The sequence below is a fragment of the Pseudomonas resinovorans NBRC 106553 genome (assembly GCF_000412695.1).
Classification (GTDB): Bacteria; Pseudomonadota; Gammaproteobacteria; order Pseudomonadales; family Pseudomonadaceae; genus Metapseudomonas; species Metapseudomonas resinovorans_A.
This window is the reverse complement of sequence record NC_021499.1, coordinates 5,434,163-5,664,848: the sequence shown is the minus strand read 5'-3', so window position 1 is coordinate 5,664,848 and position 230,686 is coordinate 5,434,163. Positions and strand designations below refer to the sequence as shown.

General features: G+C 66.1%; 189 protein-coding genes, 1 tRNA gene, 1 other RNA gene and 1 pseudogene (2 of these 192 cut by a window edge). 101 read left to right on the top strand and 91 right to left on the bottom strand.

Translation table 11 applies throughout. The annotated features are described in order from the left end of the window. The 4 genes from urtA to PCA10_RS25455 all read right to left on the bottom strand — a co-directional run. Positions 1–1,069, bottom strand: the 5' portion of a protein-coding gene (gene urtA, locus PCA10_RS25470) for an urea ABC transporter substrate-binding protein (protein ID WP_016494967.1). Its footprint begins 197 nt before the window's first position; the window shows 1,069 of its 1,266 coding nt (coding positions 1–1,069); its start codon is at positions 1,067–1,069; the stop codon falls past the left edge of the window. Between the two features lie 84 nt (positions 1,070–1,153). After that, entirely contained in the window at positions 1,154–1,870 is a 717-nt protein-coding gene (locus PCA10_RS25465; protein WP_016494966.1) for a GntR family transcriptional regulator, read from the bottom strand. A gap of 4 nt (positions 1,871–1,874) precedes the next feature. After that, a complete protein-coding gene (atzF, locus tag PCA10_RS25460; RefSeq protein WP_197539858.1) occupies positions 1,875–3,677 on the bottom strand; it encodes an allophanate hydrolase in 1,803 nt (600 codons plus the stop codon). A 374-nt stretch (positions 3,678–4,051) separates the two neighbouring features. After that, positions 4,052–4,648: a MarC family protein gene (locus PCA10_RS25455; RefSeq protein WP_016494964.1), complete on the bottom strand. Its 597-nt coding sequence runs from the start codon at positions 4,646–4,648 to the stop codon at positions 4,052–4,054. A 141-nt stretch (positions 4,649–4,789) separates the two neighbouring features. Here PCA10_RS25455 and PCA10_RS25450 point away from each other — a divergent pair, with 141 nt between their 5' ends. Together PCA10_RS25450 and PCA10_RS25445 are read left to right on the top strand one after the other, a co-directional pair. Next, positions 4,790–5,059 carry a ubiquitin family protein gene (locus PCA10_RS25450; protein WP_016494963.1) on the top strand — a complete coding sequence of 90 codons (270 nt, stop codon included), beginning with the start codon at positions 4,790–4,792 and terminating at the stop codon, positions 5,057–5,059. A gap of 19 nt (positions 5,060–5,078) precedes the next feature. Further along, positions 5,079–6,158: a WD40/YVTN/BNR-like repeat-containing protein gene (locus PCA10_RS25445; RefSeq protein WP_016494962.1), complete on the top strand. Its 1,080-nt coding sequence runs from the start codon at positions 5,079–5,081 to the stop codon at positions 6,156–6,158. A 92-nt stretch (positions 6,159–6,250) separates the two neighbouring features. Here PCA10_RS25445 and PCA10_RS25440 read toward each other — a convergent pair whose 3' ends face one another. The 7 genes from PCA10_RS25440 to prmA form a co-directional block, all read right to left on the bottom strand. Then, positions 6,251–9,028 (bottom strand): hybrid sensor histidine kinase/response regulator, encoded by a 2,778-nt coding sequence (locus tag PCA10_RS25440; RefSeq protein WP_041770448.1) that lies wholly within the window; start codon positions 9,026–9,028, stop codon positions 6,251–6,253. A 111-nt stretch (positions 9,029–9,139) separates the two neighbouring features. Beyond that, positions 9,140–10,429 carry a phosphoribosylamine--glycine ligase gene (gene purD, locus PCA10_RS25435; protein WP_016494960.1) on the bottom strand — a complete coding sequence of 430 codons (1,290 nt, stop codon included), beginning with the start codon at positions 10,427–10,429 and terminating at the stop codon, positions 9,140–9,142. 131 nt (positions 10,430–10,560) lie between these two features. Next, positions 10,561–12,168 carry a bifunctional phosphoribosylaminoimidazolecarboxamide formyltransferase/IMP cyclohydrolase gene (gene purH / locus PCA10_RS25430; protein ID WP_016494959.1) on the bottom strand — a complete coding sequence of 536 codons (1,608 nt, stop codon included), beginning with the start codon at positions 12,166–12,168 and terminating at the stop codon, positions 10,561–10,563. A 115-nt stretch (positions 12,169–12,283) separates the two neighbouring features. Continuing rightward, positions 12,284–12,604, bottom strand: coding sequence for a DNA-binding transcriptional regulator Fis (fis, locus tag PCA10_RS25425; RefSeq protein WP_028630726.1), 321 nt, complete (start codon positions 12,602–12,604; stop codon positions 12,284–12,286). Beyond that, a complete protein-coding gene (gene dusB / locus PCA10_RS25420; RefSeq protein ID WP_016494957.1) occupies positions 12,601–13,596 on the bottom strand; it encodes a tRNA dihydrouridine synthase DusB in 996 nt (331 codons plus the stop codon). The genes fis and dusB overlap by 4 nt, the downstream gene beginning before the upstream one ends. Before the next feature lie 179 nt (positions 13,597–13,775). After that, positions 13,776–15,143: a DUF3426 domain-containing protein gene (locus PCA10_RS25415; RefSeq protein WP_016494956.1), complete on the bottom strand. Its 1,368-nt coding sequence runs from the start codon at positions 15,141–15,143 to the stop codon at positions 13,776–13,778. Positions 15,144–15,200: 57 nt separating this feature from the next. Next, positions 15,201–16,079 (bottom strand): 50S ribosomal protein L11 methyltransferase, encoded by an 879-nt coding sequence (prmA, locus tag PCA10_RS25410; RefSeq protein ID WP_016494955.1) that lies wholly within the window; start codon positions 16,077–16,079, stop codon positions 15,201–15,203. A 272-nt stretch (positions 16,080–16,351) separates the two neighbouring features. Here prmA and PCA10_RS25405 point away from each other — a divergent pair, with 272 nt between their 5' ends. Next, complete coding sequence (locus PCA10_RS25405) at positions 16,352–17,470, top strand: fimbrial protein (protein WP_158491053.1); 1,119 nt, start codon at positions 16,352–16,354, stop codon at positions 17,468–17,470. A 69-nt stretch (positions 17,471–17,539) separates the two neighbouring features. Here PCA10_RS25405 and accC read toward each other — a convergent pair whose 3' ends face one another. From accC to PCA10_RS25375, 6 genes are all read right to left on the bottom strand, one after another. Next, positions 17,540–18,889: an acetyl-CoA carboxylase biotin carboxylase subunit gene (gene accC / locus PCA10_RS25400; RefSeq protein WP_016494953.1), complete on the bottom strand. Its 1,350-nt coding sequence runs from the start codon at positions 18,887–18,889 to the stop codon at positions 17,540–17,542. 17 nt (positions 18,890–18,906) lie between these two features. After that, a complete protein-coding gene (gene accB / locus PCA10_RS25395) occupies positions 18,907–19,368 on the bottom strand; it encodes an acetyl-CoA carboxylase biotin carboxyl carrier protein (RefSeq protein WP_016494952.1) in 462 nt (153 codons plus the stop codon). A 25-nt stretch (positions 19,369–19,393) separates the two neighbouring features. Next, complete coding sequence (gene aroQ, locus PCA10_RS25390; protein ID WP_016494951.1) at positions 19,394–19,837, bottom strand: type II 3-dehydroquinate dehydratase; 444 nt, start codon at positions 19,835–19,837, stop codon at positions 19,394–19,396. A gap of 122 nt (positions 19,838–19,959) precedes the next feature. Continuing rightward, positions 19,960–21,732, bottom strand: coding sequence for a protein-disulfide reductase DsbD (locus tag PCA10_RS25385; protein WP_016494950.1), 1,773 nt, complete (start codon positions 21,730–21,732; stop codon positions 19,960–19,962). 151 nt (positions 21,733–21,883) lie between these two features. Beyond that, positions 21,884–23,848, bottom strand: coding sequence for a methyl-accepting chemotaxis protein (locus PCA10_RS25380; RefSeq protein ID WP_016494949.1), 1,965 nt, complete (start codon positions 23,846–23,848; stop codon positions 21,884–21,886). Positions 23,849–23,978: 130 nt separating this feature from the next. Next, positions 23,979–25,595 carry a response regulator gene (locus PCA10_RS25375; protein WP_016494948.1) on the bottom strand — a complete coding sequence of 539 codons (1,617 nt, stop codon included), beginning with the start codon at positions 25,593–25,595 and terminating at the stop codon, positions 23,979–23,981. 282 nt (positions 25,596–25,877) lie between these two features. Between PCA10_RS25375 and PCA10_RS25370 the strand changes: the two genes are divergently transcribed. The 5 genes from PCA10_RS25370 to PCA10_RS25350 all read left to right on the top strand — a co-directional run bounded on the left by PCA10_RS25370 (position 25,878) and on the right by PCA10_RS25350 (position 31,512). Then, the gene (locus tag PCA10_RS25370) at positions 25,878–26,948 is read left to right on the top strand and encodes a DUF2333 family protein (protein ID WP_016494947.1); all 1,071 of its coding nucleotides are present in this window, start codon (positions 25,878–25,880) and stop codon (positions 26,946–26,948) included. Next, the gene (gene yfcD / locus PCA10_RS25365) at positions 26,948–27,472 is read left to right on the top strand and encodes an NUDIX hydrolase YfcD (protein WP_016494946.1); all 525 of its coding nucleotides are present in this window, start codon (positions 26,948–26,950) and stop codon (positions 27,470–27,472) included. The genes PCA10_RS25370 and yfcD overlap by 1 nt, the downstream gene beginning before the upstream one ends. Positions 27,473–27,816: 344 nt before the next feature. Continuing rightward, positions 27,817–28,188: a translation initiation factor Sui1 gene (locus tag PCA10_RS25360; RefSeq protein ID WP_016494945.1), complete on the top strand. Its 372-nt coding sequence runs from the start codon at positions 27,817–27,819 to the stop codon at positions 28,186–28,188. Between the two features lie 132 nt (positions 28,189–28,320). Beyond that, entirely contained in the window at positions 28,321–30,234 is a 1,914-nt protein-coding gene (gene speA, locus PCA10_RS25355) for an arginine decarboxylase (RefSeq protein WP_016494944.1), read from the top strand. Positions 30,235–30,888: 654 nt separating this feature from the next. Further along, on the top strand, positions 30,889–31,512 hold the full coding sequence (locus PCA10_RS25350; protein WP_016494943.1) for an FMN-dependent NADH-azoreductase: 624 nt from the start codon (positions 30,889–30,891) through the stop codon (positions 31,510–31,512). 35 nt (positions 31,513–31,547) lie between these two features. Here PCA10_RS25350 and PCA10_RS25345 read toward each other — a convergent pair whose 3' ends face one another. Both PCA10_RS25345 and PCA10_RS25340 read right to left on the bottom strand, forming a co-directional pair. After that, entirely contained in the window at positions 31,548–32,006 is a 459-nt protein-coding gene (locus tag PCA10_RS25345; RefSeq protein WP_016494942.1) for a DUF2214 family protein, read from the bottom strand. Positions 32,007–32,054: 48 nt separating this feature from the next. Beyond that, positions 32,055–33,404: an MATE family efflux transporter gene (locus PCA10_RS25340; RefSeq protein WP_016494941.1), complete on the bottom strand. Its 1,350-nt coding sequence runs from the start codon at positions 33,402–33,404 to the stop codon at positions 32,055–32,057. Positions 33,405–34,168: 764 nt separating this feature from the next. On the opposite strand from PCA10_RS25340, the gene mgtA reads away from it, so the two are divergent. The 7 genes from mgtA to PCA10_RS25305 all read left to right on the top strand — a co-directional run bounded on the left by mgtA (position 34,169) and on the right by PCA10_RS25305 (position 48,824). After that, positions 34,169–36,880, top strand: a complete 2,712-nt coding sequence (gene mgtA / locus PCA10_RS25335; protein WP_016494940.1) for a magnesium-translocating P-type ATPase — start codon at positions 34,169–34,171, stop codon at positions 36,878–36,880. 63 nt (positions 36,881–36,943) lie between these two features. Then, on the top strand, positions 36,944–37,129 hold the full coding sequence (locus PCA10_RS25330) for a hypothetical protein (protein WP_016494939.1): 186 nt from the start codon (positions 36,944–36,946) through the stop codon (positions 37,127–37,129). 11 nt (positions 37,130–37,140) lie between these two features. Beyond that, the gene (locus PCA10_RS25325; RefSeq protein ID WP_016494938.1) at positions 37,141–38,763 is read left to right on the top strand and encodes a Na/Pi cotransporter family protein; all 1,623 of its coding nucleotides are present in this window, start codon (positions 37,141–37,143) and stop codon (positions 38,761–38,763) included. Positions 38,764–38,824: 61 nt separating this feature from the next. Beyond that, complete coding sequence (locus PCA10_RS25320; RefSeq protein WP_016494937.1) at positions 38,825–43,729, top strand: alpha-2-macroglobulin family protein; 4,905 nt, start codon at positions 38,825–38,827, stop codon at positions 43,727–43,729. A gap of 86 nt (positions 43,730–43,815) precedes the next feature. Next, on the top strand, positions 43,816–44,346 hold the full coding sequence (locus PCA10_RS25315; RefSeq protein ID WP_016494936.1) for an REP-associated tyrosine transposase: 531 nt from the start codon (positions 43,816–43,818) through the stop codon (positions 44,344–44,346). 72 nt (positions 44,347–44,418) lie between these two features. Beyond that, positions 44,419–46,761: a peptidoglycan glycosyltransferase PbpC gene (gene pbpC, locus PCA10_RS25310; RefSeq protein ID WP_016494935.1), complete on the top strand. Its 2,343-nt coding sequence runs from the start codon at positions 44,419–44,421 to the stop codon at positions 46,759–46,761. A 131-nt stretch (positions 46,762–46,892) separates the two neighbouring features. Further along, the gene (locus tag PCA10_RS25305) at positions 46,893–48,824 is read left to right on the top strand and encodes a methyl-accepting chemotaxis protein (RefSeq protein WP_016494934.1); all 1,932 of its coding nucleotides are present in this window, start codon (positions 46,893–46,895) and stop codon (positions 48,822–48,824) included. An 89-nt stretch (positions 48,825–48,913) separates the two neighbouring features. On the opposite strand, the gene PCA10_RS25300 is transcribed toward PCA10_RS25305, so the two are convergent. After that, positions 48,914–50,041, bottom strand: a complete 1,128-nt coding sequence (locus tag PCA10_RS25300; RefSeq protein ID WP_016494933.1) for a GGDEF domain-containing protein — start codon at positions 50,039–50,041, stop codon at positions 48,914–48,916. Between the two features lie 84 nt (positions 50,042–50,125). Next, complete coding sequence (locus PCA10_RS25295; protein ID WP_016494932.1) at positions 50,126–50,578, bottom strand: DMT family transporter; 453 nt, start codon at positions 50,576–50,578, stop codon at positions 50,126–50,128. 320 nt (positions 50,579–50,898) lie between these two features. Here PCA10_RS25295 and fdnG point away from each other — a divergent pair, with 320 nt between their 5' ends. From fdnG to PCA10_RS25245, 9 genes are all read left to right on the top strand, one after another. Beyond that, the gene (fdnG, locus tag PCA10_RS25285) at positions 50,899–53,973 is read left to right on the top strand and encodes a formate dehydrogenase-N subunit alpha (RefSeq protein ID WP_016494931.1); all 3,075 of its coding nucleotides are present in this window, start codon (positions 50,899–50,901) and stop codon (positions 53,971–53,973) included. A gap of 11 nt (positions 53,974–53,984) precedes the next feature. Next, positions 53,985–54,911: a formate dehydrogenase subunit beta gene (fdxH, locus tag PCA10_RS25280; RefSeq protein ID WP_016494930.1), complete on the top strand. Its 927-nt coding sequence runs from the start codon at positions 53,985–53,987 to the stop codon at positions 54,909–54,911. Between the two features lie 68 nt (positions 54,912–54,979). Continuing rightward, complete coding sequence (locus PCA10_RS25275) at positions 54,980–55,612, top strand: formate dehydrogenase subunit gamma (RefSeq protein WP_016494929.1); 633 nt, start codon at positions 54,980–54,982, stop codon at positions 55,610–55,612. Positions 55,613–55,708: 96 nt separating this feature from the next. Continuing rightward, the gene (fdhE, locus tag PCA10_RS25270; RefSeq protein WP_016494928.1) at positions 55,709–56,635 is read left to right on the top strand and encodes a formate dehydrogenase accessory protein FdhE; all 927 of its coding nucleotides are present in this window, start codon (positions 55,709–55,711) and stop codon (positions 56,633–56,635) included. Between the two features lie 47 nt (positions 56,636–56,682). Then, positions 56,683–58,089, top strand: coding sequence for an L-seryl-tRNA(Sec) selenium transferase (selA, locus tag PCA10_RS25265; RefSeq protein ID WP_016494927.1), 1,407 nt, complete (start codon positions 56,683–56,685; stop codon positions 58,087–58,089). Next, entirely contained in the window at positions 58,086–59,999 is a 1,914-nt protein-coding gene (gene selB, locus PCA10_RS25260) for a selenocysteine-specific translation elongation factor (protein WP_016494926.1), read from the top strand. Before selA ends, selB begins: the two co-directional genes overlap by 4 nt. 11 nt (positions 60,000–60,010) lie before the next feature. After that, positions 60,011–60,106 (top strand) — tRNA-Sec (locus PCA10_RS25255). A 238-nt stretch (positions 60,107–60,344) separates the two neighbouring features. Beyond that, entirely contained in the window at positions 60,345–60,710 is a 366-nt protein-coding gene (locus PCA10_RS25250; protein ID WP_016494925.1) for a hypothetical protein, read from the top strand. A gap of 503 nt (positions 60,711–61,213) precedes the next feature. Then, complete coding sequence (locus tag PCA10_RS25245; RefSeq protein WP_016494924.1) at positions 61,214–61,501, top strand: hypothetical protein; 288 nt, start codon at positions 61,214–61,216, stop codon at positions 61,499–61,501. A 105-nt stretch (positions 61,502–61,606) separates the two neighbouring features. Here the strand turns inward: PCA10_RS25245 and PCA10_RS25240 are convergent, their stop codons facing one another. The 8 genes from PCA10_RS25240 to PCA10_RS25205 form a co-directional block, all read right to left on the bottom strand. Continuing rightward, on the bottom strand, positions 61,607–62,074 hold the full coding sequence (locus tag PCA10_RS25240; protein WP_016494923.1) for an aminoacyl-tRNA deacylase: 468 nt from the start codon (positions 62,072–62,074) through the stop codon (positions 61,607–61,609). Between the two features lie 162 nt (positions 62,075–62,236). Next, positions 62,237–62,749, bottom strand: a complete 513-nt coding sequence (locus PCA10_RS25235; RefSeq protein ID WP_016494922.1) for a GNAT family N-acetyltransferase — start codon at positions 62,747–62,749, stop codon at positions 62,237–62,239. Then, positions 62,746–63,231 carry a GNAT family N-acetyltransferase gene (locus PCA10_RS25230; RefSeq protein WP_016494921.1) on the bottom strand — a complete coding sequence of 162 codons (486 nt, stop codon included), beginning with the start codon at positions 63,229–63,231 and terminating at the stop codon, positions 62,746–62,748. Before PCA10_RS25230 ends, PCA10_RS25235 begins: the two co-directional genes overlap by 4 nt. A 7-nt stretch (positions 63,232–63,238) precedes the next feature. Continuing rightward, entirely contained in the window at positions 63,239–63,796 is a 558-nt protein-coding gene (locus tag PCA10_RS25225) for a DUF4136 domain-containing protein (protein ID WP_016494920.1), read from the bottom strand. Between the two features lie 84 nt (positions 63,797–63,880). Next, positions 63,881–64,480 carry a DUF4136 domain-containing protein gene (locus PCA10_RS25220; protein ID WP_016494919.1) on the bottom strand — a complete coding sequence of 200 codons (600 nt, stop codon included), beginning with the start codon at positions 64,478–64,480 and terminating at the stop codon, positions 63,881–63,883. An 11-nt stretch (positions 64,481–64,491) separates the two neighbouring features. Next, positions 64,492–65,241, bottom strand: coding sequence for a methyltransferase domain-containing protein (locus PCA10_RS25215; protein ID WP_016494918.1), 750 nt, complete (start codon positions 65,239–65,241; stop codon positions 64,492–64,494). Continuing rightward, positions 65,238–65,540, bottom strand: coding sequence for a MazG-like family protein (locus tag PCA10_RS25210; RefSeq protein ID WP_016494917.1), 303 nt, complete (start codon positions 65,538–65,540; stop codon positions 65,238–65,240). Before PCA10_RS25210 ends, PCA10_RS25215 begins: the two co-directional genes overlap by 4 nt. A 53-nt stretch (positions 65,541–65,593) precedes the next feature. After that, entirely contained in the window at positions 65,594–66,448 is an 855-nt protein-coding gene (locus PCA10_RS25205; protein WP_016494916.1) for a MaoC family dehydratase, read from the bottom strand. Positions 66,449–66,695: 247 nt separating this feature from the next. Between PCA10_RS25205 and PCA10_RS25200 the strand changes: the two are divergent. Continuing rightward, a pseudogene (locus PCA10_RS25200) lies at positions 66,696–67,061 on the top strand (helix-turn-helix domain-containing protein); the annotation flags it as partial. 15 nt (positions 67,062–67,076) lie between these two features. On the opposite strand, the gene PCA10_RS25195 reads toward PCA10_RS25200, so the two are convergent. Next, positions 67,077–68,432: a 3-oxoacyl-ACP reductase gene (locus PCA10_RS25195; protein ID WP_016494914.1), complete on the bottom strand. Its 1,356-nt coding sequence runs from the start codon at positions 68,430–68,432 to the stop codon at positions 67,077–67,079. 165 nt (positions 68,433–68,597) lie between these two features. Here PCA10_RS25195 and PCA10_RS25190 point away from each other — a divergent pair, with 165 nt between their 5' ends. Next, entirely contained in the window at positions 68,598–69,875 is a 1,278-nt protein-coding gene (locus PCA10_RS25190; RefSeq protein ID WP_016494913.1) for an acetyl-CoA C-acetyltransferase, read from the top strand. Between the two features lie 223 nt (positions 69,876–70,098). On the opposite strand, the gene PCA10_RS25185 is transcribed toward PCA10_RS25190, so the two are convergent. The 3 genes from PCA10_RS25185 to PCA10_RS25175 form a co-directional block, all read right to left on the bottom strand. After that, positions 70,099–70,434 (bottom strand): hypothetical protein, encoded by a 336-nt coding sequence (locus PCA10_RS25185; RefSeq protein ID WP_016494912.1) that lies wholly within the window; start codon positions 70,432–70,434, stop codon positions 70,099–70,101. Between the two features lie 226 nt (positions 70,435–70,660). After that, positions 70,661–70,945 (bottom strand): DUF2218 domain-containing protein, encoded by a 285-nt coding sequence (locus PCA10_RS25180; protein WP_016494911.1) that lies wholly within the window; start codon positions 70,943–70,945, stop codon positions 70,661–70,663. Positions 70,946–70,956: 11 nt separating this feature from the next. Further along, on the bottom strand, positions 70,957–71,598 hold the full coding sequence (locus PCA10_RS25175) for an NAD(P)-dependent oxidoreductase (protein WP_016494910.1): 642 nt from the start codon (positions 71,596–71,598) through the stop codon (positions 70,957–70,959). A 101-nt stretch (positions 71,599–71,699) separates the two neighbouring features. On the opposite strand from PCA10_RS25175, the gene PCA10_RS25170 reads away from it, so the two are divergent. The 3 genes from PCA10_RS25170 (at position 71,700) to bfr (ending at position 74,088) form a co-directional block, all read left to right on the top strand. Continuing rightward, on the top strand, positions 71,700–72,593 hold the full coding sequence (locus tag PCA10_RS25170) for a LysR family transcriptional regulator (protein ID WP_016494909.1): 894 nt from the start codon (positions 71,700–71,702) through the stop codon (positions 72,591–72,593). Between the two features lie 72 nt (positions 72,594–72,665). After that, positions 72,666–73,559 (top strand): PA4780 family RIO1-like protein kinase, encoded by an 894-nt coding sequence (locus PCA10_RS25165; protein WP_016494908.1) that lies wholly within the window; start codon positions 72,666–72,668, stop codon positions 73,557–73,559. A gap of 64 nt (positions 73,560–73,623) precedes the next feature. Next, positions 73,624–74,088 (top strand): bacterioferritin, encoded by a 465-nt coding sequence (gene bfr, locus PCA10_RS25160; protein ID WP_016494907.1) that lies wholly within the window; start codon positions 73,624–73,626, stop codon positions 74,086–74,088. Positions 74,089–74,292: 204 nt separating this feature from the next. On the opposite strand, the gene PCA10_RS25155 is transcribed toward bfr, so the two are convergent. After that, positions 74,293–75,273 (bottom strand): IS110 family RNA-guided transposase, encoded by a 981-nt coding sequence (locus PCA10_RS25155; protein WP_016492035.1) that lies wholly within the window; start codon positions 75,271–75,273, stop codon positions 74,293–74,295. Positions 75,274–75,681: 408 nt separating this feature from the next. Here PCA10_RS25155 and PCA10_RS25150 point away from each other — a divergent pair, with 408 nt between their 5' ends. Beyond that, complete coding sequence (locus tag PCA10_RS25150) at positions 75,682–76,584, top strand: EamA family transporter (RefSeq protein WP_016494906.1); 903 nt, start codon at positions 75,682–75,684, stop codon at positions 76,582–76,584. Here PCA10_RS25150 and cueR read toward each other — a convergent pair. The 3 genes from cueR to PCA10_RS25135 form a co-directional block, all read right to left on the bottom strand. Continuing rightward, positions 76,550–76,951 carry a Cu(I)-responsive transcriptional regulator gene (gene cueR, locus PCA10_RS25145; protein WP_016494905.1) on the bottom strand — a complete coding sequence of 134 codons (402 nt, stop codon included), beginning with the start codon at positions 76,949–76,951 and terminating at the stop codon, positions 76,550–76,552. The genes PCA10_RS25150 and cueR overlap by 35 nt on opposite strands. 10 nt (positions 76,952–76,961) lie before the next feature. Then, complete coding sequence (locus PCA10_RS25140) at positions 76,962–79,346, bottom strand: heavy metal translocating P-type ATPase (RefSeq protein ID WP_016494904.1); 2,385 nt, start codon at positions 79,344–79,346, stop codon at positions 76,962–76,964. Positions 79,347–79,408: 62 nt separating this feature from the next. Next, complete coding sequence (locus PCA10_RS25135) at positions 79,409–79,777, bottom strand: hypothetical protein (protein ID WP_016494903.1); 369 nt, start codon at positions 79,775–79,777, stop codon at positions 79,409–79,411. 104 nt (positions 79,778–79,881) lie between these two features. On the opposite strand from PCA10_RS25135, the gene PCA10_RS25130 reads away from it, so the two are divergent. Further along, positions 79,882–80,079, top strand: a complete 198-nt coding sequence (locus PCA10_RS25130) for a heavy-metal-associated domain-containing protein (protein ID WP_016494902.1) — start codon at positions 79,882–79,884, stop codon at positions 80,077–80,079. Between the two features lie 106 nt (positions 80,080–80,185). On the opposite strand, the gene PCA10_RS25125 is transcribed toward PCA10_RS25130, so the two are convergent. Then, positions 80,186–80,806, bottom strand: coding sequence for a TetR family transcriptional regulator (locus PCA10_RS25125; RefSeq protein ID WP_016494901.1), 621 nt, complete (start codon positions 80,804–80,806; stop codon positions 80,186–80,188). Between the two features lie 147 nt (positions 80,807–80,953). Here PCA10_RS25125 and PCA10_RS25120 point away from each other — a divergent pair, with 147 nt between their 5' ends. From PCA10_RS25120 to PCA10_RS25110, 3 genes are all read left to right on the top strand, one after another. Beyond that, positions 80,954–82,117, top strand: a complete 1,164-nt coding sequence (locus PCA10_RS25120; protein WP_016494900.1) for an efflux RND transporter periplasmic adaptor subunit — start codon at positions 80,954–80,956, stop codon at positions 82,115–82,117. Positions 82,118–82,131: 14 nt separating this feature from the next. Further along, a complete protein-coding gene (locus tag PCA10_RS25115) occupies positions 82,132–85,281 on the top strand; it encodes an efflux RND transporter permease subunit (RefSeq protein WP_016494899.1) in 3,150 nt (1,049 codons plus the stop codon). A gap of 243 nt (positions 85,282–85,524) precedes the next feature. Beyond that, complete coding sequence (locus tag PCA10_RS25110) at positions 85,525–86,715, top strand: Bcr/CflA family multidrug efflux MFS transporter (protein WP_016494898.1); 1,191 nt, start codon at positions 85,525–85,527, stop codon at positions 86,713–86,715. On the opposite strand, the gene PCA10_RS29870 is transcribed toward PCA10_RS25110, so the two are convergent. From PCA10_RS29870 to PCA10_RS25100, 3 genes are all read right to left on the bottom strand, one after another. Then, complete coding sequence (locus PCA10_RS29870) at positions 86,712–86,891, bottom strand: hypothetical protein (RefSeq protein ID WP_081664068.1); 180 nt, start codon at positions 86,889–86,891, stop codon at positions 86,712–86,714. The genes PCA10_RS25110 and PCA10_RS29870 overlap by 4 nt on opposite strands. 106 nt (positions 86,892–86,997) lie before the next feature. Continuing rightward, the gene (locus PCA10_RS25105; RefSeq protein WP_016494897.1) at positions 86,998–88,011 is read right to left on the bottom strand and encodes a PAS domain-containing protein; all 1,014 of its coding nucleotides are present in this window, start codon (positions 88,009–88,011) and stop codon (positions 86,998–87,000) included. 236 nt (positions 88,012–88,247) lie between these two features. Then, positions 88,248–89,264, bottom strand: coding sequence for a zinc-binding alcohol dehydrogenase family protein (locus PCA10_RS25100; RefSeq protein ID WP_016494896.1), 1,017 nt, complete (start codon positions 89,262–89,264; stop codon positions 88,248–88,250). A 101-nt stretch (positions 89,265–89,365) separates the two neighbouring features. Between PCA10_RS25100 and PCA10_RS25095 the strand changes: the two genes are divergently transcribed. From PCA10_RS25095 to PCA10_RS25075, 5 genes are all read left to right on the top strand, one after another. Beyond that, the gene (locus PCA10_RS25095; protein WP_016494895.1) at positions 89,366–90,280 is read left to right on the top strand and encodes a LysR family transcriptional regulator; all 915 of its coding nucleotides are present in this window, start codon (positions 89,366–89,368) and stop codon (positions 90,278–90,280) included. A 155-nt stretch (positions 90,281–90,435) separates the two neighbouring features. Continuing rightward, positions 90,436–92,976: a PAS domain S-box protein gene (locus tag PCA10_RS25090; protein ID WP_016494894.1), complete on the top strand. Its 2,541-nt coding sequence runs from the start codon at positions 90,436–90,438 to the stop codon at positions 92,974–92,976. Positions 92,977–93,086: 110 nt separating this feature from the next. Beyond that, positions 93,087–93,353, top strand: a complete 267-nt coding sequence (locus PCA10_RS25085) for a PepSY domain-containing protein (RefSeq protein WP_041770443.1) — start codon at positions 93,087–93,089, stop codon at positions 93,351–93,353. A gap of 3 nt (positions 93,354–93,356) precedes the next feature. Next, positions 93,357–93,890 (top strand): cytochrome b/b6 domain-containing protein, encoded by a 534-nt coding sequence (locus PCA10_RS25080; RefSeq protein ID WP_016494892.1) that lies wholly within the window; start codon positions 93,357–93,359, stop codon positions 93,888–93,890. Positions 93,891–94,128: 238 nt separating this feature from the next. Next, positions 94,129–94,782 carry a 7-cyano-7-deazaguanine/7-aminomethyl-7-deazaguanine transporter gene (locus PCA10_RS25075; protein WP_016494891.1) on the top strand — a complete coding sequence of 218 codons (654 nt, stop codon included), beginning with the start codon at positions 94,129–94,131 and terminating at the stop codon, positions 94,780–94,782. Between the two features lie 152 nt (positions 94,783–94,934). Here PCA10_RS25075 and PCA10_RS25070 read toward each other — a convergent pair whose 3' ends face one another. The 4 genes from PCA10_RS25070 to PCA10_RS25055 form a co-directional block, all read right to left on the bottom strand. Next, positions 94,935–95,885 carry an adenosine deaminase gene (locus PCA10_RS25070; protein WP_016494890.1) on the bottom strand — a complete coding sequence of 317 codons (951 nt, stop codon included), beginning with the start codon at positions 95,883–95,885 and terminating at the stop codon, positions 94,935–94,937. Positions 95,886–96,327: 442 nt separating this feature from the next. Further along, positions 96,328–96,912: an IMPACT family protein gene (locus PCA10_RS25065; protein ID WP_016494889.1), complete on the bottom strand. Its 585-nt coding sequence runs from the start codon at positions 96,910–96,912 to the stop codon at positions 96,328–96,330. Then, complete coding sequence (locus PCA10_RS25060) at positions 96,912–97,580, bottom strand: TetR/AcrR family transcriptional regulator (RefSeq protein ID WP_016494888.1); 669 nt, start codon at positions 97,578–97,580, stop codon at positions 96,912–96,914. Before PCA10_RS25060 ends, PCA10_RS25065 begins: the two co-directional genes overlap by 1 nt. 212 nt (positions 97,581–97,792) lie before the next feature. Next, positions 97,793–98,713 (bottom strand): LysR family transcriptional regulator, encoded by a 921-nt coding sequence (locus PCA10_RS25055; RefSeq protein ID WP_016494887.1) that lies wholly within the window; start codon positions 98,711–98,713, stop codon positions 97,793–97,795. Between the two features lie 121 nt (positions 98,714–98,834). Here PCA10_RS25055 and aptA point away from each other — a divergent pair, with 121 nt between their 5' ends. The 3 genes from aptA (at position 98,835) to PCA10_RS25040 (ending at position 102,072) form a co-directional block, all read left to right on the top strand. After that, positions 98,835–100,181: an omega-aminotransferase AptA gene (aptA, locus tag PCA10_RS25050; RefSeq protein WP_016494886.1), complete on the top strand. Its 1,347-nt coding sequence runs from the start codon at positions 98,835–98,837 to the stop codon at positions 100,179–100,181. After that, positions 100,181–100,468, top strand: coding sequence for a cupin domain-containing protein (locus tag PCA10_RS25045; protein WP_016494885.1), 288 nt, complete (start codon positions 100,181–100,183; stop codon positions 100,466–100,468). The genes aptA and PCA10_RS25045 overlap by 1 nt, the downstream gene beginning before the upstream one ends. Before the next feature lie 107 nt (positions 100,469–100,575). Then, positions 100,576–102,072, top strand: a complete 1,497-nt coding sequence (locus tag PCA10_RS25040; protein WP_016494884.1) for a CoA-acylating methylmalonate-semialdehyde dehydrogenase — start codon at positions 100,576–100,578, stop codon at positions 102,070–102,072. Between the two features lie 60 nt (positions 102,073–102,132). Here PCA10_RS25040 and PCA10_RS25035 read toward each other — a convergent pair whose 3' ends face one another. The 4 genes from PCA10_RS25035 to PCA10_RS25020 all read right to left on the bottom strand — a co-directional run bounded on the left by PCA10_RS25035 (position 102,133) and on the right by PCA10_RS25020 (position 104,939). Beyond that, a complete protein-coding gene (locus tag PCA10_RS25035) occupies positions 102,133–102,537 on the bottom strand; it encodes a RidA family protein (protein ID WP_016494883.1) in 405 nt (134 codons plus the stop codon). A 136-nt stretch (positions 102,538–102,673) separates the two neighbouring features. Further along, on the bottom strand, positions 102,674–103,207 hold the full coding sequence (locus tag PCA10_RS25030) for an REP-associated tyrosine transposase (RefSeq protein WP_016494882.1): 534 nt from the start codon (positions 103,205–103,207) through the stop codon (positions 102,674–102,676). A 109-nt stretch (positions 103,208–103,316) separates the two neighbouring features. Further along, on the bottom strand, positions 103,317–103,766 hold the full coding sequence (locus PCA10_RS25025; RefSeq protein ID WP_016494881.1) for a BRO-N domain-containing protein: 450 nt from the start codon (positions 103,764–103,766) through the stop codon (positions 103,317–103,319). Between the two features lie 378 nt (positions 103,767–104,144). Then, positions 104,145–104,939 (bottom strand): NYN domain-containing protein, encoded by a 795-nt coding sequence (locus tag PCA10_RS25020; RefSeq protein ID WP_016494880.1) that lies wholly within the window; start codon positions 104,937–104,939, stop codon positions 104,145–104,147. A 133-nt stretch (positions 104,940–105,072) separates the two neighbouring features. Between PCA10_RS25020 and PCA10_RS25015 the strand changes: the two genes are divergently transcribed. Both PCA10_RS25015 and PCA10_RS25010 read left to right on the top strand, forming a co-directional pair. Next, positions 105,073–105,255: a type II toxin-antitoxin system HicA family toxin gene (locus tag PCA10_RS25015; protein ID WP_016494879.1), complete on the top strand. Its 183-nt coding sequence runs from the start codon at positions 105,073–105,075 to the stop codon at positions 105,253–105,255. A 29-nt stretch (positions 105,256–105,284) separates the two neighbouring features. Beyond that, complete coding sequence (locus PCA10_RS25010; RefSeq protein ID WP_041770442.1) at positions 105,285–105,692, top strand: type II toxin-antitoxin system HicB family antitoxin; 408 nt, start codon at positions 105,285–105,287, stop codon at positions 105,690–105,692. Between the two features lie 114 nt (positions 105,693–105,806). Here the strand turns inward: PCA10_RS25010 and PCA10_RS25005 are convergent, their stop codons facing one another. From PCA10_RS25005 to PCA10_RS24990, 4 genes are all read right to left on the bottom strand, one after another. Then, positions 105,807–106,148 carry a zinc ribbon domain-containing protein YjdM gene (locus tag PCA10_RS25005; protein ID WP_016494877.1) on the bottom strand — a complete coding sequence of 114 codons (342 nt, stop codon included), beginning with the start codon at positions 106,146–106,148 and terminating at the stop codon, positions 105,807–105,809. A 132-nt stretch (positions 106,149–106,280) separates the two neighbouring features. After that, positions 106,281–106,733 (bottom strand): LEA/WHy family protein, encoded by a 453-nt coding sequence (locus PCA10_RS25000; RefSeq protein WP_016494876.1) that lies wholly within the window; start codon positions 106,731–106,733, stop codon positions 106,281–106,283. Between the two features lie 503 nt (positions 106,734–107,236). Beyond that, positions 107,237–107,986, bottom strand: a complete 750-nt coding sequence (locus tag PCA10_RS24995) for a phytanoyl-CoA dioxygenase family protein (RefSeq protein ID WP_016494875.1) — start codon at positions 107,984–107,986, stop codon at positions 107,237–107,239. Positions 107,987–108,103: 117 nt separating this feature from the next. Then, complete coding sequence (locus tag PCA10_RS24990) at positions 108,104–108,940, bottom strand: arylamine N-acetyltransferase family protein (RefSeq protein ID WP_016494874.1); 837 nt, start codon at positions 108,938–108,940, stop codon at positions 108,104–108,106. A 382-nt stretch (positions 108,941–109,322) separates the two neighbouring features. Between PCA10_RS24990 and PCA10_RS24985 the strand changes: the two genes are divergently transcribed. Beyond that, positions 109,323–110,768 carry a high affinity choline transporter 1 gene (locus tag PCA10_RS24985; protein ID WP_016494873.1) on the top strand — a complete coding sequence of 482 codons (1,446 nt, stop codon included), beginning with the start codon at positions 109,323–109,325 and terminating at the stop codon, positions 110,766–110,768. Between the two features lie 170 nt (positions 110,769–110,938). Here PCA10_RS24985 and PCA10_RS24980 read toward each other — a convergent pair whose 3' ends face one another. The 4 genes from PCA10_RS24980 to PCA10_RS24965 all read right to left on the bottom strand — a co-directional run bounded on the left by PCA10_RS24980 (position 110,939) and on the right by PCA10_RS24965 (position 116,505). Beyond that, positions 110,939–111,250: a hypothetical protein gene (locus PCA10_RS24980; protein ID WP_016494872.1), complete on the bottom strand. Its 312-nt coding sequence runs from the start codon at positions 111,248–111,250 to the stop codon at positions 110,939–110,941. 108 nt (positions 111,251–111,358) lie between these two features. Beyond that, positions 111,359–112,177 carry an outer membrane protein OmpK gene (locus PCA10_RS24975; protein ID WP_016494871.1) on the bottom strand — a complete coding sequence of 273 codons (819 nt, stop codon included), beginning with the start codon at positions 112,175–112,177 and terminating at the stop codon, positions 111,359–111,361. Between the two features lie 779 nt (positions 112,178–112,956). After that, positions 112,957–115,167, bottom strand: coding sequence for an Ig-like domain-containing protein (locus PCA10_RS24970; protein WP_016494870.1), 2,211 nt, complete (start codon positions 115,165–115,167; stop codon positions 112,957–112,959). Between the two features lie 42 nt (positions 115,168–115,209). Continuing rightward, complete coding sequence (locus PCA10_RS24965; RefSeq protein ID WP_016494869.1) at positions 115,210–116,505, bottom strand: hypothetical protein; 1,296 nt, start codon at positions 116,503–116,505, stop codon at positions 115,210–115,212. A 387-nt stretch (positions 116,506–116,892) separates the two neighbouring features. Between PCA10_RS24965 and PCA10_RS24960 the strand changes: the two genes are divergently transcribed. From PCA10_RS24960 to PCA10_RS24950, 3 genes are all read left to right on the top strand, one after another. Then, positions 116,893–118,305: a sensor histidine kinase gene (locus PCA10_RS24960; protein WP_016494868.1), complete on the top strand. Its 1,413-nt coding sequence runs from the start codon at positions 116,893–116,895 to the stop codon at positions 118,303–118,305. Positions 118,306–118,310: 5 nt separating this feature from the next. Next, complete coding sequence (locus PCA10_RS24955) at positions 118,311–119,741, top strand: sigma-54-dependent transcriptional regulator (protein WP_016494867.1); 1,431 nt, start codon at positions 118,311–118,313, stop codon at positions 119,739–119,741. 191 nt (positions 119,742–119,932) lie between these two features. Continuing rightward, positions 119,933–120,466 (top strand): response regulator, encoded by a 534-nt coding sequence (locus PCA10_RS24950; protein ID WP_016494866.1) that lies wholly within the window; start codon positions 119,933–119,935, stop codon positions 120,464–120,466. A gap of 107 nt (positions 120,467–120,573) precedes the next feature. Here the strand turns inward: PCA10_RS24950 and PCA10_RS24945 are convergent, their stop codons facing one another. Both PCA10_RS24945 and gspG read right to left on the bottom strand, forming a co-directional pair. Continuing rightward, on the bottom strand, positions 120,574–121,764 hold the full coding sequence (locus tag PCA10_RS24945) for a type II secretion system F family protein (RefSeq protein ID WP_016494865.1): 1,191 nt from the start codon (positions 121,762–121,764) through the stop codon (positions 120,574–120,576). Between the two features lie 5 nt (positions 121,765–121,769). Continuing rightward, on the bottom strand, positions 121,770–122,195 hold the full coding sequence (gene gspG, locus PCA10_RS24940) for a type II secretion system major pseudopilin GspG (protein ID WP_016494864.1): 426 nt from the start codon (positions 122,193–122,195) through the stop codon (positions 121,770–121,772). Positions 122,196–122,357: 162 nt separating this feature from the next. Between gspG and PCA10_RS24935 the strand changes: the two genes are divergently transcribed. From PCA10_RS24935 to PCA10_RS24840, 20 genes are all read left to right on the top strand, one after another. Beyond that, positions 122,358–122,981 carry a lytic transglycosylase domain-containing protein gene (locus tag PCA10_RS24935; protein ID WP_016494863.1) on the top strand — a complete coding sequence of 208 codons (624 nt, stop codon included), beginning with the start codon at positions 122,358–122,360 and terminating at the stop codon, positions 122,979–122,981. A gap of 376 nt (positions 122,982–123,357) precedes the next feature. Then, positions 123,358–129,144, top strand: coding sequence for a manganese-oxidizing multicopper oxidase MnxG (gene mnxG, locus PCA10_RS24930; RefSeq protein WP_016494862.1), 5,787 nt, complete (start codon positions 123,358–123,360; stop codon positions 129,142–129,144). A 438-nt stretch (positions 129,145–129,582) separates the two neighbouring features. Further along, on the top strand, positions 129,583–135,300 hold the full coding sequence (gene mnxG, locus PCA10_RS24925; protein ID WP_016494861.1) for a manganese-oxidizing multicopper oxidase MnxG: 5,718 nt from the start codon (positions 129,583–129,585) through the stop codon (positions 135,298–135,300). Positions 135,301–135,994: 694 nt separating this feature from the next. Next, positions 135,995–137,905, top strand: a complete 1,911-nt coding sequence (locus tag PCA10_RS24920; protein WP_016494860.1) for a YncE family protein — start codon at positions 135,995–135,997, stop codon at positions 137,903–137,905. Positions 137,906–137,918: 13 nt separating this feature from the next. Further along, positions 137,919–138,602: an SCO family protein gene (locus PCA10_RS24915; RefSeq protein WP_016494859.1), complete on the top strand. Its 684-nt coding sequence runs from the start codon at positions 137,919–137,921 to the stop codon at positions 138,600–138,602. Further along, on the top strand, positions 138,599–139,231 hold the full coding sequence (locus PCA10_RS24910; protein ID WP_016494858.1) for an SCO family protein: 633 nt from the start codon (positions 138,599–138,601) through the stop codon (positions 139,229–139,231). Before PCA10_RS24915 ends, PCA10_RS24910 begins: the two co-directional genes overlap by 4 nt. Before the next feature lie 9 nt (positions 139,232–139,240). Beyond that, positions 139,241–140,800 (top strand): cytochrome c/ABC transporter substrate-binding protein, encoded by a 1,560-nt coding sequence (locus PCA10_RS24905; RefSeq protein WP_016494857.1) that lies wholly within the window; start codon positions 139,241–139,243, stop codon positions 140,798–140,800. Between the two features lie 3 nt (positions 140,801–140,803). After that, positions 140,804–141,439, top strand: coding sequence for a SurA N-terminal domain-containing protein (locus tag PCA10_RS24900; protein WP_016494856.1), 636 nt, complete (start codon positions 140,804–140,806; stop codon positions 141,437–141,439). Positions 141,440–141,765: 326 nt separating this feature from the next. Beyond that, the gene (locus tag PCA10_RS24895) at positions 141,766–143,454 is read left to right on the top strand and encodes a GspE/PulE family protein (RefSeq protein WP_016494855.1); all 1,689 of its coding nucleotides are present in this window, start codon (positions 141,766–141,768) and stop codon (positions 143,452–143,454) included. Then, entirely contained in the window at positions 143,435–144,220 is a 786-nt protein-coding gene (locus PCA10_RS24890; protein WP_016494854.1) for a hypothetical protein, read from the top strand. The genes PCA10_RS24895 and PCA10_RS24890 overlap by 20 nt, the downstream gene beginning before the upstream one ends. A gap of 1 nt (position 144,221) precedes the next feature. Then, positions 144,222–144,767 (top strand): hypothetical protein, encoded by a 546-nt coding sequence (locus tag PCA10_RS24885; RefSeq protein WP_016494853.1) that lies wholly within the window; start codon positions 144,222–144,224, stop codon positions 144,765–144,767. Then, the gene (locus PCA10_RS24880) at positions 144,754–145,308 is read left to right on the top strand and encodes a GspMb/PilO family protein (protein WP_016494852.1); all 555 of its coding nucleotides are present in this window, start codon (positions 144,754–144,756) and stop codon (positions 145,306–145,308) included. Before PCA10_RS24885 ends, PCA10_RS24880 begins: the two co-directional genes overlap by 14 nt. Before the next feature lie 2 nt (positions 145,309–145,310). Then, positions 145,311–145,808, top strand: coding sequence for a hypothetical protein (locus tag PCA10_RS24875; protein WP_016494851.1), 498 nt, complete (start codon positions 145,311–145,313; stop codon positions 145,806–145,808). Next, the gene (locus PCA10_RS24870) at positions 145,805–147,625 is read left to right on the top strand and encodes a type II secretion system protein GspD (RefSeq protein ID WP_016494850.1); all 1,821 of its coding nucleotides are present in this window, start codon (positions 145,805–145,807) and stop codon (positions 147,623–147,625) included. The genes PCA10_RS24875 and PCA10_RS24870 overlap by 4 nt, the downstream gene beginning before the upstream one ends. 2 nt (positions 147,626–147,627) lie before the next feature. Continuing rightward, positions 147,628–148,098: a type II secretion system protein gene (locus PCA10_RS24865; RefSeq protein WP_016494849.1), complete on the top strand. Its 471-nt coding sequence runs from the start codon at positions 147,628–147,630 to the stop codon at positions 148,096–148,098. A 2-nt stretch (positions 148,099–148,100) separates the two neighbouring features. Further along, positions 148,101–148,475 carry a type II secretion system protein gene (locus PCA10_RS24860; protein WP_016494848.1) on the top strand — a complete coding sequence of 125 codons (375 nt, stop codon included), beginning with the start codon at positions 148,101–148,103 and terminating at the stop codon, positions 148,473–148,475. Further along, the gene (locus PCA10_RS24855; RefSeq protein WP_016494847.1) at positions 148,462–148,950 is read left to right on the top strand and encodes a type II secretion system protein; all 489 of its coding nucleotides are present in this window, start codon (positions 148,462–148,464) and stop codon (positions 148,948–148,950) included. Before PCA10_RS24860 ends, PCA10_RS24855 begins: the two co-directional genes overlap by 14 nt. Further along, complete coding sequence (gene csgE / locus PCA10_RS24850) at positions 148,947–149,339, top strand: curli production assembly/transport protein CsgE (protein WP_016494846.1); 393 nt, start codon at positions 148,947–148,949, stop codon at positions 149,337–149,339. The genes PCA10_RS24855 and csgE overlap by 4 nt, the downstream gene beginning before the upstream one ends. Further along, on the top strand, positions 149,336–149,737 hold the full coding sequence (locus PCA10_RS24845) for a curli assembly protein CsgF (protein WP_016494845.1): 402 nt from the start codon (positions 149,336–149,338) through the stop codon (positions 149,735–149,737). Before csgE ends, PCA10_RS24845 begins: the two co-directional genes overlap by 4 nt. Before the next feature lie 27 nt (positions 149,738–149,764). Then, positions 149,765–150,613, top strand: coding sequence for a CsgG/HfaB family protein (locus PCA10_RS24840; protein ID WP_016494844.1), 849 nt, complete (start codon positions 149,765–149,767; stop codon positions 150,611–150,613). Between the two features lie 382 nt (positions 150,614–150,995). Here the strand turns inward: PCA10_RS24840 and PCA10_RS24835 are convergent, their stop codons facing one another. Genes PCA10_RS24835 through PCA10_RS24815 form a run of 5 tightly spaced genes read right to left on the bottom strand, consistent with a single transcriptional unit; the run spans position 150,996 to position 156,897 of the window. Further along, positions 150,996–151,307 carry a hypothetical protein gene (locus tag PCA10_RS24835; RefSeq protein WP_016494843.1) on the bottom strand — a complete coding sequence of 104 codons (312 nt, stop codon included), beginning with the start codon at positions 151,305–151,307 and terminating at the stop codon, positions 150,996–150,998. 48 nt (positions 151,308–151,355) lie between these two features. Then, positions 151,356–152,732, bottom strand: a complete 1,377-nt coding sequence (locus PCA10_RS24830; protein WP_016494842.1) for a hypothetical protein — start codon at positions 152,730–152,732, stop codon at positions 151,356–151,358. 55 nt (positions 152,733–152,787) lie between these two features. Next, positions 152,788–153,258: a curlin minor subunit gene (locus tag PCA10_RS24825; RefSeq protein WP_016494841.1), complete on the bottom strand. Its 471-nt coding sequence runs from the start codon at positions 153,256–153,258 to the stop codon at positions 152,788–152,790. Positions 153,259–153,267: 9 nt separating this feature from the next. Further along, positions 153,268–155,499, bottom strand: coding sequence for an Ig-like domain-containing protein (locus PCA10_RS24820; RefSeq protein ID WP_016494840.1), 2,232 nt, complete (start codon positions 155,497–155,499; stop codon positions 153,268–153,270). Between the two features lie 39 nt (positions 155,500–155,538). Then, entirely contained in the window at positions 155,539–156,897 is a 1,359-nt protein-coding gene (locus tag PCA10_RS24815; RefSeq protein WP_016494839.1) for a hypothetical protein, read from the bottom strand. Between the two features lie 387 nt (positions 156,898–157,284). Between PCA10_RS24815 and PCA10_RS24810 the strand changes: the two genes are divergently transcribed. The 7 genes from PCA10_RS24810 to PCA10_RS24785 all read left to right on the top strand — a co-directional run bounded on the left by PCA10_RS24810 (position 157,285) and on the right by PCA10_RS24785 (position 166,384). Then, positions 157,285–158,739: a sensor histidine kinase gene (locus PCA10_RS24810; RefSeq protein WP_016494838.1), complete on the top strand. Its 1,455-nt coding sequence runs from the start codon at positions 157,285–157,287 to the stop codon at positions 158,737–158,739. Next, positions 158,739–160,154 (top strand): sigma-54-dependent transcriptional regulator, encoded by a 1,416-nt coding sequence (locus tag PCA10_RS24805; RefSeq protein ID WP_016494837.1) that lies wholly within the window; start codon positions 158,739–158,741, stop codon positions 160,152–160,154. The genes PCA10_RS24810 and PCA10_RS24805 overlap by 1 nt, the downstream gene beginning before the upstream one ends. 301 nt (positions 160,155–160,455) lie before the next feature. Then, complete coding sequence (locus PCA10_RS24800; protein WP_016494836.1) at positions 160,456–160,659, top strand: DUF3203 family protein; 204 nt, start codon at positions 160,456–160,458, stop codon at positions 160,657–160,659. A 113-nt stretch (positions 160,660–160,772) separates the two neighbouring features. Beyond that, complete coding sequence (locus tag PCA10_RS30675; RefSeq protein WP_016494835.1) at positions 160,773–160,922, top strand: hypothetical protein; 150 nt, start codon at positions 160,773–160,775, stop codon at positions 160,920–160,922. Between the two features lie 258 nt (positions 160,923–161,180). Continuing rightward, positions 161,181–162,497, top strand: a complete 1,317-nt coding sequence (locus tag PCA10_RS31360; RefSeq protein WP_016494834.1) for a methyl-accepting chemotaxis protein — start codon at positions 161,181–161,183, stop codon at positions 162,495–162,497. A 406-nt stretch (positions 162,498–162,903) separates the two neighbouring features. Next, positions 162,904–164,475 (top strand): inorganic phosphate transporter, encoded by a 1,572-nt coding sequence (locus tag PCA10_RS24790; protein WP_051148093.1) that lies wholly within the window; start codon positions 162,904–162,906, stop codon positions 164,473–164,475. Between the two features lie 115 nt (positions 164,476–164,590). Then, the gene (locus tag PCA10_RS24785; RefSeq protein ID WP_041770439.1) at positions 164,591–166,384 is read left to right on the top strand and encodes an ABC transporter ATP-binding protein/permease; all 1,794 of its coding nucleotides are present in this window, start codon (positions 164,591–164,593) and stop codon (positions 166,382–166,384) included. A 124-nt stretch (positions 166,385–166,508) separates the two neighbouring features. Here the strand turns inward: PCA10_RS24785 and csiR are convergent, their stop codons facing one another. Further along, positions 166,509–167,189: a DNA-binding transcriptional regulator CsiR gene (gene csiR / locus PCA10_RS24780; protein ID WP_016494831.1), complete on the bottom strand. Its 681-nt coding sequence runs from the start codon at positions 167,187–167,189 to the stop codon at positions 166,509–166,511. A 183-nt stretch (positions 167,190–167,372) separates the two neighbouring features. On the opposite strand from csiR, the gene glaH reads away from it, so the two are divergent. The 5 genes from glaH to PCA10_RS24755 all read left to right on the top strand — a co-directional run bounded on the left by glaH (position 167,373) and on the right by PCA10_RS24755 (position 174,191). Then, the gene (glaH, locus tag PCA10_RS24775) at positions 167,373–168,350 is read left to right on the top strand and encodes a glutarate dioxygenase GlaH (RefSeq protein WP_016494830.1); all 978 of its coding nucleotides are present in this window, start codon (positions 167,373–167,375) and stop codon (positions 168,348–168,350) included. 133 nt (positions 168,351–168,483) lie between these two features. Further along, positions 168,484–169,734 (top strand): L-2-hydroxyglutarate oxidase, encoded by a 1,251-nt coding sequence (lhgO, locus tag PCA10_RS24770; protein WP_041770976.1) that lies wholly within the window; start codon positions 168,484–168,486, stop codon positions 169,732–169,734. A gap of 38 nt (positions 169,735–169,772) precedes the next feature. Continuing rightward, complete coding sequence (gabD, locus tag PCA10_RS24765; protein WP_016494828.1) at positions 169,773–171,221, top strand: NADP-dependent succinate-semialdehyde dehydrogenase; 1,449 nt, start codon at positions 169,773–169,775, stop codon at positions 171,219–171,221. Between the two features lie 83 nt (positions 171,222–171,304). Continuing rightward, positions 171,305–172,582 carry a 4-aminobutyrate--2-oxoglutarate transaminase gene (gene gabT / locus PCA10_RS24760; protein WP_016494827.1) on the top strand — a complete coding sequence of 426 codons (1,278 nt, stop codon included), beginning with the start codon at positions 171,305–171,307 and terminating at the stop codon, positions 172,580–172,582. Positions 172,583–172,985: 403 nt separating this feature from the next. Beyond that, on the top strand, positions 172,986–174,191 hold the full coding sequence (locus tag PCA10_RS24755) for an MFS transporter (RefSeq protein WP_016494826.1): 1,206 nt from the start codon (positions 172,986–172,988) through the stop codon (positions 174,189–174,191). Between the two features lie 157 nt (positions 174,192–174,348). On the opposite strand, the gene PCA10_RS31190 is transcribed toward PCA10_RS24755, so the two are convergent. The 3 genes from PCA10_RS31190 to PCA10_RS24745 are packed head-to-tail and all read right to left on the bottom strand — an operon-like array spanning position 174,349 to position 176,766. Next, on the bottom strand, positions 174,349–175,332 hold the full coding sequence (locus tag PCA10_RS31190; RefSeq protein ID WP_016494825.1) for a methyl-accepting chemotaxis protein: 984 nt from the start codon (positions 175,330–175,332) through the stop codon (positions 174,349–174,351). Positions 175,333–175,367: 35 nt separating this feature from the next. Continuing rightward, positions 175,368–175,511 (bottom strand): hypothetical protein, encoded by a 144-nt coding sequence (locus PCA10_RS30670; protein ID WP_158491052.1) that lies wholly within the window; start codon positions 175,509–175,511, stop codon positions 175,368–175,370. Then, positions 175,504–176,766, bottom strand: coding sequence for an NAD(P)/FAD-dependent oxidoreductase (locus tag PCA10_RS24745; protein WP_016494824.1), 1,263 nt, complete (start codon positions 176,764–176,766; stop codon positions 175,504–175,506). Before PCA10_RS24745 ends, PCA10_RS30670 begins: the two co-directional genes overlap by 8 nt. 502 nt (positions 176,767–177,268) lie before the next feature. Between PCA10_RS24745 and PCA10_RS24740 the strand changes: the two genes are divergently transcribed. Then, complete coding sequence (locus tag PCA10_RS24740; protein ID WP_016494823.1) at positions 177,269–178,774, top strand: APC family permease; 1,506 nt, start codon at positions 177,269–177,271, stop codon at positions 178,772–178,774. Positions 178,775–178,956: 182 nt separating this feature from the next. Here PCA10_RS24740 and PCA10_RS24735 read toward each other — a convergent pair whose 3' ends face one another. The 8 genes from PCA10_RS24735 to PCA10_RS24700 all read right to left on the bottom strand — a co-directional run bounded on the left by PCA10_RS24735 (position 178,957) and on the right by PCA10_RS24700 (position 187,046). Further along, complete coding sequence (locus tag PCA10_RS24735) at positions 178,957–179,715, bottom strand: cache domain-containing protein (protein ID WP_016494822.1); 759 nt, start codon at positions 179,713–179,715, stop codon at positions 178,957–178,959. A gap of 108 nt (positions 179,716–179,823) precedes the next feature. Then, positions 179,824–180,573 carry a FadR/GntR family transcriptional regulator gene (locus tag PCA10_RS24730; protein ID WP_041770438.1) on the bottom strand — a complete coding sequence of 250 codons (750 nt, stop codon included), beginning with the start codon at positions 180,571–180,573 and terminating at the stop codon, positions 179,824–179,826. Between the two features lie 254 nt (positions 180,574–180,827). Next, the gene (locus tag PCA10_RS24725) at positions 180,828–181,550 is read right to left on the bottom strand and encodes a substrate-binding periplasmic protein (RefSeq protein WP_016494820.1); all 723 of its coding nucleotides are present in this window, start codon (positions 181,548–181,550) and stop codon (positions 180,828–180,830) included. Continuing rightward, entirely contained in the window at positions 181,547–182,923 is a 1,377-nt protein-coding gene (locus tag PCA10_RS24720) for a glutamine synthetase family protein (protein ID WP_016494819.1), read from the bottom strand. Before PCA10_RS24720 ends, PCA10_RS24725 begins: the two co-directional genes overlap by 4 nt. 309 nt (positions 182,924–183,232) lie before the next feature. Continuing rightward, complete coding sequence (locus tag PCA10_RS24715; RefSeq protein ID WP_016494818.1) at positions 183,233–183,952, bottom strand: type 1 glutamine amidotransferase; 720 nt, start codon at positions 183,950–183,952, stop codon at positions 183,233–183,235. Between the two features lie 144 nt (positions 183,953–184,096). Further along, positions 184,097–184,537 (bottom strand): flavodoxin domain-containing protein, encoded by a 441-nt coding sequence (locus PCA10_RS24710; RefSeq protein WP_016494817.1) that lies wholly within the window; start codon positions 184,535–184,537, stop codon positions 184,097–184,099. Beyond that, a complete protein-coding gene (locus tag PCA10_RS24705) occupies positions 184,534–185,829 on the bottom strand; it encodes an FAD-dependent oxidoreductase (protein WP_016494816.1) in 1,296 nt (431 codons plus the stop codon). The genes PCA10_RS24710 and PCA10_RS24705 overlap by 4 nt, the downstream gene beginning before the upstream one ends. Before the next feature lie 2 nt (positions 185,830–185,831). After that, positions 185,832–187,046: a cytochrome P450 gene (locus tag PCA10_RS24700; RefSeq protein ID WP_016494815.1), complete on the bottom strand. Its 1,215-nt coding sequence runs from the start codon at positions 187,044–187,046 to the stop codon at positions 185,832–185,834. A 322-nt stretch (positions 187,047–187,368) separates the two neighbouring features. Here PCA10_RS24700 and PCA10_RS24695 point away from each other — a divergent pair, with 322 nt between their 5' ends. The 7 genes from PCA10_RS24695 (at position 187,369) to PCA10_RS24665 (ending at position 198,872) form a co-directional block, all read left to right on the top strand. Further along, positions 187,369–188,046, top strand: a complete 678-nt coding sequence (locus tag PCA10_RS24695) for a type 1 glutamine amidotransferase (RefSeq protein WP_016494814.1) — start codon at positions 187,369–187,371, stop codon at positions 188,044–188,046. Between the two features lie 79 nt (positions 188,047–188,125). Further along, positions 188,126–189,619, top strand: a complete 1,494-nt coding sequence (locus tag PCA10_RS24690) for an aldehyde dehydrogenase (RefSeq protein WP_016494813.1) — start codon at positions 188,126–188,128, stop codon at positions 189,617–189,619. A 106-nt stretch (positions 189,620–189,725) separates the two neighbouring features. Then, the gene (locus tag PCA10_RS24685; RefSeq protein ID WP_016494812.1) at positions 189,726–191,117 is read left to right on the top strand and encodes an aspartate aminotransferase family protein; all 1,392 of its coding nucleotides are present in this window, start codon (positions 189,726–189,728) and stop codon (positions 191,115–191,117) included. A gap of 934 nt (positions 191,118–192,051) precedes the next feature. Beyond that, on the top strand, positions 192,052–193,665 hold the full coding sequence (locus PCA10_RS24680; protein ID WP_016494811.1) for a class I SAM-dependent DNA methyltransferase: 1,614 nt from the start codon (positions 192,052–192,054) through the stop codon (positions 193,663–193,665). Further along, positions 193,655–195,001 carry a restriction endonuclease subunit S gene (locus PCA10_RS24675; RefSeq protein WP_016494810.1) on the top strand — a complete coding sequence of 449 codons (1,347 nt, stop codon included), beginning with the start codon at positions 193,655–193,657 and terminating at the stop codon, positions 194,999–195,001. The genes PCA10_RS24680 and PCA10_RS24675 overlap by 11 nt, the downstream gene beginning before the upstream one ends. Beyond that, positions 194,998–195,741 (top strand): abortive infection family protein, encoded by a 744-nt coding sequence (locus PCA10_RS24670; protein ID WP_016494809.1) that lies wholly within the window; start codon positions 194,998–195,000, stop codon positions 195,739–195,741. Before PCA10_RS24675 ends, PCA10_RS24670 begins: the two co-directional genes overlap by 4 nt. Continuing rightward, positions 195,741–198,872 (top strand): type I restriction endonuclease subunit R, encoded by a 3,132-nt coding sequence (locus tag PCA10_RS24665; protein WP_016494808.1) that lies wholly within the window; start codon positions 195,741–195,743, stop codon positions 198,870–198,872. The genes PCA10_RS24670 and PCA10_RS24665 overlap by 1 nt, the downstream gene beginning before the upstream one ends. 175 nt (positions 198,873–199,047) lie before the next feature. Here the strand turns inward: PCA10_RS24665 and PCA10_RS24660 are convergent, their stop codons facing one another. The 7 genes from PCA10_RS24660 to ssrA form a co-directional block, all read right to left on the bottom strand. Beyond that, on the bottom strand, positions 199,048–199,347 hold the full coding sequence (locus PCA10_RS24660) for a hypothetical protein (RefSeq protein ID WP_016494807.1): 300 nt from the start codon (positions 199,345–199,347) through the stop codon (positions 199,048–199,050). Next, positions 199,347–200,876, bottom strand: a complete 1,530-nt coding sequence (locus tag PCA10_RS24655; protein ID WP_016494806.1) for a DUF3631 domain-containing protein — start codon at positions 200,874–200,876, stop codon at positions 199,347–199,349. Before PCA10_RS24655 ends, PCA10_RS24660 begins: the two co-directional genes overlap by 1 nt. Continuing rightward, the gene (locus PCA10_RS24650) at positions 200,873–201,781 is read right to left on the bottom strand and encodes a toprim domain-containing protein (RefSeq protein ID WP_016494805.1); all 909 of its coding nucleotides are present in this window, start codon (positions 201,779–201,781) and stop codon (positions 200,873–200,875) included. Before PCA10_RS24650 ends, PCA10_RS24655 begins: the two co-directional genes overlap by 4 nt. Continuing rightward, the gene (locus tag PCA10_RS24645) at positions 201,781–202,002 is read right to left on the bottom strand and encodes a helix-turn-helix transcriptional regulator (protein ID WP_016494804.1); all 222 of its coding nucleotides are present in this window, start codon (positions 202,000–202,002) and stop codon (positions 201,781–201,783) included. Before PCA10_RS24645 ends, PCA10_RS24650 begins: the two co-directional genes overlap by 1 nt. A 468-nt stretch (positions 202,003–202,470) precedes the next feature. After that, complete coding sequence (locus tag PCA10_RS24640) at positions 202,471–202,980, bottom strand: hypothetical protein (RefSeq protein WP_041770437.1); 510 nt, start codon at positions 202,978–202,980, stop codon at positions 202,471–202,473. Positions 202,981–202,984: 4 nt separating this feature from the next. Continuing rightward, positions 202,985–204,226: a tyrosine-type recombinase/integrase gene (locus PCA10_RS24635; RefSeq protein WP_016494802.1), complete on the bottom strand. Its 1,242-nt coding sequence runs from the start codon at positions 204,224–204,226 to the stop codon at positions 202,985–202,987. 166 nt (positions 204,227–204,392) lie between these two features. After that, positions 204,393–204,767, bottom strand: a transfer-messenger RNA (tmRNA) gene (gene ssrA / locus PCA10_RS29395). A 141-nt stretch (positions 204,768–204,908) separates the two neighbouring features. Here ssrA and PCA10_RS24630 point away from each other — a divergent pair. After that, complete coding sequence (locus tag PCA10_RS24630; RefSeq protein WP_041770436.1) at positions 204,909–207,827, top strand: ATP-binding protein; 2,919 nt, start codon at positions 204,909–204,911, stop codon at positions 207,825–207,827. Between the two features lie 146 nt (positions 207,828–207,973). Here PCA10_RS24630 and PCA10_RS24625 read toward each other — a convergent pair whose 3' ends face one another. From PCA10_RS24625 to PCA10_RS24605, 5 genes are all read right to left on the bottom strand, one after another. Next, positions 207,974–208,219, bottom strand: coding sequence for a hypothetical protein (locus tag PCA10_RS24625; protein WP_016494800.1), 246 nt, complete (start codon positions 208,217–208,219; stop codon positions 207,974–207,976). Positions 208,220–208,347: 128 nt separating this feature from the next. After that, entirely contained in the window at positions 208,348–208,629 is a 282-nt protein-coding gene (locus PCA10_RS24620) for a hypothetical protein (protein ID WP_016494799.1), read from the bottom strand. 239 nt (positions 208,630–208,868) lie between these two features. Next, positions 208,869–211,676, bottom strand: a complete 2,808-nt coding sequence (locus PCA10_RS24615; RefSeq protein ID WP_016494798.1) for an FAD-binding and (Fe-S)-binding domain-containing protein — start codon at positions 211,674–211,676, stop codon at positions 208,869–208,871. 60 nt (positions 211,677–211,736) lie between these two features. Further along, on the bottom strand, positions 211,737–212,882 hold the full coding sequence (lldD, locus tag PCA10_RS24610; protein ID WP_016494797.1) for an FMN-dependent L-lactate dehydrogenase LldD: 1,146 nt from the start codon (positions 212,880–212,882) through the stop codon (positions 211,737–211,739). Between the two features lie 75 nt (positions 212,883–212,957). Continuing rightward, entirely contained in the window at positions 212,958–214,643 is a 1,686-nt protein-coding gene (locus tag PCA10_RS24605) for a lactate permease LctP family transporter (protein WP_016494796.1), read from the bottom strand. 324 nt (positions 214,644–214,967) lie between these two features. Here PCA10_RS24605 and PCA10_RS24600 point away from each other — a divergent pair, with 324 nt between their 5' ends. Continuing rightward, complete coding sequence (locus PCA10_RS24600) at positions 214,968–215,735, top strand: FCD domain-containing protein (RefSeq protein WP_016494795.1); 768 nt, start codon at positions 214,968–214,970, stop codon at positions 215,733–215,735. A gap of 42 nt (positions 215,736–215,777) precedes the next feature. On the opposite strand, the gene smpB is transcribed toward PCA10_RS24600, so the two are convergent. Further along, positions 215,778–216,257, bottom strand: a complete 480-nt coding sequence (gene smpB / locus PCA10_RS24595) for an SsrA-binding protein SmpB (RefSeq protein ID WP_016494794.1) — start codon at positions 216,255–216,257, stop codon at positions 215,778–215,780. A gap of 153 nt (positions 216,258–216,410) precedes the next feature. Here smpB and PCA10_RS24590 point away from each other — a divergent pair, with 153 nt between their 5' ends. After that, positions 216,411–216,845: a type II toxin-antitoxin system RatA family toxin gene (locus PCA10_RS24590; protein ID WP_041770964.1), complete on the top strand. Its 435-nt coding sequence runs from the start codon at positions 216,411–216,413 to the stop codon at positions 216,843–216,845. Next, positions 216,838–217,158, top strand: a complete 321-nt coding sequence (locus PCA10_RS24585; protein WP_016494792.1) for an RnfH family protein — start codon at positions 216,838–216,840, stop codon at positions 217,156–217,158. The genes PCA10_RS24590 and PCA10_RS24585 overlap by 8 nt, the downstream gene beginning before the upstream one ends. 52 nt (positions 217,159–217,210) lie before the next feature. Here the strand turns inward: PCA10_RS24585 and PCA10_RS24580 are convergent, their stop codons facing one another. Then, positions 217,211–217,744, bottom strand: coding sequence for an outer membrane protein assembly factor BamE (locus PCA10_RS24580; RefSeq protein WP_016494791.1), 534 nt, complete (start codon positions 217,742–217,744; stop codon positions 217,211–217,213). 99 nt (positions 217,745–217,843) lie between these two features. Here PCA10_RS24580 and fur point away from each other — a divergent pair, with 99 nt between their 5' ends. After that, positions 217,844–218,248, top strand: a complete 405-nt coding sequence (fur, locus tag PCA10_RS24575) for a ferric iron uptake transcriptional regulator (protein ID WP_016494790.1) — start codon at positions 217,844–217,846, stop codon at positions 218,246–218,248. A gap of 81 nt (positions 218,249–218,329) precedes the next feature. Here fur and recN read toward each other — a convergent pair whose 3' ends face one another. After that, positions 218,330–220,003 (bottom strand): DNA repair protein RecN, encoded by a 1,674-nt coding sequence (gene recN, locus PCA10_RS24570; RefSeq protein WP_016494789.1) that lies wholly within the window; start codon positions 220,001–220,003, stop codon positions 218,330–218,332. 155 nt (positions 220,004–220,158) lie between these two features. On the opposite strand from recN, the gene grpE reads away from it, so the two are divergent. From grpE to greA, 8 genes are all read left to right on the top strand, one after another. Continuing rightward, complete coding sequence (gene grpE, locus PCA10_RS24565) at positions 220,159–220,728, top strand: nucleotide exchange factor GrpE (RefSeq protein ID WP_016494788.1); 570 nt, start codon at positions 220,159–220,161, stop codon at positions 220,726–220,728. A gap of 100 nt (positions 220,729–220,828) precedes the next feature. After that, complete coding sequence (gene dnaK, locus PCA10_RS24560; protein WP_016494787.1) at positions 220,829–222,742, top strand: molecular chaperone DnaK; 1,914 nt, start codon at positions 220,829–220,831, stop codon at positions 222,740–222,742. 123 nt (positions 222,743–222,865) lie between these two features. After that, entirely contained in the window at positions 222,866–223,993 is a 1,128-nt protein-coding gene (dnaJ, locus tag PCA10_RS24555) for a molecular chaperone DnaJ (protein WP_016494786.1), read from the top strand. 83 nt (positions 223,994–224,076) lie between these two features. Further along, positions 224,077–224,880 (top strand): 4-hydroxy-tetrahydrodipicolinate reductase, encoded by an 804-nt coding sequence (gene dapB, locus PCA10_RS24550; RefSeq protein ID WP_016494785.1) that lies wholly within the window; start codon positions 224,077–224,079, stop codon positions 224,878–224,880. A gap of 326 nt (positions 224,881–225,206) precedes the next feature. Next, a complete protein-coding gene (carA, locus tag PCA10_RS24545; protein ID WP_016494784.1) occupies positions 225,207–226,343 on the top strand; it encodes a glutamine-hydrolyzing carbamoyl-phosphate synthase small subunit in 1,137 nt (378 codons plus the stop codon). A 14-nt stretch (positions 226,344–226,357) separates the two neighbouring features. Beyond that, positions 226,358–227,008 (top strand): leucine efflux protein LeuE, encoded by a 651-nt coding sequence (leuE, locus tag PCA10_RS24540; RefSeq protein ID WP_144277072.1) that lies wholly within the window; start codon positions 226,358–226,360, stop codon positions 227,006–227,008. Between the two features lie 19 nt (positions 227,009–227,027). Continuing rightward, positions 227,028–230,249 (top strand): carbamoyl-phosphate synthase large subunit, encoded by a 3,222-nt coding sequence (gene carB, locus PCA10_RS24535; RefSeq protein ID WP_016494782.1) that lies wholly within the window; start codon positions 227,028–227,030, stop codon positions 230,247–230,249. Further along, on the top strand, positions 230,246–230,686 hold the 5' portion of the coding sequence (gene greA, locus PCA10_RS24530) for a transcription elongation factor GreA (RefSeq protein WP_016494781.1). Its footprint extends 36 nt past the window's final position; the window shows 441 of its 477 coding nt (coding positions 1–441); the start codon lies at positions 230,246–230,248; the stop codon falls past the right edge of the window. The genes carB and greA overlap by 4 nt, the downstream gene beginning before the upstream one ends.

Below are 230,686 nucleotides of genomic sequence, written 5' to 3'. Positions count from 1 at the left end.
CGAAGGTCTGGCCGGCCAGGGCTTCGCGGACCTTGTCCACATCGGTGGTGCCGGCCTTTTCCACGGCCTGGGCCCACATGTTGATGCCGACGTAGGTGGCTTCCATCGGGTCGTTGGTCACCGCGGTCTGGTAGTTGGGCAGGTTCTTGGCCTTGGCGTAGGCCTTCCACTGCTCGACGAACTTGCCATTGACCGGGTTATCCACCGACTCGAAGTAGTTCCAGGCGGCCAGGTGGCCCACCAGCGGCTTGGTGTCGATGCCGCGCAGTTCCTCTTCGCCCACCGAGAAGGCCACCACCGGCACGTCGGTGGCTTCCAGGCCCTGGTTGGCCAGTTCCTTGTAGAAGGGCACGTTGGAGTCGCCGTTGACGGTGGAGATCACCGCGGTCTTGCCGCCGGCGGAGAACTTCTTGATGTTGGCGACGATGGTCTGGTAGTCGCTGTGGCCGAAGGGGGTGTAGACCTCTTCGATGTCCTTGTCGGCGACGCCCTTGCTGTGCAGGAAGCTGCGCAGGATCTTGTTGGTGGTGCGCGGGTAGACGTAGTCGGTGCCCAGCAGGAAGAAGCGCTTGGCGCTGCCGCCGTCTTCGCTCATCAGGTATTCCACCGCCGGGATGGCCTGCTGGTTCGGCGCGGCGCCGGTGTAGAAGACGTTCGGCGAGAGTTCCTCACCCTCGTACTGCACCGGGTAGAAGAGCAGGCCGTTGAGTTCCTCGAACACCGGCAGCACGGACTTGCGCGACACCGAGGTCCAGCAGCCGAAGACTACGTCCACCTTGTCCTTGGTCAGCAGTTGGCGGGCCTTTTCGGCGAACAGCGGCCAGTTGGAGGCCGGGTCCACCACCACCGCTTCCAGTTGCTTGCCGTTGACCCCGCCCTTGGCGTTGATCTCGTCGATGGTCATCAGCGCCATGTCTTTGAGCGAGGTCTCGGAGATCGCCATGGTGCCGGAGAGGGAGTGCAGGATGCCGACCTTGATGGTCTCGGCCGCCTGGATCGTCCAGGACATGCCCATGGCGGCGATGGATGCGGAAAGGGTGAAGGCCTTGATCAGGCTGCGACGTTGCATGGGGCGGTCTCCATTCTCTCGAGTATTTGAAGTCACTGCGTTTATTGGTCTGTTGTCCGGGCAGTTTTCAAAGGGTCTTCCTCGTCACCCTTGGGCGGGCTGCGGTCTCTGCCGAGCGCTGTGCAACATGTGCAGGGTGATCTTGCGTACTTCGGCCTTGCTGGTTTCGATATGGGTCCTCAGCAATTGCTGTGCCTCTTCGCAGCGACGCTCGGCGATGGCCCGCAGAATCGCCCCGTGTTCGGCGTAGGTGGCATCGATGCGGGGGGCCTGGGTGAAGTCGAGGCGGCGGATGATGCGGATCTTTTCGCTGACTTCCCGGTGGATACGGGCCATCTCGCGATTGCCGGCGGCTTCCACCAGGTTGCAGTGAAAATCCTCGTCCAGTCGCGACACCTCGAAGCCGTCGTCCAGTTGCGGTTGCACTATCCAGGTGCGACTGAGCCGTTGCAGTGCTTCGGGTTGCTCCTCGGTGGGGCGCGTGCAGTGGCGCCGTACCGCCTCCAGTTCGAGGACGATGCGCAACTCGTAGAGCTCCTCGAAATGGTCGAAGTCGAAGGCCTTCACCTGCCAGCCGCTGCGAAACCGCACCTCCAGGTAGCCTTCGCGCTCCAGGCGGTGCAGGGCCTGGCGCACCGGCGTGCGGCTGGCGGCCATGCGTTCGGCCACGTCGCCTTCGCTGAAACGGTCGCCGGGCAGCAGGCGGAACTCGCAGATGTCGGCCTTGAGCCGGGCGTAGATGCGCCCGGCGAGGCTGTCGGGGCGTTCCTGGTGCGTACTGCGGGGGCTGGCGAGCTCCATGGCCTCAGCGCGCCTGGCTGGCAATGAAGGCGCGCCAGCCGCCGAAGCCGGTGATGTCGCGGGCGCCTTCCAGGGCATAGGGCTCGCAGATGAAGCCCTTAACCCAGCGGCCGTCTTCCAGTTGCAGGTTGCCGATGCCCAGCGGCGGCGGGATTTCCGCGACGAACTCGCCGAAGCGCGCCAGGGGAATATCCCAGAGCTCGACGATCAGCGGCGCGCCGCCCTGGCTGCGGGCCAGGCCCGGCTTGGGCGGCACCGTGCCGGGCAGGGCGAAGAGGCGGTAGTCGGCGGCGGTACGGGTTTGCTCCACCAGCACGGCGTTGCGCTGGGTGAGCTGGAAATTCAGCGGCATGCCGGTGAGGTGTGCGCCCACCACCGCGACCCGCACGCAGCCGGGCGCTTGCGCGGCGCTTGCCTGGGGCGGCAGGGCGCGGCCGGTGGCGCCCAGGGGCAGGTCGAGGGCGGCCTGCCAGCGCTTGCCGAATTCGGCGAGGGCGGCGTCGTGCCAGGCCGGGGCGAGCAGGGTGATGCCTGCCGGCAGCCCGTCGGCGCGCAAGCCGGCAGGCAGGGCCAGGGCGCTGAGGTCGGCGAAGTTGGTGAAGTTGGTGTAGGTGCCGAACTGGGCGTTGTAGCGCACCGGCTCCTCGGCCATTTCGGCGATGCGGCGGATGGTGGGGGAGGTGGGCACCACCAGGGCGTCGAAGGGCGCGAGGGCGTCGTTGATGCGTCGCGCCAGTTCGGCGCGCAGGTACTCGGCGCGGTAGGCGTCGCAGGCGCTGTAGTCCGGGCCCTTGGCCAGGATGCCGCGCACCACCGGGTCCATGGTCTCGGGCTGGTCGCTGAAGATGGCGCCGGCGGCCACCGTGCGCTCGGCCACCCAGGGGCCCTGGTAGAGCTGCTCGGCCAGTTGGCGGAAGGGGCTGAAGTCGATCGGGGTGATCTCGGCGCCGAGGCCGCGCAGGCGTTCCAGGGCCGCTTCGAACACGGCTCGGGTCTGCTCGTCGCCGAAGAATTCCAGTACGTCCGGCACCGCCAGCTTCGCTGCGGCGGGCAGGCCCACCGGCGCGCTGTTGGGGTTCTGTCGGGAGTAGGGATCGCGGGCATCGAAGCCGCCACTGATGCGCGCCACGGCCTCGGCATCGGCCACGGTCAGGGCGAACACCGAGATGCAGTCGATGGTGCGGCAGGCCGGCACCAGGCCGGTGTTGGGCAGCCAGCCCTTGGTGGGTTTCAGCCCGACTATGTTGTTGAACCCGGCCGGTACGCGTCCGGAGCCGGCGGTGTCGGTGCCGAGGGCGAAGGGCACCAGCCCACGGGCGACCACGCTGGCGGAGCCGGAGCTGGAGCCGCCGCTGACATAGGCCGGGTCGAAGGCGTTGGCGACCGCGCCATAGGGCGAGCGTGTGCCCACCAGGCCGGTGGCGAACTGGTCGAGGTTGGTCTTGCCGATGAGGATGGCGCCGGCTGCGCGCAAGCGGGCGACTACCGTGGCGTCCTCGCTGGCCGCGTAGGCGAAGGCCGGGCAGGCGGCGGTGGTGGTCCAGCCGGCGGCGTCGATGTTGTCCTTGATGGCGAAGGGCACGCCGTACAGCGGCAGGCGCTCCCGATTGCCTTCGACGGAGGCCAGCAGGGCGGCGAGTTCGCCGAGCTGGTCGTCCAGCTGCTGGGCGCTGGCCAGGGCAATCCAGGCGTTGTCGTCAACGCTCAGGCGCTGGCGCAGGGCGTGCAGCAGGTCGGCGGGTTGCAGCTGGTCGCGGTAGGCCTGTTGCCAGTCGGCCAGGGTGAAGGCGGTAAGGGCGTCGGACATGCTCTGGAGTTCCATCTTGTATCCAAGTTGGAATTCCCTTGAGCAAGGGCGGTGCCAGGTCCGGGAAAGGCCCATGGTTGCTGGTGTGGGGAGTGTGTATTGGCGTTTGCGTTGCACTGCGCTGGGGCGCGGGAAGGCGCAAGGGTCATCGGCTGGTGCAATTCTACGGTCCTGGTGCAATTCGTAGGATGTGGTTGAGCGCAGCGATACCCATCAGCCAGGGTCCGCATGGGTTTCGTACCTCAACCCATCCTACGGGTACTGCGCTGGGACACATGGTCGCGGGACGGTTGTAGGTTGGTGCAGAGCGGAGCGAAGCCCAACATCGATCGTTGGGCTTCGCAGGCTCAGCGCCAACCTACGCTGAGCAGCCCTCAGAGCACCAGGTAGTTCTTCACCCCGGTGAAGATGATCTGCGCGGCCAGGGCGCAGACGAACAGGCCCATGAGGCGGCTGACGATCTGCAGGCCCTGTTCGCCGAGGATGCGTTCGATGCGGTCGGAGAGGTAGAGGATCACGCCCACGGTGGCGGCGGCGATGGCGATGGCCAGCAGGGCGGTGAGCTTGTCGTTCCAGTGCACATGCCCCGCGCCCATCACCAGCATGGCGCCGATGGTGCCCGGGCCGACGGTGAGCGGGATGGTCAGCGGGACGATGGTGACGTCCTGCTGCACGTTGTCCGCCTGTACCGCCGACTTGCCCTGGGCCATCCCCAGGGCGGAGATGAACAGCACGGTGCCGGCGCCGATGCGGAAGGCGTCGATGGTGATGCCGAAGATATTGAAGATGGACTGGCCGAACAGGTAGAGCAGGGCGCTGGCCACCAGGGTGCCGAAGGCGACTTTCCAGGCGAGCTTCTTGCGCTCCTTCACCGTGTAGCCACGGGTGAGGGTGATGAAGCAGGAGAGCACGAAGAAGGGGCTGTAGAGCACCAGCATCTTCAGGTACAGGCTGGAAAGGCTTTCGAGCATCGGGGGCATCCGTTCGTGACTGCGAGGGCCGCCCATCAGTGTAGAAGGCCGCCCCACCATTGGGCGCACAACTATAACCGGCCCACCCCGGTCGGCTATACCTTTCCCCACCGGGTCGTTTCGTCGCGCAGGGAGCCCTCGATGGCGCACATCAGCTTCACCCCCAACCTGCAGCGTCACCTCGATGTCCCCGAGCTGGACGTTGCGGCGGCTTCCGTGGCCGAGGCGCTGGACGCCGCCTTCGCCAGCAATCCACGCCTGCGCGGTTACCTGCTCGATGACCAGGGTCGCCTGCGCCGGCATGTGGCGGTCTTCGTCGATGCCCGGCAGGTGGACGACCGTCGCCGCCTCAGCGATCCGGTGGGGCCTTCCAGCGAGATTTTCGTGGTCCAGGCGCTGTCCGGCGGCTGAGCCGGCAAGGAGAACGATTGTGAGCCGACGCATCCATGTGGCGACCCGCAAGGGCCTGCTGCGGTTCGAGCCCAGCGGAGGCGGCTGGCACCTGGCGCGCCAGGATTTCCTCGGCGAGCCGGTGAGCATGCTGCTGGCCGACCCTCGCGACGGCCACCTCTACGCCGCCCTGCACCTGGGCCACTTTGGCCCCAAGCTGTGGCGCTCGGCGGATGCCGGGGCCAGCTGGGAGGAGATCCCCGCGCCGGCCTTCCCGCCGGTGGCGGAGGGGGAAGAGGGGCCGTCCGTGGAAATGATCTGGTGCCTGGAGCCGGGCGGCGCCGACCAGCCCGGCACCCTCTGGGCCGGCACCATTTCCGGCGGGTTGTTCCGCTCCCGCGACCGGGGTGATTCCTGGCAACTGGTGGACAGCCTCTGGCAACGCCCGGAGCGGGCCAACTGGCTCGGCGGTGGCTACGACCAGCCGGGCATCCACTCCATCTGCGTCGACCCCCGCGACAGCCGCCGCCTGACCCTGGCGGTGTCCTGCGGCGGGGTCTGGCACAGCGAGGACGAGGGCGCCAGCTGGAACCACCGCACCCACGGCATGTACGCCGCCTACATGCCGCCGGAGCGCGCCGAGGAGCCGGACATCCAGGACCCGCACCGCATGGTGGCCTGCCCGGCGGACCCGGAGCGGCTCTGGGTGCAGCACCACAATGGCATCTTCGTCAGCGCCGACCGTGGGCTGAACTGGCGGGAGATTCCCCGGGCCGGGCCGTCCACCTTCGGCTTCGCGGTGGCGGTGCATCCGACCGATCCCGACTGCGCCTGGTTCGTCCCGGCGGTGAAGGATGAGTGCCGCGTGCCCGCCGACCAGCGCCTGCGGGTCACCCGTACCCGCGATGGCGGCCAGAGTTTCGATGTGCTGGAGCGAGGCCTGCCGCAGCAACTCTGCTACGACCTGGTGTACCGCCACGGGCTGGATGTGGACGGCAGCGGCCAGTACCTGGTGATGGGCTCCACCACCGGGCACCTGTGGGTATCCGAGGATGCGGGGGACAGCTGGGAGCTGGTGGCCGGGAACCTGCCGCCGATCTTTGCGGTGAGGTTCGGGTAAGAGACGGATCGTGGGGGAGGACTGCGTCCTCCTTGGCGAATGAATTCGCCCCTACAAGTTGGCCCAACCTGCGGGGATTCGATTGACGGCGATCAGCTGTGCATCGCGTGCTGCTCGCGCAGTTCCTTCTCGGCCACCCAGTATTCGATCAGCTCGCGCAGCTGCGAGAGTTCCACCGGCTTGGCCATGTGGCCGTCCATGCCGGCGAGGCGGGCGCGTTCCTTGTGCTCGCTGAGTATGTGGGCGGTGAGGGCCACCACCGGGGTGCGCGGGCGCTGCTCCAGGGTTTCCCAGTGGCGCAGCATCTCGGTGGCGGTGAAACCGTCGAGCACGGGCATCTCGCAGTCCATCAGCACCAGGTCGTAGTGCTGGTTCTTCATGGCGCTGAGGGCTTCCTCGCCGTTGCTGGCGGTGTCGGGCTCGAGGTTGAGCTTGCTCAGCATGCCGCGGATGACCTTGGTGGAGATGCTGTTGTCCTCGGCCACCAGGATGCGGAAGTCGCCGGGCACATGGAGCGGCTCGCTGACCTGGGAACCCGGCAGGGAGATGGCGCCGCCGGTCTTGCGCTGGTTCAGCTCGTCCGCCAGGGTGGTCTTGAGGGTGTAGCCGGCCACCGGCTTGGCGAGGATGCGCTTGATGCCGGCGTTGCGCGCGATGATCTTGCTCGGCGCGTTGCTGATGCCGGTGAGCATGATGATCAGGATGTCGTGATTGAGGCTGGGGTCTTCCTTGATCTTCGCCGCCAGCTGCATGCCGGTCATGCCGGGCATGTCCTGGTCCAGCAGGACCACGTCGAAGTACTCGCGCAGGTGCGCCTTGGTACGCAGCAGGGCCAGGGCCTCCTTGCCGGACGGCACGGCGCTGACCTGCAGGCCCCAGGCGCTGCATTGCTGGACCAGCACCTTGCGGCAGGTGTCGTTGTCGTCCACCACCAGCAGGCGCGCGTCTTCCAGTGGGCTGTCGAGGTCGGCCGAAGGGCGCAGCAGGTGCTGGCTGTCCAGCGGCAGGACCAGCCACAGCGTGCTGCCTTGGCCGGTGCCGCTCTGGATGCCGAACTCGCCGTTCATCAGACGCACCAGTTGGCGGGCGATGACCAGGCCCAGGCGGCCTCCCAGCTTGGAGGCGGCGAGGAAGTCGCTGCTGGAGAGTTCGGCGTTGAGCAGGGCATCGCGCTCGCCGGCGTCCAGCGGACGGCCGCTGTCCTGCACGGCGATGCGCAGGCGTGGCTGGCTGCCGCTGTTGTCCAGCGCCACCACCAGGAGGATCTCGCCTTCGTCGGTCTGCTTGAAGGCATTGTCCAGCAGGCTGAGGAGGATCTGCCGCAGGCGCGTCGGGTCACCGCCGATCACCCGCGGCACCTGGGGTTGCATGAAGCTGATGAGCTCGACCCGCTGCTGCTCGGCCTTGGCGCGGAAGATGTCGAGGCAGTCGTCGATCAGGGCGTTGAGGTCGAACTGCACGTCGTCCAGTTCGATCTGCCCGGATTCCAGCTTGGAGATGTCGAGGATCTCGTTGATCAGGGTGAGCAGTTCGTTGCCGGAGCTGTGGATGGTCTGCACGTAGTCGCGCTGCTTGGCCGACAGCGGGGTGCCCAGGAGCAGCTCGGTCATGCCCAGCACGCCGTTCATCGGGGTGCGGATCTCGTGGCTGATCTTGGCCAGGAACTCACCCTTGGCCTTGAGTTCGGCGGAGCTGGCGGCGAGCGCGCGGCTGGCGCTGAAGACTTCGTTCTGGATGCGCCGCTGGCGCTCGCTCAGGGCCATGCTGAGGAACACGCCGCTGACGGTGGAGATCACCAGCAGGTTGTAGGCCAGCCAGTCGGACTGCAGGTGCCAGTAGCCGAACAGCGCCGGCAGGGCAGCGAGTATGGCGAGGCAGAACACCCCCAGGCCAAGGCTGAACAGCCGCGCCGGGCGGTAGCCCTGGCGCCAGTGGTGGACGGCGACAGTGAGCATGCTGAGGCTGGCGATGGCGGCCAGCACGTAGACCAGCTGGTTGAACTGCAGCTCGGTGACGATCAGCAGCAGGATGGCGGTCAGGCCGATCAAGCCGATTTCCACCTGCAGCAGGCCGCTCAGCGCGGTGCGCGGGCAGACCTTGTGGAAGAAGCTGAGGGTGAAGGCCAGGGCGCAGGCCATGGCCATCAGCATGGCGAGGTTGGCGATCTGCGGCTGCGCGCTCTGCCAGTCGCCGAGCCAGGGCGAGCTGATGCCCAGCAGGCTGATGCCGGTGAGGATCAGGCAGCTCTGCGCGGCGGCGAGCCAGAGGCAGACCACGGAGCGCGAATAGGCGTAGCGCGCCAGGTTGTAGTAGACCAGCATGCCCAGGCCACCGAGCAACAGGCCGAAGAGCAGCGGCCGGGTGTCGTCGGCGGCCATCAGCGCGGAGGATTGCAGGGTCACGGTCGGACGCAGGGCGTGTTCCGACGACATGCGCAGGTAGACATCCAGGGTTTCCGGCTGCGCGGGCAGCGGCAGCAGGAAGTCGCGGCTGGGCAGCGGGCGCTCGCTGTAGGGCAGGCGGCTGCCGGTGCGGGTGTGGGCCACCAGCTCATCGCCCTTCAGGACGTAGAGGTCGAGGTAGGCCAGGTAGGGGGCGAAGACCCGCAGCAGCTGTTCGTGCTGGCTCGGCTCCAGGCGGAAGTGCAGCCAGAGGGCGCTGGTGCCGCCGGGGGTGTAGAGCTGGTCGAGGTTGACCGGGGTGAACTGGGAGAGGGCCTGCTGGGTGCGGACATCCTGCAGCTGCAGGTTGGCGCTGGGATCGAGCAACATGCTCCATTGCCGCTCCTCGGCCGCCTGTGCGGGCAGCAGATAGAGCAGGGCCAGTAGCAGACTGGCGATCAATCCTGTGGCAATCCTGAGCCGAGGCAAGGTCGAGGTCCCTTCGTGGGTGAGTGGCCGGATTATAGACAAGCCCCTCCTGTCCGGAATATGACCAAGGCGGACACTTGTCCGCCCCGATCAGTACCTTTTACACGATTTTCACTCTTCGCCGCGCTCGCGGGCAATGGCACGGTAGCCGATGTCCTTGCGATAGAAGCAGCCGTTCCAGCGGATCTTTTCCGCCAGGCGGTAGGCCTGCTGCTGGGCGTCGGACACGCTGGCGCCAATGGCGGTGGCGCAGAGCACGCGGCCGCCGGCGGTGACGATCTGGCCGTCCTTCTGCGCGGTACCGGCGTGGAACACCTTGCCGTCGAGGGCGGCGGCGTCGGCCAGGCCTTCGATGACGTCCCCCTTGGCGTAGTCGCCCGGGTAGCCGCCGGCGGCCAGCACCACACCCACGGTGGGGCGCGGGTCCCAGGTGGCTTCGACTTTGTCGAGGGCCTTGGCCAGGGCGGCTTCCACCAGCAGGACCAGGGAGCTTTCCAGGCGCACCATGATGGGCTGGGTTTCCGGGTCGCCAAAGCGGCAGTTGAACTCGATGACCTTGGGCGCGCCGCTCTTGTCGATCATCAGGCCGGCATAGAGGAAGCCGGTGTAGACGTTGCCTTCCTCAGCCATGCCGCGCACGGTCGGGTAGATGACTTCGTCCATCACCCGCTGGTGCACCTGGGGCGTGACCACCGGAGCCGGGGAGTAGGCACCCATACCGCCGGTGTTGGGGCCGGTGTCGGCGTCGCCAACGCGCTTGTGGTCCTGGCTGGTGGCCATGGGCAGCACGTTCTGGCCGTCGACCATGACGATGAAGCTGGCTTCCTCGCCGTCGAGGAACTCCTCGATCACCACGCGCGAACCGGCGTCACCGAAGGCGTTGCCGGCGAGCATGTCGCGTACGGCGTCCTCGGCTTCAGCCAGGGTCATGGCGACGATCACGCCCTTGCCCGCGGCCAGGCCGTCGGCCTTGATCACGATGGGAGCGCCTTTTTCGCGCAGGTAGGCCAGGGCCGGCTCCACCTCGGTGAAGTTCTGGTAGTCGGCGGTGGGGATCTGGTGCCGGGCCAGGAAGTCCTTGGTGAAGGCCTTGGAGCCTTCCAGCTGGGCGGCGCCGGCGGTGGGGCCGAAGATATCCAGGCCGCGCGAGCGGAACAGGTCCACCACGCCTTTCACCAGCGGCGCTTCGGGGCCGACGATGGTCAGCTGGACGTTCTTCGCGGCGAAGTCGGCCAGTTGCTCCAGGGCCAGCACGTCGATGGCGACGTTCTCGCACTTGGCTTCGGTAGCGGTGCCGGCGTTACCCGGGGCGACGAAGACCTTCGCCACGCGCGGGTCCTGGGCCACCTTCCAGGCCAGGGCGTGTTCGCGACCGCCGCTGCCGATGATGAGTACGTTCATGGGACTCTCCTGATCTGTTCCGTTCGGGGACGGATCGTTGGGTATCGCTGCGCTCAACCCAACCTACGAAATACGTGCGACCCCATGTCGAGGTCGCGATCGGGCCGCCGATGGCGGCCCGAGTGCGGCACTTAGTGGCGGAAGTGGCGCATGCCGGTGAACACCATCGCGATCCCGGCTTCGTCGGCGGCGGCGATCACTTCGTTGTCACGCATGGAACCACCCGGCTGGATCACCGCGGTGATGCCGTTGGCAGCGGCGTTGTCGATGCCGTCGCGGAACGGGAAGAAGGCATCGGAAGCCATGACCGCGCCCTTCACCTCGAGGCCGGCATGCTCGGCCTTGATGGCGGCGATGCGGGCGGAGTTGACGCGGCTCATCTGGCCGGCGCCGACGCCGACGGTCTGGCGGTTCTTGGCGTAGACGATGGCGTTGGACTTGACGAACTTGGCCACTTTCCAGGCGAAGATCAGGTCGTGGATTTCCTGCTCGCTCGGGGCGCGCTGGGTGACGATCTTCAGGTCGGAGGCTTCGATCATGCCGATGTCGCGGCTCTGCACCAGCAGGCCACCGTTGACGCGCTTGAAGTCCCAGCCCGGGGCGCGGACGGCCGGCCACTCGCCGCATTCCAGCAGGCGCACGTTGGCTTTGGCGGCAACCACTTCACGGGCGGCGGCGGAGATTTTCGGGGCGATGATCACTTCGACGAACTGGCGCTCGACGATGGCCTTGGCGGTTTCACCGTCCAGCTCGCGGTTGAAGGCGATAATGCCGCCGAACGCGGATTCGGTGTCGGTGGCATAGGCCAGGTCGTAGGCCTTGCGGATGCCGCCTTCGTTCTCGGGCACCACGGCCACGCCGCAGGGGTTGGCGTGCTTGACGATGACGCAGGCCGGCTTGACGAAGCTCTTCACGCATTCCAGGGCGGCGTCGGTGTCGGCCACGTTGTTGAAGGACAGTTCCTTGCCCTGCAGCTGGATGGCGGTGGACACGCTGGCCTCGCCCTTCTTCGCTTCCACGTAGAAGGCCGCGCTCTGGTGCGGGTTCTCGCCGTAGCGCATTTCCTGAGCCTTGACGAACTGGCTGTTGAAGGTGCGCGGGAAGGCGCCGCGGCCTTCGGTGGAGAGGGTGTCGCGGGCCTGGTCGATGGTGCCCAGGTAGTTGGCGATCATGCCGTCGTAGGTGGAGGTGTGCTCGAACGCCTTGAGGGCCAGGTCGAAACGCATGGCGTAGGTCAGGCCGCCGGCCTTGAGGCCTTCGAGGATGCCGGCGTAGTCGCTGGCGTTGACCACGATGGCGACGTCCTTGTGGTTCTTCGCGGCGCTGCGAACCATGGTCGGGCCGCCGATGTCGATGTTCTCGATGGCGGTGGGCAGGTCGCAGTCAGGCTTGGCGACGGTGGCTTCGAAGGGGTAGAGGTTGACCGCGACCAGGTCGATCGGCTTGATGCCGTGCTGCTCCATCACCGCGCCATCGAGGTCGCGACGGCCGAGGATGCCGCCGTGGATCTTCGGGTGCAGGGTCTTCACGCGGCCGTCCATCATTTCCGGGAAGCCGGTGTAGTCGGCGACTTCAACGGCCTTGATGGCGTTGTCCGTGAGCAGCTTGTAGGTGCCGCCGGTGGAGAGGATCTCCACGCCGAGGGCAGCCAGTTCACGGGCGAACTCGACGATGCCGGTCTTGTCAGAAACGCTGATCAGGGCGCGGCGAACGGGGAGGCGGGTGGTCTGGTCGGTCATTTCGGAACCATTCGAGTGGGAAAGGGGATTAGCGGGAAGGCCTGAAACTGCAAACCGGAAGCTTGATGGTCGGGGGCGTTCCCGCTTCAGGCTTCCGGCTTCGGCTTCCTGCCCTTCAAAGCAGGTCGTATTGCTTGAGCTTCTTGCGCAGCGTGCCCCGGTTGAGGCCGAGCATTTCCGAAGCCTTGGTCTGGTTACCCTTGACGTAGTTCATCACGGATTCCAGCAGCGGCGCTTCCACTTCGGAAAGCACCAGGTTGTACACGTCCGTGACGGCGGCGCCCTCAAGATGGGCGAAATAGTTGTGCAGTGCCTTCTCGACGCTGCCGCGCAGGGTCTGACCCTCTGCGGTGGGTGCCGTCAGGTGCTGTTTCAGGTTGGCGTTGTCGCTCACGGGTGTTGCCCCATCAAAAAAATTCTCGGTCATCGTCGTCATGCGGCCTTTTCCCCTTCGTTATGACGCTCGGCAAAGAACTCCCGAACGTTGGCGCACTGCGCGTCCGTGGACTCCAAACGATTGAACTTGGCGCGAAACTCCCTGGCGCCCGGCAGGGTTGCGAGATACCAGCCGACATGCTTGCGGGCGATGCGAACGCCCATCTCCTCGCCATAGAAGGCGTGCAATGCGGCCAGGTGCTCCAGCAGTATCTGTTCCACTTCGATCAAGCCCGGCGCCGGCAATAGCTCGCCGGTCGCCAGGTAATGCGCGATCTCGCGGAAGATCCAGGGTCGCCCCTGGGCCGCTCGACCGATCAGCAGGGCATCGACACCGGTGGCGTCGAGGACCTGCCTGGCTTTTTCTGGCGATGTGATATCGCCATTGGCGAATACCGGGATCGACACCGCCTGCTTGATCGCCGCGATGGTGTCGTACTCGGCTTCGCCGGTGTAAAGGTCGGCTCGGGTCCGGCCATGCACGGCCAGGGCCTGGATACCGGCCTGTTCTGCGATCTTCGCCACAGTGATGCCGTTCCTGTTCGATCGGTCCCAGCCGGTCCGGATCTTCAGGGTCACGGGTACGTCCACGGCCTTGACCACGGCCTCGAGGATATCGGCCACCAGGGCCTCGTCCTTCATCAGCGCCGAGCCGGCCGCCTTGTTGCACACCTTCTTCGCCGGGCAGCCCATGTTGATGTCGATGATCTGTGCACCGAGATCGACGTTGGCCCTGGCCGCTTCCGCCAGCATCGCGGGATCACCACCGGCTATCTGGACGGAGCGGGGCTCCGGATCCCCCTCGTGGAGCAGGCGCAACCGCGACTTGCGGCTGTTCCACAGCCGTACGTCGCTGGTGACCATCTCCGAGACCACCATGCCGGCGCCGAGGCGGCGGCACAGCTGGCGGAACGGCTGGTCGGTCACACCCGCCATGGGGGCGAGTATCACCTGATTGGGCAAGGCATAAGGGCCAATGCATACCGCCGACATAGGTCTTCCCTGTTGTGGGGCCTGTTCTATCGAGTGCTGGGGGAGTTCGAAAAAGGGTGGGCATGATACCCGCTCTCGATGACCGGATAAAGGCTGTTTTGAACAAATTCTGAACAGCCCTACGCTTATCGCCGGGAGTTAGCGATGGCCTGGAAGCGCCGGATTCCGGCGCTTGCGGCTTATTCGGGGGAGTGGAAGCTGAGGCTGTAGTTCACGGCCTTGGTGCCCGGGTCGAGGATGTCCAGGCTGATGTGGATGGGGGTCTGCGGAGGCATTTCCGCCTGTCCGGCCAGCTCGCCGGAGAGGTACTCGCCCGGCTTGAAGCGGCGACTGGCCAGCAGTTGGCCATTGATGTCGGCGAAGCGCAGTTCCAGCAGCGGGAACGGCTGGGCGAAGGCGGCGCGGTTGTAGAGGATCGCGTCCACCACCAGGGCGCCGGAGAACTCGGGATGGCTGCGCACCACCAGGTTGCTGCTCTTGATCAGCTCGATGTCCACCTTGGAGGGCAGCTTGCAGCCGATTTCCGGGCAAATCTGCTGGAACCAGGGGCGGTACTGGTCCTGCCGGGCCAGTTCGTTGAAGTGGTACCAGACGTACTGGGTGCCCAGGGCGATGATGGCGATCAGGTTCAGCAGCAACCAGCCGATCCAGCGGCCCCAGGGGCGCCGGGATTCCTGCCAGTCCAGTTGCAGCGGCTCGTCGTTGAGGTTGAGCAGGCCGTCGTCGCGCAGGCCGGGTTCGCTGCGCTGGTGGACCTGCTGGCGCACCGGTTCGGCGGTGTGCGGCGGGTCCAGGTCGTCAGGCTCGTCGTCCAGGTCGTCGCGCTCGTCGTCGCGGGCCGGGCCAAGGCTGAAGTCGGGGCCGGGCTCGTCTTCCACCAGGTCCATGGACAGGCTGGGTTCGGTGCGCGGCGCAGGCTCTGTGTCGGGCCCTTGCGCCGGGGCCTGCAGCTCGGGTTCGGCGCGCAGGTCGAAGTCGGCTTCTGGTTCAGGCTCCGGTTCGGCTGTCAGCTCCGCCTCGGCAATCAGGGGCGACTTGCGCTCCTCGGCCTCCAGCAGGGCTTCGGCCCAGCCTTCGTCATGGCGCGGCGTGGCCTGGGGCTCGCCGCGCGTCGGCGCGTTGGGGCCGAGCAGGTCGCGGGACAGGCGCTGTTCTTCCTGTTCCAGCTTGGCCAGCTCTTCGTCCAGGTCGAGGCTGTCGAGGTCCAGGTCGTCGTGGATCCACAGGGTGTCGCCGCTCGGCTTGACCGGAGTGGCTGTCGGCTGGAGCGGCGCCGCATGCGGCTGCGGCTGCCGAAGCACGGCGGCGACGCTGGGCATCGGGGCGGCCGGTGCCTGGGGCGCCGCCGGCGCGGGGGCCTTGGCCTTGGTGGCGGGGGGTGGCGCCAGCGTGGCCTCGCCCTTGGCCGCCAGCAGCTGTTGCGCCGCATTGAACACATGCAGACAGGCGCCGCAGCGCACGGCGCCATGGGCCACGGCCAGTTGAGCGCGGCTGACGCGGAAACTGGTCTGGCAATGGGGGCACTGGGTGACGAAGCTGTCGGTCATGCGGCGATCCGGTCGAAACGAAAGGCTATTTTACTCGATACGCGGGGTTGCGGCGCTTCAGCGGCGCAGACCGCTGATGCGCACCCAGCCGTCCTTCTCCGCCGTGGGGTCGAGGTCGAAGGCGTCGGTATAGGCGGCGCGCACCTCATCGGCCTGTTCGGCGAGGATGCCGGACAGCGCCAGGCGCCCGCCCGGCGCCACCAGGCTGGTGATCTGCGGGGCCAGGGACACCAGCGGGCCGGCGAGGATATTGGCCACCACCACTTCGGCCTGCTTGGCCGGCAGGTCGGCGGGCAGGTACACCGGGAAGCGCTGCGGGTCGATGCCGTTGCGCATGGCGTTGTCGCGGGAGGCTTCCAGGGCCTGGGGATCGATATCGGTGCCCACCGCCTGGCGCGCGCCCAGCAGCAGGGCGGCGATGGCGAGGATGCCCGAGCCGCAGCCGAAGTCCAGCACTTCGCAGCCGTCCAGCGCCTGGCCGTCGAGCCATTCCAGGCACAGGGCGGTGGTCGGGTGGGTGCCGGTGCCGAAGGCCAGGCCCGGGTCCAGCAGCAGGTTCACCGCATCCGGCTCGGGGGCTTCGTGCCAGCTCGGCACGATCCACAGGCGGCGGCCGAAGCGCATGGGCTGGAAGTTGTCCATCCAGCTGCGCTCCCAGTCCTGGTCTTCGATGCGCTCGATCTGGTGCGTCGGCAGCTCGCCGCCGGTGAGCAGCTGCAGGTGCGCCACCAGGCTGGCTTCGTCGGTATCGGCCTCGAACAGGGCGAGCAGGTGGGTGTGGGTCCACAGCGGCGTGGTGCCCAGGTCCGGCTCGAAGATTGGCTGGTCCTCGGCATCCATGAAGGTCACGGAGACGGCGCCCACTTCCAGCAGGGCGTCTTCATAGGTTTCCGCCTGATCCGGGGTGATGGCGAGACGAACTTGTAACCAGGGCATGGGGGAACCTCGAAAACGCGCGAAAGATGGCCCTTGCGGGGGCGGCAAGCTTACTTGAGGCGTGCAGGCCACGCCAGCCGGGCGCTCTGAGTGGTTCGGATGGGCGTTTCGCGAAATAAGTAAGGTGGATGAAGGAAAAATCCCACAATTGCTTGCTCTCGGGCCGATATTAGCCACTTTTCTGGATGGATAGAGTTCACCCCTACCTGTTCGGCTTGTTTTTACATCAGTAAGTGCGCCGACTTTCTATTCCAATTCACGAAATGAATCCTATGACCTTGCATGCATCTACACAGTCTCTCAGGCCGCTTTCGAGTCCGCGCTGGTTGCGTCATGGCCGCACGTTGCTGGCGTTGGTCGCCCTGGGCGGCATCAGCCAGTGGGCCCAGGCGGCCGTTGGCAGCTGTACCTACTCACTGGTTTCGAACCGGCAGGTTCCGGGGGTGCGGCCCAGCATCAACGCGAATCCGGGCGATGTGATCTTTAGTAATGAATACACGGTGCGGCTCAGCTATTCCTATGCCCTCCCGGCAACCCAGAATGACTACGTGGAAGTTGGTGTCGGCTGGAACAACGCAGCGGCGCCGGAACCGGTCCACTTCACGCTGCCGACGGGGGTCCCGGGGCTGGGCGTGCGCCGCCGGCATCCTGGCGGCATCGTCCAGGGCAACCATGGTCACCCCAGTACTTGGACGGGAGTACGGGTACCGGTTAGCTCGGAGCCGGGCCAGCAGAGTTTCGAGTGGACCTTTTCCACCGAGTTCGTGCTGACCGACCCCAGCGCCTACAGGGCGACTGGTCGGATCACGGTCCCGGCCAGCGCCGCTGTCATGGCCTTTGGCTCCGGCCGCGCTCCCCGGGGCTGCAATGGCAGCGCGATCACCGGTGGCAGCCTGGACTCCTATTTGACGAACTATTCGATTGGAGCCGGCGTTATTTCCACCCCGCCACCGCCCTTGGTGGCTACCTGTCGCGTGAGTGCCAGCTCTCGTTCGCTCTCCGTACCGCTGGCTTCGCTGACCTTCCCAACAGCGGTCGGCGAGGTGTCTTCCCAGGGCGTACCCATTTCCCTGCAGCTGGAAAACTGCGTCAACGGCGCGGCGCCGCGAATCAACTTCACCGACAGCGTGACTCCGGCCAACAGCAGCACCAACTTGAGCATCAAGAGTCGCAGCAACGTCGCCACCCGGGGCGCCATCCGCTTGCGCGATGGCAGCGGCCAGGACGTGACCTTCGGCCCTGAAGCCAACAACATCGTCGCCCGTAGCGTGCCGGTCAGTGACACCACCCGGCGCCTGGACCTGACCGCGCACCTGGCGAGACGTGGCGCCGGGCTTATCGAGCCCGGGGAATTCGAGGCGGCGGCCACCTTCGTGCTGGTCTATCCCTGAGTCAATGCGTCCACAATGAAAAAGGGCTGCCAAGTGGCAGCCCTTTTTCGTGGCGCGGTGGCACTGGTATCAGTGCTTGTCCATGCCGAGTTTCTTTTCCAGGTAGTGGATGTTGATCCCACCCTTGCAGAAACCCTTGTCGCGAGTGAGGTCGCGGTGCAGCGGGATGTTGGTCTTGATCCCGTCGACCACTATCTCGTCCAGGGCGTTGCGCATGCGCGCCATGGCCTCGTCGCGGCTGTTGCCGTAGGTGATCAGCTTGCCGATCAGCGAGTCGTAGTTCGGCGGAACCGAGTAACCGCTGTACAGGTGGGAGTCGACGCGAACGCCGTTGCCACCCGGGGCGTGGAAGTAGGTCACCTTGCCGGGGCAGGGCATGAAGTTGTCCGGGTCCTCGGCGTTGATCCGGCATTCCAGCGCATGGCCACGGATGACCACGTCTTCCTGCTTGAACGACAGCTTGTTGCCGGCGGCGATGCTGAGCATTTCCTTGACGATGTCGATACCGGTGACCATTTCGGTAACCGGGTGCTCCACCTGCACGCGAGTGTTCATCTCGATGAAGTAGAAGCGACCGTTCTCGTAGAGGAACTCGAAAGTGCCGGCGCCGCGGTAGCCGATCTCGATGCAGGCCTGGACGCAGCGGGCCAGCACTTCTTCACGGGCCTTCTCGTCGATGCCGGGGGCTGGGGCTTCTTCCAGGACCTTCTGGTGACGGCGCTGCAGGGAGCAGTCGCGGTCGCCGAGGTGGACGGCGTTGCCCTGGCCGTCGGACAGTACCTGCACTTCCACGTGGCGCGGGTTGGTGAGGAACTTCTCCAGGTAGACCATGGAGTTGCCGAAGGCCGCGCCCGCTTCGGTGCGGGTCAGCTTGGCCGACTTGATCAGGTCTTCGGCGCTGTGCACCACGCGCATGCCGCGACCACCACCGCCACCGGCGGCCTTGATGATCACCGGGTAGCCGACTTCCTCGGCAATCGCCAGGGCGGTCTGCTCGTCTTCCGGCAGCGGGCCGTCGGAGCCCGGTACGGTCGGCACGCCGGAGCGCTTCATGGCGTCCTTGGCCGATACCTTGTCGCCCATCAGGCGAATGGTGTCGGCTTTCGGGCCGATGAAGGCGAAACCGGAGTTCTCCACCTGTTCGGCGAAGTCGGCGTTCTCGGCGAGGAAGCCGTAGCCCGGGTGGATCGCCGTGGCGCCCGTGACTTCGGCGGCGCTGATGATCGCCGGGATATTCAGGTAGGACTGGGCAGCAGGTGCCGGGCCGATGCAGACGGTCTCGTCGGCCAGGGACAGGTGCATCAGTTCACGGTCGGCCGTGGAGTGCACCGCCACCGTCTTGATGCCCAGCTCCTTGCAGGCGCGCAGGATGCGCAGGGCGATCTCGCCACGGTTGGCGATCAGGACTTTTTCCAACATCGCAGGCTCTCCGCGGTTCAGACGATGGTGAACAGCGGCTGGTCGTATTCCACCGGCTGACCGTTTTCCACCAGGATGGATTCGATCACGCCGCTGGTTTCGGCCTCGATGTGGTTCATCATTTTCATGGCTTCAACGATGCACAGGATGTCGCCTTTCTTCACGCTCTGGCCGACTTCGGCGAAGTTGGCCGAGGTGGGCGAGGCGGCACGGTAGAAGGTGCCGACCATCGGGGAGCGGACGACGCTGCCGTTGAGTTTCGGTGCTGCCGGGGCGGCGGCTTCGGCGGCTACCGGAGCGGCTGCGGCAACGGGGGCGGCCACCGGAGCGGGGGCTGCGGCATAGATCGGCTGGCCGGCAAAGGCCTTGTTGCTGTGACGGCTGATACGCACGGACTCTTCGCCCTCGCGGATCTCCAGTTCGTCGATACCGGATTCTTCCAGCAGTTCGATCAGTTTCTTGACTTTACGGATATCCATTAATCAGCAACTCCCAAGGGTGAGGTCAGGGGCGTTCAAGGTGTTCTAGCGCCGCGTCCAGGGCCAGGCGGTAGCCGGTGGCACCCAGACCGCAGATCACTCCCACGGCAACGTCGGAAAAGTAGGAGTGATGGCGGAAAGGTTCTCGTTTGTGCACGTTGGACAGGTGCACTTCGATGAATGGGATGCTCACTGCGAGCAATGCGTCACGTAGGGCGACACTTGTATGCGTGAAAGCGGCAGGATTGATGATGATGAAGTCCACTCCTTCACCACGGGCCGCATGAATCCGGTCGATCAGTTCGTACTCGGCGTTGCTTTGCAGGTACAGCAGATGGTGGCCGGCTGCGCGGGCGCGGCGCTCCAGGTCCTGGTTGATCTCGGCCAGGGTGGTGGCCCCGTATTTGTCGGGTTCGCGGGTGCCCAGCAGATTGAGGTTGGGGCCGTGCAGGACGAGCAGGGTGGCCATGCTGTTTGTTCCTTATTGGAGGCCAGGCGGCACTATGCCGGATAGCCGGAAAGACTGTCCAGTTGCCAACAATAGTCGACAAGATGCCCGGTGTTTGCGGCGAATATATGACGATCCATGGTTCAGCGCGATGCGTTCGCCTGGTGCAGACGGGCGGCGAAGGCCTTGGCATCGATTTCACCTACGACACGCAGATCGGCCAATTCGTCACCCGTGCCGTCGAAGAACAGGATGGCGGGCGGGCCGAACAGCTTGAAGCGGTCGAGCAACGCGCGTTGTTCCTCGTTGCTTTCGGTCATGTCGAAGCGGATCAGGCGGTAGCCGCCCAGCTGCGCGCTAACCTCCGGGGCGGTAAGGACTTCTCGCTCGATCACCTTGCAACTAATGCACCAGTCGGCATACCAGTCCAGCAGCAGGGGCTGGCCAGAGCCTTTGGCTTCGGCGAGGACGTTGCTGAGTTCCGCCGAGGTCTTGATGGTCTGCCACTCCCCGCTGGCCGGCGCGACGGACGGTGCACCAGCGAAGTGCGTGCGGCCCAGGGGGCGTAGCGGGTCGGACTCGCCCTTGAGGGAGCCGGTCCAGGCGGCCACCGCATACACCAGCAGCACCAGGCCGGCCAGTTGCGCGAGACGCTCGCGGGGCGCCTTGGGGGTGAATTCCAGGGCGCCGAGGAACAGCGCCACGCCACCGGCCAGCAGGCCCCAGAGGGCCAGGGCCAGCGGGCCGGGCAGGACCCGTTCGAGCATCCACACCGCCACCGCCAGCAGCAGCACGCCGAAGGCATTGCGCACCGCGACCATCCATTGGCCCGCCTTGGGCAGCAGCGCGCCGCCACCGGTGGCGAAGAGCACCAGGGGCGCGCCCATGCCGAGGCCAAGGGCGAAGAGTTTCAGGCCGCCCCCCAGGGCGTCGCCGCTTGCACTGATATAGAGCAGGGCGCCGGCCAGGGGCGCCGAGACGCAGGGCGAGACCAGCAGGCTGGAGACCACGCCGAGCAATGCTGCGCCCCAGAGCGAACCGCCCTTGGTGCTGCCGGCCAGGGTATCCAGCGGGCCGCTGATGAAGCGTGGCAGGCGCAACTCATACAGGCCGAACATGGCCAGGGCGAAGACCGTGAAGAACGCGGCGAAGGGCACCAGAACCCAGGGGGATTGCAGCCGCGCCTGGAGGTTGAGTTCCGCACCGAACACGCCCATCAGCGCGCCCAGCAGGGCGAAGCAGGCGGCCATCGGCAGCACATAGGCCAGCGACAACGCCAGGCCACGGCCACCGCCCGCCTGGCCGCGCAGGACCACGCCGGAAAGGATCGGCAGCATCGGCAACACGCAGGGGGTGAAGGTCAGGCCCAGGCCGGCGAGGAAGAACAGCGCCAGTTCGTGCCAGCCCCAGCCCTTGCCGGCGGCGCTGCCGATATCGCCCGTGCCGCTGCCGGCGGCGTCGGAGAGTTGCAGCACCTCGGTTTCCGGCGGGTAGCACAGGCCCTTGTCGGCGCAGCCCTGGTAGGTCACCCGCAGCGCGGTGGGCGCGGGGCGTGCCGGGTCCAGCGGCAGGACGATGTCGGTTACGCCGTAGTACACCTCGACATCGCCGAAGAATTCGTCGGTCTTGTGCTTGCCGGCCGGCAGCACCGGCTGGCCCAGGCCGCTGTCGGCGGGTTCGGCGTGGAACTGGAAACGATGGCGGTAGAGGTAGTAGCCCTCGGCGTTGGTGAAACGCAGCTTCACCGACTCTGGCGTGCTGTCCACCAGGCTGAGGCGGAAGGCCTCGCGCACCGGCAGGAAGTCGCCGCTGTTGTTCAGGGGGGCACCCAGGGTCGAGCTTGGGCGGTTGTCCAGCAACCCTGCGGCGGCGGGCAGGGCCACCAGTAGCAGGATCAGGCTCAGCAAACGGCGCATGGAGGTCTCTTGGGCGGAAAATGCCCGCATCATAACGGACCTCGGGGGCTTCCTGCAGGCTTGCGGCTGTAAGCGGTTTTGTCCTGTGACCGAAAGGTCAGGAACCTGGGGCCGTTCGGCAGGCCGGGCGCGACATTCGGTCGCGCCCGGCTCAGACCCGGAAGGCCTGCACGGCGGTGTGCAGTTCCCCGCCCAGGCGCAACAGCCGTTCGCCCTGGCTGCGGCTCTCGCCGATGCGCACCAGGTTGTTGCCGCCCAGCTGGTGGATCTGCTCGCTGTGGTCGCGGATATCGCTGACCGCGCCGGACTGCTGGGCGGTGGCGTCGGCGATGCGCTCGGCCATGCTGGCGATGGTGCGGATGGCGCTGACCACCTCCACCAGGGCGCCGTCGGCGGCGGCCGCCTGCTCGGCGCTGGACTCGGCGTGCTCCACCTGGATGCGCATGGCGTCCACCGATTGCCGCGCCGCCTGCTGCAGGCGCGCGATCAACTGCTGGATCTCGCTGGTGGCACCGGTGGTACGCCGGGCCAGGGAGCGGACTTCCTCGGCGACCACGGCGAAGCCACGGCCCATCTCGCCGGCGCGGGCCGCCTCGATGGCGGCATTGAGGGCCAGCAGGTTGGTCTGTTCGGCGATGGCGCGGATCACCGTCAGCACCTTGTCGATGGTTTCGGTTTCTTCCGCCAGGCGTTCCACCGCCTGGGCGTTGTTCTGCACCTCGCCCACCAGCTGATGCAGCCCGGCCAGGCTCTGGTCGATCACGCTTTGCCCGTGCTCCACGGCGCGGCCTGCATCGCGGCTGGCATCGGCGGCCAGGCTGGCGTCGCCGGCCACCTGCTGGATGGTGCTTTCCAGTTCACCCAGGGCGTCGCGGATCTGCGCGGTGCCGCCGGCCTGGTCTTCGGCGCCGCTGTGCAGGCCGTTGTTCAGGTCGGCCAGGGTGCTGCTGCTGCCGGCCACCTGCTCGGCGTGCTGGCGAATGGTGCCCACCAGTTCTCCGAGGTAGTCGCGCAGGCGATTGAGGGATTCCTCGATCAGGCGCAGGTCGCGGGTGCTGGAACCCAGGGCGATGGGGCGGCTGAAATCGCCGGCGGCCCAGGCGCCGAGGGCGTCGACCAGGCGTCCGAGCACCTGGGTCAGGCGGCGCTGGATGCGGTCGATGCACAGGGCGATCAGCAGGATCAGGCCGATCATCAGGCCCTGCATCAGGCGCACTTCGGCCTGGATGCGCCCGTGTTCGGCGCGGACTTCCGGCTCCAGGGCGGCCAGTGCCGCTTGCAGGGCGTCGACCCGCTGGGTGCTGGCGGCGAGCAGTTCGGCGCGGCGCTGGATCTGTTCGCGGGTGCGGGTCAGTTCGCCGGGATAGCGCTTGAGCAGGCCGGCCAGCTCGCGCTTCAAGGCGATGCCCCGGTCTTCCGCCTGGCTGCTGTCGCCGCTGCTTTCCAGGCCCATCATCGCGGCGAAATCGTCCGCCGCCGAGCCGCCGCTGTCGGTTAAGCCGAGCAGGGGCAATTGCTCCAGCCGGGCGCTGTCGCCAGCCAGGGCCTGCAACTCGCGGTCGAGGTCGGCGGCCAGCTCGTCGCGGCCGCTGGCCACCAGTTTGGCGCGGGCCTGGCTCAGGCGGTTGAGGTGCTGGGCGGCGGCGAACAGGGGCGGGCGGTAGTCGCCGGCCGCCGGGGTGTCGGCGGAGTCGGCATAGTGGGCGAGCTGGTCGAGGGCGCCGGCGATTTCCCGCTCGGCCTGGATCAGCAGGCCCTGGGGGTCGCCCGCCAGCTTGCCGGCGGCCAGTAGCTCGCCGCGGGTGAACTCGCGCAGTTCATTGAAACTGGGGAGCAGCTCGTCGGTGAATTCGGCGGGGAGCTGGCCGAGGCGTTGCTCCAGGCTGTCGATGCCCTGGCTGGCGGCGCTGTGGCGCAGCGCATCGCCGCTGTTGAGATAGCCCTGGACGTTGTCCGCCACCTCGCTGCGGAAGCGCTGGGACAGCTCGAGGTATTGCTCCATCAGTTGGTAGGGGCGCTCCAGCGCCCGTTGCGACCACCACAGGGTGGCCCCCAGCGCCAGGCACACGGTGACCAGCAGCAGGGTAATCAGGTTGGTGAGCAGTTTCAGGCGCATCGGAACCTCGGCAGACAATCAGCCCGCCAGGTTCCCGCGCTGCCTGTCTGGGCATTCGCGAGGTCGTGGATGGGCTCTGGGAGATGGCCCGATGATATTGCCGTTCGATGACAGTCCCGTGACGGCGGGCTCAGTCCTGGTGCAGTTCCACCCGGTTGCGCCCGCCGTGCTTGGCGCGGTAGAGCGCTTCGTCGGCGCGCTTGGACAGTTGGTTGATGTCCTGCTCGTCCTGCAGCTCGGCGATGCCGCAGCTGAAGGTGCAGCTGAGGTCCTGGGGCTGCGCGGGGTAGCGGATCTCGGCGAAGCGTCGGCGGATTTCCTCCAGCACCCGCCGGGCCGACTCCAGGTCGGTGTCGGGCAGCACCACGGCGAATTCCTCGCCGCCGTAGCGGCCGATGTAGTCGGTCTTGCGCAGGCGCTGCTTGAGGAACAAGGCCAGGCTCTTGATCACCCGGTCGCCCATGGGATGGCCGTAGGTGTCGTTGACCTTCTTGAAGTGGTCGATGTCGAGCATGGCGAAGCACAGCGGCTTGCCCTCCCGGCGTGTGCGGGAGCTGGCATCTTCCAGGAGCTGCAGGGTGTGGGTGTGGTTGAACAGGCCGGTGAGGCTGTCGCGCACCATGCGCGCCTTGAGGCTGCGCGCGCGCTTGGCGCGGGTGCGCACCGTGGCGATCAGGTGGCGCGGCTTGATCGGCTTGGTGAGGAAGTCGTCACCGCCCTCGCTCATGGCGTCCAGCTGCTTGTTCAGGTCGTCCTCGGCCGAGAGGTAGATGATCGGCACGCTGACATAGCGCTCGTGCTGGCGGATCACCTTGGCCAGCTCGGTGCCCAGGCATTCGGGCATGTACATGTCGAGGATGATCAGGTCCGGCTGGAAGTCGGCCAGGGCCAGCAGGGCCTGCACCGGCTCGGTGATGACCCGGGTGACGATGCCGGCGGAGTTGAGGACCTGCTCGGTATGGGTGGCCTGGGCGCGGGAGTCGTCCACCACCAGCACCTTGAACGGGTCGTAGTGGGCGGTGCGGGTCAGGGTCTCGAGTTTCTCCAGCAGGCTGGAGGCGTCCAGGGCGCCGGTGAAGAACTCCTGGCCACCGGCGCGCACGGCGGCCAGGCGGGTAGGGGCGTCGGCTTCGTCGTGGCTGAAGAAGATGATCGGCAGCTTCTGCTCCAGGCCCTGCTGGGCCTCGCGGGCCAGCTCCAGGCCCTTGCCCGGTCCGGCGAAGTCCACTTCCAGGACAATCGCCGACGGGTGCCGCTCGGCCATGGCGGAGCGGAAGGCATTGGCGCTTTCGCAGAGTTGCGCGTTGAGGCCGAAGAACTCCAGCTGCTGGGTCAGGCGTTCGGCGCGGTCCTCGCTTTGCAGCGCCAGGTACACCGGCTTGCGCAGGGGCGGCAGGAAGGTCTGCTCGAACTGGTCGCCCTGGCGCAGGCCGGTACGCGACAGGCGTTGCATCAGCAGGCTGAGTTCGGTGATCAGGTCGCTGGACAGTCGCCCGCGATTCTCCGCGATCCCGCGCAGGCAGTTGCCGATGGCGACAGCCAGGCGGCTGTGTTCCTGCTGTTCGAAGCGTTCGGCGTAGCGCTGCAGGTTGAGGCTGGCTTCGGCCAGCTCGTTCATGCAGGCGGCGCTCCACTCGCTGCGCTGCAGGCGCTGCCAGATCTCCAGTACGTGGCGGGCCTGGTTGATCACTCGCTGGGCGAAGTGGTTCTTGAGACGGTCGCGGCTGGGGTCTTCGTGCTCGGTCATGGCTGGGAAGGTCGCCTGGAGACGATCGAATGGTGGCGCCATGCTATCATCTTGTGACCGGTACGCCAGTGCCATCTGTCCCGGATTTACGCGAATCTGCCGGCACCTGCCGGTAATCGGCGGCCGGGAGCCGCAAACATGATCGCGCCGTGGCCGCTGCTTTGGTGCAAGGGCACTGCACCGCGTCCGCGCATCACTTATAGTGCAAGGCCCGGCCACAACCTCTGCGGCGGAACGTGGTCGAACCCTTTCCGAGCTGATCGAGATTCAAAGGACACTGCCATGCTTAACTGGAAGAAGCGTATGGGCGAGGCGCGCGAGCGCGTCGATGATTCGGTTGACGACGTACGCAGCTACTTTGGCGGTATCTGGTTGAGCCGAGCCCTCGGCAGCCTGCTGGTGATCTACCTGTTGGCCTGCCTGGTGGTCGGCTGGTACTGGAGCCGCGAGCCCGACCTGTTCCCCGTGCAGCAGAACGCCCAGGCCGCCGCCGAACGTGCCGGCCGCCAGATGGTCACCGGCTACACCACGGTGGAAACCCTCAAGACGGTGGCCCAGACCCTGCTCGACAAGAGCGGTGGCTACCTCTCCAACGACCTGGCCCCGCCCGGGCTCTGGCTGGACAACATGCCCAGCTGGGAATACGGCGTGCTGGTCCAGGTACGCGACCTGTCCCGCGCGCTGCGCAAGGACTTCGCCCGCTCCCAGTCGCAGTCCACCGAGGACCCGGACCTGGCCAAGGCCGAGCCGCGCTTCAACTTCGACAACAAGAGCTGGGCGCTGCCGGCTTCCGAGTCCGAGTACCGTGAAGGCATTCGTGCGCTGGACCGCTTCCTCGCCCGCCTGGCCGATCCGAAGCAACCCAACGCGCAGTTCTACAGCCGCGCCGACAACCTCAACAACTGGCTAGGCGACGTCGCCACCCGCCTGGGTTCGCTGTCCCAGCGCCTCTCCGCGAGCGTCGGCCGGGTACGCCTGAACACCGACATCAGCCCGGAAGCCGCCGCCGCGTCCGGACAGGTGCCGGCGGTGAGCGAGGAGATCGTCGAGACGCCCTGGCTGCAGATCGACAACGTCTTCTACGAAGCCCGTGGCCAGGCCTGGGCGCTGTCGCACATCCTGCGCGCCATCGAGGTGGACTTCGCCGACGTGCTGGCGAAGAAGAACGCCACCATCAGCGTGCGCCAAATCATCCGTGAGCTGGAAGCCGCCCAGGACCCGCTGTGGAGCCCCATGGTGCTGAACGGCAGCGGCTACGGCATCCTCGCCAACCACTCCCTGGTGATGGCCAACTACATCTCCCGCGCCAACGCCGCGGTGATCGACCTGCGTCAGTTGCTGGAGCAGGGCTGATGGCCATCGACGATCGCGAGGCGGCCCATCGCGCCGCCTCCGACGCCGAGCGGGTGGCCTGGGTCGACGAGCAGGACCGCCCCCTGGGTGGCCTGCCGCGCGCCGAGCTGCGTGAGCGCGGGCTGATCTCCCGTGGCACCTTCATCCTGCTGTTCAACTCCGCCGGCGAGCTTTGCGTGCACCGCCGCACCCTGAGCAAGGCGCTCTACCCGGGCTACTGGGACGTGGCCGCTGGTGGCATGGTCCAGGAAGACGAGGACTACGCCGAATCCGCCGCCCGCGAACTGGAGGAAGAGCTCGGCATTGCCGGCGTGCCCCTGCGCGAGCATGGCCGCTTCTATTTCGACGGCCCGGGCAACCGGCTTTGGGGCGCGGTGTTCTCCGCCGTCTCCGACGCGCCGCTGAAGTTGCAGCCCGAGGAAGTGCTGGAAGCGCGCTTCATGACCTTGGAGCAGGCCGTGGCCCTGGAGCCCTGCTGCCCCGACTCCCTCAAGGCGCTGCAGTTGTATCTCGCTGCCCTGTAGGTTGGGCAGAGCGAAGCGAAGCCCAACGTGCGGTTCCGGGCGATCGCGGCGTTGGGTTTCGTTCCTCAACCCAACCTACGAGAAGCGCTCCATCTCCACGCCAAACCCGCGCCAGGCGCGGGTTTGTGCATTATCCCGGACCCTTTCGTGCGCTATGCCGAACGGGGTCGCCAATCTGTCGATCAATGGCGCATTTTCGTACTTAGCATTCGCCGCGAATGCTGGTAAATTTCGCGGCCTTTCAAGCCCGGCCATGCGCCGGGCTGCGCTGCCCCTGCCAGAGTGGGGCTTCGCGGTCGGCACCTGCCGACCAGTCGCTATCCTGACCCCTACGAGGAAAGCCGGTGGTCAAGAAAGCTTCGTCCTTAGCCGCCCTCGGCGGCCTGGTGTACTCCACCGACAGCGGCCGGCACTGCCCGGAATGCCGCCAGCCTCTCGATGCCTGTATCTGCAAGCAAGCCAGCGTGCCTGCCGGCGATGGCATTGCCCGCGTGCGCCGGGAAACCAAGGGCCGTGGCGGCAAGACCGTCACCACCGTCAGCGGCGTGCCGCTGGCCGAGGATGCCCTGAAGGAGCTGGCCACTGCGCTCAAGCGGCGCTGTGGCACCGGTGGAGCGCTGAAGGACGGCGTGATCGAGATCCAGGGCGACCACGTGGACCTGTTGCTTGAAGAGCTCGCCAAGCGCGGCTTCAAGACCAAGAAATCCGGCGGCTGAGCCACGGCTTTCTAAACTGACCGGCATAGTCGCGGTCAACACTCCAGCGTCATACGACCGAATTAATCTATCAGCGCCCGCCCGGCAGGTTTCGGCGGGTATGGCCCTTTTCTATCCCACAAGGGGAAACCGATGTCCGCACGACGCACGCGCAAAGACGATGGCACCAGCTGGACCGTGGCCGACAGCCGCAGTGTCTACGGCATTCGCCACTGGGGAGCCGGCTATTTTGCAATCAACGAAGCCGGTCGCGTCGAAGTGCGCCCGCGCGGTGCCGGCAGCGCGCCGGTGGACTTCTACGACATCGTCGGCGACCTGCGCGAGGCGGGCCTGTCCCTGCCGCTGCTGGTGCGCTTCCCCGATATCCTGCAGGACCGCGTACGCCAGCTGACCGGCGCCTTCGACGCCAACATCGCGCGCCTGGAGTACCAGAACCAGTACACGGCCCTGTACCCGATCAAGGTCAACCAGCAGGAAGCGGTGGTGGAAAACATCATCGCTACCCAGAACGTCTCCATCGGCCTGGAAGCCGGCTCCAAGCCGGAGCTGCTGGCGGTGCTGGCGCTGGCGCCCAAAGGCGGCACCATCGTCTGCAACGGCTACAAGGACCGTGAGTTCATCCGCCTGGCGCTGATGGGCCAGAAGCTCGGCCACAACGTCTTCATCGTCATCGAGAAAGAAGCCGAGGTGGAGTTCGTCATCGACATCGCCGCCGAGCTCAAGGTGGCGCCCCAGGTGGGCCTGCGCGTGCGCCTGTCGTCGCTCGCCTCGTCCAAGTGGGCCGACACCGGTGGCGAGAAGTCCAAGTTCGGCCTCTCTGCCGCGCAGATCCTCTCGGTGGTCGAGCGCTTCCGCAAGGCCGGCCTGGACCAGGGTGTGCGCCTGCTGCACTTCCACATGGGCTCGCAGATCGCCAACCTGGCCGACTACCAGCACGGTTTCAAGGAAGCCATCCGCTACTACGCCGAACTGCGCAGCCTCGGCCTGCCGGTGGATCATATCGACGTCGGCGGCGGCCTGGGCGTGGACTACGACGGCACCCACTCGCGCAACGCCAGCTCCATCAACTACGACATGGATGACTACGCCGGCGTAGTGGTGGGCATGCTCAAGGAGTTCTGCGACGCCCAGGGCCTGCCGCATCCGCACATCTTCTCCGAGAGCGGCCGCGCCATGACCGCGCACCACGCCGTGCTGGTGATGCAGGTGACCGACGTCGAGCGCCACAACGACGCCGTGCCGCAGATCGCCAACCTCGCCGAACAGCCGGAGATCGTCCGCTGGCTGGCCGAACTGCTCGGCCCCACCGATACCGAGATGGTCACCGAGACCTACTGGCGCGCCACCCACTACATGAGCGACGCCGCCACCCAGTACGCCGAAGGCAAGCTGACGCTGGCCGAGAAGGCCCTGGCCGAGCAGACCTACTTCGCCATCTGCCGTCGCCTGCACAACCAGCTCAAGGCGCGCCAGCGTTCCCATCGCCAGGTGCTCGACGAGCTGAACGACAAGCTGGCGGAGAAGTACATCTGCAACTTCTCGGTGTTCCAGAGCCTGCCGGACACCTGGGCCATCGGCCAGGTGCTGCCGATCATCCCGCTGCACCGCCTGGACGAAGAGCCCCTGCGCCGCGCCGTGCTGCAGGACCTGACCTGCGACTCCGACGGCAAGATCAACCAGTACGTCGATGAGCAGAGCATCGAGACCAGCATGCCGGTGCACGAGGTGCGCGAGGGCGAGGACTACCTGCTGGGCGTGTTCCTGGTGGGCGCCTACCAGGAAATCCTCGGCGACATGCACAACCTGTTCGGCGACACCGACTCGGTGAACGTCTACCAGCATGACGACGGCAGCGTGTACCACGCCGGCATCGAGACCCACGACACCATCGAAGACATGCTGCGCTACGTGCACCTGTCTCCCGAGGAGCTGATGGCGCTGTACCGCGACAAGGTCTCCAGCGCCAAGCTGAGCCCGCGCGAGCGTACCCAGTACGTCGACGCCCTGCGCCTGGGGCTGACCCGCTCGTCGTACCTGTCGTCCTGACGGGGTGCGGTAATGAAAGAGCCCGGCCATGTGCCGGGCTTTTTCTTGGTTGGATATCACGTTGGATTGGCAAGCTGGTTTGGGCTTCCGATGTCTGGCTCATTGCCGAGTGGGCTTCCGGTTTCTGTTTCGCCCCCTCGGGCGACTTCCTTTGGCAGTCGTCGGAATGCCGCACCACCCAAAGGAAGCAAAGGGCTTGCCCCGACATCCGGGTTCGGCTGCGCCGAACTTCCCTCCTTCCATCCTTGATCCGGGGGCCGCCGCGAAGGGCCATCCATGGCCCTGCGCGGCTCTCGCGGCATCCATGCCGCTCGTCCCCCTGCGCAAGGATTCCACTCGGCCGTCTGAAGGGGCGCTTTGCGCGGCGTCATCATCGATGCTTCGTTTCAGGTTGGTACGGGCATCAGGCGCGAGTCACCCCTCGCCCTCCGGGAGAGGGGCCGGGGGAGAGGGAGGCATCCATTGGCAGGGAGCCAGGCCGGGCAATCACACAAAATTGCCAATCCGGCTTGAGCAACACCTCCCCGTGCTGCCCGCTCTTACAGCGCCCATCGGCTGCATGCGGCCCAACCGACGGTCCATCCCCCCTGGCAAAAATCCCGCTGCGGCGCTTTCATATCCGCGAGCGATTCTCAGTCTTTTCAGGAGCCCACCATGCCGCGCGTCCTCCTGCTCGAATGCAGTCCCAACGACCTGGCTTCGCCCGGTGGCCAACTGGCCCGGGAAATGGCCCGGCGCATCCACCCGAAGGCCGAGGTGATCGTCCGCAACCTGGTGCGCGAGCCGCTGCCGCCGCTGTGTGCCGATTACGCCCAGGCGGTGGTCGGCAAGTCCGACTGCGCGGACGAGCACTTCACGCTCTCCGAGCAACTGATCGGCGAGCTGGAGAGCAGCCACTACCTGTTGATTTCCACCCCCATGCACAACTACATGGTGCCGGCGGCGCTGAAGCTCTGGCTGGACTACGTGGTGCGCATCGACCGCAGCTTCCGCATCGAGGACGGCCAGCGAATCGGCCTGCTGGAGGACCGCCCGACCTTCGTGGTGCTGAGCTCCGGCGGCCATTACCTGGGCGCACGGACCAAGCAGATGGACTTCCTCTCACCCTACCTGCGCCATGTACTGGGCATCGTCGGCCTGCACCATGTGGAGTACATCCACCTGCAGGGCCTGGCCGATGGCGAGGAGGCCGTGGCCGCGGCCCTGCAGCAGGCCCGGGAGCGCCTGTCGTTCAACCCGGTGTTCGCCCCCGAGCCCTTCCCCGATGTGCTGCTGTAGGTTGGGCTGAGCGCAGCGAAGCCCAACGGCGCCGGTCAGCCGCCGATCACCCCATAGCCGCGCGCCATCAGCACGGCCAGCAGCGGCAGGATCAGCACCAGCAGCAACTCCAGGCGGATCACCATGATCACCGCACGGGCCTTGCCCGTGCTCATGTGCGGCACCTGGCCGGCCTTCAGCTCGTTGCGCCAGTTGAGGAAGACGAACGTGGGGAAGGCCGAGAGCAGGGCGATCAGCACGAACAGGGTGACCTTGGCGTGGAACAGCGAGTTGTGCAGGTAGTAGTCCAGGCCCTTGCCGTACCAGACCACCCGCGCCAGGCCGGTCAGCAGCACCACGCCGGCGGCCAGGCCGTAGCCGATATCGATGCGCACGAGGCTGCGGGCCCGTTCCAGGTCCAGCGGCAGCTTGAACAGCCGGTGCTCAAGGGTGAGCAGGGCGAAGAGCACGAAGATCGAGATGAAATGCAGATAGGCGGCGATTGCTTGTCCCATGAGGGCTCCTTCAGGTCATCAGGGTTTTCTAGTTATGGTCCGGCTTGCTTATCCATGTGCGCCGGCGAACCAGGCGTCGTTCCGTTTCAGGCGCCAGGCCTGGATACCCAGACTGATCCCCCGCAGGGCCATGAAGGCGAGGAAGGCCAGCCAGAGGCCGTGGTTGCCGAGAAACTGTAGCCCCCAACCCAGTGGCAGGCTAAGTACCACCGCCACCAGCATGGCGTCGCGCATCTCGCGGGCGCGGGTGGCGCCGATGAACAGGCCGTCCAGCAGGTAGCTCCACACCGCCACCAGGGGCAACAGCGCCAGGTAGGGCAGGTAGTGGTGGGCCACCTCGCGCACCTCGGCGATATCGCTCTGCATGTTGATGAACAGGTCGCCGCCGATGGCGAAGAACAGCGCGAAGGCCAGGCTCGCGATCAGCGACCAGCCACCGGCCACCAGCAGCGAGCGGCGCAGGGTCAGGCGGTCGCGGGCGCCGATGGCGTGACCGCACAGGGCCTCCACCGCATGGGCCAGGCCATCCAGCGCGTAGGCGGTCACCAGCAGGCCGTTGAGCAGCAGGGCGTTGGCCGCCACCGTGGCATCCCCCAGGCGGGTGCCCTGCACCGTGAGCAGGAAGAACACCAGCTGCAGCGCCAGGGAGCGGATGAAGATGTCGCGGTTCACCGCCAGCAGCGGCCGCCAGTTGCGCCACAGCCGCAGCGCCGGCCAGTCGATGCGACCGGGGTGGCGGCGCAGGGCGCCGCGGGTCAGCGCCAGGCCGATCAGCACGCCGCTCCATTCGGCGATCACCGCCGCGCGCGCGGCACCGGCCACGCCCCAGTCGAGCCCGAGGACGAACCACAGCGCCAGGGCGATGTTGGCCAGGTTGGTGCCGAGCAGGATGGCCAGCGGCGCGCGGGCGTTCTGGGTGCCGAGGAACCAGCCCACCAGGGCGTAGTTGGCCAGGGCCGCCGGCAGCCCGAGCAGGCGGATGTGGAAGAACTCGCGGGTCAGCGCGTCCAGCTCCGCCGAGGGGGCCATCAGGTGCAGTGCGAAGCCGCTGAAGGGCACCGCCAGCAGGCCCAGCAGCAGCGCCAGGCCCGATGCCAGCCCCAGGCCCTGCAGCAGCACCTGGCGCAGGGCGCCGCCATCGGCGCGGCCGGCGGCCTGGGCGGCGAAGCCGGTGGTACCCATGCGCAGGAAGCCCAGTACGCCGAGCAGCAGCATGTACAGGGTGCTACCCACCGCCACGGCGGCAAGCTGGTGCGCGTGGGGCAGATGGCCCACCACCGTGCTGTCCACCAGCGCCACCAGCGGCACGGAAAGGTTCGAGAGGATCATCGGGGCTGCCAGCGCCCAGACCTTGTGGTGGGTCGGGGTATGCCGCCAGGCGTCGCGCAACAGGCTCATGCAGGGCTCCAGTCAGGCGGCGCAGTATAGCCGGGGGGCCGTCGAAGGGCGCTCGCGGGTAGGAGAGCTGTCGGTTCGCTGAACGAAACGTCCGAACCGCACGACTGGCCCGGATCAGTCCTTGACCCTCTCGCCACCCGGGCCTATAAATCGCCCGCCCAGCAGTAGCCGGGCCCTCCTTTTTCCGATCAAGCGAGCCATGGACAGTATTCCCAGCAGATGTCGGCCGGCCCTCAACGAGAGTGCCGGCGTGATGAACACGAACCAAGCACGACGGAGCCCGCAACGGGCCGGTCGGTTGAGCGGCTTCCTGGGCTGATCCCTGGCTGCTCACCTGTGACCGGCGCGCCGGGTACAGGTGATACATGCACTTCCACACTCCGCATTCCCCCCGCGCATCCGCCCTGTTGGCGCGGATGCGCGTCCGCGCAATGGCCTCCTGGCTCACGCCACGACCACTTCCAGCCGATGCATCAGCGCGGCCGGCCAACGGCCGGGCGCCGTAGCGCCTGAGCAACGCCAGGCCCGCCGCCGCTAGGCGCGCCGGTATCCGTTCCCCCGCACAAGGAGCCTGCCATGGACGAACCACCAAGTCGGCCCGCTGCGCGCCGCCCCTTCGGCCGCCCGCAGTGGGCCTGCCCCGAAATCCCCGACATTCCCGATGACCGATCGCGAGCACCGCGACCCGGCACGCCGCTGCCCGTCACTTGACCGGTAGCCGACTCGTGTCGCCGTCGCGCAGCTCGCGACAGGAGACCCGAGTCATGAGCGTAGCGACCAAGCAAGACACCCGGCTCGAAGCCGAACGCCGTAACGACAAGCTGTCCATGCGTGCCGCCCGCGAGGCGCAGAACAGCCTGGAAACCACCCTCTTCAATGTGCGCAGCCGCCAGGACGGCCTCGACCTGGCCGAGGCCCAGGCACGCCTGCAGCAGGACGGCCCCAACGAGGTAGCGCACGACCGGCCGCCCCACGCGCTGCTGCAATTGCTGAAGGCCTTCAACAACCCCTTCATCTACGTGTTGATGACGCTGTCGGTGATCAGCTTCTTCACCGACTTCTGGCTGCCGCTGCGAGACGGCGAGGAAACCGATCTGACCGGCGTGACCATCGTCCTCTGCATGGTCCTGGGCAGTGGCCTGATGCGCTTCTGGCAGGAGTACCGCTCGGCCAAGGCCGCCGAGGCGCTCAAGGCCATGGTGCGCACCACCGCCACGGTGCTGCGCCGCGACAAACCGGGCATGCGCGGCGAACTGCGCGAGATTCCCATGGGCGAGCTGGTGGTCGGCGACATCCTGCGCCTGTCGGCCGGCGACATGATCCCGGCCGACATCCGCCTGATCGAATCCCGCGACCTGTTCATCAGCCAGGCCGTGCTCACCGGCGAAGCCTTGCCGGTGGAGAAGTACGACACCCTCGGCGCGGTGCGGGAGAAGTCCGCCGAGCGGGTGGCCGTCGACCAGCACGACCTGCTGGAACTGCCGAACATCTGCTTCATGGGCACCAACGTGGTCAGCGGCACCGCCACCGCCGTGGTGGTGGCCACCGGCGCGCGCACCTACTTCGGCTCGCTGGCCCGCTCCATCGTCGGTTCGCGGGCGCAGACTTCCTTCGATCGTGGGGTGAACAGCGTCAGCTGGCTGCTGATCCGCTTCATGCTGGTGATGGTGCCGGTGGTGCTGCTGATCAACGGCTTCACCAAGGGCGACTGGGCCGAGGCCTTCATGTTCGCCCTGGCGGTGGCGGTGGGGCTGACCCCGGAAATGCTGCCGATGATCGTCAGCGCCAACCTGGCCAAGGGCGCGGTGGCGATGGTCAGGCGCAAGGTGGTGGTCAAGCGTCTCAACGCCATCCAGAACTTCGGCGCCATGGACGTGCTGTGCACCGACAAGACCGGCACCCTGACCCAGGACCGGATCATCCTCGAGCACCATCTCGACCTTGCCGGCCAGCGTTGCGAGCAGGTACTGCAACTGGCCTGGCTGAACAGCCACCACCAGTCCGGCATGAAGAACCTGATGGACCGCGCCGTGGTGCGCTTCGCCGAGGAGAATCCGCGCTTCAGCGCCCCCGGGTCATGGCGCAAGGTCGACGAGCTGCCCTTCGACTTCGTCCGCCGCCGGCTGTCGGTGATCCTCCAGGACCGCCAAGGCCATCACCTGCTGGTGTGCAAGGGCGCGGTGGAGGAAATGCTCGAAATCGCCACCCGCGTGCGTCAGGACGGCGTCGCCGTGGCGCTCGACGAGAGCCAGCGCGCGGCGCTGCTGGAGCAGGCCGGGGAGTTGAACCGCGACGGCTTCCGCGTGCTGCTGGTGGGCACCCGCGAGCTGTTGCCGAGCGAGGCGCGCAAGCAATACAGCGGCAGCGACGAGCGCGAGCTGGTCATCGAAGGCCTGCTCACCTTCCTCGATCCGCCGAAGGAAACCGCCGGCCCGGCCATCGCCGCCCTGCGCGGCAACGGCGTGGCGGTGAAGGTGCTGACCGGCGACAACCCGGTGGTCACCGCGAAGATCTGCCGCGAGGTGGGGCTGGAGGTCGGCGAGCCGCTGCTGGGCCGCGATATCGACCACATGGACGACGGCGTGCTCGGCCGCCTGGTGGAGGAACGCACGGTATTCGCCAAGCTCACCCCGCTGCAGAAGTCGCGGGTGCTCAAGGCGCTGCAGAACAACGGCCATACCGTGGGCTTCCTCGGCGACGGCATCAACGACGCCCCGGCATTGCGCGATGCCGATGTCGGCATATCGGTGGACGGCGCCACCGATATCGCCAAGGAATCGGCCGACATCATCCTCCTGGAAAAGAGCCTGATGGTGCTGGAGGAGGGCGTGATCAAGGGCCGCGAGACCTTCGGCAACATCATGAAGTACCTGAACATGACCGCCAGCTCCAACTTCGGCAACGTGTTCTCGGTCCTGGTCGCCAGCGCCTTCATCCCCTTCCTGCCGATGCTTGCGATCCACCTGCTACTGCAGAACCTGATGTACGACATCTCCCAGCTGTCGCTGCCCTGGGACAAGATGGACAAGGAGTTCCTCGCCAAGCCGCGCAAGTGGGACGCGAAGAACATCGGCCGCTTCATGCTCTGGATCGGCCCCACCTCGTCCATCTTCGACATCACCACCTTCGCCCTGATGTGGTTCGTGTTCGCCGCCAACAGCCCCGAGATGCAGGCGTTGTTCCAGTCCGGCTGGTTCATCGAGGGCCTCCTCTCGCAGACGCTGGTGGTGCACATGCTGCGCACCCGCAAGATCCCCTTCATCCAGAGCACCGCGGCCTTGCCGGTGATGCTGATGACCGGGCTGGTGATGGTGCTGGGTATCTACATCCCCTTCTCGCCGCTGGGCTCCATGGTCGGCCTGGTGCCGCTGCCCTGGGCGTACTTCCCCTGGCTGGTGGGCACGTTGCTCTGCTACTGCGTCACCGCCCAATTGATGAAGACGATCTACATCCGCCGCTTCGGCCAGTGGTACTGAGCCGTCCTCGAACGTCCGGTCCGGGCGGCGCCTGGCGCGCCCGGACCTTCCTGGAGACACGAGATGAACGAACCGACTCGGCGCGCTGATGCGCCAACCCCCAACGACGCGGCCGGCGCCACCTTCGCCCGGCTCCCCGCGCCCATCCTGCGGGCCCTGCGCTGGCGGCTGCTGTTCGTCGCCTGCGCCTGCGCCACCACCTTGCTGCTGGCCGTGTTGTCCACGGCCAACGCCGCTCCACCGCCATAAGGAGTCCCGCCATGTTGGGAACCACGCTCTTGATCAACCTGGCCGGCGCCGTGGCCCTGCTGCTGTGGGGGACGCACATGATCGCCAGCGGCGTGCTGCGCGGCTTCGGCACCAGCCTGCGCAACTGGCTCGGCCGTCACCTGGGCAACCGCTGGCTGGCCCTGCTGGCGGGGCTCGGAATCACCGGCCTGCTGCAGAGCAGTACCGCCACCAGCATGATGGCCGCTTCCTTCACCGCCAGCGGCACCCTGGGCTTGGCCCCGGCGCTGGCGGTCATGCTCGGCGCCAATGTCGGCAGCACCCTGGTGGTGCAGTTGCTCAGTTTCGATACCGCGTTGCTGGCGCCCCTGGCGTTGCTGCTGGGCCTGGTGCTGTTCCGCCTGCGCGATGCCCCGCGCCTGGAGAGCATCGGCCAGAGCCTGATCGGCCTCGGCCTGATGTTGCTGGCGCTGATGCTGCTCGGCCAGGTGTTGCAGCAGATCGAGGATTCCGCGGTGTTCACCGTGGTCGTACGTGGCCTGCAGGGCGATCCGCTGCTGGCCCTGCTGCTGGCCGCGCTGCTCACCTGGGCCTGCCATTCCAGCGTCGCCGTGGTGCTGCTGGTGGCTGCCCTGGTGCCCACCGGCCTGCTCACGTTGCCGATCGCCCTGGCCCTGGTGCTCGGCGCCAACCTCGGCGGTGCGTTGCCGGCCCTGGGTGGCGCGCGTACCCCCGTGGCCAGGCGCCTCCCCCTGGGCAACCTGCTGGTGCGACTGCTCGGCTGCCTGCTGGTGTTGCCCTGGCTGACGCCGTTGGCCGAGCGGGCGGCGCCGTTCGAGGCCGCCGCCGTCGTGTACTTCCATATGGCCTTCAACTTGGCCCTGGCGCTGCTGGTCATCGGCTTCACCGAGCCGCTCGCCGCCTTGCTGGTGCGGCTGCTCCCCGAGACGCCGCAAGCCGATGAACCGGGCCTGCCGCAGTATCTCGACGAAGCCGGGCTGGACGTGACCAACATCGGCCTGGTCAATGCCACCCGCGAGTCCTTGCGGCTGGCCGACATGGCCGGCCTGATGCTGCGCCGCACCACCGGCCTGATGGAGAAGCCCGACAACGCCGCCGCTGGCGAGATCCGCAGCCAGGACCAGGCCCTCGACCGACTGAGCGCCGCGATTCGCGCTTACCTGGCGGATATCGGCCAGGACGGCATGAGCGACGAGGACGCCGACCGCGCCCAGGAAATCCTCCTGTTCGCCATCAACATCGAGCACATCGGCGACCTGGTGGCCAACAGCCTGCTGCCGCTGGTGATGCAGCGGGCCGGGCGCGGCCGCGTGCTGTCCGAGTTCGAGCGGGACTGCGTGCTGCCGTTGCAGGCGGCCATCGAGGAAAGCCTGCACCTGGCCATCGGCGTGTTCCTGCGCGAGGACGTGGCGGCCGCGCAGCGCCTGATGGCGCGCAAGGCCTTGCTGCGGCGCCTGGAGGTCAACGCCAGCCGCGAGCACTTCCGGCGCTTGCGCGAGGAGCGCGGGGCCAGGGTCGAATCCGGCGATCTGTTCCAGCGCCTGCTACGGGATTACCGGCGCATCCACCACCACGTCACCGCGCTGGCCTATCCGCTGCTCGAGCGCCAGGGTTCGCCCGGCGCCCCGGCCTAGTCCCGTCCGTGCGGCTCGACTATATTCTGCGCCTGCCCATTTCCCCCTACCGGGAGCTCCCATGCCGAAGAAAGGACTACTTCTGGCCCTGGCGCTGAGCCTGCTCAGCGCTTGCGATTCCTCCACCCCCGAGCAGGCGGCGAGCAAGTCGCCTGCGGCGGTCGCCGAGCAGGCGGCGCGCCCGGCGGTCGACACCGCGGCGCTGGCCAAGCGCTTTGCCGGTCGCGAGCTACGGGTGGTGGACGTCTCCGAGGTGCAACTGGAGGGCGCCAGCGCCCTGTCGGTGACCTTCTCGGTACCGCTGGACCCGGAGCAGAAGTTCGCCGAACGCCTGCACCTGGTGGACAGCAAGGACGGCAAGGTGGACGGTGCCTGGGAGCTGTCCGACAACCTGATGGAGCTGCGCCTGCGCCACCTGGAGCCCAAGCGCAAGCTGGTGCTGACCATCGACCCCGGTCTGGTGGCGGTGAACGATGCGCGCCTGGCCGAAGAGCACATCACCCGCCTGGAAACCCGCGACCTGCAGGCCACCGTCGGCTTCGCCAGCCGTGGCTCGCTGTTGCCCACCCGCCTGGCCGAAGGCCTGCCGGTGATCGCGCTGAACGTCGACGCGGTGGATGTGGACTTCTTCCGGGTCAAGGCCGAGGCGCTGCCGGGCTTCCTCGCCCGCTGGGGCAAGCGCGGCACCCTGGATATCTGGGAGTCCCGCGAGCTGCTGAAAATGGCCGACCTGGTCTACACCGGGCGCTTCGACCTCAAGCCTGCGCGCAACACCCGCGAGACCCTGCTGCTGCCCATCGCCAACCTCGAGCCGATGAAGCAGCCGGGCGTCTACCTGGCCGTGATGAAAGAAGCCGGCAGCTATGAATACTCCAACCCGGCGACCCTCTTCACCCTGAGCGATATCGGCCTCTCGGCGCACCGTTACAACGACCGCCTGGACGTCTTCACCCAGGCCCTGGAAGGCGGCGCCGCCCAGGCCGGGATCGCCCTCGAACTGCTGGACGGCGAGGGCCGCGTCCTGGCCCAGGGCAAGACCGACGGCAAGGGCCACGCCGAACTGCCCTTACCGCCCAAGGCCGAAGTGCTGCTCGCCCGCAAGGACGAACAGACCAGCCTGCTGCGCCTGTCCGCGCCGGCGCTGGACCTGGCCGAGTTCGATATCGCCGGCCCCGCCAGCCATGCCCTGCAGTTCTTCGTCTTCGGTCCGCGCGACCTCTACCGTCCCGGCGAAACCGTGCTGCTCAACGCCCTGCTGCGCGACGCCGACGGCCGTGCGGTGGCCGGCCAGCCGGTGACCGTGGAAGTACGTCGCCCGGACGAGCAGGTCAGCCGCCGCTTCGTCTGGGAAGCCGGCGAGGGCGGCCTCTATCAGCACCAGCTGGCCCTGGCCGCCGAGGCCCCCACCGGTCGCTGGCAGCTGCTCTTCGACCTGGGCGACGGCAAGCCGCAGCTCTACGAGTTCCTGGTGGAAGACTTCCTCCCCGAGCGCATGGCCCTGGAGCTCAAGGGCGGCGAGCGGCCCTTCGCGCCGGGCGACAACGCCCGCTTCCAGGTGTCCGGTCGCTACCTCTACGGCGCGCCGGCCTCGGGCAACCGCCTGAGCGGCCAGCTCTACGTGCGCCCGCTGCGTGACGCGGTGCAGGCGCTGCCCGGCTACCAGTTCGGCTCGGTGACCGAGGACGAACTCAAGCAGGACATCGAGCTCGACGAAACCGAACTCGACGCCGACGGCAAGACCGAGTTGAACATCGAAAGCCGCTGGGCCGAGGCCAAGTCGCCGCTGCAACTGATCCTCCAGGCCAGCCTGCAGGAATCCGGCGGTCGCCCCATCACCCGTCGCCTGGTGCAGCCGGTGTGGCCGGCCGAGCGCCTGCCGGGCGTTCGGGCCCTGTTCGACGGCGAGGAGACCGACGCCGACAGCCTGGCCGAGTTCGAACTGCTGGTGGCCGACCCCGAAGGCAACAAGCTGGCCGCCGACAACCTCAAGGTGCGCCTGGTGCGCGAGCGCCGCGACTACTACTGGAACTACTCCGACAGCGATGGCTGGACCTACCACTACAACGAGAAGTACCTGAACCTCTCCGAGGAGCAGGTGCGGGTGGCTGCCGGCGGCACCGCCAAGGTCAGCTTCCCGGTGGAGTGGGGCCCCTACCGCGTGGAAGTGGAAGACCCGCAGACCGGCATCACCAGCAGCCTGCGCTTCTGGGCCGGCTACCGCTGGCAGGACAACGCCGAAGGCGGCGCGGTGCGCCCGGACCAGGTGAAGCTGGCCCTGGACAAGCCGGCCTACCAGGCGGGCGACACCGCGCAGGTCACCGTCACTCCGCCCAGCGCCGGTAGCGGCTACCTGCTGGTGGAGTCGTCCGACGGCCCGCTCTGGTGGCAGCCCATCGAGGTGCCGGCCGAGGGCAAGCGCTTCGACATTCCCCTGGCCAAGGACTGGGCGCGCCACGACCTGTACGTCAGCGCCCTGGTGATCCGCCCCGGCGAGCGCAAGGCCAACGTCACCCCCAAACGCGCCGTGGGCCTGCTGCACCTGCCGCTGGACCGCGCGCCGCGCAAGCTGGCCCTCAGCCTCAGTGCGCCGGAAAAAATGCGCCCCATGCAGCCGCTGAAGGTCCAGGTGCAGGCGAAGAACGCCGACGGCAGCGTGCCGAAGTCCGTCAACGTGCTGGTGGCGGCGGTGGATGTGGGCATCCTCAACATCACCCGCTTCGCCACGCCCGATCCCTTCGCCACGCTGTTCGGCCGCAAGGCCTATGGCGCCGACCAGCTGGATGTCTACGGTCAGTTGATCGAGGCCGGCCAGGGCCGCCTGGCGACCCTGGCCTTCGGTGGCGACGCCGCCCTGGCCGGCGGCGGCAAACGCCCGCAGACCAGCGTCACCATCGTTGCCCTGCAAAGCACGCCGGTGACCCTGGATGACCAGGGCCAGGGCGAAGTCAGCCTCGATATCCCCGAGTTCAATGGCGAGCTGCGCCTGATGGCCCAGGCCTGGACCGACGAGCGCTACGGCATGGCCGAGGCGAAGACAGTGGTAGCCGCGCCCCTGGTGGCGGAGCTGGCCGCGCCGCGCTTCCTCGCCGGTGGCGACGAGACCACCCTGGCGCTGGACCTGACCAACCTCTCCGGCAAGCCCCAGCGCCTGGACATCAATGTGGAAAGCGCCGGCCAACTTGACCTGACCCAGAGCGCCGGCGGCCAGACCGCGCCGGTGCAGCTTGCCGACGGCCAGCGCACCACCCTGCGCATCCCGGTGCGCGCGGTGGGCGGCTATGGCCAGGGCAGCTTCAAGGTGACAGTCAACGGCCTGGAACTGCCGGGGGAGAACCTGCCGCCCTTCAGCCGCGAATGGACCCTGGGCGTGCGCCCGGCCTATCCGGCCCAGCTCAAGCAGTTCCGTGCCGTGCTCAAGAGCGAGCCCTGGGACCTGCCGGCCGGGACCCTGGAGGCCTTCGAGCCCAATGGCCGCGAAGCCCTGCTGCAACTCTCCAGCCGGCCGCCGTTGAACCTCGGCGAGCAGATACGCGCGCTCAAGGCCTACCCCTACGGCTGTGCCGAGCAGACCACCAGCGGCCTGTATCCGTCGCTCTATGCCGACGCCGCATCGCTGCAGCGCCTGGGCCTGGAGGGCGAGCCCGACGAGGCACGGCGCAAGGCCATCGAGCTGGGTATCGAGCGCCTGTTGGGCATGCAGCGCTACAACGGCAGCTTCGGCCTGTGGAGTGCCGATGGCGAAGAGGAATACTGGCTGACCGCCTATGTCACCGATTTCCTCCTGCGCGCCCGCGACCAGGGCTTCGCCGTACCGCCGGAAGCCTTGAAGAAGGCCAGCGAGCGCCTGCTGCGCTATCTGCAGGAGCGCAGCCTGATCGAAGTCAGCTACAGCCAGAACGCCGACCACACGCGCTTCGCCGTGCAGGCCTATGCCGGCTACGTCCTGGCGCGCAGCCAGCAGGCGCCCCTGGGCGCCCTGCGCAGCCTCTGGGAACGTCGCGCCGATGCCCGCTCCGGCCTGCCGCTGGTGCAGCTGGCGGTGGCCTTCAAACTGATGGGCGATGCGCCCCGCGCCGACCAGGTCCTGGAGCTGGGGCTGCGGATTCCCCGCGAAAGCCGCGACTGGCTGGCCGACTACGGCAGCCCGCTGCGGGACCAGGCGCTGATCCTGGCGCTGCTGGAAGAGCACGACCTGGCCGCTGGTGTCCGCGAAGAACGCCTGTTCACGCTCTCCGACCTGCTGGCCGGCGAACGCTGGCTGTCGACCCAGGAGCGCAACGCCCTGTACCTGGCCGGTCGCGGCCTGCTGGGCAAGCCCGAGCCGAACTGGACCGCGCAACTGCGGGTGGGCGAACAGCACCGCGAGCTGAGCAACCAGCAGCCGGGCATCAAGCTGGATGCCGCCCTGCTCAGCGAACCCTTAAGCGTCATCGCCAGCAGCAGCGCGCCGATCTACCAGCAGCTGACCCTGTCCGGTTATCCGCTGGCCGCGCCTGCCGCCGGAGGCGAGAACCTGTCGATCCGCCGCGAATTCCTCGGCATGAATGGCCAGCGCCTCGACCTCAACGCCCTGGAGAGCGGCGAGCTGGTGCTGGTGCACCTGGCCATCGAGGCGAAGGAACGGGTGCCCGACGCCCTGGTGGTGGACCTGCTGCCGGCCGGCCTGGAACTGGAAAACCAGAACCTCGCCCAGAGCGCCGCCAGCCTGGACGACGCCAGCAGTGCCGTGAAGGAGTGGCAGAAGTCCATGCAGAACGCCGCCATCAAACACCAGGAGTTCCGTGACGACCGCTATGTGGCGGCCCTGGACGTGGGCGAGTACGGCGCCACCCACATTCTCTACCTGGCCCGCGCCGTGACCCCCGGCACCTACCGCGTGCCGCCGCCCACGGTGGAATCCATGTACCGGCCGAACTGGCAGGCCTTGGGCGAGGCGCCGGATAAGCTGGTGGTGAGGGGCAAGTAGGAAAAAACTTTCCCCGATTTCATCCGGGCTTGTGCCTTTGTAGCCCGGATGAAATCCGGGAAGCCGTGCGACAAGGAGGTCGCAGGATGGTCAATTACCGCAGGGCCCGTGTGCCAGGTGCCTGCTACTTCATCAACCTGGCACTCAAGGACCGGCAACGGGATCTGCTCGTTCGCTTTCAGGACGAGTTGCGCTGTGCCTTGAGGCAGGCGATGGCGCGATCACCTTTCGGGTTGCCGGCCTTGGTGGTACTGCCAGACCACCTGCATTTGTTGATGGACCTGCCACCTGGCGATGCGGACTTTTCGTCCCGGGTGCGCCGGCTGAAATCCGCCTTCGTCTCGCTGTTGCACGAGAAGCCCGATGCTGGCCTGGCTTTCAATGCCAAGGGAGAAGCCAACATCTGGCAGCGCCGTTTTTGGGAGCATCTGATCCGTGACGAACGGGACTACATTGCCCATGTCGATTACATTCACTTCAATCCGGTCAAGCATGGTTTGGTGGGCGCCGTGCGGGATTGGCCTCTTTCAAGTTTTCACCGTTTCGTCGAGCGAGGCGTGCTGCCGGTAGATTGGGCGGGCGGTGCGGAAGCGGATGTTCTCGGTGCGGGGGAATGACGTCGCCCCCGGATTGCATCCGGGCTACGATCTCGCTCAGCCCGAAATCCGGGGAAGACGCATCTCGAATCCATGAAACTCTCCTCTGTTCTCCGCCACCTCCGCCGCCCCTGGCTCGCTACCCCGCTGGTGCTGCTGGTGCTGCTCTGGGCTGCGGATCGCCTGTTCCCGCTGCCACTGCCGGGGGATGACCTGGCGCGGGTGGTGCTGGCCGAGGACGGCACGCCGCTCTGGCGCTTCGCCGATGCCGAGGGCGTGTGGCGCTACCCGGTGAACCAGGCGGAGGTCTCGCCCTACTACCTGGAAGCCTTGCTCACCTATGAGGACCGCTGGTTCTACCAGCACCCCGGGGTGAACCCCCTGGCCCTGGCTCGCGCGGGCTGGCTCAACCTCAGCGGCGGGCGGGTGCTGTCCGGCGGCAGTACCCTGTCGATGCAGGTGGCACGGCTGCTCGATCCGCACCCGCGCACCTTCACCGGCAAGCTGCGCCAGCTCTGGCGCACCGCGCAGCTGGAATGGCACCTGTCGAAGGACGAAATCCTCGGTCTCTACCTCAATCGCGCGCCCTTCGGCGGCACCCTGCAAGGGGTGGCGGCGGCCAGTTGGGCCTACCTCGGCAAGCCACCGTCGCAGCTGACCCGCGCCGATGCGGCCTTGCTCGCGGTGCTGCCCCAGGCCCCCAGCCGGCTGCGCCCCGACCGCCACCCCGAACGCGCCCAGGCCGCCCGCGACAAGGTGCTGCGGCGCCTGGCGCAATTCCAGGTTTGGCCGCAAAGCGCGGTGCAGGAAGCCCTGGAGGAACCGGTGCTGTTGGCGCCGCGCCAGGAGCCCAGCCTGGCGCCGCTGCTGGCGCGACGACTGAACACCCCGGCGAGCCCGCCGCTGATCCGCACCACCCTCGACGCCGCCCTCCAGCGGCGCCTGGAAGACCTGCTGCTGGGCTGGCGTGCGCGTCTGCCGGAACGCACCTCGGCGGCCATCCTGGTGGTGGAGCACGAGACCATGGCCGTTCGCGCCTACCTGGGCTCGATCGACATCGCCGATGAGCGTCGCTTCGGCCATGTGGACATGATCCAGGCCCTGCGCTCGCCCGGTTCCACCCTCAAGCCCTTCCTCTACGGCATGGCCCTGGATGCCGGGCTGATCCATTCCGAATCCCTGCTGCAGGACGTACCCCGTCGCTACGGCGACTACCGCCCGGGCAATTTCGCCGCCGGGTTCATCGGCCCGGTGTCGGCCAGCGAAGCCCTCGGCATGTCCCTAAACCTGCCGGCGGTGCAGTTGCTGGAAGCCTTCGGGCCCAAGCGCTTCGCCGGCGAGCTGCGCAACGTCGGCGTGCCCCTGGCGTTGCCGGCGGCCAGCGAGCCCAACCTGGCGCTGATCCTCGGTGGTGCCGGCAGCCGGCTGGAGGAACTGGTCAGTGGCTACAGCGCCTTCGCGCGCGGTGGTCGTGTCGCCCGGCTGCGCCTGCAACCCCAGGACGCGCTGCAGGAGCGGCGGCTGCTGTCCCCCGGATCGGCCTGGATTATCCGCCGCATCCTCGCGGGCCAGGCACGTCCGGACCGCGACCCGCGCGCGCGGCTGACCCAGCGCCCGGTGCTGGCCTGGAAAACCGGCACCAGCTACGGCTTCCGCGATGCCTGGGCCATCGGCGTGGGGCCGCGTCACCTGATCGGCATCTGGATCGGCCGCCCCGACGGCACGCCGGTGCCCGGCCAGTTCGGCCTCGCCTCGGCCGCGCCTCTGTTGCTGCAGGTGCATGACCTGCTGGTGAACCGTGACGCACAGCGCGGCATCGCCGCGCCCGCCGATCCGCAGCCGGCGGAAGTGGGAGTGGCCGCCATCTGCTGGCCCCTTGGCCAGCCCATGGCCAAGGGCGACCCCAACTGCCGGCGCCAACGCTTTGCCTGGACCCTGGAAGGCACCACGCCGCCCACCTTGCTGGCGGCCGACCAACCCCTGGGCCTCGGCCTGCGCCAGCCGCTCTGGGTGGACGCCGACGGGCACCAGGTGGCGGCCGGCTGCGCGGGCGCCCAGGCGCGCGAACTGGTGCTCTGGCCGGCGCCTCTGGAGCCTTGGCTGCCGCGCCGGGAGCGGCGTGCCGCACGCCTGCCGCTGCCGGCTAGCGCCTGCCCGCCCGCGTTGCCGCCGCCAGCGGCGCCGCTGTCCATCGTCGGGGTGCGCGAAGGCGATCAGTTGCGCCGTCCCGCGGGTAGCGCCGACCCCTTGCGACTGAAGCTGTCCACCCTGGGCGGCAGTGGCCGGCGCTGGTGGTTCCTGGATGGCGTGCCGCTCACCGCCACGACGGCCGAGGAGAGCTTCAACCAGGAGTTCCGGCGCAGTGGCCGGCACCAGCTGAGCGTGCTCGACGAGGCCGGGCAAACCGCTCGTCTGGAGTTCGCCGTCACCGACTGACCGATCGCTCAAGTTTTTCCCGTTGCGCGCCGATAGGCTTTGTTGGCAAAAAGCGAGAAATCTGTCGATTGGTTTGTATACAATTTCCCGCCCCGTCTCGCCCCTAACAAGTATTCCAAGGAGACCACTCCATGCGCCTCTGGCAACGCAGTATTCAGTGGCAGCTGATCTTCAGCATGGGCGCGGCGCTACTCGCCGGCATCCTCATCGTCGTCGGCATCTACTCGGTGCTGATGAACCGTCTGACCGAACGCTTCCTCCTGGATGAAGCCCTGCCGGCCAGGGTACAAGCCATAGGCAACGCCCTGGAACGCACGCTGGCGGCACCCATCACCGCCAACGCCGGCATCGCCCAGAACGCCCTGGTGCAGGACTGGCTGGCTGACGGCGAGGACCCGGCCCGCGCCGAGGCCTTCTCCCGCTACCTGGAAGGGGTGCGCGCCCAGCAGAGTGCCACCACCACCTCCATCGCCGTGCTCGACAGCGGCCACTACTTCACCGGCAATGGCCTGGCGCGGACCATCGAGCGCAGCCAGCCGGAAAACCAGTGGTTCTACAAGCTGGTGGACAGCGATCGCAACCGGGTGCTGGAGATCGACATCGACAAGGGCACCCGCCTGCCCACCCTGTTCATCAACCAGCGCATCGTTCGCGACGGCCGCACCCTGGGTGTATCCGGCCTGGGCTACAGCCTGCAGGCCATGTCCGAGATGATCCGCGACTTCCGCTTCGGCGAGCGTGGCCGGGTGTTCCTGATGGACGCCGAGGGCAACGTCAAGGTCCACCCCGATGCCGCCCTCAACGGCAGCGCCCGCCTGGGCGACGTGTTCGGCGCCGGCGCGGCGGCCGAGCTGCTGGCCAGCCCTGGCAAGGCGATCCGCTTCAGCCGCGATGGCGAGGACTACCTGGCCCTGGCCAGGCCCCTGGAAAGCCTCGGCTGGCAGCTGGTCAGCGAAGTGCCGGAGGCGGAAATCTACGCCGAGGCGCGCAAGGCCATGTGGACCAGCAGCCTGGCCGGTTTCGCGGTGCTCGGCTTCTGCCTGCTGCTGGTGGTGGTGCTGGCCCGTGGGCTGGTGCGGCCGATCCATCAGGTCACCGCCGCCCTGGTGGAGATCGGTGGCGGTGGCGGCGACCTGACCCGGCGCCTGGATGAATCCCGCGCCGACGAACTGGGCGACCTGGCCCGGGGCTTCAACCGCTTCCTGGAGAGCCAGCGCAGCCTGATCGGCGAAGTGCTGGACACCAGCCAGCGTCTCCACGGCGTGGTCGGCCAGGTGGCCCAGGTGGTCGACAACACCGCCAGCCGCGCCGGCCAGCAGCAGGAAATGACCGACATGGTGGCCACCGCCGTGCACGAGATGGGGCTCACCGTGCAGGAGATCGCCCGCAACGCCGGCGCCGCCGCCCAGGCCTCGCAGCAGGCGCGCGACGAGTCCCTGCAGGCGCGCCAGGTGGTGGGCCAGTCGGTGGGGCACATCGAGAAGATGTCCAGCGAGATCGGCGTGGCCGCCTCGGCGGTGAGCGAGCTGGCCAGCCAGGTCGCCTCCATCGACCAGGTGCTGGCGGTGATCCGTGGCATCTCCGAACAGACCAACCTGCTGGCGCTGAACGCCGCCATCGAAGCCGCCCGCGCCGGTGAGATGGGCCGTGGCTTCGCCGTGGTGGCCGACGAGGTACGGACCCTGGCCAGCCGCACCCAATCCTCCACCGACGAAATCCAGCAGATGATCCAGCGCCTCAAGCACGGCGCCGATACCGCGGTGAACTCCATGCATGCCGGCCAGGCCGCCACCGGCACCGGGGTCGAGGCCAGCCAGCGCACCGGGACGTCCTTGGGCGCCATCACCGATCAGGTCGAGCGCATCAGCGACATGAACCACCAGGTGGCGGCGGCTACCGAGGAACAGTCGTCCGTGACCGAGGAAATCAACCGCAACGTGCAAGGCATCGCCGACCTGGCCCACGCCACCGCCAGCGAGGTGCGTGACTGCCGCGAGGAATGCCGGACCCTCAGCCGCCTGGCCGGTGACCTGGCGCAGCAGGTGGGCAAGTTCAGGTTGTGAGGGGGCTGCGATAAGAACGTGTCAGGGAGAGGGGTAGGGCGATTTCACGTTTGAAATCGCTCCTACAGGGCCTGGAGTCTCCGACGAACTCAGCCCTGGGCCAGCTCCAGTCTGTCGCGGCCCTTGGCCTTGGCGCGGTAGAGCGCATCGTCCACGCGCTTGAAGAAGGTCTCGGCACTGCCCTGGTCGCCCTCGGCGAAGCACCCCAAGCCCAGGCTGGCGGTGATCGGCAGATGCTGGTCCCCCAGCAGGAAGCCGCGATTGGCCAGGTCTTCGCGGAACTGCTCGGCGAGCTGGCGAGCCTGTTCCATGCCGGTGTCCGGCATCAGCACACCGAACTCCTCGCCTCCCAGCCGCAGCAGGGCATCGCTGTCGCGACGGAAGAACTCGCGCATGCGCTCGCCGAAGGCCCGCAGGCAGGCGTCGCCGGTGCTGTGGCCGTGCTCGTCGTTGATTCGCTTGAAGAAGTCGATGTCCATCAGCAGCAGCGACAGCTCGCTGCCGTGGCGCTGGGCGCTGGCGCACATGGCCGGGAACAGGTTGTTGAACTGGTAGCGGTTGCCCAGCAGGGTCAGCCCGTCGGTACGGCTCAGGGTGTCCATGCGTTGACGCTGCTCCAGCAACTGCAGCTCCAGGGCGATCATGTTGGCGTATTCGCGGTGGCTGCGGTTGAGCGCCAGCAGCAGGTAGCTGAGGTAGAAGACCAGGGTGACCAGCTCGGCGCGGGAGCCGCCTTCACTCAGCGCCAGGGCCGCCAGCCCCGGCACGTAGAGCAGCAGGATGGCCAGCACGGCGCGGCGTCGGCGCATGGCGAAGTTGAAGGCCATGGCGGTGCCGAAGCCCACCGTGGCCAGGGTGGCGATCAGCCGCGCGGGCTCGAAACCGTCCGCCAGCAGCACCCAGGCATGGGTCATGCCCCAGCAGAAGGACGACAGCAGGATGATGCCCCAGTGGCGGTCCAGCCAGCGCTGCAGCTCGGCTTCGCTGTCGGGTTCGGGCGGGCGGTGCAACAGGCGCGCGGCCAGCAGCAGGGTGAACAGGGCGCCGCCGGCCAGCCCCAGCGTCAGGTGCGCCATGGGGGCTGCGCTGAACAACCAGCAGAGCAGCCAGGCCAGTAGGTAGTAGAAGCCGCCGAGTCGCGTGCGTGTCCGGGTGTCCTGCACTTCGCGCCAGAGGCTGAAACACTCCGGCGTATGAGGGAGATCGGCGTTGGTCATCTTTTGTGATCACAAATACAGCGGCGACGGGCAGAGCTTAGCCGTTCTGTATCAGCAATGACATTAGATTGATATCGCCGCCGTTCATCCCCGACGAATGAGCCAGACGCCACCGATGATCAGCGCCAGGCCAGCCAGCTTACCGGCGCTGATGGGCGCCTCGCGGTAACCGGCCCAGCCGAAGTGATCCAGCATCAGCGCCATGCTCAGTTGCCCGGCCAGCACCAGCACCATGAACAGCAGCGCGCCGATGCGCGGGCCGGCGAAGGCGGCGGTGGCGATGAACACGGCACCCAGCAGGCCACCGCACCACTGCCACCAGCTCACGCCCTTGAGCGCGTCGAAGGTCGGCAGTTCGCGCTGCATCAGCACCACCATGAGCAGGGCCAGGGTCCCCACCACGAAGGACACCAGGGCCGCGCTCATGACGCTGGAGAGTTGTTTGGCCAACTGGCCGTTGATGCCGGCCTGCAGGGGCAGGAAGGCGCCGGCGACGAAGGGCAGGGCGAGCAGCCACCAGACCTGAGGCTGAGGCATGGCGATCTCCGGAAAATCAGGGGGCGCGTAGTATGCCCGAGGCGGCCCCGGGTGAGTGTGCGTATGACGATGTGAGCCAGCTCGTAGGCAGATGCTCTGGGTTATGTGGAACTCGCCGAGTTACCCGAAGATAAGGCCTGGCAGGTTCCAGGATTTCGGTGCGAGATTTGACAGAGCGTTCATTCGCGAGGGCCGGCTCCACGCGGTAGGAAAGGCCCTGCACGGGGCCGGCAATCTGGCATTACCCTCGATTCTGACTACCCTCTTAAAGGATATGCCCGGCCGAGTACCGGGCGGCTTGCCTGATAAGGGAGAACACGATGGACATGAACCGTCGACAGTTCTTCAAGGTCTGTGCCGTGGGCCTTGGAGGATCGAGCCTGGCGGCTCTGGGAGTAGCGCCCCCAGAAGCTTTCGCCGACCAGGTACGCCATTTCAGATTGGCGCGCACCATCGAGACACGTAATACCTGCCCCTACTGCTCGGTCGGCTGCGGCCTGATCATGCACAGCCAGGGGGATGCGGCGAAGAACGTCGCGCAGAACATCATTCACATCGAGGGCGACGCCGACCACCCGGTGAATCGCGGCACCCTCTGTCCGAAGGGCGCGGGCCTGCTGGACTTCGTCCACAGCCCCAGCCGCCTCAAGTACCCCGAGGTCCGCGAGCCCGGCTCCAACGAGTGGAAGCGTGTCGGCTGGGACGAGGCGCTGGACCGCATCGCCACGCTGATGAAGGCCGACCGCGACGCCAACTTCATCGAGAAGAACGACCAGGGCCAGACCGTGAACCGCTGGCTGACCACGGGCTTCCTCGCCGCATCGGCTTCCTCCAACGAAGCGGGCTACATCACCCACAAGGTGGTGCGTTCCCTGGGCATGCTGGGGTTCGATAACCAAGCACGTGTCTGACATGGCCCGACGGTGGCAGGTCTTGCCCCGACGTTTGGCCGTGGAGCCATGACCAACCACTGGACCGACATCAAGAATGCCGATCTGGTGCTGATCATGGGTGGCAACGCTGCCGAAGCCCACCCCTGTGGCTTCAAATGGGTAACCGAAGCCAAGGCGCATAACAACGCCCGGTTGATCGTGGTCGATCCGCGCTTCACCCGTTCGGCCTCGGTGGCCGACTACTACGCGCCGATCCGCACCGGTACCGACATCGCCTTCCTCGGCGGCCTGATCAACCACCTGATCAGCCACGATCGGATCCAGCACGAGTATGTGCGCAACTACACCGACGCGTCCTTCATCGTGAACGAGGGCTTCAGCTTCGAGGACGGCCTGTTCAACGGCTACGACGAGGCCAAGCGCGCCTATACCGACAAGGCCAGCTGGAGCTACGCCAAGGGCGAGGACGGCTTCGTGCGCAGCGACCCCACGCTGCAGGACCCGCGTTGCGTGTTCCAGCTGATGAAGCAGCACTACAGCCGCTACACGCCGGACCTGGTGAGCAGCATCTGCGGCACGCCCAAGGCGCAGCTGGATCAGGTCTGGGGCCTGGTGGCGGAAACCTCCGACCCGCGCAAGACCATGACCGTCATGTATGCCCTGGGCTGGACCCAGCACTCGGTGGGCTCGCAGATGATCCGCACCGGCGCCATGGTGCAGCTGCTGCTGGGCAACATCGGCATGCCCGGCGGCGGCATGAACGCCCTGCGCGGCCACTCCAACATCCAGGGCCTGACCGACCTCGGCCTGCTCTCCAACTCCCTGCCGGGCTACCTCACCCTGGCCAGCGACGCCGAGCAGGACTACGCCGCCTACATCGACAAGCGCACCAGCAAGCCGGTGCGGCCGGGGCAGCTTTCCTACTGGCAGAACTATCCCAAGTTCCACGTCAGCCTGATGAAGTCCTGGTTCGGCAAGGCGGCCACCGTCGAGAACAACTGGTGCTACGACTGGCTGCCCAAGCTCGACGTGCCGGCCTACGACGTGCTTCGCTACTTCGACATGATGCACCAGGGCAAGGTCAACGGTTACTTCTGCCAGGGCTTCAACCCCATCGCCTCGTTCCCCAACAAGGCCAAGGTGGTCGCCAGCCTCGGCAAGCTGAAGTTCCTGGTGGTCATGGACCCGCTGGCCACCGAGACCTCGGAGTTCTGGCGCAACGCCGGCGAGTTCAACGACGTCGACACCGCCAGCATCCAGACCACGGTGTTCCGCCTGCCCACCAGCTGCTTCGCCGAGGAGGACGGCTCGCTGGTCAACAGCGGACGCTGGCTGCAATGGCACTGGAAGGGCGCCGAGCCGCCCGGCCAGGCGCGTACCGACATCGCCATCATGGGCGGGCTGCTGCATCGCCTGCGCGCGGCCTATACCAAGGACGGCGGTGCCTTCCCCGACCCGATCCTGGGCCTGGACTGGAACTACCTGCGTCCCGACGAACCGGGCCCCGACGAGATCGCCCGCGAGTTCAACGGCCGCGCCCTGGCCGACCTCAACGACCCGGCCAGCGGCGCGTTGCTGCTCAAGGCCGGCGAGCAGTTGCCGGGCTTCGCGGTGTTGCGTGACGACGGCAGCACCGCCAGCGGCTGCTGGATCTTCGCCGGTAGCTGGACCGCCGCCGGCAACCAGATGGCCCGCCGCGACAACGCCGACCCCCATGCCATGGGCCAGACCCTGGGCTGGGCTTGGGCTTGGCCGGCCAACCGGCGCATCCTCTACAACCGCGCGTCCGCCGACCTCGCCGGCAAACCCTGGAACCCGGAGAAGAAGCGCCTGGTGTGGTGGAACGGCAAGGCCTGGGGCGGCACGGATGTGCCCGACTTCAAGGCCGACTCCCCGCCCGAGGCCGGAATGAGCCCCTTCATCATGAACCCCGAGGGTGTGGCGCGTTTCTTCGCCCTCGACAAGATGAACGAAGGCCCCTTCCCCGAGCACTACGAACCCTTCGAGACCCCCATCGGGCGCAACCCCCTGCACCCGGAGCACGCCAAGGTCACCAACAATCCGGCGGCGCGGATATTCAAGGGCGACTGGGAAATGCTCGGCAAGGCCGACGAGTTCCCCTATGCGGCCACCACCTACCGCCTCACCGAGCATTTCCACTTCTGGACCAAGCACTGCAAGTTGAACGCCATCACCCAGCCCGAGCAGTTCGTCGAGATCAGCGAAGTGCTCGCCAACGAGCTGGGCATCGTCGCCGGCGAGCGGGTCAAGGTCTCCTCCAACCGCGGCTACATCAAGGCGGTGGCGGTGGTGACCAAGCGTCTCAAGCCCCTGACGGTGGACGGCAAGACCGTGCACCAGGTCGGCATCCCACTGCACTGGGGCTTCTCTGGCCTCGCGCGCAACGGCTACCTGACCAACACCTTGACCCCCTTCGTCGGCGATGGAAACACGCAGACCCCGGAGTTCAAGTCGTTCCTGGTCAAAGTGGAAAAGGCATAAGGAGCTGAGCCATGGCATCGCAAGACATCATCGCCCGCTCCGCCACCACCACGCCCATGCCCTCCGTGCGCCAGATGGACGACGTGGCCAAGCTGATCGACGTCTCCAAGTGCATCGGCTGCAAGGCCTGCCAGGTGGCCTGTTCGGAGTGGAACGAGCTTCGCGACGAGGTGGGCCACAACCACGGCGTCTACGACAACCCCATGGACCTCACGGCCGAGTCCTGGACCGTGATGCGCTTCACCGAGTACGAGAGCGACGCCGGCAACCTCGAATGGCTGATCCGCAAGGACGGCTGCATGCACTGCGCCGAGCCGGGCTGCCTCGCGGCCTGCCCGAGCCCTGGCGCCATCGTCAAGTACGCCAACGGCATCGTCGACTTCAACCAGGACAAGTGCATCGGCTGCGGTTACTGCATCACCGGCTGCCCCTTCAACATCCCGCGCATCTCGCAGAAGGACCACAAGGCCTACAAGTGCAGCCTGTGCTCCGACCGCGTGTCGGTGGGGCTGGAGCCGGCCTGCGTGAAGACCTGCCCCACCGGCGCCATCGTCTTCGGCAGCAAGGAGGACATGAAGGAACACGCCGCCGAACGCATCGTCGACCTCAAGTCCCGTGGCTTCGAGAACGCCGGCCTCTACGACCCGCAGGGCGTTGGCGGCACCCACGTCATGTACGTGCTGCACCACGCCGACCGGCCCTCGCTCTACGCCGGCCTGCCGGACGATCCGGGCATCAGCCCCATGGTCAGCCTGTGGAAGGGCGTGACCAAGCCCCTGGCGTTGCTGGGTATGGGGCTGGTGGCGCTGTTCGGCTTCTTCCACTACGTACGGGTCGGCCCGAACCGGGTGGAGGAGGACGAGGCGCCGCAGGGCGATGCGACGGTGCACAAGGTCGATCCATCGGTACGGGAATTCGACCCGAAATCACCGAGTTGAGATGAACGCCCCCTCTCCCCTTGGGAGAGGGCTGGGGTGAGGGAATTCCACCCCACCAGGAGCCAGACATGAACAAAGACATCGAACGCTACACCCCCTCCGAGCGCAGCAATCACTGGGCGGTGGCCATCCTGTTCTTCCTGGCCGGGCTCTCCGGCCTGGCGCTGTTCCACCCCTCGCTGTTCTGGCTCAGCAACTTCTTCGGGGGCGGGCCCTGGACGCGCATCCTCCACCCCTTCCTCGGCGTGGCCATGTTCATCTTCTTCATCTGGCTGGCCATGCGCTTCGCCCATCACAACCGCTGGGAGAAGGCCGACGGCCAATGGCTGAAGCAGTGGAAGGACGTGGTCAACAACCGCGAGGACAAGCTGCCGGAAGTCGGCCGCTACAACGCCGGGCAGAAGATCCTCTTCTGGGTGCTGCTGCTCTGCATGCTGGTGCTGCTGGCCACCGGCGTGGTGATCTGGCGGCAGTACTTCAGCCACCTCTTCGGCATCGAGCTGATCCGCATCTCCGCCTTGCTGCATGCCTTCGCCGCCTGGGTGCTGATCTGCAGCATCATCGTCCACATCTACGCCGGCATCTGGATCAAGGGCTCCATCAGCGCCATGCTCCACGGCTGGGTCAGCCGCGCCTGGGCACGCAAGCACCACGGCGCCTGGTACAAGGAAGTCAGCAAGGAGGAGGGCGGCAAGCACTGAACTGCTGCCGGGGACCGTTTGTGTAGGGGCGAATTCATTCGCCAAGGGCGTCCCTGCCGCCCAATGTCCTGTTCCATCACCAACAAGGAGTCCTGCGTGTCAGGCCAGATACTCGAACCCGGCCAGATAGAGGCCGCCGCCAATATCCCGCCCTTCCTCCACCTGCCCGGACACGACCTGTTCAGCGTGCGCGCCGCCCGCCTGCGCCGCCTCGCCGCCGGCCATCCGTTGGCCGGCTACCTGCTGCTGGTGGCCGCCCTCTGCGATGCCCAGCAAGCGGTGCTGGACAACCCGCCCGCGCTACCCGGCCCGGCTCCCGAAGCGCTGGCCCGCAGCCGCGAACACGGCATGCCGCCGTTCGCCTTCGAGGCCCTGGTGCGTGCCGATGGCTGGCTGGCGGTTCTCGATGCGTTACTGGCCCGCTTCCAGGCGCCCAATCCCGAGGTGGCCCAGGCCATCAGCCAGTTGCGAGAAGCCGATGCCGGGCAACGCAAGACCTGGGGCGTGGGCCTGCTCAGTGGCCAGTACGACCTGATCCCGCCGGCCCTGGCGCCCTTCGTCGGCGCCGCCCTGCAAGTGGCGTTCAGTCATTGGCTGCTGAGCCTGCCGGACGGCTTCCTGGTGGAAAGCGAAGCCACGGCTCTCTGCCCGGCCTGCGGTTCGCCGCCCGTGAGCGGGATGATCCGCCATCGCGGCAAGCACAATGGCTTGCGCTACCTCGCCTGCTCCCTGTGCTCCTGCGAATGGCACTTCGTGCGCCTCAAGTGCAGCCACTGCCAGGAGAGCAAGCACCTGGCCCACCTCTCCCTCGAACGCGAGGGCGTGAGCGGAGAACAGGCACCCATCCGCGCCGAGGCCTGCCCCAACTGCCAGGGCTACCTCAAGCAGTGCTACCTGGAGTTCGACCCCGACGCCGAAGCCCAGGCCGACGACCTGGCCAGCCTCGACCTCGACCTGTGCCTGGCGGACGAAGGCTACCTGCGTCGTGCGCCCAACCTGTTGCTCGCCCCCGGAACCGACTAAGCGCCTAGACTCAACCACGGACCCGAACGCCTTGCTAAGGAATGCCCATGTCGGCCGCTCGCCTGCCTTCCGTTGACCGCCTGCTGCGCAGCCCGGCCTGCACCCCCCTGCAACAGCGCTATGGCCGCGAGGCCCTGTTGAAAACCCTGCGCGACCTGCTCGATGAGCTGCGCGAGCCCGCGCGCCAGGGCCAGCTCGCCGCCGTGGAACTGACCGACGCCGTGCTCGCCGGCCGCGCTGGCGAACGCCTCGCCGCCTGGCACTCGAGCCGCGTGCGCCGGGTGTTCAACCTCACCGGCACCGTGCTGCACACCAACCTCGGCCGCGCCCTGCTGCCGGATGAAGCCATCGAGGCCATCACCCTCGCCGCGCGCTACCCGCTCAACCTCGAATTCGACCTCGCCAGCGGCAAGCGCGGCGACCGCGATGACCTCATCACCGGCCTGATCCGCGAACTCACCGGCGCCGAGGCGGTGACCGTGGTCAACAACAACGCGGCCGCCGTGTTGCTGGCGCTGAACAGCCTCGGAGCACGCAAGGAAGGGGTGATTTCCCGGGGCGAACTGATCGAGATCGGCGGCGCCTTCCGCATTCCCGACATCATGGCCCGCGCCGGCGTGAAACTGGTGGAGGTGGGCACCACCAACCGTACCCACGCCAAGGATTACCACGCCGCCATCGGCCCCCGCTCGGGCCTCCTGATGCGCGTGCACACCAGCAACTACAGCGTGCAGGGGTTCACCGCCAGCGTGCCCACCGCCGAGCTGGCGGCCATCGCCCACGAACACGGCCTGCCACTGCTGGAAGACCTCGGCAGCGGCACCCTGGTCGACCTCACCCGCTGGGGCCTGCCCAAGGAACCCACCGTGCAGGAAGCCCTGCGCGATGGCGCCGACATCGTCACCTTCAGCGGCGACAAACTGCTGGGCGGCCCCCAGGCCGGGCTGATCCTCGGCAGCAAGGAACTGATCGGGCGGATCAAGAAGAATCCCCTCAAGCGCGCCTTGCGGGTGGACAAGCTGACCCTGGCCGCGCTGGAGGCCGTGCTCGGCCTCTACCGCGACCCCGAGCGCCTGGCCGAACGCCTCACCACCCTGCGCCTGCTCAGCCGCCCGCAGGTGGAAATCCGTGCCCAGGCCGAACGCCTCGCGCCCTTGCTCGCCGCGCGGCTTGGCGCCGCCTGGCAGGTCAGCGCCGAGGTGGCGTTGGGCATGATCGGCAGCGGCGCCCAGCCGGTGGCGCGGCTGCCCAGCGCCGCCCTCTGCCTGCGCCCGCAACAACCCAAGCGCCTGCGCGGTCGCGCCCTGCGCCAACTGGAAGAGAACCTGCGGACCCTGCCCATCCCGGTGATCGGCCGCCTCGACGACGACGCCCTGTGGCTAGACCTGCGCCAACTCGACGATGAGCCGGCCTTCCTCGCCCAACTGCCGCACCTGCACGGGGAGGTCGAGTGATAGTCGGCACCGCCGGGCACATCGACCACGGCAAGACCGCGCTGCTGAAAGCCCTCACCGGCCAGGAGGGCGACCGCCGCCCGGCCGAGCGCGAACGCGGCATCACCATCGACCTCGGCTATCTCCACGCCGACCTGGGCGATGGCCAGCCCACCGCCTTCATCGACGTGCCCGGCCACGAACGCTTCGTCCACAACATGCTGGCCGGCGCCTGCGGCATCGACCTGTTGCTGCTGGTGGTGGCCGCCGACGACGGCGTGATGCCGCAGACCCGCGAGCACCTGGCCATCGCCGAGCTGCTGGGCATCCGCCGCGCCCTGGTGGCCCTGACCAAGATCGGCCGCGTGGAGGCCAGGCGCGTCGAGCGGGCCCGCTCGGAAGTCCAGGCGCTGCTGGCCCCCGGCCCTCTGGCCGGCGCAGAGTTCTTCCCGGTGGATAGCTTGAGCGGCACGGGCATCGACGCCCTGCGCCAGGCCCTGCTGGCGGAAGCCGCGCTCGTTAAGGGGCGCGGTAGCGATGGCCATTTCCGTCTGCCCATCGACCGCGCCTTCAGCGTCTCCGGCGCCGGCCTGGTGGTCACCGGCACCGCCTTCGCCGGGCGGGTGAGGGTAGGGGACGAACTGGTACTCGCGCCGTCCGGGCGCGTGGTGCGGGTGCGTGGCCTGCACGCCCGCAACCAGCAGGTCGCGGACGCCGAGGCCGGCCAGCGGGTGGCGCTGAATATCAGTGGTGAGCGCCTGGCCCTGGAACAGATTCACCGGGGCGACTGGCTCCTGGCCCCGGCCCTGTTGGCGCCTACCACACGCCTGGATATCGACCTGCACCTGCTCCCGGGCGAGCGCCACGATCTTGCCCACTGGACCTCGGTGCACGTCCACCTGGGCGCCCAGGACGTCACCGGCCGTGTGGCCCTGCTGGAAGCCGGCAGCCTAGCCCCCGGCCACCACGCCGTCGCCCAGCTGTTGCTGAATGCCCCCGTTCACGCCGTGCATGGCGACCGACTGGTGCTGCGCGACCAGTCCGCCCAGCGAACCCTCGGCGGCGGCCGCGTGCTCGACCCCTTCGCCCCGGCGCGCAACCGCCGCACACCGGCGCGCCTGGCCCAACTCGAAGCCCTGCGCGGCGACGGCCTGGAGACGGCCCTGCCGACCCTGCTCGGCGCCGCCCACAACGGCCTCGACCCGCAACGCCTGGAGCGCCAGTTCAACCGCCCGCGAGATGGCTGGGCGTTACCCGCCGGTGTCGTGGAAGTCTCCACTCGCCTAGGCCCGCGCCTGTTCGCCGAGGACCGCTGGCACGCCCTGGAGCAGCAGTTGCTGGACGGCCTCGCACGCTTCCACGGCGAACTCCCCGACGAGCTCGGCCCCGACCGCGACCGCCTGCGGCGCTACGCCCTGCCCGAACTGGAACGCTCGGTATTCATCGCCCAGCTGGAACGGCAACTCGCCAGCGGCGCCGTGCAGGCCAGCGGCCCCTGGCTGCACCTGCCCGACCACCGCGTGCAACTGAACGAAGCGGAAGAAGCCCTGCGCCAACGCATCTGGCCTCTACTCGACGCCGGCCAGTTCGACCCGCCCTGGGTCCGCGATCTCAGCAAGGAACTGAACGTGGAGGAGAGCGCCATGCGCCTGCTGCAACGCAAACTCGCCCGCCTCGGCCTGCTGCACCAGGTGGTGAAGGACCTGTTCTACCCGGATGCGACCATCCGCCAACTGGCTACACTGGCGCGACAGCTGCAGGATGAGCATGGCAGCATCAAGGCCGCCCACTGGCGCGACCGCCTCGCCATCGGCCGCAAACGCAGCATCCAGCTACTGGAATACCTCGACCGCATCGGCTTCACCCGCCGCATCGGCGACCTACGCAAGATCAGGGAAGACTCCGCGCTGGCCCAAGCGCCCACCCCCTGATCACCTGTTATGGAAGGCAAGCACGCCCGGTGGCGTGGCCGGGCTTCAAACCCGGTGGGGGACGGCAGCCGTTCCTGGGTGGGTTCGACTCCCACTGCCTTCCGCCATTTCTCCCCACACTCGTAATGCCCCCAAAACTTGGGCCGTCCCGTCATCACCGCCAACCACTCGGTTCGGAGGCAACGCTTCCCGCCAGTTCAGTGCCTATAGTGGAAAGATTGTCATTGCAGCGGCGTTTTTCGGCGCGGGAGGCGAGCGATGAAGGCAGCGATAGGCCTGGCGTTGGTCATGGTGGTAGCGGGACTTCAAGGATGTACGACACCGCCGGCCGATACGGAGAACCAGTTGCTCAATATCAACCTGGAGCCCACCCAACGGAATGCGGGGCGGATCGGGCGGGCGACCTTTGCGCCGCGCGGGGATCAGACTAGCGTTTCCATGCTGGTCAGCGGCGTGCCGCCCAGTGTGACGCGGCCGGTCCGCCTGCTGGCCTTCATCTACCCGGGGACCTGCGCCGAGCCCGGAGGCGCGCCGGCCTATGAGCTGAACCGTACGGCGACCACCTTCCGCAATTTCGACGGCGACGTCTGGCGGCTGTCACGGAACGCGCCTGTCGCGCTCTCGAAGTTGAAGGCGGGTGAGTATTCCCTGGTGCTGCGGACGACGCCGGCCAATGGTGGGTTCGATATTTTCTGTGGGGATATCCGCTAGTAGCCGATTGGATTGTTTGCTTAAACTCTGGAAGCCGGGAGTGCAATAGCGGCGTACAGTACGTTCGGATCTTTGATCTACTGCACTCATACAAATTCGTTTCTGTATTTTGTTTGCAGTTGGCATGGTCGCTGACTGTGTTTCTGTTTACTTCGATTATCCTGATTGCCCGGTTCCATAGTTGCTCGGGCGGGGTCGCCGGAACCGACCCGGATGCCCGGCGGACGAGTGGTGCGTCGGGGAGAGACCGGGCACTGAGTAGGCTGGGCAGGCGGTCTGATTTAGACAGACGGTCGTTCCAGTCATCACCCAGACACTTGCCGCCCCCACATTTGCTGCGCACTATGCGCAACAGTTTTCCGGCAGTTGCTTTAATAAATGTAAGCAGTCGGACAAATTGGCAGTTTCACTGCCAATGAAGTTCAGTCGGCACGAGCAGTACAGCACCAACAAAAGCACCTCTCAGAGGGTGTATGTACGATCGACCAATCCCTGGAGTTTATATGAGCATCCGAATTGCAGTGGGCAGCGCGCTGATCCTTATGGCGAGCGTCTCCTTTGCCGCCGGCCCTGCGGCAAAGTCCAAGCCGGGCAGCGACAACTACTTCCTGAACTGGCAGGAGCGCAACGGCGCAATCGCCCTGGACACGGTCTGCAGCAAGAACCAGAAGGGCTCCTCGCAGTTCCAGAACTGCCAGAAGCACGCCCAGGTGGTTTTCCGCAACTCCTGCACGCGCTCCAAGGACCCGGCGAGCAAGTGGTGTGTTGCCCAGGCCGAGTACAAGCCCTGATCGAATCGATCCATCGCGGGCCGCTGATCGGCGGCCCGGTGTCCGGCTTTCCGCCCAATGAAAAGGCCCCTGTCCAGGGGCCTTTTTCGTTGCTGTACCTACCGCCTATTCGCTGAACCTTCCGCTCTTGGCGTCCGGCATCAGGGCCATGTATTGCGTGCCGCTCATGTGCACCAGTTCGTCATGGCGACCGGACTCGACATAGATGTCCGGTTGCTCACTGAGGGACTGGTCCACCAGGGTATCGAGGCCGAAGAGATTGCCCACGGCGGGGATGGCGCCGGTCTCGCAGTTGGCGAAGCGCTTGCCGAAGTCCTGCTCGCGCACCAGGCGCCAGTGGCGGTGGGTGAGCTTGTGGAGTTTTTCCAGGTCGACATGGCGCGAGGCGGGCACCACGGCCATCAACCAGTGGCCCTGGAAGTCGTCGAGTATCACCGGCTTGGCCATCTGCTGCGGCGGCACGCCGGCGCGGCGGGCGGCTTCGCGGGTGGTCATGGAGGCGGCGTGGTTGAGCACGTCGAAGCGGGTCTTGTGCTGCATCAGGCTGCTTTGCAGTTGGGTGATCATGGTCATGGGGCACCTCCTGCCAGGCGTCGGCTCGTTGCTCCCGGTGAGCCGACGTTACCGGTACTGAGGAGGAGCCTCCCGCTCCCCGCTTGGCGTCGGACTTGGCCGCTGCCCTGTGGATAAGTGTAGTGAAGGGAGCGGTCGCCGGGCCGCCAGGCGCCGACCGGTTCAGGCGAGGTCGCGGCGCATGGCGACGCGGTTGCGCAGGCCCGCTCGCTGTTCGGCGGCGAGGTGCTCGCGCAGGCGCACGTCGCAGTCCTCCGCTGGCAGCACGCGATAGCCGAGGCGTTCGTAGAATGGACGGTTCCAGGGCACGGCGGCGAAGGTGGTCAACGTCAGGGCGACAAAGTCGAGTTGCGCCGCGTGGCTGGCGGCCCGCTCCAGCAGGGCGCGGCCGAGTCCACTGCCGCCGTGCTCGGGCAGCACGCTGACTTCGACGACGTGCAGCGCATCCCCGCAATCCTCCGCCATCAAAAAACCGGCCAGCTCGCCCGAGGGCGCCAGTGCGACCCACAGCAGCCCGGCGGCCAGGGCCTGTTGCAACGCGCCCTGACCCTGGGTGGCCCCGCGTTGTTTCGGCGGCAGGTCGTCGGCACTGAAGCGTTCGGCGGCGCGGGACTCGATGGCCGCCAGCAAGGGCAGGTCGTCCTGCCCAGCGTTGCGGATGGGCGAGGGGTTCATTCGCTGAGGGACTTGTCCATTTGCACCAGGGCCACGCGGCGACCGTCCCAGGACTGGCGTTCGACTATGGCGCGGGGTTGGTAGCCGAGGCGGGTGTAGAGCAGCAGGCCGCCGGCGTTGGCGTTGAAGCAGGACACCTTCATCAGCCTGGCCTTGTACTGCTCGCGGGCCATACGTTCCATGGCTTCGATCAGGTAGCCGGCCACGCCCTGGCCGCGGGCCCAGGGCGCGACCATCATGTTGCCCAGGGCGCAGTACTCGCCGTGCTGCCATTGGTAGAAGTTGGCGAAGCCGGCCACCTTGCCGTCCAGCAGGGCGACGCTGCTGCCACGGCGCTCGGCCATGGCGGCGGCGAGCTGGCCGACGGTCAGGGGCCAGTTGGCCTTGGGGTAGGCGAAGAAGAGTTCTTCCGCATCCTGGGGAAAGCGGACGACTTCATCGAGGTCTGCGGCGCTGGCGGGACGATATTGCAGTTCGGGCATGGAGGCCTCAGTGCGGGGGGAATTGGGCGATCACCTTGGCGACCGTTTCACGGATGGCGGCCTCGCGCTCGGCGGGGCTGGGCGGCGAGCTCTGCATGATCTGCTCGGCGCTGCCGCGCCAGACCATCTTGCCGTCCCGGGCGTCGAAGAGGTCCACCTGAATGGTGGCCACCCGGTAGTTGTAGATGCGGGTTTCGGTATAGGTCGGACCACCCCAGTAACCGCCCCAATAGCCACCCCAGTAGCCGCCGTAGTTGTAGCTGGATTCGCGCTGGCGCTCATCGACTATCAGCCAGGACTGCACCTTGAGGTCGGCCTTGTCGCTGCTGGCCGGGCGCAGGCCGCGCTGGTCCAGCTGCTGGCCGACGGCATCGCGGATACGTTGTTCGGTTAGGTCGCTCTTGATCCGTGGATCATCCGGGCGGTACTGCAGGCCGGGTTCCTTCCAGCTCCAGGTGCGGTAGGCGCTGAAGTCACGAGAGCTGTCGAAATCGCGGGTCACGTCATAGCTCTGGCAAGCGGCCAGGAACAGGGCTGTGAACAGGAGTAGCGTGCGGCGGATCATGATCGGATCTCCTCGGCCTAGACCCCTATCGAAGCGCAAGCCAGGGTGGCCGGCAAGGGCAATTTGGTGTCACCGCAAGAGACGTCAGTAGGGCGGGTAGTCGTCCAGCGCGGCGTTCAACGCATCCCGCAGTGCGTCCACGCCATCGGAGCGGCTGCCGCCCGCACTGGCTTCTCCGCTGCCACTCCAGACCGGCTGGTTGTCGCGGGCATCGAAGAACTCCAGGTACACCACCGCCACCTGTTCTTCGTAGGTGCGCACCAGGGGCACGGTGGCCCAGGCGCCGTACTGGTCGCGCCAGGGGCCGCTGCCGTAATAGGCGCCGCCGTAGTCGTCGTACTGCCGCAGGCGCCGTTCATAGCGCAGGCTGGCGCTGACCTTGAGGTCGGCCTGGTCGGGGCTGCGGGCCTGGCGCAGGCCGTGCTGGTCGAGGCCCGAGTTGACCAGGTCGGCCATCTCCTCGGGGCTCGCCCAGTTGTTGCCGGCCGGCAGCTGGCCGCCCTGCCAGGCCCAGCTGCGGTAGCGGCCGAAGTCGCGGGGCGCCGCCGGGTAGGCGCTGCGGTCGAAGGTGCTGGCCGCGCCCGGCGGGGCGGGCGGCAGCGGGCGGGATTCGGCCAGGTAGGGGTTGGGGCTCTGGCAGGCGCTGAGCAGCAGCAGGGCGGCAAGCAGGGCGGGCAATTTCATGGGGCCTCCATTCAGAGCGGCCGGCAGATCCAGTGCAGGTAACGGCCTAGTCCCTGGTAGCTGGGGTGACGGCGGTAGGCGAGTTCCATTTCCAGCAGGTCGACCAGCTCGGCCTTGGCCTGGAATTCCTGGGGCATGTAGTCGTGGAACACCCGCACGCCGCTCTGCGCTTCGACCTGCCAGTGGCCGGCGAGTTGCGCCGCCAGTTCACGCGGGTCCAGCGGCTGTTGCGGGGTCAGGCTCTGCCCCTCGCCAGCGAACTTGTGTTTGCGCAGCTTGCGGAAATGGCCCTTGAGCAGGTTGCGGTAGATCAGCGCGTCCTTGTTGTAGAAGGCCAGCGACAGCAGGCCGTCCTTGGCGGTGAGCTGGTGCAGCACCGGGAGAATGGCGTGCGGATCGGCCAGCCATTCCAGCACGGCGTGGCACAGCACCAGGTCGTAGGGCTCGGTGAGCTGGCCGAGCAGTTCCTGCCAGGATGCCTGGATGAAGGTGGCTTGGCGCCCGGCATCGGCGAAGCGCTGGCGTGCACCGATGAGCATGGGTTCGGCGGGTTCTGCGAGGGTCACCTGGTGGCCGCGTTCGGCCAGCCAGAGCGCCATGTGGCCGAGGCCGGCGCCCACATCCAGCACCCGCAGCGGGCGGTCGGGCAGGACTTCGGCGAGGTCGGCCTGCAGCACCGCGAGGCGGATGGCGCCCTTGGCGCCGCCGTAGATCTTCTCGGCGAAGCGCGTCGCCATTTCATCGAAGTGACGGTCGCTCATGTGAAGCGCCTTTCGCTGTCGGCGAGCTTGGCGCGCACCACGGCGTCCATGTCCAGGCCGAGTTCGGCGCAGAGCAGCAACAGGTAGAGGACGATGTCGCCGACTTCCTGCCCGGCGTGGGCGAGTTTTTCGGCGGGCAGCTGGCGCGACTGGTCTTCGCTCAGCCACTGGAAGATTTCCACCAGTTCGGCCATTTCAACGCTGGCGGCCATGGCCAGGTTCTTCGGGCTGTGGAATTGCCGCCAGTCGTTCTGGTCGCGGATCGCGTGCAGGCGGGCGGTGAGTTCGTCGAGGTTCATGGTGCTCTCCTTGAGCCGCCTATGGTCCCGCTGCCCGCGCGCCGGTGCAAGGGTCAGCCGAGCAGGCGCCAGCCGCCGACCATGTGCGGCGTGTCGTCCTTGCCGCGCAAGGCAAGCTGGCCTTCGGCGGCGGGGGCACTGGCCAGCAGTTCGACTTCGCCGGGCAGCAGTACCGGTTTCTGGAAGCGCACCATCACCTCGTAGCCGGCGACGGGCAGGCGGCCCTCCAGGGCGGCCAGGCAGCGAGCCTTGTTCCACAGGCCGTGGGCGATGGCACGGGGGAAGCCGAACAACTTGGCGCTCGGCGCCGACAGGTGAATGGGGTTGTAGTCGCCGGACACATGGGCATAGCGCCGTCCGATATCGGCGGGCGCCGGCCACTGGCCGAGCGGTTCCAGCGGCAGGCTCTGTTCGCTGGCGCGTGACGGTGGTTCGCCGGGCAGGCGCAGGCCGCGGAAGAGAATGCGGCTGTCGCCCTCCCAGACCAGGCCGAGCTGGTCTTCCAGGCGCGTGATCAGGCTGAAGGTGACGCCCTTTTCATGGGGTTGCAGGCCGTCCACCTGCACGCTGACGACGAAGGGCCCGAGGCCGCCCAGGGCGCGTAGCACGCGGATGCGGTTTTCCAGGTGCACCAGGCCCAGCAACGGGAAGGGAAAACGCGGGTCGGTGAGCAGGCGCATCTGCAGCGGGAAGGCGAGGATGTGCGGGTAGGTCGCCGGCAACAGCCCCTTGCCGCTGAAGCCGCAGAGGGCGCGGTAGCGCTCCAGGTTGCCGGGGTCGACGCTTGCCGGGCCGCGCACGCCGAGCTCGGGCAGGGTCTTGCCGCGCAGGCCACGGCGCACGGCGGCGCGGGCGAACAGGCCGGGGAGGGCCGGGGGTGAGGACAGCTCGAGCCAGTCGGTGGCCATGGGTGATCTCCTTGAGGCGCGTGGGGCTCAGCATAGCCAGTGGCGCCGGGGGCACATTGGCCGACCGTCCCTGGTGGGTGGCAGGGCTGTGAATTGCGGCCTTGAGCGGCGGAGAAAAAGCCGCATAAGATGATCACGCCTCGCAGACAATAAGAATTCTCAGAAAATGACGAGTGATCTGACCGACGATGTGACGCTGTTACACCCGGTGATCGATGCCCTGCGCACCCGCGAGACCGACTCGGACGAGACCAACGCTCGCCGCCGGTTGGTCGAAGGCGAACGCCTGGAGCTGGTGCGCCAGGTTCGCGCGCTGATTGGCGAGTTGCTGGTGGATGGTGGCGCCACCCTGGAGCAGGTGGCCGCGCGGCTGAACATGCCGGCCCGCCGTCTGCGCGAACGCCTGGGCGTGGCCGGCGTGCGCTTCAACGACCTGGTGACCGACTACCGTTGCCGACTGGCCAAGGAACTCCTGCTGGACACCGATGAGCGCATCGACGTGATCGTGGAGCGCACCGGTTTTTCCGAGCCGAGCACCTTCTACCGGGCGTTCAAGCGCTGGGTGGGGGAAACGCCGGTGGAGTTCCGGCGCAAGGGCCGGCGGGACGCGTAGGAACGCGTTCCGGCGCTACGCCCCCAACAGGCTCTGCCCGCACACCCTGAGCACCTGCCCGGTGACCGCGCCGGAGCCCGGCTGGGCGAACCAGGCCACGGCTTCGGCCACATCCTGGGGCAGGCCGCCCTGGCCCATGGAGTTCATCCGCCGCCCGGCTTCGCGGAGGGTGAAGGGAATGGCGGCGGTCATCTGGGTTTCGATGAAGCCCGGCGCCACGGCGTTGATGCTGATGCCGCGCTGGCCCAGGGTCGGCGCCCAGTGCTGCGCCAGGCCGATCACCCCGGCCTTGCTCGCCGCATAGTTGGTCTGGCCGAGGTTGCCGGCGATACCGCTGATGGAGGCGATCAGCACCACGCGGCCATTGTCGTGCAGCTTGCCGCCGTCCAGCAGGGCCTGGGTCAGCACCTGTGGCGCCCGCAGGTTGACGTTGATCACCGCGTTCCAGAACTCGTCGCTCATCTTGGCCAGGGTCTTGTCGCGGGTGATGCCGGCGTTGTGCACCAGGATATCCACGCCGTCCGGCAGGGCCTCCAGCAAGCGCTCCCCGGCGTCGTCGCTGGTTATATCGATGGTCACGCCACGGCCGCCCAGGCGCGCGGCCAGGCCGTCGAGGGCGTCCTGGGCCTGGGGCACGTCCAGCAGCACCACCTCGGCACCGTCACGGGCCAGGGTTTCCGCGATGGCGGCACCGATGCCCCGGGACGCGCCGGTAACCAGGGCGCGCTTGCCGGCCAGCGGTCGGGTCCAGTCACGGACCTTCTCGGCGCAGGCGGCCAGGCGCAGTACCTGGCCCGAGACGTAGGCGCTCTTGGGCGAGAGCAGGAAGCGCAGCACGCCTTCCAGCTGGTCTTCGGCGCCTTCGCCGACATACACCAGCTGCACATTGCCGCCCCGGCGGATTTCCTTGCCCAGGGAGCGGGTGAACCCCTCCAGGGAGCGCTGTACGCTGGCGGCCACCAGGTCCCGGGTGGATTCCGGCGCGCGCGCCAGGACCACCACTTTCGGGCACCGGCCCAGGCCCTTGAGGGCGGGCTGGAAGAAGTCGCGCAGCTCGATCAACTGCTCGAAACGGGTCAGCTGGCTGGCGTCGAAGACCAGCGCCTTGAGCTTCGGTCCGCCCTCGGCCGTCCAGCGCGGCAGGCCGAAGCGGCCTTCCTCGACGACGAAGTTCTGGTCGGTGAGCTTGTTCAGCACGGCACTGGCGGCCTCGGCCAGTTCGCCCTGGCCGCCCAGCAGCAAGGCGCCTTCCACCGGCCGCGTACGGCCTGCCATCCAGCGCTCCAGGCGCAGCGGCGCCGGCAGGCCGAGGGCGCCCACCAGGCGCCGGCCAGTGTTGGAGTTGGCGAAGGCGAGGTAACGGTCGTTCATGGGATAGCGCTCCTGCTGGTCAATCGAAAGTGGGCACACTCTACGCAGTCGCGGGCTGCGCGCAATCGACCGCGCTGGCCCGTCCGCCGTCGAAGCGGCCAATCCAGACGTCTAGTCTTGTATCCGACACTGCAACCTGCCAATCCTCACCTGCAAGGAGTCACCATGACCCAGCCTCGCCGGGTCGCCATCGTCGGCGGCAACCGCATCCCCTTCGCCCGCTCCAACACCGTCTACGCCACGGCGAGCAACCAGGACATGCTTACCAGCGCGCTCGAAGGCCTGGTGGAGCGCTTCAACCTGCATGGCGTGCGGGTGGGGGAGTTCGCCGCTGGCGCGGTGCTCAAGCATTCCCGCGACTTCAACCTGGCCCGCGAGTGCGTGCTGGGCTCGCGGCTGGCGCCGGAAACCCCGGCCTACGATATCCAGCAAGCCTGCGGCACGGGGCTGGAGGCGGCCATCCTGGTGGCCAACAAGATTGCCCTGGGGCAGATCGAATGCGGCATCGCCGGTGGCGTGGACACCACCTCCGACGCGCCCATCGGGGTCAACGAGGGATTGCGCAAGATCCTCCTGGAGGCCAACCGCGCCAAGTCCACCGGGGACAAGATCAAGGCCCTGCTGCAGATACGTCCGCGTCACCTGGCACCGCACATCCCGCGCAACGGCGAGCCGCGCACCGGGATGTCCATGGGCGAACACTGCGAGCTGATGGCGCAGACCTGGGAGATCCCGCGCGATGCGCAGGACCAGCTCGCCATCGCCAGCCACCAGAAGCTGGCGGCGGCCTACGCCGAAGGCTGGCAGGACGATCTGCTAACGCCCTTCCGGGGGCTTACCCGCGACCAGAACCTGCGCCCGGACATCAGCGCCGACAAGCTGGCGAGCCTGAAGCCGGTCTTCGAGACGGGCCCACGGGGCACGCTCACGGCGGCCAACTCCACCCCGCTCACCGATGGCGCCTCGGTGGTGTTGCTGGCCAGCGAGGAATGGGCGAAAGCTCGCGGGTTGCCGGTGCTCGCCTACCTGCGCGATGGCGAAGCGGCGGCGGTGGACTTCGTCAGCGGCGAGGAGGGCCTGCTGATGGCGCCGGTCTACGCGGTGCCGCGCCTGCTGGCACGCAACAACCTGAAACTGCAGGACTTCGACTACTACGAGATCCACGAAGCCTTCGCCGCCCAGGTGCTCTGCACCCTCAAGGCCTGGGAAGACGCCGACTACTGCCGCACGCGCCTTGGCCTGGACGAACCCCTGGGGGACATCGACCGCTCGAAGATGAACGTCAAGGGCAGCTCGCTGGCCGCCGGCCACCCTTTCGCCGCCACCGGTGGGCGGATCGTCGCCAACCTCGCCAAGCTGCTTTCGGTGGCCGGTGAGGGGCGCGGGCTCATCTCCATCTGCGCCGCCGGTGGCCAAGGTGTGACCGCGATCCTGGAAAAGTAATCCAATACCGGTGACGGCAAGTCATCGCCGTCACGCGATGTAAGCAACTCCGTGATTTAGGGCGGCCCGCACTGTCGGGGCCGCCCTTTTTTTCGGCCCGGGGATGACCGCTGCGGTGCGTAGGATGGGTTGAGCGGAGCGATACCCATGCGGTCAGGGTTGATGGGTATCGCAAGCTCAACCCATCCTACGACTGATGCAAGCTCGCGAAACGCCACGGGCATCATCCATCCACCAGCACCCCGCCCCGCACGATCTTCACCCGCTGGTGCAGCTCCAGGCGCACCGGGTCGCGGCCGGTGATGCTCCAGCCCTTTTCCAGCAGCTTGTCCACATGCATGCGCATGGCGTGGTAGCTGCGTCGCTCGTTGGGCACGTCGCGGCGCTGCTTGAGCACCACCCACTGGCCGGCGACGTATTCGATCCAGGGCGTGGCCGAGGACTCCCGGCGGTCGTTCCCTGACAGCTCGCTTTGGAATGGGAAGGGGTCCGCGTCGTCGCTGAGAAGCGGCTCGCCCATGCCGGTTTCGGAATCAAACAGCCAACTGGAGTCGGTCATTCGAAAGAACCTCCCTATTGCACGATTACGTTCAGCACCTGCAGCCGTCCGGGCCTGCACCTGGGGTGTTTCACCGTTGCAACAGGACACGAGCAATGCCTGTGCCATGAGCGGGAAACCGCTCTGGTCCGGGGTTTCAGGGAGGGAATTGGGTGGGGCGTGGGCCAGGAGTGGGGAATGGGGCTCAGCTATTGGGGGCCAGCCCCGGGGGGGGGGGGGGGGGCGGTCAGGCGCTCCACTCGAGGTCCAGTTCTTCCTGCCAGGCCACCCGCACGAAGTGGCTGCCGACGATTTCCTTGAGGCGCTCCAGGCCTTCCGGCGTGGCGCTTTCCACGGCCAGGGTCAGGCCGTCGCCTTCGGCACGCAGCAGGCCGAGGCCCAGGTCGAATTCGATGCGGCCCTGTTGCTCGTCATGACTGACGGGCACCCGGTGGGCGAAGTGCTTGCACAGGCGATTGATGTAGCGTGCCGGGGTGGCGGTGACGACATGGGCGGTTGCGCTGAGGGTCATTGCGTTGCTCCTTAGTAGCCGACGGTGAAGCGTCGGCGAAGGTGTTGGGGTTGTTCCAGTTCGTCGACGATGGCCACGGCCAGGTCGGCCACGGAAATGTTCGCCGGGTGGTCACCGCTCATCAGCAGCTGGTCGCCGCCAATGCGGAAGCGGCCAGTGCGCGAGCCCGGCTCCAGTAAGGCGGGCGGGGAAATGAAACTCCAGTCCAGGCTGCTTTCTGCGCGGATCAGCTCCAGTGCCTGGCGAGCGCCTTCGGCACCTTCCTTGTACTCGGCGGGGAACTGCGGCGTGTCGATCAGTTGCAGCCCCGGCGCCACGTAGAGGCTGCCGGCACCGCCGACCATCAGCAGGCGCGCGACGCCGGCCTGCTTGGCGCCGGCGAAGATGGCCCGGGTGCCCTGGAGGAACAGCTCGCGGATGTTTGCCTCGCCCCAGCCGGGGTTGAAGGCGTGGACCACCGCGTCATGGCCGGCCACCGCCTGGGCAATGTCGGCGGCGTCGTAGGCGTCGCCCTGGCGGGCGGCAAGTTGGGGGTGCGGCTCGAGCTTTTCCGGGTGGCGGACGATGGCGGTTACCGCGTGGCCGCGTTGCAGCGCTTCGCCGAGGACGGCCGATCCGACGAATCCACTGGCGCCGATCAGGGCGATCTTCATGTGCATCTCCAGTCTGGGTTGCGAGGTGATGCATAATCGCTGCTGGATAATCATTGGAAAAAGTAGCCAAAGGCGCTTTCACAATTAAGCGGAGCTTACGAATGGAGCAGCTCAAGCGCATGGCGGTGTTCGCCACGGTGGTGGAGCGCGGCAGCATGGTGGCCGCGGCGCAGGTGCTGGGCATGACGGCCTCGGCGGTCAGCCAGCAGATCCGCAAGCTGGAGCAGGACACCCAGGTCAGTCTGTTGCACCGCACCACCCGCAAGCTGACGCTGACCGAGGCGGGAGCGGTGTTCTACAAGAGCTGCGCCCAGGTCCTGGAGCTGGCCCAGCAGGCCGAGCAGCGCCTGGCCGAGCTGCGCGACGCGCCGGTGGGCGAGTTGCGCATCGCCGCGCCAGTGGGCTTTTCCAACGGCATGCTCACCGAGGCCCTGGCGCCCCTGCTGGAGGCCCATCCCGGCCTGAGCCTGCAACTGTTCTTCCATGACGAGCCGGTGGACCTGGTGGAGCAGCGCATCGACCTGGCCATCCGCGTCGGCCGCCAGGAGGACTCCAGCCTGGTGGCGCGCCACCTCGCCGACTGGCCGGCGGTGCTCTGCTGCGCGCCGTCCTACCTGGCGCGCTGCGGGCCCATCAGCCTTCCTGAGCGGTTGCTGGAGCTGGACTGGATCAGCCTCAACGGCGAGCGCCAGCAATTCCACCAGACCTTCACCGGCCCCGGCGGCGAGCAGCAGCGCCTGCGGCTGGAAAGCCGGGTGGGCTGCAACAACATCCTCGCGGTGCGCAGCTTCACCCTGGCCGGGGTGGGGGTGTCCCTGCAGCCGGGGCCGGAAATTCGTGAAGAACTGGCCAGTGGTCGGCTGTTGGCGCTCCTGCCCGAATGGCAGCCGACGCCCCTCGGGCTCTACATCGTCACCCCGCGTCGCGACGCCTTGCCGGCCAAGGTACGCTATGCCATCGACACCTTGCGTCGCGGCCTGTCGCGTCGTGGATAGCCGCCGCTGCCCGCATGCCGTATAAAGTCGCCCATTGTTCCCCTCTCCTCGGATGCCGCCCGTCGCACTTGCATGAAGACCCCGAAACGCCTTGAGCCTCTGTTGGAAGATGGCCTGATCGATGAAGTCCTGCGCCCGCTCATGAGCGGCAAGGAAGCCGCCGTGTACGTGGTGCGTTGCGGCAGCGAGCTGCGCTGCGCCAAGGTCTACAAGGAGGCCAACAAGCGCGGCTTCCGCCAGGCGGCCGAGTACCAGGAGGGCCGCAAGGTGCGCAACAGCCGCGACGCCAGGGCCATGGCCAAGGGCTCGAAGTACGGCCGTCGCGAGCGCGAGGAGTCCTGGCAGAACGCCGAGGTGGCCGCGCTGTTCCACCTGGCAAGTGCCGGGGTGCGGGTGCCCAAACCCTACGACTTCCTCGATGGCGTATTGCTGATGGAGTTGGTCAGCGACGGTGCCGGCGACGCCGCGCCGCGCTTGAACGATGTCGACCTGACGCCCGAGGACGCCCGCGAATTCCACAGCTTCATGATCGGCGAGATCGTGAAGATGCTCTGCGCCGGCCTGGTCCATGGCGACCTGTCCGAGTTCAACGTGCTGCTCGATCCCTATGGCCCGGTGATCATCGACTTGCCCCAGGCGGTGGATGCCGCGGGCAACAACCACGCTTTCCGCATGCTGGAGCGTGATGTCGGCAACATGGCCGAATATTTCGGCCAGTTCGCCCCCGAGTTGAAGTACACCCGTTACGCCAAGGAAATGTGGGCGCTTTACGAGGACGGCAAGCTGACCCCGGAAACGCCGCTGACCGGCCATTTCGACGAGCCAGAAGACGCCGCCGACCTGGATGCCGTGATGCGCGAGATCAAGGCCGCCCTGGCCGACGAGGCCCGGCGCCAGGCCGCGCTCGCCGAGCAGGACGCGCCGCAAGTGCGGGAAGAGCCCACGCCGCCGTGGATGCGTGAGTGAGGCCGACTTGACCGGATCGGTTCGGCGCACGATCCTTATCTATCGTTTTTCCGGAGATGCGTAGATGCAAGGCCAAGCCGAAGTGGTGGATTACCTCAAGGACCTGTTGCGCGGCGAACTGGCTGCCAGGGACCAGTATTTCCTGCATTCGCGGATGTACCAGGACTGGGGCTTCAACAAGCTGTTCGAGCGCATCAACCATGAGATGGAGGAGGAGACCCAGCACGCCGACGCCCTGCTGCAGCGCATCCTGTTCCTCGAAGCCACCCCGGACATGCGCCCGCGCACCATCCATCCCGGCCACACCGTGCCGGACATGCTGCGTGCCGACCTCAAGCTGGAATACGAAGTACGTGCCGCGCTGAGCAAGGGCATCACCCTGTGCGAGAAGCACAAGGACTACATGAGCCGCGACATCCTCGCCCTGCAACTCAAGGACACCGAGGAAGACCACGCCTACTGGCTGGAGCAGCAGCTGGGCCTGATCGACCGCATCGGCCTGGAGAACTACCTGCAGTCGCAGGCCTGATGGTTTCCGCCTGAACGAGAAGGGCCGCTTTTGCGGCCCTTTTTCATGTCGGCATGGACGGCCCCCCTACGGTCCTGATCGACACTTTTGGCTCCCTCTTGGGGTGAGGGCAGCCCTTCGGCCTGCTTGGCGAATGAATTCGCCCCTACAGGGCTGGGGTGAGTTCGTAGATACCATCTCTCCGATCAGATGCAACCGACCCTATCAGGTCGGTTGCGGCTGATAGGGTGTCTGCGTCTTGAGCACGCCATAGGCAATCTGCAACAGCTTGCGCATGGCGGCACCCAGGGCGCTCATCTTGGCTTTTCCCCGCGCCAGTAGACGTTGGTAAAGCGCTCTAACCGTGGGGTTGTACTGCTTGGCGACAATCGCGGCCATGTAGAGCTTGGCCCGCAGTCGAGGCTGCCCCGCCTTGGTCAAACGAGGTTTGCCCTTCACCGATGAGCCGGAGTCCCAAGGTCGTGGCACCAGGCCCGCAAAAGCCGCGCATTGTCGGGCAGTGCCAAAGTCGCGGCTGTGCAGAAACGCCAGCAGATGACGGGAGAGGACATCCCCGATGCCCTGGATGCTCTGCAGCAGCTGTCGGTTGCGTTTGAGCTGGTCGTGCCGGTCGATGTGATCGTCGATCTCTTGTTTCAGGCGCTCGGCTTCCTGGCGCAACGCACTGAGCATCGTATCGATGGAGGCCATTACGCTGAGGCTGGCCTGACTGACCTCGGCCTTTTCCCGCCGGTTCAGTTCGCGCTGAAGGTCCTCTTGCAGCGCCTCATAGCGCACGATCATCGCTTTCAGCTCGCGGATTTCCCGCGCTTCCGGCAACCAGCGCCGGGCCTTCTGGGTTGCGCCAAAACGGGCGAGCACCAGGCTGTCTTGTTTGTCCGTCTTACCACGAATGCCCTGGCTGCGCGCATAGTCGCGGACCTGCGCCGGGTTCAGGACAAAGACTTGAACGCCGCGCTCGTGCAGGTAATACGCCAAGGATTCGTGATAGACCCCGGTGGCCTCAAGGAACACCTTCAGTTCCCCGGCTGTGGCTCCGGTGTGCGTGCAACACCAATCAACCAACGCGGCGAAGTCGTCCACTTGATTGGTAAATACCTTGGTTTTGACCTTCAGACTTTCCGGGTCGCGTAGCCACAGACAGTCGAGCTTTTGCTTGCTGACATCGATTCCAATAACCGCCATCTCTCGATCCTTGCCTTGTTCATACAGCCTCACTCCGCTGGAGGGGCTTGGATACCATTCAGGAGTTGGAGAAGTGGGCCGGGAGCACAATCTACGAAACAGAGTCAGGCTCTCAGGATGGGAACGGCTTTCCCGGCCTTGGGCATCAAGGTAGCTAACCTCATTGCCCTGGAGAGATACAAGGATGGGTTGAGCGAAGCGATACCCATGCTGTCCGGAGTGATGGGTATCGCCGGCTCGCGGAACGCCGCCCGACCCATCCTACAGTCTGCTTCGTGCCTGCCGGCGAGAGTCACCCGCGCCCTTCGGGATAGGCCATACAACCTTCACAGTTTTCCCCGCCATCTGTATCCATACATTTCCGCCTCCGGCTGCTAGCGTGTGGCGATCTTTCCGGAGTCCGCCGCCATGCCGCTTGCGCACATTCTCCTGGCCCTGCTGGTCACCCTGATCTGGGGCGTGAATTTCGTCGTGATCAAGGTCGGCCTGGAGGACTTCCCGCCCCTGCTGTTCTGCGCCCTGCGCTTCGCCCTGGCGGCGTTGCCGCTGCTGTTCCTGCGCGGGCCGATGCCGGCGCCGTTCTGGCGCATCGTGCAGATCGGCCTGCTGCTGGGCGTGGTGAAGTTCGGGCTGCTGTTCGTCGGCATGCACCTGGGGATGCCGGCGGGGTTGTCGTCGCTGGTGCTGCAGAGCCAGGTGTTCTTCACCATCCTGATCGCCGCCCTGTTCCTCGGCGAGCGGCCGAGCCGGCGGGGGCTGGTGGGGTTGCTGCTGGCGGCTTCCGGGCTGGTGCTGATCGGCCTCGGCCGGCCCCTGGGGGACAGCCTGCTGGCCTTCATGCTGGTGATCGCCGCCGCGCTGGCCTGGGCCTTTGCCAATATCGCCACCAAGCGCAGCGGCGCCAGCGACATGCTGCGGCTGATCTGCTGGGTCAGCCTGGTCCCGCCGCTGCCCCTGCTGGCGCTGTCCTACGTCTTCGAGGGGCCTGAAGCCATCGCCAGCGCCCTGAGCCAACCGAGCTGGGGCGGCATCGGCGCGCTGCTCTACATCGCCTTCCTCGCCACCACGGTAGGGTTCGGGCTGTGGAGCTTCCTGTTGCAGCGCTACCCGGCCAGCCTGGTGACGCCCTTTGCCCTGGCCGTGCCGGTTTCCGGCCTGTTGTCCGGCTGGTTGCTGCTGGGCGAAGAACTCAGCGCGGCAGGCTGGATGGCCTGCGTGCTGGTGTTCGTCGGCCTGGTCATCACCGTGCTGCCCAAAAGCGCGCTCGACCGCGTCTTCAGTGGCAGCAGCCGCCTGACTCCAGGTCCTTGAGGATCGGGCAGTCGGGGCGGTGGTCGCCCTGGCAGTGCTCCACCAGTTCCTGGAGGGTGTCGCGCAGGCCGGCGAGCTCGGCGATCTTGCGGTTCAGCGCTTCGATATGGTCGCGGGCCAGGGACTTCACGTCGGCGCTGGCGCGCTGGCGATCCTGCCAGAGCTCAAGCAACCGGCCCACTTCCTCGAGGGAGAAACCCAGGTCCCGCGAGCGCTTGATAAAGGCCAGGGTGTGCAGGTCCTGGCTGCTGTACTGGCGGTAGCCGCTGTCGCTACGACCGGCCGCCGGCAGCAGGCCGATGCTTTCGTAGTAGCGGATCATCTTCGCGGTCAGCCCGCTTTGCTTCGCGGCTTGGCCGATGTTCATGGGGTGGTCCTCATTCTTCCGGCTTCCAGGTTTTCAGCAGCAGCGCGTTGCTCACCACGCTGACGCTCGACAGGGCCATGGCCGCACCCGCCACCACGGGGTTGAGCAGGCCGGCGGCGGCCAGGGGAATGCCGATCAGGTTGTAGATAAAGGCCCAGAACAGGTTCTGGCGGATCTTCGCGTAGGTGCGACGGGAGATATCCAGGGCCGCCGGCACCAGGCGCGGGTCACCACGCATCAGGGTGATGCCGGCGGCGTGCATGGCCACGTCGGTGCCTCCGCCCATGGCGATGCCGACATCGGCGGCGGCCAGGGCGGGGGCGTCGTTGATGCCGTCGCCGACCATGGCCACCACGGCGCCGCCGGCCTTGAGCGCGGCGACCTCGGCGGCCTTGTCCGCCGGCAGCACCTCGGCATGCACCGACTCGATACCCAGGGCCTCGGCCACCACCCGCGCGCTGCCCCGGTTGTCGCCGGTGATCAGGTGGCTGTGGATATCCCGTGCGCGCAGGGTCGCCACGGCCTCCGCGGCACCTTCCTTGAGCGTGTCGCCGAAGGCGAACAGGCCGATTACGCGCCGCTGCGGCTCCAGTTCCAGCAGCCAGGACAGGGTGCGGCCTTCGGCCTCCCACTCCTTGGCGCTCGCGGCCAGATCACCGGGCGGCAGCCCCTGCTCGTCCAGCAGGCGGCGGTTGCCCAGGGCCAGCAGGCGGCCGTCCACCCGGCCCTGGATGCCGCGCCCGGCCAGGGCCTGGCTGGCGTCCACGGCGGGCGCCTCGAGGCCACGCTCGGCGCAGGCATCCAGCACCGCCTTGGCCAGCGGGTGTTCGCTACCGCGTTGCAGGGCGCCGGCCAGTTGCAGCAGGGGAGCCTCGTCGCCGTCGGTGGTCGCCAGGTGGGCGATGCGCGGGCTGCCGGAGGTGAGGGTGCCGGTCTTGTCGAAGGCCACGGCCTGGACAGCGTGGGCCACCTCCAGCGCTTCGGCGTCCTTGATCAGGATGCCGTGGCGCGCGGCAACGCCGGTGCCGGCCATGATGGCGGTGGGGGTGGCCAGGCCGAGGGCGCAAGGGCAGGCGATGACCAGCACGGCCACGGCGTTGATCAGCGCGGTTTCGATGCCCGCGCCGGCCAGGAGCCAACCCACCAGGGTGGCGAAGGCGATCAGCAGCACCGCCGGGACGAACACCTGGCTGACCCGGTCCACCAGCTTCTGGATCGGCGCCTTGGCCGCCTGGGCGTCTTCCACCAGGCGGATGATCCGCGCCAGGACGGTTTCCCCGCCCAGGGCCGTGGTGCGCACCAACAGCCGGCCTTCGCCATTGATGGCGCCAGCGGTGACGCGGTCGCCGGGCTGCTTGGGCACCGGCAGGCTTTCACCGCTGATCAGGGCTTCGTCGGCGTGGCTCTGGCCGTCGCTCACCTCGCCATCGGCGGGGAAGCGTTCACCGGGTTTCACCACCAGCAGGTCGCCCAGTTGCAGGGCGGCGATGGCGACGACCTGCTCCTGGCCGTCCCGCAGGCGGGTGGCGTGTTCCGGGCGCAATGCTTCCAGGGCGCGGATGGCGGCGCTGGTCTGGCGCTTGGCGCGGCTTTCCAGGTACTTGCCCAGCAGCACCAGTGCGATCACCACCGCCGAGGCTTCGAAATACAGGTGCGGCATGTGGCCGGGGTGCGCGGCCCACCATTGGTAGAGGCTCAGGCCGTAGCCCGCACTGGTGCCGATGGCCACCAGCAGGTCCATGTTGCCGGCGCCGGCCTTCACGGCTTTCCAGGCCGCGCGATAGAAGCGCGCGCCGAGGATGAACTGCACCGGCGTGGCCAGGGCGAACTGCGCCCAGGCCGGCAGCATCCAGTGCAGGCCGAAGGGTTCCAGCAGCATCGGCAGTACCAGCGGCGTGGCCAGGACCAGGGCCAGCAAGACCGCCCAGCGCTCGCGACGCAGGCGTGCCTGGGCGTCGTCCAGCGGTGGCTTGCTCTCGTCTATCAGGCTGGCGGAGTAGCCGGCGGCCTCCACCGCCTGGATCAGCCGCGAGGTGTCGGCTTCACCGAACAACTGCAGGTGGGCGCGTTCGGTGGCCAGGTTCACCGTCACCCCGGCCACCTCCGGCAGCTTGCCCAGGGCGCGCTCGACTCGGCCGACGCAACTGGCGCAGGTCATGCCGCCGATGGCCAGCTCCAGGCGCTGGGCCGGTACCTCGTAGCCCGCTGCCTGCACCGCCGCCACCAGGGCCGGCAGGCTGTCGCCGGGGGCCTGGACGCGGGCCTGCTCGGTGGCGAGGTTGACGCTGGCGGCCTGTACACCCGGCACCTTGCTCAGGGCGCGCTCCACTCGGCCAGCGCAACTGGCGCAGGTCATCCCGGCGATGGGCAGGTCGAATGCGATGGGGTTGCTCATGGGTTGATCCTCCTTGGCGTGAGGCTAGGATCAACCTTGACCCGATGGCAAGGTCAAGGCCTTCACTGGAAGGCGTTGGTCGGTATCAGGTAGAGCCCTTCGGTGCTCTGCGCCAGGCGGAATTTGCGCACTTCGCCGGCGCGCAGGGTGATCGCCTGCTGGCGCAGCTGTTCGATGCCCGGCCGGCAGGGTCCGGGGCCGAGCAAGCCGAGGCGGATCGACAGCGGCCCCGGCGGCAGGTTGAAGGAGAAGAGCTGGCCCTGGACCAGGCGCGCGGCCAACTGGTCGTCCAGGTAGAGGCCGACGTCACAGGCGGTGGCGAGCTCCAGGCGCTCACGGGAAACGATCAGCACGGCGTAGTCCAGCGCCGACTGGGCCGGGGCCTGCCAGGGCAGGGCGAGGAGGGTGAGAAGGGCGATGACGCGGTTCATGGCGCAGGTCCTCTGCGGGCGACAGCTCAAGTGTAGAACGCCCCTTGACCTTGCCATCGTGGCAAGGATGAAACTGTCCACAGGCTCAAGACAGGAGAACCACCATGCAGGTATTCAAGGTTCAAGGCATGTCCTGCGGACATTGCGTCCGCGCCATCACCCAGGCCGTGCAGGCGCTGGACCAGGCCGCCGAGGTGCAGGTCGACCTGGCGGCCGGCGAAGTGCGGGTGGCCAGCCGGCTGGCTGAAGAGCAGGTGCTCACCGCGATTCGTGACGAAGGCTACCCGGCCGAAGCCGCGTAAACATTTACCCACTCGGCACGGGCAGCTCCCTGTAGGAGCGAATTCATTCGCGAAGGGCCGCGCAGCGGCCCGTTGTTCCAGATCGCGAACGAACTCGCTTCTGCAATCAATCCCAATCCTTCACCAGCCCACGGAACATCGCGTCCAGCATGGGCTCGGAGTCGGTCAGCGGGTCGAACAGCTTCGGGTCGCGGGTCCAGTCACTGAACAGTCCCACCAGCAAGCCATGCACCGCCCGGGACGCCAGCAACGGCGTGATGCCCGGGCGCAGGCGCTCGCGGCAGGTGGGGCGGTCGAACAGGTCGTGGGAGAGCTGGATGAACTGGTCGACGAAGGCGTAGTGGCGCTCTTCGGCCTCGCGCAGTTCCTCGGTGAATTCGCAGCGGTGCAGCAGGATGGTGAAGATGCGCTGGCGCTGGGCATCCTTCGCCAGGTTGACCACGGCGTCCAGGCACAGGTCGCGTAGCGACAGCATCGGGTCCTGGCCGTTGCAGCCGTACAGACGCTCGATCATCTGCTCCGGGGGCAGGCGTATCTGGCTCAGCATTTCGTTGAACAGGTGCGCCTTGTTCTGGAAATGCCAGTACACGGCACCACGGGTCACCCCGGCGGCGCGGGCGATCTGTTCCAGCGACGTGCGTGCCACCCCGCTCTCCAGGAACAGGTGCTCGGCAGCGTCGAGGATGGCGATGCGGGTTTTCTCTGCTTCTTCTTTGGTTCTGCGCATAGCAGTTAGGCCAATTCTGACTAGGCTTCTTGTTTGGGGGACGGAGTGTACCGATTTTCCAGGGTACACAGCCGTTTACACACACAAATGAATGTATAGCTCAGCGCCTGCTTCGTTTGCCGACTCGGCACCGTATGGAGACACCTTATGCCGTTTGCTCGCCGCCTTCCCTTCAATCTTGTGCTTTGCGTCACAAGCGCCCTTTTCGTCGGCATGGTCCATGCCGCCGACGGCGCCCCACCGGCCCCCGAGGTGCTGGTGGAAGTGGCCAAGTCGGGCCCGCTGCCGCTGGTGCTGGAGTATGCCGGGCGCACGGCAGGCTACCGCGAGGTGGAGGTACGGGCCCAGGTCAGCGGCATCCTCCAGCAGCGCACCTACACCGAAGGCAGCCGGGTCAAGGCGGGCCAGGTGCTGTTCCGCATCGACCCGCGTACCTACGAGGCCGCCCTGGCGCGGGCCAAGGGTGCCCTGGCCCAGGAGCAGGCGCGCTACCGGCAGACCGAGCGCGACCTCAAGCGGACCCGCGAGCTGCAGAAGAAGGGCTACGCCAGTGAGAGCGAGCTGGACAACGCCATTTCCAATTTCGAACAGAGCAAGGCCAACGTCGAGGCCGCCCAGGCCGAGGTGAAGGCCCGGCAGATCGACCTCGACTACACCACGGTGGAAGCGCCCATTTCCGGCATGACCAGCAAGGAGACCCGCTCCGAAGGCAGCCTGATCGTGGCCAACGATCCCAACGGCAGCCTGCTCACCCAGCTCACCCAGCTCGATCCCCTCTACGTCAACTTCGCCTACCCGGATACCGAGGCCGAGCGCATGCGCGAAGGCGTCAAGAGCGGCAAGATCCAACTGCCGCCGGACGGCCTGCTCAGCGCCGAACTGAAGTTCGGCGACGGCTCCAGCTACCCGCTGGCCGGCCGGGTGGATTTCACCGACAGCTTCGTCAATACCGGTACCGGTACCGTCAGCGCGCGGGCCGTGGTGCCCAACCCGGAGCAGAAGTTGTTGCCCGGCATGTTCATGCGGGTGCTGGTGAAGGGCTTCACCCGCCCGGACGCCATCACCGTGCCGGAGCGAGCCCTGGCCCAGGGGCCGCGCGGCACCTTCGTCTACGTGGTGGACAAGGACGGCATGGCGCGGGTGCGCCAGGTGAAGACCGGCGACACGCGGGACGGCCGCTGGGTGATCGAGTCCGGCATCAGCGCTGGCGACCGGGTAATAGTCGACGGCCTGCCCAAGGTACGGCCCGACTCGCCGGTGAAAGCGGTGGAGGCCAAGGCCCCCGCTGAATCCGCCGCCAAGCAGTCCTGACAGGAGCGCACGCCGTGATCTCGCGCTTCTTTATCGACAGACCCGTCTTCGCCGCGGTCATCTCCATAGTCGTGGTGCTCGCCGGCTTGTCCGCCATGCGTGCATTGCCTATTGCCCAGTACCCGGAAATCCTCCCGCCGCAGGTGGCGGTGAGCGCCGTCTACCCCGGCGCCAGCTCCCAGGTGATCGCCGAAACCGTGGCCGCGCCCCTGGAACAGGAAATCAACGGCGTGGAGGGCATGATCTACCAGCTGTCCAACTCCGACAGCAGCGGTGTCATGAACCTGACCGTGTACTTCGAGGTGGGCACCGACCCCGACCAGGCCACCATCGACGTCAACAACAAGGTCCAGGCGGCGTTGGCCAAGCTGCCGGAAGAGGTGCGCCGGCAAGGGGTGAAGGTGGAGAAGAAATCCTCCGACATCCTCCAGGTGGTCACGCTGTTCTCGCCGGACAACTCCCGCGACCCGATCTTCATCAGCAACTACGCGTTGATCAACGTGATCGACGAGCTCAAGCGCATCCCCGGTGTGGGCGACGCCAGCCAGTTCGGCTCCAAGGACTACTCCATGCGCATCTGGCTGCGTCCGGACAAGCTGGCGCAGTACGACCTCACCCCCAGCGATGTGGTCAGCGCCATCCGCGAGCAGAACTCCCAGTTCGCCGCCGGCAGCTTCGGCCAGCAGCCGCTGAACCAGCCCCAGGACTTCACCTACACGGTGACCACCCAGGGCCGCTTCACCGATCCCAAGGAGTTCGAGAACGTCATCCTGCGCTCCGACGCCACCGGCGCCAGCCTGCTGCTCAAGGACGTGGCGCGGGTTGAGCTGGGCGCCCAGGACTACTCCCTGATGACCTCGTTGAACGGCCAGCAGAACGCCGCCTTCGGTATCTACCTGCAGCCGGGCGCCAACGCCCTGGATACCGCCGATGCGGTGATCGAGACCATGGACCGGCTGGCCAAGCGCTTCCCCGAGGGCATCGCCTACAAGATCCCCTACGACACCACCAAGTTCGTCAAGGTCTCCATCGAGGAGGTGATCCACACCTTCTTCGAGGCCCTGCTGCTGGTGGTGCTGGTGGTCTACATCTTCCTGCAGAACTGGCGCGCCACGCTGATCCCCGTGCTGGCCATCCCGGTGTCGCTGGTGGGCACCTTCGCCGGCATGTACATGCTCGGCTTCTCCATCAACCTGCTGACCCTGTTCGGCATGGTGCTGGCCATCGGCATAGTGGTGGACGACGCCATCGTGGTGATCGAGAACGTCGAACGGGTGATGGCGACCAAGAAGATCGGCCCGCGCGAGGCGGCCATCGAGGCCATGGAAGAGGTGACCGGGCCGATCATCGCCATCGTCCTGGTGCTCTGCGCGGTGTTCATCCCGGTGGGCTTCCTCGGCGGCCTGGCAGGGCAGATGTACCAGCAGTTCGCGATCACCATCGCGGTCTCGGTGGTGATTTCCGGCATCGTCGCCCTGACCCTGTCGCCGGCCCTCTGCGCCCTGATGCTCAAACCGACCCACGGCGAGCCGGCGGCCCCCTTCCGCTGGTTCAACCGCTTCTTCGAGCGCGTCACCAACGGCTATGGCGCCGGCGTGCAGTTCTTCCTCAAGCGCTCGGCGCTGGGTGTGCTGGTGTTCGCCGCGATGATCGGGCTGCTGGTGATCCTCTTCGGCCGGGTGCCCGGCGCCCTGGTGCCGGACGAGGACCAGGGCTACGTGCTCAACGCCTACTTCCTGCCGCCGGCCGCCTCGCTCACCCGTACCGAGCAAGTCACCGGCGCCGTCACCGAGGAGCTGATGAAACACCCGGCGGTGCAGGACGTGGTCACCTTCGCCGGCTTCGACATCCTCACCTTCGGCTCGCGCAGCAACGCCGGCGTGTCCTTCGTGCCGCTGAAAGACTGGAGCGAGCGCACCACCCCCGAGCTGGACGCGCGCAACCTCACCCGCACCTTCATGGGCATGGGCGCGGGGCAGAAGGACGGCATCGTGCTGTCGTTCAACCCGCCACCGATCACCGGCATGAGTACCACCGGCGGTTTCGAGGCCTACATCCAGGACCGCAGCGGCGGCACCGTGCAGCAGCTCGAACAGGTGGTGCAGAAGTTCGTCGCGGCGGCGGCCAAGCGCCCCGAGCTGGCGGGGGTGAACACCACCTTCAACGCCAACGTGCCGCAGTACTACATCGACCTGGACCGCACTAAGGCACGGGCCCTGGGCGTGGCGATCAGCGATGTGTTCACCGCCATGCAGGCCACTTTCGGCAGCTACTACGTCAACGACTTCACCCTCTACGGACGCACCTGGCAGGTGAGCCTGCAGTCCGAGCCGGAGTTCCGCCGCAAGCCGGACGACCTCAGCCAGGTCTATGTGCGCTCGACCAGCGACGACCTGGTGCCGCTGTCGTCGCTGGTGCGGGTGGAGCGCATCCTCGGTCCCGACTCCTACGCGCGCTTCAACGTCTACCCGGCGGCCAAGGTGCTCGGCGGGCCGGCGCCGGGCTTCAGCTCGGGGCAGGCGTTGGCGGCCATGCAGGAAGTGGCCAGCGAGGTGCTGGGCGAGGACTACACCCTCGGCTGGATCGGCTCGGCCTACCAGGAACTGGCCACCCACGGTTCCGGCAGTACTGCGTTCGTCTTCGGCCTGATCATGGTGTTCCTGATCCTCGCCGCCCAGTACGAACGCTGGACTCTGCCCATCGCGGTGGTCACCGCCGTGCCCTTCGCGGTGTTCGGCGCCATCCTCGCGGTCTGGCTGCGGGGGATCCAGAACGACGTGTACTTCCAGGTGGGCCTGGTGACCCTGATCGGCCTGGGGGCGAAGAACGCCATCCTCATCGTCGAGTTCGCGGTGCTCTGCCGCGAGCAGGGCATGGGACCGGCGGAGGCGGCGCTGGAGGCGGCCAAGCTGCGCTTCCGTCCCATCGTGATGACGTCCCTGGCCTTCATCCTCGGTTGCGTGCCGCTGGCCATCAGTACCGGCGCGGGCTCGGCGAGCCGCCACTCCATCGGCACCGGGGTGATCGGCGGGATGCTCGCCGCGACCCTCATCGCCACCTTCTTCATCCCCATGTTCTACATGCTGGTGGAGAAGGCCTCGGACTGGCTGGACAGCAAGAAGAAACGCAACACGCCGACGGCCGAAGAGGCGCACGAAAGTTAGTTGGTGAAGAAAGTAGGAGCGAGCTCTGCTCGCGAAGAAGCCGGGCTCGCGAGCAGTCGGTAGCCCGGATGAAATCCGGGGGAAGTCCGACCGCCGCTCCCGGATTTCATCCGGGCTACGATTTGCCGCATGGCGAGTTCAGCGCCTACGAACATTGGCACCTCGGCGCAGGAAAGCCGCTCCGGCCGGACATCCCCTGTTACTATCTGGCGCCTGATCCGCAAGGGACGGCGCCAGCCCACCATGACTTTCCGCATCCTCCTGCTTCTCGGTGCTCTCAGCGCCTTCGGCCCCATGGCCATCGACTTCTACCTGCCGAGCTTCCCGGCCATGGCCGAGGCCTTCGCCACGGACGTGGAGCATGTGCAGCTGACCCTGGCGTCCTACTTCGTTGGCCTGGCGCTCGGCCAACTGGTCTACGGCCCGCTGGCGGATCGCTTCGGCCGCCGCCCGCCATTGCTGGTGGGCGTGACCATCTTCACCCTGGCCTCGGTTGCCTGCGCCCTGGCGCCCAGCCTCGAGTGGCTGATCGTGGCGCGCTTCATCCAGGCGCTCGGCGGCTGCGCCGGCATGGTGGTGTCGCGGGCGGTGGTGCGTGACCTGTGCGATCCGATCGGCTCGGCCAAGGCGTTTTCACAACTGATGCTGGTGATGGGCCTGGCACCCATCCTCGCGCCGTTGGGGGGCGGCCTGCTGCTGGGGTTGTTCGGCTGGCAATCGATCTTCTGGGGGCTGACCCTGTTCAGCGTGCTGGTGCTGCTGGGCGTGGCGTTCTGGCTGCCGGAGACGCTGTCCGAGGTGACCCCGCGGGCACCCTTGCGTGGCGCCCTGGGGCAATACCGGCGGCTGTTCGGTGACTGGCAGTTCCTCGCCTACGGCATGACCGGCGGCCTGGCCATGGCCGGGATGTTCGCCTACATCGCCGGTTCGCCCTTCGTGTTCATCCAGTTGTATGGCGTGCCGGCGGAGCACTACGGCTGGCTGTTCGGCCTCAATGCGGCGGGCTTCATCCTGGTGGCGCAGATCAACGCCCTGCTGGTGCGACGTCGCGGCCCGGCGTTCTGGATGCGGCGGTTCATCTGGGTCTATCTGCTGTGCGCCCTGGTGTTGCTGCTGGTATCCAGCCTGCGCACCGAGGCGCTGTGGCCGCTGATGCTGCCGCTGTTCGTCTGCATCGCCAGCCTCGGATGCATCCTGCCCAACGCCTCGGCCTGCGCCATGGCCGGTCAGGGTCAGAACGCAGGTAGCGCCTCGGCGCTGATGGGCAGTCTGCAATTTACGGTGGCGGCTGGTGCCGCCGCCCTGGTAGGGGCGCTGCACGACGGCAGCGCTTTGCCCCTAGCCCTGGTCATCAGCTTGTGCGGCCTGGGGGCAGTCGCGTGCGCGCTGTTGACCTGGCGCCTCGACCACAACGGCCAGGCGCCTCTGGGCTAACTCGCCTGTTGTCGAGAGAGTTCCGGCAATTGGTGAGGTGCCTTGAGGCGGGCCTCCAGAACGCTGACGAAACGGCGAGCTTCGGCCTCGCTGCGAAAACTCACCGCATGCTGGTCCAGGCAAACCTGCCAGCTGCCACCCTGCGGGGTGGCGGTCGGACGAACGAGAATTTTCACCTCAGTCATCTCCCAATCGAGTGGCGGGGAAAGTCAGTGTAGACCTGCCTACATGACAGAAAATGACCTGGATCAAGCAGCCGACTGATGGTCGCAACGCGCCGTTTCAGCTCGGCTCGCGGCCCGCTGGCTGAGGCTGCGAGGTGCGCTTTTCAAGGGTGTCGAGTAACTCCTGGTAACGATTCTCGCTTTGCCGCAAGGCGTCGCGGGCGTACTTCAGTGCGCTGAAATCGATGTCCACGCAGTAGAGCTCCAACTGGTTGTTCAGGTTGCGCAGCAGCAGGTGGCTGGAGAACACCGTCACCGGGCTGCCGTCGCGGCGCTGCAGGGTCAGCTCGCTGGCTGGCAGGCTCTGCCCGCCGATCATCCAGTTGTTGATGTCCGCCACCACCTGGGCGCGCATGGCCGGAGGGATGATCAGCTCTTCCAGGCGCCGGCCCATGGCCTGCTCCACCGTATAGCCGTAGAGCTGCTCGCTGGCGTGATTCCAGTAGATCACCCGGCGCTGGCGGTCGTAGCCCTGCACGGCGATGCGTGGGGTCTGCTCGAACAACTGGCGGAAGCGCAACTCGCTGGCCCGCAGGGCCTCTTCGTCACGCTTCTGGCTGCTGATGTCCTGCAGGGTGCCGAAGGCTCGCCCGTTGTCCTGGGCTTCGCCGCGCAGGGCCAGCCATACCGTCTGCTGGTTGCTGGGGAGGTTGAGGCGGGCGTTCACCGCCAAGTCCGTGCCCTGCTGCAGCAATGCCTCCAGGCCGCGTTGCAGGTGGCCGCGGTCCGCCGGGTGAAAGCGGTTGAGCAGGCCTTCCAGGTCGTCCTCCGTGGTGTCGCCGAGGATGCGCCGGGCCCCGGGGCTCCAGGCGAAGGTGCGGTCGTATTCCCAGTTGCCCAGGGCGGCGTCGCGCTGGGCCTGTTCCAGTTGCTGGCTGGTGCGCCGCAAACCCTGGCGCAGGTGTTCGCGACCCAGGCGGTGGCGGCGTTCGAGGAAGAAAATCAGCAGGGCGCTGAGCAGGAGCAGGCCGAGCACGCTCGCCAGCCCCGTGCCCAAGAGCAGGAGCCAGGCGCCGGCGCAGAGCAGGTAGAGGCCCGCGCGCAGGGCGGGCCGGGCAAGGGTTGCGTACATCCCGGACCCCGGCGAAGGAAAGCGAGGCGGCGCGGCCGGCCGCTGGCGAAACCAGGAAAAAGTCTAGCCGCTTCGCACGCCCGTACCGAACCGTTCGCCTGCCCGTCGGCTCGCTGGTCAGTAACCGTAGGAGCGAGCTCTTCTCGCGAACAGCCCGAGCGCGGCCGTAGCCCGGATGAAATCCGGGAACCGTGGCGGGTCGATTCCCCGGATTGCATCCGGGCTACCTGGAGAGATCAGGCAAAGCCTTCCAGCACGATCTTGCCCTTGGCCTTGCCGCTTTCCAGCAGCGCGTGGGCGCGGCGCAGGTTGGCGGCGTTGATGGTTCCGAAGTGCTCGCCGACGGTGGTCTTCAGGGTGCCGGCGTCGATCAGCTGGCTGACCCGCTCCAGCAGGCGGTGTTGTTCGAGGATGTCCGGGGTCTGGAACATCGAGCGGGTGTACATGAACTCCCAGTGCAGCGACAGGCTCTTGCGCTTGAGCTTGGCCACGTCCAGGGCTGCCGGGTCGTCGATCAGGCCGAGGCGGCCCTGGGGTGCCAGGGCTTCCACCAACTGGTCCAGGTGCTGGTCGGTCTGGGTCAGGCTGGCCACGTGGGTGACCTGGGTGAGACCCGCGCGGCGCAGTTCCTCGGCCAGCGGCTTGCTGTGGTCCAGCACATGATGGGCGCCCAGCTCGCGGACCCAGGCCTGGGTTTCCGGGCGGGAGGCGGTGCCGATCACGGTCAGGCCGGTGAGCTGGCGGGCCAGCTGCACCAGGATCGACCCCACACCGCCGGCGGCACCCACCACCAGCAGGCTCTGGCCCAGATCGGCCTTGCCTTCGGCGATTTGCAGGCGCTCGAAGAGCAGCTCCCAGGCGGTGATGGAGGTCAGCGGCAGCGCGGCGGCCTGGGCGAAGTCCAGGCTGTTCGGCATGTGCCCGACGATGCGCTCGTCCACCCGGTGGAGTTCGGCGTTGCCGCCCGGGCGGGTCAGGTCGCCGGCGTAGAACACCCGGTCACCCGGCTGGAACAGGGTCACCTCGCTGCCCACGGCCTTGACCACACCGGCCACGTCCCAGCCCAGCACCTTGGGTTGGCCGGCTTCGGGCGCGGCGTTGCGACGGACCTTGGTGTCCACCGGGTTGACCGAGATGGCGCGGACTTCCACCAGCAGGTCGCGGGGACCCGGCTGCGGTTCCGGCAGCAGGATGTCCTGCAGGGAGTCGGGATTGTCGATGGGCAGGTTGTGGAAGTAGGCGACGGCTTTCATCGGGGTTCTCCGGCTGAGGGCTTGATGGGGCGCATGGTCGGTTATTTCGCTGGCAAGAAAAATCGGCTAGAAAGCGACAGTCTTTCAAAGGAATTTTGAAAATGCTGCGCCTCGACGACCTCGCCCTGTTCGTCAGCACCGCTGACCACGGTAGCCTCTCGGCCGCCGCCCGCAAGCTGGACGTCTCGCCAGCCGTGGCCAGCGCCGCCCTGAAGCGACTGGAGCAGCAACTCGACGCCCGTCTGTTCGCACGGTCCACCCGCAGCCTGCGCCTGACACCCGACGGCGAGCAGTTCCTCGCCCATGCGCGCGCCGCCCTGGAGAGCCTGGCCCAGGGCCAGCGCCAGCTGGCTGGCGGCCGTGAGGACATCGCCGGGCTGCTGCAGCTGTCGGCACCCTCTGACTTCGGCCGCAACGTGCTGCTGCCCTGGCTGGATGCCTTCCAGGCCGAGCACCCCAGGCTCGGCTTGCGCCTGCATCTCAGCGACCGGGTCGCCGACCTGTTCCGCCAGTCGGTGGATATCGCCATTCGCTACGGCGAGCCGGAGGACTCCAGCCTGGTGGCGTTGCCCCTGGCCGCCGACAACCGCCGGGTGCTCTGCGCCTCGCCCGAGTACTTCGCGCGGCACGGACGGCCACGCCAGCCCGAGGACCTGGCCGGTCACAACTGCCTGCTCTACCAGTTGGGTGGGCGCATCCATGACCGCTGGAGCTTCAGCGAGGGCCGCCGCGAGCAGGTGGTTGCCGTGTCCGGCGACCGCGCCTGCGACGACGCCGATGTGGTGCGGCGCTGGGCCGTGGCCGGGCAAGGGCTGACCTACAAGTCCTGGCTCGACGTGGCCGGTGACGTACGTGCCGGGCGTCTGGAGCTGGCCCTGACGCAGTATCGCGGCCAGCCCACGCCGCTGAACCTGATCTGCCCCCACCGCGCCCAACTGAGCAAACCGGTGCGGTTGCTGCGCGAGTTCGTCCAGGCGCGTTGTGCCGCGCTGCTGGTGGACGCCCCCTGGGGGTAAGTGCCCCTCGCCGCCAAGTCGACGTCTGATCCTGGAATTCCGCTATCGTCTGGATTAGCCCTGGCCTGCGTGGAGAACCCCGTGGCTGAGTTGCCGTCGACTTGTCTGAATCCTGCCGGACGCACGCCCGGCGCATGCCGTGGGAGGTCGGGTTGATGCCACGCATCCGCGAGCCCGGCACCTTCCTGCCGACCCTGCTGCTGATGTTCTTCGGCTACCTGCTGTTGGCCCTGGGGGCCGTCTGGTTGTCACGTCAGCCGGGCAGCATCGCCACCCTCTGGTACGCCAACGCCCTCACCGTGGCCCTGCTCTGGGACCAGCCGCTGCGTCGCTGGACACCCTTGCTGGTGGCGGCGATGCTCGCCGACCTGCTGGCCAACCTGGCCTTCGACGGCAACCTGGTGCTGGCCGCCGGCTTCATCCCGCCGAACTTGCTGGAGATCATTCTCGCCGCTTCCCTGCTGAGGGTCAGTGGCGCCGCGCTGCGCATGAACGAAAGCCCCGGCGCCTTCCTCCAGTTCATCGTCTTCGGCGCCCTGTTGCCGCCGCTGGCGGGGGCTTGCCTCGGGGCGAGCATCCTGGCCTGGCAGGGGCTGGACTCCTTCGAGCGCGGCTGGATGTACTGGGTGGAGGGCGCCATGCTCGGCGCCGTTTCGGTACTGCCCCTGGCGGTCTGGCTGCGCCAGCACGGCTGGTGGGAACTGTTTGGCGAGCGTCGCCGCCGCGAGCTGCTGCTGTATGTCGGCCTGGTGCTGCTGGGCACGCCCATTTCCCTGCTGTGGCTGCCATTCCCCTTCGTCTATGTGTCGCTGCCGCTGATGATCGCCGCGGTACGCCTGAGCTTTGCCGGCACCGCGCTGCTGGTGGCCTTGGCCTCGCTGAGCGGCGGGCTGATCATCGCCCTGGGGCATCTGGATTCCCCGCCCATGGACAAGGGCTGGCGCGAACTGCTGGTCTACCTGCCGCTGCTGCTGTCCCTCCTGCCGGCCCTGCAGCTGGCCTCGGCCGTGGAGCAATTGCGCAAGCGCCGCCACGAGCTGGTTGCCAGCGAAACCCGCTTTCGCGATGCCATGGACCACTCGGCCATCGGCATGGCCCTGGTGGGCCTGGATGGTCGTTTGCAGCGGGTCAACCACGCCCTCTGCGACATGCTCGGCTACAGCGAGGACGAACTCATCACCCTGAGTTTCCAGGACCTGACCCATCCCGACGACTTGGCCGGCGACCTGGAGCTGGTGCGGGAAATCCTCGCCGGCCGGCGCCACAGCTACCGCCTGGAAAAGCGCTACCTGCACCGCAGCGGGCGGGAGATCTGGGGTTTGCTGGCGGTATCCCTGGTGCGTGACCACGACGGCGAGCCGCTCTACTTCATTTCCCAGGTAGAAGACATCGACCGCCGCAAGCGTGCCGAGGAACGCGAGGCCGAGCTGGCGCAGCGCTACTCGGTGGCCACCGAAGCCAGCGGGGTCGGCGTCTGGGAATGGGACCTGGCGAGCGACCGGCTGCTCTGGGACGAGGGCATGTACCGCCTCTACGGCCGCAGCGCGGGCGACGAGCTGTCCTACGCCGACTGGCGTACGCACCTGCACCCGGACGACGCCGCCCGCGCCGAGCGTGAAGTGCTGGCGGCGCGGGAGGGCAGCCAGCACCTGGACATCGAGTTCCGCATCCTGCGTGCCGACGGCGGCCAGCGGGTGCTCAAGGGCCACGCGCGGCTGGTGTGCGATGGCGACGGCCGTCCGCTGCGCATGGTCGGCACCAACTGGGACGTCAGCGAGTTGCGCCAGTTGGCCGAGCGCCTGCGCGACGAGCGTGAGCGGTTGCAGGTGACCCTCGATGCCATTGGCGACGGCGTCATCACCACCGATCTGGAGGGCCGGGTCAGCTTCCTCAATCCGGTGGCCGAACGCTTGAGCGGCTGGCGCAGCGACGAAGCCCAGGGGCTGCCCATCGAACAGGTGCTGCTGCTGGAAGGCGAAGACGGCCGACTGGTGACCAACCCGGTGCGCGACTGCCTGGAGCAGGGCAGCGCCGCCAGCCTCCAGGGCCTGGCCTCGCTGCGCCATCCGGCCGGCGGCACCATCGCCCTGCGCGGCCAGGCGGCCCCCATGCGTTGTGGCGAAGGCGCGCTGCTGGGCTGTGTGCTGGTGCTCACCGATGTCAGCGAGGCGCGGGCCATGCAGAAGCACCTGCGCTATGCCGCGACCCACGATGCCCTGACCGGCCTGCTGAACCGCTGGGCCTTCGAGGATGCCCTCGTGGAAAGCTGCCGCGAGGTGCTGCAGAACGACAGCCACAGCGTGCTCTGTTTCATCGACCTGGACCGCTTCAAGCAGGTCAACGACAGCGCCGGGCATGCCGCCGGCGATGAGCTGTTGCGCCAGCTCGGCCGCCTGATGCAGGCCCAGGTACGCAGTGGCGACCAACTGGCGCGCCTGGGCGGCGACGAGTTCGCGCTGATCCTGCGCAGCTGCCCCTTGCCCCGCGCCGAGCAACTGGCGGCGCGGCTGATCGAGCAGATCCAGGGCCTGGCGCTGACCTGGGAGGGGCAGGAATTGCGGGTCGGCGCCAGCGCCGGCCTCACCTGCATCCACAGCGGCAACGCCCAGCCGGCGGAACTCCTGAAACAGGCTGATACAGCTTGCTACCGGGCCAAGCACGCAGGTCGGGGTCAATTCGCTGTCGAACATCGCTGAGACGAGCGGGCCGGCATATGACAGCCGCCAAGGCCTGGCCTAGTCTCCAACGACATGGCAATGAGAAAGCGATGCATTGCCCTCGGCCCCAATCACTCGAGGTCTACACCATGCGCAAGCTGCTACTTATCTCCCTGGCCCTGGTCAGTCCGCTGACCTTCGCCAAGACCGAATGCACCACTGCCGACAAGGCCACATGGCAGGACCAGGCCAAGTTCCAGGAAAACCTCAAGGCCCAGGGTTACGACATCAAGAAGTTCAAGGTGACCGCCGGCAACTGCTACGAGATCTATGGCTGGGACAAGGACAAGCGCAAGGTCGAGATCTACTTCAACCCGGTGGACGGCACGGTGGTGAAACAGGAAATCGAGGACTGACGAGTGAGCGCCCCGACCGTCCGCCTCTGGGACCCGGTAATACGTATCTGCCACTGGTCCCTGGTGATCGCCTTCATCAGCGACTACTGGCTCAACGAGGCGGGTGACGGCTGGCACCGCTGGCTCGGCTATTACGCCGTGGCGGTGGTGCTGGTGCGCCTGGTCTGGGGCTTCATCGGTCCCCCATCGGCGCGCTGGTCGGACTTCTGGCCGCACCCGGCGCGCCTGTGGGCCCACGCCAAGGCGCTGCTCAGCGGCGGCCACCATCACCGCATGGGGCACTCGCCCCTGGGTGGGCTGGTGATGATCCTCATGCTCCTGCTGATGTTCGGCCTGGGCGTCACCGGCTACCTGATGGAGGAAGTCGACTACTTCTGGGGCGAGGACCTGCCCCGGGACATCCACGTATTCATGGCCGATAGCCTGTTCTGGCTGGCCTGCCTGCATATCTTCGCCGCCCTGGTGGAAAGCGTGCGCATGCGCGAGAACCTGCCCTGGTCCATGGTGACCGGACGACGCAAGGTGCGGGAGCCATAGCCTTGTAGGATGGGTCGGGCGGCGTTCCGCGAGCGAAGCGAAACCCATCGAGCGGAGTTGACCGGGGCGCAGGTGCGTCCCTCCAGATTTCGCAAATCGTAGCCCGTAGGGTGGTTCGCGCTTGCCGACCAACCGGCTTTTCCTGACGCACGGGTCAGGATAGAATGCGCGCCGTCGTTGGCCAGGTGGCCGCGACATGGGTTCCCTCACCCCATCGGCAAAAAGGATGAAAATCACCATGCCCGCTGCACTGCAAACGGTCTGGCGCCCCGCGCTGACCGGCCTGATCGCCTTCCACATCTTCATCATCATTGCCAGCAACTACCTGGTGCAGTTGCCTATCACCCTGTTCGGCTGGCACACCACCTGGGGCGCGTTCAGCTTTCCCTTCATCTTCCTGGCCACCGACCTGACCGTACGCCTGATGGGCAAGGCGGCCGCGCGCCGGGTCATCGCCCGGGTCATGCTGCCGGCGCTGCTGGCGTCCTATGTGGTCTCCGTGCTGTTCCAGGCAGCGAGCTTCCAGGGCTTCGCGGCACTGGGCGAATTCAACCTGTTCGTCGCGCGGATTTCCCTGGCGAGCTTCCTCGCCTACGTGCTGGGCCAGGTGCTGGACATCCAGGTGTTCGATCGCCTGCGTCGGCTGAAGGCCTGGTGGGTCGCGCCAACCGCCGCGACCATCTTCGGCAACCTGCTGGACACCTTCGCCTTCTTCTCGGTGGCCTTCTGGCGCAGCGACGACCCCTTCATGGCGGCCAACTGGGTGGAAATCGCCACGGTGGACTACGGCGTGAAGCTCACCATCAGCCTGCTGCTGTTCGTGCCGCTGTACGGGGTACTGCTGAATGGCCTGCTGCGGCTGCTCACGCCGCGTACCGCGCCTACCGTATAACCGCCACGCACACCTGCCTGTGTAGGTTGGGTCGGGCGGCGTTCCGCGAGCGGAGCGAAACCCAACAAGCGGACTCGCGCCCCAATCGTTGGGTTTCGCTTCGCTCTACGCCAACCTACGAAAAGCGTTATGCGCGCACCGGCGGTTGTACGTCATTTCACCAGACGGGCATCCAGGCTGTTCTGCGCCAGGCGCCTGGCCTGGTCTTCGGTCATGCCCAGGTGCTCGTGCAGGGCCGCGAAGTTCTCTGTGACGTAGCCGCCGAAGTAGGCCGGGTCGTCCGAGTTCACCGTCACCTTCACGCCGCGCTCGAGCATCTCGAGGATGTTGTGCTGGCGCATGTGGTCGAACACGCAGAGCTTGATGTTGGACAGCGGGCAGACGGTGAGCGGGATCTGCTCGTCGATGATGCGTTGCATCAGGCGCTCGTCCTCGATGGCGCGCACACCGTGGTCGATCCGCTCGATCTTCAGCAGGTCGAGGGCCTCCCAGATGTACTCCGGCGGGCCTTCTTCACCGGCATGGGCGACGGTGAGGAAGCCCTCGGCGCGCGCCCGGTCGAACACCCGCTGGAACTTGCGTGGCGGATGGCCTTTCTCGGAACTGTCCAGGCCCACGGCGATGAACGCGTCGCGGAAGGGCAGGGCCTGGTCAAGGGTCTTCTGCGCTTCGTCCTCGGAGAGGTGGCGCAGGAAACTGAGGATCAGCCCGGAGCTGATGCCCAGCTGCTCGCGGCCATCCTCCAGGGCCTGGCGGATGCCGGCCAGCACCACCTCGAAGGGCACGCCCCGGTCGGTGTGGGTTTGCGGGTCGAAGAAGGGCTCGGTGTGGATCACGTTCTGCGCCTTGCAGCGTTCGAGGTAGGCCCAGGTCAGGTCGTAGAAGTCCTGCTCGGTGCGCAGCACATCGGCGCCGGCGTAGTAGAGATCGAGAAACTCCTGCAGGTTGTTGAAGGCGTAAGCGCGGCGCAGGGCCTCCACGTCGTTCCAGGGCAGGGCGACCTTGTTGCGTTCAGCCAGGGCGAACAGCAGCTCGGGCTCCAGGGAGCCTTCCAGGTGCAAGTGAAGTTCAGCCTTGGGCAGGGCGTTGAGCCAGTCGTACATGGTGGGTTCTCGTTATCAGGCAAGGTTGCCGGCAAGTTTAACCCTTGCCGGGCCGAATTCATTCGCCAGGGGCGCCCGTTGCCGGTGCAGGGTGGATCAGACTTCTGGTTATTTATTGATCAGCTTGCCGCAAGTGCCGGCCGCCCTGGCCCGCAGCGGATATTCCCAAGCTTATCCACAGTCTTTTCCCCGGCCGGGGTGGACAAGACGGCCCGTGGCGGTAGTCCGTTGCGCGACCTTGGTGCATGACGGAATGCACCGGAAATCAGTTGCTTAGCTTTGGGGCGGGGAATGAGTCCTGGGCTGGGCAAAAAGCGAACAGTTCTCGCTAAGCCGCGCTGCTGAAGGGTTCCAGCGAAAAGCCCACGAGTTATCCACAGCGAGCTCCACAGAAAATGTGGGTGGGTTGCTGATCCTTGTGGGAGCGAATGAAGCCCGACCTCTACAACCGCTTGAGTGCCAGCCGCCCCCGGCTGATGTCCCGCAGCAGCCGTTCCAGGTCGGCGATCCGGCCTTCGGGCAGGGCCAGTACCAGCTCTGCTCCTTCGCCATCGAAGCGCTCGCTTTCCAGCAGCGCGTCGAACTCGCCGAGGCGGGCCTTGAGCAGGGGCAGTTCGGCGAACCCGGGGTGGCAGCTGATGCGGCTGCGCGCCACCAGCTCCACGCGCGCGCCGTGCTGCAGGCATTTCGCCGCGCTGCCACCGTAGGCGCGGGCCAGGCCGCCGGTGCCGAGCTGGATGCCGCCGTAGTAGCGGATGACCAGCACCGCCACCTGGTCGCAGTCCTGGCCCTCGATGGCGGCCAGGATCGGCCGGCCGGCGGTGCCGCCGGGTTCGCCGTCGTCGCTGAAACGGTACTGGTTGCCCAGCTTCCAGGCCCAGCAATTGTGGGAGGCGGCGGGCTCGGACAGGCGTGCGATGAAGGCCTGGGCTTCCTCGACACTGGCCACCTGGGCGGCATGGGCGATGAAGCGGCTCTTCTTGATCTCCTCGCGGTATTCGGCGGGAGCGGACAGCGTGTAAGGCATCAGGCGTTCGCGGGCGGCGTCAGGCCGCAGCCCTTGAGGATGATCTGGATGAGGTTCTGCGTGGCCGCTTCGAAGTCGTCCTTGGTCAGGCGCTTGCGGCCGGTGACGCGGCAGATCTGGGTGCCGAAGTCGGCGTAGTGCTGGGTGCTGCCCCAGAGCAGGAAGATCAGGTTCACCGGGTCCACCGGGTCCATCTTGCCGGCGGCGATCCAGGCTTCGAACACCGCCGCGCGGCCCTTGAACCAGGCGCGGTAGTCCTGATCGAAGTGGGCCTCCAGGCAGCTGCCCCCGCTGATGATCTCCATGGCGAAGATCTTCGAGGCCAGCGGGTGGCGGCGGGAGAACTCCATCTTGGCGCGGATGTAGCGGGCCAGGGCCTCGGCCGGGTCGTCCTCGGCCGTGAGGGTGTTGAAGGTACTGTCCCAGAGCTCCAGGTGGTTGCTCAGCACGGCGATGTACAGCCCCAGCTTGTTGCTGAAGTAGTAGTGCAGGTTGGCCTTGGGCAGGTCCGCGCGCAGCGCGATGGTGTTCATGCTGGTGCCTTTGAAGCCGTGGCGGGCGAACTCTTCCTCGGCGGCGGCAAGGATCAGCTCTTCGTTCTTCTGACGAATGCGGCCAGCGGGTTTCGCGGCTGGGGTCGGGCTGTGGGCGGGCACCAGTGATGTCATGGGTTTCCAGATTCTGACGGGGAAATGGGCGTCTGCACTGATAACCCAGGATGGCCCGTGGGACAAGCCGAAACTGTAGCGGCGGTCAGGTTTTTCGCGGGATTTCGGTGCGCGGGTCGTAGGTTGTGGCTGAGCGATGCGAAGCCCAACATCCCCGCCTCGCCAGCCCAGGTTGGGCCGCGCTGCGCTTGGCCCAACCTACAGTCACCCCGTCAACTGGTCGCCGCCAGCGCCTCCAGGAAGCTCTCCAGCACCAGGTGCGGCCGACGCCCCTTGCGGGTCACCGTGGCCAGGGAGAGGTCGTAGAAGCGGCTTGCCGGTTTCAGCGCCCGCAACCGGCCCTGCTGCACCCAGAAGGTGGCGTAGTGATCCGGCAGGTAGCCGATGTAGCGGCCGGTGAGAATGAGGAAGGCCATGCCTTCGCGGTCCGAGGCGCTGGCCGTGCAGTGCAGCGCCTGGTAATGGGCCTGGATGTCGGCCGGCAGGCGGAAGGTGGGGGCGATGGCCTCCTGTTCGTTCAGGCGCGGATCGCTGAGCTGGGCGTCGTCGGCGTAGAACAGTGGATGCCCCACGGCGCAGTACAGCAGCGAGCGCTCGTCATACAGCGGCTGGTACTCAAGACCCGAGAGGGCGGCGGTCTGCGGCACCACGCCAACGTGCAGGCGGCCGTCGAGCACGCCTTGCTCCACCTCGCTGGGCGGCGTCATGCGGATGTTGATCTGCACGTCCGGCCCGCGTTCCTTCAGGCGCGCCAGGGCGTTGGTGATGCGCATGTGGGGCAGGGTCACCAGGTTGTCGGTGAGGCCGATGTTCAGCTCGCCGCGCAGGTGCTGGTGCAGGCCATTGACCTCGGTGCGGAAGGTTTCCAGCGACGCCAGCAGCTGCATGGACGACTGGTACACCTCGCGACCTTCCTCGGTCAGGGCGAAGCCGGCGCGGCCGCGCTGGCACAGGCGCAGGCCGAGGCGCTGCTCGAGGTCGCTCATCTGCTGGCTGATGGCCGAGCGGCCGATGCCCAGCACGCTCTCGGCGGCGGAGAAGCCGCCGCACTCCACCACGCTGCGGAAGATGCGCAGCAAGCGGATATCGAAATCGCTGACCTGTGCCAGCGGCTCGGGGCGACGGCTGCTCATGGTTTAGTGGCCTCTAACCTAAAGATTTGAAAAGTTGGATTTTCGTGACTTTATGCCCATGGCAATGTCGGCATCAAGTTGCTTTTCGAACCTCAGAACAAGACCCCACCCGAGGCCACTCATGAACATGCCGCAGACCGCACAGCTTCCCCTGGCCAGCCAGCTCAAGCTCGATGCCCACTGGATGCCCTTCTCCGCCAACCGCAATTTCCAGCGCGACCCGCGCCTGATCGTGGCCGCTGAAGGCAGCTGGCTGATCGATGACCAGGGCCGTCGCATCTACGACAGCCTCTCCGGTCTGTGGACCTGCGGCGCCGGTCACTCGCGCAAGGAAATCCAGGAAGCCGTGGCCAAGCAGCTCGGCACCCTCGACTACTCCCCGGGCTTCCAGTACGGCCACCCGCTGTCCTTCCAGCTGGCCGAGAAGATCGCCAACCTGACCCCCGGCGAGCTGAACCATGTGTTCTTCACCGGTTCCGGCTCCGAGTGCGCCGACACCGCCATCAAGATGGCCCGCGCCTACTGGCGCCTGAAAGGCCAGCCGAGCAAGACCAAGCTGATCGGCCGTGCCCGTGGCTACCACGGCGTGAACGTGGCCGGCACCGCCCTGGGCGGCATCGGCGGCAACCGCAAGATGTTCGGCCAACTGATGGACGTCGACCACCTGCCCCACACCCTGCAACCGGGCCTGGCCTTCACCAAGGGCGCAGCGGAAACCGGCGGCGTGGAGCTGGCCAACGAGCTGCTGAAACTGATCGAACTGCACGACGCCTCCAACATCGCCGCCGTGATCGTCGAGCCCATGTCCGGCTCCGCCGGCGTGCTGGTGCCGCCGGTGGGCTACCTGCAGCGCCTGCGTGAAATCTGCGACGCCAACAACATCCTGCTGATCTTCGACGAAGTGATCACCGCCTTCGGCCGCATGGGCACCATGACCGGCGCCGAGTACTTCGGCGTGACCCCGGACCTGATGAACGTGGCCAAGCAGATCACCAACGGCGCCATCCCCATGGGCGCGGTGATCGCCAGCCGCGAGATCTACCAGACCTTCATGAACCAGGCGACGCCCGAGTACGCCGTCGAGTTCACCCACGGCTACACGTACTCCGCCCACCCGGTGGCCTGCGCCGCGGGCCTCGCCGCCCTGGACCTGCTGGAGAAGGAAAACCTGGTGCAGCAATCGGCCGAACTGGCCCCGCACTTCGAAAAGGCCATCCACGGCCTGAAAGGCGCCAAGCACGTTGTCGACATCCGCAACTGCGGCCTGGCCGGCGCCCTGCAGATCGCCCCCCGTGACGGCGACGCCATCGTGCGTCCGTTCGAGGCCGGCATGGCCCTGTGGAAGGCCGGCTTCTACGTCCGCTTCGGCGGCGACACCCTGCAGTTCGGCCCGACCTTCAACGCCAAGCCGGAAGAACTCGACCGCCTGTTCGACGCCGTCGGCCAGGCCCTGCAGGGCGTGAATTGATGAGCCAGCGCCCGCAGGCGGTCCCGACCGTGCAGGTGGACAACGCCGAGGTCATCGTCACCGAGTGGCGCTTCGCCCCCGGTGCCGAGACCGGCCGCCACCGCCATGGCTACGACTACGTGGTGGTGCCCATGACCAATGGCACCCTGCTGCTGGAAACCCCGGAGGGCGACAAGCACGCCCCCCTGGTGGCCGGCCAGAGCTACTTCCGCAAGGCCGGCGTCGAGCACAACGTGATCAACGCCAGCGACCACGAAGTGGTCTTCGTGGAAACCGAAATCAAGTAACGCACGGACGACCCCCTCTCCCTCCGGGAGAGGGCCGGGGTGAGGGCAGCTCCCGCCCCTCGGTCTGTCCGGCGCCGCAAAGACAAAGCCCTACAAGAGAGATGACCATGAGCACCATCCAGCACCTGATCCACGGTGAGCTCGTTGCCGGCGAAGGCCGCACCGCCGACGTCTTCAACCCCGCCACCGGCGAATCCACCCGCAAGGTCGCCCTGGCCAGCCGCGCCACCGTGCAGCAGGCCATCGACTCGGCCAAGGCCGCCTTCCCGGCCTGGCGCAACACCCCGCCGGCCAAGCGCGCCCAGGTGATGTTCCGCTTCAAGCAACTGCTGGAAGCCAACGAAGCCGTCATCTCCAAGCTGATCAGCGAAGAACACGGCAAGACCATCGAAGACGCCGCCGGCGAGCTCAAGCGCGGCATCGAAAACGTCGAGTACGCCAGCGCCGCCCCGGAAATCCTCAAGGGCGAATACACCCGCAACGTCGGCCCGAACATCGACGCCTGGAGCGACTTCCAGCCGCTGGGCGTGGTCGCCGGCATCACCCCGTTCAACTTCCCGGCCATGGTGCCCCTGTGGATGTACCCGCTGGCCATCGCCTGCGGCAACTGCTTCATCCTCAAGCCCTCCGAGCGCGACCCGAGCTCCACCCTGTTCATCGCCCAGCTGCTGCACGAAGCCGGCCTGCCCAAGGGCGTGCTGAACGTGGTGCACGGTGACAAAGAGGCGGTAGACGCGCTGATCGAAGCCCCGGAAGTCAAAGCCATCAGCTTCGTCGGCTCGACCCCGATCGCCGAGTACATCTATTCCGAAGGCACCAAGCGCGGCAAGCGCGTGCAGGCCCTGGGCGGCGCCAAGAACCACGCCGTACTGATGCCCGACGCCGACCTGGACAACGCCGTGAGCGCGCTGATGGGCGCCGCCTACGGTTCCTGCGGCGAGCGCTGCATGGCCATCTCCGTGGCCGTGTGCGTGGGCGACCAGATCGCCGACGCCCTGGTGGACAAGATTGTCCCGCAGATCAAGGGCCTGAAGATCGGCGCCGGCACCAACTGCGGCCTCGACATGGGCCCGCTGGTCACCGCCGCCGCCCGCGACAAGGTGGTCGGCTACATCGACGACGGCGTGGCCGCTGGCGCCAAGCTGGTGGTGGACGGCCGCGGCTACCGCGTGGCCGGCCATGAAGACGGCTACTTCGTTGGCGGCACCCTGTTCGACAACGTCAAGGCCGACATGCGCATCTACCAGGAAGAGATCTTCGGCCCGGTGCTGTGCATCGTCCGCGTCGGCAGCCTGGAAGACGCCATGCAGCTGATCAACGACCACGAATACGGCAACGGCACCTGCATCTTCACCCGCGACGGCGAAGCCGCCCGCCTGTTCTGCGACGAAATCGAAGTGGGCATGGTCGGCGTCAACGTGCCGCTGCCGGTACCGGTGAGCTACCACAGCTTCGGCGGCTGGAAGCGCTCCCTGTTCGGCGACCTGCACGCCTACGGCCCGGACGGCGTGCGCTTCTACACCCGCCGCAAGGCCATCACCCAGCGCTGGCCGCAGCGCGCCAGCCACGAGGCGGCGCAGTTCGCGTTCCCCAGCAACGGCTGAGTGATGCGTTGAATGAAAAAGCCCGGCTTATGCCGGGCTTTTCTTTAGGAGCCTGTTTATTCAGGTGCGCTGAATCACCGCTTGGGCCTCGATCTCGATCAGCCATTCGGGCTCCGATAAGGCGCTGACTACTACCCAGGAGGAGGCGGGCGGACTGTGGGGGAAGAAGGTCTTGAGCGCCTCCACGATCGGCATCTGATCATGCTTGGCCGTATCGACCAGATAGATGCGCAGCATGATCACATCACTCAGGTTGCCGCCGACTTCCGCAAGAAGCAGTCCGATATTCTCCAATGCCGCACGTGTTTGGCTGGCCAGGTCCGGGCCTGCGAGACGCTCCTGGGCATCCACACCGACCTGCCCTGAAAGGTGAACCAGTCGCCCCCCTTCACAGACCACCGCCTGACTGAATCCGTACTGCAGGGTATTGAAGACCGATGGAGGATTGATGCTCTGTCTTTCCATGCCTCGACTCCTTTGTTGGCTGGGCCACCAGTCTAAGGGGGCGCAGCAAGGCCAGGGCGAAGGCGGTGTTTCTGTATGTTTGGCGACCGGTCCGAAAGGGTAGAGCCGTAGGATGGGTTGAGCTCCGCGATACCCATCAGCGTTCTCCCGCCCGCACATCTATCTCATCCCCGCTCCCCGCCCAATCCATCGGCAAAATCCCCGCCTTCACATACCGGTGAAACGACGACCACGGCCAATCCGCCACCCGCTGCACATACCCGTGCTTGCGCGGGTTGTGGTGGATGTAATCCGCATGCCTTTCGAAGTCTGTTTCGTCCCGGATGCGATGCTCCCAGAAGCGGCGTTGCCAGATGCCGCGCTCACCCTTGCCCGATCGACTTTCCGTCACGCCCTCGTCGATGGGCAGATTGCGCGAGAACCAGGTCTTGATCAGCCGCCAGCGCAGGGCGTAGTCGGCATCTCCAGGTGGCAGTGTCCACAGGGCATGCAGGTGGTCGGGGAGTATCACGATGGCATCGATGCGCCAGGGGTAACGCTTCATGCAGTAACGGAATCCGGCTCGGAGCAGGTCGATTCGCTCGGTGAGCAAGCGGCTCCTGCGGTCGGCCAGATTGAGGGTGAAGAACCAGGTGGCACCTGGGGTGTGGTCGCGGCGGTAGTTTGTCATCGATGGCTTCCTTGCCATGGATTGAGTGATTGATGGGTATCGCTGCGCTCAACCCATCCTACGGAGGTGGTTCGTAGGATGGGTTGAGCTCCGCGATACCCATCGCCTTTCACGCATCCCGATATCTCGGCACCTCCTCCCAAGGCATCCACAATTCCCCCTGCCACTCCAGCATCACCAACCGTTGCGACTGCCAGCTGAGCATCACCCGGCGCGGGTGGAAGTCGCCGTCGGCATGGCGGTCGCGCAGGGTGGGGATCACTTGGCGGGTGAGCCATTCCTCCAGTTGCTGGCATTCGGGGTGGCCGAAGCGGATCAGCGCTTTGTAGAGGCCGGCCTCGTTGATCACGTCGACGCATTCCTCGCTGCCGGTGGTGTAGCGCAGGCGGATGTGGCGGGACTCGAAGGGCTTGAGGCGGCGGTGCAGGGACTGGGGATGGTGCAGGCCCAACAGGCGGGCGAAGTCGTAGGCGGAGAACCAGGGCTGGTTATCGATCATCACCCCGCGCAGGGGGCGGTCATGGCGGATGAAGAAGGTGGGGATGTATGCGTCGTGCATGGCGTTTCTCCGTTTGCGGGTTTATCGCCACCCCACGTCGTCAATCGAAGGGTGGCGAATCGCGTGGGGTTGACGAACCGGGCAAACGGAGCCGGCAGACCGCGAGGTCTCCCCACGCGATCCGCCATTAGATGATGCAGCGTAAGAAACTGCATGCGAGCCGGTGCCTACCAGAAACGTCCGCCGTTTCCCGTATGCCCCGTAGGCGCTATCGCGCCGCTTGCTCAGGTCGTCAAACCCGGTCGCGGGATTGACCGCGACGGGGGCACGTTAGGGAGGGGTAGGGGAGGGGACAAGGGGCCGGGAGCGGTTTGGGAAGTTTCCTGAGGCTTATAGAGTGATGGGTATCGCTTCGCTCAACCACATCCTACAACCGTGCTACTTGCCGCCTTTGCGATTGCGCACGTAGAGGGATTCGCCGCCGCTGGCGCTGCCGCCACGGCTCTGCAACTCGAAGCGCTTGCTCTGGCCCTTGATCAGGTCGCTGAGCTTGCGGAAGCCGTACAGGCGCGCGTCGAACTCCGGACGCAGCTTGGTGATGTTCTGGCCGAGGACGCCGAGCTGGATCCAGCCGTCGTCGTCCGAGAGGTCGTCGATGAGCTTCGCGATTAGCTCCACCGGCACCTTCTGCGCCTTGGGCTTGGCGGCGCGGGGTGGGGCGTCGGCCGGTTCCGGCTGGGCCTTGTCGTTGCCGCCAGCGGTGGGCTCGGCAGCGCCTTCGCGGAGGATCTCGGTATAGATGAACTTGTCGCAGGCGACCACGAAGGGCTTGGGCGTCTTCTCTTCGCCGAAGCCATAGACGCTCAGGCCTTCTTCACGCAGGCGCGCGGCCAGGCGGGTGAAGTCGCTATCGCTGGAGACCAGGCAGAAGCCATCGAAGCGCCGGGTGTAGAGCAGGTCCATGGCGTCGATGATCAGCGCGCTGTCGGTGGCGTTCTTGCCCTTGGTGTAGGCGAACTGCTGGATCGGCTGGATGGAGTGGTCCAGCAGCACCTTCTTCCAACTGCCCAGCTGCGGGCCGGTCCAGTCGCCATAGATGCGCTTTACGCTGGCCACGCCGTACTTGGCGATTTCCTCGAACAGGCCTTCGAGGATGGAGGCCGGCGCGTTGTCGGCATCGATCAGGACGGCGAGGTGCTTCTGCTGGCGCGGGGCTTGCGGTTTGAGAGCCATGGTTCGTCCTTGGGGAAGGGATTGTTTGACCATAGCGCCAACTCACCAACCAGCGCCAACCAATCAGCTGTTTGAATTGCACTTTGCCAATTGGTGGTTACTATAACCACCAAATCCACGCCAAGGACCGGACGTGAACAGTCGACAACTCATGGAGCTGATCGAGGCCGATGGATGGTTTCTGGTCAGGGTCAGGGGCAGTCATCACCACTTCAAGCACCCGAGCAAGCCGGGCCTGGTGACGATTCCCCATCCGAAGAAAGACCTGCTGCCCAGGACGGCGGCCAGCATCCTCAAACAGGCAGGGCTCAAATGAGCCCGCTGCATCTTCCCGGAGGTTTCACCATGCTCTACCCGATAGCGATTCTCCCCGGCGACGATGGGCATGCCTGGGGCGTGGAGGTGCCAGACTTGCCGGGCTGCTTCTCGGCCGGAGATGATCTGGACGATGCGATGGCCATGGCGCGCGAGGCCATCGAGGGGCATCTGGAGTTGCTGGCGGAGGAGGGTGCGCCGATTCCGGTGGCGAGGAAGGTGACCTTCCATGCGGCGAATCCCGAATACACCGGCTGCACCTGGGCCCTGGTGGAGATCGACGTGACCCGCTACATGGGCAAGGCGGAGAAGCTGAACATCACCCTGCCGGGCTACCTGCTCAATCGCATCGATGAGTACGTGCGCAGCCACCCGGAGCAGAAGAGCCGTTCGGGCTTCCTGGCCGCGGCGGCGTTGCGGGTGTTGCAGGAGTCTTGAGTGGCATCTGGGGCGCTTTGTTGGGCTTCGCTTCGCTCTGCACCAACCTACGAAAGGTGCACCGATGGCCCACAAAAAAGCCCGGCATTCGCCGGGCTTTTTCATCGCGCTGGCTTATACCTTGCGCACGAACTCCGACTTCAGCTTCATGGCGCCGATGCCGTCGATCTTGCAGTCGATGTCGTGGTCGCCGTCCACCAGGCGGATGTTCTTCACCTTGGTGCCGACCTTCACCACCAGCGACGAGCCCTTGACCTTGAGGTCCTTGATCACGGTGATGGTGTCGCCGTCCTGCAGGACATTGCCCACCGAGTCCTTGATCACCTTGTCATCGCCGCTGGCGTCGCTGCCGGCCTCAGCCGACCACTCGTGGGCGCACTCGGGGCAGATCAGCAGGGCACCGTCTTCGTAGGTGAATTCGGAGTTGCATTTGGGGCAGGGCGGCAGTGCGCTCACGGTTTGGTACCTCGACGTCAGTGTCACGAAAAACCGTAGATTATATAAGGTTTTGCCCGGTCTTTGGCCGTTCGGACGATTTCCCGGGATGACTGCCTACAGGCCCTGTCGGTTTCAGGGCGTGTCCATGGGCTAGGGAATGCTCAGCAGGCCGGCGTCGCTGAAGTGCCGGCTGCCCCAGAGGCCGCCACCGAGCTTGCCGCGCATGGCATAGGGCACGCTCTGCACCGGGTAGCCGTCAGCGAGGTTCCAGGTCTGGCGCAGTACCGAGAAGGCCGAGAGGGTCACCGGCACCTCGATCAGCCTTTCGCTGAAGCCCGCCAGTGTGCCGCTCTGGTCGCTGACGCCGCTGGCCAGGGGCAGGTCGTTGAGGTCCAGCTCCAGTGATACGCCGTTGAAGTGGATGGGGCCCGCGTTGGGGTTCTGTACCCGCAGCCGGACCTTGAAACGCACCTCCAGGCCTTCGCCAGGGAGCGGCTCCAGGCTGGCCAGGTCCACCCGCACGGGGTCGCGGGAGGTGAACACCGCGCAGCCGCCCAGCAGCGCCAAGGCGAAGAGCAGCGGGGCGAACTGGCGGGTGCGCATGGTGGGCGTCCTGCTGGTGGGGCCTGTGTTGAGTAAAGAACAGGCCCGTGGGGCTGTGCCCACAATTTCTGTGGAAGGCGCTGTGGATATCTTCGGGATAGATGCCGCCAAGGCGCGTGCTTGTTGGTGCGCGAGCGGTTGCTCGGTTTTTGCCCGTTGGGGTGCAACCCCGCTTAGGCCTAAGTTTCTGATGGCGCCGGGATACCCCCGGATTCTGTGGGGCAAGTTGTGGATATCTTTGGGATGACTGCCTGCGCGCCTTGTTGTGCCTGGTTTTCAGCCTGTTGTTCGGTTTTTGTACAGGCCCTTGGGCCGTATTGGTAACGGTTGCACCGGACGCACTCCGTAGCCCCATCCGGCGCCGGGAGGGTGCGACCCAGACAGGCTGGGCCCGGTGCGCCAATGCCCACAAAATCTGTGGGCCGCTCTGTGGATATGTTCGGGATAAGTACCTGGATGGCCCATAGTGATTGGGCTGGAAGCGCTTGCTCGGTTTTTCGGCATCAGTCGTATTCGGCGGCCTGGTGCTCGCCCAGCAGGCGACGTTGGCGCGGGGTACAGGCGGCCAGCACCTCGGGGTTGAAGCGGAACGCCAGGTAGGGCGAGAACTTCTGCGCCACCATGCGCCGGCCGTAGTGCAGCTGCAGCAGGTAGCGGCTGCGGGTGGCGCTGCGGTTGCGGCTGCCGGCATGCCAGAGCTCGCTGCGAAACACCAGGGCGTCACCCGCCTTGCACAGCACCGGCTCGGCGCTGCGGCCGTGCCAGCTGGTTTCGCCAGACGCGGGCCGGCGCCCGGCGCGGTGGCTACCGGGGATGACCTGGGTGGGGCAGAGCGCGCTGTCTATGTCGTCCAGGTACAGGTGGGCAGTGAGGATCTGCATGGGCAGGATGAAGGCCGGGTCGGCCAGCAGGCTCTCCGGCAGTTCCATGGCCAGGTGGTCCAGGTGCAGCTCGGCGCCGATGAAGCCCGGATGGCAGCGCCAGGCGGTCATGCCGATCAGGTGGCAGTCCGCCCCCAGGGCGGCCTCGGCCAGTTCGATCAGACCCGGCGGGTCCAGGTAGCGCAACCAGGCCGGGTCCCGGTTGAACACGCATTTGAAGTGGTCGTCCACCAGGCCCAGGTAATCCCAGTGCAGCGGCTGGAGCTGGTCGATCAGTTGGCGCAGCACGGCGACGGCGCTGGCGTCGAGCACACCGGGTAGCAGGATGAAGCCCTGTTCGTGCAGGGCATCCAGTGAGTCGGTGGTGGACATCGGCATGTCCTCCGGAGGTAGCTCCAACCAAGGGTGGACCACGTTTCACCGGTCCACCATTCGGAGTCTGGCCCGGCGCCAATGGTGGATGAAAAGGGCGTCATCCACCCTACCCGGTTAGCCGCCGAGCAGGCCCGCCAGGCGCTGGCGCAGCGGTTCGATTTCATCGCCCTGCAGGTCCAGCAGGAAGTCGTTGCGCAGCACCGACACCAGCTCGGCGGCGTCTTCGATCTTGCGGGTTTCCAACCGGCCGTCCCGGTGGCGCTTGTTGAACACGCCGTTGGCCAGGGTCAGGCGCCATTCGCCTTCGCTGCGGGCGGTCATCAGCATCTTGCGAAAGCCGCTGTCGGGGTGGGCCGAGGTGTACCAGTTGCGCGGGATGCAATCGACGAAGGCGTGGACCTCGGGGCCGAATCGATAACAGACCGCCCAGCCGGTTTCGGCGCGGAAGGTCTCCAGTTGCACCTCGCCCGTTCCATCGTCCTGGGGGCTCAGGCGGTAGGGCAGGTCGGCCACCGGCTTGCCGTCCAGCGGCACGGCGCGCCAGGGCGTGGCGGAGCCGAAGCCGACGTCCGCCAGGTATGGGCCTTCGGGCAGCAGCACGCGCAGCATCAGGTGGGAAATCATGGTTTGCGGCGCATCCAGGGGCAGGCCCCAGCGCACCCGGCCGCCCAGCAGTTCCACCCGATAGTCCAGGGCGAGCAGCAGGCGGGCGAAGAGGTTGTTCAGCTCATAGCAGTAGCCGCCGCGCCCGCGTCCCACCACCTTGGCGAACACCGATTCGGCGTCGATCGGGATGGGCCGGTCGAGCAGCACGTCGACGTTCTCGAAGGCGACCCGGCGCTGGTGGGCGGCGATCAGTTGGTCGAGGCCGGCGAGGTCGGGCTGGCGCGGTGCGGGGCAGTTCAGGTGGCGTAGGTAGGCTTCGGCCTGCCGCTGGTCGAGTGCATGCATGTCGGTCGGCTCCGTGATGACGGCTGGATGCTAGCAGTCACCCTGGCGCGTCGGCGAATGCAAGCATGCTGTCTTTCATAATCAACGGTTCATGTAAAAAATAAAGAACTGATGAGTCGCGTTTTGATCGATGCGAGCCTTTTAAATCAATGGATTGACTGGATAGCGTGATCAGCTTGCTCTAGGCATTTTGTCGATTTTTTTGCTCATCATGCTCGTAATCGTTTGACATATTTTACGTCTTTGGCAGACTGCCTCCCCCGTGGTACCCGCCTGTCGTGCGCTGCGTCGGGCCCCGAGTCAATAACAAAAACTCCGTCAGTCGAGGCGCCTGTGCTGGGTCGCCGTGCTTTCGACGGGCATGCCTCTGGAACAAGAACAAATGCTGATCTGGTTTGTTGCGGTCTACCTGCTGGTCACTGTTGGGGTCGGTTTCTACGCTTCCACCCGTGTGAAAAACTCCAAGGATTTCGCGGCTGGTGGCCGCAGCATGTCCTTCCCCCTTGTCGCGGCAATGGTGTTCGCCACCTGGTTCGGCTCCGAAGCCGTGCTGGGCATTCCCGCCACATTCATCGAAGAAGGCTTCGCCGGGATCATCGAAGACCCGTTCGGCTCCTTCGGCTGCCTGATGCTGGTGGGCCTGGTGTTCGCCCGTCCGCTGTATCGCATGAACCTGCTGACCATCGGTGACTTCTTCAAGAAGCGCTTCGGCCCGAACGTCGAGCTGATCACCAGCCTGGTGATCATCGGCTCGTACCTGGGCTGGGTGGCCGCACAGCTGACCGCGCTCGGCGTGGTGTTCAACGTGCTCTCCGACGGCTCCATCACCACCACCCAGGGCATGCTGATCGGCACCGGCATCGTGCTGCTCTACACCCTGTTCGGCGGCATGTGGTCCGTGGCCCTGACCGACTTCATGCAGATGATCATCATCGTCGCCGGCCTGCTGTACCTGACCTGGCTGATCGGCGACATGGCCGGTGGTGCCGACGTGGTGATCAGCCATGCCGCCAGCGAAGGCAAGTTCAGCTTCATGCACAGCTTCGAGACGAAGGACATAGTCGCCTTCATCGGCGCCGCGGTGACCATGATGTTCGGCTCCATCCCGCAGCAGGACGTGTATGCCCGCGTGATGTCGGCCAAGACCGAGAACATTGCCGCCCGCGCCTCCATGACCGGTGCCGTGTTCTACCTGTCCTTCTGCATGCTGCCGATCTTCCTGACCTACGCCGCGTCGCTGATCGACCCGGCCATGGTGCAGAAGTGGCTGGCGGAGGACTCGCAGATGATCCTGCCGCACCTGATCATGGAGCGCACCCCGCTGTTCGCCCAGATCATGTTCTTCGGCGCGCTGCTCTCGGCGATCATGTCCACCGCCTCCGGCACCCTGCTGGCACCGTCGGTGACCTTCACCGAGAACGTGCTCAAGCGCTTCATTCCCGACATGAACGACCGTCAGTTCCTGCTGGCCATGCGCCTGAGCGTGGTCGCCATGACCGTCGCCACGTCGGTGTTCGCCCTGTACTCGGACGCGAGCATCTACGAGATGGTCGGCAACGCCTACAAGGTGACCCTGGTAGCCGCCGTGGTGCCGCTGTTCGCCGGCCTGTTCTGGAAGCGCGCCACCACCCAGGGCGCCCTGCTGGCCATCGGTCTCGGCCTGGCCTCGTGGATCTACCTGGAAGCCTCCTACGTTGACACCGACTTCTGGCCGCCGCAGCTGGCCGGCCTGCTGTTCAGTGCACTGGGTATGCTGCTGGGCTCGCTGCTGCCGCAGTTCGTGCGCAGCCGCCGCGAGTCCCTGGAGCCGCAGCCCGCCGCGGCCTGATCCAGCGCTGCAATGAAAAAGCCCCGCCTAGTGCGGGGCTTTTTCTTGGGGAGCAGGAGTGCAGGCGATCGGCAGGTTGTGCCTGAGCTACGCGAAGCCCAACAGTGGCGCCCGGTCCGAGACGTCGGGCTTCGCTGCGCTCTGCGCCAACCTACGGTACGCGCCGGGGCTCAGGCGAACAGCTCGACCACGCCGCGCAATACGGTCAGGCCCACGAACACCGACATGGCGATGGTGCTGCCACGGGGTACCTCGTCGCACAGGCCCTTGTAGTTGATGGGCGTGATGAACAGCTTCGGCCAGCAGGCGAAGGCGGCGCAGAGGGTGACCAGGGACAGTAGCGCGAGGCTGGTGGAAAGGGTGAAGGAGTCGTCGGAGAAGAGGCTGCTGATGGGGATGGCGATGGCGAGGGCGATCCAGCCGCCGGTAACCAGAATCTCCCCCCTGGTGCGCGGGGAGGCAGGGGAACTGTCGCTTGCCATCGGAAAAATCCTTGTCTGACTGCAGGCTGGGACTGACGCGCATTTTCCATGGCGTTTTCCCTTGGCGCAAGAACGGAGGGGCCCGTCATTGCGACGGGCCCCGTGCCATCAGAAGTGCACCTTGGCCAGCAGGCTGAAGGTGTTCTGGTGGGTGCCGCCGAGGACTTCGTCGCCGAGGACGCTGTTGTTGTCGATGCCGTACTTGTGGCGCCAGTAGTCGTACTCGATGCCGACATAGAAGTGCTTCACCGCGCTCCAGCCCAGTGCCTTGCCCAGGTCGTACTTGATCTGCGGGTTGAAGTGCAGGTTGGCGTGCAGGTCGTTGGGGCGGCTCGAGGTGCCGTCCTGGTTGTTCCACACCCAGTCCATGAAGCCGTCGATCAGCACGTTCGAGTTGCCCACCGGGATGGTGTAGGACCACACCGGGGTGACCTGCCACTGGCCGGACGGGTTGTTGGTGATGCCGTCGGGGCGGCGGTAGTAGAAGTTCAGCTGGAAGTAGTCGAAGCCGGGGATGTTGAGGTCGAAGCCCGGGCCGAGCAGGTAGTTCTGGTTGCGGTTCTCGCCACGCTCGTAGGTGGCGGCCAGCAGCACGTCGCTGATGGGGCCGAACTCGATCTTCTGGTCGAAGATCTTGCCGAAGGACAGGCGCGGGGAGATTTCACCGTAGTAGGTGTTCTTGCCCAGGTTCGGGTCTTCCGAGCCGTTGTAGTTGATCTGGTCGACGAACATGAACAGGTCGCCGAAGGTCCAGCCGCTGGCGTGCTCGAAGGTGAAGGTCTGCTGGATCGGCGGGTTGATCTCGAAGTTCTGGCCGTAGAGGTAGGTCAGGCTGTTGTCCTGCCACAGCAGGGGGCCGTCGGCCAGGGCGTTGCCGGCCGCCAGCAGGCCGCCAGCGAGCATCAGGGAAGGAAGGGTACGGTTCATCAGGGGTCCAGGGGCTTTGAAGGGGCTATCTGCGTAGCGCTTGTTGGGTGGGGCGGGTGCCGGTGTGCAAGGGCGCCCGGCCGGGCGCGCGATTATCGTGGGAAAGGGCTGATTTTCAAGAGGTAATGAGGAGATAGGTGGGATTTTCCGACTGCCTGGCTCCCAGTCAGTGGATACCGCCCTTTTCCGAACGCGGCCCACCCCTCCCTTCTCCCGCAGGTCCACGCAATCCTGATGTCCCGACCGGACTGATAGTGGGCAATCGTAGGGTGGCTCGGGCGGCGTTCCGCGAGCTTGCGATACCCATCAGCCCTGCCCGCATGGGTATCGCTTCGCTCAACCCATCCTACTAACCGATGCCCAATCCGACCTGACACAGGGCAGAGAAGATGACGCCGCGCAAAGCGCCCCTTCAGGAGGCCGAGCGGAGTCCTTGTGTAGGGGGACGAGCGGCATGGATGCCGCGAGAGCCGCGCAGGGCCATGGATGGCCCTTCGCGGCGGGCCCCCGGAGCAAGGATGTAGGGAGGGGAGTTTGGCGCAGCCAAACCCGGATGTCGGGGCAAGCCCTTTGCTTCCTTTGGGGCGACTGCCAAAGGGAGTCGCCCGGGAAGGCGAAACAGAAACCCGACGCCCACTCGGTAATGAGCTGAATCACCGAAATGAAAGCCCCCTCGCACCAGATTGCCTATCCACCATGAACCAACCCCCAGCCATTCGTGACTACCCCCAAAAAACCCAGCCGCATGGCGCGGCCGGGGGACAACTGGAGCAGAGCGATCAACGTACGGTTATGGGCCCGGTACGCACACCGCCAAAGGTGGAGCGCACGGTGACGCTGGGGTTGGCCGAGGGCACCACGGCGGTGGAGTTGTTCACCGACAGTTTCCATTTGCCATTGGCACTCGGAGCTGCGGTGCCCAGCAGGACTACGCCCTGGGTGCTGCTGACCTCGATGCGGATCTGGTTGCCCTGGGGCCGCGAGGTGGTGCCTTCGAAGTCCCAGGAGTAGCGGTTGTTGGAGCCCGCCTTCACGTCGGCCTTGTTGATGGCCAGGGTGTCGGCGGCCACCGCCGGGTTCACCGTGACCGTGACCGTCGCCGGGGTCGAGGTGGCGCCGATGGAGTCACGGGCCTGGTAGGTGAAGCTGGCGGTAAGGGTGGCGGTCACGCTGGCCGGCGGGGTGTAGGTCACGGTGGTGCCATTGGTGGCGACGGTGCCTCTGCCTGCGGGCGGCGGGGTCAGGTTGACCACCGTCATGGGGTTGGCTTCCGGATCGGCGTCATTGGCCAGCACGTTGATCGTCACCGGCGCGCCGGCGTTGGTGGTGGCGGTGTCGTTGGCCACTACCGGCGGCAGGTTGGGCCGTACGGTGATGGTCACGGTGGCCGGGGCGGAGAGGGCGCCCTGGTTGTCGCGGGCCTGGTAGCTGAAGCTCACCACCTGGGTTGCCGCCACCTGGGCCGGCGGGGTGTAGATCACCGAGTTGATGCCGCTCGGTACCAGGGTGCCGAGACTGACGCTGCCGAGGTTGGCGACGGACAGCGGCAGGTTGACGTCCGGGTCGCTGTCGTTGGCGGTCAGCACCAGGGTGAGCGGAACGCCCGCGCTGGTGCTGGCGCTGTCCGCGTTGGCCACGGGCGGTTGGTTGGTCGGCTGGCCGGGCGGTGTGCCTTCTATTACGACGAACTCGCTGTCGCTGCCGCCGGCGGCGGATTTCACCGTGATCCTGGCGGGCGGTTGCTCGACGTTGGCGGCCACCAGGCGCTGGGTCGTGCCGCTGACCTGCAGCAGGGGGCCGAAGCCTTCGGCCACCAGGGTCGGCACTTGCAGCTCGTCGCTGGAGCGGGCTTCCACGGTCAGCGTCTTGTTCGCCCAGGAGTAGCGCGCCTGGCTGACCTTGACGATGTCCACCAGCTCCTGGGTCTGGGTGGTGGCCGCGGCGTTGGTGGTGCTGTCCTTGGCGGTGATCAGCACGAAGGGCGGCAGGCTGGCCGGGGCCTGGTCCTGGCCGAAGAACAGGCCGTTGCCATTGCCGGTCATTTCGAACTGGCAGGGCGACGGCGGGTCGCCCACCAGGTCCAGGCTTTCGCGGAAGCACAGGGTCGCGTTGGGCGTGGAGTTGGCGAACACCGAGATCCAGGTGCGCTGGGCATCGCGGCTGTAGGTGGCGCGGTCGACGCCGACTTCGCTGGCGATGCCGCCGGTGAACAGCTTGCCGGAGAGGTTGAACAGGCTGCTCTCGGCGACCAGGCCGTTGGGGCCTTCGATGCGCACGAAGTTGGTCCCGAACGGGCTGCCGGTCACCGGTTCGGCGAGGTTGGGGTCGCCCACGAAGCTCTCCAGCTCACCGGTTTCCGGGTTGGTTTCCTGGTAGGGGCCGCCGACGCGGGTGAGGAAGGGGCCGACGTTGCCAGCCAGGGCGCCGTTGAAGTCGCCCGGCGCGCCGATGCCGATGTCGCGGGTCATGTTGATCGCGCGGCGACCCGGTGCGGTCACGGTGAAGGTATCCACGCCGTAGGGGTGGATGACGCGGTAGGTGCCGGCCACCGGCACGTTCACCCGGATACGGATGCGCGCGAAGCTCTGCTGGTCGCCCAGGCGCGGCACTCCGTTGGCGAAGGCGGCTTCGATACCGGCGACGTAGACGTCCATCGACAGGCCGTTGCCGGGGTCGGCGATGCTGGTTTCGGCGAGCATCCAGAAGCTTTCGTCGGGGAAGTTGCCGGGGAAGGCGATGGGCCGGGTTTCATCGAAGATGCCCGGATTGGGCAGCAGGGTGCACATGAAGTTGCCGGGTGCCCGCGAGCTGACCGCCTTGGACAGGCACAGCTCCAGGGGCACGCCCAGGGTGTCCTGGTACCAGCGGGGGAAATAGCCACTGGCGGCGGTGTGGGGACCGGGGTCCACCGCCGCCAGCTGGGCTTCGGCGACCGGGATGCCGACGAGCAGGCCCAGCGCCATGCCGAGTATTGCTGGCCATTTGAACATGACTGCCTCCGTTCACTCGCGCGCGGCGGGTGATTGTTGTTCTCAGGGGAGAATCAGGACTTCTTCGGTATCGGAACCGCCGTTGGCCGAGAGCACCTGCACGTTGGCCGGTGGAATGCTGGCGACCGGCAGTTGCAGGCGGCCGCCCACCAGCGGGCCGAGGCCCTCGGCGCTCAGCGCCGGCTGGCCGGACTGGTCGCTGGAGCTGGCTTCCACGGTCAGCAGGCCGCTGCCCAGGCTGTACTCGGCGCGGCTGATGGTCACCAGGTCCACCAGTGGCGCGGACTTGCTGGTGACGGTGCTGCTGGGAATGGCCGTGCTGTTGTCGGCGCTGAAGGAAACGCTGCCGTTGGCCGTGGGGCTGGCGGCGGACTGGCCGTACCAGGCGCCGGTGGCGCTGCCGTGCATCGGGCCGCTGGCGCCGGCGGTGTCGGTGTAGGTCTGGGTGGCGGGAGCCGGCGGGGCCAGGGTGAAGTAGTCCTGCTGGGTGGCCGTCGACGAGCCGCCACGGGAGTAGGTGGCGCGCTCCACGATCAGCGGAGTGGGCAGCGGCACCTGGGAGAGCTTGCCAGAGATGGCGAACTGCTGGGTTTCGGCACGCAGCCCGTTGGGGCCTTCGATGCGCACGAAGTTGGTCCCGAAGGGGCTGCCGGTGACTTCCTCCAGCAGGTTCGGGTCGCCGATGAAGGTCTCCGGCAGGTTGCTGACCGGGTTGGTTTCTACATAAGGGCCGTTCACCGAGCGCAGGAAGGGGCCGATGTTGCCGGCCAGGGCGCCGCTGAAGTCGCCCGGCGCGGCGATGCCGATATCGCGGGTCAGGTTGATGGCGCGGGTACCGGGGGTGTCCACGGAGAACACGTCCACACCATAGGGGTGGGTGATGGTGTAGGTGCCGGCCACCGGCACGGTCACGCGGATACGGATGCGCGCGAAGCTGACCTGTTCGCCCGCCGCCGGCAGCTCGCCGCTGAAGGCGGCCTCCACGGCGGAGACATAGAGCAGGTCGATGCCGGTGGCGGCGTCGGTGATGGCCGCGTCGCCGGTGAACCAGAAGGCTTCGTCGGGGAAATTGGTGGGGAACACCACCGGCTGGGTTTCGTCGAACACCCCCGGCGTCGGCAGCAGGTTGCACATGAAGGAGCCGGGGACGCGGCTGCTCTGGGCCTTGGACAGGCACAGGTCCAGGGCTCGGCCGTGGCTGTCCTGGTACCAGGCGGGGAAGAAGCCGTTGACCTCGGTGAGGGTCGTCTGATCGACCGCGTAGAGACCGGCCATGGCCGGGGCCACCGTGAGTCCGAGCAGAAGCGGGAGCGCGAGTGTTGGCAGTGCGTTGTGCATGGTGTCGCCCTTCCAGTCGATGAACTTTGCCGTTTGTCCGGCACCGATGAGCGCAGGGCTCTTCGTTGACAATCCGAGGGCGCAAACCCCATGCCAGACGGCTTCGGCCGCTCTGCCTCGCGGTCGGAGTCTGAAACATCTTGAAATAGGTCGTCCCCAATGCTGGTGGGCATTGGGGGCAGGTTCCCCAGAACTGGGGGGAAAGTGGGTGCGCAAGTGGGGAAAACCGTGGGCCTACCGTTCGGCGACCGCCGAGCGGTAGAGCCGTGAATGGCGGGGCCTGCGCTATAACTACCCGGAGTCGGCGCAGGAGTTGCCGGCCGAGCCGGCGGCCCCTTTTCCGCGCGCATTGCGAGCGAGCCGACGGTTTCCCAAGGGGAGGTATCGATGAAGATTGCGCTGGCGAGCAAGCCCTTCAATCTGTTCCGCTGGTTTTCCCTGGTGAGCCTGGTGATCATCCTGGTGGTCGCCATTCTCCTTGGCTTGGCCGCGACCCGATTCCTCATGAGCGAGAGCATCGACCGCGATGCCATGCTCAGCGCCCAGTTCATCAAGTCCATCGCCGACGTCGAAGTCATCCACGGCAACTTCTCCCCCGGCCTCACCCTGGGCGAGTTTCTCGACAAGCGCGTGGATGGCGCCCGTCTCGGGGTCTCCCACGAACAGCTGGTGAAATCCCACGAAGAATTCTTCGACCACATCGTGCGCCTGCCCGACGTGCTCCTGGCCAACGTCTACGCCCCCGATGGGGTGGTGATCTGGTCCACCAACCCGAAACTGGTGGGCGGACGCTCCCTGGAGCAGGCCAAGCTCAACGAGGCGGTGAAGAGTCGCAACACCGTGACCACCGAGCACCACGGCCCCGACAGCTGCCCGGCCGAGGGCTTCTTCATGAAGGTGCCCCACAGCCTCTACCTGGAAAGCTTCATCCCGCTGCTGGACAGCCGTGGCGAAGTGCTCTCGGTGATCGAGATCTACAAGGAGCCGGTGGACCTGATCGCCCGCATGAACCGTGGCTTCATCCTGCTCTGGATCGCCACCGCCCTGGGTGGCGCGGCCATCTACCTCAGCCTGTTCTGGTTCGTCCGCCACGCATCGAGGCTGGTGGAAGACCAGCAGCGCCAACTGGTGGAAAGCGAAACCCTGGCGCTGCTCGGCGAGATGTCCACCGCCGTCGCCCACAGCCTGCGCAACCCGCTGGCGTCGATCCGCTCCAGTGCCGAGCTGGCGCTGGAAGTGGACGAAGGCCCGCTGCACAAGAACCTCGGCGACATCATCACCCAGGTGGACCGCATGTCGAAGTGGGTGCGCGAGCTGCTGATGTCGGCCCGCCCGCTGTCCGGCGACCAGGAGCCGGTGGACCTCACCGCCGCGCTGGAAGAAACCCTGGCCGCGTACGAGCCGCAGATCCGCCATGCCGGCATCGAGGTGGACTGGCAAACGCAGACGGCGCCACGGGTGGTCAGCCACCCGGTGCTATTGCAGCAGTTGCTGGGCAGCGTACTGTCCAACGCCATCGAAGCCATGCCGCGCGGCGGCAAGCTGGCCATCCGCCTGGCGCCGGACGCGCGCCGCCGCTTGCTCACCCTGACCATCAGCGACACCGGCGCCGGCATGTCGCCGGCCATGCTGGAGATGGCCTTCAAACCTTTCCACACCACCAAGCGTGGCGGTCTGGGCGTCGGCCTGGTGCTGGTGCGCAAGATCGTCGAACGCTTCGGTGGAGCAGTCAGCATCGATAGCCGGGAAAACGCCGGAACCGACGTGCACCTGACCTTCAGGGCCACGGCAGGGGGATAACACACATGGGCAACAGCATTCTGATTGTCGAAGACGACGAGATACTGGCCGACAACTTCTGCACCTACCTGCAGCGGCGCCAGTTCGACGTGATGGTCTGCAGCTCGGCCGAGGAGGCCCTGACCATCATCGAGGCGCAGCACCCGGACCTGGTCCTCACCGACTACTGCCTGCCGGGCCTCAGCGGCTGCGAGCTGATCAGCCGGGCCCGCGCCATGGACGAGCAGCTCAAGCTCATCATGATCACCGGCCACGGCAATGTGCAGGGCGCGGTGGAAGCCATGAAGGCCGGCGCCAGCGACTACCTGACCAAGCCGGTGGCCCTGGCCGAGCTCAAGCTGGTGGTGGACAAGGTGCTGGAGGCGCGCCGGCAGGAGCAGCGCCTGTCCTTTTACCAGCAACGCGAAGCCCAGGACTCCGGGCTGACCGGGCTGATCGGCGATTCCGAACCCATGCGCAACATGAAGGACATGGTGCGCCAGGTGCTCAATGCCGAGGAACGCATGGCCGGCGAAGACCTGCCCGTGGTGCTGATCGAAGGTGAAACCGGCACCGGCAAGGAACTGGTGGCCCGCGCCCTGCACTTCGACGGCGCGCGCAGCAAGGGACCCTTCGTCGAGTTCAACTGCGCGTCGATTCCCTCGCACCTGCTGGAAGCCGAACTCTTCGGCCACGAGAAGGGCGCCTTCACCGATGCCAAGGACCGTCGCGTCGGCCTGGTGGAAGCGGCCGACGGCGGCACCCTGTTCCTCGACGAAGTGGGGGAGATCGACCTGCTGCTCCAGGCCAAGCTGCTCAAGCTGCTGGAAGACCGCACCATCCGTCGTCTGGGCTCGGTGCGCGAACGCAAGGTCAACCTGCGGATCATCAGCGCCACCAACTGCAACCTCGAGCAGATGGTCCAGGAGGGCAAGTTCCGCCGCGACCTGTTCTTCCGCCTGCGCATCATCACCGTCAAGGTGCCGCCCCTGCGCGCCCGTGGCGACGACATCCTGACCCTGGCCGAGCACTTCGTCAGCCAGCACGGCAAGCGCTACGGCAAGCCGGGGCTGCGCTTCAGCCAGGAAGCCAAGGCCGTGCTCAAGGGCTACAGCTGGCCGGGCAACGTGCGCGAACTGCGCAACATGCTGGAGCAGACCGTGCTGCTGGCGCCGGGCAACCTCATCGGCCCGGAACAGCTGACCATCTGCCGTGGCCTGCTGGCGGGTGCCGGGGTCATGGAAGCGGCCATGCCGCTCATGGCCGGCAGCGGCCTGGGGCTGGAGGACGAGAACATGAGCCTGTCCGACGCCGAGCGCGACCTGGTGGTGAAGGTGCTGGGCAAGACCGACTGGAATATTTCCAAATCCGCGCGCATGCTCGGGCTCACCCGCGACATGCTGCGCTACCGCATCGACAAGCTGGGCCTGGAACGGCCCGATCGCCAGCAGCACTGAAAATGCCCCGAATAAGGGAGATTCCCCGACCAAGGTCGGGGAAACGGGAGCTGGTGAAACTTATGCGTCGATCTAGACTCTAGGAATCATTGGCCCTGGCGGGTCAATGCAGCCTTGGCTCGGAACGTGCAAGGATGCAAGCAGCGGCCAAGTGGGTCGCCGTCCGAACTCCTCACAGGGGAGCAGCCGCAGTGTCGAAGAAAGTACTGATAGTCGACGACGAAGAGATCCTCGCCGCGAATTTCCAGACCTACCTGGAAATGCTCGGCTGCGAGGTGCGCACCGCCGCGAGCGGTGCCATCGCCCTGGAAAAGGTGGTGGAGTTCAAGCCCGAGCTGGTGGTGCTCGATTACCGCTTGCCGGACATGACCGGCTTCGAAGTCTTCGATGCCATGCGCACCCTGCACAGCTGTGAAGCGGTGCTGATGACCGCGCACCCCAGCATCGAAGTCTGCAACCGCGCCATCGAGCGCAATATCGAGATCATCCTGCTCAAACCCTTCCCCCTGCCCGAGCTGGGCAGCGTGGTGCTCCACGGGCTGCCCAGGGGCGCCCGGAGCGAGACGCAGGAAACCGCCAGGCCCGCCGAACAGGTGGACCGGCGCCGGGGCGGCGATGTGGCCTTCCCCCTGAAGCTCTACGACGGCGCCTGGGTGCTTTCCGATCGGCGCCGACCTGCGGCCGATGCCGAGGCCCCGCTGAGGCAGGCCAAGAAAGGCGCGTGATATCGCGTCGAGAAAAAAGCCCCCGTCTTCGGGGGCTTTTTCATGGGGCCTGGGTGGATGCTCGAAACCTACTCGCAGGATGGGTAGAGCGTGCGAAACCCATCGATTCACTGGATGCTCGACGCCAACTCGAAGATCGGGATGTACATCAGGATCACGATCACCCCGATGATCAGGCCGATGAAGGTCATCAGCAGCGGCTCGAACAGGCGCACGAACCATTCGATCCAGCGGCTGGTTTCCTCGTCATGGAAGTCGGCGGTGCGCTCCATCATTTCCCCCAGGTTGCCGGACTGTTCGCCGGCCCGGAGCATGCGCAGCGACACGGGCGTCGCCAGGCCGTGTTCCTCCAGCGCGCGGGACAGCGCCTGGCCCTCGCGGATGCGCGCGGCGGCCTGGTCCAGCCGTGGGCGCGAGGCGGCGCCGAGCAGGCCGCGGACCATGGCGATGGCGGTGAGGATGGGAATCCCGCCCTGCAGCAGGATGCCCAGGGAGCGGTAGAAGCGCGCCAGCTCGTAGATCTGGATGCGCTCGCGGATCGTCGGCACGCGCTCCATCTGGCGGGCCAGGGCGCGGCGCACGTTCTCCTGGCGCAGCAGCAGCACCAGCGCCACCAGCGCCGCCACGGCGCCGCCGAATACTTCGGCCTGGTGCGAGTGGAGGAACAGCCCGCTGTGCAGCAGCACCTGGGACAGCCAGGGCAGGTTCTCGCCGAGGCCTTCGAACACCAGGGCGAAGCGCGGTACCACGTAGCCCACCAGGAATAGCAGCACGCCGCAGCCCACCATGAACAACAGCAGCGGATAGACCGACGCGCTGATGATCTTCTGCCGCACCTCGTCCATCCGCGTGCGGTAGGCCACGTAGCGGCCCAGGGCATCGCCCACCGCGCCGGTCTTTTCGCTGGACTGCACCAGCGCCACGTAGAGGGCGGGAAAGATCGCCGGGAACTGCGCCAGGGACTGGGACAGCGACTTGCCCTCGTAGAGCAGCCGCACCAGGCCGTCGAGCACCTTGCGCGCCTGCATGTCGGCTTCCTTCTCGGCGAGGCTTTCCAGGGCGTCGATCAACGCCAGGCCGGCGTTCAGCAGGGTGGTCAGCTCCTGGCTGAACAGCAGCAGCGGGAACACCTCGCGCCGTCGCCAGGCGCGCGGCGACCAGCCCCGTTCGGCCTGCAGGGCGAGCACTCGCAGGCCCTGGGCTTCGGCCTGGCGGCGCGCCTCGTCCTGGCTCGCCGCCTCCACCACCAGGGCCACCACCCCGTCCGGGGCCCGCACCGCCTTCACCTGGAAGCGCATGGCGGTCACTGCCAGCTGGTGACTTCGGCGTTCTCGCCGTCACCGCCGGGCTGGCCGTCCTTGCCCAGGGTGAGCAGGTCGAAATCGCCGTTCTCGCCGGGGGAGCGGTAGACATAGGCGCGGCCCCAGGGGTCCTGGGGCACGTCCTTCTGCAGGTAGGGGCCGGACCAGCGCGGCTCGTCCGGCGGCGCGGCCACCAGCGCGGTCAGGCCTTGCTCGCTGCTGGGGTAGCGGCCCACCTCCAGGCGATAGATGTCCAGGGCCTTCACCAACCCCTCGATCTGCGCGCGGGCCACCTTGGTCTCGGAGCGGCCCAGCTGATTGAAATACTTCGGCGCCACAATGCCGGCCAACAGGCCGAGCACCACCAGCACCACCAGGAGTTCGAGCAGGGTGAAGCCTTGTTCGGGTCGACGACGACGCATGTTCATGGGAGCCTCCGCTGCGGGTCACTGCAGGTGGCTATGCAAGAGCTGTGCACGACGAGTGGGCGAGGGGGCTGACACATCACCCGGCGATTTTTCCGGCACGTGCTTTGCTGACGGTACAGCACCGAGCAACCCCAAGGGCCAAGGCCCGGCTGGGAGAGAACAATGATCAAAGTGCCCGTCCTGGTGCTGTCCTGCATCCTTGCAAGCACCTCCTTCGACGCCCCTGCGGACATCTACCGGGTGGTCTCCGCCAACGGCAGCATCACTCTTACCAACATCCAGCGCAGCGACCGCAAGCTGGTCCGCGTGGCCCGCGAGAAACCCTTGCGGGTCAAGGCGCCCGCGCTGGTCCAGGTGCCCCGCGAGAGCCACTCCACGGCGCCGCGCTACGCCCTGATCGTGGCCCAGGCGGCCTTCGACTACGACCTGCCGGCGGAGCTGCTGCACGCGGTGATCAAGACCGAATCCAACTACGATCCCGCGGCCCTTTCGCCCAAGGGCGCCGCCGGCCTGATGCAGCTGATGCCCGCTACCGCGCGGGACCTGGGCGTGCAGGACGTGTTCGACCCGGCCGCCAACGTGCGCGGCGGCGCGCGCTACCTCAAGCGCCTGCTGAAGATGTTCGACAACGATCTTTCCCTCACCCTGGCCGCCTACAACGCCGGTCCCGGCGCTGTGCTCGCCTATGGCAGCGCCATCCCGCCCTATCCCGAAACCCAGCGTTATGTGCCGAGTGTCCTGGGGCATTACCAACGCTTCCAGGCCGACGCAAAACGTCCCCGTTAGTGGGGGATTCCCCAGAAGCGGGGGCGATTCCGGACCCCGGTCGGGCCACTTGTGGGGGCGAATTCATTCGCGATTGAAATCGCTCCCTCACCTCCCTGTAGCCGGATGCGAACCGGGAAAACTCCAACCGCAGTCCCCGGATTTCATCCGGGCTACCTACCTGCCGCAAACGCCTCCGCCCGCCGCACTTCCCTCAAGGGGAAATCGGGGAATCGGGGGGGAAGCGGGGGGGATCAGGTTGTGAGTAAGCCGGATATTTCGCTCGCTTTGGTTGCAAGTCATTGAATCTGTTTGTGTTTTCATGATGGCGCGCGCATTGCTCTGGTAGTCCTGCCCTCTTCTGGCACCCATGCACCTGATACCGAGGTCAGCCAAGATGAACCGGACCAATGCTAGCAACCCTACCAACCCCACTCGCCCGGTCGCCCCCGGGGCGCCCTCCCTTCTGGGTGGCGTGCTCCTGCTGGGCGCGGCCCTCTGCGGCGAGGACGCGGTCGCCGCTGCGCGGTGCGAGCGCACCCTGGTGGCCGAGGTGGTGGCCCTGGACCAGCCGCTGATGTTCAACCGCCTGGGGGCGCAGAACATCAACGGCATGATGTTCGCCCTGCGCCGCGACGTGGTGGACAGCAACGAGGTGCCCCTGCATATGGGCGGGGCGGCGCTGCCCGGGCAGGTGGCGCTGCGTCCGGACAAGCGTCCGCGCCCGCTGGTGCTGCGGGTGGCCCAGGGTGACTGCCTGCAGGTGAACCTGCAGAACCTGCTGGCCCTGCAAGCCAACCCCAATACCCGGGGCGGCGACGAGCACCTGGTGGGCGAGCTGCACGTCGACGCCCAGGTGGCCGACCGCCATGTCGGTTTCCAGGTCAACGGCCTGCAGGCGGTGAACGGCATCGACGACATCGCCACCCATGCCGGGCGCAACCAGAACAGCCTGCTGGCGCCGGGCGCCAGCCGCACCTACACCCTCTATGCCGAGCGCGAAGGCGCCTTCGCCGTGAGCAGCTACGGCGCCACCTTCGGTAGCGAGGGGACGGCCGGCAACGTCGGCAACGGCCTGTTCGCCCAGGTGGTGGTGCTGCCCAAGGGTGGGCGCACCTACCGCAACACGCTGACCGAGGAGGAGATGCGCCTGGCCACCACCGGCCGCACTCCGGCCGGCCAGCCGATCATCGACTACGAGGCGCGCTATCCCCAGGGCGAACCCTGGATCAGCGAAGGCAAGGCCGGATCGCCGATCCTGGCCATGGTCGAGGGCAACCAGATCATCGCCGGCAACAGCGACGCCATCGTCATGGGACCCAATGCCGATGGCAGCTTCCCACCCTCGACCTACGTGCTGGAGGGATACGGCAAGCGCAACCCTGCACTGCCCAACCGCCTGGAACCGTTCCGCGACTTTGCCGTGGCCTTCCATGACCAGTCGGCGGTGACCCAGGCCTTCCCCGGCTACTGGATCGACCCGGTGTTCGGCCACGTGCTGGCGCCGACCCGTGACGCCTTCATGGTCAACTACGGTTCCGGCGGCATGGGAGCCGAGGTGATCGCCAACCGGCTTGGGGTAGGTCCCATGCACGACTGCCTGTCCTGCGCCTACGAGGAGTTCTTCCTCAGTTCCCACAGCGTGGGCGACATCGCCATGCTGGTGGACGTGCCGGCCAACGTCGGCCTGGAGGGGCTGGTTCCCGGCCAGGTGCCGCCGGCTGAGGGCATCGGGATCAAGGCCAGCATGGCGCTGTTCCCGGACGAACCGTCCAACATCAACCACAGCTACATCGGCGACTTCGTCAAATTCCGCAACATCAGCATGGGCTACGAACAGCACGTGTATCACCTGCATGGCCACCAGTGGCTGTTCAACCCCAATGACGACAATTCCGACTACATGGACGCCCAGGGCATAGGCCCGGGCTCGGGCTACACCTACGAGATCGCCAACGGCGGCTCGGGCAACCGCAACCGGGTGGCGGGCGACGCCATCTACCACTGCCACTTCTACCCGCACTTCGCCCAGGGCATGTGGGGCATGTGGCGCATCCACGACGTCTTCGAGCCCGGCACCCGCCTGGCCGTTTCCGGGGACGGCGACCAGGGTTTCCACACCGCCGCCTTCGCGCTGCGCAGCGGCCTGCCTGCCCCCGGGGCCCGGGCCCTGCCGGATGGCGAGATCATCGCCGGCACGCCGATCCCCGCCATCGTCCCGCTGCCGGGCAAGGCCATGCCGCCCATGCCGGGCAAGGTGGCCGTGGTGCCCAAGTTCGGCGAAGCGCTGGTCGCCGCCAACGACGAGGGTGACTTCCAGCCGGAGCGTCCTATGGTCGGCTCGGTGGCCCTGGTTGACCGCAGCGAGGCCAACCGCAATGCCGACGGCAGCCTGAAGAACCCCGGCTTCCCGTTCTGGATCGGCGGTATCGAAAGCACCGTCGGCCAACGTCCGCCGACGCCGCCGCTGGATATGCTCGATGCCGCCAAGGCCCAGGCCCTGCGTGATTCGGGCGACGCCCTGTGGGCCAACCTGGACCCGGCCCAGGCCGGTGGCTGGGACGGCGGCCTGCCGCGCCACGCCCTGGAGGGAATGGCTGCCGGCGGTGCGGCCGAGGTGGTGAGCAGTGCGCTGGACATGTCCAAGGTGGTCCATCGCGCCAAGGCGGTGTTCTTCCCCGAGGAGGGTACCGACGTCGAGCAGGCGGCCATGGCCTACCACGCCAAGGCCGAGCACCCCAGCTTCGCGGTGCTGCCCAGCGGCGCCGTGCAGCCCACCGCGTTCCGCACCAACGGCGCCCTGCCGGTACCTGGCGCGCCTTACTACGAACCCTGCATGGACGACACCGGCAAGCGCCTGACCCAGGCGTCGGCCATGGGTCGCTACAACAGCGGCGAGTCCCTTAACGGCCAGACCTTCACCGGCGCGTCCAGCTTCACCGCCGACCGCCCACGGGTCTACAAGGGCGCCAACATCCAGTTCGACGCGGTGTTCAACAAGGTCGGCTATCACTTCCCGCAGACCCGCATCCTCACGCTCTGGGAGGACGCCTGGCCGGTGATCACCAAGCAGCAGCCACCGGAGCCGCTGGTGATGCGGATGAACACCTTCGACTGCACCATGTACCACCACACCAACCTGATCCCGGCCGTCTACGAACTGGATGACTTCCAGGTCCGCACCCCCACCGATGTAATCGGCCAGCACATCCACCTGCCCAAGTGGGACCTGACCGCCGCCGACGGTGCGGCCAATGGCTGGAACTACGAGGACGGCACGCTCTCGCCCGCCAGCGTGGTGGAGCGCATCCACGCCATCCGCGAGTACAACCACTGCACCGAGGGCGACGCCCGCGACGGCACCGCGGATTGCCCGCAGGCCAAGCAGCACCCGTACTTCGGCCAGTTCGGCCGTACCGACTGGCTGGGCGCGCGGACTACCCTGCAACGCTGGTTCGCCGACCCGGTGGTGAATGTCTACAACGTCGACCGTGGCCTGGGGAACATCTTCACCCATGACCATTTCGGCCCCTCCACCCACCAGCAGCTTGGCCTCTACGCCACACTGCTGTCCGAGCCGGCGGGCTCCAGCTGGTTCCACGCCGAAACCGGCCAGCCGCTCTACAACGGCCGCGCGGACGGTGGCCCGACGTCCTGGCAGGCGGTGATCAGCACCGGCGACCTGGACGGCGACGGCAAGAACGACAGCTTCCGCGAGTTCTTCCTCGAGTACAGCGACATGCAGCACGCCTACGAGGCCGGAGTCTATGTGGGCGCCGGGCCCGACGGCATTCCCGATGCCGGTGCCTATCCGACCTCCGTGGACAGCTTCCGCTACGCCATCAACCCGCCGGTGCGGCAGTTCAGCGCCAACCTGCTGGAGTCGACGGTGGAAGCGGCCGGCGCGGTGTTCGGCTGTCCGACCCGGCCCTGCCCGCAGGCGATCAGCGCCGATGACCCCGGTATGTTCGTGGTCAACTACCGCAATGAACCGGTCGGCCTGCGCATCTTCGACCCGAACAAGCTGGCGCCGGACGGCAAGCCGGGCATGCAGGCAGACGGCCTGGCCGGCGACCTCGCCTTCGCCCTGCAGACCCGTACCGACCGAGCCATCCCGGCGCTGAACCTGGCCCCCGGCGCGATCAGCTCGGCCACCGGCCCCACGGGTGGCACGACCACCTTCCCACCCCATATCAACCTGGCCGGCGACCTGCCCGGCGACCCCTTCACCCCCTTGCTGCGTACTTATTCCGGCGACAACGTGCGCCTGCGGGTGAATGCTGGCGGTCATGAAGAGGAGCACAACGTCACCCTGCACGGGGTCAAGTGGCTGCACTCGGGTACCGGCTTCGGCAGCAACTCCAATTCCGGTTGGCGTGCGTCGCAGATGGTCGGCATCTCCGAGCAGCTAGGTTTCATGGTGCCGGTGACCATGATGTCCGGTAACACCAGCTACGAGGCCGCCGACTACCTCTACTCCATGGACGCCGCCCTGGAGGGGTACTGGAGTGGCATGTGGGGCGTCATGCGCAACTACACCGCCCCGCGCAGTGACCTGTTCCCCGTGCCGAACAACCCTCGGCCGGTGTCCTCTCGCAACACCTCCGCCTTCGACGGCGTGTGCCCGCGCATGAGTCCCAACCCCAATGGCATCGGCACCCGCACCACGGTGCAGCGCAACTACGAAGTGGTGGTGGCCCTGGCCAACGACATCCTTGCCAACCCCCTGGGCCTGGCCATCGGCGACCCCGCGGGCGCGGGCCAGCATGTGGGCGGGCCGCTGAATCCCCAGGGCGGCACCCTGGTGTTCAACCCGCGCCCGTTGGCCATCCCCGAGGTCACGGTGATCGACGAAGAGGACGGCGAGGTGTTCACCATCGGCGGGCAGAGCGGCCCGCTGCATGACCCCACCGCCATCCTCTACGTGCGCAAGGCCGATCTCGATCCACTCACCGGCAAGCTCAAGCCCGGTGTGCCGATCGAGCCCCTGGTGCTGCGCGCCACCGCCGGCGACTGCATCAACGTCACCCTGGAGAACCGCCTGCCGCTGGTGATGCCGGACCTGCCGAACCATGCCGTGATGCAGGGCCTGGTCAAGCGTGACCGCAACGGCGCGCAGGGCTCCACCACCTTCAACAACAACCTGATGCGGCCCTCCAGCCATGTCGGCCTGCACGCCCAGTTGCTGGCCTACGACATCACCCGGTCGGATGGCTTCAACGTCGGCATCAACCCGGTGCAGACCGTGGCGCCGCGCAGCGGGCAGGGCGCCTATCCGACCCGCAGCTACCAGTACTACGCCGGGCACCTGGAGCGCGAAGGCAAGCCGGTGACCCAACTCGGCCGCAGCGTCGACAAGATCGACGCCTACCCGATCGAGTTCGGCGCGCTCAACCTGCTGCCGGCCGACCCGATCAAGCAGGGCCAGAAGGGCCTGGCGGGGGCCATGAGCGTGGCGGCCCAGGGCGCCACCTGGACCGAGGACGCCAGCATGCGCGCCGCCGCCACCGTGCAGCCGTTGAACGGTACCGCCTACCGCGACTTTTCCCTGGTGTTCCACAAGTCGCTGAACATGCGTTGGGCCGATGGCTCGCCGGTGGAGAACATGGCCTCCGAAGGCCTCGGTATTCCCGCCGATCCCAAGGACAACTCGGGCATGGCGGTGAACTACCGCAGCGAGCCGTTGTGGTACCGCTTCGGCCTGGCGCCCGACGCGCCCTTCGGCCACGCCCAGGGCAATGGCCTGGCGGATGTGCCCAACGCGCACATGGCCTACAGCAACGCGCTGGTGGGTGGCGACCCGGTGACCCCGGTGCTGCGGGTCAAGCCCGGACAACCCTTCCGCACCCAGGTGACCATGCCGACGGGTGGCAGCCGGGGCATGACCTTCCAGCTGGATGGTCACGTCTGGCCCTTCAATCCCTATGTCTCGGAGAAGAACGATATCTGGGGGCTGCCGCAGAAAAACGCCGGGGTCGGCTCCATGCGCTTTGGCCTGAACCCCATCGCGGTGTACATCGGCGCCCAGGAGAGCGTGCTGCCGGCGGCCCACTTCAGCCTGATGTTCCCCAGCGCCGGGGGTGCCAACGCCATCGCGGGCGACTACCTGTTCCGTGACTACGCCGCGTTCGGCAACCTCGGCGGACTCTGGGGGTTGCTGCGGGTGACCAATGAGCAGGAGTGAGATGGTGGGATTGGGCCGAATGTGGGGGGCTCCCCCGTGGGTGGATGTCGCTTTTCACATCCACCATCGGTGCCTGGCCGAAGCCTGAATGGTGGACTGGCGGAGCGTGGTCCACCCGGCTGATTCCAATTCATCACCCCACCTCGCCACCCGCGGCGACCCAATGCCCTCCCCAGCAATCCCCAATCACCCGAAAAGTCGGGGAATTCGGTGGGGAATCGGGTGGGGGAAATACTGGCATTTTTGCGTTTTGCGTTAGCAAGTCGATGAACTTTAAGGCTTTTTTATAATGGCACAGGCATTGCTCGGATAGTCCTGCCCGCTTTGGCACCCATGCACCTGATACCGAGGTCAGCCAAGATGAACCGGACTTTCTCGTCGAGCCGCGCAAACAACCATACCCCAGGGGCATCCCTTTCCCTGGGTGGCGTCCTGCTGATGCTGGGCGCGCTCTTCGGCGGCGATGACACCGTCGCGGCCGTGCAGTGCCAGCGCAACCTGGTGGCCAACGTCGTGGCGCTGGACCAGCCGCTGATGTTCAACCGCCTGGGGGCGCAGAACATCAACGGCATGATGTTCGCCCTGCGCCGCGACGTGGTGGACAAGAACGAAGTGCCCCTCAGCCAGGGGGGCGCGGCGGTGCCCGGCGAAGTGGCGCTGCGTCCGGACAAGCGCCCGCGCCCATTGGTGCTGCGGGTGGCCGCAGGCGACTGCCTGACCATCAACCTGCAGAACCTCCTGGCCCACCAGGCCAACCCGCGCAACTCGGAAGACCCGCTGTTCAAGAAGGACGAGCAGGTCGCCGACCGCCATGTCGGCTTCCAGGTCAACGGCATGCAGGCGGTCAACGACATCGGCGATATCGCCACCAATGCCGGGCGTAACCAGAGCAGCCTGATCCCGCCGGGCGGCAGCCGCAGCTACACCCTCTATGCCGAGCGCGAAGGGGCCTTCGCCGCCACCAGCTACGGCGCCACCTTCGGCGGCGAGGGCACCGGCGGCAACACCGCCAACGGCCTGTTCGCCCAGGTGGTGGTGCTGCCCAAGGGCGCGCGCACCTACCGCAACGTGATCACCGAGGAAGAAATGCGCCTGGCCACCACCGGCCGTACGCCCGCCGGCCAGCCGATCATCGACTACGAGAAGCGCTACCCGCAGGCCAAGCCTTGGGACGAGGAAGGCAAGGCAGGGCTGCCGGTGATCGCGATGATGGACAACGGCGAGATCATCTCCAGCGATACCGATGCCGTCATCATGGGCCCCAATCCCGATGGCACCTTCCCGGCCACCACCTACCCGCTGGAAAGCTACGGCAAGCGCAACCCGGCGCTGCCCAACCGGCTGGAGCCCTTCCGCGACTTCTCCTCCGTGTTCCATGACGAGAACGCCGTGGCCCAGGCCTTCCCCGGCTACTGGAACGACCCGGTGTTCGGCCATGTGCTGGAGCCGACCCGTGACTCCTTCATGATCAACTACGGTGCCGGCGGCATCGGCGCCGAAGTGGTGGCGAACCGCCTGGGCGTCGGCCCCATGCACGACTGCCTGTCCTGCGCCTACGAGGAGTTCTTCCTCAGCGCCCATGTGGTAGGCGACATCGCCATGCAGGTGGATGTGCCGGCCAACGTCGGCCTGGAAAGCATCCTCCCCGGCCAGGTGCCGCCGCCCGGCACCACCGGGGTCAAGGCGACCATGGCGCTGTTCCCCGCCGAGCCGTCCAACGTCGCCCACAGCTACATCGGCGACGCGGTGCGCTTTCGCAACACCCACAACGGCTACGAGCAGCACGTGTTCCACCTGCATGGCCACCAGTGGCTGTTCAATCCCAATGACGACAACTCCGACTACATCGACGCCCAGGGCATAGGCCCGGGTTCGGGCTACACCTACGAGATCGCCAACGGTGGCTCCGGCAACCGCAACCGCACCGCCGGCGACGCCATCTACCACTGCCACTTCTACCCGCACTTCGCCCAGGGCATGTGGGCCATGTGGCGCGTCCACGACGTGTTCGAGGAGGGCACCCGCCTGGCGGTCTCGGACGAGGGGGACGACGGCTTCCACAAGAAAGCCTTCGAGCTGCGCAGCGGCCTGCCCGCGCCGGGCGCCCGCGCCCTGCCCGATGGCGAGATCATCGCCGGCACGCCGATTCCCGCCATCGTCCCGCTGCCGGGCAAGGCCATGCCGCCCATGCCGGGCAAGGTGGCCGTGGTGCCCAAGTTCGGTGACGAGCTGGTAGCCGCCGTTGATGACGACGATGAAGAAGGCGACGACGATTCCGAGCATGGCGGCGAACGCGCCGCCGTGGGCTCGGTGGCCCTGGTGGACCGCAGCGAGGCCAACCGCAACGCAGACGGAAGCCTGAAGAACCCCGGCTTCCCGTTCTGGATCGGCGGCATCGAAAAAACCGTCGGCCAGCGTCCGAGCACCCCGCCCCTGGACATGCTCGATACAGCCAAGGCCCAGAGCCTGCGTGACTCGGGCAACGCCCTGTGGGCCAACATCGACCCGGCCCAGGCCGGCGGTTGGGACGGCGGCCTGCCGCGCCACACCCTGGACGGCGTGTCCGCCGGCGGTGAGGCCGAGGTGGTCACCAGCGCCCTGGACTTCTCCAAGGTGGTCCATCGCGCCAAGGCCGTGTTCCTGCCGGAGGAGGGCACCGACGTCGAGCAGGCGGCCATGGCCTATCACGCCAAGCCCAGCCACGCGAGCTTCGCCGTGCTGCCCGGCGGCGCCGTGCAGCCCAGGAATTTCCGCACCAACGGCGCCCTGCCGGTGGCCGGTGCGCCGTACAACGAACCCTGCATGGACGACACCGGCAAGCGCCTGACCCAGACCTCGGGCCCGGGCCTGTTCAACAGCGGCGAGTCCATCAGCGCCCAGTCCTTCAGCGGCGCCTCGGCCTACACCGCCGACCGTCCACGCGTGTACAAGGGCGCCAACATCCAGTTCGACGCGGTGTTCAACAAGGTCGGCTACCACTTCCCGCAGACCCGTATCCTCGCCCTCTGGGAGGACGCCTGGCCGGTGATCAACAAGCAGCGTCCGCCGGAGCCCCTGGTGATGCGGATGAACACCTTCGACTGCACCATGTACCAGCACACCAACCTGATCCCGGCGGTGTACGAGCTGGATGACTACCAGGTGCGTACGCCCACCGACATCATCGGCCAGCACATCCACCTGCCCAAATGGGACCTGACCTCCGCCGACGGTTCGGCCAACGGCTGGAACTACGAGGACGGCACCCTGTCGCCGGCCAGCGTGGTGGAGCGCATCCACGCCATCCGCGAGTACAACCATTGCACCGAGGGCGATGCCCGCGACGGCACCCAGGATTGCCCGGTGGCCAAGCAGCACCCGTACTTCGGCCAGTTCGGCCGCGCCGACTGGCTGGGTGCGCGGACCACCCTGCAGCGCTGGTTCGCCGACCCGCTGATCAACAGCTACAACGTCGACCGTGGCCTGGGCAACATCTTCACCCATGACCACTTCGGCCCTTCCACCCACCAGCAGGTCGGCCTGTATGCCACCGTGCTCACCGAGCCTGCCGGCTCCAGCTGGTTCCACGCCGAAACCGGCCAGCCGCTGGGCAGCGGCCGCGCGGACGGCGGCCCGACCTCCTGGCAGGCGGTGATCGCCACCGGCGACCTGGACGGCGACGGCAAGAACGACAGCTTCCGTGAGTTCTTCATGGAGTACAGCGACTTCCAGCACGCCTACGAGGCCGGGGTCTATGTGGGCGCCGGGCCGGACGGCATCCCGGATGCCGGTGCCTACCCGACCTCCCAGGACAGCTTCCGCTACGCCATCAACCCGCCCGTGCGCCAGTCCGGTTCGAACCTCTTCGAGTCGGTGCGCGAAGCGGCCGGCGGCGTACTGCCGGGCTGCCCGAGCCGGCCATGCCCGCAGGCCATCTCGGTGGATGACCCCGGCATGTTCGTCGTCAACTACCGCAACGAACCGGTGGGGCTGCGCATCTTCGACCCCTACAAGGTGGCCCCGGACGGCAAGCCCGGCATGCAGGCCGACGGCCTGGGCGGCGACCTCGCCCATGCCCTGCAGACCCGTACCGACCGTGCCATCCCGGCACTGAACATGGCGCCCAGCGCCATCACCTCGGCCACCGGGCCCACCGGCGCCAGCACCGCCTTCCCGCCGCACATCAACCAGGCCGGCGACCAGCCGGGCGACCCCTTCACCCCGATGCTGCGGGCCTATTCCGGCGACAACGTGCGTCTGCGCATGCATGCCGGCGGCCACGAGGAGGAGCACAACGTCACCATGCACGGCGTGAAGTGGCTGCATTCGGGCACCGGCTTCGGCAACAGCGGCAACTCCGGGTGGAAGTCCGCGCAGATGGTGGGCATCTCCGAGCAGTTCGGCTTCGTCGCCCCGGTGGCCATGATGTCCGGCAACACCAACGTCGAGGCGGCCGACTACCTGTACAACATGGACGCCTCCATCGAGGGCTACTGGAACGGCATCTGGGGCGTGATGCGCAACTACACCCAGCCGCGCACCGACCTCTATGCGCTGCCCAACAACCCGCGCCCGGTGTCCTCGCGCAACACCTCCGCCTTCGACGGCGTGTGCCCGCGCACCAGCCCCAACCCCAACGGCATCGGCACCCGGACCACGGTGCAGCGCAACTACGAGGTGGTCGCGGCGCTCGCCAACGACATCCTCGGCAACCCCCTGGGCCTGACCATCGGCGATCCGGCCGGGGCCGGCATGCATGCCGGCGGGCCGTTGAACCCGCAGGGCGGCACCCTGGTATTCAACCCGCGGCCGGTGACCATCCCGCTGGCCACAGTGGTCGACGAGGAAGACGGCGAGGTGTTCACCATCGGCGGCCAATCCGGCCCGCTGCATGACCCCACCGCCATCCTCTACGTGCGCAAGGCCGACCTCGACCCCACCACCGGCAAGCTGAAACCCGGTGTACCGGTGGAACCCCTGGTGCTGCGCGCCGCCGCTGGCGACTGCGTGAACATCACCCTGGAGAACCGCCTGCCGCAGGTGATGCCGGACCTGCCGACCTATGCGGTGATGCAGGGCCTGGTCAAGCGCGATCGCAACAGCGCGCTGGGCTCCACCACCTTCAACAACAACATGATGCGGCCTTCCAGCCATGTCGGCCTGCACACCCAACTGCTGGCGTACGACGTGACCAAGTCGGACGGCTTCAACGTCGGCATCAACCCGGTGCAGACCGTCGAACCGCGCGGCGCGGCGGGCGGCGCCTGGCCGACCAAGAGCTACAAGTTCTACGTCGGCCACCTGGAGCGTGAGGGCAAACCGGTGACCCAGCTCGGCCGTAGCGTCGACAACATCACCGCCACCCCTATCGAGTTCGGCGGCTTCAACCTGCTGCCGGCCGACCCGGTCAAGCAGGGCCAGAAAGGCCTGGCCGGCGCCATGAGCATCGCGCCCCAGGGCGCCACCTGGGTCGAGGACGCCGGCATGCGTGCCGCCGCCACCGTGACGCCGTTGGCCGGTGCGACGCCGTACCGGGACTTCTCCCTGGTGCTGCACAAGTCGCTGAACATGCGCTGGGCCAATGGCCGGCCGGTGGAGAACATGGCCTCCGAAGGCTTCGGCATCCCCGCCGACCCCAAGGACAACTCGGGCATGGCGGTGAACTACCGCAGCGAGCCGCTCTGGTACCGCTTCGCCAAGGCGCCGGACGCGCCCTTCGGCCACGCCCAGGGCCAGGGTTGGGGCGACGTGCCCAACGCGCACATGGCCTACAACAACGAGTTGGTGGGTGGCGACCCGGTGACCCCGATCATGAAGGTCAAGCCCGGCCAGCCGTTCCGCACCCATGTGACCATGCCGTCGGGCGGCAGCCGTGGCATGACCTTCCAGCTCGATGGCCACGTCTGGGCGTTCAACCCCTTCCTCTCCGAGAAACTGGATGTGTGGGGCTATCCGCTGAAGAACGCGGGGATAGGCTCGACCCGCTTCGGCCTGAACCCGGCGGCTCTCTACATCGGTGCCCAGGAGAGCGTGCTGCCGGCGGCGCACTTCAGCCTGTCGATTCCCAGTGCCGGTGGGGCCAATGCGGTGCCGGGGGACTACCTGTACCGGGACTACGCGGCATTCGGCAACGTGGGTGGGGTGTGGGGGTTGTTGCGGGTGACCAATGAGCCGTAATGGGGAGTTGGGATTGGGCTGAATGTGGGGGCGAGTTCATTGGCGAATGAGTTCGCTCCCCACGTAGGGTGGATGTCGCTTTTCACATCCACCATCGGTGCCTGATTGAACCTCGAATGGTGGATCGGTGGAGCGTGATCCACCCTACGGCTGATTCCGGTTTATCGCTGAGTGGGTTGCGGGTTTTTGTTTCGCCCTCCCGGGCGACTCCCTTTGGCAGTCGCCCCAAAGGAAGCAAAAGGCTTGCCCCACCATCCGGGTTTGTCTTCGCCAAACTCCCCTCATTCCATCGCTGTTCCAGGGGCACGGCGCGAGGGGCCATCCATGGCCCCACGCGCCTCTCGCGGCATCCATGCCGCTCAACCCCTTCCACAGCAATTCCACTCGGCCTGCTGAAGGGGCGCTTAGCGCGGCGTCATCATCGTTGCTTCGTTTCAGGCCGGCGTGGGCACCACTTTGTAGCTCGTAGGATGGGTCGGGCGGCGTTCCGCTGAGCGAAGCGATACCCATGCGGAAAGGGCTGATGGGTATCCGGACCGCTCCCCGCCTTCCCCCAAAAGAGGGGAAACAGGTGGGGAAAACGCCTTCCCCACGCTTTCCCCAATTCACAACCTGTTGAATCCAAAGCCATTTGGCCAATGGCACAGGCATTGCTCTTCCCGCAGGGTGAGGTTCTTGAAGGGAAGGACGCCAGATGAATGCCCTGCAGAAAGCTTCCACCCTGCTGCTGTTCAGCGGCCTGCTGGCCGTCCCCGTGACCGCCGCCGAAGCGCCGGCCGGGGTTGCCCAGCGTCTGGTGCGCGACGGTGTGGCCATCGAGTTCGAGGCCCGGCCGCTGGGCAGCGACGGGGTGCTCACCGAGGGCATGTTCGCCGATATCCGCCTGCGCCTGACCGACGCCACCACCGGCGCGCCGCTGGCCGGGCAGACGCCGGGGGCCTGGATCGACCAGGCGTTGCCGGACGGCCAGGCCGACCAGTGCAAGGTGCGCATCGGCACCTACCTCAAGGGTGTGCTCAGCGCGCGGCCGATGGTGGACCTCAACAGCTATTACCTGGTGGTGATGAACAAGGATTCCGCCCTCACCGTGATCGACCCGGTGACCTCGGTGGGCGGCATCACCAGTACCCTGGCCCGCGTCGCGCTGAAGCGTCCGCCCATGGACTGGGTGGCCAGTGCCGACGACCGCCTGCTCTACGTTTCCATGCCCAGCGCCGGCGAGGTGGCGGTGGTGGATACCGCCGAGTTCAAGGTGCTCGGCAACCTGCCCGCCGGTGCCGAGCCGGTGCGCGTGGCGCTGCAGCCCGACGGTCGCTACCTCTGGGTCGGCAATAACGCCCGGCGTGGCGAGGAGGGCGGCGTCACAGTGATCGACACCCAGAGCCGCAAGACCGTGGCGACCCTGGCCACCGGCGGCGGCCACCACGAGATCGCCTTCAGCGCCGACTCGCGGCACGCCTTCATCAGCAGCCGCGATGCCGGCCGGGTCACGGTGGTGGACGTGGCCAGCCTGAAGAAGCTCAAGGACATCGAGACCGGTTCGAGCCCGCTGTCCCTGGCCCTGTCGCCGCTCTCCGGCGCGCTCTACGTCAGCGATGGCAAGGCCGGCAGCATCACCGTGATCGACGCCAGCAGCCTCAAGGTGCGCAAGGTGCTCGAGGTCGGCCAGGGCGTGGGCCCGCTGCGCTTCACCCGGGACGGTCGCTTCGGCCTGGCGCTGAACAGCCTGGAGGACCAGGTGCTGGTGCTGGACGCCGGCAGCGACGAGATCGTCCAGCGCGCCGAGGTCACCGCCGAGCCCTACCAGCTGGTGTTCACCCGTGCCTATGCCTATGTGCGCGGCCTGGCGTCGCCCAAGGTGAGCATGATCAACCTGGAGTCCCTGGGCAAAGGCAAGCAGATGATCGTCCAGGGCTTCGATGCCGGCCCCGCGGCGCCCAAGCTGGCCGGCGACCTGCCCCTGGCCGATGGCCTGGCCCAGGCCCGTGACGACGGCGCGGTGTTCGTGGTCAACCCGGTGGACAACACCACCTACTTCTACATGGAAGGCATGAACGCCCCCATGACCGGCTACCTCAACCGTGGCCATACCTCCCGCGCCGCGCGGGTCATCGACCGCAGCATGCGCGAGGTGGAGCCGGGCCTGTTCAGCAGCCGTGTGAAGTTGCCCGCGCCGGGCCGCTTCGACATCGCCGTGCTGCTCAACCAGCCGAAGGTCGCCCATTGCTTCAACGCCGAGGTGCAGCCCAACAAGGCCATGGCCGCCCAGCGCAGCAAGCCCCGGGTGGAGTTCCTCATCGACCAGCCGCAGGTGATCGCCGGCGCCCCGGCCAAGGCCCGCTTCCGCATCGTCCAGGGCGGCGGTGAGCAACCCCGGGCGGGCATCGCCGACCTGCGGGTGCGCTACTTCCAGGCCCCGGCCTCGCGGCCCCACGAAGTGGCGGCGGTGGAGGTGGGCGAGGGCATCTATGAGGCACCCCTGGCGCTGGACAAGGCCGGCGCCTACTACCTGCACGTGGGCTCGGCCTCCCTGGGCATGGCCTTCGGTACGCAACCCTACGCCAGCCTGCGCGCCGTCGCCGCCCAGGCACAGACCACGCCATGAGGAGCACGAACCCATGAACACAGGCATCGTCACCACGCTGTTCGCCCTGGGTCTGTTCGCCGGCTCCGCGCTGGCCGGCCACACACCGGAGGAACACGCCGCGCACATGGCCGCCATGGCGGCCGATCCCCACGCCGCGCACCAGGGGCACTCCGCTGCGCAGCCGGGCGCCCAGGTGGCGTTCGCCGATGTGCCGCTGCTGGACCAGGACGGCCGCGAGCTGCGTCTTGCGGACGACCTGGTGGGCGAGCGCATCGTCGTCATCGGCTTCGTCTACACCAGCTGCACCACGGTCTGCCCGGTGATCTCGGCGATCATGCAGAAGGTCCAGAGACAACTGGGCGAGCGTGCCGGCCGCGAGGTGCAACTGATCTCCCTGAGCATCGACCCGCAACGGGACACCCCCGAGCGCCTGCACGAGTACGCCGGACGCTTCGGCGCGGGCGAGGGCTGGCGCTGGCTCACCGGCAGCCAGGAAGCGGTGGACGACACCCTCAAGGGCCTCGGCACCTGGACCGCCGACTACCAGCAGCACCCGCCGCTGATCATGGTGGGTGACGGTCGCAGCGGGCAGTGGACCCGCTTCTACGGCTTCACCGACCCCGCCGTGTTGCTGGCGCGGGTCGACGAGCTCGCCGCCGCCCGTGAGCAGCATGGCCACGACCACAACGCCCTTGCCCAGGAGACTCACCCATGAAACGCCTGATCCCGTTCGCCCTGGCCCTGGGCCTGGCCAGCAGTGCCTTCGCCCATGAAGGCCACGAGAACCACGAAGGCGCGCCCGCCGCCAATGCGCCCACCGCCCAGCCACTGGCCGCTGGCGGCACCCGGGATGCCCAGACCTATTTCACCGATACCCTGCTGCGGGACCAGAACGGCAAGGAAGTGCGCTTCTACAGCGACGTGCTCAAGGGCCGGATGGTGATGCTCAACGTGATCTTCACCCACTGCAACGACGCCTGCCCGCTGATCACCCGCAAGCTCAAGGAGGTCCGCGCCGCCATGAGCGAGGAGCTGGCCAGCCAGGTCTATTTCATCTCCCTGTCCAGCGACGCCGAGAACGACACCCCGGAGGTGCTCAAGGCCTTCGCCGAGAAGCACGGGGTGGACTCGCCCAACTGGATCTTCCTCACCGGCGACAAGGCCAACATGGACCTGGTGCTCGCGCGTCTTGGCCAACTGGGGGAAAGCCCCGAAGCGCATTCCACCCTGCTGATCGCCGGCGACGTGCCGAACAAACGCTGGAGCAAGATCCGCCCGGATGCGCCGGTGGACGCCATCGCCCAGCGCCTGCAGCTGATGACCATGCCCGTGGCCGGGCGCTGAGGCCGCGCCATGTGGCTGCGCCTGCTGCTGTTGGTGCTGCTGGCTCAGGTGGGGCTGGCGGGCGCCCTTGAGCTCAGCCCCGAGGAAGCCGCCGGCCGGCGTATCTACCTGGAAGGCGTGGGCTCGGCCAACGGCGAGATCAGCGCGCGGGTCGGTGCCGCCGACACCCTGGTGCCGGCGGCGGTGATGCCCTGCGGCAATTGCCATGGCGCCGATGGGCGGGGGCGCCCGGAAGGCGGGGTGCGTCCGCCGGACATCACCTGGCGTCGCCTTTCCCTGCCCTATGGCCAGTTGCAGGCCAACGGCCGCAGCCACGGCCCTTATGACGAAGGCGCCCTGGCCCGGGCGGTGAGCGAAGGCCGCGACCCCGCCGGCAATCGCCTCGACCCGGCCATGCCGCGCTTCGTCATGTCCCTGCGCGACATGGCCAACCTGACCGCCTACCTCAAGCGCCTGGAGGACGACCGCGACCCCGGCGTCGAGGACGCCGAGCTGCGCCTGGGTACCCTGTTGCCGACCCAGGGGCCCCTGGCCGAGCTGGGCCACACCGTGGAGGCGGTGCTGCGTGGCGCACTGGCCCAGGTCAACCAGGCCGGCGGCATCCATGGCCGGCAACTGACCCTGGTGGTGCGCGACCCCGGCATGGACCGGCGAAGCACCGCGCGGGCGCTGGGCCAGTTGCTCGGCGAGGACCGGGTCTTCGCCCTGCTGGCGCCCATGCTGCCGACGCTGGACGACGAGCTTTCCGAACGCATCGTGCAGGCCGGCGTGCCCTTGCTGGGGCCACTTGGGTTGTACGGCGCGACCGCCGCGAACCGTCTGGTCTTCAACCCCCTGCCGGGCCTGCGCGAGCAGCTGTTCGCCCTGGCCGGCTACGCCAGTAGCGACCTCGGCCTGGAGCAGCCCGAAGCCCTGGTGGCCTACCCGGACGAGGCGCGCCAGCACGAGCTGGCCGAAGACCTGGCCCTGCGCCTGATGGACCAGGGCTGGTCGCGGGTGCGCTTGCTGGGTTACGACACCGAGGCCGACGACCCTGCGGTGGGGCATGCCGCCAAGGGCGCCCAGGGGGTGTTCTTCCTCGGCCAGTCGGAGAATTTCGCCCGGCTCGCCGAACAGCTCCAGGACCAGGGCCTGTCGCCGTACCTGTTCGCCGCCTCGGCCCAGGTGGCCAGTCGCGCCCTGCAGATTCCGCCGCGCTTCTCCGGACGGCTGTTCCTCGCCTATCCCTTCATGCCCGCCGACTGGACCCCGGAAGGCCAGGCGGCGTTGCAGGCGATCCGCCGCAGCCAGGGCCTGGGCAGCCAGCACGGGGTGTTGCAGGTGGGCGCGTACTGCGCCGCCGTGCTGCTCTTCGAAGGCCTCAAGCAGGCGGGGCGCGAGGCCAGCCGCGACAAGCTGGTGGTCGCCCTGGAAGGCCTGCACGGCTTCGACACCGGCCTGACGCCGGCACTGGGCTTCGGCCCAGGGCAGCGGGTCGGCCTGGCGGGCGCGCACATCGTCACCGTGGACCTGGAGGGCGGCAACTTCCGGCCCCTGGGACGCTTCGTCAAAGTGGACAGGAGGTTGTAGCCCATGCAAGGCAATCCATGGCTCGGGCTGGTCATCGGCCTGCTCACCCCCCTGGTGCTGGCCGGGGAAGTCGGTGTCGCCGCGCGGGTCAACGGCACCGATATCAGCAACTTCCGCCTGGAGCGGCACTTCGCCGACTACCTGAAGATCCAGGGCCGCCAGGTGGGCGCCATCCGCAGCCCGGTAGCCTACAAGCGCCTCAAGCGCGAGGCCCTGCAGCAGCTGATCGACAAGGAGCTGCTCTGGCAGGAGGCCGGGCGCCTGGGGGTGAGTGTGACGGACGAGGAGGTCGCCGCCGCCCTTAGCGAAATGCAGGCCGCCTTCGCCGACAGCCAGGGCTTCGCCCGCGCCCTGGACGAAGCCGGCTTCGACGAGGCCAGCTACCGCGACTACCTGCGCCACGAACTGGCGGCTGGCCGCGTGCTCGACGCGCTGGCCGAGGTGACCCCGCCCAGTGAAGAGGACGTGCGCAGCGCCTTTGAGTCCCTCAAGCCCCAGCTCGACCCGGCCATGGACGAAGCGCGCGCCCTGGGCCTGGTGCGCCAGTACCTCAACGGCCAGCGAGTGGCCCAGGGCCGTGAGGCGGCGCTGGAAAAACTGCGGGAGAAGGGGCGGGTGGAAGTGCTGGTTCAGCTCTAGCGCGGATCGAGGGAGATCGTAGGATGGGTTGAGCGCAGCGATACCCATGCTGTCGGGTCCGATGGGTATCGCAAGCTCAACCCATCCTACGGTGGGCTTGTCGCCCACAAAACCCACCTTCCCCCACATCTGGGGGCAGTGCAGGGCCGACATCGGCCATTCCCCCGTTTTTGGGGGAAGCCCCGATGGCGGGGAAATTGGCCCCATTGCAAATCAGCGACTTAGCGTCCCCGGCAGAGGGGAAAGCGGCTGGCACGATGCGTGCGTATGTCCAGGCAAGGGCGGATTCCGGCAAGACCGGATCGCCAGGCCCCGGAGGTACGACCATGGACAGCCAGCGCCACGCGCATCCCGAACCGGAGCGCTTCGACACCGAACTGATGCGCGCCGCGCGCAAACGTTCGGCCGAGCTGGGGCATCGCCTGGTGGATGCCCTGGACGAGCTGGCCGACCTGCCGCCGGAAGCCTTCGCCCGCCGCCTGGGCACCACCCTGCATTACCCGGTGCTGGCCTTCGAGGCCCTGGGCCGAGGCGTCCCTGCCTTCGAGCGGATTTCCCTGGCCCAGGCCCTGAAGCGCGAGTTCGTGCTGCTGCAACTGGACGGGGAAATCCTCGGCGTGTTCGCCGACCCCTTCGACGAGACCCGCCTGGCCTGGATCGAGGAACAGCGCCAGGGCGCGCCGCTCTACCTGGTCCATCCCAGCGAGCTGGCGGCCTTCCTGGAGCGTCACGAAGAGAGCTTCCACGCCGTCGAATCCCTGCAGGCCGAAGCCGGTGCGGTGCAGGAAAACGAGTCCCTGGAAACCCTCTCCCTGGCGCGCATCAGCGAAGACGCCAGCGTGGTGGTCAAGCTGGTCAACTCCACCCTCTACGATGCCCTCAAGCTGCACGCCAGCGATATCCACCTGGGCATGACCGGCAACGGCCTGTCCATCAAGTACCGCATCGATGGCGTGCTCAGCGGCGCCAACCGGGTGCCCGGCGTGGAGCTGGCCGAGCAGGTGATCTCGCGGGTCAAGGTGATGGCCGAACTGGATATCGGCGAGAAGCGCGTACCCCAGGACGGCCGCTTCAAGATCGGCATCAACGGCCGGCAGATCGACTTCCGCGTGTCCATCATGCCGAGCATCTTCGGCGAGGACGCCGTGCTGCGGGTGCTCGACAAGCAGGACCTGGCCGACCAGGTCCACGGCGTGCGCCTCGAGGCCCTGGGCTTCGAGGACAGCGCCTTGCGCAGCCTGCGCCGGCTGGCCAACGAGCCCTACGGCATGGTGCTGGTGACCGGCCCCACCGGCAGCGGCAAGACCACCACGCTCTACGCCATGATCACCGAGATCAACCACGGCGTGGACAAGATCATCACCATCGAAGACCCGGTGGAGTACCAGTTGCCCGGCGTGTTGCAGATCCCGGTCAACGAGAAGAAGGGCCTGACCTTCGCCCGTGGCCTGCGCTCGATCCTGCGCCACGACCCGGACAAGATCATGGTGGGCGAGATCCGCGACCCCGACACCGCGCAGATCGCCGTGCAGTCGGCGCTCACCGGCCACCTGGTGTTCACCACCATCCACGCCAACAACGTGTTCGACGTGATCGGCCGCTTCGCGCAGATGGAAGTGGACCCCTACAGCTTCGTCTCCGCCCTCAACGCGGTGCTCGCCCAGCGCCTGATCCGCCTGGCCTGCCCGAGCTGCGCCGAGGCCGTGCAGCCGTCCGAGGAGGAGCTGCTGGCCTCCGGCATCGACCTGGCCAGCGCCCGCGACTACCGCTTCATCGCCAGCCCCGGTTGCGGCCGCTGCCGGGGCACCGGCTATCGCGGACGTACCGCCATCGCCGAGCTGCTGCGCCTGGACGATGACATCCGCCAGTTGATCATCGAGCGCCAGCCCATCAGCCGCATCAAGGAGCTGGCGGTCAAGCGCGGCCTGCGCCTCTTGCGCACCTCGGCCCTGGACCTGGTCCGCGAAGGCCGCACCACGCTGGAGGAGATCAATCGTGTCACTTTTGTCTCCTGAGTCCTGCATCGCCGTACTGGGTCCGCGCAGCGTGGGCCTGTACCGCTGCCGCGATCGCCAGTGGCTGGCCGGCGCCGAGTTCGATGGCGCTCCGGCCTGGCCAGCCGCGCTGGCGGCGCTGGAGCCGCTGCTGGCAGGGCACAAGGGCGGCCGCGTGCAACTGCGGGTGGTGCTCTCCAGCCATTACACGCGCTTCTGCCTGGTGCCCTGGAGCGACGCCATCAACAGCCCCGAGGAACTGGCCGGCTACGCGCGCCTGTGCTTCGAGGACATCTACGGCGCCCTGGGCGAGAGCTGGAGCCTGCGGCTGTCGGCCGAAGCCGCCGGCCTGCCGCGCCTGGCCGCCGCCATGCCGGAGGAACTGCTGGCCGGCCTGCGCGCCCTGGCCAAGGCCAACGGCCTGCGCCTGGCCTCGGTGCAGCCCTACCTGATGGCCGCCTTCAATCGCTACCGCGCACGGCTGGCGGCGGACGACTTCCTGTTCCTGGTGGCCGAGCCCGGTCGCGGCAGCCTGCTGCTGGCCCGTGGCGGCCGCTGGAGCGCCGTGCGTTCGGTGGCCCTGGATGGGAGCGACGACGCCCTGGAGCACCTGATCGCCCGCGAGGCCGAGCTCCAGGGGCTGGAGCAGGACGTGCCGGCCGCGCTCTACCTGCATGCGCCGGGGCGGGCCGTCGCGCTCGCAGGCGGCGTGGCCCACCTGGATGCCGAGCTGCCCCACGGGCGGCAGGCCGACCCCCTGCACGCCATGGCGATGACGGTGAACTGAGATGCGCCCACTCGAACTCGACTTCCAGCGCAGCCACCTCTCCAGCATTCCCGGCTGGATACTCCTGGGTGGCGGGATGCTGATGGCGGTGCTGATGCTCGGTGCGCACCTGCACACTCGCGCCCAGGTCGAGGCGCGTAGCGCCGAGCTGCAACGGGTCGAGCAGCAGTTGCAGAAACGTGGCCTGCGCCAGGCGCCGCTCTCGGCCGGCGAGGAGAAGAACCGCGCCGCCAGCATGGCGGAGATGCGCCGGGTCACCGCGCAGATGAACCTGCCCTGGGACGGCCTGTTCGCCACCCTCGAAGGCCAGTCGCGCAAGGACGTGGCCCTGCTGTCCCTGACCCCGGATGCCCGCAAGGGCCAGCTGCGCATCACCGCCGAGGCGCGCAACCTGCCGGCCATGCTGGCCTTCCACCGCGAGCTGGAAGCCAGCGACGCCCTCAGCGACGTCTCCCTGCTCAACCACGAGATAGTCGCCGAGCAGGCCGAGCGGCCGATCCGCTTCAACCTGATGGCCACCTGGGGGGTGAAAGATGCACGTCCCTAGGCTGATCCTCGTCGAGCAATTGCAGCGCCTCGGCTGGCCGGGCCTCGGTGGGGCCGCGCTGCTGGCCCTCGCCCTGGGCTATGCCGTCTTCGGCCTGCTGCCGGCGCGCCAGGCCCTGGCCGACATGCAACGCCAGCTGCAGGCGGACCGCGTGCAGCTGGCCAGCGTTGCCGAGCCTGTGGCACCCGGTAAACCCGCCAGCGGCGCCTCGTCGGCCCAGCTGGAGGACTTTCGTCGCAACCTGCCGGCGCAACTGGACGCCACCGGAGCCATCGACCGCATCTACGCCCTGGCCCAGGATGAAGGCATCGCCCTGGCCCGTGGCGAGTACGCCCTGGGCGTCGATCCCAAGACCCGCCTGGCGCGCTACCAGGTACTGCTGCCGGTGCGCGGCAGCTACCCGCAACTGCGCCGCTTCCTCCATGGCCTGCAGGCACAACTGCCGGCCCTGGCCCTGGAAGAGGTGGACCTGCAACGCAAGCAGATCGCCGACTCGGAACTCGAGGGGCGCGTCCGCATGACCCTGTATCTGGCGAGGTGACCATGGCACGCCGTCTGTTCTGGTTGGCATTCCTCGGCGCGGCCGCCACCCTGGCGGTAGTCCCCGAATTCTTCAGCGAGCAGGCCGAACCCCAGGCCATGCCGCGACCCCGGCTGGCGCAGGCGGACACCTTGCCGGTAGCGCCGGCCGCGGTGCAGGCAGCGGCGCCGGCGGCCGCGCCGGTGGTGCCGAGCGCCGACCTGTTCGCTTCCCAGAGCTGGTACGTGGCCCCGCCGCCGCCCCCGGTGCTGGCCGCCGCGCCCCCGCCGCCGCCGCCCAAGCCCACGGCGCCGCCGCTGCCGTTCAAGTTCATCGGCAAGATGGATGATCGCCAGGCGCTGCAGGTGTTCCTGCTGCACGGCGAGCAGGTGCTGGTGGTGCGCGAAGGCGACCTGATCGACAAGACCTACAAGGTCAAGCGCATCGATGCCGAGCGCATGACCCTGGTCTACCTGCCGCTGGACATCGCCCAGATCCTGGTGGTCGGGAGCGCGCCATGAACCGCTTGGCCGTCTGTATCTCCCTGGCGCTGCTGTGTGGCTGCAACACCAGCCTGATCCAGCGCGAAGGGCTGGACCTGATCGATGCCGGCCAGTTCGAGCAGGGCCTGGCCCGGCTGGAGCAGGTCGCTCGCGACAATCCCCGTGACCCCGGCGCGCAGATGGCGCTGACCACCCAGCGCGAGCGGGCGGTGCGGGCCCTGCTGAGCAACGGTGACCTGGCCCGCACCCAGCGCGACTTCGCCACCGCCAGCCTGAACTACCAGCGGGTGCTGCGCATCGAGGCGCACAACCAGCGGGCCCTCGACGGCCTCAACCTGATCGATCAGCAACGCAATATCCAGGACATGCTGCGCCAGGGGCAGACCGACCTGCGCCGCGGCGATGTGCTCGGGGCGTCGCGCCAGGTGCGCGGCATCCGCGCCCTGGACCCGGAACACGAGGGCGCCCGCGAACTGCAGCGCAGCATCGAGATGGTCCAGGCGCGCTCCGCCGTGCCCTACCCGCAGCTGCGTTCGCGCCTGGACCGGCCGGTGACCCTGGAATTCCGCGACGCCAACCTCAAGGTGATCTTCGAGGTGCTGGCGCAGACCTCGGGGCTGAACTTCATCTTCGACAAGGATGTGCGGCCGGATCTCAAGGCCACCATCTTCGTCCGCGACGTGCCCATCGAGGACGCGGTGGAACTGCTGCTGCAACAGAACCAGCTGCATCAGCGGGTGGTGAACGACAACACCATCGTCGTCTACCCCGACTCGCCGCAGAAGCTGAAGGACTACCAGGACCTGGTGATGCGCACCTTCTACCTGACCAACACCGACGCGGCCACCGCGATGAACCTGGTCAAGACCCTGCTCAAGACCCGCGACGTGTTCATCGACGAGCGCCTCAACACCCTGACCATGCGCGATACGCCCGACGCCGTGCGCATGGCCGAGCGGCTGTTCCTGGCCCAGGACCAGTCCAACCCGGAAGTGGTGCTGGAAGTGGAAGTGATGGAAGTGTCGCGCAAGCGCATCCTCGATCTCGGCCTGCAGTGGCCCAACACCTTCGGCGTGCTCAACGATGCCGGCCAGCCGGTGAACATCCTCGACCAGCTCAAGGGCATCAGCTCCGATCGCATCAGCATCTCGCCCTCGCCGCAGCTGAAGATCAACGCCCAGGACAACGACGTGAACACCCTGGCCAGCCCGGTGATCCGCGTCAGCAACCGCGAGCAGGCCCGCGTCCACATCGGCCAGCGGGTGCCCATCGTCAGCGCTACCTCGGTGCCGTCCACCCAGGGGCCGGTGATCACCGAGAGCATCACCTACCTCGATGTGGGCCTGAAGCTGGAAGTGCAGCCCACGGTGCACCTGAACAACGAGGTGGCGATCAAGGTGGCCCTGGAGGTGAGCAACGCAACCCCGCTGACCCCGACCCAGAACGGCACCATCCCGGTCCAGGTGGATACCCGCAACGCCCAGACCACCCTGCGCCTGCGCGATGGCGAAACCCAGGTGCTGGCCGGCCTGGTGCGCAACGACCAGGCCAACAGCGGCAACAAGATTCCCGGCCTCGGCGACATCCCCGGCATCGGCCGGCTGTTCGGCAGCAACAACGACCAGGTCGCCAAGTCCGAGCTGGTGCTGTCCATCACCCCGCGCATCGTGCGCAACCTGCCCTACCAGAGCCCCTACGACATGGAGTTCCCCTCCGGCACCGAGAGCAGCATGCGCGTGCCCTCGGTGCGTGGCCCGGTGGAGGCCCTGGGGGTGGAGCTGCCGGACGCGCCGGCGGTGGTGGTCAGCCCCGCGCCCATCACCGGGAGGCCTTGAGCATGAAACGCCAGGCGGCCTTCTCGCTGATCGAACTGGTGATCGCCATGGCCATCCTCGGCCTGCTCGCCAGCATGGCCGCGCCGCTGGCCGAGACGGTGATCCGCCGTGGCAAGGAGCGCGACCTCAAGGTCGCCCTGCATGAGATCCGCGACGCCATCGACGCCTACAAGCTGGCGGCCGACGCCGGGCACATCGAGAAGTCCGCCAGCAGTTCCGGCTACCCGCCGTCGCTGGCGGTGCTGGTGGAAGGGGTACGCGACCTGCGCAACATCAAGGGCGAGCGCATCTACTTCCTCCGTCGGATTCCCCGCGACCCCCTGGGCGACGCCCGCCTGGAGCCCGAGGAGAGCTGGGGCCTGCGTGCCTATTCCAGCCCGGCCAACGATCCGCGCCCCGGCATGGACGTGTTCGACGTGTATTCCCTGGCCCGTGGCGACGGCCTCGACGGCACGCCTTACAGGGAGTGGTGAGGATGAAAGGGCACAAGGGCTTCACCCTCATCGAGCTGCTGGTGGTCATGGCCATCATCGCCACCCTGATGACCATCGCCGTGCCGCGCTACTTCTCCAGCCTGGAGAACTCCAAGGAGACCACCCTGCGCCAGAGCCTGGCGGTGATGCGCGAAGCCCTCGACCAGTTCTACGGCGATACCGGGCGCTACCCCGATTCGCTGGATGAGCTGGTGGCCCAGCGCTACCTGCGCGCCATGCCGCTCGACCCCATCGCCGAGCGCAACGACGGCTGGCTGGTGCTGCCGCCGCCTGAAGGCGCGCCGGGCACTGTCTACGATGTAAAGAGCGGCGCCCCCGGGCGTGCGCGGGACGGGAGCCTCTATGCGGACTGGTGAGCGCGGCTTCACCTACCTCGGGGTCCTGTTCCTCATCATGCTGATGGGGATGTCCCTGGCCGGCGCCGGCCAGCTCTGGTCCGTGGCCAGCCAGCGGGCCCGCGAGAACGACCTGCTCTGGGTGGGCGGCCAGTACGCCCAGGCGCTGCGCAGCTACTACCGGGCATCCCCGGGGGTGGCCCAGTACCCGACGAGCCTGGAGGACCTGCTGGAAGACAACCGCTTCCCCCAGGCCCAGCACCACCTGCGCAGGCTCTATCCCGACCCCGTCACCGGCAGTCTCGACTGGGGCCTGATCCGCTCCTTCGACGGGCGCATCGCCGGGGTCTACAGCCTGTCCCGGCAAACCCCGTTGAAGCAGGCCCGATTCCCCGCGCAATGGGTGGAGTTCGAGGGCATGACCAGTTACGCCGACTGGCGCTTCGTCGCCGAGAAAGCCTTCATGGAAGACGCACCCGCAGGGGCCGCGCCATGAGCCGCGCACTGCTGGCGGTGGTCGCGCTCTGCTGCGCGCTGGGAAGCCATGCGCGCGCCGGCGAGGATGAAATCATGGGGTTCATCGTCGACTCCACCATTTCCCACATCGGCCGCGAGTTCTATCGCTCCTTCAGCGATCGCCTGCGCGACACCAGCAAGCTGGATTTCAACCTGGTGGTGCGTGAGCGCCCCGATGCCCGCTGGGGCAGCCTGGTCTGGGTGGAGTACGAGCGGAACGTGGTCTACCGCCAGTTCCTCCGACCGAACACCTCGCAACTGCAAGACGAAGCCCGCGCCGCGGCGGACCTGGTGCTGGAGGCCATCGCCCAGCAGAAGCTGCAGCGCCTCCTGCAAGACACCCACGATCTGGAGAGGGATGAGATATGAACAAGAATCGACTTTTCCTGGGCCTGCTTCTCGTCGGGCTGGCCGGGGCCTCGCCGGCCACCGAACTGGTCTACACCCCGGTCAACCCCGCGTTCGGCGGCAACCCGCTGAACGGCACCTGGCTGCTGAACAACGCCCAGGCGCAGAACGATCACGACGACCCGGACGCGCGCACCTCGGCGACCCGGCAGAGCGCCCTGGAGCGGTTCACCAGCACGCTGGAATCGCGCCTGCTGTCGCAGATGCTGACCAATATCGAGGAGGGCAACACCGGCAGCCTCACCACCGATGCCTTCATCATCAACATGATCGATGACGGCGGTGAGCTGACCATCGTCATCACCGACCGGGCGACGGGCGAGGTCTCGGAAGTCGTCGTCAACGGGCTGCTCCCCTGACCCAGGCCCCGACAGGAAGCCACCACCATGAACAGAGTGCTGATGCTGGTCCTGCTGCTCGCTACCCTGCCAGGCTGCGTATCGCGCAACCCGATGCCGGCCGAAACCGAGGGCCAGATCCCGACGCTGACCCCGCGTGCCTCGACCTATTACGACCTGCTCAACCTGCCCCGTCCCAAGGGGCGGCTGGTGGCGGCGGTGTACGGCTTCCGCGACCAGACCGGGCAGTACAAGCCGACGCCCGCCAGCTCCTTCTCCACCAGCGTCACCCAGGGGGCCGGCAGCATGCTGGTGGATGCCCTGCAGGCCAGCGGCTGGTTCATGGTGCTGGAGCGCGAGGGCCTGCAGAACGTGCTGACCGAGCGCAAGATCATCCGCGCCTCGCAGAACAAGCCCAACACCCCGGCGAACATCCAGACCCAGCTGCCGCCGTTGCAGGCCGCCAACCTGCTGCTGGAGGGCGGCATCATCGCCTATGACACCAACGTCCGCAGCGGCGGCGAGGGCGCCCGCTACCTCGGGATAGGCGCCTCCCGCGAGTACCGGGTGGACCAGGTGTCGGTGAACCTGCGGGCCGTTGATGTGCGCAGCGGCATGGTGCTGGCCAACGTGATGACCAGCAAGACCATCTACTCGGTGGGACAGAGCGCCAGTGTGTTCAAGTTCATCGAGTTCAAGGAACTGCTGGAGGCCGAGGCCGGCTACACCACCAACGAGCCCGCGCAGCTGTGCGTGCTCTCGGCCATCGAGTCGGCCGTGGCCCACCTCATCGCCCAGGGCGTCGAACGCCGCCTGTGGCAGGCCGCCGGCAACCAGTCGGTGGAACAGACCTCGCTGAAGAAATACCTGGGCGGCGCCCAGGCCTCCATCGAGTAGGGCAGGGCGCAAAACCCACCGACACGGGGCGGTGGGTTTCGCTTCATGTTTCGCCCGCTCGATCCATCCACGGGCCGTACGTCTCTCCAAACTCCGACGATGGGTTTCGCTTCGCTCTACCCATCCTACAAAGGCGCACCGTGCTAGCCCGTAGGATGGGTCGGGCGGCGTTCCGCGAGCCTGCAATACCCATCAGACGTAGCCGAACAGCGTCTCGCAAAGTGGGTAGCCCGGATTTCATCCGGGCTACGGTCTCTTGTAGGTTGGTGCAGAGCGCAGCGAAGCCCAACAAAACAATGGTGATCCGGAATCGTTGGGCTTCGCGTAGCTCTGCCCAACCTACGGGCTGTAGGAGCGAATTCATTCGCGATTGAAATCGCTCCTACAACGGCCGAGGCTGGAGCGAGGTTTCCGTGTGCACTTCTTCCTGCTCCACACCGTCCACCCACCATCTGAGCCGCGCCTTCACCTGGCTTTCGGGTGCCAGGTCCAGGCGGTTGTGCACGGGGCAGGGGCGGTCGGCGATGCCGCGTTGGCGTGAGCGTGTCTGGCCGGCGGGGCCTTGGGCGGTGACCAGGAGTTCGTAGCGGATGGCGGGGCTGGCGGGCTCGAAGCACAGGCGCAGGTCGGCCTGGCCGGGGCCCAGGGGTTGCAACTGGAGGCTGGCGCTGGCCAGCAGGGCGGCGAGGACCATGGGGGAAAAAGAGGCCGCCACCCACGAGGGGGTGACGGCCGAGGGGGATTACTGCTGGACCACGGTGGCGGAGTTGCCGGTGCCGTTCTGGTCGATGGTGGAGACGCCGTTCAGGCCGCTCTGGTTGACCGAAGCCTGGTTGCCCCAGCCCACCTGGCTGACGATGGAGAAGTTGTTCACGTCGGCCTGGGTGATGCTGGCGAGGTTGTCGCCGCCGGCGCTCTGGAAGGTCTGGCTGATGTTCTCGCTGCCGGACTGGTCGACTTCGACGATGTTGCCGATGCCTTCGCTGGTGCCCTCGGCGAGGTTGCCGCCGTCACGCTGGCTGACGGTCAGGCTGTTGTCGTCGCCGGTCTGGTCGAAGTACAGCTCGTTGAAGTTGCCTTCCTGGGTGAAGTTGGCGGTGTTGCCGTCGCCGGTCTGGTTCAGCAGCACGACCTGGTCGCTGCCGAACTGGCCGCCTTCCTGGGCGCCTTGCCAGTTGCTGGCGAAGACATTGTTGTCGTTGCCGTTCTGGTTGACGGTCAGGTCGAGCCGGTCGCCTTCCTGGTAGGTCAGGCTGAGGTTGCTGTCGCCGGTCTGGGTGACGGTGGCGACCGAGTCGTTGGACTCGTACTGGTCGGCCCAGGCGGCGTTGGCGTTGCCATCCTGGGTCATGGTGGCGAGGTTGCCCGAGCCGTAGCTCTGGTCCACCACCAGCTCGTTGAGCGTTCCGTCCTGGTCGACCACGGCCTGGCTGTTCTCCTGCTCGGTCTGCCAGACTTCGATGTAACCGCTTTCACCGGTCTGGAACACGTCCACCTGGTTGCCCTGGCCCAGGGTCTGGTCGACGTTGGCGATGTTGCCCGTGCCCGATTGCTGGATGCCGATGGTGCTGCCGATCTGGTCCACCTGCCAGGTGCTGGTCTCGTTGTCGGTGCCGCTCTGGTTGATGGTGGTGGTGTTGCCTTCGCCGAACACCTGTTCGGCATTGGCGACGTTGGCCTGGTCGCCCTGGTTGATATCGATGGTGCTGGAGATCTGGCTGTCCTGGTAGCTGAAGGCCTGTTGGTCACTGCCGGTCTGGGTCACGTTGGCGGCGCTGTTCTCGCTGAACCACTGTTCGCTGTGGGCGCCGTTCCATTCGCCGGTCTGGTTGTGGTCGACGCTGCTTTCGGTCACCCCGGACTGCACGCCGGTGGAGGCGTTGTAGTCGCCGTCCTGGGTCTGCAGCACGGTGCCGGTGCCGGCGGACTGGTCGGCGAAGGCGTTGTTGCCTTCACCGACCTGGTCCTGGGTGGCGGTGCTGTCGGTCGCCGCGCTCTGCAGCACTTCGGCGACGTTTTCCAGGCCGCTCTGGGTCTGGGTGGAGAGGCTGTCGTCGGCAAGGGCCTGGATGCTGACCAGGGCCAGGATTGCGGCGGCAAGCGGTTTGTACTTGAACATGGTGGTGCCTCCTGGGAATGTCTTGCTGCGAATCGTTCAGGTCTTGGGTCGGCCGTCAGTGCTGGATCACCTGCACGCTCAGGCCGTTACCGTGCTGCGTGATGCTGCTGTCCAGTCCGCTGCCGGACTGGACGATGGATGCGCTGTTGTAGGCGCCCACCTGGGCGATCTCCGCCTGGTTGTAGGAGCCGCTCTGGGATATGTAGGCCTGGTTGCCCACGCCTTGCTGGGAGATGGAGGCCAGGTTGTCCGCACCTTCCTGGAGGATGTAGGCCTCCTGGTCGCTGCCGTTCTGGACGATCTGCCCCAGCAGTGACTGGCCGTTCTGCATCAGTAGCGCGACGTTCGCGTCCCCCAGTTGGCGCACCAGGGCCTGACGGTCCAGTGGCGCGCCTTGTGGGTTGGCGAGGTCGGCGTTGCCGGCGGCCAGGTCGTAGTTGTCCATCAGGTCCGCCGCCTGCGGCGCACCACTGCCGAGCCCGAGGGCCAGCAGGGTGACGATGCGCAGCAGGCAGGCGGTGTTCATGGCCGCGTCCTAGCGGGGAGCCAGGGTCACGGTGCGAACCGTGCCGTGGGACGTGGTGATGGTTGCCGTCGGGGTTGCCGTCGGTACCGCGCCAGTGGTGGTCACCGAGACCCTCCAGCGACCGCTTGCCGGGACCGCCACGTTGCCCAGGTCGAGCAGGCCGGTGGTGGTGGTCACTTGCACCCGGACGCTGTTGCCGGTGGTGATCGAGCTCACACCGTCCAGGGCCCAGGTCACGCGGTTGTTGGAGCGCAAGGTGAACTCGGCCGTCGCCACCGTGAAGTTCTCGGCCGCTGCCGGCGGCGGGTTCACCTGCACCGACACCGTGACCGGGGCGGAGAGGGCGCCGAAGGCGTCGCGGACCTGATAGGTGAAGGTGGCGGTGAAGGCGGCAGTGACGTTGGCCGGCGGCACGTAGGTGATGCTGGTGCCATCGGTGCTGGCGGTACCCCGGCCAGTGGCCGGCGGGGTGAGGTTGACCACGGTGAGCGGTGCGTTGTTCTCCGGGTCGCTGTCGTTGGCCAGTACGTTGAGGATCAGCGGCACACCCAGGGTGGTACCGGTATCGGGCAAGCCCACCGGCGGCTGGTTGGGGCTGACGGTGACGGTGACGGTGGCCGGCGCCGAGACTTCACCGCGCTTGTCCATGGCGCGATAGGTGAAGGTGGCGGTCAGCGGGGTGTTGACCACCGCCGGCGGGGTGTAGACCACGCTGGTGGTGCCGTTCAGGGCCACCGTGCCGAGGCCTGTGCCCGGCTGCCCCAGTGCGGTGATGGCCAGCGGGGTGTCGCCTTCGTCCGCATCGCTGTCGTTGGCCAGCACGTTGATGGTCACCGGCACGCCGAAGCTGGTGCTGGCGCTGTCGTTCTGCGCCACCGGCGGCTGGTTGGGGACTTCCGCCGGGGCACTGCCGACTATCAGCACAGGCTCGGTATCGCTACCACCGGCAGCGGATTTCACCGTGACCACCGCTGGCGGCTGGGCCAGGTTGGTCACCCGCAGGCTCTGCAGGGTACCGGCCTTGGTCAGGCGACCGAAGCCCTGGGCGGCCAGGTCGGGAACCTGCACCTCGTCGCTGGAGCTGGCCTCGATGGTCAGCGAGTGATCCGCCCAGGAGTAACGGGCGGTGCCGATCTTGACCACGTCGGTGACCTCCTTGGAAACCGAGGTGGGCTTGGTGAGGCCGGACGGGTCGGTGGCGGTGACCACCACGAAGGGCGGCAGCGCGGCCGGGGCCGGGTTGTGGGCGAAGAAGTAGCCGGCGCCGTCGTTGACCATCTCCGCCAGGCAGGCCGGCTGGGTACCACCGGTCACCAGTTCCAGGGTTTCCCGGTAGCAGAAGTCGGCGCTTTCCGGACCGTTGGCGAAGACCTCCAGGCGGGTGCCCAGGTTGGTGCGGCGGTAGCTCGCCCGCTCGATATCCACCGGGGTGGCGGCGCGGGAGTCGAACACCTTGCCGGACACCGAGAACAGCTCGGTGCGGATGGTGCCGGCCGGGCCGGAAATCTCCACGAAGTTGTTGCCGTTGGGGCTGCCGGTGACCGTCGAGAGGACGTTGGGGTCGCCGATGAAGGTCTCCACCTCGTTGGTTTCCGGGTTGGTCGCCGTGAAGGGAGCGCCGGTGGCGCGCAGGAAGGGCCCGAGGTCGCCGGTGAGGGCGCCGGAGAAGACGCCCGGCGCGCCGATGCCGATGTCGCGAGTCATGTTGATGGCGCGACGGCCACCGCGATCGGCCGCCTGGGCCGGGGTCACGGTGAAGGTTTCCGTGCCATAGGGGTGGGTCACGGTGTAGGTGCCGGCCACCGGGATGTTGGCGCGGATACGGATGCGCGCGAAGCTCTGCTGGTCGCCGACCCTGGGCACTTCCAGGGCGAAGGCGGCCTCGATGGCGGCGGTGTAGACCTCCAGCTCGTAGCCGGCGGCGTTGGCCGGAATGTTGGCTTCGGCCATGTACCAGAACAGCTCGCTGGGCCAGTTGTTGGGGAAGACCATGGGCTGCAGGTCATCGTACAGCCCCGGTTCCGGAAGCAGGATGCACATGTAGCCGCCGGCCGGGCTGGGGGCCTTGGACTGGCAGAGTTCCAGGGACAGGTCGTCGGTGTCCTGGTACCACTGGGGGAAATGTCCGGTGGCGGCGGTATAGGGGCCGCTGTGGACATCCTTGAGATCGGCCTGGGCCAGTTCGAAACCACCGACTGTGAGACCCAGAGTTGTGAGGAACAGGCGGGACCACGTGTTCATGTTGCCTCCTGGCGCGAGAGCGCTCGGTTCCGGGTTCGCTTAGGGAAGGAGCACGACTTCTTCGGTATCGCTGCCGCCGCTGGCCGAGGTGACGGTGACCTTGGCGGGCGGGGTGGGGCTGATGCCGGTAACGAGCGTCTTGGTGGCGCCGTCGCCACCCAGGGTGCCGATGGCGGCGCCGCTGCTGGCGGTGGCGGTGAGGGCCGGCGGCTCCGTCTCGTCGCTGCTGCTGGCCACCAGGGTGAGCTGGCCGGAGTTGAGGCTGTACTCGGCGCGCTGGATGCTCACCACGTCCACCAGCGGGGCGCTCAGGGTGGTCGGGGTGCTGTTGGGGATGGCCACGCTGTTGTCGGCGCTGACTTCCACCGTGGCCGGCGGCGTGGCGTTGGCGCTGGATTGGCCGTACCAGTTACCGGTGGCGTTGGCCTCGGTCATGGGCACGGTGGCGGCGGCGCTGTCCAGGTACTGGGCGGTGGCCGGAGGCGGCGGCGCCATGGCGAAGACGTCCTGCTGGGTGCTCAACCCGGCCTCGCCGCTGCTGCGCGAATAGGTGGCGCGCTGGACGATCACCGGAGTCGGCCGGACCACCTCGGAGAGCTTGCCGGAGATGGCGAACAGGTTGGTGCGCAGGTCGATGCCGCCGGGGCCCTGGATGCGCACGTAGTTGGTGTCGAAGGGGCTGCCGGTGACCGGCTCGTCGAGGTTCGGGTCACCGATGAAGCGATCGAGCTGGCCGGTGGCCGGGTTCACTTCGGCATAGGGGCCGTTGACGCTGCGCAGGAACGGGCCGATGTCGCCGCCCAGGGCGCCGTTGTAGGTCTTCGGCGCGCCGATGCCGATGTCGCGGGTCATGTTGATGGCGCGTCCGCCGTCGGCACCGAATTCGGCGGCGGTGACGTCGAACACCTCCACGCCATAGGGGTGGGTGACGGTGTAGGTACCGATGGTGGGGACATCCACCCGGATGCGGATGCGGGCGAAGCTGATCTGGTCACCCTCGGCCGGCTCTTCCACCGCGAACGCCGCCTCGATGGCCGCCCCGAAGGTCAGGTCGATACCGCTGGCGGCGTCGGCGATGGCGGCGTCGGCGGTGAACCAGAAGGCTTCCGGCGGGAAGTTGGTGGGGAATACCAGCGGTTCGGCATCGTCGAAGACGCCGGGCTCCGGCAGCAGCGAGCACATGTAGCTGGGAGCGCCCGGGGCACCGGCTACCCGCGAGCTGACGTTCTTCGACAGGCAGAGGTCGAGGGTGCGTCCGTGGGTGTCCTGGTACCACGCGGCGAAGGAGCCGATGGCGGGATCGTAGGGGCCTGGGTCGACTTCGAACAGAGCGGCGGAGGCCTGGCCTGCCGTGACGGCGAAGAGAAGCGTGGTGGCCTTAGAGAGTTTGCGTTGCATGATTTTTCCCTCTGGCAATGTGGGCGCCTCCCTGCGGAATGGTCTGCACAGGCTGGCTGACCGGCCCTCCGCAACGAGCGTGCCAGTGTTTCGAAATCACCCCGCAAAGCCCCGCCGCACAAGGCTCGACCCACTGGCTAACGAACATTGCCCAGCCACCGCGAAGGTGGGTGAGTCTCCCCATATCTGGGTGAATTTGGGGGTGGTGGGGGACTGGGGAAAAACCCTGGGGAAAATGGGGCAGGTCGCGTGGGACGGGGCTTTCAGGCAGTGAGGGGGAAACGGGCCTGGTTTATGCAACGGTTCGATCGAGCATGCACCATCGTCCATGGCTGCCCGGTTGGCATAACCGGGCGAACCCATCACGCAACGCATAGGAAGGTTTCCATGAGCGCTCTGTCGGTGATCTGGGATAGGTACACGACCGGCAAGACCGGTGATTCTCCACCGCCGCAGTTCAACCTGCTGCGCTGGTTCTCGCTGGTCAGCCTGGTGGTGATCGCCAGCGTGGCAATCGGCCTGGGGATCATCTCCACGCGCTTCGTGGTGACCGAGAGCATCGAGCGCGACGCCATGCTCAGCTCGCAGTTCATCCAGTCCATCGCCTCGGCCGAGATCCGCCATGTGGCGCTGCCGACGAGCATGACCATGGGCGAGCTGCTGGACGCCCGCCAGGACGGCCACCACCCGCAGCACATGCTGGAAGCCCGGCAGCGGGCGCGCAACGAGTTCCTCGACCACATCGCCATGCTCCCCGATGCCCTGCTGGCCAATATCTATGGCGCCGACCGGGTGATCGTCTGGTCCACCAACCCGGCGCTGGTGGGCAAGGACATGAGCGGCCACGACGACCTGGAGCAGGCCTTCTCCTCGCCCATGCAGGTCGCCGCCAGCTACGACGAAGTCACCGACCGCAGCGAGCAGAAGTTCCTCCGCGCGCCGCGCACCCTGTTCATCGAGAATTACATCCCGCTGCTGGATGACCAGGGCAACGTCGCCTCGGTGGTGGAGATCTACAAGGAGCCACGGGACCTGGTGCAACGCATCCAGCGCGGCTTCGTGCTGATCTGGATGGCCACCGCCATCGGCGGCGGGCTGATCTACCTCGGCCTGTACTGGATAGTGCGGCGCGCCTCGGGCCTGCTGGCCAGGCAGCAGAGCCAGCTGATCGCCAACGAGACCTTCGTCGCCCTCGGCGAGATGTCCTCGGCCGTGGCCCACAGCCTGCGCAACCCGCTGGCGTCGATCCGCTCCAGCGCGGAACTCGCCCAGGAGATGGTGGAACCGCCGGTGCGCAAGAACATCGACGACATCATCAGCCAGGTGGACCGCATGTCGAAGTGGGTGCGCGAGCTGCTGATCTCGGCGCGGCCGCTGTCCGGCGATGTCGAGGCGGTGGAGCCGCTGGCGGTGATCAACGAGGCGCTGCACGGCTTCGACCAGCAGATTCGCCACTCCGGCGTGCGCGTGGAGTTCCACGCCGAGGCGGCGCCGGCGGTGGTCAGCCACCGGGTGCTGCTCGCCCAGGTGCTCAACAGCCTGTTCGCCAATGCCATCGAGGCCATGCCCAACGGCGGCCTGCTACGCATCGAGGTCGCGCCCGACAGCAGCGGCAAGCGCCTGCTGCTGGCCATCACCGACACCGGCCAGGGCATGACGCGCAAGCAGGAAACCATGGCCTTCAAGCCCTACTACACCACCAAGCAGGGTGGTCTGGGGGTAGGCCTGGTGATGGTCAAACGCATCATGGAGCGCTTCGGCGGCAAGGTCAGCCTGACCAGCCGCGAGCGTGAAGGTACCCGCATCTGCCTGAGCTTCAAGGTGGCGGGGGGGAGGGGGTGATGGAGCACAGCGTATTGATTGTCGAAGACGACGAAATGCTGGCGGGGAACATCCAGACCTACCTCGAGCGCAAGAATTTCGAGACGCTGGTCTGCCACTCGGCGGAAGAGGCCCTGGAGCTGCTGCAGGACCAGGTGCCCGATGTCCTGCTGACCGACAACTCCCTGCCGGGCATGAGCGGCCACGAGCTGATCCGCGAGGTGAGCAACCGCGCGCCGCAGATCAAGCCGATCATGATGACCGGCTACGGCAACATCGAGGACGCGGTACAGGCGATGAAGGCCGGCGCCTTCCATTACCTGACCAAGCCGGTGGCCCTGGCCGAACTCAAGCTGCTGCTGGACAAGGCCCTGGAAGCCCAGCGCCTGGAGCACAAGCTGGACTTCTACCACAGCCGCGCGGCCCAGGACGCCGGGCTGGAGGCGCTGATCGGCGACTCCGCGGCCATGCTCGAAGTCAAATCCATGGTGCGCCAGTTGCTGGACGCCGAGAGCCGCATGACCGACGCCGAGCTGCCGGCCGTGCTGGTGGAAGGTGAGACCGGCACCGGCAAGGAACTCATCGCCCGCGCCCTGCATTTCGATGGCACGCGCAGCAAGGGCCCCTTCGTCGAGTTCAACTGCGCGTCGATTCCCGCCCACCTGCTGGAGGCGGAACTCTTCGGCCACGAGAAGGGCGCCTTCACCGATGCCAAGGACCGTCGCCTGGGGCTGGTGGAAGCGGCCGACGGCGGCACCCTGTTCCTCGACGAAGTGGGCGAGATGGACCTGGTGCTCCAGGCCAAGCTGCTCAAGCTGCTGGAGGACCGCACCATCCGCCGCATCGGTTCGGTGAAGGAGCGCAAGGTCAACCTGCGGATCATCAGCGCCACCAACTGCAACCTCGAACTGATGGTCCAGCAGGGCAAGTTCCGCCGCGACCTGTTCTTCCGCCTGCGGATCATCTCCATCCGCGTGCCGCGCCTCTACGCGCGGGGCGACGACGTCCTGCTGCTGGCCCGGCACTTCCTCAAGCAACACGGCAAACGCTACGGCAAGAGCGGCCTGCAGTTTTCCACCGAGGCGGAAAACCTGCTGCAGAGCTACAGCTGGCCGGGCAACGTGCGCGAGCTGCGCAACATGCTCGAGCAGACCGTGCTGCTGGCCCAGGGCCAACTGGTGACCGCGGCGCAGCTGCACATCTGCCCGAGCCTGGTGGAGGAGTCCAGCGGCCACTACCGCACCAACGGCAATGGCAACGGCAATGGCCATGGCCATGGCGGCGAGCCGGAAGCCGAGCGGGACATGGTCATCCGCATGCTCGACAAGACCGACTGGAATGTCACCAAGTCCGCCCGCCTGCTGGGCCTGACGCGGGACATGTTGCGCTACCGAATCGAGAAACTGGGCCTGGTACGGCCGGATCGTCGTCACTGATCCACGACCAGACCCCGGCGCCCACCGGCGCCAGTGTTCCCTAGCACTCCCTCTCGCCAGTACGGGAGGAGGAGATCCTTGTGGCCGGGCTGCGATCCTGCTCGCATCGCTGCATCGTCCACCGGGGCTGGTGCCCTCACACCAACCCCGCTTTCTTATTCCAGGCGCCAGCTCCGCGAGGGGCTGGCGCCTTTTCACTTTCCCGTCCGGCGTGCCGCCTGAACGTTGCGGGCTGGCTGCGCTCCTATTCTTGTAGGGGGCCTTGCAGGGGCATCCATCCGCCAAACCGAGGAGTTCTCCCATGGCCGTACAGATCGACTTCGACCGCGACATGTGTGTGCTCGACCTCAAGGGCAAGGTGGTCGAGCTGCCCATCCACCAGGTGGTGATCAGCACCGATCCGGCGCTGCACGGCCCGGTCATCCGCTGTGTGGACGGCAATGCGCCGATCAGCGAGGGCCAGGCGCAGATGCTGATAAGCGCCGGTGCCCAGGACAATCGCTAGGGCTGACCGATGGCCCGCTGAAAGGTTGAACGTCGCCGTGCCTTCGCCAATCCAATGTTCACAGGCCCTGTACACCGCAGAGGTGCAGCATGAGCAGTGAGCGAAGAGGCGGCATGACCGAAACCCAGCGCCAGCAGGCATTTCCGCGCTGGCTGATCGACCCTGATTGCGTGGACCTTGAGCTGGAGCGCGATCCGGACGACCCGCTGTTCGACCCCACCCTGGATGACGCCGAAACTTTCCGGCATACCCATCGGGGTTGAGGGCTGAACGAGACGCCTTTTTAGTTGTGGCGTCCTCTCGATATCTAGTGGCAGAATGAAATCAAGCGACATGGACGTCACCCACCTTCTTCAGGCCTGCCTTCCTGGCAGGCGCGCGCAACACCCTTTCCTGGCCTGAGCCCTCACCGACAGCCCCTGGTTTCCGGTGGTCGCCGGCTGCTGCGCGGTGCCTAAAGAAGCGCAGGTTCCAGCCGATGCAGGAAGTACCGCCCCGCCTTCTCATTCCCGAGCCCCGATATGTTCAATTCCCGTCTGAAACAGGAACTGCTCAGCCTGCGCGAAGAGCTGTCGTCCATCCAGCAGGTCCGCGCCAGCCTGGATGAGGAAATGCTTGCCCTCTACCTCGATGGGTGTGGCCGCATCGTGTCGGCCAACAGCCTCTTCGAGCAGGAGATGCTCTACCGCGCCGACCAGGTGATCGGCCGTTCGTTGCTGGAGCTGATCCCCGAGCATGTACGTGGCCTGGAGTTCCATTTGCGGGTGAAGGTCGCGCTGGAACGCGGCGAGCACCTGGCCGGGGTGGTGCGCCTGTTGCGCGGCGATGGCGAGGAGGCCTGGCTGCGCTGCATCCTCCAGCCGATCCGCAACGGCGCGGGGGTGTTGCAGGGCTTCTCGATCTACGCCAGCAACCTGACCCGCACCATCGAGACATCCCGCGAGCACGAGAACCTGATCAACGCCCTGCAGCGCTCCACCGCGGTGATCGAGTTCAACCTCGAAGGCGAGGTGCTCACCGCCAACCAGCGTTTCCTCGATGCCATGGGCTACAGCCTGGAGCAGGTTCGCGGCAAGCATCACCGGCAATTCTGCGAGCCGGCGGAGTACAACTCCCCGCAGTACCACGCGTTCTGGGACAAGCTGCGCCGTGGCGAATTCGTCGCCGACCGCTTCAAGCGCGTGGACCGGCATGGGCGCACGGTATGGCTGGAGGCCTCCTACAACCCGATCATCGACGCCCACGACCGCCTCTACAAAGTGGTCAAGTTCGCCACCGTGATCACCGACCAGGTCAACCGCGAAGCGGCGGTGGCCGAGGCCGCCAGCATGGCCCTCGACACCTCCAAGGGAACCGACGCCAGCGCCCAGCGCGGTGCCGGCGTGGTGCAGCAGACGGTGGACGTGATGCGCGAGCTGGCCATCCGCATGCAGGAAGCGGTGCAGGGCATCGAGGCGCTGGACCAGCAGTCCCAGGTGATCGGCGCCATCGTCAAGAGCATCAGCGGCATCGCCGACCAGACCAACCTGCTGGCCCTCAACGCGGCCATCGAAGCGGCCCGTGCCGGGGAGCAGGGGAGGGGCTTTGCGGTGGTGGCGGACGAAGTGCGCCAGCTGGCGTCGCGCACCAGCGCCGCGACCCTGGAGATCACCAAGGTGGTGGAGCAGAACCAGCAACTGGCCGAGCGCGCCGTGGCCATGATCGACCGTGGCCGGCAACAGGCCGAGCTGGGCCTTGAGCTGTCCGGCCAGGCCGGCACCGCCATCGTCGAGATCCAGGACGGCGCGCAACGGGTGGTCAGCGCCATCGGGCAGTTCTCCAGCCACCTCTCGCGCTGATCGGCGGCCTGCTCAAGTGGTGGGCGGTAGGGCCTGATCCGGTTCGCCGGCATACAGCGGGGCCTGCCGGCCACTGCGCGCGCGGCCCCGGATTCCTCGTCGGTCAGGCGGGTCTCGATCAGTTCGACGGGAATCCCGCCGTCAATGATGGCCGCCACCCGATAGCCCTGCCCGCGATGGCCCGGTCCAGGTCCGAGACCTTGAAGGCCGGGTGGGTGCCGTCGCTCAAGGTGCCACGCGGTGAACTAGGCTATGGGCCAGTGCCGGGAAGTCGCTTGCGCCCCTGGGCCTCGACCTTGTCCTTCCCCTGTCCAGAAACGGCAATCGCCCCCAGCCAGGGAATGCTTCGGACGTGCTAGACCGCTATCTCATCCTGGAATCCCTGCGCGCCGCGCGTTTGTCGCGCATGCCGGTAAACCCGGTGTTGCGCGAGCGAGCAAGCCCGCTCGGGCACCTGCTGTTCTTCCTGCTGCTGGGCGCGGGCCTGGCCTACACCTTCGGCAGTCTAGCCCTGGAGGTTTTTGCCCAGGGTGGCGAGCTGCCGCTCAACGGTGCCTTGCTGGTGCTGGCATTGGCACTGCTCACCGCCCTGGGTTTCGAGTTCATCAATGGCTTCCACGACACGGCCAACGCCGTGGCCACGGTGATCTACACCAACGCCCTGCCGCCGCAGACGGCGGTGGTCTGGTCGGGGTGCTGGAACCTGATGGGCGTGCTGTTTTCCAGCGGAGCGGTGGCGTTCGGCATCGTCACCCTGCTGCCCCTGGATCTGCTGCTGAAGGTCGACAGCGACGCCGGCCTGGCCATGATCGGCGCGCTGTTGGGGGCATCCATCCTGTGGAACCTCGGGACCTGGTGGCTGGGCCTGCCGGTGTCTTCCTCGCACACCCTGATCGGCTCCATCGTCGGCGTCGGCCTGGCCCATGGCGCGCTGAGCGGCGAGCTGGGGTTGAGCGGCAGCGCATGGAGCCAGTTGGTCAAGGTCGGTTATGCGATGTTGCTGTCACCACTGGTGGGCTTCCTCGGCGCCGCGCTGCTCCTGTTGAGCCTGCGTGCCCTGGTGCGCCAGCGCGCCTTGTTCAGTGCCCCCGAGGGACGGACGCCACCGCCCTTGGGCATTCGCGCGCTGCTGATCCTGACCTGCACCGGCGTGTCCTTTGCCCACGGTTCCAACGACGGGCAGAAGGGCATCGGCCTGATCATGCTGGTACTCGCGGCGCTGCTGCCCCTGAGCTTCGCCATCGATCGCGGGCTTACACAGGCCGAGGTGCAGACGCTGGGCGAGCTGGCGCGGCAGGCTGAAGTGCAGGTGCGCCGCCAGGGCCCCGGCGATGCACCAACGGACCCGCGCCAGGTGCTCGCCGACTACCAGCGCGAGCAGCGCCTGACGCCCGAGGTGCTGCCCGCCCTGGCCACCCAGCTGCACGACATTGGCGAGCGCCTGGGCGGACACCGCGACCTCGCCAGCCTGTCCGGCGAGCAGGCGCTGGCGCTGCGGGCGGAGCTGTACCTGACGGTGGAAACGATTCGCCAGCTCAACCTCAGCAAAGGGATCTTCGACATCGAGTCCTGGAGCACCCTGCAGGCCCTGCGCGAGAGCAGCCTGGACGCCATCCAGTTCATCCCGACCTGGGTCAAGGTGGCGGTGGCCATGGCCCTCGGCCTGGGGACCCTGGTGGGCTGGCGGCGAATAGTCACCACGGTGGGCGAAGGCATAGGGCGAAAGCCCATGACCTACGCCCAGGGCGCCAGCGCGCAGCTGACCGCGATGCTGACCATCGGCGCTGCGGATTACTTCGGTCTGCCGGTATCGACCACCCAGGTGCTCTCCTCGGGTGTGGCCGGCACCATGACCGCCAATGGCAGCGGCCTGCAGTGGCAGACCATCCGCAACATGCTGCTGGCCTGGGTGCTGACCCTGCCGGCGTCCCTCGCCCTCGCGGCAACGCTGTACTGGACGTTGCGGGTGCTGATCTGAGGGCGGCGGGGCTGGGGCGGCGAGTTCCCTCGACTCGGGATGCTACTATCGGTCGCCGCTGTCGAGTGCCTTCGGCAGAGCAATTCCTTCCTCCAGAAAAGCACGGGTAAGCACCATGGCAATGGATTGGAACCAGGCCTTGCAGGAAAGCCTGAGTTGGCTCGCAGTCGCATCCCTGATCACCATTGCCGGGTTCGCCGCGGCGGGAGCGCTGGCAGTGCGCTTCACGCATTGGGGCGGCCAGTTCTGGCAGATCGCCGGCCCCTACCTCCGCCCGAAACACAGCTGGCGGCCGCTGCTGGTGTTCACCCTGCTGCTGGTGCTGACCTTGTTCTCGGTGCGCATGAACGTGCTGTTCTCGTTCTGGTACAACGGTTTCTACAGCGCCCTGCAGGGGCTGGACCAGCCGGCCTTCTGGTACCTGCTCGGGGTGTTCGCGATCCTCGCCACCATCCATGTGCTGCGCGCGCTGTTCACCTACTACGTGACCCAGGCCTTCAGCATCCACTGGCGGGTATGGCTCAACGACCGGATGACCGCCGACTGGATGAGGGGCGACGCCTACTACCGTGGCCAGTTCCTCGCCGAGCCGGTGGACAACCCGGACCAGCGTATCGAACTGGATGTGAACAACTTCGTCACCGGCTCGGTGAGCCTGGCCCTGGGCGCTGTCAGCGCACTGGTGTCGCTGGTGGCCTTTACCGCCATCCTCTGGGGCCTGTCGGCGCCCCTGGAAGTCGGCGGCGTGGAGATACCACGGGCGATGGTCTTCGCCGTGTACATCTACGTGATAGTCGCCACCTGGATCGCCTTCCGCCTCGGTCGCCCGCTGATCCGGCTGAACTTCTTCAACGAGAAACTCACGGCGAACTTCCGTTACGCCCTGATGCGCTTGCGGGAGAACGCCGAGAACGTGGCCTTCTACCAGGGCACCGGGATCGAACGGCAAACGCTGCTGGGACGCTTCGCGGCATTGATCGGCAACGTCTGGGCGCTGGTGTACCGGAGCCTGAAGTTCGACGGTTTCAACCTCGCCATCAGCCAGGTGGCGGTGGTCTTCCCCTTCATCCTGCAGGCCCCGCGCTTCTTCAGCGGCGCCATCAAGCTGGGCGACGTGATGCAGACCTCCCAGGCCTTCGGCCAGGTGCAGGACTCGCTGTCGTTCTTCCGCAGCTCCTACGATGCCTTCGCCCAGTACCGCGCGACCCTCGACCGTCTCACCGGCTTCCTCGATGCCAACCAGCAGGCCCGTACCTTGCCCCGCGTCACCACCCAGGAGCAGGCCGGGGTGCTGGAGATCGACGGCATGCAGGTGCTGCGTCCCGACGGGTTCCGCCTGCTGGCCGACCTGAACCTCCGCCTCGCGCCCGGGCAGGCGCTGCTGATCAAGGGGCCGTCGGGCAGCGGCAAGACCACCCTGCTGCGCGCCCTGGCCGGACTCTGGCCCTACGCGGAAGGGGAGGTACGGCGCCCCGGCGGCAACCAGGCACTGTTCCTTTCCCAGCGGCCGTACCTGCCGTTGGGGGACCTGCGCACGGCCATCGCCTATCCGGCCTCCAGCGCCGCGGAAGACGAGGACCGCCTCAAGCAGGTGCTGCGCCAGGTGAACCTCGCCCACCTGACCGAGCAGCTCGACCTCAGCCAGGACTGGACGCGCATTCTCTCGGTCGGCGAGCAACAGCGCCTGGCCTTCGCCCGGGTGCTGTTCAACCGTCCGCAGATCGTGTTCCTCGACGAATCCACCTCGGCCATGGACGAAGGCCTGGAGCACGCCCTCTACTCGCTGCTGCGCGAAGAAATGCGCGACACCATGCTGGTGAGCATCGGCCACCGCAGCACACTGGCGAACTTCCACACCCACCGGCTGGAAGTGGATGGCCGGGGTTCCTGGTCGCTGTTCGAGGCGTGAAGGGCTGAGTCGCGAGAGGCACGTTGGCCGCCGCCTGGCGGCCTGCATGGGGCCATCGGAACTCGGCTTCGGCGCCTTGTAGCTCCCGACCCGCTTTCCACCTGCATGGGGCGGGTCAGCTGTCTTAGCTGGTGCGCATGATCTCGGCGATGATCGGCACCGGGGTCATCAGGTGGGTGCGCATCATCTGGCTGGCGCGGGCGGCGTCGCGGGCGAGGATGGCTTCCACCAGCGCCGAGTGCTCCTGGCGCTTGAGTTCCAGGGCCTCTTCGGAGAACACCGTCTGGGTCAGCCAGAGATGGCGATAGCGCTCGGCCTGGTCGAACAGGTAGCTGCGCGCCTGCAACAGGTGCTTGGAGCCGCAGCCTGAGGCGATGGCGGTGTGGAAGGCCTTGTGGCGCTGGTCCCAGACGTCCAGGCGCTGCTCGCGGGTCTTCACTTCCATGACCTTGGCCAGGGTGTGGGACTGGGCCAGTACCGAGGCTTCCCAGGCATCGTCGCCGCGCTCGATGGCCAGCCCGACGATCATCGCCTCGAGGTTGGCGCGGGCGTCGTAGATGTCCTTCATCTCGTCCACGGACATGGGCGCCACCCGGTAGCCCTTCTGGCTGATGGCGACCACCAGTTTCTCCGCCACCAGTTGCGACAGGGCCTCGCGCAGCGGGCCCACGCCCAGGTCGTAGCGTTCCTTCAGGGTGCTCATCAGCAGCTTTTCACCGGGCTTGAACACGCCACGGATGATGTCCTGCTTGAGCCACTCATACCCGCTGAATGCCGAGTTCTGACGAGGGGCGAGTGCTTCCAAGGTCCTGTTCCTCAAAACGTTTTGCGGATCATACCGAAACGTCTTTTCCATGAAAAACAGTGGACAAACGTGTGTTTTGTTCTTGTTATTTAAAAATGTAGACATTTTATGTTTATGGCGATATTTTTGCCTTGCCCGCCAGATTCGGGCGCTGCCCACCACCCCCTTTGCCAGGAAACCGCCATGAACGCCTTTACGAAGATCGAGGACCTTGTGCTGCCGATGCCGCTGGAGACCCGGGGCTTCACCGTCACACCCTCCCAGCAGTCGCCGCGCCTGCTGGAGCTGACCTTCGCCATTGATACGGTGGAGGCCTTCGTCAAGGCGGTGGGTGAGTGGCCGGTGCAGGCGCTGGAGTACAAGTCCTTCCTGCGCTTCCGCCTGGGCCAGATCCTCGACGAGCTGTGCGAAGGCACCCTGCGTCCGGTGCTGCTGAACACCATCCTGTCCCGTGCCACCGGCGGCATGCTGATCAAGCCCGTGGGCCTGGATGACGTGAGCCAGGCCGAGGACATGGTGAAGTTCACCACCGCCTGCGCCCACCTGATCGGCCGTTCCAACTACGACGCCATGAGCGGCCAGTTCTACGCCCGCTTCGTGGTGGTCAACACCGACAACTCCGACAGCTACCTGCGTCAGCCGCACCGTGTGATGGAGTTGCACAACGACGGCACCTTCGTGAACCAGATCACCGACTACGTGCTGATGCTGAAGATCGACGAGAAGAACATGGAAGGCGGCAACTCGCTGATCCTGCACCTGGACGACTGGGAGCAGTGCGAGGAGTTCTTCCGCCACCCGCTGGCCCGCCGCGAGATGCGCTGGACCGCGCCGCCGAGCAAGAAGGTCAGCGAGGACGTGTTCCACCCGGTGTTCGACACCGACGCCGTGGGCCGCCCGACCATGCGCTACATCGACCAGTTCGTGCAGCCGGAGAACTTCGAGGAAGGCATCTGGCTGAACGCCCTGTCCGAATCCCTGGAAGGCAGCGAGAAGAAGCTCTCGGTACCGGTGCCGGTGGGCAGCTTCCTGCTGATCAACAACCTGTACTGGCTCCACGGCCGCGACCGCTTCATCCCCCACGAGGGCCTGCGCCGCGAGCTGATGCGCCAACGTGGCTTCATCAGCTACGAGAAGCCGCGGTACGAGCGCGGTCAATAATCAATGAAGTACGGCGAAGGGCTGCCACGGGCGGCCCTTTGCCGTGCCCGGAACACCTGTTCGACCGTAGGTTGGCGCTGAGCGCAGCGAAGCCCAAACCCTATCCGCTGCGCGAAGGCGCGAGGTAATGGCTGTGTACGATTTCATCATCATCGGCGGCGGTATCGTGGGCATGTCCACGGCCATGCAGCTGACCCAGGTCTACCCGGACGCGAAGATTCTCCTGCTGGAGAAGGAATCCGGCCCGGCCCGGCACCAGACCGGCCACAACAGCGGCGTGATCCATGCCGGCGTCTACTACACCCCCGGCAGCCTCAAGGCGCGCTTCTGCCTGGAAGGCAACAAGGCCACCAAGGCCTTCTGCGACAAGCACGGCATCCGCTACGACGAGTGCGGCAAGCTGCTGGTGGCCACCAACGAGCTGGAAATGCAGCGCATGAAGGCGCTCTGGGAGCGCACCGAGGCCAACGGCCTGGAGCGCTACTGGCTGTCCGCCGGCGAGCTGCGCGAGCGCGAGCCGAACATCGTCGGCATCGGCGGCATCTTCGTGCCCTCCAGCGGTATCGTCAGCTACGCGGAAGTCACCGCCGCCATGGGCCGCGAGTTCCAGGCCGCCGGCGGCGAGATCCGCTACAACGCCGAAGTCTCCGGCCTGGACGAGCGCGCCGACGAGGTGGTAGTACGCACCCGCAGCGACGAGTTCCGCGGCCGCTTCCTCATCACCTGCTCGGGCCTGATGGCCGACCGCGTGGTGCGCATGCTCGGCATCGAGCCGAACTTCATCATCTGCCCGTTCCGTGGCGAGTACTACCTGCTGCCCAAGCAGCACAACCAGATCGTCAACCACCTGATCTACCCGATCCCCGACCCGTCCATGCCGTTCCTCGGCGTGCACCTGACGCGGATGATCGACGGCACCGTCACCGTCGGCCCCAACGCCGTGCTGGCGATGAAGCGCGAGGGCTACCGCAAGTCCGATATCTCGGTCTCCGACCTGTTCGAGACGCTGACCACCCCCGGCATCCTCAAGGTGCTGGCAAAGAACCTGCGCCCGGGCCTGATCGAGATGAAGAACTCGCTGTTCAAGGGCGGCTACCTCAAGGAAGTGCAGAAGTACTGCCCGAGCATCACCAAGGCCGACCTCACCGAGTACCCGGCCGGTGTGCGCGCCCAGGCGGTGTCCCGCGACGGCAAGCTCATCGACGACTTCCTCTTCGTCAACACCCCGCGCAGCGTGAACGTGTGCAACGCACCGTCGCCCGCCGCCACCTCCGCGATCCCCATCGGCGCCTACATCGTCGGCAAGGTCCGCGAACAGGTCGCCGCCTCCGGCTCCAGCCTCGGCGCCAAGGCTATCGATAACAAACAGCGGGCCGCCGGCTGAGCCGTCGTCACCGCCGACCACTCCTGAGGATGACAAGCGTGCAACTGAAAGACTCCAGCCTGTTCCGCCAGCAGGCCTATATCGATGGTGCCTGGGTCGACGCCGACAGCGGCCTGACCCTCAAGGTGAACAACCCCGCCACCGGCGAGCTGATCGGCAGCGTGCCGAAGATGGGCGCCGTGGAAACCCGCCGCGCCATCGAGGCCGCCGAGCGCGCCCTGCCGGCCTGGCGTGCGCTGACCGCCAAGGACCGCGCCAACCGCCTGCGCCGTTGGTTCGAGCTGATGATGCAGAACCAGGAAGACCTGGCCCGCCTGATGACCCTGGAGCAGGGCAAGCCCCTGGTGGAATCCCGTGGCGAGATCGCCTACGCCGCCTCCTTCCTGGAGTGGTTCGGCGAAGAGGCCAAGCGCGTCTACGGTGACATGATCCCCGGCCACCAGGCGGACAAGCGCCTGATGGTGATCAAGCAGCCCATCGGCGTCACCGCCGCCATCACCCCGTGGAACTTCCCCTCGGCGATGATCACCCGCAAGGCCGGCCCGGCGCTCGCCGCCGGCTGCACCATGGTGCTCAAGCCCGCGTCGCAGACACCGTACTCCGCCCTGGCCCTGGCCGAGCTGGCCGAGCGCGCCGGCATCCCGAAAGGCGTGCTCAGCGTGGTCACCGGCAGCGCCGGCGAGGTGGGCGGCGAGCTGACCAGCAACCCCATCGTGCGCAAGCTGACCTTCACCGGCTCCACCGAGATCGGCCGCCAGCTGATGGCCGAGTGCGCCAAGGACATCAAGAAGGTTTCCCTGGAGCTGGGCGGCAATGCGCCCTTCATCGTCTTCGATGACGCCGACCTCGACGCCGCCGTGGAAGGCGCCCTGGTGTCCAAGTACCGCAACAACGGCCAGACCTGCGTCTGCGCCAACCGCCTGTATGTGCAGGACGGCGTGTACGACGCCTTCGTCGACAAGCTCAAGGCCGCCGTGGCCAAGCTCAACATCGGCAACGGCCTGGACGACGGCATCACCACCGGCCCGCTGATCGACGCCAAGGCCGTGGCCAAGGTCCAGGAGCACATCGAGGACGCCGTCTCCAAGGGCGCCCGTGTGGTGTCCGGCGGCAAGCCCCACGCCCTGGGCGGCACCTTCTTCGAGCCGACAATCCTGGTCGACGTGCCGAAAGAGGCCGCCGTGGCCAAGGAAGAGACCTTCGGCCCCCTGGCGCCGCTGTTCCGCTTCAGGGACGAGGACGAAGTCATCGCCTTCTCCAACGACACCGAGTACGGCCTGGCCGCCTACTTCTACGCCCGCGACATGGGCCGCGTGTTCCGCGTGGCCGAGGCCCTGGAGTACGGCATCGTCGGCATCAACACCGGGATCATCTCCAACGAGGTGGCGCCCTTCGGTGGCGTGAAGGCCTCGGGCCTGGGGCGCGAAGGCTCCAAGTACGGCATCGACGACTACCTGGAAATCAAATACCTCTGCATCGGCGTGTAACCACGGCGGATCAACAACCCTTCCCACACGGGCGGCCGCTGCGGCGGCTTCCCGCGTGGGCGACTGCACTACGGGAGCCCCAGATGAACACCAACCAGAGCCTGCAACAACGCCGCATGGCCGCCATTCCCCGTGGCGTCGGCCAGATCCACCAGATCTATGCCGAGCGCGCCGAGAACGCCACCGTGTGGGACGTGGAAGGCCGCGAGTACCTGGACTTCGCCGGCGGCATCGCCGTGCTCAACACCGGCCACCTGCACCCCAAGGTGATGGCTGCCGTGCAGGAGCAGCTGGCCAAGCTGACCCACACCTGCTTCCACGTGTTCGGCTACGAGCCCTACGTGGCCCTGGCCGAGAAGCTCAACCAGCTGGTACCGGGCAGCTTCGAGAAGAAGACCCTGCTGGTCACCACCGGCGCCGAAGCCGTCGAGAACGCCATCAAGATCGCCCGCGCCGCCACCGGCCGTAACGGCGTGATCGCCTTCACCGGCGCCTACCACGGTCGCACCCAGTACACCCTGAGCCTCACCGGCAAGGTGGTGCCGTACTCCGCCGGCATGGGCCTGATGCCGGGCGGCGTGTTACGCGCCCAGTACCCGAACGAAATCCATGGCGTGTCCACCGATGAGGCCATCGCCAGCATCGAGCGCATCTTCAAGAACGACGCCGCCCCTAGCGACATCGCCGCGATCATCCTCGAGCCGGTGCAGGGCGAGGGCGGCTTCAACGTCGCGCCGAAGGACTTCATGGCCCGCCTGCGCGCCCTGTGCGACCAGCACGGCATCCTGCTGATCGCCGACGAGGTGCAGACCGGCGCCGGCCGCACCGGCACCTTCTTCGCCATGGAGCAACTGGGCGTGGCCGCCGACCTCACCACCTTCGCCAAGTCCATCGCCGGCGGCTTCCCCCTGGCGGGTGTCGCCGGCCGCGCCGACGTCATGGACGCTGTGGCCCCGGGTGGCCTGGGCGGCACCTATGCCGGCAGCCCCGTCTCCTGCGCAGCCGCCCTGGCGGTGATCGAGGCCTTCGAGAGCGAGAAGCTGCTGGACCGCGCCAAGAGCGTGGGTGAAATCCTCACCGTCGGCCTGCGCCGCATCGGCGAGCGCCACAACAGCCTGGTGGATGTGCGCAACCTCGGCGCCATGGTCGCCGTGGAGCTGTTCGAGGGTGGCGATGTGAACAAGCCGGCCGCCGAACTCACCGGCAAGGTGGTGGCCAAGGCACGCGAGAAGGGCCTGATCCTGCTGTCCTGCGGCACCTACTACAACGTGCTGCGCATCCTGGTGCCGCTGACCGTCAGCGATGCCGACCTGGAACGTGGCCTGGCCATCATCGGCGAGTGCTTCGACGAGCTCGCCTGAGCTTCGCCCGGTCGTTTCAGGAGTTACTGATTTAGAGCGTCACCCTGGTCCCTGCTCACCCGCACCCACCCGGCCCACCGTCCCGGGTGGGGCGCGGGATTTTTGGTCCAGTGCCGCTGCGTGCGGATACCGGCGAGGTCCCTGGGGGTGTTACCTAAGGGAGCGGCGTGGGTAGGAATGTCCTGTTGTGGTGCGTGGTGGTCGGAGGTGTAAACCGGGGAGGCCCCGCCAGATCAATCATCTAAAAACTAATGTTTAATGGCATGGCCTGTGCTTGCACTGGAGACGATGCCCGGCTGCGTCCGAACATCGGTAATTGGAAGGCTTATTTGTGCGTCGCGGATTTCGCGCCGAAGCCTTCCAGACCGCCAAGACTCTCGTCCTTTAGAACCGGATTCGAACAATGAAAAATATGCGTCAACTGCTCCCAGACAGCTGGGGTCTCGTGTTCTCGGCCTTCGCTTCAGCCTATGGCGTGGGCCTGCTTGCCCTGCTCGCCCTGCCGTTCCTGGTCAGCGCGATCATGAAGGACCTCCAGCTGGACGCGGCGCAGGCCGGATTCCTGATGTCGGCGGAATTCATCTTCACCATGTTGGCGTCGCTGCTGGTTGCGCCCGCGATGGGACGGGCACCGCGTCGCACGCTCGCGCTCTGTGGCGCCGTGGTGGTGATCGGGGCCAACCTGGTTTCGGCGTCGCTGCATGATGTCTATGCGCTCGCGGTCGTTCGCTGCATCGCCGGCATAGGCGCCGGGCTTTGCCTGTCGTGCGGCAATGCGTCGGTAGCCAGTGCGAAGAACCCCGACCAGGCCGCCGGGCACATGAACATCCTGTTCGTGGGGCTGATGGCCATCGTGATGATCGCGTTCGCCGAGGCCATGGCCGCCCACGGGCTGGCCGGGCTGTACTACGCAATCGCCGCGACCAACGTGGTGATGCTGGTGTTCATCTGCTTCATGCCGCAACGGGCCATCGCCTGTGAGCAAATGCCGCATTTCCAGCACGGCGCGAACCGACCGAACCTGTTCTCCGCAGCATCCATCTGCATGATGCTCGCGATGTTCTGCTTCTCGATGCGCGACACCATGGGCTGGGCGTTCGTCGAGCAGGTCGGGGTCAGTGTCGGCTACACCAGCGAAGAGCTGGGCCGGCTGTTTTCCCTGCAGTCCTTCATCGGGTTGCTGGGCCCCCTGGCCGCTGCCATCGTCGGCAAACGCTTCGGCATGCGGCCGCCGGTGATCATCGGCATCCTGGCGACCGGCGCGGTCAGCCTGGGCTATGTCCTGGGTGAGCACTCCCGGCCGATGTACACCCTGTCGGTGATGATGATCTCGACCACCTACTTCTATGCCCTCGCTTACCTGACCGCGCTCGCGGCCTCCCTCGATCGCGAGGGACGGATCGCGGCGGCATCCGGCTCGTTCCTGACCCTGGGCATTGCCGTCGGGCCGGCCCTGACGGGGCTCCTGGCGGAGCAGGGCGGGTTCCTGCTGGTGGGCTGGGGGCTTGCGGCGATGGTCCTGCTCACGTTGCTGGCCGTGATGGTTCCGCTTGCGGCGATTCGCCGTGAAGAGGTTTCGGCTGGCGGCAGGGTCGCGACCGCCGCCTAGTCATCTCCTCCATGGCTCGTCGCCCGGGTACAGCGGCGAGCCATGATCCGCACCCGAGGCGCCTTCGTAAGGAGTCGTGGCGGGGAGGGCGAAAGTCGCGGTGGCGATGATCGAACGGGGAATGGGGCCTTCGAATCTGCAAGGCCCCGTGTCGTCGCTACGCAGATCGCGAGGCGAGCATTTCCTGGATCTTCTGTGTCGCTTCGCGGGTCCTGCCCGCGAGCTTCTTCACCTCGTCGGCGACGACGGAGAAGCCGCGGCCGACGTCGCCCGCACGGGCCGCCTCTATCGCCGCGTTCAGGGCCAGCATGTTGGTTTGATCGGCGATGCCCTTGATCACCCCGACCACTTGCGATATCTGCTCGTAGGTCGCCTGAATCCCTGCCAGCTCGCGTGCGTGAAGCGTTTCGGCCAGTTTCTCGTCGGAGATGTCCCGCACCGCCCCGATCACGCGACACAGTGTGCCGTTGCGGTCCTTCACGCCCTGGCCCCGTTCGCGGTACCAGGTTTCGCCCCGGGTCTTGTGCCGTATGCGGTACTCGACCGTGTAGGCGGAGGAGAAGTCACCGGATCGCGCATAGTCGGTCACGACCTTCATCATGCGTTTCAGGTCATCCTGATCGACCACTTCCGAGTAGCGTTCCCAGCCGTCGGGGAACTCGCTCTCCGAGTAGCCGATGAGCTCCCGGAACTGCTTGGACCAGCGCGGCACATTCGCCGGGTTGTCGATATCGCCATCCAGGACTGACAGTTCCCAGCAGCCCTCGGTGAGGGTCTGCTTGGTGATCTCCCAGACCTGCTCGTCCTGAAGGTGCCGCTGGATCTGCTCGGCGAGCGCGATCTCGTCGCCTTGGCGCCGTTCGATCTCGCTGCGCAGCGTGGCGGCTTCTTCCCGCGATTGCCTAAGGGCCTGCTTCAGGTCTTCGACAAGGTCGTGCTCCATGGCGGTTGCCGCGCGCTGTGCTTGAGTGTCGGCAGGTGGCGCGATTCGATGGGCGAGCCTTGCCAGGCATTCCGCGAGCGCGTGGTGTCGACTGATATGGGGTTTGCCGCCCAGCTCATCCGGCTGGTCGCGCAGCAGCGATTCGATGTAATCGACTATTTCCCCTGCCAGGCGCCTGGGCGTTTTATTGGTGAACATGAGCCCTCCTTGCTGCTCCGGTGAGTGGCGTTCGCTCAGTAGTTGAGGCTGAAGTTGGCGAAGATCCCGATCAGGCAATCGAGCAGGGAGGTCTTCTTCGCAGGCGAGGGGGGAGGCGTGAACCTGCTGTTCTCGTCGATCATCACGCCGATCTCGAAGCTTCCTATTACGTCATGCATGCTCCAGTGCCTCTTGTTGGGGTTCTTCCAGGGAGTTGGCGACCAGTTGCCGGAATGCCCGGGTTCTATGGGGCAGGTTGACCAGCAGGACGCCGGTCACGACGGTGCCCTTGAGGTAGCCGATCGCAAGCGTGCTGCGGTCGTCGAGCGGCTGGCTCGGGTCACCGTCCAGGACGCACATCTTCTGGCCGTATCCAGGCGCGCCGATGACCTGGAGTCGCAGGGAAAACAGGTTGCTCTCCTGTTGCGGCAGCGGTCGGAATGGCGTGGTCCGGGGTTTCCGGCAGAGCAGTTGAGCCGTCAGGGAAACGGCCGCGCGGCGTGCCGTCTCGTCGGGGGCGGCCCAGTGCTCCGGGCGTTGCGTGATGGCCCGATACAGTGGATTGACGAAGCGAGCCACATCGCCCACAGCAACGACACCTGGGTGTCCTGGCAGTTGGAGCCGGTCGTTGCAGAGCACGCCGTCGTGCAGGTCGAGCCCGTTTCCCGCGAGCCAGTTGACGTTGCCCTGGAAGCCGAGCGTCTCGACCACGATCTCGGTTGGCAGCAATGAGCCATTGCTGAGCCGAAGTCCGTTGAGCTCACCGATCGCCGACGTGCTGAAGCCTTCGACGCGCTGCCCCAGGACGAACCTGACGCCGCGTGCTTCCTGGTAGCGTTGCAGCAATCGGCCCACCAGCGACCCGAGGGGGCGCTCCATCGGCGCCGTGTTCGAGTCGATGACTGTCACGGCACAGCCCAGTTGCGTCGCCGTCGCCGCTATCTCGCAGGCGAGGAAGCCGGCCCCCACGATCGTGACCTTGCGGCCGGCCGTCAGCCGCGACCGCAGCCGGGTGGCATCCTCGAGCGTATGCACGACAAAACGTTGCTCCTCATGTCCGTGGAGCGCGAGCCGCCGGGGACGCAGCCCCGTGGCGATCACCAGGCCATCCCAGCGAACGCGCTGTCCATCGGCCAGGGTCAGCTGCTTGTCCTCGATCGAGCATGAAACGGCGGGGTTTCCGAGCCGCCAGTCGACCTCACCGAGGAGCGGGCTCCGTGGTAGCGCCAGGGCTTCGAGGAAGGGCTTGCCGAGTGAGCTCCGCGCATCGACCCCGGCGCTTTCCAGGTGCCTGGACAGGAGCGATCTGTCGTAAGGCATCCAGGGTTCGGCACCCACCACTGAAATGGCGTCCGTCCATCCGTTGCCGCGTAGTTGCTCCACGGCCTTGAGGCCGGCGAGCGATGCGCCAACGACCACTATCCGTTTCGCCAAGGCGTTCTCCTCAGCGCAAACGCATTGAGCCGTTGCGGGGGAGCGGCGAGACGCCTTGGCGCGAAGTACAGGCGAGCACGCATTGCTGGGTAGGCGTTCATGGGGCTTTCAGCGCTCAGGGTCGAGTACAGCAGGTTGCTGCGGGGTTCTTCCGTACCCGCTATTGCCGGCACTCGCGGTGCCGGTGAGGGGAGGGCGGATAGGTGAATAAAAATATGAATACAGATGTTTAGTCAAGCTTCATGGCGCTCGCTTTTTGCTCGCGCGGTGAGGATTTCTCCGTAAATCCGTCCGTGTCGGCGCTTTTTGGTCTTTTTAATAGCTGTTATGAATGATGATGGCCTTTAAATACAAAGATATGTCATTTGACCTAATATGTTTTTGGGGATATTTCTAGGCTGTGTCGCAACCAAAGCCGGCGCACCACCAAGGCCTGGGTACCCGAACAGGCCCATCCATCCCGTCACTGCCCGAAAACACAAAAAATACACGAGGTAGCATGATGTCCGATCATCACGTAAACACCCCCCTGGACGCCGATGCGGAGCGATTGGCGTCGCTGGGGTACAAGTCCGAGTTCCGCCGGGACATGAGCCTGTGGGCGAACTTCGCGCTTGGCTTCACGTACCTGTCGCCGGTTGTGGGCATCTACACCCTCTTCGCCACCTCGCTGGCATTGGGCGGGCCACCGATGATCTGGGCGCTGTTGATCGCCGGTGTCGGCCAGATGCTGGTAGCCCTGGTCTTCGGGGAAATCGTTTCCCAGTATCCGCTGGCCGGTGGCGTGTACCCCTGGGCGCGCCGCCTGTGGGGCCGGAAGTGGGCCTGGATGACCGGCTGGGTCTATGTGATGGCGTTGTTCTCGACCATCGCTGGCGTCGCCTATGGCGCCGCGCCTTACACGGCGGCCATCGTTGGCTTCGAGCCGACCACCGGGGCGACCGTGCTGTGCGCCCTGGCGGTGCTCGCACTGGCCACCGCGATCAACCTGATGGGCACCCGGGTGCTGGCCCAGGCCGCGATCATCGGTTTCGTGGCGGAGATCCTCGGCGCCCTCGTGGTCGGTGGCTACCTGCTGATCTTCGAACGCCATCATGATCTGAGCGTCCTGTTCGACAGTTTCGGCGCCGAAGGCGACGGCAGCTACCTGAGCGCGTTCCTGGCCGCCAGCCTGATCGGTGTCTTCCAGTACTACGGCTTCGAAGCGTGCGGGGATGTGGCCGAAGAAGTGCCGAATCCCGGCCGGCGTATCCCGAAATCCATGCGCCGCACCATCTACATCGGCGGCGCCGCCGCCACCTTCGTCTGCCTGGCCCTCACCTTGTCGGTGGTGGATTTCCATGCCGTCATCAAGGGTGAAGGCGGTGACCCGGTTACCGGTGTGCTGACCTCCGCGTTCGGTCCGGTCGGGGCCTGGGCCGTCATCGGCGTGGTGCTGATCTCGTTCCTGTCCTGCGCCATGAGCCTGCAGGCCGCCGCCAGCCGCCTGGTGTACGCCTATGCACGGGACAAGATGGTGTTCGGCAGCGGCCTGTTGTCGCGGTTCTCGCAGGAACGCCATGTCCCGCCCTACGCGCTGCTGCTGTCGGCGATCCTTCCGGGGATCATCGTCGTGGGCTCGATGGTATCCACCGATGCCCTGCTGAAGATCATTTCCTTCTCCTCGGTCGGCATCTACATCGCCTTCCAGATGGTGGTGCTCGCCGCCCTGCGTGCGCGTCTCAAGGGTTGGAAACCCTCGGGCGAGTACCAACTGGGCCGCTACGGTATGCCGGTCACCGTCGGCGCCCTGGTTTACGGCGTCGCGGCTGTCGTGAACATCTGCTGGCCACGCACGCCGGATGCGGCCTGGTATGACAACTGGATTGTGCTGCTGTCGGCTGCGGCGGTCATGGTCATCGGTTTCCTCTACATGGGCATCTCCCGCCCCCACAGCCGTAGCGACGCCCCCCATGGGGACGCCATTCCCGGCGGCGGCTTCCAGCGCGCGGCGGTGAACGCCGTCTAGCCCCCGGCCTTTCATACCCCCACCAATACGCCCTTGCTTGCAAGGGCGTATTGCATTCCGGCGGCAAAAGCCGGGCAGCCGTTCCGGCCGGGGCGCTCGGCGAGCGGGGGAGTCAGGGGAGGGGGAATTGCGATGAGCGGGGAGGCGCCGGCTTGGCGCCTTTCCCGCGGGGAGCGGTGGCCTTAGGCGGCGCCGATCATGTTGCGCTGATAGGGGCGCTGAATCAGCGACCAATGGGCCGCTGCTTCGCCCAGTTCGATGATCCGACAGTCGACCTCGGTGCGATTGAAGGCATGGTGGGCCATCTCGCCCACGGTGAAGTTCGCGGTGTTGGCTGCGACGACGCGACCTTCCTCGGTCACGATCAGCGCCTCGTGCTCCATCTTCATCAGGCTGGACAGCAGCACGCGCTCGAAGCGATGCAGGGCGATGTCGGCACCGGCGATCCCCACGAAACGGCCGTCCACATAGATGGGCATCGAGAACGTCAGGATGTACATGTCGGCGCCGTACAGGTCGACGTAGGGACCGACGACGATGTTGCGGCCCGTCTCCCTCGGACGGGAGAACCAGGGCATGCTCTGGTAGTTGTAATAGCTTTCGCTGCGGCGATTGAAGTTGAGGGTCATGGGAATGACCTTGCCGGATGCGCCCATGCGCCACCATTCGAGGTACATCTCGTGATCGGCCAGTTCCCCCGGCTCGATCACCACGCCTGTGCCGTGCATGGGGGTGCGTTCGGCCAGCAGATGGGCATCGATCTTCGGTTTGAGGCAGGCCAGGTCCTTCGACGTCGGTTTGCGGCCTTCCGCACCAAGGCGCTTCCAGGTGTGGATAACCTCGTCGGCCAGCACCGTCAGTTGGTTGAATACGTTACCGATCGAGGCATTGATGCGAGATGCGCACTCGTTGAGTTCGTCTCGAAGAATCTCTGCAGGCATGGCTTACCGTCTCGCTGCATGTGGTCGGGTCTGAATTCGTGTGAGTAGGTTTCACACACAATCCCTGAACTTTCTTGCTCCAGAAGCAGGCAGCAAGGGGTGTGCCATTCACTCTTCTTCTTGAGCTAAAAGATTTAGCCTCAGATCTATAAGCCTTTTAATGCCACGGGTGACGTGGGCCTCGGCCAGCGCGCCGGCCAGGTTGGGGTCACCGGCAACGATCGCGTCGGCGATGGCGCGATGTTCCTGCTGCACCGCTTCGGGGCTCTGGGCACCCGATACCGGAATCCACAGCAGCTCGCCGATTTCCGCCTGCAGGCTCATTTCCGCATGGGTCAGCCGCACGGACTGCGCGGCCACGGCGATCTCGATATGGAAACGCGCATCCGCGCGGCGTCTCTCCATCCGGGTCGTCGCTTCCCCCAGCGCCCTGATGTAGTGCTCGAGACGCGCATGGTGTTCCCGGGCGGAGCGCTTGGCCGCCAGCCGTGCCGCCGTGCCGGAGATCGCGATGTGCTCATCGCAGAGGTCGCGCAGCTCCAGGGCGCTCATCTCCGTCAGGCGGGAAAAGAGCAGTTCCTCGGATATCTCCACCGGTGGGCAGACGAAGCTGCCCCCGTTGCGGCCCCGACGGGTTTCGATCAGCCCGCGCTCGCGCAGGTAGGCGAGGGCTTCGCGCAGCGTCACGGTGGCGACGCCGAACTGCATCGCCAGCTCGCTTTCGCTCGGCAGTTGCTCACCCTCGGCGAACAGGCCGAGGTCGATCACTTCGATCAGGCGGCGCACCACCTCTTCGGTTCGCCCTTCCTGGCGCAGCCGCATGAAAGAGGCTGTACGTGCGCTCGTGGTTTCATTCATACCCATTCTGCCGGCCTGAAGTACCTTCACCTGCTGCCAGGTGACAATTCCCCCCTGCCCATCCTCCGTCTGTGTGCACTCGATGCGCGTGGAAATTTACCAGAGTTTCCGTCTCTCACACCCTTGTAACCTCTTTCCAGATGTATTGATTGTTCTTGTCATCAAAAAAGGCCGCTCCCCGGTCGGGGAGCGGCCTCAAGAAGCCCGCCGGGTGACGGCGGGCTCCGACCAGCTGAGAGCAGGGTGAGGCTGCCTCAGGTGTTTCCGAACGGGTAGGCCAGGGACGGCATCCATTTGCGCCAGATCCGCTCCAGCTGCCCGTTGGCCTTCACGGTCGCCAGTGCCTGGTCGACCTGGCTGAGAAGCTGGCCATTGCCCTTCTTCACCGCGATCCCCCAGCGGTTCTGCGTCGGCACGCTGAAGCCGATGGCCAGGTCGGCCTCCTCGGCGAGCGGTACCAGCGCCACGTCGTCGTCGACGAAGGCGTCGATGCTGCCGTCGCGCAGGGCCTGGACCATGTCCCCCAGGACATCGTCACTGTCGCCGCCGAAAGGCACGCAGATGCAGCCGGTGAAGGTCTCGGCCAGCGCCATGTTCAGGCTGTTGGCGATGGCCCCGACCTTCTTGCCGACCAGGTCGGCCGGGCGGCGGGCGCTGCTGCCGCGCAATACCATCACCGCCTCGTCGAACACCGCATAGGGCTCGGTGAAGTCGGCGAGTGTCTTGCGGTAGTCGGAAATGCCCTGGCCGCACAGCACGAACTCGCCCTCGCCGGCCTGCAGGGCCGGGTAGAAGTCGGCCCAGTTCTGGTAGGCGAACGAACTGGGGAGGCCCAGGGTCTCCGCCAGCAGGCGACCGAGATCCGACTCGTAGCCATGCCGATAGCCCTTGTCGTCCTTCCAGAACAGCGGCGGTGCCGGCAGGTCGCAGCAGATGATCCGCAGTTCGCGCAGGGTGCCTTTGCTGATGGCATTCATGGCAGGTAGTCCAGGTACATCTTGCGTTCCCAGTCGGTGACCACGCCGCAGGAGCGCGCCCACTCGTCCGCCTTCAGGTCGCGGTAGAGCTTGCTCATCTCGGCGGGCACGGCGTTGCGTACCACCTCGTCCTGATCGAATGCCTGGACGGCTTCACCCAGGGTCAGCGGCAGGCGCCACGCCACGTTGCCACCTTCGACGTAGCTGTCCTTGCTTTCGGACGGGCCCGGCTCGATCCGGTTGCGCAGGCCGTCGAGCATGGCCGCCAGCAACAGGGTGTGGGACAGGTAGGGGTTCACGCTGGCGTCGGGGAGCTTGTATTCCAGGCGGCCGTTGGCGGACAGGCGCACGGTGCAGGTCTTGTTGTCCATGCCCCAGTTGATGCGGGTGGGGGCGAACTGGCCGGTGTCCCAGAAGCGCTTGTAGGAGTTCACGGTCGAGGCCATGACCATCATCGAGCCCGGAGCGTGGGAGAGCATGCCGCCGAGGGCGTGCAGGCCGGTTTCGGTCAGGTGCAGCTCGCGACGGCCCGGCTCGGCCAGGACGTTCTGGTCGCCTTTCCACAGGCTGACGTTGTGGTGGCAGCCGTTGCCCATGCTGCCGGTGCTCGGTTTCGGCATGAAGCTGGCGGTCACGCCGAATTCGCGCGCCACCTGGCGGCAGATCAGGCGGTAGGTCATCAGGCGGTCGGCGGTGAGTTCGCAGGAGTCGAACATCCAGTTCAGCTCGAGCTGGCCCGGGTCCTCGTAGTCGCCTTCGATCATGTCCAGGCCCATGGCGCCGGCGTATTCCATGACGCGCTTGTAGATCGGCCGCATGAGTTCGAGGTTGCCCAGGTGATAGGCGGGGCTCGCGCCCGGGCGTACCTGCACTTCGAGTTTCTCGCCGAACCAGGTCATCTCCGGTTCGCAACCGGACTTCAGGCGCAGGCCGGTTTCCTTGATGAAGGCTTCGTGGGAGCGGATCAGGTGGCCGCGCGCGTCGGTGGCCAGGGGCGCGCCGCCGTTCTCGAGGCGGTGATCGGGTTCGTACAGGCGGCAGAAGAAGGCGCCGATGGAGCGGTCCCAGGGCAGTACCTGGAAGCTGCCGATATCCGGCAGGGCGGTGAATTCGGCGGCTTGTGCGCCACCGCCGAGCAGCTCGCCGGAGCGGGAGGTCTGCAGGTCGGAGATCGCGGTGCGGTGGAACTGCACGCCCTTCTCGAGATTGCGCAGCAGGTGCTTGGCCGGGACCACCTTGGCGATCACGCGACCGGAAAGGGTGACCACCTGGTAGTAGAGGTACTCGACGCCGCTTTCGCGGATTCGGGCCGCGAGCTCCTGGGCTGAGCTGGAACTGGTGTTGTGTTCCCGGTGAAGGTCTAGCGCTGTCATTGGCGTTCTCCTCTGGCGCAGCGTTCGCAAGGCTCGGCGGCTGCTTGATTCTTGTTACTCCTGCTCTGGTGGCCTCTGTCGATGCCTGGCAGGAACGATTTAAATTTAAAATATGGTTTTATATCTTTCAACAGGTTTTTTTACGAAATCGATGGGGAGGAATTCGTGTTTCGGAGGCGAGCGGAAATCAGCGGAAACGCGGGAATGCGTCCGCCGTGCTCAGTGGCTCAGCGAGGGGAAGATGAAGCTGGAATGGCGGCGGTCGTGCCCACCGAAATGGCCGGCACGACGTGGCAAAGCCCCGTGGAATCAGGGTTTGGCGTGTTCGCGGAAGAACGACGCAGCCCAGTCGGCTATCTGCCGGTTGTCGACTTCAAGGCTCTCGATGCTGTCCAGCGCACCCTGGGAGACCGTTTCCGGCAGTAGCGAACCGCGGAACTTGGTCGCCAGGGCGTGGATGTACGCGGCCGTGAACTCGGGGTGGTACTGCACCGAGAGGGCCGGAAAATCATATGAAATCACACCATTAAGGCAGTGGAAGGAACCGCCGATGCAGGTCGCGCCGGGAGGCAGGGTGGTCACCTGGTCCTGGTGGAAGATGTAGGCGGCCGCGGCCGACGGGCCGGCGTTCTCCAGGTATTCGTAGTGCTGGGCGCCGACGCCCCAGCCGTTCTTGGCCTTGGTGGTCTGGCCGCCGTAGGCGTCGGCCATGATCTGGTGGCCGAAGCAGATGCCGAAGACCGGGATGGACCGTGCCTTGAGCGCCTGCAGGAACTCGATGAGCGCCAGCATCCAGGGGGCGCGTTCATAGGCGCTGTACTTGGAGCCGGAGAGGATGTAGCCGTCGAACGCGTCGGACTCGGGGAGGGTTTCGCCCGCGACCGGCGAGATGTAGGTGAACGTGGCGTCCGGCAGGAAGGGGGCGATCCAGCGTTCGATCATCGAGGGGTACGAACCGAATTCGCCGACCAGGTCGTCCGGCGTCTGCCCATTCTCGAGGATGCAGATGTTGAGTGTCTTGGAAGTCATGGTTCACCTTCAGCACGGGCCGGGGCGTGCTCATCATGCACCCGGCACCGGCGTTGTTGCGCGGAAGTTGTTGGGCGGTCCTGCATCCTACAACGGGACGCCGCCCTACGCGCCGGATTGGTGGCGTCGGGCGGTCCGGTTCGTTCAGATTGCCGCGAGGATTTCCTTGGCCCACTGCATCGCGATATCGCCGGGCAGTTCGCCGCTGGAGGCATCGTGCGCGCCGCGCTCACCCACCTGCCGGCCACCCAGGGCGACCAGGCGTTCGGCGATGATCTCGCTGCCGCGGTTGAAGGTCGCGTAGAAGCTGTCGCCCAGCCCGAACACTGCGAAGCGCAGCCCCGCGAGGTCCGGCTTCTCGCTCTCCAGCGCCGCGAAGAAGGGCTGGGCGGAGTTCGGCAGTTCGCCATCGCCGTAGGTGGAGCAGACGACGATGTAGAAGGTTTCGGCGTTCAGCCCCGCCACCTGGAACTTCGACATGTCCGTGGCGGATATCTCCACCTCGTGGGCCAGGGCGTCGACGATGTCGTCGGCGACCATTTCCGCGTTGCCGGTTTCGGTGCCGAAGAGGACTTGAATGTTCATTGTTGGACTCCCGGGAAGTTCTCGTGAGCGATGCTCAGCATGTCGGATCTGTTTCTTACCTTGCGGCGCACTCGCCCATCGGGGGCGCTGCGCAGTTCGGCCTCGTCGATGCGTTTCCAGCCCTGGTAGCTGACCAGGCGCGTCTTGACGGTATCGGCGAAGGCGCTGAAGCCCGGCTTGCCGAGTGCCAGCGCTCCCTCGGCGACGGCCTGGACGATGGTGTCGGCGACGCGCTTGGAATCGGCCCGGTTCTCCGGGATGGTTCCGCTCGGCCCGCGCCTGAACCAGCCTGCGCAGTAGAGGCCGCTGGCCAGGACGCCTGAGTCGATGTCGGTGGCCGCGCCGGACAGCGCGCCGCGGCTGAGTATGGAGTCGGCGTGCTCCTGGAAGCCGATGGCGGTGATCACGCTATCGGCATCCAGGCGGATGCGTTGCCGGGCGTCAGCGGCGCCGACGAAAGAGATTCCTTCGACCCGCTGCTCGCCGTGGATGGCCTCGGGAACCCAGCCGAAGTGGAAGGTCACCTGGGTCTGTCCCGGCGTCGGCGGGCCACCGACTTCACGCAGGGCCAGGATCGCCTCGACCTTCGCCTGCTCCTGCGGATTGGCGGCCTGGGCCAGTGCGGAGCCGGCGCCGATTTCGAAGCGTACGTTGGCCAGCTTGGCCAGCTCCTTGACCATCACGGTGTCGAACTTGGCCAGCGCCGCCGGCGAGCGGCCGACGATGTCGATGGAGTCGAGCGGCGCCGAAAGCAGGTGGGTGAGGGACTCGTCCGAGAGGTCGGAACCCTCGAACTCGTCATGGGACTTGGCGAGCAGTCGCAGCAGGTCGATGGCGACGTTGCCGTTGCCGACAATCACCGTGCGCCTGCCCAGTCGCGGCACGAAATCCACTTCATCGGGATGGTCGTTGAACAGGCGGGTCATGCGGCCCGCGCCGTAGACCCGCTCCAGGTCGTCGCCCGGGATGCCCAGCGGGCGGTCGCCGTACAGGCCGGTGGCGAGCACGACGATGTCGCAGGCGCGGCGAAGCTCGTCCAGCGACAGGTCCTTGCCGATCTCCAGGTTGCCGACGAAGCGGATTCCTTCCCGCTCGAACAGGCGCTCGAACTGCCGGGTGACCGCCTTGGTGCCGGGGTGGTCGGGCGCCACGCCGTAGCGCACGAGTCCGTAGGGTACGGGCAGTCGGTCGAGCATCACGATCTCGGCTTCGGGCCACTCCTTGCGAAGCGCCTGGGCCACGTAGCACCCCGAGGGGCCGGTGCCGACTATCGCCACAGTTGGGCTGGCCATGGTCAGGCGCCTCGGTCGAATTTCATCGGCATGCTGATGGCGCCGGTGTTGCCGCTGTCGGGCAGCCATTTCACGTCGCCGTCGTAGGCCGGATTGTGCAGGCGTTGCGCGAGCAGGCTCAGCGCCTCGGTCATGTCGCCACGGGCGATGAAGTGGCCGATGCAGTGGTGGGCACCGGCGCCGAAGCCGAAGTGCGGCTGGCGCTTGGCGGTGATGTCGAAACCGGGGTTCTCGAAGGCTTTCGGGTCGGTGCCGGCGGCCTGGCTGAAGAGGTGGACGGTGGTGCCCTTCTTGATGTCCAGGCCCTGGTAGTTGAAGTCCTCCAGTGCCTCACGAGTGACCCAGGTGACGGTGGGGCGCACGCGCATCACTTCCTCTACGGCGGCCCGCGCGAGGTCGGGCTGCTCGCCCAGCAGCTTCCACTGGTCGGGGTGCTGGACGAAGGTGTCCATGGCCAGGGCGATCTGGTTCCGCGTGGTATCGATGCCGCCGAAGATGGCGAGGATGATCATGTCGTACAGCTCCTGGTCGCTCAGGGCTGCCTTGTCCTCCTCGTTGGCCCTGACCAGCATGCTCAGGAAGTCCTCGCTCAGGCCGTTCTGCTTCAGGGTTTCCACTGCGGTCTTCGCGTAGCCGTACATCTTGTCGGTGGCGGCGTTGATCTGTGCTTCGTCCTGCTTGAAGGTCACGCCCAGGGCCAGGCCCATGTCCACCGCCAACTCGGCCAGGCCGCGCCATTCGCTGCGGGGCAGCCCCAGCAACGAGCAGATGACCTGGGTGGCATAGGGCTCGGAGAACTCGGAGACGAACTCGCAATGGCCGGCATCGATGAAGCCGTCGATGATCTCGTTGGCCATTTCCTGGAATTCGGGGGTCATCTTGCGCACCAGCTTGGGCGAGAAGGCCGGGTTGGCCAGGCGACGCAGGCGGGAGTGATCGGCCCCTTCACGGCTCAGCAGCATGCGCACCCACCAGTCCGCGAAGCTCCCGGTCGCCTTGTTGTGGGCGGGCCAGGCATAGCTGCCCTGGCGCAGGCGCTGGTCGCGGATCAGGGCGTTCACCTCGTCGTAGCGCAGTACCGCGATGCCGTAAGGCGTGCGGGCGAACCAGCTCTGCTCGCGCGCCTGGGCAACCGCCTCGGAGCGCATGGAGAAGGACGGATCGGCCACATCAAGATATGGCGCGGCCTCGAGCGTGGTTGGGGCACTGGATGACATTGGGACACCTCCGATCTTGTTAAAGGCTTCTGGGGTGGACTCTCTCGGGTCGTCCCCAGGCTTTGCGCTACGCCGTTTGTTTCTCCCGGAAAGGCCTTTGGCGGCCTTCCATTGGGGGTGGATGTCTTCAATTTAAAATATGGTTTTATATCTTTCAATAGGATTTTTGCCTGCTCCTGCCCGAAGTCGTTGAAAGAAGGGCAGATGCGGGTGCTCTGGAAGGTCCGTGGGCGTGGCACAGCAGGGGGTTTTACAGGGGGATTGGCAGAAAAATATCTTTAAGATATGGTTTCATAAGTTTTGTTCTTGCCAAGGATCACCCATGAAACCCGCCCGTGCCGTAGCCATCATCCATTCCGATACCGACGTGGCCGGTAGCCTCCCGGACCTGTTCGCCGAGCTCGGTATCCCCCTGGAGGTCACCCCGGTTTCAGCTGGGCTGCCGGATCCGGAGGGCCTGGAGCTGGCCGTGGTGATGGGCAGCCCCGAGTCCGCCTACGACCACCGGCTACCCTGGCTCGCCCCCGAACTGGCATGGCTCCAGGCGGTGCAGGCGCGGGGCGTGCCGACACTGGGGATCTGCTTCGGCAGCCAGCTGCTGGCTCGTTCGCTGGGTGGCCAGGTCTATCGGAATTCGGCACCGGAAATCGGCTGGACGCCGCTGGAGACCCCCGATGGTTGGGCCCACAAGGGGCCGTGGCTGAACTTCCATTTCGATGCCTTCACGCCGCCACCCGGGGCCACGCTGCTGGGCAAGACCGAGCTCGCGGCACAGGCGTACCGCATGGGGCGCTCGATGGGCGTGCAGTTCCATCCCGAAATCGATGCGCGGATGTTCGATACCTGGACTGCCTACTGGCGCGAAACGGAGGAGGGGCGGAAGTTCCTCGCCTCGGCGGGGGACCTGCCGGAGCGCATGCGCATGGAAATCGAGGCCCGCGAGCCGGATAACCGCGCCAATTGCAGGGAGTTGCTCCGCGACTTCCTCAACCACATCTGAGGCCTGCCTCGGTAATTCTCGGGTCGCCGCGACTCGGGAACAGCCTGCGATGCCGTATCACTACAAAAAGGAGAGCTCCATGACCACCCTGACCCGTGCTGACTGGGAACAACGCGCCAAGACCGTGCAGATCGAAACCCGCGCCTTCATCCATGGCGAGTACACCGGTGCCGTCTCCGGCGAGACCTTCGACTGCATCAGCCCGGTCGACGGCCGTCTGCTGGGCCAGGTCGCCAGCTGTGACCTGGCCGATGCCGAGCTGGCGGTGAGGGATGCCCGTGCCGTGTTCGAGTCCGGTGTCTGGTCGCGCCTGGCGCCGGTCAAGCGCAAGGCCGTGATGATCCGCTTTGCCGACCTGATCGACGCCCACGCCGAAGAGCTGGCGCTGCTGGAAACCCTGGACATGGGCAAGCCGATCAGCGACTCGCTGAGCGTCGACGTGCCGGCCGCCTCCAGTGCCATCCGCTGGAGCGGCGAAGCCATCGACAAGATCTACGACGAAGTCGCCGCCACCCCGCACAACGAGCTGGGTCTGGTGACCCGCGAGCCGGTGGGCGTGGTCGCTGCCATCGTGCCGTGGAACTTCCCCCTGCTGATGACCTGCTGGAAGCTCGGCCCGGCCCTGTCCACCGGTAACTCGGTGGTGCTCAAGCCGTCCGAGAAGTCGCCGCTGACCGCCATTCGCCTGGCCCAGCTGGCCATCGAGGCCGGTATCCCGGCTGGCGTGCTCAACGTGCTGCCGGGCTTCGGCCACACCGTGGGCAAGGCCCTGGCCCTGCACATGGACGTCGACACCCTGGTGTTCACCGGCTCCACCAGGATCGCCAAGCAACTGATGATCTACGCCGGCGAATCCAACATGAAGCGCGTCTGGCTGGAAGCCGGCGGCAAGAGCCCGAACATCGTCTTCGCCGACGCCCCTGACCTGCAGGCCGCCGCCGAAGCCGCCGCTGGCGCCATCGCCTTCAACCAGGGCGAAGTCTGCACCGCCGGCTCGCGCCTCTTGGTGGAGCGTTCCATCAAGGACCAGTTCGTGCCCATGGTGGTCGAGGCGATCAAGGCCTGGAAGCCGGGCAACCCGCTGGACCCGGCGACCAACGTCGGCGCCCTGGTGGACACCACCCAGATGAACAACGTGCTGTCCTACATCCAGGCCGGCCATGACGACGGCGCCAAGCTGGTGGCCGGCGGCAAGCGCGTGCTGGAAGAGACCGGCGGCACCTACGTCGAGCCGACCATCTTCGACGGCGTGGACAACGCCATGCGCATCGCCAAGGAAGAAATCTTCGGCCCGGTGCTCTCGGTGATCGCCTTCGACAGCGAGGAAGAAGCCGTCGCCATCGCCAACGACACCATCTACGGCCTGGCCGCGGCGGTGTGGACCAACAACCTGTCCCGCGCCCACCTGGTCGGCAAGGCCCTGCGCGCCGGCAGCGTGTGGATCAACCAGTACGACGGTGGCGACATGACCGCGCCCTTCGGTGGCTTCAAGCAGTCCGGCAACGGCCGCGACAAGTCCCTGCATGCCTTCGACAAGTACACCGAGCTGAAAGCCACCTGGATCAAGCTCTGAAACAAGAGCCGCCCCACCTGCGATGAATGACCCGACCAGGGCCCGGAGACCGTCCTCCGGAGCCTTGGCGGGCTTGCCTGAGTCCCGTCCCCCGGAGTCCCGAGTCATGAACCCGTCGAAACCTTCGCTCGTCGAGCAGGACATCCTGCATCAACTTCACCCCTACACCGACGCCCGGCTGCACCAGGAGATCGGGCCACTGATCATCGAGCGCGGCGAGGGCGTCTACGTCTTCGACGACCAGGGCAAGCGCTACCTGGAGGCCATGTCGGGTCTCTGGAGCGTGGCCCTGGGGTTCAGCAACGAGCGCCTGATCAAGGCGGCGGAGCAACAGCTGCGCAAGCTGCCGTTCTATCACCTGTTCAGCCACAAGGCCCATGCGCCCAGCATCGAGCTGGCGGACAAGCTGATCGAGCTCGCCCCTGTGCCGATGAGCAAGGTGTTCTTCACCAACTCGGGCTCGGAAGCCAACGACACCGTCGTGAAGATGATCTGGTACCGCAACAACGCCATCGGCAAGCCGGCCAAGAAGAAATTCATCAGCCGCCTCAACGCCTATCACGGCATCACCACCGTCAGCGCCAGCCTCACCGGGCTGCCCGCCAACCAGCGCGGCTTCGACGTGCCGCTGCCGGGCTTCCTGCATGTCGGTTGCCCGCACCACTACCGTTACGCCAAGCCCGGGGAAACCGAGGAGCAGTTCGCTGATCGTCTGGCCGCCGAGCTGGAGAGCGTCATCCTTCGCGAAGGTCCGGAAACCATCGCGGCGTTCTACGGTGAGCCGCTGATGGGCGCCGGCGGCGTGATCGTGCCGCCGCGCACCTACTGGGACAAGATCCAGGCCGTGTGCCGCAAGTACGACATCCTGGTGGTCGCCGACGAAGTCATCTGCGGCTTCGGCCGTACCGGCCGGATGTTCGGCAGCGAGACGTTCGGCATCGAGCCGGATGTCATGGTGGTCTCCAAGCAGTTGTCGTCTTCCTACCAGCCCATCGCGGCCATCCTGATCAACGAGGAGGTCTTCCAGGGCATCGCCGACCAGAGCCATGCCTTCGGTACCCTCGGGCACGGCTTCACGGGGAGTGGCCACCCGGTTGCGACCGCCGTGGCGCTGGAGAACATCAGGATCATCGAGGAAGAACGCCTGGTCGAACATGCCGCCGAAATGGGGGAACTGCTCCAGGCCGGATTGGCCCGTTTCGCCGATCACCCCCTGGTGGGGGAGGTGCGTGGCCGTGGCCTGATCTCCGCGGTGGAATTGGTGGCCGACCGTACGACCAAGGCGCCGATGGGCAGCGTTGGCACGCTGGGCCGCTACCTGGCGGGCCGGGCCCAGGAGCACGGCATGATTACCCGGGCGATGGGGGACTCGATCGCCTTCTGTCCGCCCCTCGTTTCCACGAAAGCGGAGATCCAGCTTGTCCTGGATACCTTCGGGCGTGCCCTCGCCGACACCGAGCGCTGGTTGTCCATGGCCGCTACGACGGCCGAAGCCTGAGGCTCGGAGGTCTCTACGAAACCAAGGCCATGCGGACATTGCGCGCTTCCTTCGGGAAGCGTCATTGACTGCACGTGAGACGATACTTTCTGACGCGCAAAGAAAAAGCCCCCGAAATTCGCTAGGAAGTTCGAGGGCTTAGTCTTGGTTTTTGGTGGGCCGGGGTTGTTTGAACGTGCTATCTAAGTAATTGCTTATACTGGGTTTTTTATTATCAAAAAGTATTTGGGATACATCAGGGGATACATATCCCAGGCTGCTGGGGGCGTTTGCACTCGATTGTCGAGGGCGGCCGCTAGCTGTTTCCGTGGATACCAAGCTTGGCTACCGGGCTTGGATACCAAGCGGATAGCAGGAGTTCGAAGGCCTCCAGGTATCGTCTGAAGATGTGGTTTCCGTGGTAACCACCTTGGAAACCTTGCGTGGTAACTGGCTGATTCGCTGTTAACCAGTCTGTTAAGGCGCTCTGTTAACTACCCGGATTCCCTGCGTACCAGCTTGCGTACCGCGTGCTGCGTACCACCTTCCGCAGTAGCTCAGCCCACTACCTTTCCTTGTCCGGCCCGAGTGGCCGTTGCATACGAACGCATATGCCATCATTTGTCTGATCGACTGGGGCTCCAGCGGAGTAAACTCGCCAGCTTTGCTGGCTCATCTTAGGAGTGGTTGCGTGAACACGGAGAATCATTCTCAGACTTCCGCCTTCCTGTGGTCCATTGATGACCTGTTGCACGGCGACTTCCAGCAGTCCCAGTAGGGCCGCATCATCCTTCCGCTTCGAGTTGGGCTGCTCGCCCAATCACAGCCTCAAAGATTAACAGTTCCGCCTGAGGCTCAGTGATCCCCAGGCGTTGTACCGAGCAGAGAACGCCAGGCTTGCTGCTGGGTATTAAGCCCTGGCGGCGATGGCATCAAACAAATAGGAAAGAACACGATGGCACTGAACGACACGAGCAAGAACGGCAATGGGGGCAACCTCGGCTTCGAGGCCGAACTCTTCAAGGCCGCCGACAAGCTGCGCGGCAACATGGAGCCGTCTGACTACAAGCACGTCGCGCTCGGCCTCATTTTCCTGAAGTACATCTCCGACGCCTTCGAGGCCAAGCGTAAAGCACTTTTGGCTGAAGACGCGCAAGCGGCTGAGGACAAGGATGAATACCTCGCAGACAACGTGTTCTGGGTGCCGAAAGAGGCGCGTTGGTCGCACTTGCAGGCCAATGCCAAGCTGCCCACCATCGGCACCTTGATCGATGATGCGATGCGCTCCATCGAGAAGGACAACGAATCGCTCAAGGGCGTATTGCCCAAAGACTACGCCCGCCCCGCGTTAAACAAGGTGATGCTGGGCGAGCTGATCGACCTGATCTCCGGTATTGCGCTCAACGAGGAAGGCGACCGCTCCAAGGACATCCTCGGGCGCGTGTACGAGTATTTCCTGGGTCAGTTCGCCGGAGCCGAAGGCAAGCGCGGCGGAGAGTTCTACACCCCGCGTTCCGTGGTGCGCGTGCTGGTCGAGATGCTCGAACCGCTGCCTGATCCCGCGCGGGGCGTGGCAGGCCGTGTCTACGACCCCTGCTGCGGCTCGGGCGGCATGTTCGTGCAGTCGGAGAAATTCGTGCAGGAGCACGGAGGCCGTATTGGCGACATCGCCATCTACGGCCAGGAATCGAACTACGTAACTTGGCGCCTGGCCAAGATGAACCTTGCAGTGCGTGGTATTGATTCCAAGATTTTCTGGAACAACGAAGGCAGCTTTCACAAGGACGAGTTTGCAGCTCAACGCGGTGGTGACGGCGCTCCAATGAAAGCGGACTTCATCCTCGCCAACCCGCCGTTCAATATTTCAGATTGGGGCGGCGACCGTTTGCGTGAAGATGTGCGCTGGAAGTTCGGCGTGCCGCCGGTGGGCAATGCCAACTACGCGTGGCTGCAGCACATCTACCACCATCTTGCGCCCAATGGCACTGCGGGTGTGGTGCTGGCCAACGGCTCGATGAGCTCGAACCAGTCCGGCGAGGGCGAGATCCGCAAGGCCATGATTGAAGCTGACGCGGTGGATTGCATGGTGGCGCTGCCCGGGCAGCTCTTCTACTCCACGCAGATCCCCGCCTGTCTGTGGTTCCTGGCCCGCAACAAGAACCCCGCCAGTGGCAAAGCCGGTGGTTTGCGCGACCGTCGCGGGCAGGTGCTGTTCATCGACGCCCGCAAACTGGGTGTGCTTGTGGATCGTACTCGGCGCGAACTCACGGACGAGGAAATACAGAGGATTGCGGACACCTACCATGCCTGGCGCGGGGAAGAGGGCGCGGGTGAATACGCCGACGTGGCGGGCTTCTGCAAGTCAGCATCAATCGAGGACATCCGCAAGTACGGCCATGTGCTGACGCCGGGGCGCTACGTGGGCGCGGCCGAACAGGAAGACGATGGCGAACCCTTCGATGAAAAGATGCTGCGACTCTCCGCGCAGTGGCGCGAGCACCGGGCGGCGGCCGCCAAGCTGGATACGGCGATTGAGGCCAACCTGAAGGAGCTTGGGTATGGCGAATGAATGGCAGGTGTTGACTGTCGATCAGATCAAGGCGAGCGACGATCGTTCGATTGCGATTGGCCCATTTGGCTCAAGGATGAAGGCCGACACTTATGTCACGTCTGGCGTTCCTGTGATTCGTGGCAACAATATCTCGGGCACTAAAATATTCTCTGGCGACTTCGTGTTCGTATCCGAGCAAACAGCAGACGAGCTGAGAGCCTGTAATGTGTTCGCGGGCGACTTAGTCTTCCCACATCGCGGGGCAATTGGGCAAGTTGGGATTGTTCCCCAAGACGGGTTCCCACGCTACATGCTTTCCACGAGTCTTATGAAGCTGACATGCGATAGGACAGTGGCTGATCCGCTTTTTGTCTTCTACTTCTTTCGATCTGTGTCTGGGCGGAATGCACTCCTGGAGCATGCATCGACAGTTGGAACTCCGGGAATCGGCCAGCCGCTTACATCCTTACGTTCAATCAAGTTGCCCATTCCGCCCCTCGAAGAACAGCGCGCCATCGCCCACATCCTTGGCACGCTGGACGACAAGATCGAACTGTTACGCAAGCAGAGTGAAACTATCGAAGCTATGGCCCGCGGCTTATACAAGGCTTGGTTCGTGGACTTCGAGCCGGTGCGCGCCAAGCTGGAAGGCCGCTGGCAGCGCGGCCAATCCCTTCCCTGCCTTCCCGCGCACCTCTACGACCTCTTCCCCGACCGGCTCGTCGAATCGGAGTTGGGGGAGATTCCGGAGGGGTGGGACGTAACGTCGCTGTCGGAGTTTTCTTCACTGAATCCAGAATCTTGGACAAAGCGGACACGCCCTGGGGAGATTCGTTATGTCGATCTTTCAAACACAAAGTGGGGGCGTATTGAAAGTGTTACGAAATACGATGCCGATGATGCCCCTAGCCGGGCACAACGAGTATTGCGTCCTCTGGATACGATTGTCGGCACCGTCCGCCCTGGAAATGGCTCCTATGCCTTGATCTCCGATGAAGGACTGACAGGTAGTACCGGGTTTGCTGTGCTTCGACCACTACGGCGTGAATGCTCCGAATTTGTTTATCTCGCCGCTACTGCACGTGAAAACATCGAGAGACTATCGAATCTGGCGGACGGCGGGGCATATCCTGCTGTTCGTCCAGAGATCGTATCTGCAACACAGGTTCCGCATGTCGGCCAAGAACTGATCAATGAGTTCTCGCGACAAGTCAGATCAATGCTTGCAGGCATTGCAGACAACGAACTCAAATCCCGCCTTCTTGCCCAACTCCGCGACACCTTGCTACCCAAGCTCATCTCCGGTGAGCTGCGCGTACCGGATGTCGATCGCATCGTCGGAGCGGCGGTATGACCATGGACTGGTTCCCAGGCATCCGCGAGGCCTGCGCGTATTGGCGTGATGCGCCAATGCTTCAGCACACATTTGAAGCATTGCAAACAAGCCTTCAGAGCGAGAGCGATGCTTCGATCGATGCCGCAAAGGGGCTCGTGGAGTGTGTTTGTCGGGTAGTTATTGACCAGCTCGACAACCCCACTTCGCCGCTGAAGCCACGGGACGAGGCAGCGATCACTGAATGGGTATCTGCTGCAATACGAGTGTTAAAACCTGGTGATGTGCGGGATAGGAAATTCGCTGACCTGATAAAGCACCACAACGGCTTGGCAGAGTCTCTCCGTGTGCTGAGAAATGACGCAGGGCCACTGAGCCACGGAAAGGATGGGTTCATCCAAGCCCTGTCGGTTTATCACCGTCGCGCGGCAATCCTTGCAGCAGATGCGCTTGTGGCCTTTCTGCACAAGGCTTATCTGGACGCGCAGCTCGACCCCCTCAGCTCCCGCGAGCCGTGGGAGCGATTCGCCAAGGACAACGCACTGATCGATGCGCACGTGGGGCTCGTAGTAGATGCTGAGGACAGCGATTTATTCACATTGCGCTTTCTACTGCCGGGCCGCAACGAGCTGCCCATCAATATCGAGGTTAGCCGTTTGCTTTACCAACTTGACCGGGACGCCTACGTCGAGGCGTTGAACGCCGCGCGCGGGGCACAGGCTCCGGATGTGGAGCCCATCGAAGAACAAGGAGAACCGTAATGGCGTTTCTGTCGGAGGCCGCTGTGGAGCAAGCGCTGCTGGATCAGCTGCGCGCTCTCGATTACAGCATCGAACGTGAGGAGGACATTGGCCCTGATGGACACCGACCAGAGCGCGAGAGTCATGATGAAGTCGTGCTCAAGAAACGGTTCGAGGACGCAGTTGCTCGCCTGAACCCTGGCCTGCCATTGGAGGCCCGGCAGGATGCCGTGCGTCGCGTGATGCAGTCCGAATTGCCCTCATTGCTCGAAGAGAACCGCCGCATCCACAAGCTGATGACCGAAGGCGTGGACGTCGAGTACTACGCCGACGACGGCACGCTGGCCGCTGGCAAGGTTGTGCTCATCGACTTCGAGCACCCGGGGCAGAACGATTGGTTGGCGGTAAGCCAGTTCGTGGTGATCAACGGCCAGAACAACCGACGGCCCGACGTGGTGGTGTTCGTGAACGGCTTGCCGCTTGGCGTGATCGAGCTGAAAGCACCGGGCAGCGCCGGGGCGCATCTACTGGGCGCGTTCAATCAACTACAGACTTACAAGAAGCAGATTCCGGCGCTGTTCAACACCAACGTACTGCTGGTGACGTCGGACGGTATTGCGGCTCGGGTGGGGTCGCTGTCGGCAGACCTTGAACGCTTCATGCCTTGGCGCACCACCGACGGCACGGCCGTTGCCCCGAAGGGCGCGCCGGAACTTTCGACACTGATTGAGGGCGTGTTCGAGCATCGCCGCCTGCTTGATGTGCTCTGTCACTTCACGGTCTTCGGCGAAACCGGTTCGGGCTTAGCCAAGATCATCGCGGGATACCACCAGTTCCACGCGGTGCGACACGCGGTCAACAGCACGGTGACGGCTTCTTCGCCGGAGGGCAATCAACGAGTCGGGGTCATCTGGCACACCCAGGGGTCCGGCAAAAGCCTGTTGATGGCGTTCTATGCCGGACAGCTCGTCAAACACCCAGAAATGGCCAACCCCACGCTGGTGGTGCTGACCGACCGGAACGACCTCGACGACCAGCTCTTCTCGACCTTTTCGATGTGCCGCGACCTGATCCGGCAGACGCCAGTACAGGCCGAGAGCCGCGAAGATCTGCAGAAGGTCTTGAACAGGGCGTCGGGCGGTGTGATTTTCACGACCTTGCAGAAGTTTGGCGAGATCGATGAGCCACTCACCAGGCGACGCAATGTGGTCGTCATCGCGGATGAAGCGCACCGCAGTCAATACGGCTTCAAGGCCAAGGTGGACGCGAAGACGGGCGAAATCTCCTACGGCTTCGCCAAGTACATGCGCGACGCTCTGCCGAAAGCCTCCTTCATCGGCTTTACCGGCACCCCCATCGAGGCGGACGACGTCAACACTCCGCAGGTATTCGGCGATTACATCGATGTCTATGACATTAGCCGTGCGGTCGAAGACGGCGCGACCGTGCCGATTTACTACGAGTCGCGGCTGGCACGTATCGAACTCGACGAGGACGAGAAGCCCAAGATCGATGCAGAGGTTGACGACCTGACCGAGGAAGATTCCGAGGCGGACCAGGAGCGTTTCAAGAAGAAATGGTCAACGGTCGAAGCCCTGGTCGGCAGTGACAAGCGCCTGGCGCTGGTGGCCAGGGACATGGTCGCCCACTTCGAGGATCGCGTGGCTGCCCTCGACGGCAAAGCGATGGTGGTGTGCATGAGCCGCCGCATCTGCGTGAAGCTCTACGACGAAATCGTCAAGTTGCGCCCGGACTGGCACAGCGACGATGACAACGCTGGCGCGGTCAAGATCGTGATGACGGGGGCGGCGAGCGATCCGCAGGAGTGGCAGAAGCACATTGGCAACAAGGCGCGGCGCGATCTGCTCGCCAAGCGCGCCCGCGACCCGAAGGACGCACTCAAACTGGTGATCGTGCGGGATATGTGGCTGACCGGCTTTGACGCACCTTGCATGCACACGATGTACGTGGACAAGCCGATGCAGGGGCACGGCCTGATGCAGGCGATTGCGCGGGTAAACCGCGTGTTCCGCGATAAGCCTGCCGGGCTGATCGTGGACTACATCGGCATCGCGCAAAATCTAAAGTCGGCCCTGCAGCAGTACTCGAAGAACGATCAGGAAAACACTGGCGTCGACGAAGCGCAGGCCATCGCAGTGATGATGGAGAAGTTCGAAGTGGTACGGGATATGTACCACGGCTTCGACTACGTCTCTGCGCTGAAAGGAACGCCTCAGGAGCGCCTCGCGATGATGGCGGGAGCCATTGAGTGGATTCTCGACCTTCAGCAAAAGCTGGCGGAAAAGGAGACGACCAAGGAAGGCAAGAAGAACGCCCATCGACGATACCAGGACGCCGTGCTGGCACTTTCCAAAGCGTTCGCCTTGGCATCCGCTTCCGACGAGGCCCGAGACATTCGGGAGGAAGTCGGCTTCTTCCAGGCGATCCGTGCCGCGCTGGTCAAGAGCAGCACCGGTTCCGGAGTGACTCAGCAAGAGCGCGAGTTGGCGATCCAGCAGATTGTCAGCCGTGCGGTGGTTTCCACCGAGATCGTGGACATCCTGGCCGCGGCGGGCATCAAGAGTCCGGACATTTCCATCCTCTCCGACGAGTTTCTCGCCGAAGTTCAGCAGATGGAGAAGAAGAACCTTGCGTTGGAAGCGTTGCGCAAGCTGATCAACGACGGCATTCGCTCGCGTAGCAAGGCCAACGTGGTGCAGACCAAGGCATTCTCGGAGCGCCTGGAGGACGCCGTGGCGCGCTACCACGCCAATGCCATCACCACTGCTGAGGTGTTGCAGGAGCTGATCCAACTGGCCAAGGATATCCGCGCAGCCCGTCAGCGAGGCGAGGAGTCCGGGCTGTCCGATGAGGAGATCGCCTTCTACGACGCTTTGGCCGAGAACGAAAGTGCTGTGCAGATGATGGGCGACGACGCTCTTCGGCTGATCGCTCACGAGTTGCTTGTGAGCCTGCGTGAAAACGTATCGGTGGACTGGGCTCACCGCGACTCGGCACGAGCCCGGATGCGGGTACTGGTAAAGCGCATCTTGCGGAAGTATGGCTTCCCACCTGATCTGCAGGACTCTGCCGTGCAAACGGTGCTGCAGCAGGCTGAGGCGCTGTCGTCGGGTTGGAGCGTTTCGAGATGACGGACGCACTTGCGCGGGCCGAGTAAGAGAGTTCGCTTTTCAGCGAAACGGCAACGGAGTAGCAAACTGCCCGAGGTGCCCGATCAGCTCGACTGACTCAGTCCGTCAACAGGCCCCCGCACGCGACAGTCTCCGCCGCAAATGGCGGCAGACTGCCGTGGCAGTTCGCCAACCATTATCCCTCCAGGATGTCGGAATCCGGCCAGCGCCAACGGGCGGCCTCCAAGGCTTCTGCATAGGTCATTGGCTCGCCAACCATGGTGCAGATGGTTTTGCCTCCGAGGGTTATCTGCCAATGGCTGCGGCGCTCCAGACCGTCATTCGCTGCCAGCTCCGCGAGCAGTTCCAGGCGGTGGGCTTTCACGTACAGCCGAACATCTGGGGTCAGCTTCGATGCAGGGGAAACGACGATGCGCTTCCCCTTGGCCTGGGCCGTCAGGCCACGCTCGCGGAGGAAATCGATAGCAGCGCCCATTACAGCTCCTCCGTGTCGTTTTCATCCCACAGCGGCAGTGCTTCCTCTTTGTCGAGAGGGGGTGTTTTATCCGCTACATCGCTACAACTCGCGCCAACCGTGGCTTTGCTTGTAGCGGAAGGCTCTTTTTGCGTAGGAGCTATAGCGCTCTCCGCAACGCTGCAGGCCTTGTCGTTACTGGGTTGTAGCGGTGTAGCGCTTGTAAGGTGGGTGTCTACGGAAAGGTAGCGGCCAAAGGCGTCGGTGAACTGTTCCAGGTGATAGCCCTTCTTCACCTCTAAACCCAGGCGCACATCCTTCGACTTGATTCCGAAGTCGGTGAGCTTGGCCGAGAACTGGCGCGGCGACATGGGTTTGCCCCGATTCCAAGTTGCCCACGGAGCTTCCTCGTCGGCGATCAGCGCATTCAGCAAATCGGCGCCGAAAATCTTGAGAGCGCGCTTGTCGTCGAACACGACCTTTACGTCCGCCAGCAGTTCAGCACCAATGCTCGGCGCTTCACCTTCCAGACCGTGGAGCGTGATCGCGGCATTGCGGGCCATCTTGGGCCAGTGCTCGCCCACCAGGTCAGCGATAGCCAGCAGCGGCTCCCATGCGTCGTTGGCGCGGTCGTTCAAACCGGGGATGGGGGTGGGCCTTGCTTTGCTGATTGCCTCTGCGCTGTCGAGCGCGAAACGGGCCAGCCGTGCGCGCAGGCAGTCCCACAGCGCCGGGTCAGAGTGGCGCAGGCTTTCCACGTTTTCGCCCGGCGTACGTCGGCGCAGGCGGAGCGGCACGCTGCGGTCGGCCAAGGTGTCTGCAATCTTGCCGATGCCACACAGTGCCTTGGCGCCCCAGACGTTGAACGGGGTGGGTATGTGGTCGTCGCCCACGCAGCGGATGACGGTGGCGCTATCCCGAGTGAAGCCGGCATTCAGAATGCCGCGTGCATCCTCATGGGCCGCTAGGAAAGCATCCACCTCATCGATCAGCAGGGTCGGTGCCCACAGCTCAATGGAGCGGAACAATGCAGCCGGGGCGATGTTGGACACCTGCAACGGCCGGTAAGCCAGTTTGCCCAAGGCAGTGAGCAGGATGGACTTGCCGCAGCGTTTCTCCGGGGCGGTGATGTTGGCGATGGGGGCCACCTGTACCACGTCCACCAGCCAGGTGAAGGTTACCCACAGGGCAGCCGCACGGAGCGTTTCCTTGTCGGCGATGACATGGCGGGCCAGGGCGTGGGTTACATCATCCAGCAGGACGGTACCGTTCACCGGATCGGGCCAGGGCTCCACTTCGACGAAGATTCCGCCGCTAGGCCGGTTGTTGTCATTACTGCTGGCAGTGAGCTTGTCGAACTCCACCATGCTCAGGCGCTTGGTTTCCTTCACCTGTGCGCGCAGGCGGGCGAAAGCGGCAGGGTCTTTGCCGCGCAGGGTACGAAACAGCTCCAGAATGGCCGGCGCGTACAGGGCGCCAGCGTCGTGTTCCAGATTGCGAATGGCGAGCTGAATGGGGCTTTGGGCTTCCGGTATCAATGCAGTGTTCATGCGCGGGCCTCCTGCCATTGGCGCAGGTCATTGAAGTCGGTCAGGTGCAGGGGAGCGCCAGTCGGCCACGGCGGCAGGATCAGCTCACAGTCCAGGCCAGCAGCGGCTGCGATGGCCAACGTCTTACCGGGGTTGCCTTCGGTCTGGCGGTCGTCATCCCCGGCGACTATCAGTACGACGTCAGGGTGGCGACGGTTCAGGTGACGGCCAGTCTCCAGCAGGTTGCCGGCATTCATCGCACAGGCGACCGGATGGCCGGTTTCTGCGTGCAGGGTTGCTCCAGTTGCCCAGCCTTCACACAGGTACAGCGGCTCGTCGGCAGTGATGAGGCCAAGCGGCGAATAGCAGCCCTTCACCCGGCCGCCGGACAGGAAACGCTTTTGTCCGTCGTTGGCGATGCGTTGCAGGTTCACCAGCTCGCCCGAGAGGCACAGCGGCACCAGCAGCAGATCCGCGTGCTGGCGCAGGTTGTACGGGCGGCAGCCCTTGGCGATCAGGTAGGGATGTTCGGGGTCGGCGCGGAGAGCATTACGCCACAGCCGCTTGGCATACTCGGCGGCGGCCTGCTGGCGCTGGTGCTGCTCGGCATCCCGCTGGCGCTTGGCCTGCTCTATGCGCTGGGCGATCAGCTGGGCCTCCAGCGGATCGGCCGGCTTGCGGCTGCTCCAGGTGTACGAGGTACCTACCTTCCAGCTACCGAAGCAGCCCGAGGCGATACCATCTGCGAACAGCACATACCAGCCGTTGTGCGTCCCGAGCTTGTCGCCGGGGACATGGAAGCGGTGAATCGAACCATCCGCTACCGGCTGCAAATCCATCGTGCCGAAGGTGGCAGCCAGTTTGTCGCGGAACAACATTACGGCGTCGGTCACCGCAAACGGGGTGAAGCGCAGAGCGAGGCCCATTAGGCGTCACGCTCTTTGATCTTGGCTGCGAGCCAGTCATTCAGTTCCGCAATCACGTAGTACGCAGTAGCCTGGCGGCTATTACTGAATTTGATGGGTTTGGGAAAGGTCGGGTCTTTCTTGCGCAGCTTATCCAGGCCGGAGCGGGTCTGGCCGATGGCCTTGCATACTTCGGTCTGAGGAATCAGTGCTTGGTCAATGGTGGGGTGGGTTGGGTGCATTTGAACGCCTCCGTATTAGGTACGGGGCGAACGGTAAGCGGCACTGTAGTGGAGCCTTAAACCACCATAAGTGGGGTTATGGTGGCGGTAGCGGATCTTCGGTTGTCAGCTTCAGTTGATCTTCCCGCAAGTATTCGAACCCTTCTCAATCTCGCTGGACGACACGGTTGCTGAGCCCCACGCGAACCGGCAGCGCAGCACCTGTGGTGGCATCTTCCCAACAGTAAGGTGAGTTTGCTCTGCAGCTGCTGCGGAGTGGCCTAAATCGGGTGCTTTAGCGACTGCGGAGTGCAACTGGGATGAAAATTGCCTCGCGCGTGCGCGCGTATTGCTCTCATAACTCGGTTGTTTGGATGAACAGCGCATTCATCAGGGTGCTGCTGGGGCCAGATCTAAGCCTCTGAGTTGTGGGCTCGGAGCGCGCGGCAAGCAGTTCTCCGACAGAGCCGCAAACCACCATGGGTGAGGTCATGGCTTTACAGGGCGCTCTCCGGCTATCAGCTCCAACTGTTCATCCGGCAGGCATTCGACCCCTTCTCGATATGCCTTATAGGCCCGCTCGACGATACGATTGCTAACCCCCATGTGCTCAGCAGCATCTGTTACAGCGTCTTCCCAGTTGGCGCCTTTGCGCCTTTGTCTGACGACCAGGGCGGCCGCGCTTACGTCACGTGAAAAGGTGTCCGGTCGGTTGTGTTCGCCTTTAATTGCCTTGAGGCCAAATGCCTGGTCAGCAGACTTTCCCGAGATGATGAGGGCAAAGGCATGCTTGATCAGTAAATGGAGCACCTCAACATCGTAGTAGTCGCCATCTTCCATTCGCTCATGGAAATACTCGATCAGATTGCGAGCAGCATCTGGGGCGTACTGGTGCTTGATGCATTCGACTGCTGTGAGCAAGTCGTCTCGGGTCACGTTGTCCCACTTTCTCATGAAGTTCGCTCCGAATTCGGAATGCGCCAATTGCTGGTGCGTCACGCCGTCATGCCTTGCGCTTGAGCTGAACCACATTGCCTGTGGCCAGCTTGTCCAGGTGATCGGCATACCACTGCATCATCACCTTGCGCTGATCCAGATAGGTGCTCTTGTCATAGACGCCCCGGACACCTTCCTTGACGTGGGAGAGCTGGGCCTCGACATGCTGTGAGTCGAAGCCGTTTTCGTTGAGGATGGTGCTGGCAAGGTGACGGAAGCCGTGCCCCGTCTGGCGACCTTCGTAGCCCAGGCGGCGCAGGGCCATGAGGAATACGGTATTGCTACGTGGCTTGGTAGTGTCGCCGCGGCCAGGGAACAGAAGCGGGAAGCTGCCGGTGATGTTGTGCAGCTCTCGCAATAGTTCAAGGGCTTGGTTGGGCAGGGGCACCAGATGTTCTCGGCGACGCTTCATTCGTTCGGCAGGGATTAACCAGAGTCCAGCATCCAGGTCGAACTCCTCCCAGCTGGCTTCGCGCAGCTCGGAAGGGCGGCAGGCGAGCATCGTCTGAAGTTGTAGGCCGATGCGAACATCAGGTGCATGGGGGTAGGAGCGAATGGCCCGCAGCAGTGCAGGTAGCTCCTCAAGGGATACATGGGCGAAGTTTTCGACTGGCTTGGTCAACAGGAACTTGTGCAGCCCTTCGAGCGGGTTGTGTGTCGCGCGGCCGGTGACTCGGGCAAGGTCGTATATCTCACGGCACATACCACGCACGCGGCTGGTTTGTTCGACGATGCCGGTCTGCTCCATGCTGCGCAGGAATTCCATCCACTCCATCGGCAGAATGCCGGTATAGGGCCGCTTGCCGAACTCAGGGAACACATGTTTCTCAAGCGCGCCGATGGTGCGAACGGCCGTTCCTTCCGTCCAGGTCTTGCACTTGGTTGCGTACCACTCGCGGGCCAGATGCTCGAAGGTATTGTTGGCCGCTTCGAGCTCCGCTGCCTTCCTGGCACGCTTGGTGGCCATGATGCTGCCGTCTTTGGCTGTACTGTCGCGCAGCTCGCGGACCTTGCGGCGAGCCTGTTCGCCGGTCAACTGGTGGTCTCCCGTTCCGTAGCCGCCGAGTCCCAGCCAAGACCATTTTCCGTCCGCCTTCTTGTACCGCAGCTGCCAGGACTTCGAGCCATCAGGCTTTACACGGAAATACAGGCCGTCGCCGTCCAGTTCCCGGTATTCCTTAGTTTCCGGGTCCAGGCTGGCGAGCACGGTGTCGGCCAGCGGGCGGCGCTTGATATCGCTGCGCTTCATGGCTTGTATCCCCTCGGTTCATTTTTAAGGTCAGGATACATGCTGGGATACACGGCGGGCAATGGTGTAGGGGAGCGTATGGGGGCGTGTAGAAACAAGAAAGCCCGCACAGGGCGGGCTTTCAGGGGTGTTTCCGATCATGTGGGAACATGTGGAAACTTTGGTTTGGTGGAGCCGGGGGGATTTGAACCCCCGTCCGCCAGCTCTCCGCTTTCGGGACTACATGCTTAGCCAAGTCTACTGAGTTAGCTCTTTGCGGCCCGACTGGCAGGGTGCTCAGAGCGAGCTGTATAAGTTTTAGCCGTTACGTCTACAGCGAACTTGGCGGCGATCCTGTTCTATCTGACAGTCATTTCGGGTTTACAGGCATCCCCTTATGACTGCTGGCAGCCGAAGCCGCCAGAAGGGTTAGGCCGCGAGGGCCGCCCCGTAGTTGTCGTCGTTGGCAACTAATAGTTTGCAGCAGCTAATTTACGAGGTCTGCTACCAGCTCGGCATGCCCCTAGAGTTTTGTTACCGGCGTCGAATCCTAATCGGCCCCAAGAACTGCAGGGTGTACAACGGTGCCTAGTCTACGGCATAAGAGAGGCCAGCGTCGACTTTGCTTTTGCCTTAACGTGGTGGGTGCTTGCGATATGATTGCAGGCTATTGTCAGGAAGACCTTTGAGCCGAGACGTCGCCATGCCGCGTTCTGCCCGAACCCCCTTGCGCCAGTGGATCTGGCGCGCCTTCGTACAGAGTGCCCTGATCCCGCTGATTCTGGTCGAGTCGGTGCTGATCACGGCTTATCTGTTGACCAACAGCGCGATCCGCGACGCCCAGGTGGACTACCTGCAGCAGAGTGCGCTGGAGGACCTGAGCAGTGCCGTGCTGCGCGAGGGCAAGGTGATCGATATGCGCCTGCAGGGCATCGAAGTGCCCACCCGGCTGTTCCGCGATGCGGTGGGACGGGGACTGCAGGACAAGCGCTACCAGCCCGACGAGCTGGAGCGCCAGCGCCATGTGCTGAGCTCCGATGGCGTCTACTACACCCGCAGCGACGACGGCCGCGCCGCTTCCTTCTATGCCAGCAGCACGCCGGTGGAGAAGCAGGATCACGAAAAGGCCCTGCGCCTGTCCCAGGTCGACCCGCTGATGCGTTCCATCCGCGAGGCCAACCCGCTGGTGGCGGCGGTTTACTTCAACAGCTGGGATAGCTACAACCGCATCTATCCCTTCTTCATGACGCCCGAGCAGTATCCCCATGACATGGTGATACCCAACTACAACTTCTATTACCTCGCCGACGCCAAGCACAACCCGCAGCGCAAGACGGTCTGGACCGACGTCTACCTCGACCCGGCCGGCCTCGGCTGGATGATGTCGGCCATCACCCCGGTCTACCACGGCGACTTCCTCGAAGGCGTGGTGGGCCTGGATATCACCGTGGGGCAGATGCTCGGCGAGATCGGCAGCCTCAAGGTGCCGTGGCAGGGCTACGCCATGCTGGTGAGCCGGGACCACAGCATCATGGCGCTGCCCGAGGCGGGCGAGCGGGACTTCGGCCTGCGCGAGCTGACGCGCTTCTCCTATGACGAGGCGGTGCGCCGCGAAGTCCTCAAGCCCGAGGACTTCAACCTGTCCCGCCACCGCGAGATGCAGCCCCTGCTGGAGGCCATGGCCGCCGGCAAGGGCAATGTGCAGGAAGTGGAGCTGGGCGGGCGCAAGCAACTGGTGGCCTGGAGCGAGATTCCGCAGACCGGCTGGCGGCTGATGATGGTGGTGGACGAGGCCAACATCTTCAAGGAAACCAACCGTCTCGCCGAACGCTACCAGCAGATCGGCTACCTGCTGATTGCCGGGCTCGGCTTCTTCTACGCGCTGTTCTTCGCCTGGATGTGGGCGCGCTCGCGGCGCCTCAGTGGCGAGCTGGCCACACCCATGGCCGGCATCATGGGCATGATGAAACGCATCGGCCAGGGCGACTTCCGGCCTCCGGCACCGAGCAGTCGAATCGCCGAACTGCAGGCATTGGCCGAGGCGGTGCAGCTCAGCGGCGCGCAATTGCAGGCCAGCGAGGAGGAGCGCCTGGAAGCCCGGCGCAACCTCGACCTGGTGCTCGAAAGCACCACGGAGAGTCTCTGGGAGGTGGACGCGATCACCCTCTCGATCAAGATGAGCGGGCGCTTCGTCAAGCGCTTCGGGTTGCGCAGCGAAAGCATCACCTTCGCCGAGTTCAGCGAGCGCGTGCACCCGGACGATGTCGAGCGGGTGCGCCGCCTGCGCATGCTGTTCTCGATCAGCGACCAGGACAACTTCGACGCCGAGTACCGCTTCGCCGATGTCGAGGGGCGCTATGCCTGGCTGCTCAGCCGGGGCAAGGTGCTCGAGCGCGACTCCGACGGTCGTGCCTTGCGGGTGGCCGGCACCCATGTGGATATCACCCGGCTCAAGCAGGTGGAGGAGGAGCTGCGCGTGGCCAGCCGCGAGGCCCAGGCGGCCAGCCAGGCCAAGAGCCGATTCCTCTCCAGCATGAGCCACGAGCTGCGCACGCCGCTCAACGCCATCAACGGTTTCGCCCAACTGATCGCCCTGGAGGCCGAAGGCCAGGACGACCGCAAGGTGGAAGGCGACTATGCCCAGGAGATCGTCAACGCGAGCCGCCACCTCACCTCGCTGGTGGACGACATCCTCGACCTGTCGAGCATCGAGAACCGCCGCCAGAAGCTGCAGCTCAAGCCCGTGGATATCGGCCCGCTGCTGGCCAGCTGTTCCGAGCTGATCCAGCCCGAACTGCAGGCGCGCCACCTGCAATTGCAACTGATGGTGCCGCCGGTGCCGCCGCTGCATGTGATGGCCGACGCCCGGCGCCTGCGCCAGGTGATGCTGAACCTGCTGTCCAACGCGGTGAAGTACAACAGCCCGCAGGGCATGGTGAGCATGGGCTACGAGGTGCGCCCGGCGGCTGTGCGCCTGTGGGTTGCAGACAGTGGTCCGGGCCTCAACCGCGAGCAGCAGACCATGCTGTTCCAGCCGTTCCAGCGCCTTGGACGGGAGAATTCGACCATTCCCGGCACTGGCATCGGCCTGGTGTTGTGCCGCGAACTGGCGGAGTTGATGGGCGGCGAGATGGGCTTCAGCAGCGCGCCGGATATCGGTAGCCGTTTCTGGATCGACCTGCCCAGCGTCTCGACGCCGGATGACTTCGAGCCGCCCGTACCGATCACGGACGAAGCGGAGGCGCCGGCGGTGCTGCCGAAGGTGCTCTGCGTGGAAGACCACGCCGCCTGCCTGAAGGTGCTGCAGGAGGGCCTGCGGGACATGGCCGAGGTGCGTGGCGCGGGTTCGGTTGGCAAGGCGCTGAGCCTGCTGGCGGACATCACCCCGGCCCTGCTGCTGCTGGACCTCGACCTGCCCGACGGCGATGGCCTGGATGTGCTCGACTTCGTGCGCTCCAGCCCGCGCCTGGCCATGACGCCGGTGCTGGTGGTGAGTGCGGCGGTGGATGAAAAGCTCCTGGCCGAAGCGCGTCGGCGCGGCGCGGATGCTTGCCTGAGCAAACCGGTGGACCTGAAGCAGGTCCGTCGGATGGCGCTCTCGCTACTTGGCCAGGAGGCCTGAGAACCTGCTTACGATCTGCTGCGCGTCGGCCCTGCTGCGTTAAAAACAGGCTCGGAATGCTCATTTACAGCTCGTAAACTCCGCTTCCTCGCCTGTTTTTGCCTTGCATGGCTCTAGCTCGCGATATCGTAAACAGGTTCTTAGGGTTACTCGCTGGACTGAAGCAGGTTCAAGGCTTCAGCCAGCACCTTCTCGGACTCGGCGTGATCCCCGGAGTTGTGCAGCTCCTCGCCTTCGGCGCGGAGTTTTTGCACTTGCTCGAGTACGGCGGGGTCGGCCGGTGGGTCGGACTTCAGGATCTGATCGATCTTCGCCATGTCTGCGGGGCAGTGTGAGGCGAGAACCGGGGCGCTGAGCAGTGCGGCGGCAAGCAGTAAGGCAAAACGGCGCATGTCGGACCTCCTTTTCGGGTTGACTGCTGAGCAGTATAGGTAAGCTTCCGGGCTCCGCCGGACGCGGGCTGCAGCTGTTTGAAACGGCCGCCATGACGGCCCGGGGCCGTCATGGGCAGGGCGCCGTGTCAGCTCGATTCACCGCCGCTACCGTTGGTGCTGGGTTGCTCCAGGCGTTGCAGCGCCATGCTGCTGGCGTTGATGCAGCCTTCGGTATCACCGTTCTGCTGGGCCTGTTGGGCCTTCATGTGCAGTTCCTTGACCTGATCGCGCAGCGGATCGCCAATGTTGTTGTTGGCGGCCAGGGCGTCGTCGATTTTCTGCAGGTTGACGGTGCACAGGTCTTCGTTGGCGAAGACCGGCGATGAAGCCAGCAGGGCGGCGGTGATGAACAGGGCAGTACGTTTCATGGGATGTTTCCTCTCGGTTTTTGCGGCGCGAGGGCCTTTGCGTACGAGACGGACAAGCCAAGGGCATTCGCCGAGGCTTACAGGAGTGGACTGCACGGCCGACGAGGGGGTTCAGGTCAATTGCGTAGACGGGTCTCTTGTAGGGGCGAATTCATTCGCCAAGGGGCGCATGGCGCCCCAATCGAACTTCCCGGCCGAACCTGCGGTTCGGTTGGCGAATGAATCCGCCTCCACATGCTTTAGGTGCGGGGACGGGTCACGCGGTCCACCAGATAGACCAGCCCGTGGTAGTCGATGCCACCGTGCTGGGTGAGGCCGATCTCGCAGGTGCGGCTGGTGGAGACGCCCTCGTCGCAGTACTGCACCGCATCCTTGAGCGAGCGCAGGGAGTGAGCGTTCAGCTCCGGGGTGGTGAAGCCCTTGTCGCCGGCGAAACCGCAGCAGTGGATACCTTCGGGGATCACCACCTCGGTGGTGCAGCGCCGGACTATGTCGATCAGCCCCTGGGCCTCGCCCAGGTGCTGGGTGCTGCAGGTGACGTGGATGGCCACCGGCTTGTCCTGGGGCTGGAAGTCCAGACGCTCCAGCAGGTGGCTGCGGATGAAACGCACCGGGTCGAACAGTTGCAGCCGCGCATCCAGGCCGTCCTGGACCAGGCGCAGGGTGCAGGGGCTGGTGTCGCAGTAGATGGGGTCGAGGCCGCCCCGGCTGGCGGTCAGCAGGGCGTCCACCAGTTCGCGGCGCTTGTTCTCGGCCTGCTCGGCGTAGCCCTTGGACGCGAAGGGCTGGCCGCAGCAGAGGTTGTCGAGGTTCTCCGGGAACACCACCTGGTAGCCGGCCTTCTCCAGCAGCATGCGGGTCTTGTCGATCAGCGGGACCTGCTCGCGGTCGCCGGCGGCCGGGCCCATGGCCCGCGACACGCAGGCCGCCAGGTAGACCACCCGTGGGCGTGCATCCAGCGGCTGCGGGCTGAAGTGAATGGGCGCCACGGCCTGGGGCAGGGCGGGGGTCCATTGCGGCAGGCGGTTGCCGGAGAGCTGGCGCAGGGCGCCGGAGGTTTTCTCCAGCAGCGGTGCGCCCAGCACCCGGCGCGCGCCAGTGGCGACCGTCAGGGTCAGGCGCACGCCCTTGAGCGCGGTGGCGAAGTGACCGGCCAGCCAGTCGGCGCTGCCGGCGTGATGGGCGTCCCGCGCGCGCAGCTTGCGCACCAGGTCGCCGGTGTTGATGCCCACCGGGCAGCGCTGGGCGCAGAGGCCGGTGGCGGCGCAGGTGTCGATGCCCTGGTAGTGGTAGGCCCGTTCCAGCTCGGTGGTGTCGATGCCTGCGCGCTGCTTGGCCTGGATGTCACGCCAGATCACGATGCGCTGGCGCGGGCTCAGGGTCAGGCCCTTGGACGGGCAGACCGGTTCGCAGAAGCCGCATTCGATGCACTTGTCGACTATCTCGTCGGCGGCCGGCAGCGGCTTGAGGTGCTTGAGGTGGATCTCGTGGTCCTCGCTGAGGATCACGTCCGGGTTGAGGATGCCGCGTGGGTCCAGCAGGCGCTTGATCTGCCACATCAGCTGGTAGGCATCGCTGCCCCATTCCAGCTCGACGAAGGGCGCCATGTTGCGCCCGGTGCCGTGCTCGGCCTTGAGCGAGCCACCGAACTCCACCGCCACCAGTTGCGCCACGTCCTGCATGAAGGCTTCGTAGCGGATCACCTGTTCGGGGCTGTCGAAGCCCTGGGTGAAGACGAAGTGCAGGTTGCCTTCCAGGGCATGGCCGAAAATGATCGCCTCGTCGTAGCCGTGCTTGTCGAACAGCTGGATCAGCCGGTTGACCCCTTCGGCCAACTGCTCCACGGGGAAGGTGACGTCCTCGATTATCACCGTGGTGCCGGTCTGGCGCACGGCGCCGACGGCGGGGAAGGTGTCCTTGCGGATTTTCCACAGCAGGTTGTACACCGCCGGGTCTTCGCTGAAGTCCACCTTCTGCTCCAGGGGGAACTGCGCGATGGAGGCCATGATCAGGCCGAGCTGCTCGTGCAGGAGATTCTGGCTGGCGGCGCGGGATTCGATGAGCAGGGCGCAGGCGTTGGCCGAGAGGCCCTTCACCCACTCGGGCATGCCCGGCTTGTTTTCCACCGAGCGCAGGCTGCGGCGGTCCAGCAGCTCCACCGCCGACACCGGCTGGCTCTTCAGCAGGGTCACGGCCTTGCAGCAGCTTTCCACGTCGGGGAAGACGATCAGCGCGCTGGCCTTGTGCGGGTGGTCGGGCACGGTGTCGTAGGTCACCGCGCCGATGAAGCCGAGGGTGCCTTCGGAACCCACCAGCAGGTGGCTGAGGATATCCAGCGGCTCGTCGAAGTCCACCAGGGCGTTCAGCGACAGGCCGGTGGTGTTCTTCAGCCGGTACTTGTGGCGAATCTTCGCTGCGAGTTCGGTGTTGGCGCGGGTGCGCCGGCCCAGTTCGGCCAGTTCGGCCAGTAGTGGGCCGTGGCTCCGGCGGAAGTCGGCGACGCTGGCCGCGTCCTCGGTATCCAGCAGGGTGCCGTCGGCCAGCACCAGGCGCAGGCCGGCGAGGGTGTGGTAGCTGTTCTGGGCCGTGCCGCAGCACATGCCGCTGGCATTGTTGGCGACTATGCCGCCGATCTTGCAGGCGTTGATCGAGGCCGGGTCGGGACCGATCTTGCGGCCGAAGGGCGCCAGCCAGGCATTGGCCTGGGCGCCGATGACCCCGGGTTGCAGGCGGATCTGCGCGCCGCCGTCACGGATGTCGCGGCCGTTCCAGTTGTCCCCCAGTACCAGCAGCACGGAGTCGCTGATGGCCTGGCCGGAGAGGCTGGTGCCGGCGGCGCGGAAGGTCACGGGCACCAGTTCGGCGTGGGCGGCCTTGAGCAGGGCGATGATTTCGGCCTCGCTCTCGACGCGGATCACCAGCTTGGGAATCAGCCGGTAGAAGCTGGCGTCGGTACCGAAGGCCAGGGTGGACAGCGGATCGTCGAAGCGCCGGTCACGGGGGATCAGGCGCTCGACGGTATTGGTGAAAGGAATCGGCAGGCTCATGCGGTGTCCCGTCTATTTGTCGCGGGCCGCGGGCGGCCCGCTTGGGGTTCTGGTGGCCGCTCAGCGGCCGAGTTCGCGTACCAGCGAGTCGGCGGAGATCTCGCCGATGTTCTTGGCGCCGGTGAGCACCATGGCCACGCGCATTTCCTTCTCGATCAGGTCCAGCAGATTGCTCACACCGGCACCGCCTGCTGCGGCCAGAGCGTAGACGAAGGCGCGGCCGAGCATCACGGTGTCGGCGCCGAGGGCGAGCATGCGCACCACGTCCAGGCCGGTGCGGATGCCGGAGTCGGCGAGAATCTTCAGCTCACCCTTCACCGCGTCGGCGATGGCCGGCAGGGCGCGGGCGCTGGAGAGCACGCCGTCGAGCTGGCGGCCACCATGGTTGGAGACGACGATGCCATCGGCGCCGAATTTCACCGCGTCCCTGGCGTCTTCCGGGTCGAGGATGCCCTTGATGACCATGGGGCCGTCCCAGAAGTCGCGGATCCACTCCAGGTCCTTCCAGGAAATCGATGGGTCGAAGTTGGCGCCCAGCCAGCCGATGTAGTCGGCAAGGCCAGTAGGGTTGCCACGGTAGGTGGAGATGTTGCCCAGGTCGTGGGGCTTGCCCAGCAGGCCCACGTCCCAGGCCCAGCTCGGGTGCGTCATGGCCTGCAGCATGCGGCGCATGGCGGCGTTGGGACCGCTCATGCCGGAGTGGGCGTCGCGATAGCGGGCGCCGGGCACCGGCATGTCGACGGTGAATACCAGGGTGGTCACCCCGGCGGCCTTGGCCCGCTCCAGGGCGTTCTTCATGAAGCCGCGGTCCTTCAGCACGTAGAGCTGGAACCACATGGGGCGGTCGATGGCTGGCGCCACTTCCTCGATCGGGCAGACCGAGACGGTGGACAGGGTGAAGGGGATGCCCTTGGCCGCCGCCGCCTTGGCCGCCTGCACCTCGCCACGGCGGGCGTACATGCCGGTCAGGCCCACCGGGGCGAGCGCCACCGGCATGGACAGGGTCTCGCCGAACAGTTGGGTCTCAAGGCTCAGCTCGGACATGTTCCGCAGTACGCGCTGGCGCAAGGCGATGCTGGCCAGGTCCTCTACGTTGCGACGCAGGGTGTACTCGGCATAGGCGCCGCCGTCGATGTAGTGGAACAGGAAGGGCGGCAGCTTGCGCTGGGCGGCGGCGCGGTAGTCGGTGGAGGCGGAGATGATCATGAATTCGATCCGATTCGGGGCTTCAGGGCAGTGAAAAGGAACCGGGCCGCGTCTACGCGCGGCCCGTAAGCGCTATCAATGGACCAGCATGCCGGTGAAGACATAGGCCTGGGCCAGGGTGATCAGGCCGACCATGGCGGCGAAGATCAGGCTGTGCTTCAGGGTGAAGCGGAACAGGTCGGATTCCTTGCCGACCATGCCGGTGGCGGCGCAGGCCACGGCGATGGATTGCGGCGAGATCATCTTGCCGGTCACGCCGCCACTGGTGTTGGCCGCTACCAGCAGGGTGTCGTTGACGCCGATCTGGTGCGCGGTGGTGGCTTGCAGCGAGCCGAACAGGGCGTTGGACGAGGTATCCGAACCGGTCAGGAACACGCCCAGCCAGCCGAGGAACGGCGAGAAGAACGGGAAGGCCGCGCCGGTGCCGGCCAGGACCAGTGCCAGGGTGGTGGACATGCCGGAGAAGTTGGTGACGAAGGCGAAGGCCAGCACCATGCCGATGGACAGGATCGGCCACTTCAGCTCGATGAAGGTCTCCTTCAGAGTGGTCAGACCATTTTTTACATCGATCTTCAGGACGAACATGGAGATCAGTGCCGAGAAGAAGATCGCGGTGCCGGTGGCCGATACCGGGTCCAGCTTGTAGACGGCCGGGATGGCGGTGGCGGTGGCGACAATGGGCGCGCCTTTCATCACCAGCTGGTCCAGGTGCGGGATGGCGAACATGAAGACGAACTGCTCCAGCACACCGCCCGGGGCGAACAGGGCCTTGAAGGGCTTCAGGGTCCAGATGGTCACCAGCACGGTGAGTACCAGGAAGGGCGACCAGGCCTTGAGGATCTCGCCGAAGCTATAGGGCGAAGGCGTAGTGCTGCGCGCACCGCCGAAGCCGCCCATCACCGCCGCACCGCCGGATACGCCAACTACCTGGGCGTCCTCGGCACGCTTGGGCTGCCAGACCTTGAGGAACAGGGTCAGGGACACCAGGCTCACCAGGGCGGAGGTGATGTCCGGCAGTTCCGGGCCGATGAAGTTGGAGGTGAAGTACTGGGTGACGGCGAAGGTGGCGCCGGCCACGAGAGCTGCCGGCCAGGTTTCCTTGATGCCGCGCCAGCCGTCCATCATGGCCACCAGCCAGAAGGGCACGATGATCGACAGGAAGGGCAGTTGGCGGCCGGTCATGGCGCCGATCTTGAAGGCGTCGATGCCGGTCACCTGACCCGCGACGATGATCGGGATGCCCAGGGCGCCGAAGGCTACCGGCGCGGTGTTGGCGATCAGGCACAGGCCCGCGGCGTACAGCGGGTTGAAGCCCAGGCCCACGAGCAGGGCCGCGGTGATGGCCACCGGTGCGCCGAAGCCCGCCGCACCCTCGAGGAAGGCGCCGAAGGAGAAGCCGATCAGCAGCACCTGCAGGCGCTGGTCGTCGGTGATGGACAGCACCGAGCTGCGGATCACCTCGAACTGGCCGCTCTTGACCGTGAGTTTGTAGAGGAACACCGCCGCGACGATGATCCAGGCAATCGGCCAGAGACCATAGGCGAAGCCATAGCCGGCAGCGGCGAAGGCCATGTCCACGGGCATCTGGAAGGCGAAGATGGCGACCGCGAGCGACAGCGCCAGGGTGATGGTACCGGCGATGTAGCCCTTCATGCGGAACACCGCCAGGGCCAGGAAGAAGAAGATGATCGGGATCAGAGCGACGAGCGCCGACAGCCAGAGGCTGCCAAGGGGGGTATAGAGCTGCTGCCAGGTTTGCATCGTGGGGTGGCTCCCTAATTGTTTTTGGAGTGCCTGTTAGCCGGATCGGGCGAAAACCGTTGCGCTCGTGGCGCTGCGGCAGGCGAAGACCGAGTCGGCGCTGCTTGTCGGATAAATTGGTAAGACCAATTTACAATCTCGACGGCTCAGAGTAAAAGCCGGACTATCCTTGTGTCAATTTGCCGCGTTGCGACTTTGGTCGAGCGTGGGATGAATGGTGGGCTGCTTGTGCGGGGTGAGCGCGGTGGTTAGGCTGCCGCGTCGCGCGCCGCAGGCGCCGTTCCAGATGGCCGCCCGTGGTGGCGAGAAAGGGTGGGTAGAGCAATGGGATTCGGTCAGGTGCGTCAGCGCCGTTTGTCGGACGATATCGTCAGTCAGCTCGAAGGGATGATTCTCGAGGGCACCTTGAAGGCGGGCGAGCGCTTGCCCGCCGAGCGTGCCCTGGCCGAGCAGTTCGGCGTATCGCGCCCTTCACTGCGCGAAGCGATCCAGAAGCTGGTGGCCAAGGGGTTGCTGGTCAGTCGCCAGGGTGGCGGCAACTATGTGGCGGCCGAACTGGGCACCACCTTCAGCGATCCCTTGTTGCAATTGCTCGAGAGCAATCCCGAGGCCCAGCGCGACCTGCTGGAGTTCCGCCATACCCTGGAAGGCTCTTGTGCCTACTACGCCGCGCAGCGGGCGACGCCGGTGGACCACCAGCGGCTTACCGAGGCCTACGAGACGTTGCAGGCCTGCTACGCGCCGGGCAGCAAGGCCAGTAGGGCGGATGAGGGCGCGGCGGACGCGAGTTTCCACCTGGCGATTGCCGAGGCCAGCCACAATGCCGTGCTGCTGCACACCATCCGCGGGCTCTTCGACCTGCTCAAGCACAACGTGGTGACCAACATCGGCGGCATGTACCTGCAGCGGGGCGAGACCCGCGAAATGCTGACCCGGCAGCACCGGGCCCTTTTCGAGGCGATCATCGAGGGGCGTGCCGAAGAGGCCCGGGAGATTTCCCACCAGCACATCCAGTACGTGCAGGAGGTCCTGGAAGAAGGGCAGCTGGAGGCGCAGCGGTTGGCGCGGGCGCAGAGGCGCCAAGGGCTCTGAGACAAAAAAGCCGGGCAATGCCCGGCTTCTTTTGGGGTGGGCTTATTCCTTGCCCTTGGTGCGCATCGCTCGCGCGATCTCGCGGTCGGAATCGCGTTCCTTCTCCGTGGCGCGCTTGTCGAATTCCTTCTTGCCCTTGGCCAGGGCGATCTCGCACTTGATCAGGTGCTTCTTCCAGTAGATCGACAGCGCCACGCAGGCGTAGCCCTTCTGTTGCACCGCGCCGAACAGTTTGCCCAGCTCGCGCTTGTGCAGCAGCAGCTTGCGACTGCGCACCGGGTCGGCGATGACGTGGGTGCTGGCGGTCTTCAGGGGGGTGATGTGGCTGCCCAGCAGCCAGGCTTCGCCGTCCTTGAGCAGCACGTAGCTGTCCACCAGCTGTGCCTTGCCAGCGCGCAGACTCTTCACTTCCCAGCCGGCGAGAGCCAGCCCGGCCTCGAACTTCTGTTCGATGGAATAGTCGTGCAGCGCCTTCTTGTTAAGGGCGATGGTGCCTTCGGGGTGTTTTTTTTGCTTGGCCATAGGCGGCGCATTATAGGGAGTCGCAGACGGCGCGGCTACGGCGGCGTAGGCTTGAGCGATGCCGGTGAATCCCTGACAATGCGGCACTTTTTTGACCAGCCCGGTACGGCAACTGCCCGTGCCATGCGGCTCGGAACCCTGTTCGAGGCCAAGATGACCACCCATATCCAGCGCTCCGCCCTGTTGCCGTTTCCTGCGCAGGCGCTCTACGACCTGGTCAACGACGTGGCGCGCTACCCGGAATTCCTGCCCTGGTGCTCGGCCGCCAAGGTGATGGAGGAGAGCGAAAACCACATGCTGGCCAGTCTCGAAGTCGCCAAGGGCAGCCTCAGCCAGCGCTTCGTGACGCGCAACAAGCTCGATGGCAGCAGCACCATCGAGATGAGCCTCGAGGAAGGCCCGTTCAGCCAGTTGCACGGCGTGTGGCATTTCAAGGCGCTGGGCGACAAGGCCTGCAAGATCAGCCTGGACCTGCGCTTCGACTATGCGGGCCCGATCATCAAGGCCACCCTGGGTCCGTTGTTCAACCAGGCCGCCAACACCATGGTGGATGCCTTCTGCCAGCGGGCCAAGCAGCTCTATGGCTGACACATTGATCGCGGTCGAGGTGGTCTACGCCCTGGCTGATCGTCAGCAGTTGCTGCGCCTGAGCCTGCCCAAGGGGGCCAGTGCGCGTGATGCGGTGCTGCGCTCGGGCATGCAGGCGTATTTTCCCGAGCTGGACCTGGCCGGGTGTCCGCTGGGCATCTTCGGCAAGGCGTTGCCCAGTCCCGAGCAACGGCTGCTGGAAGAGGGGGATCGCGTGGAGATCTACCGGCCGCTGCTTGTCGATCCCAAGGAAGTTCGCAAGCTGCGCGCTGCCAAGGCCGCCCAGGCCAGGAGCGGCGAGCGCGACGCCTGATTCGCGCCCATGAAAAAGCCCGGGACATGCCCGGGCTTTTTGTTGCCGCAGATTACTGCGGCGAGGTATCCAGGGGTTCCGGAATCGGGACCGGTACCGGTTCGGCGCTGTCCACTTCCTTCTGGATCTTCTCCAGCAGGGAGCCCGGTGCCGCAGGCTGTTCCGCCTTGGGCTGTTCGGTGGGCTGTTCAGGCTTGGCCTGGGTGGTGGTGGAGGTGCCTTGGCCGCCGAGGATCGCCTCGTCACGGCTCACGCCGGGCATGAAGTCGCCGGCCAGGCCGACCAGTTGATCGTTATCGTCGAACGTCAGGCTGACGCGTTCCTGAAGACGCTGACCGCCACCCGGTTGGATGCTGTAGAGGTAATCCCAGCGGTTGGCGTAGAAGGTATCGTTGATCAGCGGGTTGCCGAGGATAAACCGCACTTGACGTCGGGTCATTCCGGGCTTCAACTGGTCTATCATATCCTGCGTTACAACGTTGCCCTGCTGGATGTCGATTTTGTAGACCCCGGGAAACGAGCAACCGGCGAGTGCGAGCAAGCCTGCGAGTGAGAGGCTGGTCAGCAGGAGCTTGGTGTTTTGCATCGGTGGGCGACTTCCACTATCTTGGCTGGGCATGAAAAGTCCCGATCATACCTGCATTAAGGGAAGCTGCGAAAGCCGCATTCCTCGAGAAAGCTGACCATGGTAGAAAACAACGAACTGCGTAAAGCCGGCCTGAAGGTGACCTTGCCTCGGGTCAAGATCCTCCAGATGCTCGATTCCACCGAGCAACGCCACATGAGCGCGGAGGACGTTTACAAGGCTCTGATGGAAGCCGGCGAAGATGTCGGTCTGGCCACTGTCTACCGTGTCCTGACCCAGTTCGAAGCGGCGGGGCTGGTGGTACGCCACAACTTCGACGGTGGCCATGCCGTGTTCGAGCTGGCCGACAGCGGCCACCACGACCACATGGTGTGCGTCGATACCGGTGAGGTGATCGAGTTCTTCGATCCGGAGATCGAGAAGCGCCAGAAGGAAATCGTCAAGGAGCGTGGCTACGAGCTGGTAGACCACAATCTTGTGCTCTATATCCGCAAGAAGAAGTAAGCGCTGCGCGCAAGGAAAAAGGCGACCCTCGGGTCGCCTTTTTCATTTGTGTCGCGTGGTGAACGTCGCGCGCAGCGGGTATCAGCTTTGCGCGCTGGTTACCATCTTCCTGGCGTGGGCCAGGGATTCCTCGGTGAGGTCGACGCCACCCAGCATCCGCGCGATCTCCTCGATGCGCGGCGCTTCCTGCAGTTTGGCCACGGCGGTGCGGGTTTCGTCGCTGCCGCGCTGCTTGTGCACGAAGAGGTGGTGATGGCCCTGGGCTGCCACCTGCGGCAGGTGGGTGACGGTGAGCACCTGGCCGCGCTCGCCGAGGCGGCGCAGTAGTTGACCCACCACTTCCGCGGTTGGGCCGCCGATGCCGACGTCCACTTCGTCGAAGACCAGGGTCGGCACGCGCGAGGTCTGCGCGGTGATCACCTGGATCGCCAGGCTGATGCGTGAGAGTTCGCCACCGGAGGCGACCTTGGCCAGAGCCTTCAAAGGCTGGCCGGGGTTGGCGCTGACCAGGAACTCCACCTGCTCCAGGCCCTGCTGCTGAGGTTCGGCCACCGGGTTGGCGTGCAGTTGGATATTGAAGCGGCCGCCGGGCATGCCGAGGCGCTGCATCTCGGTTTCCACGGCGCCCGCCAGGCAGCCCGCCGCGTCGCGGCGAAGGTTGCTCAGCTCTGTGGCTTTTTCCTGGTAGTGGCGTTCGTACGCGGCCAGTTCGTCGGCCAGGCGCTCGGCGGCTTCGTCGTCGGCATTCAGCGCTTCCAGCTCATCCAGCAGGCGCTGTTGCAGTTCGGCGAGTTCGCTCGGTTGTACCCGATGCTTGCGCGCCAGGGTGTAGATATTGTCGAGGCGTTCTTCGAGGGCCTGCTGGCGCTGCGGATCGGCGTCGAAGTGGTCGAGGAAGCGGTTGAGTTCGCCCATGGCTTCCTCCACCTGGATCTGCGCGCTGGACAGCAGGTTCACCGCTTCGCCCATGGCTCCAGGCTGGGTGGAGTAGGCGGTGAGCCGATTCAGGCTGGCGGTCAGGGCGCTGAGCACGTTGCCGGCGTCGCTTTCGCTGCACATGTCGATGACCTGGCGGCAGGTGGCGAGGAGGCTTTCGGCGTTGGTCAGGTTTTTGTGTTCCTGCTCCAGTTGCTCCAGTTCGTTCTCGCCCAGGGCGAGGTTCTCCAGCTCGTCCAGCTGGTAGCTCAGCAACTGGTGGCGGGCGCGTTGCTCGTCGCCGGCTCTGGACAGGCGTTCGAGCTCCTGGCGGGTCTGCCGCCAGCGTTGGGCGGCCAGTTGTACCTGGCGGGCGAGGTCGCTGGCGCCAGCGTATTCATCCAGCAGGCGGCGATGGGTGTCGGTCTTTAGCAGTGACTGGTGTTCGTGCTGGCCGTGAATGTCGATCAGCAGCTCGCCCAAGCTCTTGAGGTCGCCAAGAGGGCAGGGCGAGCCATTGATGTAGGCGCGCGAGCGGCCTTCGGCGGTGATCACCCGGCGCAGGATGCAGGGGCCGTCCTGTTCGAGGTCGCGCTCGGCCAGCCAGTCGCGGGCTTCGGCGATGGCGCTGACGTCGAAGCTGGCGAGGATGTCTGTCTTGTCGGCGCCGGGGCGCACCACGCCACTGTCGGCGCGATCGCCCAGGGTCAGCCCGAGGGCGTCGAGCATGATCGACTTGCCCGCACCGGTTTCGCCGGTGATGACCGACATGCCGGCCTCGAGCTCGAGGTCCAGGTGCTCGACGATGGCGTAGTTATGGATAGACAGGTGTACCAGCATGGTGCGACTCCCGCGCTGAGATGGCTGTCTATTTATACAGTGTTTGTTTTCTGGCTGACAATCGCCCCTCCCCCTTGAACCGACAAATTGCGGCCCCATATAGGCGGACATATCAGCGGCTCTTGCCCGCAATAGATTTTCATGAGGAGGAAGACATGGCCGACGAACAGACCCTGGACACCCAGACCCCCGAAGCGAATTCCGCCGCCGAAGCCGTATCCGGCGAAGACCTTGCCACTCGCGTGCAAGTGCTGGAAGAGCAGTTGGCCGCGGCCCAGGATCAGTCGCTGCGTGTTGCCGCCGAGCTGCAGAACATCCGCCGTCGTGCGGAGCAGGATGTGGAGAAGGCGCACAAGTTCGCGCTGGAGAAGTTCGCCAATGACCTGCTGCCGGTAGTCGACAGCCTGGAGCGCGGCCTTGAGCTGACCAGCGCCACCGACGACAGCATCAAGCCGGTGCGTGAGGGTATGGAGCTGACGCTCAAGCTGTTCCACGACACCCTCAAGCGCTACCAGCTGGAAGCCGTGGACCCGCACGGTGCGCCGTTCAATCCGGAGCACCATCAGGCCATGGCCATGGAGGAAAGCACCCATGTCGAGCCGGGCAGCGTGCTGAAAGTGTTCCAGAAGGGCTACCTGCTCAATGGCCGCCTGCTCCGTCCCGCCATGGTGGTGGTCAGCAAGGCTCCCAGCGTTACGCCGCCGTCGATCGACGAGCAGGCTTGAAATCCGGGCTCGGGCCCCCATCTGTTAGATCAAGCGTTTATTTGCTGCCGCGGTCCGTGAAATGAGGCCGCGGAGAATCCAAAGTTTCGGGAGAGAGAATATGGGCAAAATCATCGGTATCGACCTGGGGACCACCAACTCTTGCGTGGCCATCCTGGAAAACGGCAGCGTCAAGGTGATCGAGAACGCCGAAGGCACTCGCACCACGCCGTCGATCATCGCTTACACCAACGACGGTGAGACCCTGGTGGGCCAATCCGCCAAGCGTCAGGCGGTGACCAATCCGCAGAACACCCTGTACGCCGTGAAGCGCCTGATCGGTCGCCGCTTCGAAGAAGACGTCGTGCAGAAAGACATCAAGATGGTTCCCTACAAGATCGCCAAGGCCGACAACGGTGACGCCTGGGTCGAAGTGAAGGGCCAGAAGATGGCGCCGCCGCAGATTTCCGCGGAAGTGCTGAAGAAAATGAAGAAAACCGCCGAAGACTACCTCGGCGAGCCGGTCACCGAAGCGGTCATCACCGTTCCGGCCTACTTCAACGACAGCCAGCGTCAGGCCACCAAGGACGCCGGCCGCATCGCCGGTCTGGACGTCAAGCGCATCATCAACGAGCCGACCGCGGCTGCGCTGGCCTACGGCATGGACAAGTCCAAGGGCGACCACACCGTGATCGTCTATGACCTGGGCGGCGGTACCTTCGACGTGTCGGTGATCGAGATCGCCGAAGTGGACGGCGAGCATCAGTTCGAAGTGCTGGCCACCAACGGCGACACCTTCCTCGGTGGTGAAGACTTCGACCTGCGCCTGATCGACTACCTCGTCGACGAGTTCAAGAAAGAGTCCGGCATGGACCTCAAGGGCGATCCCCTGGCCATGCAGCGCCTGAAGGAAGCCGCCGAGAAGGCCAAGATCGAGCTGTCCTCCAGCCAGCAGACCGACGTCAACCTGCCGTACATCACTGCAGACCAGACCGGTCCGAAGCACCTGAACGTGAAGATTTCCCGCGCCAAGCTGGAAGCCCTGGTGGAAGACCTGGTCGCTCGTACCATCGAGCCTTGCCGTATCGCCCTGAAGGACGCCGGCCTGGACGTGTCCGACATCCAGGAAGTGATCCTGGTCGGCGGCCAGACCCGCATGCCGCTGGTGCAGAAGCAGGTAGCCGACTTCTTCGGCAAGGAGCCGCGCAAGGACGTGAACCCGGACGAAGCCGTCGCCATCGGTGCTGCCATCCAGGGCGCCGTACTGGCCGGTGACGTGAAGGACGTACTGCTGCTCGACGTTTCCCCGCTGACCCTGGGTATCGAAACCCTGGGTGGCGTGATGACCGCACTGATCGAGAAGAACACCACCATCCCGACCAAGAAGTCGCAGGTGTTCTCCACTGCCGACGACAACCAGTCCGCCGTGACCATTCACGTGCTGCAGGGCGAGCGCAAGCAGGCTGCCCAGAACAAGTCCCTGGGCAAGTTCGACCTGGCCGAAATCCCGCCGGCGCCCCGTGGTGTGCCGCAGGTCGAGGTGACCTTCGACATCGACGCCAACGGCATCCTGCATGTGTCCGCCAAGGACAAGGCCACTGGCAAGCAGCAGTCCATCGTGATCAAGGCCAACTCCGGTCTGTCCGAGGAAGAAATCCAGCAGATGGTGCGTGACGCCGAGGCCAACGCCGAGGAAGACCGCAAGTTCGAAGAGCTGGCCGCTGCCCGCAACCAGGGTGACGCGCTGGTCCACGCCACTCGCAAGATGATTGCCGAGGCTGGCGACAAGGCCACTGCCGAAGACAAGGCCTCCATCGAGAAGGCGCTGGGCGAGCTGGAAATCGCGGTGAAGGGTGACGACAAGGCTGAAATCGACGCCAAGATGAACGCCCTGTCCCAGGTTTCCGCCCCGCTGGCGCAGAAGATGTACGCCGACCAGGCCCAGGCTGGTGAACAGCCGCAAGCTTCCGGCGCGGACAAGGCGGGCGACGATGCCGTCGACGCCGAGTTCGAAGAGGTCAAGGAAAACAAGTAAGTGTCACGCTTGCTTCCGTCCCAGCGTGCGGGGCTAGTCGCCCCAATCGCTTGATCCGCCGCGCGGGAGCTTGCTCCCGCGTTGGCGTGTCTGGGCTGGTGAATTTGAGAGTGCAGGAAACCCATGGCTAAACGTGACTTTTACGAAATTCTCGGTGTCGAGCGCGGCGCCAGTGAGGCCGAGCTGAAGAAGGCCTATCGCCGCCTCGCGATGAAATACCACCCGGACCGCAATCCGGGCGACAAGGCAGCGGAAGAACAGTTCAAGGAGGCCAACGAGGCCTACGAGATCCTCTCCGATGCCAGCAAGCGCGCGGCCTACGACCAGTACGGCCATGCCGGTGTCGATCCCCAGATGGGTGCCGGTGGTGGTGCCGGATTCGGCGGCGCCAGCTTCTCCGATATCTTCGGTGACGTGTTCAGCGACTTCTTCGGTGGCCAGCGTGGCGGCCAGCGCGGCGGCCCGCAGCGCGGCAGCGACCTGCGCTACACCCTGGAGCTGGACCTGGAAGAAGCGGTGCGTGGCACCACGGTCACCATCCGCGTGCCGACCCTGGTCAACTGCAAGACCTGCGAAGGTTCCGGCGCGAAGAAGGGCACGGCTCCCGTCACCTGCACCACCTGCGGTGGTATCGGTCAGGTGCGCATGCAGCAGGGCTTCTTCTCGGTGCAGCAGACCTGCCCGCGCTGCCATGGCAGCGGCAAGATGATCAGCGACCCCTGTGGCAGCTGCCATGGGCAGGGCCGCGTGGAAGAGCACAAGACCCTGTCGGTGAAAGTACCGGCTGGCGTCGATACCGGCGACCGTATCCGTCTCTCCGGAGAGGGCGAGGCGGGTGCGCTGGGTGGCCCGTCCGGCGACCTCTATGTGGTGGTCAACGTGCGTGAGCACCCGATCTTCCAGCGCGACGGCAAGCATCTGTACTGCGAAGTGCCGATCAGCTTCGCCGATGCCGCCCTTGGCGGCGAGCTGGAAGTGCCGACCCTGGATGGCCGGGTCAAGCTGAAGATTCCGGAGGCGACCCAGACCGGCAAGCTGTTCCGCCTGCGCGGCAAGGGCGTGGCCCCGGTGCGCGGTGGTGGTGCTGGCGATCTGATGTGCCGGGTGGCGGTGGAAACGCCGGTCAACCTGGACAAGCGCCAGCGCGAGCTGCTGGAGGAGTTCCGCAAGAGCCTGCAGATCGACGGCTCCCATTCGCCCAAGGCCAGCAGCTGGTTCGAGGGTATGAAGCGCTTCTTCGGCGATCTCTAACGACGAGTCGGAAGTCGGCGCGGGTGCTGATTTGCTCCGCCGCCGACTCCCGCTCAGGGCTTCCAGCTAGGAGCTGAACTTTTATGCGACGTATTGCTGTGGTGGGCGCCGCCGGGCGCATGGGCAAGAACCTGATCGAAGCGGTGCAGCAGGCGCAGGGCGCCGGGCTGACGGCCGCGATCGATCGTCCGGACAGCACCCTGGTCGGCGCCGACGCGGGCGAACTGGCTGCGCTGGGCCGTATCGGCGTACCGCTGTCGGGTGACCTCGGCAAGGTGATCGACGAGTTCGACGTGCTGATCGATTTCACCCATCCCTCGGTAACCCTGAGGAATCTGGAAATCTGCCGTCAGGCCGGCAAGGCGATGGTCATCGGTACCACCGGTTTCTCCGCCGAGGAGAAAGCCCAGCTGGCGAACGCCGCGCGGGAGATTCCGATCGTTTTCGCCGCCAACTTCAGCGTCGGCGTGAACCTCTGCCTCAAGCTGCTGGATACCGCCGCCCGCGTGCTGGGCGACGATGTGGATATCGAGATCATCGAAGCCCACCATCGTCACAAGGTGGATGCGCCGTCCGGCACCGCCCTGCGCATGGGTGAGGTGGTGGCCGACGCCCTGGGTCGGGACCTGTCCAAGGTGGCCGTCTACGGTCGCGAAGGCCAGACCGGCGCCCGCGCCCGCGAAACCATCGGCTTCGCCACCGTGCGCGCCGGCGACGTGGTGGGCGATCACACGGTGCTGTTCGCCGCTGACGGCGAGCGCGTCGAGATCACCCACAAGGCCTCCAGCCGCATGACCTTCGCCCGTGGCGCCGTGCGTGCCGCGCTCTGGCTCGATGGCCAGGAAGCGGGTCTTTACGACATGCAGGACGTACTCGGACTGCACTGAGGGCATGCCACGATCCGCTGCGCGTCGGAATAACTGCGTTGGGAATGGCTTCGGGCTTGCTCATTTACAGCGCGTAAACTCCGCGCCCTCAGCCATGCCCGCCTTGTTCTTCTCTAGCTCGCGGGATCGTGATCAAGCCCTCGGCTCCGAATCAGGATGTCTTTCGGGTGGACCGAAATGACGCATTCCTATAAAATGCAGCTTTAGTGTGTCCACTAAAAGTTACGCAGAAATGGCTCAGATAAAAAAGCGGGGTGACGGTATCAACGTCATCCCGCTTTTTTACAACCTGCGTTTGCTTCAGCCTTGATCTACGGGAGGTCTTCTTGACTAAGCCAGCCATACTCGCGCTTGCCGACGGCAGCATTTTTCGCGGCGAAGCCATTGGGGCCGATGGCCATACCATCGGCGAGGTAGTGTTCAACACTGCCATGACCGGCTATCAGGAAATCCTTACCGATCCTTCCTATGCCCAGCAAATCGTTACCCTGACCTACCCGCACATCGGCAACACCGGCACCACGCCGGAAGATGCCGAGTCCAACCGCGTGTGGGCCGCCGGCCTGATCATTCGTGATCTGCCGCTGCTCTCCAGCAACTGGCGCGACAAGCAGCCACTGCCGGACTACCTGAAAGAGAACGGCACCGTCGCCATCGCCGGCATCGACACCCGCCGCCTGACCCGCATCCTGCGTGAAAAGGGTTCGCAGAACGGCTGCATCCTCGCCGGTGACGACGCCACCGAAGAGAAGGCACTGGAGCTGGCTCGCAGCTTCCCGGGCCTGAAGGGCATGGACCTGGCCAAGGTCGTGTCCTGCGAGGAGCGCTACGAGTGGCGCTCCAGCGTGTGGAACCTGGAAACCGACAGCCACCCGGAAATCGCCGCCAGCGATCTGCCGTACCACGTGGTTGCCTATGACTTCGGCGTCAAGCTGAACATCCTGCGCATGCTGGTCGCCCGTGGCTGCCGCCTGACCGTGGTGCCGGCCCAGACCCCTGCCAAGGACGTACTGGCGCTGAATCCGGACGGTATCTTCCTCTCCAACGGCCCCGGTGACCCCGAGCCTTGCGACTACGCCATCCAGGCCATTCGCGAGTTCCTCGACACCGAGATCCCGGTGTTCGGCATCTGCCTGGGTCACCAGCTTCTGGCCCTGGCCTCCGGCGCCAAGACCGTGAAGATGGGCCACGGCCACCATGGTGCGAACCACCCGGTGCAGGACCTGGATTCCGGCGTGGTGATGATCACCAGCCAGAACCACGGTTTCGCTGTGGAAGAGACCAACCTGCCGGCCAACCTGCGTGCCACCCACAAGTCGCTGTTCGACGGCACCCTGCAGGGCATCGAGCGCACCGACAAGGTGGCCTTCAGCTTCCAGGGTCACCCGGAAGCCAGCCCTGGCCCGCATGACGTCGCGCCGCTGTTCGACCGCTTCATCGCGGCGATGGCCGAGCGTCGCTGAGCGCCTTGCTGATGATGCCGACCCTTGGGATCACCGACCTCTGGACCTACGTCCTGGGTACGCTGTTCATCGTCCTGCTGCCGGGGCCGAACTCCTTGTTCGTGCTCGCCACCGCCGCCCAGCGCGGCGTGGGCGCCGGCTACCGGGCGGCCAGCGCGGTGTTCCTTGGCGACGCGGTCCTGATGCTGCTGTCGGCGCTGGGGATCGCGTCCTTGCTCAAGGCCGAACCGATGCTGTTCCTCGGTTTGAAGTACGTCGGCGCCGCCTACCTGTTCTACCTGGGTGTAGGCATGCTTCGGGGTGGTTGGCAGAAGTTGCGTCAGCCGGTCGAGCAAGCCGTCCCGACCAGGGACCTGGACGTCAATCAGCCGTTCCGCAGGGCGCTGCTGCTGAGCCTGTCCAACCCCAAGGCGATCCTCTTCTTCGTGTCCTTCTTCATCCAGTTCGTCGACCCGGGATACGCCTACCCCGGGGTGTCGTTCCTGGTACTGGGCACGATTCTCGAAGTCATCAGCTTCCTCTACCTGAGTTTCCTGATTTTTTCCGGTGTGCGCCTGGCGGCCTGGTTCCGCCGGCGGCAACGGTTGGCTGCCGGCGCTTCCAGCGGCGTCGGCGCCCTGTTCGTCGGCTTTGGCGTGAAGCTGGCCACCGCAACCCTGTCCTGATTATTGCAACGAGAGTCCCATGCCCAAGCGTACAGACATCAAGAGCATCCTGATCCTCGGTGCCGGCCCGATCGTGATCGGCCAGGCCTGCGAGTTCGACTACTCCGGCGCCCAGGCCTGCAAGGCCCTGAAGGAAGAAGGCTTCCGCGTCATCCTGGTGAACTCCAACCCGGCCACCATCATGACCGACCCGGCCATGGCCGACGCCACCTACATCGAGCCGATCAAGTGGGCCACCGTGGCCAAGATCATCGAGAAGGAGCGCCCTGACGCGCTGCTGCCGACCATGGGCGGCCAGACCGCGCTGAACTGCGCCCTCGACCTCGAGCGCCATGGCGTGCTCGCCAAGTTCGGTGTGGAAATGATCGGCGCCAATGCCGACACCATCGACAAGGCCGAAGACCGCTCGCGCTTCGACAAGGCGATGAAGGACATCGGCCTGGCCTGCCCTGTCTCGGGTATCGCCCACAGCATGGAAGAAGCCTACGGCGTGCTGGAGAAGGTTGGCTTCCCCTGCATCATCCGTCCGTCCTTCACCATGGGCGGCACCGGTGGCGGCATCGCCTACAACCGCGAAGAGTTCGAAGAGATCTGCGCCCGTGGCCTCGACCTGTCGCCGACCAACGAGCTGCTGATCGACGAATCCCTGATCGGCTGGAAGGAATACGAGATGGAGGTGGTCCGCGACAAGAAGGACAACTGCATCATCGTCTGCTCCATCGAGAACTTCGACCCGATGGGCGTGCACACCGGCGACTCCATCACCGTCGCTCCGGCCCAGACCCTGACCGACAAGGAATACCAGATCCTGCGCAACGCCTCCCTGGCGGTACTGCGTGAGATCGGCGTGGAGACCGGCGGCTCCAACGTGCAGTTCGGCATCTGCCCGAACACCGGCCGCATGGTCGTGATCGAGATGAACCCGCGCGTGTCGCGTTCCTCGGCCCTGGCTTCCAAGGCCACCGGCTTCCCGATCGCCAAGATCGCCGCCAAGCTGGCGGTCGGCTACACCCTCGACGAGCTCTCCAACGACATCACCGGCGGTCGCACCCCGGCGTCCTTCGAGCCGGCCATCGATTACGTGGTGACCAAGGTTCCGCGCTTCGCCTTCGAGAAATTCCCGAAAGCCGACGCCCGCCTGACCACCCAGATGAAATCCGTGGGCGAAGTCATGGCCATCGGCCGTACCTTCCAGGAGTCCGTGCAGAAAGCCCTGCGTGGCCTGGAAGTCGGCGTTGCCGGCTTCGATCCCAAGCTGGACCTGAACGATCCGGAAGCCGAAGGCATCCTCAAGCGCGAGCTGACCGTGCCGGGCGCCGAGCGCATCTGGTACGTGGCTGATGCCTTCCGCGCCGGCAAGACCATCGAGCAGGTGTTCGAGCTGACCAAGATCGACGAGTGGTTCCTGGTGCAGATCGAGGACCTGGTCAAGGACGAGGAGCGGGTCAAGACCCTCGGCCTGTCCGGCATCGACGCCGACCTGATGCGCAAGCTCAAGCGCAAGGGCTTCTCCGACGCGCGCCTGGCCAAGCTGCTGGGCGTCACCGAGAAGAACCTGCGCAGCCATCGCCACAAGCTGAAGGTGCTGCCGGTCTTCAAGCGCGTGGACACCTGCGCCGCCGAATTCGCCACCGACACCGCCTACATGTACTCGACCTACGAGGAAGAGTGCGAGGCCAACCCGTCCGGTCGCGACAAGATCATGATCCTCGGCGGCGGCCCCAACCGTATCGGCCAGGGTATCGAGTTCGACTACTGCTGCGTACACGCCGCGCTGGCCATGCGTGAAGACGGTTACGAGACCATCATGGTCAACTGCAACCCGGAAACCGTCTCCACCGACTACGACACCTCCGACCGCCTGTACTTCGAGCCGGTGACCCTGGAGGACGTGCTGGAAATCGTCCGCGTCGAGCAGCCCAAGGGTGTGATCGTGCAGTACGGCGGCCAGACCCCGCTGAAACTCTGCCGCGCCCTGGAAGAAGCCGGTGTGCCGATCATCGGCACCAGCCCGGACGCGATCGACCGCGCCGAAGACCGCGAGCGCTTCCAGCAGATGGTCCAGCGCCTGAACCTGCGCCAGCCGGCCAACGCCACCGCGCGCAGCGAAGACGAAGCCCTGGCTCACTCCAAGGTCATCGGCTACCCGCTGGTGGTTCGCCCGTCCTACGTACTGGGCGGCCGCGCGATGGAAATCGTCTACCAGGAAGAAGAACTCAAGCGCTACATGCGTGAAGCGGTGAAGGTGTCCAACGACAGCCCGGTGCTGCTGGACCACTTCCTCAACTGCGCCATCGAGATCGACATCGACGCGGTGTGCGACGGCGAGACCGTGGTGATCGGCGCGATCATGCAGCACATCGAACAGGCTGGCGTGCACTCCGGTGACTCCGCCTGCTCGCTGCCGCCGTACTCGCTGCCGCAGCACCTGCAGGACGAGATCCGCGAGCAGGTCAAGAAGATGGCCCTGGAACTGGGTGTCGTCGGCCTGATGAACGTGCAGATGGCCGTGCAGGGCGAAGACATCTTCGTCATCGAGGTCAACCCGCGCGCTTCCCGTACCGTGCCGTTCGTCTCCAAGTGCATCGGCGAGTCCCTGGCCAAGGTCGCGGCCCGCGTCATGGCCGGCAAGAGCCTCAAGGAAATCGGCTTCACCAAGGAAATCATCCCGCCGTTCTTCAGCGTCAAGGAAGCGGTGTTCCCGTTCGCCAAGTTCCCGGGTGTCGACCCGATCCTCGGCCCGGAAATGAAGTCCACCGGTGAAGTCATGGGCGTCGGCGACAGCTTCGGCGAAGCCTTCGCCAAGGCCCAGCTGGGTGCCAGCGAAATCCTGCCGAACACCGGCACCGTGTTCATCAGCGTGCGTGAAGACGACAAGCCGATGGTCACCCAGGTCGCCCGCGATCTGATCGAGCTGGGCTTCGAAGTGGTCGCCACCTCCGGCACCGCCAAGGTGATCGAGGCGGCCGGCCTGCCGGTCCGTCGCGTGAACAAGGTGACGGAAGGCCGTCCCCATGTCGTTGACATGATCAAGAACGATGAGGTTACCCTCATCATCAACACAACCGAGGGGCGTCAGTCTATTGCCGACTCCTACTCGATTCGTCGTAACGCCCTGCAGCACAAGATCTACTGCACCACCACCATCGCGGCTGGTCAGGCGATCTGTGAGGCGCTCAAGTTCGGTCCCGAGAAGACCGTGCGTCGCTTGCAGGATCTCCATGCAGGAATCAAGGCATGAATAAGTATCCCATGACCGTCCAGGGCGCTCGCGCCCTGGAAGAGGAGCTGGCTCATCTGACCAAAGTGATGCGCCCGCAACTGAGTCAGGCCATCGGTGAAGCGCGTGAGCTGGGTGATCTCAAGGAAAACGCTGAGTACCATGCGGCGCGCGAGCAGCAGGGCATGGTCGAGGCGCGTATCCGTGATATCGAAGGCCGCCTGCAGAATTCGGTGGTCATCGATGTAACCAGCATCGCCCATACGGGCAAGGTGATTTTCGGCACCACGGTGGATATCGCCAACGTCGAAACCGACGAAGCCGTTACCTACCAGATCGTTGGCGACGACGAAGCTGACATCAAGAAAGGCAAGCTGTCGGTCAGTTCCCCCATCGCCCGCGCCCTGGTGGGCAAGGAAGAAGGGGACGTGGTGACCGTCAAGACGCCGAGCGGTATC

Coding starts and splice junctions, on each gene's coding strand:
- PCA10_RS25465 (WP_016494966.1), bottom strand. CDS start 1,870: ATGGAGCTCGCCAGCCCCCGCAGTACGCACCAGGAACGCCCCGACAGC.
- atzF (WP_197539858.1), bottom strand. CDS start 3,677: ATGTCCGACGCCCTTACCGCCTTCACCCTGGCCGACTGGCAACAGGCC.
- PCA10_RS25455 (WP_016494964.1), bottom strand. CDS start 4,648: ATGCTCGAAAGCCTTTCCAGCCTGTACCTGAAGATGCTGGTGCTCTAC.
- PCA10_RS25450 (WP_016494963.1), top strand. CDS start 4,790: ATGGCGCACATCAGCTTCACCCCCAACCTGCAGCGTCACCTCGATGTC.
- purD (WP_016494960.1), bottom strand. CDS start 10,429: ATGAACGTACTCATCATCGGCAGCGGCGGTCGCGAACACGCCCTGGCC.
- purH (WP_016494959.1), bottom strand. CDS start 12,168: ATGACCGACCAGACCACCCGCCTCCCCGTTCGCCGCGCCCTGATCAGC.
- fis (WP_028630726.1), bottom strand. CDS start 12,604: ATGACGACGATGACCGAGAATTTTTTTGATGGGGCAACACCCGTGAGC.
- dusB (WP_016494957.1), bottom strand. CDS start 13,596: ATGTCGGCGGTATGCATTGGCCCTTATGCCTTGCCCAATCAGGTGATA.
- PCA10_RS25415 (WP_016494956.1), bottom strand. CDS start 15,143: ATGACCGACAGCTTCGTCACCCAGTGCCCCCATTGCCAGACCAGTTTC.
- prmA (WP_016494955.1), bottom strand. CDS start 16,079: ATGCCCTGGTTACAAGTTCGTCTCGCCATCACCCCGGATCAGGCGGAA.
- PCA10_RS25405 (WP_158491053.1), top strand. CDS start 16,352: ATGACCTTGCATGCATCTACACAGTCTCTCAGGCCGCTTTCGAGTCCG.
- accC (WP_016494953.1), bottom strand. CDS start 18,889: ATGTTGGAAAAAGTCCTGATCGCCAACCGTGGCGAGATCGCCCTGCGC.
- accB (WP_016494952.1), bottom strand. CDS start 19,368: ATGGATATCCGTAAAGTCAAGAAACTGATCGAACTGCTGGAAGAATCC.
- aroQ (WP_016494951.1), bottom strand. CDS start 19,837: ATGGCCACCCTGCTCGTCCTGCACGGCCCCAACCTCAATCTGCTGGGC.
- PCA10_RS25385 (WP_016494950.1), bottom strand. CDS start 21,732: ATGCGCCGTTTGCTGAGCCTGATCCTGCTACTGGTGGCCCTGCCCGCC.
- PCA10_RS25380 (WP_016494949.1), bottom strand. CDS start 23,848: ATGCGCCTGAAACTGCTCACCAACCTGATTACCCTGCTGCTGGTCACC.
- PCA10_RS25375 (WP_016494948.1), bottom strand. CDS start 25,595: ATGACCGAGCACGAAGACCCCAGCCGCGACCGTCTCAAGAACCACTTC.
- PCA10_RS25370 (WP_016494947.1), top strand. CDS start 25,878: ATGCTTAACTGGAAGAAGCGTATGGGCGAGGCGCGCGAGCGCGTCGAT.
- yfcD (WP_016494946.1), top strand. CDS start 26,948: ATGGCCATCGACGATCGCGAGGCGGCCCATCGCGCCGCCTCCGACGCC.
- speA (WP_016494944.1), top strand. CDS start 28,321: ATGTCCGCACGACGCACGCGCAAAGACGATGGCACCAGCTGGACCGTG.
- PCA10_RS25350 (WP_016494943.1), top strand. CDS start 30,889: ATGCCGCGCGTCCTCCTGCTCGAATGCAGTCCCAACGACCTGGCTTCG.
- PCA10_RS25345 (WP_016494942.1), bottom strand. CDS start 32,006: ATGGGACAAGCAATCGCCGCCTATCTGCATTTCATCTCGATCTTCGTG.
- PCA10_RS25340 (WP_016494941.1), bottom strand. CDS start 33,404: ATGAGCCTGTTGCGCGACGCCTGGCGGCATACCCCGACCCACCACAAG.
- mgtA (WP_016494940.1), top strand. CDS start 34,169: ATGAGCGTAGCGACCAAGCAAGACACCCGGCTCGAAGCCGAACGCCGT.
- PCA10_RS25330 (WP_016494939.1), top strand. CDS start 36,944: ATGAACGAACCGACTCGGCGCGCTGATGCGCCAACCCCCAACGACGCG.
- PCA10_RS25325 (WP_016494938.1), top strand. CDS start 37,141: ATGTTGGGAACCACGCTCTTGATCAACCTGGCCGGCGCCGTGGCCCTG.
- PCA10_RS25320 (WP_016494937.1), top strand. CDS start 38,825: ATGCCGAAGAAAGGACTACTTCTGGCCCTGGCGCTGAGCCTGCTCAGC.
- PCA10_RS25315 (WP_016494936.1), top strand. CDS start 43,816: ATGGTCAATTACCGCAGGGCCCGTGTGCCAGGTGCCTGCTACTTCATC.
- pbpC (WP_016494935.1), top strand. CDS start 44,419: ATGAAACTCTCCTCTGTTCTCCGCCACCTCCGCCGCCCCTGGCTCGCT.
- PCA10_RS25305 (WP_016494934.1), top strand. CDS start 46,893: ATGCGCCTCTGGCAACGCAGTATTCAGTGGCAGCTGATCTTCAGCATG.
- PCA10_RS25300 (WP_016494933.1), bottom strand. CDS start 50,041: ATGACCAACGCCGATCTCCCTCATACGCCGGAGTGTTTCAGCCTCTGG.
- PCA10_RS25295 (WP_016494932.1), bottom strand. CDS start 50,578: ATGCCTCAGCCTCAGGTCTGGTGGCTGCTCGCCCTGCCCTTCGTCGCC.
- fdxH (WP_016494930.1), top strand. CDS start 53,985: ATGGCATCGCAAGACATCATCGCCCGCTCCGCCACCACCACGCCCATG.
- PCA10_RS25275 (WP_016494929.1), top strand. CDS start 54,980: ATGAACAAAGACATCGAACGCTACACCCCCTCCGAGCGCAGCAATCAC.
- selA (WP_016494927.1), top strand. CDS start 56,683: ATGTCGGCCGCTCGCCTGCCTTCCGTTGACCGCCTGCTGCGCAGCCCG.
- PCA10_RS25245 (WP_016494924.1), top strand. CDS start 61,214: ATGAGCATCCGAATTGCAGTGGGCAGCGCGCTGATCCTTATGGCGAGC.
- PCA10_RS25240 (WP_016494923.1), bottom strand. CDS start 62,074: ATGACCATGATCACCCAACTGCAAAGCAGCCTGATGCAGCACAAGACC.
- PCA10_RS25235 (WP_016494922.1), bottom strand. CDS start 62,749: ATGAACCCCTCGCCCATCCGCAACGCTGGGCAGGACGACCTGCCCTTG.
- PCA10_RS25230 (WP_016494921.1), bottom strand. CDS start 63,231: ATGCCCGAACTGCAATATCGTCCCGCCAGCGCCGCAGACCTCGATGAA.
- PCA10_RS25225 (WP_016494920.1), bottom strand. CDS start 63,796: ATGATCCGCCGCACGCTACTCCTGTTCACAGCCCTGTTCCTGGCCGCT.
- PCA10_RS25220 (WP_016494919.1), bottom strand. CDS start 64,480: ATGAAATTGCCCGCCCTGCTTGCCGCCCTGCTGCTGCTCAGCGCCTGC.
- PCA10_RS25215 (WP_016494918.1), bottom strand. CDS start 65,241: ATGAGCGACCGTCACTTCGATGAAATGGCGACGCGCTTCGCCGAGAAG.
- PCA10_RS25210 (WP_016494917.1), bottom strand. CDS start 65,540: ATGAACCTCGACGAACTCACCGCCCGCCTGCACGCGATCCGCGACCAG.
- PCA10_RS25205 (WP_016494916.1), bottom strand. CDS start 66,448: ATGGCCACCGACTGGCTCGAGCTGTCCTCACCCCCGGCCCTCCCCGGC.
- PCA10_RS25195 (WP_016494914.1), bottom strand. CDS start 68,432: ATGAACGACCGTTACCTCGCCTTCGCCAACTCCAACACTGGCCGGCGC.
- PCA10_RS25190 (WP_016494913.1), top strand. CDS start 68,598: ATGACCCAGCCTCGCCGGGTCGCCATCGTCGGCGGCAACCGCATCCCC.
- PCA10_RS25185 (WP_016494912.1), bottom strand. CDS start 70,434: ATGACCGACTCCAGTTGGCTGTTTGATTCCGAAACCGGCATGGGCGAG.
- PCA10_RS25180 (WP_016494911.1), bottom strand. CDS start 70,945: ATGACCCTCAGCGCAACCGCCCATGTCGTCACCGCCACCCCGGCACGC.
- PCA10_RS25175 (WP_016494910.1), bottom strand. CDS start 71,598: ATGAAGATCGCCCTGATCGGCGCCAGTGGATTCGTCGGATCGGCCGTC.
- PCA10_RS25170 (WP_016494909.1), top strand. CDS start 71,700: ATGGAGCAGCTCAAGCGCATGGCGGTGTTCGCCACGGTGGTGGAGCGC.
- PCA10_RS25165 (WP_016494908.1), top strand. CDS start 72,666: ATGAAGACCCCGAAACGCCTTGAGCCTCTGTTGGAAGATGGCCTGATC.
- bfr (WP_016494907.1), top strand. CDS start 73,624: ATGCAAGGCCAAGCCGAAGTGGTGGATTACCTCAAGGACCTGTTGCGC.
- PCA10_RS25155 (WP_016492035.1), bottom strand. CDS start 75,273: ATGGCGGTTATTGGAATCGATGTCAGCAAGCAAAAGCTCGACTGTCTG.
- PCA10_RS25150 (WP_016494906.1), top strand. CDS start 75,682: ATGCCGCTTGCGCACATTCTCCTGGCCCTGCTGGTCACCCTGATCTGG.
- cueR (WP_016494905.1), bottom strand. CDS start 76,951: ATGAACATCGGCCAAGCCGCGAAGCAAAGCGGGCTGACCGCGAAGATG.
- PCA10_RS25140 (WP_016494904.1), bottom strand. CDS start 79,346: ATGAGCAACCCCATCGCATTCGACCTGCCCATCGCCGGGATGACCTGC.
- PCA10_RS25135 (WP_016494903.1), bottom strand. CDS start 79,777: ATGAACCGCGTCATCGCCCTTCTCACCCTCCTCGCCCTGCCCTGGCAG.
- PCA10_RS25130 (WP_016494902.1), top strand. CDS start 79,882: ATGCAGGTATTCAAGGTTCAAGGCATGTCCTGCGGACATTGCGTCCGC.
- PCA10_RS25125 (WP_016494901.1), bottom strand. CDS start 80,806: ATGCGCAGAACCAAAGAAGAAGCAGAGAAAACCCGCATCGCCATCCTC.
- PCA10_RS25120 (WP_016494900.1), top strand. CDS start 80,954: ATGCCGTTTGCTCGCCGCCTTCCCTTCAATCTTGTGCTTTGCGTCACA.
- PCA10_RS25110 (WP_016494898.1), top strand. CDS start 85,525: ATGACTTTCCGCATCCTCCTGCTTCTCGGTGCTCTCAGCGCCTTCGGC.
- PCA10_RS25105 (WP_016494897.1), bottom strand. CDS start 88,011: ATGTACGCAACCCTTGCCCGGCCCGCCCTGCGCGCGGGCCTCTACCTG.
- PCA10_RS25100 (WP_016494896.1), bottom strand. CDS start 89,264: ATGAAAGCCGTCGCCTACTTCCACAACCTGCCCATCGACAATCCCGAC.
- PCA10_RS25095 (WP_016494895.1), top strand. CDS start 89,366: ATGCTGCGCCTCGACGACCTCGCCCTGTTCGTCAGCACCGCTGACCAC.
- PCA10_RS25090 (WP_016494894.1), top strand. CDS start 90,436: ATGCCACGCATCCGCGAGCCCGGCACCTTCCTGCCGACCCTGCTGCTG.
- PCA10_RS25085 (WP_041770443.1), top strand. CDS start 93,087: ATGCGCAAGCTGCTACTTATCTCCCTGGCCCTGGTCAGTCCGCTGACC.
- PCA10_RS25075 (WP_016494891.1), top strand. CDS start 94,129: ATGCCCGCTGCACTGCAAACGGTCTGGCGCCCCGCGCTGACCGGCCTG.
- PCA10_RS25070 (WP_016494890.1), bottom strand. CDS start 95,885: ATGTACGACTGGCTCAACGCCCTGCCCAAGGCTGAACTTCACTTGCAC.
- PCA10_RS25065 (WP_016494889.1), bottom strand. CDS start 96,912: ATGCCTTACACGCTGTCCGCTCCCGCCGAATACCGCGAGGAGATCAAG.
- PCA10_RS25060 (WP_016494888.1), bottom strand. CDS start 97,580: ATGACATCACTGGTGCCCGCCCACAGCCCGACCCCAGCCGCGAAACCC.
- PCA10_RS25055 (WP_016494887.1), bottom strand. CDS start 98,713: ATGAGCAGCCGTCGCCCCGAGCCGCTGGCACAGGTCAGCGATTTCGAT.
- aptA (WP_016494886.1), top strand. CDS start 98,835: ATGAACATGCCGCAGACCGCACAGCTTCCCCTGGCCAGCCAGCTCAAG.
- PCA10_RS25045 (WP_016494885.1), top strand. CDS start 100,181: ATGAGCCAGCGCCCGCAGGCGGTCCCGACCGTGCAGGTGGACAACGCC.
- PCA10_RS25040 (WP_016494884.1), top strand. CDS start 100,576: ATGAGCACCATCCAGCACCTGATCCACGGTGAGCTCGTTGCCGGCGAA.
- PCA10_RS25035 (WP_016494883.1), bottom strand. CDS start 102,537: ATGGAAAGACAGAGCATCAATCCTCCATCGGTCTTCAATACCCTGCAG.
- PCA10_RS25030 (WP_016494882.1), bottom strand. CDS start 103,207: ATGACAAACTACCGCCGCGACCACACCCCAGGTGCCACCTGGTTCTTC.
- PCA10_RS25025 (WP_016494881.1), bottom strand. CDS start 103,766: ATGCACGACGCATACATCCCCACCTTCTTCATCCGCCATGACCGCCCC.
- PCA10_RS25020 (WP_016494880.1), bottom strand. CDS start 104,939: ATGGCTCTCAAACCGCAAGCCCCGCGCCAGCAGAAGCACCTCGCCGTC.
- PCA10_RS25010 (WP_041770442.1), top strand. CDS start 105,285: ATGCTCTACCCGATAGCGATTCTCCCCGGCGACGATGGGCATGCCTGG.
- PCA10_RS25000 (WP_016494876.1), bottom strand. CDS start 106,733: ATGCGCACCCGCCAGTTCGCCCCGCTGCTCTTCGCCTTGGCGCTGCTG.
- PCA10_RS24995 (WP_016494875.1), bottom strand. CDS start 107,986: ATGTCCACCACCGACTCACTGGATGCCCTGCACGAACAGGGCTTCATC.
- PCA10_RS24990 (WP_016494874.1), bottom strand. CDS start 108,940: ATGCATGCACTCGACCAGCGGCAGGCCGAAGCCTACCTACGCCACCTG.
- PCA10_RS24985 (WP_016494873.1), top strand. CDS start 109,323: ATGCTGATCTGGTTTGTTGCGGTCTACCTGCTGGTCACTGTTGGGGTC.
- PCA10_RS24980 (WP_016494872.1), bottom strand. CDS start 111,250: ATGGCAAGCGACAGTTCCCCTGCCTCCCCGCGCACCAGGGGGGAGATT.
- PCA10_RS24975 (WP_016494871.1), bottom strand. CDS start 112,177: ATGAACCGTACCCTTCCTTCCCTGATGCTCGCTGGCGGCCTGCTGGCG.
- PCA10_RS24970 (WP_016494870.1), bottom strand. CDS start 115,167: ATGTTCAAATGGCCAGCAATACTCGGCATGGCGCTGGGCCTGCTCGTC.
- PCA10_RS24965 (WP_016494869.1), bottom strand. CDS start 116,505: ATGCACAACGCACTGCCAACACTCGCGCTCCCGCTTCTGCTCGGACTC.
- PCA10_RS24960 (WP_016494868.1), top strand. CDS start 116,893: ATGAAGATTGCGCTGGCGAGCAAGCCCTTCAATCTGTTCCGCTGGTTT.
- PCA10_RS24955 (WP_016494867.1), top strand. CDS start 118,311: ATGGGCAACAGCATTCTGATTGTCGAAGACGACGAGATACTGGCCGAC.
- PCA10_RS24945 (WP_016494865.1), bottom strand. CDS start 121,764: ATGCGCTTCCAGGTGAAGGCGGTGCGGGCCCCGGACGGGGTGGTGGCC.
- gspG (WP_016494864.1), bottom strand. CDS start 122,195: ATGAACATGCGTCGTCGTCGACCCGAACAAGGCTTCACCCTGCTCGAA.
- PCA10_RS24935 (WP_016494863.1), top strand. CDS start 122,358: ATGATCAAAGTGCCCGTCCTGGTGCTGTCCTGCATCCTTGCAAGCACC.
- mnxG (WP_016494862.1), top strand. CDS start 123,358: ATGAACCGGACCAATGCTAGCAACCCTACCAACCCCACTCGCCCGGTC.
- mnxG (WP_016494861.1), top strand. CDS start 129,583: ATGCTGGGCGCGCTCTTCGGCGGCGATGACACCGTCGCGGCCGTGCAG.
- PCA10_RS24920 (WP_016494860.1), top strand. CDS start 135,995: ATGAATGCCCTGCAGAAAGCTTCCACCCTGCTGCTGTTCAGCGGCCTG.
- PCA10_RS24915 (WP_016494859.1), top strand. CDS start 137,919: ATGAACACAGGCATCGTCACCACGCTGTTCGCCCTGGGTCTGTTCGCC.
- PCA10_RS24910 (WP_016494858.1), top strand. CDS start 138,599: ATGAAACGCCTGATCCCGTTCGCCCTGGCCCTGGGCCTGGCCAGCAGT.
- PCA10_RS24905 (WP_016494857.1), top strand. CDS start 139,241: ATGTGGCTGCGCCTGCTGCTGTTGGTGCTGCTGGCTCAGGTGGGGCTG.
- PCA10_RS24900 (WP_016494856.1), top strand. CDS start 140,804: ATGCAAGGCAATCCATGGCTCGGGCTGGTCATCGGCCTGCTCACCCCC.
- PCA10_RS24895 (WP_016494855.1), top strand. CDS start 141,766: ATGGACAGCCAGCGCCACGCGCATCCCGAACCGGAGCGCTTCGACACC.
- PCA10_RS24885 (WP_016494853.1), top strand. CDS start 144,222: ATGCGCCCACTCGAACTCGACTTCCAGCGCAGCCACCTCTCCAGCATT.
- PCA10_RS24880 (WP_016494852.1), top strand. CDS start 144,754: ATGCACGTCCCTAGGCTGATCCTCGTCGAGCAATTGCAGCGCCTCGGC.
- PCA10_RS24875 (WP_016494851.1), top strand. CDS start 145,311: ATGGCACGCCGTCTGTTCTGGTTGGCATTCCTCGGCGCGGCCGCCACC.
- PCA10_RS24870 (WP_016494850.1), top strand. CDS start 145,805: ATGAACCGCTTGGCCGTCTGTATCTCCCTGGCGCTGCTGTGTGGCTGC.
- PCA10_RS24865 (WP_016494849.1), top strand. CDS start 147,628: ATGAAACGCCAGGCGGCCTTCTCGCTGATCGAACTGGTGATCGCCATG.
- PCA10_RS24860 (WP_016494848.1), top strand. CDS start 148,101: ATGAAAGGGCACAAGGGCTTCACCCTCATCGAGCTGCTGGTGGTCATG.
- PCA10_RS24855 (WP_016494847.1), top strand. CDS start 148,462: ATGCGGACTGGTGAGCGCGGCTTCACCTACCTCGGGGTCCTGTTCCTC.
- csgE (WP_016494846.1), top strand. CDS start 148,947: ATGAGCCGCGCACTGCTGGCGGTGGTCGCGCTCTGCTGCGCGCTGGGA.
- PCA10_RS24845 (WP_016494845.1), top strand. CDS start 149,336: ATGAACAAGAATCGACTTTTCCTGGGCCTGCTTCTCGTCGGGCTGGCC.
- PCA10_RS24840 (WP_016494844.1), top strand. CDS start 149,765: ATGAACAGAGTGCTGATGCTGGTCCTGCTGCTCGCTACCCTGCCAGGC.
- PCA10_RS24835 (WP_016494843.1), bottom strand. CDS start 151,307: ATGGTCCTCGCCGCCCTGCTGGCCAGCGCCAGCCTCCAGTTGCAACCC.
- PCA10_RS24830 (WP_016494842.1), bottom strand. CDS start 152,732: ATGTTCAAGTACAAACCGCTTGCCGCCGCAATCCTGGCCCTGGTCAGC.
- PCA10_RS24825 (WP_016494841.1), bottom strand. CDS start 153,258: ATGAACACCGCCTGCCTGCTGCGCATCGTCACCCTGCTGGCCCTCGGG.
- PCA10_RS24820 (WP_016494840.1), bottom strand. CDS start 155,499: ATGAACACGTGGTCCCGCCTGTTCCTCACAACTCTGGGTCTCACAGTC.
- PCA10_RS24815 (WP_016494839.1), bottom strand. CDS start 156,897: ATGCAACGCAAACTCTCTAAGGCCACCACGCTTCTCTTCGCCGTCACG.
- PCA10_RS24810 (WP_016494838.1), top strand. CDS start 157,285: ATGAGCGCTCTGTCGGTGATCTGGGATAGGTACACGACCGGCAAGACC.
- PCA10_RS24805 (WP_016494837.1), top strand. CDS start 158,739: ATGGAGCACAGCGTATTGATTGTCGAAGACGACGAAATGCTGGCGGGG.
- PCA10_RS24800 (WP_016494836.1), top strand. CDS start 160,456: ATGGCCGTACAGATCGACTTCGACCGCGACATGTGTGTGCTCGACCTC.
- PCA10_RS30675 (WP_016494835.1), top strand. CDS start 160,773: ATGACCGAAACCCAGCGCCAGCAGGCATTTCCGCGCTGGCTGATCGAC.
- PCA10_RS31360 (WP_016494834.1), top strand. CDS start 161,181: ATGTTCAATTCCCGTCTGAAACAGGAACTGCTCAGCCTGCGCGAAGAG.
- PCA10_RS24790 (WP_051148093.1), top strand. CDS start 162,904: ATGCCGGTAAACCCGGTGTTGCGCGAGCGAGCAAGCCCGCTCGGGCAC.
- PCA10_RS24785 (WP_041770439.1), top strand. CDS start 164,591: ATGGCAATGGATTGGAACCAGGCCTTGCAGGAAAGCCTGAGTTGGCTC.
- glaH (WP_016494830.1), top strand. CDS start 167,373: ATGAACGCCTTTACGAAGATCGAGGACCTTGTGCTGCCGATGCCGCTG.
- gabT (WP_016494827.1), top strand. CDS start 171,305: ATGAACACCAACCAGAGCCTGCAACAACGCCGCATGGCCGCCATTCCC.
- PCA10_RS24755 (WP_016494826.1), top strand. CDS start 172,986: ATGAAAAATATGCGTCAACTGCTCCCAGACAGCTGGGGTCTCGTGTTC.
- PCA10_RS31190 (WP_016494825.1), bottom strand. CDS start 175,332: ATGTTCACCAATAAAACGCCCAGGCGCCTGGCAGGGGAAATAGTCGAT.
- PCA10_RS30670 (WP_158491052.1), bottom strand. CDS start 175,511: ATGCATGACGTAATAGGAAGCTTCGAGATCGGCGTGATGATCGACGAG.
- PCA10_RS24740 (WP_016494823.1), top strand. CDS start 177,269: ATGTCCGATCATCACGTAAACACCCCCCTGGACGCCGATGCGGAGCGA.
- PCA10_RS24735 (WP_016494822.1), bottom strand. CDS start 179,715: ATGCCTGCAGAGATTCTTCGAGACGAACTCAACGAGTGCGCATCTCGC.
- PCA10_RS24730 (WP_041770438.1), bottom strand. CDS start 180,573: ATGAATGAAACCACGAGCGCACGTACAGCCTCTTTCATGCGGCTGCGC.
- PCA10_RS24725 (WP_016494820.1), bottom strand. CDS start 181,550: ATGAATGCCATCAGCAAAGGCACCCTGCGCGAACTGCGGATCATCTGC.
- PCA10_RS24720 (WP_016494819.1), bottom strand. CDS start 182,923: ATGACAGCGCTAGACCTTCACCGGGAACACAACACCAGTTCCAGCTCA.
- PCA10_RS24715 (WP_016494818.1), bottom strand. CDS start 183,952: ATGACTTCCAAGACACTCAACATCTGCATCCTCGAGAATGGGCAGACG.
- PCA10_RS24710 (WP_016494817.1), bottom strand. CDS start 184,537: ATGAACATTCAAGTCCTCTTCGGCACCGAAACCGGCAACGCGGAAATG.
- PCA10_RS24705 (WP_016494816.1), bottom strand. CDS start 185,829: ATGGCCAGCCCAACTGTGGCGATAGTCGGCACCGGCCCCTCGGGGTGC.
- PCA10_RS24700 (WP_016494815.1), bottom strand. CDS start 187,046: ATGTCATCCAGTGCCCCAACCACGCTCGAGGCCGCGCCATATCTTGAT.
- PCA10_RS24695 (WP_016494814.1), top strand. CDS start 187,369: ATGAAACCCGCCCGTGCCGTAGCCATCATCCATTCCGATACCGACGTG.
- PCA10_RS24690 (WP_016494813.1), top strand. CDS start 188,126: ATGACCACCCTGACCCGTGCTGACTGGGAACAACGCGCCAAGACCGTG.
- PCA10_RS24685 (WP_016494812.1), top strand. CDS start 189,726: ATGAACCCGTCGAAACCTTCGCTCGTCGAGCAGGACATCCTGCATCAA.
- PCA10_RS24680 (WP_016494811.1), top strand. CDS start 192,052: ATGGCACTGAACGACACGAGCAAGAACGGCAATGGGGGCAACCTCGGC.
- PCA10_RS24675 (WP_016494810.1), top strand. CDS start 193,655: ATGGCGAATGAATGGCAGGTGTTGACTGTCGATCAGATCAAGGCGAGC.
- PCA10_RS24670 (WP_016494809.1), top strand. CDS start 194,998: ATGACCATGGACTGGTTCCCAGGCATCCGCGAGGCCTGCGCGTATTGG.
- PCA10_RS24665 (WP_016494808.1), top strand. CDS start 195,741: ATGGCGTTTCTGTCGGAGGCCGCTGTGGAGCAAGCGCTGCTGGATCAG.
- PCA10_RS24660 (WP_016494807.1), bottom strand. CDS start 199,347: ATGGGCGCTGCTATCGATTTCCTCCGCGAGCGTGGCCTGACGGCCCAG.
- PCA10_RS24655 (WP_016494806.1), bottom strand. CDS start 200,876: ATGAACACTGCATTGATACCGGAAGCCCAAAGCCCCATTCAGCTCGCC.
- PCA10_RS24650 (WP_016494805.1), bottom strand. CDS start 201,781: ATGGGCCTCGCTCTGCGCTTCACCCCGTTTGCGGTGACCGACGCCGTA.
- PCA10_RS24645 (WP_016494804.1), bottom strand. CDS start 202,002: ATGCACCCAACCCACCCCACCATTGACCAAGCACTGATTCCTCAGACC.
- PCA10_RS24635 (WP_016494802.1), bottom strand. CDS start 204,226: ATGAAGCGCAGCGATATCAAGCGCCGCCCGCTGGCCGACACCGTGCTC.
- PCA10_RS24630 (WP_041770436.1), top strand. CDS start 204,909: ATGCCGCGTTCTGCCCGAACCCCCTTGCGCCAGTGGATCTGGCGCGCC.
- PCA10_RS24625 (WP_016494800.1), bottom strand. CDS start 208,219: ATGCGCCGTTTTGCCTTACTGCTTGCCGCCGCACTGCTCAGCGCCCCG.
- PCA10_RS24620 (WP_016494799.1), bottom strand. CDS start 208,629: ATGAAACGTACTGCCCTGTTCATCACCGCCGCCCTGCTGGCTTCATCG.
- PCA10_RS24615 (WP_016494798.1), bottom strand. CDS start 211,676: ATGAGCCTGCCGATTCCTTTCACCAATACCGTCGAGCGCCTGATCCCC.
- lldD (WP_016494797.1), bottom strand. CDS start 212,882: ATGATCATCTCCGCCTCCACCGACTACCGCGCCGCCGCCCAGCGCAAG.
- PCA10_RS24605 (WP_016494796.1), bottom strand. CDS start 214,643: ATGCAAACCTGGCAGCAGCTCTATACCCCCCTTGGCAGCCTCTGGCTG.
- PCA10_RS24600 (WP_016494795.1), top strand. CDS start 214,968: ATGGGATTCGGTCAGGTGCGTCAGCGCCGTTTGTCGGACGATATCGTC.
- smpB (WP_016494794.1), bottom strand. CDS start 216,257: ATGGCCAAGCAAAAAAAACACCCCGAAGGCACCATCGCCCTTAACAAG.
- PCA10_RS24590 (WP_041770964.1), top strand. CDS start 216,411: ATGACCACCCATATCCAGCGCTCCGCCCTGTTGCCGTTTCCTGCGCAG.
- PCA10_RS24585 (WP_016494792.1), top strand. CDS start 216,838: ATGGCTGACACATTGATCGCGGTCGAGGTGGTCTACGCCCTGGCTGAT.
- PCA10_RS24580 (WP_016494791.1), bottom strand. CDS start 217,744: ATGCAAAACACCAAGCTCCTGCTGACCAGCCTCTCACTCGCAGGCTTG.
- fur (WP_016494790.1), top strand. CDS start 217,844: ATGGTAGAAAACAACGAACTGCGTAAAGCCGGCCTGAAGGTGACCTTG.
- recN (WP_016494789.1), bottom strand. CDS start 220,003: ATGCTGGTACACCTGTCTATCCATAACTACGCCATCGTCGAGCACCTG.
- grpE (WP_016494788.1), top strand. CDS start 220,159: ATGGCCGACGAACAGACCCTGGACACCCAGACCCCCGAAGCGAATTCC.
- dnaK (WP_016494787.1), top strand. CDS start 220,829: ATGGGCAAAATCATCGGTATCGACCTGGGGACCACCAACTCTTGCGTG.
- dnaJ (WP_016494786.1), top strand. CDS start 222,866: ATGGCTAAACGTGACTTTTACGAAATTCTCGGTGTCGAGCGCGGCGCC.
- dapB (WP_016494785.1), top strand. CDS start 224,077: ATGCGACGTATTGCTGTGGTGGGCGCCGCCGGGCGCATGGGCAAGAAC.
- leuE (WP_144277072.1), top strand. CDS start 226,358: ATGCCGACCCTTGGGATCACCGACCTCTGGACCTACGTCCTGGGTACG.
- carB (WP_016494782.1), top strand. CDS start 227,028: ATGCCCAAGCGTACAGACATCAAGAGCATCCTGATCCTCGGTGCCGGC.